The sequence below is a fragment of the Vibrio algicola genome (assembly GCF_009601765.2).
Classification (GTDB): Bacteria; Pseudomonadota; Gammaproteobacteria; order Enterobacterales; family Vibrionaceae; genus Vibrio; species Vibrio algicola.
Genome location: NZ_CP045699.1, coordinates 634,385 through 865,070, shown reverse-complemented (window position 1 = coordinate 865,070; position 230,686 = coordinate 634,385). Strand labels below are relative to the sequence as shown.

Below are 230,686 nucleotides of genomic sequence, written 5' to 3'. Positions count from 1 at the left end.
TAATATGGGTTAATTTTTTGGCTAAAAATCGTAACGCATCATCACCCACGTTATGACCATAAGTATCATTGATCTGTTTAAATCCATTTATATCCAAATAATATAAAGTGCCAGAGCTAATATCCCTGAATTCTAAATCTTGTAATACCCGTTTATTGTATAAACCGGTCAAATCATCCGTTATAGAAAGCGACGAAAACTTTAAGGTTGCTTTATGCTGCTTGACTAACAATGTATAAACCGCAAACATAATTAAGGACATTGCAATAAACCAAGGCAGTACATATTCAGTAATATAGTTGGTCGTCATATAGGCGGTAATCGTTAAATGATGATATTGAATTTGTTTTTTAAACACCGCAGGAAAAAAACGATTCTCACCCACAGAAAATCGTTCATCTTGATAAGTAATATCCATTGCCATATATTTGCTTAACCATGGCCCTAACGACTCGCCCATCAGTTGTTTTAAGTTTATACTCATGCCCAAATCTGCAATCAGCTTACCATTTTTCATAATAGGGGTAATGATTGAAATTTGTTTCTCCCCTAAAGGGAAAGAATTATTAAGCGTTAAAATGAAGGTTTCATTAGGATCTTGATTTTTTAGTTGAGAGCGATATCTCTCTGGCGTGAATATGGGGGCACTAACATTCATTAAATAACGTAATTTAGAGTAAATGGCGGTACTATTCTCGCCATAATATAGAAAAAAACCCGCTGGAGATTGATAATCAGTTTCGGCCCATGCGCGATCTAATGCATGTAACAAAACGGGTAGATTAAAATCTAAGTTTCTAGTTTGACCTTGTACGATTAAGGTTCCCGCAAACTCTGCATATTGGTTAGGATTAATATTGAAGCCAGTAATATCATTCTTAGCGTTGTAAGAAAAAGGTGGATTAAGTTTTTCGCTCGGTGACAATGGTAGTTGATCAATAAGCAACTCAAGCTTTTTAGCCATCGCATTATTGGCATTATAGAAAACGGCCAAATCACCCTGCATATCAGAAACGACCCCTTCAGCATAATTTCTTAGCGTGATACCAGTATAAGTAATCCAACATAATAACGAAGTAAGGATCAAATATAAAAAGGGCTTATTTTTCACTGACTGTTTTATCATAGACAATTTATCTCAAACGGTATTCATTGTCCTTTATTGAGTATGCTGCCGCAAATTTCCACTCCAAAGGTTGTCTTATAATATACACTAAATTCCAATAGAAGTGTAGAGATCCGATCTGTTAAGCACTGTTTACTAACCCTTATTTTATTAAGGGTTAATAGAAAGTTCGAGCTCACTCAATAATGATGACTAATAGTCATCCAGACTAATTCTTGGCGCTCTGGCCGCATTTAAAACCGTAATAAATGCTAATGCACCTGCCACCAAAAATCCGGTTTGGAAAGCCGAAATAATCACATCTTTCGGGCCAGTCAATAAATCGACAATGGTACTGTCACTGGTAAAACCGGGGATCAACGAATAGGTTAAAGTGCCAAATAACGCCGTTCCCATTGACGCGCCTAGTGAGCGAAATAATGCCGCCATTGCGGTAATGCGCCCAAGGTTGGCTTTACCGCCAATTGTTTGGATCAGTAATTGAGTGGATGGCATCACAGTACCTAATCCTAAACCGCAGAAAAAGCCAAACAGGCCCGTCACAAATGAGGAGGGTTCTAGCACACCTAACATGACAAAGCCAAAGGTCGTAATACTCATGCCGATCACCGGCAGCCATTTCGGCACGCCGGTATGGGCAATCACTTTACCTGTGGTATATGAGCCAATAATATTGCCGCACGTTAATGGCAGTAATAATAGCCCCGCCATTGCAGCATTGGCTCCAAGGCCTAATTGTAAATAAATCGGTAGAAAGAAAATCAACGCAAACATGCAAGCGGCAAACAAAAAAGAAGAAGTAAGCGGCACATAAATTTCTTTTTTTGCCAATAAGGCTAATGGCAAGAATGACTCAGTGGTGCGAATTTGTTGCAAAATAAAGGCAATGGTTAGTACCGCAATCGCCACTAATAACTCAATACTGGTGATAGAGCTCCACGAAAACTCACGCCCACCAGCTGATAACCAGTAAATTAATAGCGTGGTAATGGTTGGGAATATCATTAACCCCCAGCCATCTATGCTGCGTGATTTAACCGGCAGTTCCGTTGTTTTAAGGCTCATTAAACGGTAAATAGCGAAAGCGGCAATCGGCAGGTTGGCCCAAAATAACCAATGCCAAGTAAAATAATGCACGACCAAACCGCCCGCGACCGGGCCGCACACACTGGCTAGAGTAAATAAAGAGGAAAAGTAACCTTGAAAACGAGCCCTTTGTCTTGGAGGAATAAGCTCTCCGATCAAGGCTTGAGACAAACTCATTAAACCACCACCACCAATCCCCTGGATCACCCGAGCAATAATCAAGACCGTCATGCTGCTCGCCAATGCCGCAATAACTGACCCGATGGAGAATACCACCAAAGCAGAAATCAACACATTCCGACGGCCGTAACGATCCCCAAGCCAACCATAAATAGGAACAGAAGCCGCATTGGCTAATAAATAACCAATCGCGATCCAAGCTGCGGTTTGTATACCACCTAGATCTTGCGCGATAGCCGGTGTTGCTGCCGCCAATAAGGTTTGGTCAATGGCGGCAAGAAACATAGGTAAAAAGACAATAGTAAAAATACCAATAAAATCTTTCTTCGAAACTTGTTCTTTGGTGAACGCGTTCGGATCGGGCATTTGGTCTGCTGGAGAGGTCATATTCACAACTATAAAATAAGAAACTAAAAAGGAGGTTTAGAAGCCTCCTTAGTTTAACGATCACCAGACAAATAAAGCAGGAAAGTTACAATAATTTACATTATTACTGTGATGTGTCATTTATTGCTGAGATCTCGCATGTGACGCGTACTGTTGCCAAAATTCGATTGCTTGCTGATAAGCCATGTCCTGATCCTTATGCTGAGCAAATAAAACCGCTGCCATATTCGAAATAACACAATTTGCCATTTGCACTTGCATTTCATGGTCCGCTTTAAACAATGCAGTTTGCGGTAAGGTAACAGAGGTTAACAATCGCTCGGGCCAATAAAAAGATTCAACTCCTTTTTCAGAGCTTAACCATACCGTTTGACTCACTTTCGGATTGTATTCTGATTCACCATTTTGCCCTTTAAAAGAGATAACTGATAAACTTTTTCTGTCGATTTCTTGATCTACTTCTGCGTGTAATTGTTGAAAACCTGGATGAAAACTGCCGCGTACCCCTAAACGTGCGCCACCTGGATTTAACGCTCGCACGACCGTATTAATTGGCGTTCTAAGTCCGTAACGGTTTTTCCAACCGATCATACTTTGGGCTATCGGAGCAAAATTTGATAATGGTAAATAGGCAATATTTTGCTCATCCAGTAATTGTTTGGCGTGTTGGGGATGGTCTGCCACAGGGATATCTAACAAGCCTAGGCAATCTTCAAGATGCGTCCGACCACTCGCCACGTCTTTATAGCCGTGCAACAATACTTTATAACCATGAGTCGATAATATTTTTGCTGCCAATCCATGCCAAGGCTGATCGCTACCATTATCACTGACCCGTTTACCGGCATAACAAGGCCAATCAATATCCGCGCCAAGATTCGGCACTCGCGATTGAAACGCTTTCACAAAGCCGGCAATTTCAGCATTGGTTTCATTTTGCACTCGGATCAGCATCATCAGCATCGCCATTTGATCATCACCGATCGCATCTTGTGCGCCCGATTCTTTACCACTCAAATAAGCATCCATCACCGCAAAGGCTTGCTCGACATTTAACGGCTTACGACCACGCTCACCACGCCCTACTGTGCGAATACACTCTAAAATAATGCTCATCATAAAATTCCATCTGTTTGATTTATCATTTCATCTTAAAAGGTCTATGCAAAATGTACACCTAACTTTTGAACCCTTCACGTCATCATAATAATCAAAACGCTCTTAATGGCTAAAAATGTAAATTAACCGCTTTTCTTACTTCGCCCTTTGGTTGTTGAGGCTTTAGATGGCGTGGATTTTTTAGCAAACGAGCGTTTACGTTTAAAGGCCGGTTTGTCCACTTTCGGCAGTGAACGTAATGACTCAGGCACCCCCGAGGTTTTGACCTGTTGCATTAAATTGGCAATTTGCTGCTCTAAAGCGTGCATAAAGGGGGCATAAGGTTGCTGTTTTTCGGCCATCGCTTGCAATTGGTGCTCCCAATGAGCGGTCATATCGGGATAAGTCGATTCCATCGGTAATGCATTGATTAACCCTCTTCCCGCTGGGCTACTTAAAATATTTTTGCCTTGTCTTAGCAATAATTGGCGCTTAAATAAAGTATCCAAAATGCCAGCTCGGGTAGCTTCCGTGCCGAGTCCATCGGTATCGCGCAAGATCTTCTTCAAATTTTTGTCGGCAACAAAGCGAGCAATTCCGGTCATGGCTTTTAAGATGGTGGCTTCAGTAAAATGTTGAGGTGGCTCGGTTTTTCGATCTTTTATCTCGCCTTCACGGCACACTAATTGTTGCCCTGTTTGCAGCGCTGGCACCGGATCGCTTTGATCTGAATCTTGTGATTTACTGGCGCTCATCAATACCTTCCAACCTTCCACTATCAACACTCGACCTTTGGCGATAAAGCAGCCTCCGGCAATATCAAACTCAAGTTTTGATTCAGCATAGACCGCCGATGGATAAAACTGCATCACATATTGACGTGCGATCATTTGATAAATTTTCTCTTCTTGCCCAGATAACGCTCTACTTGAAGATTGCTTAGGGGTGGGAATGATCGCATGGTGAGCATCAACTTTGCTGTCATTCCACGCTTTGGATTTTAAATTAAGATCCGCGCCTTGCACTGCAGAACTTAATCCATTGGCATTATGAGATATTGCCTGACACACGCTACTAGCTTGAGCAAAATGTTCTTTGGGTAAGTAACGGCTATCGGAGCGTGGATAAGTAATAAGCTTATGTTTTTCATATAAAGATTGGCAAATATTGAGGACATCTTGCGCGCTCATTTGAAAACGCCGCGCGGCATCAATTTGCAACGCCGACAATGAATACGGCAACGGCGGCGCTTGTTTGGTTTGTTTTTGTTCCGCATCCACCACTTTCGCTGGCTGGCCTTTAATGCGATTGGCCACATTCTCAACCAGCTTGCGTAACAACACTCGACCTTCTTCATCTTGCCAAGGCTTTATCGCCTCACTGGGTTTCCAACGGGCTCGAATATCAAATTGATGTTGTGCATCTTGATAAGGAATAAGTGCATGGAGGGTGAAATAATCTTTGGGTATGAAGTTTTCAATTTCTTCATCTCGCCGCACCACTAATCCCAGTACCGGCGTTTGAACACGCCCTACCGATAACACGCCTTGATAACCGGCTTTTTGCCCCAATAAAGTGTAAGCGCGCGACATATTCATGCCATACAACCAGTCTGCGCGTGAACGAGCTAAAGCCGACACCGATAATGGAATAAAATCTTGATTGGAACGCATTTGAGTTAATGCGCGTTTCACCGCTGGCAAGTTTAAATCGCTGATCAATAAACGTTGCGTGGCTTGTTTTTGCGCTTTGGTCGCTTTGAGGTAATCAATCACTTCATCCACCAGCAATTGGCCTTCACGGTCGGGATCGCCCGCGTTGATAAGCTTTGGCTTTTGTTTGAATAGTTGGCGGATCACCGACAATTGTTTACTGGCAGCAGATCGTGGACGTAATTTCCATTGCTCGGGAATGATCGGTAGATCGGCGATGTTCCACTTTTTATAGCGATCATCGTAAGCGTCTGGCTCAACTTGTTCTAAAAGGTGTCCAATACACCAAGTGACAATATCACCATTGCCACAACGAATATAACCTTGCTCATTTTTTTGAGGTTTCGGCAGTCCGGCGGCAATCGCTCGACCTAAACTGGGTTTTTCGGCAATAAATAAGCGCACAAGTAAAACTCGAAAAGAAATAATAGTGTTAGATTATCGAATATCTCGCTTATAAATCAAGATAAAACTGTTTATTTATACAGGTTTAAGTTTCAGACACAGAAGATTATAGGTACTCAACAAAATCGGCCAATGCACGCTCAGGTACTTTCATTGCGCTGCAACCGGATGTGCCTAAATATAAAAATCCCACAATTTTATCGTCGCCTTGTAACTCAAAAGCTTGCTTAACGTTATCATCAAACATCCACTCACCTGAGCGCCAAAAAGCTTGGAATCCTTGCACCACTGCGGCCATTTGCATTGCTTGCGCCGCGCAGCCTGCCGATAAGTATTGCTCAAAAGCGGGGACTTTTGGATGCTCGGTTACTTTGGCGATAATGGTTATGACCATTGGGGCGCGAAATGGGGCTTTTTTCACTTTCTCAATCACGGCTTGCTCACTATTTTTAGCCACCGCGGCGGCAACTAAAATATCGGACAGTTTGCGTAAGCCTTCCCCTTGAGCGATCACAAAGCGCCACGGGGTTAAACAACCATGATCAGGCGCTCTTAATCCGGCTTTAACGATATTTTCTAGCACTTTCCCTTCAGGGGCTGGCTCAATTAAATTGGCGATAGAACGTCGGTTGAGTAATAAGTCTAGTGCTTGCATAACCTGTATCCCTACTTTACGGCTGTGGCTTAAGTATATGACAATACAAAAGAGGAATGAGAATCATAATCAAATATTACCCATTTGGCTATGACCCACATTCCAATTTTATCGACTCGTTTGCAGCGGCTTAAACCACTACGCGATCTTTAAAGCTTCATCGCTACTTCTGTTCCCTGCCTGATCGCTCTCACCGCATCCAGTTCGCCAGCCACATCAGCGCCGCCAATAATATGCAGCTTATCGCCAAGTTGTTGCCACTGCTCTTCAAACGGTCGAACCGATTCTTGGCCGGCACAAATAATAATATTATCGGCTTGGATTAATTCTTCTTTATTATCACGCTTTATATGTAGGCCATCTGCGCTAATTTTTTGATAGCTCACACCACCACATAAATTCACGCCACGTTTTTGCAAAGTGGCACGATGGATCCAGCCGGTGGTTTTACCCGGACCTTTTCCAACCGAGCCCGCTCGACGTTGAAATAACCACACTTGTTTGTCTGCCACGCTTTCGCCGATCGGTTGCAAGCCGCCTTCACCCGACATCGTTTGATCGATCCCCCAGTCTTCCAGCCAATCGGCCAGCGTATGAGTTTCAGGTTCGGTGATCATACTGGCGACATCAACCCCAATGCCACCCGCGCCAATAATCGCCACATTTTGTCCTAATGGGGATTTATCGCGGATCAATGTTTGGTAATCAACCACCTTCTCTGGCGTATCGATACCCTCTAACTGTAATTTTCTTGGCGTAACACCCGATGCCATCACCACCTGATCGTAATCTTTAATAACATCAAAGGTGGCTTCAGTATCAAGCATCAAATTCACCCCAGTTTGCTCAATTCGATTGGCAAAATAACGAATGGTTTCTCTAAATTCTTCTTTACCCGGGATCTGCATCGCCAACCTAAATTGACCGCCAATACGATCACTTTTTTCAATTAAATCCACTTGATGACCACGCTGCGCCGCAATGGTTGCACAGGCTAATCCCGCCGGCCCTGCGCCAATAACCGCCACTCGTTTTTTAGTGACGGCGTTGCTTATCACCATTTCGGTTTCATTACACGCTTGGGGATTGACCAAACATGAAGCTTGTTTGCCTTTAAACACATTATCTAAACAGGCTTGATTGCAGCCAATACAGGTATTAATTAGTTTGGATTGTTGGCTGGCGGCTTTATTAACAAAGTCGGCATCGGCTAATAAAGGACGCGCCATTGACACCATATCGGCATGGCCTTGTGATAAAATATCTTCCGCCACTTCTGGGGTATTGATGCGGTTACAAGTGATCACCGGAATGGAAAGATGAGGTTTTACTTTTTCAGTCACCCAACTAAATGCACCACGCGGCACTTGGGTCGCGATGGTTGGAATACGCGCTTCATGCCAGCCAATGCCAGTATTAATTAAGCTCACGCCGGTTTGTTCTAACCCTTTTGCCAATTCGATCACTTCATCAAATGTGCTGCCTTGTTCCACTAAATCGAGCATGGATAAGCGGAAAATAATAATAAATTCTTGACCCACTTTTTTGCGGATAGCTTTGACGATTTCTAATGGTAAGCGAATGCGATTTTGATAACTGCCGCCCCACTTATCATTGCGAGTATTGGTCCGCTGGCAAATAAATTGATTTATCAAATACCCTTCCGAACCCATAACTTCCACACCGTCATAACCGGCAGATTGTGCTAAATGTGCGCTATTGGCAAAATCTTTAATCGTGCCTTTAATTTGGCGCTCACACATTTTAAATGGAGTGAATTTAGCGATCGGCGCTCGAGTGGCGCTGGCACTTTGTGAAAGAGGGTGCATGGCATAGCGACCAGCATGCAAAATTTGCAGCGCGATTTTACCACCATGTTTATGTACCGCATCGGTGACTACTTTGTGCTTTTGAGCATGAGAAGCGGTACTAAATTGCGAGCTAAATGGATGCAAACGACCGCGAAAGTTTGGTGCAAAACCCCCTGTGACAATTAAACCCACCCCACCTTTTGCTCGCGCTTCATAAAACGCGGCCAATTTGGTTAGCTCGCCACGTTGTTCTTCTAAGCCGGTATGCATCGATCCCATAAGTACTCGATTACGAAGTTGAGTAAATCCAAGATCCAGTGGCGCTAGCAAATGTGGGTACATATTCTCACCTGTCATTCTTTTTTATTTTTATTTGGTCTGACCAGTCTATCTATGGCAACACAAAAAACAAACAAGTATTTACATTTTTGCAACCTAGCGCAAGTTACCTTTAAAAATAACCTCCCAATCGCTTTATTAATCAGGTTATAAAGAAAAATCGACTGCGCATATTGATGAAAATTATAGTAAGCTTTTGTAGATAGGCATTTTTAAGACAAGAGACTCATTCCTATGCCCTAAAAGCGGTAATGCTAGGTAAGAAAGGAATTCTTTTCATCACTTTGAAGTTTAACTGGATAGAAACATGAAAAAACTGTTTTGCTATATTGGCGCTATTTTTAAAGGCATTTGGAAGTTTATTTCTTTTTTGCGTACCGCCCTACTCAACCTTCTTTTTATCGCGGTGATCGTTGGGTTGTATTTTGCTTTTACCTCTCAGCAAGACGATACCGCTACCGCAAAGCAAGATAACCATAAAAAAGAAGCGTTGGTGTTAAACCTTTCTGGCCCTATTGTAGAACAGCGCAGTTCTATTAACTCATTCGATTCAATCTCCGGCAGTCTATTAGATAAAGACGCACCGAAAGAAACCGTGTTATTTGATCTGGTGAATACCATTCGCTATGCGGCCAAAGATGACGCCATTCTAGGCTTAGTGTTAAACCTTAAACAAATGCCAGAAACCAACTTAACCAAACTCAGATACATTGCCAAAGCGATTGAAGAGTTTAAGAAAAGTGGCAAACCGGTTTATGCCTATGGCGATTTTTATAATCAAAGCCAATATTACCTTGCCAGTTATGCCAATAAAATCATGCTCTCTCCTGACGGCGCCGTGCTACTAAAAGGCTACAGCGCTTACTCGCTTTACTACAAAGACTTACTCGATAAACTGGATATCACTACGCATATTTTCCGCGTTGGTACTTATAAATCTGCGGTAGAACCTTTTATGCGTAATGATATGTCTCCGGCCGCTAAAGAATCGGCAACGGCATGGCTAACCCAACTGTGGGGCGCGTATGTTGATGATGTGGCGCATAACCGTAAAATTGACGGCAAAACTCTCAACCCAAATATGGACAGTTTTCTGGCACAATTAAAAGCAGCCAAGGGCGATTTTGCTCAACTGTCTTTAAAACTGGGTTTAGTGGATAAACTCACCACACGCCAACAAGCCAGTAATTATTTACGCGACACATTTGGCAGTAATGACGATCATGGTTATAACAGCATTAGTTATTATAAATACCTAGCTAAAGTGAAAAAACCTATCAGTACCAGCCAAAATAAAATTGCGGTTATCGTTGCCAGTGGCGCTATTTTAGATGGTGATCAACCACAAGGCAGTGTTGGTGGCGATTCCACCGCGGCTCTATTGGCGCAAGCCCGTTTAGATAAAAATGTGAAAGCAGTAATTTTACGCGTCGATAGCCCAGGTGGCAGTGCTTTTGCTTCTGAACTGATCCGCAATGAAGTCGATGCTCTGAAAAATGCCGGTAAACCTGTGGTGGTTTCCATGTCCAGCCTTGCGGCCTCTGGCGGTTATTGGATTTCGATGAGCGCCGATAAAATCATTGCTCAACCTACCACCTTAACCGGTTCAATTGGTATTTTTGGCGTGATCACCACCTTTGAAAAAGGCTTAAATAAAATTGGCGTCCATACCGACGGCATTGGCACCAGTCCTTTCTCTGGCGCAGGCTTGACTAACGGATTATCGGACGGCGCTTCACAAGCGATGCAAATGGGGATCGAGCATGGGTATCATCGCTTTATTTCATTAGTGGGTCAAAACCGTGATATGAAAACGCAAGCTGTAGATAAGATTGCTCAAGGTCGAGTCTGGACCGGACAAGATGCATTAAAACGCGGACTAGTCGATCAAATGGGTGACTTTGATGACGCCATTAAAGCGGCGGCGGAGTTAGCGAAAGTGAAAGACTACCAACTCGATTGGGTTGAAAAACCATTAAGCCAAACTCAGCAGATCATCCAAGATATTTTAAAATCGACCGACGTTTCGATCAGCAGCAAAGTTGAAGCTATGATCCCAACGGCGTTACTACCTGCAGCGAAACAGATCAGCGCCAGCAGCGATTTATTGAATAACTTAAACGATCCGCAAGGCTTTTATACTTTCTGTTTAAACTGCCAAGCTCAATAGTAAAAGGTTAAGTCGGTCGGTTATCAAATATAAAAAAGCAATCAACATAAAAGGACGCCAATTTAGGCGTCCTTTTTATTGAATCAATTTGAACAATTAAGCACTTAACGCGAAAGGTCGTCTACCGCCCCTTTCATATCACGAATTTGAATCGCCGCTTGTACATCACGTTGTTGAACTAGTGATAGAAACAGTAAATCGGCAATCGTGTGTTGAGCAGTACGAGAAGAAATTGAAGAACTTCGCATATCCCCTTCTTCCGCTAACGTGGTTAACACACAATCAGCCATATCACGTAATAGACTGTGCGCCAACGAAGTGATTGCCACCACATAAGCCCCTCTTTTCTTAGCGGTTTCTGCCGCAAATAAAATATCTTTACGTTGGCCGGAATATGAAAAGGCTAAAAACACATCTTTTGGCTGCAGGGTATTGGCAATGGTGATTTGCACATGACTATCAAATTCATTCAGCGTTGGAATGCCAATTTTCATCAACTTGTAGCTAAGATCTTTAGCAACCAGAGCCGAGCCACCAATACCCGCAATTTGCACTTTTCCTGCTATATCAAGCCACTGCACCACTTGTTTAAATTCATCGGTATTAATATTATTGGTGGTTTGTAAGATCGCAGCAGATTTTTCTTCGGCTATTTTTTGCGCCACCTCTTGCAAGCTATCTTTGACTGAAATGAGGTTATGCAGCGTAGTATTACCTTGAACAATCGCATGCTCGCGGCCAATTTCTTCACTCATTTTCACTTTAAACTCAGTAAAGCCCCGACAGCCTAACTTTTGGGTGAATTTTACGATACTCGATTGACTCACTTCGCACTGATTGGCGAGTTTTTGAGACGATAACGATAGAACACTAAAGGGATCGGACAAAAGATGGTGGGCAATCTTTTGTTCATTGGTAGAAAATTGCGCTAAATTGTAACGTAGTTGTGTAAGCAGTGACATAATACAATCTCTAATCTATACCGCATTAACTATATGAGTTCTTTGTTATTTATTGAGGTCAAATGCCGAGTATCACTCATAATTTTTTATTAGAAAGAACCAAAGTGATGCAATTATATTCCAACAATTCCTGAATTGGAATAATTGATTCTGTGATCTGGCGCACTGCAAGGAATAGTTTATTCTATATTCTATTCCCCACTCACTACCCAGTCGCTAACTAACGAGAAAAATTATGAAGATCGACCTAACCCAACTTGTTACTGAAAGTCGTAACCCCGCCAGTGCTAATATTGATGCGCTCAATACAGTAGAGATGCTGGCGGTTATTAACAATGAAGATAAGCAGGTTGCTTTAGCGGTTGAAAAAACATTGCCTCAAATTGCACAATCAGTTGATCTGATCGCGACAGCGTTTCGCCAAGGTGGTCGTCTTATTTATATTGGCGCTGGAACCTCTGGTCGCTTAGGCATTTTAGATGCGAGCGAATGCCCTCCTACTTATGGTTCCGATCCTTCTCAAGTGATTGGTTTAATTGCTGGTGGTAAAACCGCAATTTTAAAAGCGGTCGAAAATGCCGAAGATAACCGTGAGTTAGGCGCGCAAGATCTTAAAGAAATTAATTTCAATTCAACCGACGTATTAGTTGGGATCGCAGCTAGCGGACGCACTCCGTATGTTCTGGGTGCCATGGACTATGCCCGTAGCCAATCTGGCGCGGTAATTTCGCTCAGCTGTAACCCTGTTAGCGCGATGACCCAAGCCTCTGACATTGCAATCACCCCAATTGTAGGGGCTGAAATCGTAACCGGTTCTTCTCGCATGAAGGCCGGTACAGCGCAAAAATTAGTGCTTAATATGCTTACCACTGGCGCAATGATCAAAACCGGTAAAGTGTATGGCAACTTGATGGTCGATGTTGAAGCCACTAATGCCAAACTGGTTGAGCGTCAAAAAAACATCGTGATTGCGGCGACAGAATGTGACCGTGCCACAGCAGAAGCTGCCTTGGCACAATGTAATGGTCATTGTAAAACCGCAATTGTGATGATTTTAACTCAATCGGATGCACAACAAGCGACAGATTTGTTGGATCAATCGAATGGGTTTACGCGTCACGCGGTTCAGGTCAAAGCATAAATCAAACGCACAACAATAATAAATGCAGACACTTAACGATCGAACTGGGCGTATTTCAATAAAATGAAATTCTTATAATAAAAATCAAAAGCGTTTCTGTTCGATATCGCAGCAAAATTTAGAGGGTGACACATGGCTAAAATTACACAACCAATGATTGATTCGATTATTGAATTGGTCGGGGGGAAGGCAAACATTGCTCTGGCGGGTAATTGTATGACTCGCTTACGCTTAACATTAAATAATAATGATTTGGTTCAAGCCGACCAACTAAAGCGCATTACCGGCGTTATGGGAGTGGTTGAAAGTGATGAGCAATTACAAATCATTTTAGGCCCAGGTAAAGCGCAAACCGCAGCGGAAATGATGAACCAATGTTTATCTCAAATTAGCGATAATCCAGATCAAGCTAGTCTGCAATCACAAGGCGACAATTCAGATTTAAAAGACATTGCTTCCGATCAAAAAAAGCAGATGAAAGCCAAACAAACCAGTAGCATTCAACAGTTTTTAAGTAAATTTGCCACCATTTTCACCCCTTTGATCCCAGGTTTTATTGCCGCGGGTATGTTACTGGGTGTCGCCACCGTTTTGGAACAAATTTATATTACCGAACAAGCTCACCCTAACCTTATTTTGGTTGATCTGGTTAATTATTTTAAAGTCTTTGGTAAAGGTCTATTTAGCTTCTTAAGCATTTTAATCGGTTATAACGCCCAAAAAGCCTTTGGAGGTTCCGGTGTTAATGGCGCAATTATAGCCTCACTGTTTGTATTAGGCTATAACCCAGATGCTACCTCTGGTATTTACTCGGGCATGAGCGACTTCTTTGGTCATACGATTGATCCACGCGGTAATATTATTGGGGTACTAATTGCCGCGATTGTTGGCGCAAAAGTGGAGCGTTTTATTCGTAAGTACATGCCAGATGATCTCGATATGATCTTGACTTCTAGCCTAACTCTCCTGTTTATGGGGGCGGTGACCTTTGTTGTGATCATGCCGCTAGGGGGTTACTTATTCCAAGGCATGTCATGGTTATTTCTACACCTAAATGGTAACCCGATTGGTTCTGCTATTTTGGCTGGTGTATTTTTAATCTCGGTGATGTTTGGTATTCACCAAGGTTTTGTGCCCGTTTATTTTGCTTTAATGGAAACCCAAGGGTTTAACTCACTATTCCCAATCCTTGCCATGGCCGGCGGTGGTCAAGTTGGCGCGGCGGCAGCGTTGTATGTCAAAGCTCACAAAGATTCACTACTGCGAGTGCAAATTAAAGGCTCAATAATCCCTGGCATCTTAGGCATTGGCGAACCATTAATTTATGGTGTGACCTTGCCTCGTGTTAAACCATTTGTGACAGCATGTATTGGTGGCGCAGCCGGTGGTTTCTTTATCGGCTTAGTCTCTTACCTAGGTTTACCAGTAGGTTTAAACACCGTCTTTGGTCCATCCGGTATTGTGTCACTGCCTCTGATGACCTCAAACAGTGGGATCTTCCCTGCCATGATGGTTTATGGCGCAGGCTTATTAATCAGTTACGGTGTCGGTTTTGTAGTGACCTACTTCTTCGGCACTAAAAATGTGGATTTAAGCTAAATCGTTAATATAAATGACAACGGAACCTATAAAAACAGATCGGATAATCCGACATAACTCTTAATTAGCGAGAAGATAATAATAAAGGATTAGTTGTTTCTTGTTGCTATTAAAGATTCCCCCCTAATTTGCTTGTATAGCCGCCCCCTACAACTTCATAGTTTTAGGGGGTTTCTTTTTTAAACTGTACCTTGATGTTATATACTGACCGCCTGTTCCTATCCATCCTATATCGCTTAGTTTTTTGCGATAACACGAGTTTTGACTATGACAAGAAAACATATTTATGTTGCCTACACTGGCGGCACTATTGGCATGAAACGCTCTCCACACGGCTACATTCCTGCCGATGGTTTTATGACTGCGCAACTGCAAGCAATGCCAGAGTTCCATCGTGAAGAAATGCCATTATTTACCGTACATGAATATGCGCCCTTAATGGATTCATCGGATATGACGCCCAATGATTGGCAACATATCGCTGATGATATTCAAGCCAATTACGACCAATATGATGGCTTTGTGATTTTACATGGCACTGATACCATGGCGTATACCGCGGCTGCGTTATCATTTATGTTTGAAAATTTAGGCAAGCCGGTGATTGTGACTGGTTCACAAATCCCATTGTCGGAACTGCGATCAGACGGTCAAGCCAATCTTTTAAATGCGCTGCACATTGCCGCCAACTACCCTATCAATGAGGTGACGTTATTTTTTAATAACCAATTGATGCGTGGTAATCGCAGTACCAAGTCTCGCGCCGATGGGTTTAGCGCTTTTAGTTCGCCTAATTTACCGGTGCTACTTGAGGCGGGGATCAGTATTCAAGTCAGTAACCCTGAATTAATCGACAAAAAACCGCAGGGCGAATTTAAAGTGCATACCATTACGCCACAACCGATCGGCGTGATCACTATGTACCCTGGCATTTCACATGAAGTGATCCGCAACACCCTACTCCAACCTGTCAATGCAATGATCTTGCTGACTTTCGGTGTTGGCAATGCGCCACAAAATAAAGACATGCTCGCCCATTTAAAAGACGCGTCAGAGCGAGGCGTGATTGTGGTTAACCTAACTCAATGTTTGGCTGGCAAAGTGAATATGGATGGTTATGCGACCGGAGTTTCGTTAGCAGAAGCGGGCGTGATCAGTGGTTATGATATGACCCATGAAGCGGCGTTAGCTAAATTGCACTACCTGTTGAGCAAAAATTTAACCTATGATGAAATTAAAACCCAGATGAAACAAGTTTTGCGCGGCGAAATGAGCTTATAACCAGCGCGAATTAATGACATTTCTCAGCCATAAAAAGAAGATAAAGCCGAGTATCACTCTAACGCTTTATCTTCTTTTATTGGATCGCATTGTTGACAACTCACTCAGCCGCTACGCGAATAATATCGTCTTGCCCTTCGGCAAATTGCTTTTTCAATTCTGATTTCGATTTAAACGCCACTTCACCACCCGCACCGACACTCATGTGTTGCGGATCATGGTTGTTTTTAGATTGATAGAGCATCACCGCTTGCATGCAAGAATCACGTTGTTGTTGAGAAATCGGTGACCCATCTAACCAGCGACCGGTTTCAATGGCATAATTTAATCGCTCATACACTTCCGGCGTCATAGCCGCTAATAATTGCTCGACATCCATACTCAATCCTCTTGATTAAAACGTAAAGACACTGAATTCACACAGTAACGCTGACCGGTCGTGTCTTGCGGACCATCTTGAAATACATGCCCTAAATGACTGTCACAATGGGCACAACGCACTTCAATTCGATGCATACCATGGCTGCTGTCTTTTAAGTATTTCACCGCGTCTTTATTAATCGCGGCATCAAAACTTGGCCAACCACAACCTGAATCAAATTTATCCTCAGAGCGAAACAAATCGGCCTGACAACAAGTACACTGATAAATGCCCGTATCTTTATTATGCAATAGAGTGCCGGAATATGGCGCTTCAGTCCCGCCTTCTCGGCACACCCGAAATTGCTCATCATTCAATTCTTGTTGCCACTGCTGGGTTGTCTTTTTCATACTTATCCTTACAAACTCATTTCTCGCTTATTTTTCACCAAGCGATTGTTATCCATAAAACATCAATAAACCGAGTCTACCATTGAATCATTTAAACAAATACTTGCGTTATCACAACAATGTGGCACATACTTTTCACCATACCTTAGATGGTGACTTGAATCACATTAGGGTATAATCAGCACCAGCAACAAAAATAGCTACAGGCTTATCATAAAGCCTTGAACTTTAGTAAGAATTAATGGATGTAATTTGGTCACTTAATGTTAAAAGCGAAAGAAAGTAACTCTTTTTTTTGACTTTAAACAAGTAAAGACCGATTATTCCTTGCAGGAAAGAACTGGATTCTGTATTTTTACAACCAGTTATCTTTAATCTTAAATTAAGTTGTGGAGCAACTACTAATGACTATCAAAGTTGGTATTAACGGTTTTGGCCGTATTGGACGTTTCGTTTTCCGTGCATCTGTTGAGCGTGACAACATCGAAGTTGTAGGCATCAATGACCTTATCGATGTTGAGTACATGGCATACATGCTTAAGTATGACTCAACTCACGGTCGTTTCAACGGCACTGTTGAAGTTAAAGACGGTAACCTAGTAGTAAACGGCAAAACTGTTCGTGTAACTGCTGAGCGTAACCCTGAAGATCTTAAGTGGGATGCTATCAACGTTGACGTTGTAGCTGAAGCAACTGGTCTTTTCCTAACTGACGAAACTGCTCGTAAACACATCACAGCTGGTGCTAAGAAAGTTGTACTAACTGGTCCATCTAAAGACGCAACTCCAATGTTCGTTATGGGTGTTAACCACGCAACTTACGCTGGTCAAGATATCGTTTCTAACGCATCTTGTACTACTAACTGCCTAGCGCCAATCGCTAAAGTTCTTAACGACGAGTTCGGTATCGAATCTGGTCTTATGACAACAGTTCACGCAACTACAGCAACTCAAAAAACTGTAGATGGTCCTTCTGCGAAAGACTGGCGCGGTGGCCGTGGTGCTTCTCAAAACATCATCCCATCTTCAACTGGTGCAGCTAAAGCAGTAGGCGTTGTACTTCCTGAAGTAAACGGCAAACTAACTGGTATGGCTTTCCGCGTACCAACTGCTAACGTTTCTGTTGTTGACTTAACTGTTAACCTTAAAAACGGTGCATCTTACGAAGCTATCTGTGCAGCTATGAAAGCAGCATCTGAAGGTTCTCTTAAAGGTGTTCTTGGTTACACTGAAGATGCAGTTGTTTCTCAAGATTTCATCGGCGAAACTCAAACTTCAGTATTTGATGCTAAAGCTGGTATCGCACTTAACGACAAATTCGTTAAAGTTGTATCTTGGTACGACAACGAAATCGGTTACTCAAACAAAGTTCTTGACCTAATCACTCACATCTCTAAGTAATTAGAAAGCAGTGTTTAGCTCTTAACTGAGTAACAACTCTTGTTAAGTAACGATTGAGGCGGCCATTGTGTCGCCTTTTTTTATACCTAAAAATCATGAATGCTCGATATTCGTTCTCTTTGTATAAAGAAACCTATTGAGATATAACGAGGAACCTTTGCATGAATCTTAACGGTCTCCCAATCATCAGCGTATTATCTGATTGTGTCACTATCGTACAAAAAGACGGAATCAAAATCGTCCGAGTTAAACATGACAAAGCCGAAGCGGGTATTTCTCTTTTCGGTGGTCATGTGGTGTCATTTAAACCTATCGATCAACAAGATGTTATTTGGATGAGCGAGCGGGCTATTTTTGATGGCAATACTGCTTTGCGTGGCGGTATTCCAGTCTGTTGGCCTTGGTTCGGTCGCATTGCGGCTCCAGCGCATGGGTTTGCTCGTTCAAGTGAATGGCAGCTGATTGAGCATAGAGAAAATGAACAAGGCGTTATAGTGAGTCTTGGTTTGCGTCCAAATGACACTACACTTGATATTTGGCCTCATCAATTTGATGCGGTGCTTAATATGGAAGTGTCTGAATGCTTAAAAGTGTCTCTTACCGTCACCAATACCGATAGCAATGCATGGACTTTCTCTGGCGCGCTGCACAGCTATTTCAATATTGCCGATATTAATGACACCGCTATTACTGGCATGGGTGATAATTACTTAGACAACTTACAAAGTGGCAAAGCTTGTCTTGGTGGCAATGCATTAAACTTTAAAGCCGGCGTAGATCGCGTCTACACTCAGCCTCAAGAGTGTATCGACATCACCGACCCTAAACATCAGCGTACTATTACGGTTAAAAACCAAGGTGATAATGCGGCGGTTATTTGGAATCCGTGGGAACTGGCAATCAATATGGGCGATATGGATGATGATGGCTACCAAACAATGGTGTGTGTCGAGTCAACATTACATGCGCCAAGCCTAGAACAAGGTAAAACGTTGCAACCCGGTGAAAGCCATACTCTAAGCACGGAAATTGGCATCAAAGCCTAAAGAACACTGAGTCCGAGTTACGGCAGAATGAGTGCTGAACAAGCGCTAAATCACAGCTGCAAAACCAAAACACGGCCTGCGGGTGCTGGCTTTTTCAGCTCCTGCAGCCAAACATCTTCATCACTCGCGGCTATGATAAATATTGCTTTATAAAGCGACAAGATCGACTAAAATACCCTTCATCCAAACTCTCACTCAAAACGACGATACCAATTACCATGTCTTACCAATGCCCACTTTGCCATCATACTCTTATTGCTCGTATTGGCGGATTTCAATGTGAAAATAATCACCAGTTCGATAGTGCCAAAGAAGGTTATGTTAATTTGATGCCGGTGCAACATAAACGCTCTAAGCAGCCGGGTGATAATGTCGATATGATGCAAGCTCGTCGTCGATTTTTAGCCTCAGATCAGTATCATCCCATGCGTAAATCGGTCACAAACCTGTGCTTAAAACACACCAAGAACAGCCAACATCAAGTGTTAGATATTGGCTGTGGCGAGGGCTATTACACTGCTTATTTGTCCGAAAAACTGGCGTCACAATCCATCAATGCGGTCACTTATGGGCTGGATATTTCCAAAGTCGCCATTCGTTATGCGGCCAAGCGTTATACCACTCAACACATGCAATATTGTGTTGCCTCAAGTCATCGCTTGCCATTTGCTAACCACAGTCTTGATGCCGTGGTGCGTATTTATGCCCCTTGCCAAGCCCAGGAACTAGAACGAGTATTAACCGAACAAGGAGTGATGATCACCGTTACGCCAGCCGCGCGCCACTTATATCAACTGCGTGAACAGGTTTATAGTCAAGTGCATTTGCATGATGAAACGGTAGAAGAGATGGCCGGTTTTGAATTGATTGAACAATCAAAATTGAGCTATGAGATGCAACTTAGTGGCGAACAAGCCGATGACTTATTGCAGATGACGCCTTTCGCATGGAAAGCCAGCGCAGAGCTACGCCAGCAATTAAAAACCGCCACACAATTTGATTGCGAGGCGGATTTTATGCTGCGAGTTTATAAAAAACTGACACGCTAAAAATCAGACTTAGACACGCGATACCTGTTAGAGGCTGCGGCAGCGATCAGCTAAGATAGGATTGCTATTATGTTGATATTTTTCGACAATTTTAGCTTTACCACATTCAAATTGAGTCACAGGATATTGCTTATCCCAAGCGGTAAACAGTTGGCGTTGCTGGCGACTAATATTAAAACTTGAGTAAGTCTCATCAAAATACAAATAGGTTCGCGCAATTAAACCACGGGCAAATACTGGTGGCTGCGCTTTACGATTATCGACATGGAAATCGCACGAGCCGAAATCACTTTGAGTGCCAGAAAGCATTTGGAAATTATAGTTAGAACGATAAGCATTGACTGACCCAACCGCCGCATACAAGTTATAACCATCCGCTTGCATTAAGCGAAAAGCCTCACTCGCTTTGGTGGCGCACTTACGTCCTTTATACGCTTTACCTTTGCTCGAAACACATTTTTCATCACCCTCACGCCACTGTTTGAAACTGCTGCCAAAGTTTTCAGCGGGAACAATGTGTTCAAACTCAATACGTTGTGATCGTTTGGTATACAAACTGTGATCAAAGCCGGTTGGCAATTGGGTTTGCTTTTTGGCATTAAACGGAATATTGCAATACACCGTATGACGTGCGGGATCTTGGTTATACACTTCGCTCATTAGCAAGCGCTTGGCTTTGGAAAAAGAATCGATACTAATATTGGGAGTAGCATAGCTCAAAGTGGGAAGCGTTAAGGCTATCACCCCGAACAAACGACTGACTACGGGCAATAATCCCATGATACATCTAAACCTCGTTACGTCTTATTGACTGCTATTGTAAAGACTTTCCCATACTTTAGTAATACCTATAAATACAAATATATCAATTGATAATAATTATCATTCGTTTTGATTATTTTAAATATCCGGTATGCTTCGACATTGATTCGCTCAGTCTATCCGCAGCAAGGAAGCATCATGATAATAACCACAAAACCCTTCAACATTTTATTCGGGCTAGTCAGCTTCATTCTGCTTGTCGGGTGTTCAACGTCTTCTCCTGTGCCATTGAGTAACCCAGCTCCCCTTGCTTCCGCTGCCAAAGTTAACACCTTCTATGACTTTCAGTTGTACTCCAAAACAGGACAAGCGCTGAGTGTTGAGAAAATGGCTCTGCAAGCGCAAACCGCCGATGTGATCTTGGTGGGAGAATGGCATACCCACGCAGGGATCCATCTTTTTCAAACCCAGCTACTGCAAGCACTTATTCAACAACCTCGCGCTGTTGCTCTTTCGATGGAGCAATTTAGCCGAGATAAACAAGCGGTCGTTAATGAGTATTTAGAGGGTGAAATAGGCGAACAAACGCTGATACAAAAAGGGAAAGCTTGGCCCAATTATGAAAGTGATTATCGGCCTTTAGTCGAACTGGCCAAAACCAATCATATTGATGTTATCGCGGCTAATGCGCCAAAAACTATGGTGCAATGTATCGCTAAACAAGGATTAAGCTATTTAGATAAGCAACCCGAGCAATCACTCGCTTGGGTAGCAAAAGTGATCAATATCGAAGACAGCCCATACAAACAAAAGTTTATGGATTCTATGCACCACGGCAGCGCACAGCAAAATGAAACTCAATATGCAGCGCAAGCAACTTGGGATGCCACCATTGCGGAATCTATGGTCAATTATTTGTCGCAACATCCAAGTAAACACATCATACATATTGCCGGCATGTTTCATACCGAAGATGGGCTGGGAACGGCGGCGGCCATGTTACGCTTAAACCCAGATTTGAACATTTTGATTATTACGCCAACTGAATCTATTCTTAAAGACTCGCCCGACTTTCAACTGCACGTCCTTGCCCCGCCAACTCGATTTATTAAAAAAGAGAACCGGCTAGCCGCTTACAAAACACTAGGCAAACGTAGCCAAGAACTTGATTGCGATGGTGTGAATTAACTCTATAAAAAATGCCGCTCTCTTATCATAAGTTGAGCGGCATAATGCTGATTATTACAATTTAAAATCAATTGCTTGCGATTTGGATGATTCAACTTGTGCAAGAATTAATTTTTGTTTTTATGAATCATGAGAGAGACCAGCAATACCAATGGGTTCATGGCTTTCTCAACAAAAACCTCTTTATCTAACCAAAACCTGAGAAAATCACCCCGAAATTCTCAACTTTTCCCTCAAGTCGATCAAAGCAATTCTCGAAATTCCATCGCTAACCAGTGCTCTGCGATAAAAGCGAGCAACCCTCCTTTGCATCATACAGCCAGAACTCCGCTTAAGAAACTTTTGGACAAAAATGACTTGGAGTTTATGCTCCATGCTACAAAGTTCAGATAAGTTAAGTTTGGGTAAACTCAAGTTCACTACAGCCTTTCCTCTGACTGCTTAGCTAATCTCTCTGAACTTAAAAACAGTTAGAGCCCGCTACCAATATTAAAGTACAGTGCACTTTCTTGATCGCTGAACGCAATATCGACACCTAAACGAAGGCCATAACGCCGAGCAATATGGTAGCGAAATCCGACCCCATAAGCGTCTACTTGGTTCAGGGCATCTTCGGAATTGCGCTGCTGCGCGACACCATGTCCGTAAAATGCAGAGACTTTCCAGCGATTATCAATATCATAACTAAGCTGAGTCTGTACGGTGAGTATCTCATCACCTTGGTAGCGATACGACGAAACACCTCGCAGCGCTACGTAAGGTTTTGCAGTTGGCGTTATCAACCGATCATCACTAGAGAAATGTTGATAGTTCCCAGCAAACGCCAGATTCCAAGCATCACCCAGCGGAAAATAGACCTGTCCGTTAAGCGAAAGATTTTGATAGTTGTAATCGCTACCAATCGCCTCATCATAAGCCATATACTCAGCACTGAGCTGATACCCTTGAGTCGGGTAGAACAAGTTGTCACGCGTATCGTAATCAACCACCAGCCCCAGCCCCGATGTCACCGACGTGTTGCCTAACTGTTCAAGGTCAAAATGCTGGCTTAGCTTATCAATGGCTTGGCCCAGTTTTCCGTAAAAATTTAGATCAACACTAGAAACTGCGAGCACTTGTTTGGCGCCTAACATCAGTGGCGTGTCTTTCACTCGAAACTGAAGTTTTTGCATCAAGCCTGCCACTTGGGTCGTAGTACCAAACCTAAGGGTATCGATTGCAGGCAATGGGCCGACGCCATCAAACTGAATTGGTTGATAAATATCGAGTTTAGCTTCGCCAACGCCCAGTCCACCTGTGTATCGGATCGAATCTTTTAACCAAGAATGTCGATGCCCGGCAAACGCAAACCAAGAGCCATTCTCCGTGCCCGCCGCCCCGACCAGAGTCATGGCAGCGGGCACTAACTGAGCGCCCCCATCCACCGCTGCTAGCGCTGCCTGTTTGCGCTTCTCCTTAGCCTGCTCATCTTCGTGTAAAAATAGCCCAGCGACACCTCCACCAACTCCAACCGCCGGCTCAGTGATTAAGATGGGTACTGGCAAGAAGCCGTAAGCGTTCTCAGCAATATGATGCCCAAGATCAAACTGCCCATCATGGCTGTCAAAAAACGAGGCACTGCTATATGAAGCGAATAAGGTAGTGGCACAAGCCAAGATCAGCGGGTGTATTTTGTTCATCATAGTCTTCTCAAAATGAGCAGAGGCTCAGTGGCGGTGGCGCTAGGCCTTGAATGAGTTGACTATAACTAAACGAATGAAAGGTTCTGAATCGCTTACGTAGGATCTGAGCCTACGTAAGCTCTCTAAGGCTAACGAGATTTGTATGTCTGCACATGTTCGCTAATCGCTTTGATGATTGCCCCTCTCACCGCTTTGATATTTTTGGCGTGTGGGCACCACAGGGAGATGGGGAGTTTCATGCCTTCTAACATCATATCAAACTTGAGTGGTGATACCCCCTCTAGCGCAAATTGAGACTCAGACAAGGCTTTCGGCAACCAGGCCCAGCCCAGCCCTTCTTTGATCATTTTAATCACCAAAGCCAGCTGATCGACTTGCTCGTTGTTGGCTGAATAGACAAACTTTTCGGCCAAGCCCTCATCCACCAGTGATTTGAGCATGAACTGTCTTTCTGTTTGCAGTTCACCCACGACTGCGGCTTTGTCCATTTGCGCCAATCGGCCGCCAGCTTGCACGTAAGGCAAGAACTCAACATGGCCTAAAAAGGTCGAATCAAAACTATGGATTGCGGTACTTTCGTGAATATTCGCCAAACCAAAGTGAATGCTGCCATCAACGATGCCTTGCTTAATTTCATCGCGGCCGCGCACCAAAAATTCTACACGCATGGTCGGGAAATCTTGGGCTAATTGTTGGCGGATCAAAAACAGAGCTTGATGTGGTACAAAGCTTGGATAGGCAATCACCACCCGTTCCAACTCGCCGTAGGAAAGACTGAGAGCGATTTTATCAAACACGCGCGCTTGCTCGATCGCTTGCTTGGCATAATGATAAAGAAGATGACCATCTTCGGTAGGTTCGACAGAGCGGCCAATACGTTCAAACAAAGTAACGGCAAGCTGGTCTTCAAGGTTAGTGATAACCTGACCTATGGTCGTACGATGCTTATTGAGTTTTACCGCGGCCTTGCTAAAAGAAAGGTGTTCATAAACGGTGACAAATGCCAATAGCTGTTCAAGACTAAAGTTCATAGTAATGGCTGGCTGGTTGGGGATGAATATCCTCAAGATAGCACTTTTATTGTGATGATAACCAGCGCAATCAATCACCTATCAACACTATTATTTGACTCGCCTATCAGAAAACGTGTTTCAGCACCGCGAAGTCATGGGTCGGTTCAACAAACTCATATTGTGCGCTAATGGTTTGTAGCACATCACTGCCACTATCGAGTGTTGTCTCTAGTACACCATACAAGGCGTTATTGGTATGACGCAGCGCCACAACCGGTGACATACGATTGACCAAACAAGCCGAATAAACCGCGGTGAGCAAATCGTCCACTCCAACCGGCTCCTTAGCGAATTCAAGCCAAGGCCTTTGTACTGAGTAGAGGTTTTTCGGCGTGGCTAACATCATCGAAATACTTCCATCCGCCACACACGGTACCTTGCTCACGAGCACGATTTTGGGCCCCTTTGCCAATGCCTGCTGACAAGCATGAGCAGCATCTTGTTCATCTTTAATGACTGTGCCAGTAAATTGTTGCAGTGTTTCTGGTTGACAGATCAACACATCCGCTAGTGGCATCAGTTGCTCCACAATATAGCGATGTGCCTCTGGATCGGTAGGATGCGCCTCACTTTCACCATTAAGCGACGGATGACAAACATACAAGGCGCCAACACTGTGAGACTTCACCAACTGAACCGCTTGATAAACCGCTTGATTGTGCGCCAATGAACTTTGATACCCAGAAATAATCGCATTGCAGTGGTTAAGTCGCTCATTTCGATCTAAAGCTTGCACTAGTTCAGAAACGATTTCCGCTGGACAACTGAAGCTCACCGGGTGCTCGGAGACATCTGAACACTGCAAGCTGTTAATTGCCCATGTTTCAACCCCCATACGCTGAACCGGGAAAATCGTAGAGCTATTGCCTGCGTGACCACAAACCAAATGGGGCTGGATGGAAATAACGCTTTTCATAATGTGAGTCACCTAATTAAGTTTCATTGTCGTCAGAGACAATGGTGAGCTTGTGCGAGTATGCGGCTAAGGGCGAAAATTAATACTGTTGATGGCTTAGAACCGTAACAAGTGAGCGACGCTCCCGTTACGGCGATGCTAAGCGCTATTGATAGGCCACGATGTCAGAGGCATCGATAACATAACCAATTTCGATATCCTGATTACCGTCCGATAGTGCAACGGATGCAGACACCCCTCCTGCCTTGATATCCCCTTCGACCCAAACAGGCGTGTAAAGGCTTTGCATCTGATAGCCTTCAGGGAAGTCAACCAAGATAGTTTGATTCGCCGGTGGCGGTGGTGTATGAACACAAGCGCCCGCCGTTGGCACCAAAATAAATTGCGTCCCGACTAAGCCTTCCATCTCTAGTGGTACCAAAAAGCCACCTAGTTTCATGTCATTCACTTGCAAGTCAGGAATAATGGCATTGGCATAACGCTTACCACTCACCATTTCATCAAGTGCCTCTCTCACGTTCAACCCGCGTTTCTCTGCGAGTTCAATACGCTTGATGTAGCCATCGTGTTCCATTGGGCTAAGTTTGCGGCTTTGTTGAGCCACTTCATAGACATAAATCTCTGTAACCAATGCTTTGTCACTCGGAGATAAACTCTGCTGCTGTGTGTTTTGCGGGCGAAGAGAGTCCCATGACAAAGTGTCTGCTGCATTAGCCAAAGGCGCGATCAATGCGAACATTAGCAGTATGTTTTTCATTCGTTTGTTCCCCAAAGTAGATAGAGCATGTTGGTCATGCCAGATGGAAGCGATGACCGCAGCGCGTTGCGCCACGGTCCGTACGGCTTTGATTAAAGGTTTTCTAGGTTATCCATCAGTTTGTAGAAGAATCCGATTGAGCGACCATATTCATCAACCAGAATACGTTCGTTCACACCATGGAAACCTTCAAACTCTTTGACATTTTCTAGTTGCAAAGCGGTAATGGTGTACACATCCGGTGCAAAGTCACGCGCTTGGAAGTGCTTAGAGTCTGAGCCACCGATTACAAAGAATGGCGATACAATCAGATCATTACCCCAGGTTTGGCGAATGGTTTTCTCTAGCATTTTGTATCCTTCACCGTTTGGATCGGCCACATTGGTTGCTGGCGTTGATGCTGAGATATCTCGTACTGTGATGCGCTCATCGCCAATAGCTTTTTTCACGTGTTCAATAATCACTTCAGGTGTATCACCAGGCATAGGACGGAAGTTCACTACCGCTGTCGCCGCTGGTGGCAATACATTATCTTTGATACCGGCGTTAAACATGGTCACTGCGGTTGTGGTGTGCAACATGGCGCGCGTTACTTGGTTTTGCGACATTACATCAATGAATTTCTGCTCTAGATCGCTGATCGAATCGTTCTCACCATAAGCGACGGCTTTGTACATTGGTTGCTGGTCTTCAGGTAACTCTGGCCCCATAAAGCGGTACTGGTAGCGAACCGCATCATGAATCTTGTATGGAAACTGCGCCGCTTCCACTTTTTCTACCGCTTTGGCTAGCGCAACAATATTCGACTCACCAGCAGGCTGCGAAGAGTGGCCGCCAATACCATTGATTGCGATCTCCAAGCTCACGTAGCCTTTCTGAGCAATACCAATTAGGGCCGTATTGTCACGAATGCCCGGGAACACGCCTGGGATTAGTGGCGCTGATTCATCAATCACAAAGGCAATTTTGTCATAACGCTGCTCAATAATATCCGCTGCGTGTTTTGCCCCTTCCGGTCCGCCAACTTCTTCATCATGACCAAACACAAACAAAATGGTGCGCTCTGGTTGGAAGCCTTCTTTAATCTTCATTTCAGTGGCTTCTAAGATGGCGTGAATTTGGTTTTTGTCATCCAGAGAACCACGTCCCCAAATGTAGCCATCTTTTATCTCACCAGAAAACGGCTCGACTTCCCATTGATCGCGAGATTCCTCTGCAATTGGCACCACATCTTGGTGAGCCATAAATACCGCAGGTGGCAGTGATGGATCTTTGCCTTCCCAGGTGTAAATCAAGCTAAACGGGCGCGGGTCGCCAACTAGCTCACGCTTCAGTGTTTTATGTACTAGAGGGTAAGATTCAACTAAGAAGTCGTGATAGTTGTTAAACGCCTCTTCATCAAAATCACTGCGGTCTTGATTTGAAATGGTTGGAAACTGAACCGCTTGAGATAGGCGTTGTGCCGCGCCTTCCAGGTCCACTTTCACTTCAACTTGCTCAACGCCTTGCATTTGCATTGAGCTAAAGTCTTGGTCTTCCACTGCCCAAGCAGACACACTTGCTGTAAGCGCAAGCGCAGAGGCGATACCTTTAAAAAGTTTGGTTTGCTTAGTCATTACTAATTTCCTTTATTCGCGAGAAATAATTTAAATCAGTGTCGTGTTGATGGGCTTAGTATTGACGATATTTTTCTGGCGAACCAATCTCATATGATGGACCAAACCCTACATATTTAAATCATCGCTGTTATTGAAGATAAAAGAGAAACGACATTCGCCTGATGCGAATGTCGACAACCTAGTGGGGTGAATGGGCGTGGAGTTCGCGTTATAACAGGCGGATAAAAACGGCACTGACTCGGTGTCGTGCCGAGAGGTTATTACTTAACGGGTAGTGCGAGGGATTCAAACGGAACGGGTTTACTGTACAAGTAGCCTTGGTGGATATATACCCCTCGAGAGACGAGATAATCCGCCTGATTTTGCTCTTCGACCCCCTCAGTAATTATGTTCAAATCAAGACCTTTTGCCATAGAGATAATCGCATCCAGCACTGGTGCTGTTGCGCTTTGCGACCCGATACTATCGACAAAACACTTATCTATTTTTAGGTAATCAATTGGCGTAGTTTCCAGCATGGCAAGGGATGTTTGCCCTGTTCCGAAATCGTCGATCAGCACCTCTAAACCAGACTGACGCAAAGACGCAATGGCGGATTTAGCACTGCTATCAAGCAATTGGCGTTCGGTGATCTCTAATCCCAAGTGAATACCTCGCTCTCTCAGTAGCGCGGCTTGTTCAATCAGTAACCTCTGCTTGTCAGAAGAGACAAAATAACCAGGAGGAAAGTTAATCCCTAAATGAAAAGGTTGAGAAAAAGAATAAGAGGAGAAATCACTGATGGCCCTCTCGACCACAATATCAGTCAGTTGGTCAATGAGATCAAACTCTTCTAGAACGGGAATAAACACATCTGGGTAAATCAAACCGCGCTCAGGGTGCATCCAACGCACTAACGCTTCAACACCTGACAGTTCTCCCGTATTGCAATCCATTTGCGGCTGGTAATGCAAGATAAACTCTTTGCGACGAATGGCTTGTTTCACTTCATTATGAAAACCTTGATTGCGAATAAAGTGTCGACGAATAAAGAAAAAACCAATGTACACGGCCAAAGTACCCGGGATCGCGGCCAAAGAGTAAAACCAGGTTTTCTCTATGATCAATTCGTTGCTCGCGATAACTTGGATTTGATGCTGAGGAATGTCCGTTTGCGCGACATAAGCAAACCAACCAGAGGCACGTGGCGTATTGTAAGGTGCTGAATCTTCACCAATAAAAAGCGCCGATGAACTGACTCTGTAGTCAGTTCGATAACCTAAACTCGCTCGCAAGTAATCTAAATCGATGAGGGATACGGCGTAGTATTCTTGCCCGTTAAGATTTCTCCTATTGATTACCGCAACGGATAAATCCTTTTTCGACATGGGCATTGCGGCAAGTTGAAATATCTGGGATTCATTGCCGAGCGTTTCAATATCGACAATCTCACGGGTTCCTACTTCTCCAAATGATGAGCAAACAATTTGGTTATTAGAGACTATTTGCATCTCTAATATTTCTCTCTCATAACGCAGCACTTGTTGCAAGAAACCGCACTGTTGTGGCGCAACCAAAGCCGATTTGTTCTCCATCGAGACATTCAACACGATCCGGCTATAACTTTCTGCATAGCTATCGCCCAAAGATCGTAGCGTATCTCTAACGCTCAATGATGTGAGTATCGCGACAGTGCAAACTATTAACACAATGGGTGCAAAGTAAACCAACCGAAGATAATTTTTAGACTGCCTGATTTTCAGTGCCATTTTAGGTCCAATCATTGTTAAATTGTTTAAAAAGAGAATGACATATCTATTAGGGAGCGCCACTATTCGCGCTCACTTTCTAGAACTTACTCTCCTCGACAAAAGCCCCGACTTGAGTCGAGGCTAGTGCGATTTCTTTAAAATAACTCGTTACAGTTATATTACTTGTCTGCGAAGTATTTTGCGATTTCTCGGGCATAGGTTTCTTCTTGGTTCTTACCTGTGCTTGTGGAGAAAAACGTAACAACGAGATCTTTGTCCGGTGAAATGTAAATACCCTGACCGCCAACGCCGCCTTTATATAAATCTCCATCTTCAAAGATGGTATCAAACATGTAACCGTTCTTAAGGTTGCTGTCGTTGTAGAATGAATTGGCCATCACTTTACCAACGTAACCACCTTCGAATGCTTCTTGTTTGCCAGAAGCTTGGATTCGTTGCACGACTTTTTCAGACACCGCACCCTCTCCCAGTTTCGACCCTGATGGCGTTAATAGCATACCAAACTTAGCCATATCTTCGATGGTTGAGTTCATGGAGAAGAACATTAGTGGGTAACCGCCGATCGGTGAAACAACCGTGTATGCATCATTGTTTGCACCCATTTTCTGCCATAAGTCTCGGCTGATTATTTCGTTCATTGGCAGACCGCGAACATTCTCAATGATTCGAGCAAGCACAAACGTATTGATCGAGTTGTATTCGAATGTTTTACCCGCTTCTTGGCGGCGCGTCATTTCACTCAATACATCAAGCGGCTTTTGTGTTGAGTCACCGTCAAATACTCCGATAGAAACTAGCCATTTAAAAAACGGCTGCTCTGGGTTGGTACGTGAATCTGGACTGGGTTCGTCGTGCTCGGTTGCGTTCAAACCTGTCGCCATGTTTGCAACGTCGATAACCTTCACTGTGTCCCAAGCTGAACCTTTAAGCTCTGGAATGTATTTTGAAACTGGATCTTGTTCGTTAACTTTGCCTTCTTCGACTAACTTCGCAAGTTCGATACCTGTGGTAATTTTCGAGTTTGAAAACCAGTTGTGTTTATCTGTTTTTCGCATGGTGTTGTAGCGCTCGAAAACAATCTCACCATTTTTAACCACCAGGAAAGCATCAACTGGATAATTATCTAAATGTTGGTTAAGGGTAAGTTCTTTGCCTTGAACGGTGGCTTTGATATTGCCAATATTGTCATCGATAGAGTAAGAAAATTGATAAACTGCGCCATCACGTTCAATCTGAGCCGTGTTAAAGAAGCGGCTAATGTTTTGCCATGCGAAATGAGATTCAGCAATCGGGAACTGAAGCTTCACTCGATTTCCTTTTTCAAGGAAAAAGTCGTGAGTTTCGGCAACCGCTTTGTTGGTTGTTGTCTCATTAACAATGACGTTGGCCATTGCTGCGCCTGAAGTAATTGCTGCTGCGATTGATAAAGCGATGAGTTTTTTCATTTTGGTATCTCTCAATGATGAAGTCTAAAAAGTGTGACCTAAAGTGAACCTTAAAGATAAGTTCGTCTATTTCGTGTTGATGGGCCTAGTATTGACGTTTTTTTTGCGGCGAACCAATCGCATATGAAGGACCAAACCCTACATATTCGAATCATCAGTGAATAGGATGCGAGTGTTGAATCGCACTAAGTGCAGTTACTCTCTCGGCAAAGACGCTATACAGAGATCATTTATGCACGCTATCCCTCACGAAATCGCTTGGGGTGAAGTCTATTTCACGCCACTGCTATTAGTTGCGGCCCTTGCGTATGGGCTTACCCTACTAACCACCAAAATGTCAGTCAAAACTGGGCTCTATCGATACATTTCTCACCCGACTCTGGCAGAGATATGTCTGTTTGTGATTTTTACTGGCGCGTTCAGCCAAGTTATTTCGATTGTTTAATAAGGGGAAGAAAATGGTTAAGCGCTATTTGGTGACTCTGCTCCTAGTTCTGGGGGCTGGAGCCGTGGTCGCCAACTTTTATTCGTGAGCGATGAAAAGCGCGGCTATCTCTTTGTTCAAGGCTACACCGTCTGTACCATCATCTGCTGTATGGGAGGCTTCGACAGCTTAAATACCTTTGACTACATCATCCTAAGGTTACAAGAAACCTTACTGGGAATTGGTGTATTTACCTTCATATATCGCCTAATTTGGCCAGTGAGTACTGAGACGGTATTTGCACATCGCTATTGGCAGCTACATGCCGAGTTACTGCGAGCGCTCAATCACTATCACAATGGCAGGCTAACTAGCGAGAACATTGAGCATATTCAGCGCAATGTCAGTCAGCTTCATCACTTGCTTGAGCTGCCGAATCATGGCAGCTACGACTTGAAGTATTATCAGCACCAGTGCTTAGAAAGAGTGAGAGAAGTCGATGTGATTGTGCATCTTCTTGACAGCCTCAGCCATAAGCCCAGTGACTTGGCCAATTACCTCGCAGACATTGAACACAACCTCGAATCGACTTGGAAAATGCCGCCGACTGAGCCTCTGCTACCTGCAGCCTTACTTTATATGGCCCAGCGTTATTCAAGTCATAAACCTTCGTTAAGACAACGCAGCCTAAAGCAGCATCTTAAAGACGATTGGAGAAAAGTGCTGCAAGGGACCAGTACCTTTCTGGCCTGCATATTGGCGTGGGTCTATCTGCCCATTCCTGGCGGCTTTGTATTCCCAATGATTGCCGGCATCTTTGCCACCAATCTTCCCCCGCTACCCACCAGTGCGATTAGAGATGCGTGCTTTGGCGCCATTGGTTTAGGGGGATTCTACCTACTACAGTACTCGTTGATCATGCCATCCTTCACTAAATTGTGGCAGTTGCTCGCGTTTTACTTCATTAACATTGTGGCTATTTGGAAGGTGTTCGATACTGTGCGATTGGGGATTTTTCGCGTGCTCGGCGTCAACTTGCTGTTGGTACTCTCCTCCAGCGCGTTAAACCTCACGCCTTACTATACTATCGAAATGCCGCTGATGATGCTGGTCTATGTATTGATTATTCTGGCGATAGCCAAACTTGTTTCCGATCTACTTACACCCTGTAAAACGAAGGTCGCGTTCGATAAATAATCACTTCCCGCCTGAACGTCCTTAATGCCACAGCCTTGATTCTCGTCAAGGCTGTTTCTATTTATACCGTACTCTGATTTATTCGCCTCTCGAGGAAACGTCGCTGATTAATCATCATAACTACGCTATTACGCTCACTTTATAGGATTTAATCGATCATATGCGATTAACTCGCTTTCTAATTCCCTCATAAAATCTCCACATACCCAATCAAAACAACTTGTGGAATCTACACTATGAACCATTTTAAAAAAGCACTCTTAATCACTCTTATCGGCACTACGCTAGTTTCAGGCGCTCACGCTGCAGACAATGCAAACAGCGAAGCACTTGACGCATCAGATATGACTCGCGCCTACTCAACTTTTTATGTCGGTGCAAGCAATAATGGCGACGTTAAAGCCTCTGGGTCTATCTCTTACCAATACGAAAATGGTATGGAGTCGATGTTCTCGCTAGAAGGAACAATGAACAAAGAAGGCGAGTACAGTGATAGTCGCTTCCAGTACTTCCATGTATTCAATACTGGTAACTCGGTCTCGCCACGTGTCGCTGTGTCGCTTGATGTTGTCGATAATGACACGGCAACCACGGCCGCACTCGGTGCCATTTCAATTTTCCGCACCCCAATTGACTCACTAACGTTTTTTGCCCGTGTTGACGCTCTAACCGGGACTTACTCTGACCAGTCAATGAGTGCGTTTAACGTCACTGACGATAGCCTAGTTGGCGGAATGGGCGCGGCATACGCGGTATGGAAAACTGGCCAAGATGGCACGTTCTTAGCGTTATACCCAGAAGTGACTTACTTGAGCGGTGACATTGACTCAACCACAGTGAAAACCACCTTAATGGCGGCTACACCACTGAGCGCAGATAAAACCCGTTGGGGCCAAGTTAAGTTCGAAAACACCTCGGGCAGCATGGAGTCGAGTAGCAAACACGTCGACATCAATGAAAACCGCGTATGGTTTAACTACAAAGTATACCTATAACACTCTCATCTCACCTGTCCTACTGTCCTTAAATCGCCTGCGTGAAAACGCAGGCTTTTTTTGTTTTTGGCCCAATCAGCAATGTGCAAGGCTCCGACCCTATTTCGGTAGGATCTGGTCCTCCAAACCCGATTATTGGCGCGCGATGTTCAGCGATAAAATTATTGCCAAGCCCACTTAATACAGTCTGGGCCATGAACACAAACACAGAACATGGCCGTTCTGTGAATAGCAAACCATTGAATTTTCATAGGGGTGAAAATCGATGGATTTGGAACTAAAACACTATGCGTAAACTAGCACACACAACGATTCTACTTACTGCACTTATCAGCTCCGTTGTCAGCTTTGGCGGGCTTAGTGCAGAACAACCGCAAACATCGGCTGGCATACAAACCTACTCAGAAATTATGGCTCATGGTCAAGAGGTATTTAATCGCTATGGCATCAGCGACGATTTACCTCGCTTGGGTTTGAGCTCGCTCACAGCCGGGGAACACTTAGTTGAACATGTGGAGCGCACCATCACTATCGGCGACCAAGTGCGTAAATCTCGAGTATTCCTAGTCAAAGATACCGACGAAAAGGGCAACATTGATCTGCGCATCAAATACAACCCTAGTGAACTGGATGAGCAAGATGATGCGATCAGTGAAATTGAACGTAACACTCGCACAGAATACCGTTTACGTGATTACGCCCAAAGCTATGACCCAAATAGCGTCACTGCGACAGATTTGGCTAATGGCACTAGTATTGTGAGCTTTAATTACTCTAAATATGGCTTGCCGCAAGACATCGCATACTTTCGCTTTATGCGTGTTGAGTTCTTAGTGAAGGACGGCGTACCTCAACGGATGACCATTACCAATGCGAAGCCATTTGAATATGAGGGTGTTCGTGTTGAGCAATATCGCCAGACCATCACTTTTTCAACACTCGAAAGCGGTAAGTTGATCCTAAGCAAGAAAGCGATCGACATCACTGGGACTCAGAAAAATAAACCCGTTCATGTTACTTCGATTACAGAGCCTGTCGCACTCTACAGTGAAGAGCACGGCGTGGATATTATTCACCAGACACTGCTTAGCGAAGTATCCGACCCGCGTATTCGTGAAGTGAGTGTTAAGCTGGATCGCATCTTTCCATTAATGGGCGACATAGTCCGAAGAAAAGGCATTGATTTACCACGGCCGTATGGGGTGTCGGTCGCCTATCGAAATCAAAACATGAACATCCCCTTTAACGACTTTGTCCTCGATGGTGTCAGGCTCAACGAGCTGTTTGATCCTGAAGACTCAATTGGTACGGTCAAAGCCGAGAGCCTAAGCATTCGTGGTGATATCAACATTCTTCCTTTTTGGAATGTGTTTGGCTACATCGGCAAAATCAACGTCGATGCAAAAGTCGATGCCGAATACACTGGAGCGGCGGGAGAGTTCATCCGAGATAAGCTCAACCAGCTACCAACGCTACCCGGACGACCGGGACTAGGGGATAAATTTTGTGATAGTGAAAGCTACGGTCTCTTATGTGACACCGGAAGGGTTGGGATCCCACTGCACCTTGAATACGACTTGCGAGGTGTCGGTACCACACTGTCGGTAGGGTATCGCGAGTTTTTTGCCTCGGTCACCGGTACTGTTTCACAAACACGCCTTAAGGGGACCACTGAGTGGGGCGACCCTATTGCGACCATACAACCTATGGTTGGCTATCAGCTGGTGGATTATCGAGCACAACTCTTTGTTGGGGCGGAATACCAAGGCCTTGAGCCGCGCATGGACGGACACGTTAAAACTGGCGATATCGAGTTTGACTACGACATAGGAGTGGATTTAAACAAATGGGCGTATGTGGTCGGGTTTAACAAGCAATTTGGTCGAAACTACAACCTGACCTTTATGTACAACAAAGGCGAAACACGAGACGCGATGACATTAAATTTTGGCTATCGCTTCTAACCTTACGCTTTGTGCGCCTGGCTTAGCCCCTACTGAGCTGGGTGCATTTTCTTTCAAGTAAGGAATATACTCTGTCGACTTACGATAGAAATTGGAGTTTTTAATCTACAATCAGTTACAACATTGCATAGGGCCATTAGAAAATTTATTACTACTAAATAATAGGTTACAGGAAACCTGTTCGCAAACGCATAATGGGGCAAAGGTAAGTTATCACGCAAGTTGCGTGACCCAGCCTGCGTGATGGATTTGTAACGCTAAATGGGGCATTTTTGATTTTGACTGATTTGTGCAACAGGCTGTTGCACAATTGGGAAACGGCTTTTGTCACTAACAAGCGAGTCTGATTTTAGCCACCAACAGGTTGTTGACCAAATTTTTCATCGGGAAGGTCTTGCTCATCATCGAACATCACAATGCATCTACGATGCCCCTTTAGAGCAGATAATGCAACTTGAAAACAACTTTCACACATATCAAGGTGGTGGGTAATACCGTCCATTTTTGACCCAAATCCCCAGTTAGCAGTCAGTTCACCAACCTCTTCTAACTTTACGCCATTTGAATCGACGACCATCACGCTAGTACCACAGATATCACAACATCGATCAACAACGACCTCTATCGTTTTTTGTCCATAAACTTTCATTGTGAACTCCTGTCGCTGATAAGACTAATCAATACTTGGATGTTGTAGTGGTACGGTGATTTTGGCCACCTAATTAGAGGTGATATCATCACCTCATATATCAATAGGTGCCAATTATGACAAAACGAACAAGACCAACATTTAGCCCTGAATTTCGACTTGAATCTGCATTGTTAGTAACCGAACAAGGTTACACCGTTCAAGAAGCCGCTAGCGCCATGGGCGTTGGCAAATCGACAATGGATAAATGGGTACGCCAATTACGTCAAGAGCACAATGGGATAAAGCCTAAAGCAACGCCAATAACACCTGAGCAACTTAAAATTCGCGAATTAGAGAAAAAAGTTGCTCGTCTGGAAGAACATAATGAAATTTTAAAAAAGGCTACAGCTCTGGTGATGTCCGACTCACTGAACAATTTTCGATAATCGAAAAACTCAAGCAGAGCTATAGCGTTACTACATTATGCAAAGTGTTCAGTGTAAATCGAAGCAGTTATAAGTACTGGAAAGCACGCTCAAAAATGCCGAATGTTGAATTGATTAAGCTTAAAAGCTTAATCAAAGAAGTTCATATTGCGAGTAATGGTTCAGCAGGAGCGAGAAGCATAGCGGATATGCTAATAGCTAAAAATGTACCTATGAGTCGTTATCGTGCTTCTAAGTTAATGAAATCACTTGGCTTAGTTAGTTGCCAAATGTCCAAGCATAAATACAAACGAGCGCCACAAGAGCATATTGAAATACCTAATCATCTTGATCGACAATTTGCAGTAACTGAACCAAATCGAGTTTGGGTAGGAGATGTGACTTACATTTGGGCTGGAAATCGTTGGATGTATTTAGCTGTTGTCATTGATTTATTCGCACGTAAACCAATTGGCTGGGCAATGTCGTTATCACCAGATAGCAAATTAACAGGAAAAGCACTAACAATGGCTTTTGAGTCTCGTGGGAAACCGAAAGGCGTTATGTTCCACAGCGATAGTAATAATGTGTTGGCTAGATTTCATCATACACTAACTAAGAAAGTTGGTTCATGCTTGAAAGATGGTACCAATAATGTTCTGAGCTTTCTGACCCACACAGCGATCGACCTTATGTGTCCTTCCTTGGATCTGTCGATTGCTTAGTTTCATTATTTGGTGAGGGTTGCCTCGCCAATATTTGTGACTCAAGAAGGGCCTGACGCCTGTCCCATTACTGTCTTGTCCAAGTATTTGGTTTTGTGACTCTTGTCCATGATCATATAGTGAAGGAGTCAATAATGAATACCAGTACAATCTCATCTTATGTCATTGGTGGAGTGGATACTCATAAAGATATCCACGTTGCTGCCATCGTCAATGATTCTAATCAAGTATTATCAAGTGAATACTTCCCAGCAACCCGCCATGGATATAAGGAAATGCTAAAGTGGATGTCTTCATTTGGTAAAATATCACGTGTGGGTATTGAGTGTTCAGGGACGTATGGTTTGGGCTTGCTTCGTTATATGCAAAGCAGTGGCATTGAAGTATTGGAAGTAACAGCACCAGATAAGGTTGATCGAAGAAAACGAGGCAAGGATGACACAATAGACGCAGAAAATGCTGCTCATGCCGCGTATAGTAAATTACGCACGGTGACGCCAAAGACGCGAGATGGGATGGTTGAGTCGCTAAGAATACTTAAAGGTTGCCGTAAAACAGCAATGGCAGCTCGAACTGTTGCCCTTCAGATGATTAGAACGAGCATTGTATCTTCCCCCGACGAAATAAGAGATACATTAAGACATATGACTCGTATGACTTTGATTCGCACACTAGCATCAAGCAGACCTGATTTAACAGCTTACAAAAATATTTCTAGCGCATATAGGATCGTATTTAAATCCTTAGCTCGTAGATATCTTGAACTTCATGACGAGATTGCGGATTTAGATAAAATGATTTCTTCTATCGTTGACATGCTTGCTCCTGAATTAATCGAACAAAAAGCCGTTGGATACGAATCCGCCGCACAATTATTGATAACGTTGGGTGATAACCCTGAACGTTTAAACTCTGAATCTAGTTTTGCTGCGTTATGTGGAGTTAGCCCTATACCTGCATCCTCAGGAAAAACCAATAGACACAGGCTTAATCGAGGTGGTGATAGAGCTGCAAATAGTGCACTCCATATTATTGCGATTGGTAGACTTAGAACTGAGCAGCGTTCAAAGGATTACATCAAAAAACGAACGGCTGATGGATTATCAAAAATGGAAGCTATACGCTGCTTAAAAAGATACATAGCACGTGAAATTTATTACCTTTTGAAAAATAGAAACGCCTTAATCAACAGTATACAAATAACGACTTGACTCTTAGAAGGGCATCCAAGGAAGCCATTATACGAGTCGCTATTATCGTCAATTACTATGGCGTTACCAACTAAAACAAAGTTTGTCACGTCGTGGTAATTGCTGGGATAACGCTCCGATGGAGCGTTTCTTTCGAAGCTTTAAAACAGAATGGATGCCCATTACGGGCTATCGTAGCTTTTCGGAAGCTAGGTTAGACATCATTAAATATATAACAGGTTATTACAGCCGACTCAGACCGCATCAATATAATGGAGGGTTAACACCTAATAGATCGGAACAATTATATTGGGAAAACTCTAAAACTGTGGCCAATTTTCATTGACCACTACAACCAGCATACACAGCATTCTCAACTTTGAAAGTTAATTATGAGATTTTAGTCTATCAGGTAAGTTTTGAATGTGCTCCTCCCAATCGACCACATCAATTTCATACACCACTTTATTACGCACACTTTCACCAGCAGCATGCATGGCAGACTTTGAACCGGTGATCAACGGGTGCCATTCAGGCAGTGGTTTGTTTTCTGCTAATAGGCGATATGAACAGGTTTCTGGCAACCAGTTAAATTCATCAATTTTATCGCGAGTTAATTTTAGACACTCTTCACCCGATTCAAAACGATTAGGGTAATCTTTGCAACTGCAGGTTTTACTGTTAAGCCAACTGCACGCAACATTGGTGTAATACACTTCATCACTGTCTTCATCCATTAACTTATGCAAGCAGCATTTACCACAGCCATCACATAATGACTCCCACTCTTGCTCTGTCATCTGTTGTAGTGTTTTGCTTTGCCAAAATGGGATTGTCATGCTGTGTGCCTGTAAGCTAAAGAGAATAATTTAGACGCTAATATTTAATCATCTTGAGGCTGCGTTTTATACGCTTATTTCGGCTAAATATCAAGTTAGGCTAGGCGAATAGAGCGCCTTTTGCTACTATCTGCGCCGGTTTTATTTGCGAGTAAGAAGATTTATGGATTGTCGTTTAGGTTGTGGTGCGTGCTGTATTGCACCCAGTATTTCATCCGCTATTCCTGGTATGCCCAATGGCAAACCGGCAGGAGTACGCTGCATTCAATTAAACGATGACAATTTATGTAAGCTCTTTGGCAAGCCTGAACGGCCTGCGGTGTGTCATCGTTTTAAAGCCGATCGCGATATTTGCGGCACAGACTCACAACAAGCCATTCAAATTATAACTGAATTAGAGCAGCTGACTTGATAGCGTGAATATGGCTTTTATAGCTTTTATAGCTTTTATAACTTTATAACTTTATAACTTTAATCGCCCTAACAATGAGTGCGATAACGTGGTGCCATCCACCAATTCTAATTCGCCCCCCATTGGTACGCCGTGAGCTATTCGACTGGCTCCTACGCTATGCGCTTTGCACAGTTGAGCGATATAATGCGCCGTCGCTTCACCTTCTACTGTTGGGTTAGTGGCTAAAATCACTTCTTCCACATCCCCTTGAGCCAGACGATAATCCAACAAATCTAATCCGATATCGCTAGGCCCGATGCCATCGAGTGGCGACAAATGCCCCATCAACACAAAGTAGCGGCCCGAAAATTGTCCAGTTGCTTCAATGGCGGCGATATCGGCTGGGGTTTCGACCACACACATTTGACCATTGGCTTGGCGTTTAGGATTGGTGCAAATATGACAAGTATCTTGTTCGGTAAAGGTTCGGCATTGATCACAATGACCAATCTCCGTCATCGCTTGCGACAAGGCTTCGGCTAATTGCAAGCCGCCTTTACGATTACGCTGCAACAAATGGAAAGCCATGCGTTGGGCAGATTTAGGACCGACTCCAGGTAAACAACGAAGTGCTTCCATTAACTGTTCCAACATACTACTTGTGCGCATTGCTGACTCTCTCATTGAATTTATTGCTAGCAAAAATCAAAAAAAGCAAAGCTCGGCTGGCTTTGCTCTTTATATCAAATGGATAATATATCCAAGTATAAATGGCCTTAGAAAGGCATTTTCATACCTGGTGGTAATTGCATACCGCCAGTCACGCCTGCCATTTTTTCTTTTTGAGTTTCTTCAACTCGACGTGCTGCATCATTGAAAGCTGCAGCAACCAAATCTTCTAACATTTCTTTGTCATCTTCCATTAGGCTTGGGTCGATGTCGACACGACGAACACTGTGGCTGCCGGTGATGGTGATTTTAACTAAACCTGCACCCGATTCACCAGTGATTTCCATCGCTGCGATTTCTTCTTGAAGCTTTTGCATGCGCTCTTGCATTTGCTGAGCTTGCTTCATCATGTTGCCCATTCCGCCTTTACCAAACATAGTGTTCTCTCATTCATTAATTACGGTTTATATATTAATAATTGGGTCAACTGATCTCTCTTTCAACCCTAATCTAATAACTTTATGCTAGTGATCATTTCTACCATCAGTCAGTTATATCGGCCTAACACTGCTGGTGTCTAATTTTGCTGCAAAACGTTTTTGTAGAAACTGCACATTCGGATCATCTTGCAAGCTAACAAATGCCTGCTGCAATTTTTCTTGGTAAAGATTCTCGCGCAGCTCTAATGGTGTCGTACCTTCACTGCCAATCACTATTTTTAATTCACAAGACTGCTGGAAATGTTGCGATAACGCCGCGGTTAATTCTTGCTGGGCTCGCTCATTAATTAAATGGGTTTGCTGCTCACGCAAGTGCAAAGTGATCAGGTTATCTTGTTTACTGAATGTTGAATTTAACGCCAGTTGTTCGACCAGTTTTGCGGTCGAGAAATTTTGGATGGCTGCCGTCCACTCATCTTTTTCAATCGCTTCATTTAATAGCTTTTTTACCATCTCTGGCGTTTTTTCATGCTCAAGCGCTTGCTTAATTTGAGTCGGTGTTAACTCGCTAGTGGCCGCGCTATCCACCACTTTAGGTTGAGTGGACTTCCATTGATACGGTTCATTACTATCACTTTGCTCAGGTCCTGTGACGCCAGGCGTTCCATTCGGCGACCCCTGCACGGCTTGAACCGCTGCTGCCGTATGTTTACTGGCAATGCGTTCAAGTACCGAAGATGATGCAGTATTAGCAGGTGTCGCTTTAGTCTTTTTTACCCCAGTTTCTCCAGATTCACTCGCAGCGGGTTTATCACGCTGACTGCGCAATTGATGTCGCAAGCCCGTTAATGAAGCTGGTTTATTTTCCACCGGTTCTGTCGGCTTAACCGCTTGAGGTGGTTGAGTCGACTTAGGTGGCGTGACTGGCGCTGAAACAGGCGGTTGTTGCACGTTTTGAGGTGGCACATTCGCTACTTGGCGATCGGCTGCTTGCTGTTGAGGCATCTGAGACTGATTCTGCACCGGCTGAGATGGCATCTGCTGCTGATGTGGTGGGTATTGATTTTGCGCTGGCGAGGATGGTGCCTTAGCCGTTGTCGTCGACATTGGTGCTGGTCGAGAAATTGCTGCTGGTCGAGAAATTGCTGCTGGTCGAGACGCTGGCGCGCTTTCTACTACCGGCACACTCATAGTTTGAGTTTGTGGTAGTGCAATTGGGTTGGCGTTTATTGCCTGAGCAGGTCGAAATGCCAACATTCGCAACACTAGCATTTCTGCAGCCATTTTTTCTGATGGTGCTAGAGGTAAATCACCACGCCCTTTCAATGTCATCTGATAATACAGTTGTACATCTTGTGGGTTTAACGATTGGCTCAGTAAAATAATACGCTCAGCGTCTGGCTGCTCTTTATTCAAGGTTGCAGGCAAAGCTTGATACATGGCAACACGATGAAGTTGAGTACTGAGCTCTTTCAGTAACCCGTCCCAAGCGATCCCGTTAGCGGCCAGTTGTTCTAAACAATCCATTGCCACTTGCGGTTGCTTGCTGCTGATTGCTTCCAGTAAATACACCGCTTGTTCGGTATCGAGCGTGCCGAGCATATTGACCACAGTTTGAGTGCCAATATGGCCATTACCTAAAGCAATCGCTTGATCCGATAAACTTAACGCATCACGCATACTGCCATCGGCTGCATGGGAGATAAGCCCTAATGCACGCGGCTCTGAAGTGATGCTTTCTTCCCCTAACACATGATCAAGTTGCTGATGAATTTGATCTGAACTGATAGGTTTTAGATGGAACTGTAGGCAGCGCGATAAAATCGTGACGGGTAATTTTTGAGGATCTGTCGTCGCCAGCAAGAACTTCACATATTCAGGTGGCTCTTCTAGCGTTTTGAGTAATGCATTAAAACTGTGGCGCGACAACATGTGTACTTCATCAATTAAGTATACTTTGAAGCGACCACGCGCCGGTTTATATTGCACGTTATCCAGCAGTTCACGCGTATCTTCCACTTTGGTACGTGACGCTGCATCAATTTCTAGTAAATCGACATGACGACCTTGATCGATCTCAGCACAACTGTCGCATACGCCGCAAGGATTGTCGGTAATACCGGTTTCACAATTGAGTCCTTTGGCAAATAAACGTCCAATAGAGGTTTTACCCACCCCTCGAGTACCGCTAAATAAATAAGCGTGATGCAGACGATTTTGCTTCAAGGCGTTTTCTAGTGCGGTCACGACATGATCTTGCCCCACTACTTGATTAAATTTAGCTGGACGCCATTTACGTGCTAATGCGAGATAACTCATTAATAATTCCGATTGTTAACCATTGCTTATTCCATAGGTATTAAAAACCCCATAGAAAGATGAAGGCAGATATAGCTTAGTGTCCAGCAAATTCACAAATACTGTACACCGTTAAACCGAGTGATTTTAATTTCGCTTCGCCACCGATTTCAGGCAGGTTAATCACAAACGCCGCATGCTCGACTTCACCGCCTAATTGACGAATAAGCTTTACTGTCGCTTCAATGGTGCCGCCAGTAGCAAGAAGATCATCAACCACTAATACTTTATCTCCGGCTTGAATCGCATCGGTATGAATCTCTAAAGTATCGGTGCCATATTCTAACTGGTATGACTGAGAGACGGTTTCACGCGGTAATTTCCCCGGTTTACGAACAGGAATAAAACCTAGACCTAATTCTAAAGCCAATGGCGCACCAAATAGAAAACCACGAGCTTCAGTACCAACTACTTTAGTGAACCCCATAGATTGATATTTTTCAACTAACAACTGAATAGTGGCTTGATAAGCTTTCGGCTCTTCCATCAAACTGGTGACATCGCGGAATAAAATCCCAGCTTTTGGGTAGTCTGGGATAGTTTTAATGCTGTTTTTAATCAATGCTAAAGTGTCAGTCGTCATAATAAAATTCTTAATCGTTGAAAGCGAGATGGCTGATTTTACCATTTCACCCACTGACAGTAATCATTTAATTAAGGATTTTCTTCGGCTTCAATATTAACGGTTTGAGGGTCGTAAACAGGCATACGTGAAAAACAAAAAAACAGCACACAAAACCCTGCGACTAAACCTGCTTTCATCCACCAATGCGGCATCATAATGAAAGAAAACAAAAAGCTAAAAGATAGTAAAACATAGCCGCGCTTTTTGACTTGTGGGGCCACAGCGCCGTGTTGCTGCCAATTGTTTATGATTGGCCCAAGATGAGGATGGTTGTGGATCCAAGCGTGAAATTTATCATTGCTTCGCATAAAACAAGCGCTGGCTAATAATAAAAATGGCGTTGTCGGTAGTAAAGGTAAGAAGATACCTAATACACCTAAAAATAGCGCTAGACCGCCAACAACATTAAGGAGTATTTTACGAATTATGATCAGTATCCTTGTGTTATATACTCAAGTTACTTGGGTATAAGACGAGTGCTCACACAAAAACAAGCGTAAATAAACAAGCTATTGGCAGAGCGGTTCACCTTCCGTTTTGCTTAGTTATAACAAAAAACCGGAAGGTGAACAGTCTAACTTAACTTATGTTGCTAAGTCATTACTCAATGACATTAAAGGTTAAGCAATTGTATCCAAGCCAATGTTGCTGGGAGAGTGGGTAAAAGTAACGCGGCGAAAATGCCTAGTAAATAAAAGGCATTAAATGGTTCTTGATGATCGGTATCTGACACAGTAAATCCTCCTTGATTAAAGCATCAGTATAAAAGAAGTGCTTGAATGTAAATACCGAGAGAAATTATGGTTATTATAAATCTGTGGTCGACCTCATGTAATCGAAGTGTTAGTCACAGGTTAAATTTTTAATGGTTAACTTAAAGCTTCTAAAACCTAAATCACTCAAGACTAGATCACCACCACGTCGCATGGGCAAATCACTGGTAACAAAATTTTTGACGCAGCCTTTGCCTAATTCAATCCCAGTTTCAATGGCTTGATTTTTTCCGGTGGCATCGTCAGCCACATACCAATGACTCTCTAACCCTGCGGGCAAGATAGACAAACTACCATCCACCATATCGGCAATACCAAATAATGCCTTAATCGGTTCAGCGCAATCGGTACAACTGATGCCTTTTTCTAACAGCTCTGCTAAATCTTTTAAATCTGAATGGCTTTGTTTACGGGTGCGAATAAAGTCATTGAATAATGCTCGGATCAACAAGGATGTAGCAACGCCATTATCTTCACCAGAAGCAGCATCAACCAAATAGAAGGCAAAGCGCCCTTCCATCAACCATGAATAATCAAACACCAAAGGCATAGCTTCGGCAGGTTGTAGAATATGGTAACTGCAACGCCAGCGCCCTTGCTGAGTATCGCGTGGTGGTTGTAATGCCTGTAGCAAATCTCTTGCGGTAACATCATGTTCTTTCAAGTGATTCAAATGCCAATACAGTTCTTTTTCTTCTGGCATATCGCCCGATTCATTAATATTGAACCATTGGCTTGAAAAATCTCTTGAAAATGAAGGGTTGGTTTTCGACTCTTCGAGACTGGTGTGGATAGCAGAGGCAAAGTTTTGCAGCTGAGAAATTGGTTTAGTGAGAAAATCTTTGATCCCAAAACGTAATACTTTCGCCACATCTCGCATGTCTTCGGTCGCCGAGACCACAATCATTGGCAGCATAGGAAATTGCCAACTGACTTCTTCAACTAACTCAATCCCACTCATGATCGGCATATCAAGATCACACACAATAAGATCGGGCACATGATCTCGCAGTAATTGTAACGCCTCTAAACCATTGCTTGCTTCAACAACCTGATAGTTTTTGGTCGATAAAAACGTCGCCATCATAGTTCTAAAAATAGGGTCATCATCGACTAGCATAATAGATTGCATATCGCGATTAACTGCCGAATCAACTTGTGGTATTGTCATGCTACTTTTATGCATACTTGAAAAACCTCCCGATGATTGACTGGTGATATCCATATCGCCCCCCTCAATTATTAATACCAGTGCAACTGACTAAGACTATGTTGCTGGTTGAAAGCTGGCGCTTCATAAAATCTAAGCCACCTAAAATGCCGTTATTGATAGATTTGACCACAGTATAGCCATTTTTTTTCATCTACTTTATTTTACTGAGAATTAGCTAACAAAATTAGAGTAATAATCTCGTTTTGCGTTAAAATCCGTTCGCCATTCGCTATATTGACCTTATATAAAGTAGTAATATTTTTGTCGTTGTTCAAATTGAACTTGAATACAGGGCAATGTTTTTACTTTGGTTGTGATAAATTTGATATTAAACAACTCAAAAATGCAATCTTCAGTTACACTAATACCAATGAGGTATTCCTAAAGTGTCCAATACTATGAAACTTGATGATTTAAATTTATTCCGCTTAGTGGTTGAGAACGGTAGTTATACTGCAACCTCACGCAAAACTGCTATTCCTGTTGCTACGATCACGCGTCGTATTCAAGCATTAGAAGAGGGGTTAAATTTACGCCTACTTAATCGTAATGCTCGTAAATTGTCTTTAACAGAAGCCGGTCAACGCTTTTATGATGAATGTTCACCGTTACTGAAGAACCTCGCCCAAACCACAGAAAGTATTTCTGATGAATGTCGAGGGGCATCGGGTAAATTGCGCATTTCTGCCCCAATGAACACCGCTAAACGCATGATCATGCCGATGCTGAATGAGTTTATGGCTCAGTATCCCGATATTCGTATTGAATTGTCGATGACAAATCATGCCGATCAACTTGATCCAACCGAATGGGATGTGATTTTCCGTGTTGGCCCACAACGTGATTCAAGCTTGATTGCTCGTAAAATTAATCAAGTGAAAGATGTTTTGGTCGCTAGCCCTAAATACTTGGCAGATTGTGGCGAATTAAACCATGCTGACGATTTGCGCCATCATGCTTTGCTGAAAGGGTTACCTTTGGTCAAATGGCAGCTAAACAATAGCCGTGGTGAGTCCGTAACCATCAATGAAAAGGGCCGTTTAGAGGCCAGTGAATTAAATGTGGTTCGCAAGGCGTGTTCATTTGGTCTTGGGATCAGCTTAATGCCAGATGTAATGATCGAAGCGTATTTACATGAAGGTCGTTTGGTTCGCGTACTCGACGATTGGAGTGCTAACGCTCGTGATATCTATATGCTTTATAACCATAAAAATCATCAGCCTGAAAAAGTACGTTTGCTGATCGATTTTATCGCGCGTCACGAAGCGCTATAAAGCGGTCTATTTAATCTATTTTCAAATAAAGAGCTTACGCCAGCTATGGCATAGGCTCTTTTTTTATCTCAGTTAATAAATCTGGGTGCTGTTTTTGTTGGTACAGTGGTAATCGTTGACGCAACGCAATAAACGTATTCATCGCCCCTTTGCGCGCCAAATCATTGACTAACCAATCAGGTAAAGCGCCACCCGGATCGGCAAACGCGGTATAAATGATATGGGTCTTACCCGAAGCCAACTTTTGCAGCTGCCATTTTGCTTTGACATCGGTAATACGAATATAACCCTCTTGCGGTGGCAGGAAAGCGGTGGCATCTTCAATCACCAATATAAAGTGCTCACGGTCTAATTGACTGAAATAAGAATACGTCACCATGTCTCTATCTTGCGCAGGCCACGGCGCGCTAAATTGAGTATAAACAATATTTTCTTTGCTATTAATCTGCTCTAACACTTGGGTGCGATAGACATTATCCAACCATTGCGGCGCATTATCGACATCTTGTAGTAAATACAAAAAACCACTCAAACTGGTGTTCACTTGCATAATAGCGCGAATTTCCACTAAGCCATTTGGGTGTTCAAATTGGCTGATGCGGATCCCATCTTGCTCTTTATACAGTTGCCATGATTGCTGTTTTGATTGGAGAGTGTTTTGTTGCTCGGCATGCGCTGGCAATAGATTAATCAGCATCAAACAGCAGATCCCAATAAAGACGCGCATCCACCTTTGTCGTTGAAATTGAAAAATGATGATCTCCATCCCCTTGCCTAATATTTATCCATACCAGTTCCATCTACTGTTATAAATATAGCGTCTGTTTCACACTCTGTAAGCGTAAAAAAACCAGCATCGTCAAATGCTGGTTTTTAGTTATTCAATACGTTTTGGTCGTATTAGATCATGCACCTTCGTTGTGCATTTCTAAATTGGCTAAATCGGATTGTTCTTGATCCAGTTTGGCGTCGTCGTTACGCATTGCATCAATCACATCAAGATAAGCTTGATCGATATCACCAGTAACGTATTGCCCACTGAATACCGAGGTCTCAAAGGTGCTGATCGACGGATTACCGGTGCCTACTGCCGCGATAAGGTCATCAATGCTTTGGAACATTAAGGCATCTGCGCCAATCATCTTGCTGATTTCTTCTGGTTCACGCCCATGGGCAATCAACTCGTTGGCACTTGGCATATCAATACCGTACACATTCGGGAAGCGAACTTCTGGCGCTGCTGAGACCATGTAGACTTTATTAGCACCAGAGTCGCGTGCCATTTCAATGATCTGCTCAGAGGTAGTACCACGAACAATCGAATCATCGACTAATAGCACATTTTTTCCTTTAAACTCAGAGCGAATGGCATTGAGTTTACGACGCACAGATTTCTTACGTTGTTGCTGACCCGGCATGATAAAGGTACGACCAACATAACGGTTTTTCACAAAGCCTTGGCGGTATGGTTTATCAATCAGTTGAGCAATTTCAAGTGCGATATCACACGAGGTTTCAGGGATTGGGATCACTACATCAATATCAAGATCATCCCACTCACGTTTGATTTTTTCGCCAAGCTTTCTGCCCATTTCAAGGCGAGCACTGTACACCGAAATTTTATCAATAAATGAATCTGGGCGAGCAAAATAAACGAACTCAAAGATACATGGATTCAGCTTTGGATTCTCGGCGCATTGTTCAGTAAAAAGCTCACCATCAAAAGTGGCATAAATGGCCTCACCTGGCGCGACATCACGCACAAAATCAAAGCCAACCGCATCAAGTGCCACTGATTCTGATGCCACCATGTATTCGGCACGTTCTCCGACCATACGCTTGCCTAAGCATAAAGGACGAATACCATTTGGGTCACGGAATGCCACCATGCCGTGGCCAATGATCATGGCAGAAACCGCGTAAGCACCCTTCACGGTTTGATGCACTTTCTTAATTGCATTAAAAACATCGGTTGGCGTCAGCGGGTAGCTTTCCGCGAGATCAATTTCTTGCGCTAAGATGTTTAATAATACTTCAGAGTCGGAAGTGGTGTTAACGTGGCGGCGACCTTGCTCAAATAACCACTGACGAATATCGTTCGCATTGGTTAAGTTGCCATTGTGCGCCAGAGTAATGCCGTAAGGCGAGTTAACATAAAAAGGCTGAGCTTCAGAGGCACTTGAACTGCCTGCGGTTGGGTAGCGAACATGGCCGACACCAACTGTGCCTTGCAAGCGTTGCATATGCTTCACTTCGAATACATCTTTCACCAATCCATTGGCTTTTCGCAGACGGAAACGATTGCTATCTATGGTAATAATACCCGCGGCATCTTGGCCACGATGTTGTAACACCGTTAATGCATCATAAATCGATTGATTAACAGGCGTTATACCTACGATTCCAACAATACCACACATGTTTTAACCCTCGGTTGGCAAAGCACTGACGCGCTCTGTAAATTACAGAGACGGCGCGCCAGACAAAAAGCTTGATGTTTGTTTTATATGGTCGAAAAACGGCGCGATTATCCGGCTAAATTGCGGGATAAGCTGCGAATCTTTCCACCAATCTGAACTTGGAAATGCTGTAAAGGCATCCATAAAGAACAACACAACGGCAATGATTAGAACGCCACGTAATGCACCAAATACCACCCCGATCACTCGGTCAGTACCTGACAAACCCGTTTTGTTGACTAGTTGAGCAATCACATAATTGACAATGGCCCCAACCACTAATGTGGCGACAAATAAAGCGGCGAGTGCTGCTCCATTGCGAACCATTTCATTATCAATATTGGTAAAATAAGCGGCTAATTTAAGATAATAATGGCTGGCAATATAAAATGCACCACACCAAATTACCAAAGACAGTGCTTCTTTAACAAAACCACGAACTAGACTGATCAATGCCGAAAAGCCGATCACCCCTAAAATGACAAAATCTATCCAAATCATAAAATCTACATCTTAAGTTGGCGCGCATTTTAACAGAAAAATGCGCCGCGCAAACGTTTTCTTTATGGATTAAGTGGCTTAAATGTCTGTAATTGGCCTTTTAATCCGGTAATTTTTTGTAACTCAGCTACTTGTTTCTCTAATTTATCTTTCGAAATATCAGGCCCAACGATCACACGATACAATCCACTGTCTGGTTTTAAGTGGGCTTGGTAGCCTCTTTTCTTCAAATCCGCGACCAATTTTTTAGCATTATCTTGGTTTCTTACCGCCACTAATTGAATAATCCAAGCACTATCACTGTAATGGTTCACTTCGCGTACCGGTTTTGATTCGACCGCGACTTGATCAGACTTTGCGACCGCTTCTTTGATGGCGGGTTTTGCTTTCACGGCTTTTTTCTTCGTCACTTTAGCGGGTTGACTAGTAACAGTAACCGCGCTGACTGGCTCTTCAGGTAGCGCAACATCGAGATCAACAGGATCTTTAATATCTTCAACATTTTCTTGTGCTTGAGAAGCATTATCGGTCGGTTTGATTGGTATCGCGGCAAACTCTTCTTTGTAATGTTCTTTTTGACCATCAAAAATGTCGGGTAAAACGATCACACCAATCGCCACTAAAATCACAGTGCCAATTAAGCGGCTTTGAAACTTACTCGCCATGTAGACTCCTTTTATTATCACTTTGCCAATGGCTTAGCACTTCCCCTACAGTATGGAAAGAACCGACCACAAGCAATACATCTTCCGCCTTGAGTTGATCTTGAGCATAGTTAAACGCTTCAATTGGTGTGGCATATTGGATCACGCCCTCTGGCAATGAAAGACATAATTGTTGTGCGCTTGCGGCTCTAGGCCCTTGTAGTGATGCAGGGTACCAATAATCGACCACCGGCATTAACTGTTGCAAGGTCGCATTAATATCTTTGTCATGTAACATACCGACTACCGCATGAATTTTTCGTTCAGGATTTGCATCGGTTAAATAATTGAGCTGCAATTGCTGTACTAAATATTGAGCAGAATGGGGATTATGCGCTACATCTAATAAAATTGTAGGCTGAGAGCTTAATATTTGCATTCTCCCTGCCAGTTGCGCTTTTTCCAAGCCCTTCACAATATTAACATCTGTAATGTCCAGCCCTGAAGTACTCAACGCCATTAATGCGGTTGCAGCATTGGCAAGCGGCAAGCTTGGGACCGGTAAATCAGACAAATCGAATGCGCCACAATTCCAATGCCAACGAGCGCTATTGTTACTGTCTCGTTGATAATTAAACTGATAGCCTACTTGATGCAATTGAGCCCCAATATCATCGGCATGTGCGGCAACCGTGGCAGGTGCTTGTGGTTGTCCACAAATAGCGGGTTTGCCACTGCGGAAAATACCCGCTTTTTCATAACCGATCACATTAATATCATCGCCAAGCCAATCAACATGATCAATCGCTAAACTGGTAATGATTGATACATCATGATCAACTACGTTGGTGGCATCTAAACGTCCGCCTAAACCAACTTCAAGTAACACCACATCGACTTGTTGCTGTTGGAATATTCGCAATGCTGCTAGCGTGCCAAATTCAAATAAGCTAAGGCTGGTTTGTAGGCGGGCTTGTTCGATAAAATCAAAAGCTTGAGTATGCTGCTCATCACTGGCATTTTGGCCATTAATGCGCACCCGCTCATTGTATTCGATTAAATGCGGAGAACTGTAAACGCCAACGTTATAACCAGCATCAAGCAAAATCGCTTCCATTAGCGCACAGGTAGAGCCTTTGCCATTGGTTCCTGCAACAGTGATCACCGTTGACGCAGGTTTGGTTAAATTAGCAGATACAGCCACTTTAGACACTCGTTCAAGGCCGAGGTCGATAGCACTAGTGTGTATGTTTTCTAAATAGCAAAGCCACATCGACAGAGGTGATGTGGCTTTGGGGGGAAGGTGTTTACTCATCGATGGTCAAACTCACATAAGAAGTCATCATTCAATGACTGCCAAATCATAAGAGTCGCTTTGGCAGTCCGATCAAACCGCATTACTTTTTATCAGCAACCGGTACTTCATATTCAGGAGCAGAATCAACAGAAACCACGAGTGGTGATTGATAGTTAGTCAATTTTGCGACTAAACCACCAATACGTTGACGCATTTCACGACGGTCAACAATCATATCGATTGCGCCATGCTCAAGTAAGAATTCGCTGGTTTGGAAACCTTCTGGCAAGTTCTCACGTACGGTTTGCTCAATCACGCGACGACCAGCAAAACCAATAATGGCTTTAGGTTCGCCAACATTAATATCGCCTAACATAGCAAAACTGGCTGTCACACCACCAAAGGTTGGGTCAGTCATGACCGAAATAAACGGTAAGCCCTTTTGTGATAAACGTTCAAGCGCGGCACTGGTTTTCGCCATTTGCATTAGAGACATCAGTGCCTCTTGCATACGGGCACCACCACTGGCAGCAAAACACACAAAACCACAGTTATTGGCAATCGCTTCATCAATCGCGCGGACAAAACGTGCGCCAACCACAGAGCCCATTGAACCGCCCATAAATGCGAACTCAGAGGCACAAGCGACAATAGGCATACCCAGTAGTTCACCTTTCATCGCAATCATGGCATCCGTTTCGCCACTTGATTTTTGCGCAGCCGAAATGCGGTCTTTGTATCGCTTAGAATCTTTAAACTTTAATTTATCTTTTGGTTCAAATTCTTGACCAAGTTCAACTTGAGTACCAGCATCAAGAAATGTCTCCAAACGACGACGACCAGACATTCTCATGTGATGGTCACATTTTGGACATACTTCTAGGTTACGCTCTAATTCAGCTTGGTATAACACTTGCTCACATGAAGTACATTTGGTCCAAATTCCTTCAGGAATAGACGCTTTACGTGAACTAACAAGATTTGTCGTAGTAAATATTTTTTCAAGCCAACTCATTAGAAGACCTTTTAGCTAGATCCCTCGCTGTATTGCGAAAGATGGGAATATGAGAAAAATGCGAGGAGATTAAAACACATAATACTCGCAGTGTAGATAAAAAACTGGTTGTACCTATTTTTACTAGGTCACAATCTAACCATTTAAAATCAATATTGTTCTAGTGTAATAACAATGTAATCAAAATCCAACCAAACATTATAGATATGCGGTTAAAAATCAATCTAATGGTAAAAAAATCGGCCCCATAGGCATAACAGGCAACTCAAATTGCGCTGGATAATCCACATCGACTAAATATAAGCCCCCGGGTTTAGCGGTCACTCCGGCTAAAGCTCGGTCTTTTTGTACTAACAGCCATTCAATCCATTGCGGTTCTTTTTCATCACAAGCCACTTTCAGCAAACTGCCAACAATATTACGCACCATATGGTGCAAAAAGGCATTAGCTTTAATGTCTACTACAATAAAGTCGCCAATACGGGTTATGTCTAGATGCTTAATCTCACGGCACGGTGTGGCGGCTTGGCAATGACTGGCACGAAAAGAAGTGAAATCATGCTCGCCTAATAAGTAATTGGCTGCTTGTTGCATTTTTTCAACATCAATCGTTTGATGATAATGGCTGACACCTGATGCCATGATCGCAGGGCGAAATTGACTATTGCAGATGATATAGCGGTAACGACGCGCGGTGGCACTAAAGCGAGCGTGAAACTCTTCAGGTACTTCTTTTGCCCAACGGATGGTAACAAAGCTCGGTAAGTGAGTATTTCCCCCCATAGTCCATGCCACCAGCTTACGCACTGAAGTTGTATCAAAATGTACTACTTGCCCAGTACCATGTACGCCAGTATCGGTACGACCGGCACATTGCACCGCGACTGGGTGATTAGCAATAACGGTTAGGGCTTTTTCAAGATACTCTTGCACACTAGGGACATCATTTTGTCTTTGCCAACCACATACTTGGCTACCATCATATTCAATACCTAAGGCAATTCGCATCTTTATTCGACTCTTTTAAACTTAAAACTGGGCGCAAAGTATATAGGGAATTGCCCCAAAGAAAAAGGTGGCACCATCGCCACCTTGATTTTAATTGATAACCTTTAGCATAACGATTAAGACTTAATTCTCGCCAACAGTTTTTCGGCTTCTGCTTTTAGGGCAAGTTCATCACTTTTCATTACCGCGTTTAATAATTTTTTCGCCGTCGGGTAATCGTCTATTTCGATAAAAGCTTTGGCTAAATCAAGCTTGCCATTTATTTCATAATTATCATCGACATTGCACATTTTGACATCGCCTAATACATCAGGAAACTCGCCTAAACCCACATCGAGATCGACCTCTTCATCGCTATCATCAACAAAATTCGGCGCTTCTTTTTTCTGCTCTTGCTGTAACGGAAAATCCGGTTTGGTTTCCAGTCCTGGTTCTGGCATATATTGAGCGAAATTTGATGATGACAAGGTGTCATTGTTAGGTGGAATTGTCTCTAACTTACCCTCATCATTTTTAGCGATGTCTTTTTCAAATGTCACTTGTTCAAAACTTTCTTCTTCAGCAACGGTTTCACTGTTTTCTGACGAGTCAAATTTGTTCGCTGTTGGCGGATTAACTTCTGCGGCGGCATCAAATTCCTGCGGCTCACGTTCAGCATCCTCTAACGCCTGTTGCTCTTGATACACTGGCAATTCTGAATCGACAAAAGTCAGCGGCTCTTGTGGCTCTGGCTCTGGCTCTGGCTCTGGCTCTGGCTCTGGCTCTATAGGAAGTATGTCTGCTGTTATCGATTCCGAGTCAAATATTGGGGCCTTTTGCGCTTGAGGTTCAATGGTTTGTGTCCCTTCAGTATTCGCCTTATTTCCTGTAATTACGCGAAATAACAGTAGGATCAATACAAGCGGCACAATCACTAAAAGCCATAACATTGGATATTGATTTAACAACGACATCAAGGTTGGCAATAAGCCTTGTGGACTCACAGGAGTTGGTTGAACTTGCTCCCGAGTACGTTCTTCATCGCTCAGCTGTGTCTGTAATTTATCTAATTGAGTTTGAATATTTCCCAGCTCTGTATTTAAACGTTGAGCTAATAAATCCACTTGAGAGGTGCTAGGCAGATTTACATCGTTATCGCTTTCTTCTCCAACATTCGCGCCTTCAATTTGTACTTTCGTCGCGGTGAGTTGCTGGTTATCACTATCGCCAACGGAAGTAATATGGACCTTAGGTAAATCATCTTCGGCGTTAAATGGCGGTGGCGGAGCAATATTCTCATCGACCTGAGATGGGATCGGGCGTTTGGCATCCTGCGCCATTATTTGCCTTGCATCTTGGGTTGATTCCGATTGGACTTGCGCTAAGCTTGGCATTAACAACGTGCTGCCAGAGATCAACCCATGAATATTGTGATCTTCAAATGCTTTCGGGTTCAGGTGGTAAATCGCCAGCAGAGATTGATAGAGACTGACTTTTTCGCTTAATTGATAATGTTTAGCGATCGACCATAAGGTTTCATTTTCAGCGGTTGGCCCATAAGTTTGCATCTGATCGGTTGATATTTGTTCAGCTTGGATCGCCGCAGAGGCTGATGAAATTTGAGTGGTCGATAATACAGGCGTGGCGAGTTCAACCGAATCATCGGCACAAGCAGTCGGTATTTGAAGAAAAAAAAGCAAAGCCAAAGGGGTGACAATATGCTTCATGGTTCGGCGCATAAAAAACTCAGTTCATTAATCGATTTAAACAATACTTCTTCAATATATAGGAATAATCCGGCTATTGGGTAGTGATCATGACAAAAAACACGATGAAACAAAGGTTTTGTAGCAATACGGTTAAATTTCAAGCTTATTTTAGAACTGCATCCAATAAAAAACCCTGAGCTTGAAGCCGTTACACTCAAGTTCAGGGTCTGATTTTACCAAATAAATTCTATTTACAAGTAATCGTGGATCAAGACTTCTGCGATTTGTACCGCATTGGTGGCAGCACCTTTACGCACGTTATCGGCCACGACCCACATGTTAATTCCGCTATGATGGCTAATGTCGTTACGAACACGTCCAATCATCACTTCATCTTTACCGCCACCATCACGCACTTGAGTTGGGTAATCAAGGCCACGGAATAGCGAAATACTGGTGTTTTGCTCGAAGAGCTCCATTACTTGCTCGGCATCAATCGGGGTTTGGGTTTCCACATGCAATGACTCTGCATGGCCGTAAAATACGGGTACATAAACACAGGTTGGGTTAATTTGAATCGAAGCGTCATGGAAAATTTTCTGCGTTTCCCACACGATTCTCATTTCCTCTGCGCTATAACCATTTTCCGTGATCATATCCACTTGCGGAATACAGTTAAACGCGATCTGTTGAGCAAATTTATCATTTTCTGCAGGTAAGCCGTTTAATAATTTTGCTGTCTGACCTGCTAGTTCATCAATGCCTTGTTTACCCGCTTCCGATACAGATTGGTAAGTCGAGACGTTAATGCGCTCAATACCTACCGCATCTTGGATCGGCTTTAGTGCTACCGCCATTTGAATGCTGGCACTGTTTGGGCTCGCAATAATGTTACGGTTACGAAATTCAGCAATCGCTTCTGGGTTCACATCTGGTACCACAAGAGGTACATCGTAGTCGTAGCGATACTTCGGTGAGCTATCGATCACGATCACTCCTTCGTCACTGGCAATAGGTGCCCATTTCTCAGCTTGTTCTGCATCGTTAGCAAAAAAGGCAATTTGTACTTGTGACCAATCAAAATCTTCTACACTGTTCACATGGGCTGTTTTACCATCATAACGGTAGCTTTTACCTTCACTCTCTTCTGTTGCGAGTAAAAACAGTTCCGCAATTGGAAAATCACGTTCTTTTAATACTTCAAGAATAGCTTCACCAACTGCGCCAGTAGCACCGAAAATAGCAATGTTAAATTTTTGACTCATGTAAAACCTCAATGTTAAAACCTAAAGATGCAAATGGCGTAAGATCTATCGCCGCTGTCGATGCTGTCACAGTTGTCGATGTCGGAACGGCTTTATCAATACAAACCAAGCGAATCGCACTGTATTCTCGGCGATCCCAGTATTGTTTGCGCAAGCGATCAAAGGCCTGTGCTTGTGCTTTTCCATCTAATCGTGACATTTCTCGGCGAAAAACCGCATCATCGTGGCGCACATCATAAATCAACTGAGTCAAATTGTGCAGTAATGCTTGTGTTTTCTCGCGATCTTCACTCCAACCTGTTGATAACTGAACTTGTGGGATTGGCGCAACGGGTAATAATTCACTAGCATTGGCGCGATTTGGCAAGTTAAGAAACTCACAATAGGCATTAAAGATCATAGTGGTGCCACGCGCTTTACCTTCTAATCCGTAGCCTGCAATATGCGGCGTCGCAAAGGCCAATAACGGCAATAATTCCAAATCCACTTGCGGCTCAAATTCAAATACATCCAATACTGCAATAAAGCCATCTTGTTGCTGTAAACGTGCTTTTAACGCTTGATTGTCGACCACGGGTCCACGCGCTGCGTTGATCAAGATTTGATCTGCACGCAATGCATTAAGGCGCTTAGCATCGATTAAATGGTGAGTGGGGTGATCGCCATCTTTAGTGATCGGGGTATGCAGACAGACCACATCAGCTTGCTCTAATAAGTTGTCTAATTCAACAAACTCTCGGCTGTCAGCTTGCTGTTGCTCGGCGTGTGATTGCTTATTTTGTTGCTGCTTAAATTGTTGCTGCTTAGGCGGATCGTTTAGTAACACCTTAAAGCCCAGCCCAGTCATACATTGAGCTAAATAAGAACCTACCTGCCCTGCGCCAACAATGCCTATGGTTTTATCAAACACACAAAAACCATGTTGCTGCGCCAAGACCATCAATACGCTAAACACATATTCTGTTACACCAACTTTATTGCAACCGGGTGCAGAGGTGAAATAAATCCCTTTTTGGGCCAGCAGTGCTTTATCGACATGATCTTGCCCTGCGGTCGCAGTACCGACAAATTTCAGTTTATTGGCTTTACTCAATAATTGGGCATTGACCTTGGTAACCGAACGGATCATTAGCGCATCAACATCCACCAAATCATCGGCTGTCATCGTTCGCCCCGGCAGCATCTTCACTTCACTAAGTTGACTAAATAACGCTTCGGCATACGGCATGTTTTCATCGATGACTATTTTCATTACAGACTCTCACACTGGATGATTGTACAATTTGATTAAGTTCTCATCCAAAATTATTAATTCCAAAAAGCCGTTTAAACCCTCCATGGACACTTGGAAAAGAACCTCCCTGTTCTTTTGACACTTTTCTACGTCAACAATATGGATGGAACGATACTGGACTGAATTAATATTCGACCAATCAAAGTAATTAGATGACTTATAATACAAAAAATCCCCAGCCTAAGCCGAGGATTTATCAATACACTAAGCCGTTTATTGGCTAAGGATATTACGCTTGGTATTTCTTGATAACAAGTGTGGCGTTTGTGCCACCAAAACCAAAGCTGTTAGACATAACCGTGTTGAGTTCTTGCTCGCGAGGTTCTGTCACAATATCTAAACCCTCTGCGGCAGGATCAAGCGTTTCGACGTTGATACTTGGGGCAATAAAGCTATGTTGTAGCATCAGCGTTGAGTAAATCGCTTCATGTACACCCGCCGCGCCAAGTGCGTGACCTGTCATGGCTTTGGTGGCTGAAATCGCAGGGCATTTGCCGCCGCTGTCTTTACCAAATACTTCTTGGATCGCGCCAAGCTCTTTTACATCACCAACCGGAGTAGAAGTACCGTGGGTGTTAACGTAATCGATAGAATCGACATTTTCCATTGCCATCTTCATGCAACGAACCGCGCCTTCACCAGAAGGAGCGACCATATCATAGCCGTCTGATGTTGCGCCGTAACCTACGATTTCGCCGTAAATTTTTGCGCCACGAGCAAGAGCATGTTCCAGTTCTTCAACCACAACCATACCGCCGCCACCAGAGATAACAAAACCATCACGGTTTGCATCATAAGTACGAGAAGCTTTTTCAGGCTGATCATTAAACTTAGTTGATAATGCACCCATCGCATCAAACATCATGGCAGAAGACCAGTGAAGCTCTTCACCACCACCAGCAAATACCACATCTTGTTTGCCAAGTTGGATAAGCTCTAATGCGTGACCGATACAGTGTGCTGAAGTCGCACAAGCTGAACTCATGGTGTAGTTAACGCCACGAATTTTAAATGGCGTGGCAAGACAAGCTGAAACCGTTGACGCCATAGTACGAGGAACCATGTAAGGACCCACGCGCTTTACGCCTTTCTCACGGATAGTATCCACTGAGATCACTTGGTTTTGTGAAGAAATACCACCAGAGCCAGCAACAAGACCGGTACGATCATTTGATACTTGGTCTTCAGGTAACTGAGAATCTTCCACTGCTTGTTGCATTGCAAGGAATGCATAAGAAGCAGTATCGCCCATAAAGCGCATTTGTTTACGGTCGATAAAATCGCTTGGTGTGATTTTTAGCTCACCCCAAACATGAGAACGAAGACCGGCTTCTTTAAATTGCTCTGAAGCACTAATGCCAGATTTACCTGTTTTTAAAGACGCTAATACTTCTTCTACGTTATTACCAATACTAGATACAATGCCTAGACCAGTGATGACGGCTCGTTTCATGTGACATTCCTATAATTCAAAAATCGTGTAAATGATAACTGACTTACTCTTACTAAGTGGTCAGCTTTCCTAATTTTTCCCTTTTGTATTGCTATTTCATCATTAAAATTGGCAATACAGGCGCTTCTCGATCAATAAAGGTCGCGTAATGGGTATATAATAGCCCTAAATCGACCCAAAATGACAGGTATTATGAGTTCTATACAAAATGCGAAACTCGATTGGAATGAATCTGGCACGCCGATCTCTCATCAATTTGATGATATTTACTTCTCTAACGCCAATGGACTGGAAGAAAGTCGCTACGTTTTCATTAAACAAAACCATTTGCCAGAACGTTGGCAACACTTCCCCCAACCTCGCTTTACCATCGCAGAAACGGGCTTTGGTACTGGGTTAAATTTTTTGGCCGTGTGGCAGCAATTTGAATCGTTTAGATCTCAACATCCGCAAGCTTGTCTCAAACAGTTACACTTTATCAGCTTCGAAAAATTCCCTGTCAGTCTCGATGATTTAAAAAAAGCCCATGCTGCGTGGCCAGAACTGGCTGATTATGCCCAGCAATTACAAGCCATTTACCCTGTTGCGATCCCTGAATGTCAGCGATTAGTGTTAGCCGATGGCATGATCACGCTCGATCTCTGGTTTGGTGATATTCACGATAATCTCCCGCAAATTGCCCACAACCAAGATGGCGTGGTCGATGCATGGTTCTTAGACGGTTTCGCACCAAGTAAAAATAAAGACATGTGGAATGACGCATTATTTACGGGTATGGCCGCCATCACTAAACAACAAGGCACTTGCGCCACTTTTACCGCCGCTGGTTTTGTGCGTCGCGGCTTAATCGATGCCGGTTTTGAGATGAAAAAAGTCAAAGGCTTTGGCACCAAGCGCGAAATGATTGCAGGTTGCCTCAAGCCTCAAACCCCTGAACAAAGACGCGCTAATGCCAATATACCGCCTTGGTTTGCCCGCCATCCGGCTTCGATATTTTCATCCGATAACGATAACTCAGCAGCGGACCATGACTCAGAAGGCAATCATCGTCTTGCATCAAGCAGCATTGCGATTATTGGCGGCGGCGTTGCCAGTGCCACACTCGCCCAAGCATTGCATCGTCGTGGGTTAGCTGTCACTTTGTATTGCGAGGATGATGTTGCCGCACTCGGCGCTTCTGGCAATCGACAAGGCGCGTTATACCCTTTGGTTGCCGAACCGGACGCGCCTTTAAATCGATTTTTTGCTCCCGCTTTTTTATACGCCCGTCAATTTGTGTTGCAAGCGGCGCAAAATATTGAATTCGATCATGATTTTTGCGGTGTCACTCAATTGGCGTGGAGCGAGAAAGCCAAAGGCAAACTCGATAAAATGCTCACCAATGGGTATCCCGCCAGTTTTATTCAAGCATTAGATACCAAACAAACTGCGCAAACCATCGGTTTAGATATCGAGATGGAAAGCGTGTTTTATCCGCTCGGCGGGTGGTTATGTCCACAACAGTTAACCCAAAACACCATTCAAGCATTGCAACAAAGTGACCGTTTTCAAGCCCATTTTAATACTCGAATTGAGTCATTAGAGTGGTGTGAGCAAACGCAATGTTGGCAACTGAAAACCGCCACGCAAACATTCAAACACCAAACCGTGGTGGTAGCGAATGGCCATCAATTTCATCGCTTTAAACAACTAAAGGCTATTGCGGCTACGCCGGTAAAAGGCCAGGTTAGCCATACCCCAACCACGCCAAACTTACAAAAATTGAACACTGTACTTTGTTATGATGGTTACATGACGCCACAAAACCCCAACAATGCGCACCATTGTATTGGCGCAAGTTATGATCGTAATAACATCGACCATAACTTTGATCCTCAAGCGCAACTCAGCAATGCCGAACGTTTAGTCAATTGCGTGCCCAATCAAACTTGGCCACTTGAAGTGAACATTAGTGATAACCAAGCGCGTCAAGGTATTCGCAGCGTTACTCGCGATCACCTACCGTTTATTGGTAACGTGTGTCAATTTGAACCTGTCGCAGAAAGTTATCGTCAAATCGATCCACAAATTTTGCGCACGAAACCAGAATTAATGCCTGAGATCCCACAGTATCCAAATCTATTTTGTATGGTGGGACTAGGCGCTCGCGGTTTATGCTCTGCGCCACTATTGGCAGAAACCTTAGCCTCACAAATCGTGGGCGATCCGCTGCCTTTGCCAAATGAGATATTAGAAAAACTGCACCCCGCCAGAATGTGGGTACGAAGAATGTTGAAAGGCCGACCTATCGAAAGCTAACAACCGCGGCGAAAATAACAAAGGTGTTGATCTCACGATCAACACCTTTTTTTTAAATCACCCTTCGGCGTTATATTTTACGCAGTTAATGCCACCGCTGCCGCCATCAATTGGGCTTGCGTGGCCTCATCTTTTGGCTTACCGCTTTCGATATCAAACACATCAAAAAAGCTTGGGATCGATACCGATGCTTTAACCTCTGCATGGAAAAAAGGCGCAGAACCTGTCGCTTGAGCTAAGACACTTTTTGCGCCGCTAGGGCCCGGACTGGTAGCTAAATACACCACTGGCTTATGCGCAAACATTTGCTGATTAATGCGAGATGCCCAATCAAACAAGTTTTTATAAGCAGCAGTATAAGTCCCGTTATGCTCTGCCAGTGAAATAACAAAGGCGTCAGCACTTTCTAATTTCGCAAAATAGGCCTTCGCACCATCAGGACGACCGATTTCTTTTTCAGTATCAGTACTAAACATCGGCACAGGAAAATCGTTCAGATCCAACACTTCAACCTCTGCACCTGGCACTAAGTTGGCGGTATAAGCGGCTAATGCTTTATTAATTGAGTTGAAGCTTGAACTTGCACCAAAAACGATAATTTTCATACGGACTCCCTGTCTAAAAAAGTAATCATCCCATCAAAGTTATTATATAACCAGATAGTAATGACCGAAGGTGTAACGTTAAACCGCTTGGTTCAAACGCTGCCACAGTGTTGCGACTATTAGTTGATCGGCTGGGGTGAGTTCGTTGCGCGCCGCATCCAAACTGGCTTGAGTTCGCTGTTTGAACACTGCAATGTCTTGAATACCTTCAAGTTCACAATCGGCCGCCGCCAGCGAGATATGGCCACGCAAATAGCCACCAGCAAATAATTCATCGTCTGATGCGGTTTCTACTGTGTTATCAATCGCTTCTAATAATTGTTCTTCTAATTCAATGATCATCCGTTACTCATTACTTAACAATAAATTGGGTTGGGTGTAATTCTGGGATTTGATAAACATCACGCAGCGCATCCGACAGCATTTTGACTCGCAAAGGCAAGCCTTGTTGTAAAATGCTTAACACTTCTGCTTGCACTGTTGCCATAAACGTTAAACGATCTGGTTCAAAATCGCCATGTAAATTGTCACAACTGACCGTAAAGGGAAAACCGGCGCTCACCGATAAAATCCACTCATAAGCTTGCGGGCGAACTTCGACCTTTTCAAATTCAGCTTGGACTTGCTCGGTACGCCCATCCGGTTCATACCAATAACCAAAATCTTCTAATAAGCGACGCTTTGGTCCGGCGACACACCAATGGGCGATTTCATGCATCGCCGAGGCGTAAAAACCTCGCGCAAAGAGAATACGATGATGAGCAATTTTCTCATCGGCAGGTAAGTAAATAGGCTCATCCCCACCAAGTTCTAACTGAGTATTATATGACCCAGAAAAAGTTTGGTTAAAGATGCGAATGATATCGGGATATTGATGACGTGATTCTGGCATGGCGTGATTCTTTTAATACAACATAAAGGCACATTGTCCTTACTTTTTTATCTTAGGTAAAGTTTAATCTATCGGGATAATTTTTAATGATACTTCGCTGTCAAAGCACCAACAAAAAATGGCTTACCCACTTTTAAATAAAAGCAGATAAGCCATTCATTTTGTTTATTTTAAACCTAAGCTTTTTTCTTCAATCCGCAGGGATTAAATCTTTGGTGTTTGTGTTTGTACGCCGTGATTTTGGCCACGATGACGCAACAAATGATCCATCAAGACAATCGCCAGCATCGCTTCTGCAATAGGCACCGCGCGAATCCCGACACAAGGATCATGACGACCTTTGGTGATAAGCGAGGTTGATTCACCTTGGCGGGTGATGGTTTCGCCTGGTACGGTAATGCTTGAGGTTGGTTTTAGTGCAATGCTTGCCACGATATCTTGACCGGAAGAAATGCCACCTAAAATGCCACCTGCGTGATTGGATTTAAACCCTTGCGGCGTCATTTCATCGCGGTGCTGACTGCCCTTTTGATTGGCCACCGCAAAACCATCGCCAATCTCAACCCCTTTGACTGCGTTAATGCCCATCAATGCATGAGCAATATCAGCATCTAAACGATCGAAAATCGGCTCACCTAATCCAACAGGCACATTGGTGGCGACCACCGAAAGCTTTGCGCCAATGGAATCACCCTGTTTTTTTAAATCGCGGATTAACTCATCAAATGCCGCTACTTTATCGGCGTCTGGGCAGAAGAATGGGTTGTTTTCAATTTCATCCCAATCGACTTTATCGACGCTAACATCGCCCATTTGTGACAAATAGCCTCGAATTTCAATACCAAATTGTTGTTTAAGGTACTTCTTCGCGATACCACCTGCGGCCACGCGCATGGCGGTTTCACGCGCAGAAGAACGACCACCACCGCGATAATCACGCACTCCATACTTTTGATGGTAAGTGTAATCGGCGTGACCTGGGCGGAATTTATCCATAATCTCTGAATAATCTTTTGATCGCTGATCGGTGTTTTTGATCATCAAACCAATCGAAGTACCGGTAGTTTGACCTTCAAATACACCGCCTAAAATTTCCACCTCGTCAGGTTCGCGGCGCGCAGTGGTGTAGCGTGATGTGCCAGGACGGCGACGATCCAAATCTTTTTGTAAATCGGCTTCGCTAATGTCTAACCCCGGAGGGCAGCCATCGACAATACAACCTAATGCTTTACCGTGGCTTTCACCAAAGGTTGTGACGCGAAAATGTTGACCAATACTGTTCCCTGCCATGAATCCCTCTTTGACTTCATTCAATATGCTTCTATACCCACAAATTGCCGTAATTACTCACAACGTTAGGCATACACAGTGTTGATGACACTGATAACAATTTTATTACTCATGCTTAGATAGTGTCGTCATGTGACAAACTTGTAAACCCTATAATTTAAAATAATCGTGTCTTTTCAAAAGAAACCGACAATAAAAATGCCAATACTCGAGGAATATTGGCATTACATATACCCAAAGCAATTGAAGTTGCAGTGAGACGGCAAGTAAACGAAGCCCCATGAGCTTAGCTTGCCTAAGTGATTGGGGTGAGTTAGCGCAGCCAACAAAGCTGCAGCTTCAAGTAAGACGGGTATAGATTCTCTATAATGAAATCACACGTTATTGCTTATAAATCGAAAACTCTTGCGCATGTTCCACTAACTGTTGGCGTGTTAACAAGAATACGCCATGACCACCATTTTCAAACTCAAGCCAAGTAAATGGAATGTGCGGATATTGCTCCATCACATGCACCATTGAGTTGCCCACTTCGCAGATCAAAATACCATCATCGGTTAAATAATCCGGTGCATCCGCCAAAATACGGCGCATGAGTTTTAAGCCATCAGTGCCAGCCGCTAAGCCTAGCTCAGGTTCATGGCGAAATTCTTGTGGCAAACTATCCATATCCGCTTGATCGACATACGGCGGATTACTGACAATAAGGTTGTAATGATCTTTTGGCAGATCATTAAATAAATCCGAACGCAATGGGTACACTTGCTGCTCAAGACCGTGATCGGTAATGTTTCGCTCTGCCACATCTAAAGCGTCTACCGAGATATCAACCGCGTCAACTTCCGCATCTGGGAAAGCATGAGCACAGGCAATCGCAATACAACCGCTGCCAGTACATAAATCCATAATGCGGGTTGGCTCTTCGGTTAACCAAGGTTGGAATTGGTTTTCAATCAACTCACCAATCGGAGAACGTGGCACTAATACACGCTCATCGACATAAAACTCTAAGCCACAGAACCACGCTTTGTTGGTTAAATAAGCGGTTGGTGTGCGCTCGTTAATTCGTAAGATCACACGCTCAACAATGCGTAAACGCTCACTATGAATGAGACGTGAGTTCAAGACATGCGGCGGCACATCAATCGGAAGATACAAAGTTGGTAAAATGAGTTGTACTGCTTCATCCCAAGAATTGTCGGTACCATGACCATAAAATAGCCCCGCCGCGTTAAAACGGCTGACCGTCCAACGGATCATATCTTGTAAGGTATGCAGTTCAGATACCGCTTCATCAATGAAAATTTTATCCACTTGTGCCTCCGATCAGGGCGTCAATCGATTATTTATGCGCAGGCTAAATGACGATGCTCGCCAATCGACCATGCTTAAGGTTACAATACGCCCCCTTATTACTAAGGATTATCCATGAGCGAAAAAGACACCAATAACAATGACGAATTTGCGCTATTTCAACAGGAAGTAAAGGGCGTAAGAAAGTTGTCACAGGATACCATAATCCATCAACCGAAAAAGGCTTTGCAGCAAAAAGAAATTCGCCGCACTTTTCGAGAAGCCAAGGATAATGAGTTCTATTTTTCGGATGAATTTGTGCCTCTGCTCAGTGTCGATGGTCCAACTCGTTACGCGCGTGATGATGTGTCTAAATACGAAGTGAAACGCTTACGTCGCGGTGTGTATGTACCCGATGTCTTTTTAGATTTGCATGGTATGACTCAAAATGAAGCCAAACGCGAATTAGGCGCCATGCTCGCTTATTGCGTTAAAGAAAGTATTTGTTGCGCCAGTGTCATGCACGGCATTGGAAAGCACATTTTAAAGCAGAAAGTACCATTGTGGCTTGCTCAACATCCAGATGTCATGGCGTATCACCAAGCCCCATTAGAGTTTGGTGGCAACGGCGCATTGTTGGTGTTGGTCTCTATTCCAGAAAGGTAGTGCATGACGTGAAGTTGCTGGCGGGTTAATCCTTTACTCAGCAACTTCAATGCCGTTTAAGTGGTGCGAATAAATCAGCTCGACTCTCCGGCTATAACTGCCAAAGCACCTCGCCTTTACGCGCATCGACATCAAAATCAATACACACCATGCCCGAGGTTGGGAACATCGGCGGATGTATTCCTGTGACAAAATCAGCGGTTAAATACCCCACCAATGGCAAATGAGACACTAAAATCACATTTTCTAAGCTTTGAGTTTCTGCCAGTGCGCATACATATTCCACCACCGTTTCCGAATCGCCATACGGTGTTATTTCATCACAGGCTTCAACGGTATCGGCGCTCAACACTTCTGAGATCACCTGCCAAGTTTGTTGCGCGCGTAAATAAGGACTCACCAATGCTAAATCAAATTGTGACGATCCTTTTTGCTGACAGTTTTTAGCCACTTGCAAAGATTGAGTCTGTCCTTGCTTGCTTAATGGTCGCTCAGCATCGCTCGGTGCAAATGCTTCTGCATCACCGTGGCGCATAATAAAAATCCGCATACATCACCTTACTAACAGTATCTTGCGATTAGGTATAGTACGCAGTATAGCAATATCAAGCGTCACTTTGTCGAGTCAAATAACATTGTTATCAGATATAGGTCTCAGCATGCTGTTTTTATCAACAAATTTGGCAAAAATTGGCACTAACTATCAATACCAATAAAAACTATTTGCAGCCTTTGCTTGCCGCGTCATAATTGAGATATAGCTGTGTTTTACTTTGTTCTCATTGGTGATCGTCTAATATTAACAAGCGCCTTTATGTCATTATGCTGATGCCATTTACTTATGTCATTAAGCTTATGTCATTAAGCAATTTGGCCTTGGCTTGGGTAATATTGCCTTCTCGTGACCAATGTGCCAAATCTCAGCTTTTTCACCATAGGCATTTCATCTCCACCATTTTCAGCCAATCCTCAACGCAGGGAGCGTTCAATGCACATTAGTCCAAACGATACCAAACAATACCGTTATCTCACTCTGGAAAATGGGCTGCGTGTGCTGATCATTCATGATCAAGATGCTCAAAAATCGGCCGCCGCATTAGCGGTCAATGTGGGTCACTTTGACGATCCCAGCCACCGTGAAGGCTTAGCGCATTATCTTGAACACATGTTGTTTTTAGGCACCGAGAAATTCCCAAGCGTTGGTGAGTTCCAATCCTTTATTAGTCAGCATGGCGGTAAAAACAATGCTTGGACTGGCACTGAGCATACCTGCTTCTTTTTTGATATCGCCTGCGATCAATACCCTGAAGCGCTTGATCGTTTTAGCCAATTTTTTATTGCCCCACTCTTTAATCCCGAAGCGCTCGATAAAGAACGCCAAGCAGTAGAGTCTGAATTTCGTCTCAAGCTTAAAGATGATATGCGCCGTTTGTATCAAGTGCATAAAGAAGTGGTCAACCCAGCGCATCCATTCGCTAAATTTTCAGTCGGTAATGTTGAAACCCTCAGTGATGTGCTCGATGACAACGGCCAACAGACTCATTCGATCCGCGATGAAATCATTGAATTTTATCAGCAATGCTATTCAGCTGATTTAATGACTGCCACTTTAATTGGTCCACATGATCTCGACCAATTAGAGCGCGCAGCAATACGCTATTTTTCTGCTATACCTAATCAGAACTTGGCAGGAAAGTCCGTGGATATTCCACTGTTACGAGAGCAAGACCACGCTAAATTTGTCACTATTGAACCGGAAAAAGACACCCGTAAGTTAATGCTCACCTTTAACTTTCCTGCTATGAATCATTTCTATCAGACCAAACCTTTGTCTTATATCGCTCATTTACTGGGAGATGAAGGTGAAGGCAGCCTGTTGCAATATTTAAAAGAGGAACAATTAATTACCTCGTTGACGGCCGGCGGTGGGATCAGTGGCAGTAACTTCCGCGAATTTTCAATCAGTTGTACTTTAACTAAGCTGGGTTTAACTCACGTTGAAAAAATCATCACCACCATTTTTCAATATATCGAATTGATCCGTCAGTCTGGGGTCGAAGAGTGGCGTTATAAAGAAAAACAAGCCGTATTGGAATCGGCTTTTCGCTTCCAAGAACCTTCACGCCCAATAGATACCGCCAGTCATCTGGTGATGAATATGCAAAATTATCAGCCAGATGATGTGATTTATGGCGACTATCAAATGGCGCAATTTGAAGAGGAACATCTGCGCCAATTAATGGCTAAGTTTACCCCGCAAAATATGCGGATCATGCTTATTGCTAAAGGATTGGAGTATTCTAAACATACTAAATGGTATCACTCGCCTTATTCGGTGCGCGATTTAACTGTGCAAGAGATCGCACAATGGCGCGATTTAAGCTTACAAGTTAAAATTCCCACGGCCGACTTACACCTACCAGAAGCCAATCCTTATATTTGTTATAACCTCGACCCTTCCCCATTGGAAAGCGACAGCAAAGTCCCAGAGCTTATTGAAGATCAACAAGGGTTTCGATTATGGCACTTACAAGAGCCTGAATTTAGAGTTCCTAAAGGCTTAGCATTTATTGCCATTGATAGCCCACATGCGGTCTCAACCCCTGACAGCATAGTCAAAACCCGTTTGTGCGTAGAAATGTTTTTAGACTCGTTGGTAAAAGAAACCTACCAAGCTGAAATCGCCGGGATGGGATATAACCTATACGCTCATCAAGGCGGCGTAACCTTAATGCTGTCGGGCTTTAGTGAAAAACAAGCTCAACTACTCGATGTGATCATCTATCGTTTTGCGTCACGCGAATTTAGCCAAGCTCGTTTTGATTCAATCAAACGCCAAATGTTGATCAATTGGCGAAATTGTCAAAAAAATCGTCCTATTTCGCAACTGTTCAATGCCATGACCGGAATTCTACAACCCAATAATCCCCCTTATCCGGTATTAATTGAAGCATTGGAATCAATAGAGGTGGATCAATTGCCAGAGTTTGTCGGCTCAATGTTATCGGAATTGCATATTGAAATGTTTGTCTATGGCGATTGGACGCGATCGGCAGCAGTCAATCTTGCCACCAGCCTTAAACAAGCGCTGCAAGTGCAAGATCAAAAATACCAAGAATCCTTACGCCCATTAGTCATGTTAGGTGAAAGCGGCACTTTCCAGCGAGAGTTGCAATGTAACCAAGCCGATTCAGCTTTAGTCTTGTATTACCAATCGCCCGAAGTGACCCCACAAAATGTGGCGCTCTACACTCTGGCGAACCATTTAATGTCGGCGGCGTTTTTCCATGAAATCCGCACTAAGCAACAACTGGGTTATATGGTGGGCACCGGCAATATGCCGCTCAATCGCCACCCTGGTTTAGCGCTGTATGTGCAATCTCCCAACGCCGCGCCAAGCGAATTATTGGCCTCGGTGGATGAGTTTTTAAATGCCTTTTACATGCTGTTATTAGAGTTAAACGAACAACAATGGCAAAGCAGTAAACAAGGACTGCTCAACCAAATTTTAGCTCCAGATAGCAATTTACGTTCACGCGGACAACGCTTATGGGTTGCAATAGGCAATAAAGATTTAAGCTTTAATAATCGCGAAATTGTCTCACAAGCCATCGTCAATTTAGACCGCAGCGAGATGATCCGTTTTGTAGTTAACACCCTAAAACCAAGAACCGCCAATCGCTTGATCATGCACTCAAAAGGCTTAGAGCATCAAGACGCCGAAGATCTCGCGGTCGGATTTGAAATTGGCTCAATTGAAGAGTTTCAACTGAGGCCCAAAGATGTGGATTTAGGTTAAGGGCAACAAAAAGCCCTGCTCTTATATTTTTTTAACTCGGAAGAGGCTATAAGTTTGTAGGGCTTAATGCGGGGTATTTTGGGGCTGTATTTACGCCATTTGAAAATTATATGGTGAAACATGCAGTGAGCTTTGCTGCTGTCTTGTTTTCCATAAATCATGAGCATTTTGTAATCGAAGCCAATGATCGGCTGATGGTTTTCCAAAAGCCAACTCAAGTCGTACAGCCATTTCGGGTGTCACTGAACCTTTTGCGTTTAAAACTTTAGATAGTGTTTTACGACTTACATCAAGGTGTTTTGCAACATCTGTGATCGTTAACTCTAAAGAGTCGATCACTAACTCCTTTAAAATTTCGCCCGGATGTGCGGGATTAAACATAGCCATTAGTGGTAATCCTCATAATTTACTATTTCAACATCACGCCCAGTAAACCTATATGTTATACGCCAATTTCCGTTTACTCGAACAGACCAAATATCTTTTCGGTCTCCTTTAAGTTGATGCATAAACAACCCTGGGAGATCCATATCATCAGGAACTTCGGCTTGATCTAAGTTAGCAAGAATAAGACGTAGTTTCTTTTCGTGCTTTTTCTGTATTCCCGCAGTGCCACCTGAAATATAGAACTTTCGAAGGCCTTTATGAATGAAGTTTTTAATCATAGGATAATTGTAACCCCAAGGGTTGCAAATTGACAGATGAATTTTGATCACGGATCAACACTCAAATAAGTAGCGGACAAGCATACAGTGACAACCTTTTGAGAGTAATCCATGGGATGATCGCGATTAAGATACGTGTTTAATCACTATTTGATTACGTCCGCTTTGTTTAGCGACATATAAACCTTCATCCGCAAAAGCGATGGCTTCGTTTAAGTTATGTTTGTCGGAATCAGCTTCAAAAACCCCACCACTGATTGTGAACCGACATTTTAATGACGATATTTTAGATATCCGAATTCGAATGTCTTCTGCAATCGCTTTTGCTTCAATTTCATTAAGGTCATTTAATAACAGGATAAATTCCTCGCCGCCATGACGAGAAACAAACACATTTGGTGATTCAAATTGCTTGAGAACATGTGTAACTTCTCGGATCACCTCATCCCCTTCGGCATGGCCATAGGTGTCATTAACGTTTTTAAATTTATCGATATCAAATAATACAATTGAATAGATGTTGGACGATGTTTGCTCAACCACTTGTGCCAATTCCATAAAGCATCGGCGATTATCTAACCCTGTTAGGTAGTCTTTTTTCTCAGCAATAATTTGTTTGCGGTGTCGGATTGTTAAAACAAAAATCAACGACGCAATAATAAGAAAAACACAGATTACAGCAGTGATCAGGCTACCATATAAATGAGTTGTTGATTGGTTCAGTTCTGAGTCTGAAATCCCAGTCGCTACCGTCCAATTCAAAAAGTCATAATGCTTATAGGCAATAGGTTCAACAACTGTTTTACCATTGACCTCAACCGGTTGAATAAATGTGCCTTCAGGCTCAGCTTTTACTTGTTTAAGGAACGCGTTCATATTCGAATTGAATAATTCCTGACTAGAGATATGCTGTTTCCCCTCAGGTTGTAAAATTATTTTCCCATTTTTATCAATAATATATATAAAACCAGTATCGCCAGGTTGATAATCGGCTAATTTTTTCTTCAATAAATTGGCGTCAACTAAATGTAGCATTTCCTCTTTATCAACGCTGCTCTTAATCACGGAATGAACGATCTTATCAATGTCATTATCGACACGTTTAAACTGAATGGCGGTGAGTCTAAGACTTCACCGCCATTTGTTTGGTACCGTATTAAATTATATGACTTTTAGTAGCCTCTACTCGATCATTAAGCGCTCAACAAAGTGAACGCTTCAATTTAACAATACTACGGGTTAACAAGACTACGGATAAAACTTATCCCCTGTCCCTGCTCGGGTTAACAAACCATCCGATGGGGCAAAGCGTGAGCCATATTTTCCGGCGTATTCATTCATGATTTCGACTAATTTAGCTGCGCCAATTTGATCGATGTATTTAAATGGGCCGCCCAAGAATGGAGGAAAACCAATGCCGAAAATCGCGCCAATATCACCATCGCGAGGGCTGGCGATAATACCGTCATCTAATGCTCGTACCGCTTCATTTAACATGAGGAGTAGGCAGCGCATTGAGACTACTTCTTCGCTTAAAATCGACTCTGGTTTTAATTTGAGTAGGCGATAAACCGACTTATCGACTTCTTTCTTTTTGCCTTTATAGCTGTAGAAACCTTTGCCGCTTTTACGCCCTTTACGATTATCTTTCAGCAAAATATCAAAGACATCGGGGGCTTTAAATCGATCGCCTAACTCTTCCACTAAAATCGGTGTGATTTTTGCGCCGATATCGACACCCACTTCATCAAGCAGTGCGATTGGGCCAACGGGGAAACCAAAATTAAGCAGCGCATTATCTATGTGTTCAATCGGTTCGCCCGACAACAACACTCTTGCCGCTTCGTTCATGTATGGCGCAAGGATACGGTTCACATAAAAGCCGGCTTTGTCTTTCACCACGATCGGCGTTTTACCTTGTTTACGGGCAAATTTCACTGTGGTAGCAATGACTTCATCCGAGGTGCCTTCATGAGGAATAACCTCAACTAATGGCATTTTATCAACTGGGCTAAAGTAATGCAGGCCAATCACATTTTCAGGATGCGCAGCGCCTTGGGCAATTTTAGCGATTGGTAAAGACGAAGTATTACTGGCAAAAATCACGCCTTGTTTAGCATGAGTTTCTATGTCTTTTACCATCGATTGCTTTAAGTTGAGATCTTCAAATACCGCTTCAATCACCATGTCTTTATGAGCAAAACCGGTAAAATCAGTGCCACCAGAAATCGACTGCATTTGCTTTTGTAACTGCGCTTTAGTTAATGCGCGGCGCTCAACCAATTTCCCCAATAGTTTGTAGCTGTAATTCATGGCATGTAACACGCCATCATTCGATACATCTTTAATCCGTACTGGCACTTTGGCTTTGGTGGCCGACACATAGCCAATCCCCGCCCCCATTAACCCGCCGCCTAATACTGCTACGTCGGTGATGGTTTTGGGAGTGGCATCACTGCCAAAATCTTTTTTCATTTCTGTGGTGGCAAAGAAAATCGAGCGCAACGCTTGTGACTCGGTTGTCATCACTAACTTGCCAAACTCTTGCGCTTCTTTAGCAAACCCTTTTTCAAGTCCATGCTCTAAACCATATTCAATGACTTCTAAAATCGCTTTGGCTGCAGGGTAATTGCCACGGGTTTTGTGATTGGTTTTTTTCGCCGCTTGTTCAAAAATCACCTTACGACCCATTTTAGTCTTGGCGATCATTTTTTCTTTCATATCGACTTTAGCTTTACGCTTAGGTTTACTAATAAATTGCTTAGCTGCTTCCAATAAAATCGATTGTGGCACACAAGCATCGGTCAAACCGAGTTTAAGGGCTTTTTTGGCTCGCAATTGTTTGCCAGTTAAGATCAAATCCAAACTGTTTAATAAACCAATTAAACGCGGCAAACGCTGCGTACCGCCCGAGCCAGGTAATAAGCCTAATTGAACTTCGGGCAAACCTAATTTAGTTGCGCCATCATCACTGCACACACGGTAATCACACCCTAGTGCCAACTCTAAGCCGCCACCTAAACATGGCCCATGGATCGCCGCAACCACAGTAAATGGCAAAGCAGACAAACGAGAAAACATTTGCTGACCCTGGGTTGCAAGTTGTTCTGCTTCCGCCGAGGACTGGCACGCTTCAAGCATGCGAACATCCGCACCAGCAATAAAGTTATCAGGCTTTAATGAGTGGACAATTAAGCCTTTTAGTTCAGATTTTTTAGCTTCCAATTGCTCAAAGATGGCTTGCATTTGATCGGCAAATTCAGCCTGCAGAGTATTCATTTTTTCGTTTGGTACATCGACTGCCAACCAAGCAAGATTGTCGTTATCAATCGTGAGAGTGAACGCGGTTTTATTGGATGTTTGCGCCTTGCTATTTTCCGTGGTCATTATTTCTCTCCTTGATTGTTCGCACTTTCGTCTTGTTTTTTAGGCTTAATGGTCGCTTCGCATTTATCGACTTCAAGGATCACTGCCGCGCCTAATCCACCCGCGGCGCAAGCGGTAGTTAATGCCAACCCGCCACCACGGCGTTTAAGCTCTCGTAAGGTTTGAGTCATTAAACGCGCGCCAGTTGCGGCAAACGGATGACCATAAGCAAGCGAGCCACCAAGTACGTTAAATTTATCCATATCAATCACGCCAATCGCTTTGTCTCGACCCAGCTTTTGTTTGGCAAATTCTTCCGAGGCAAACATCTTCACGTTGGCTAAAGTTTGAGCGGCAAACGCTTCGTGCATTTCAATTAAATCGAGATCGCTAAGCTCGATCCCCGCTCTATCCAGTGCGACTGGGGTGGCATAAGACGGCCCCATCAACATATCTTCATGCACATCAATGGCCGAAAATGCGTAAGAGCGTATGTAACCTAATACCTCCAAACCCAACTCTTTGGCTTTGCTTTCACTCATCATAAGTACAGCTGCCGCGCCATCGGTTAATGGGGTACTGGTGGCTGCCGTTACGCTGCCAAACTGACGATCAAACGCTGGACGTAGCTTTTCATATTGCTCGACGCTGGAATTTTCACGGATATTATTATCTTTATCAATCCACTGCTTAAATGGTTCTGGATAGGCGGTCATCACTTCATTTTGGATCAAGCCATCCCCCCAAGCTTGTGTGGCCAAAGAATGAGAACGGTGGGCTAAAGCATCTTGTTCAGCTCTTGGGATTTGGTGGGTTTTCGCCATTTGTTCGGCGGTTTGTCCCATTGAAATACCGGTTGAATATTCGGCAACCGCAGGAGGCACGGGCATCAGATCTTTAAATGATAATTTGCGCAAAATAGACAGCTTTTGTGGCAACGTTTTGGCTTTGCTGAGTTCAAGTAGACTTTGCGCCAACGATTTCGTCACCCCAATTGGTAAGACTGAAGATGAATCCGCCCCCCCTGCGATACCAATATCAATCGTGCCCGACATAATGCTTTCTGCCACATTGACCGCAGATTGGAAACTGGTAGCACAAGCTCGCGTCACACTGTAGGCATCGGTCGACACATCCATGCCTGTTCCTAATACAATTTCACGCGCAATATTGGGCGCGGCAGGCATTTGTACCACTTGCCCAAACACCACTTGATCGACCAATTTGGGATCAATATTGGTGCGAGCCAACAATTCGCTCACCACCATTTTGCCCAGATCCACCGCCGGTACTTGTTTGAATGCCGTACCTTGTCGAGCAAATGGTGTTCTTAAGCCTGAAACAATCGCGATACGATCGCCACTACGAGTTTTCATTTCCTGCTGAGCCATATTTGATCCTTTCGCTATGAATATACCCTTGGCACCTGAACATTAACGCCCTTACCTTGGCTATAATATGGAGTTGTTAGTTAACTTTCCGAACGGTTAATGCATAAAATCTTAAATCATGCACAAAACCTTAAGGAGGTCTGACCTGTTATTGATTCTATGCTATCGGATCCGAAAACGTATCTCTAATTTTCAACAAAATGTTAACGCAAACTTGTGATCCTATCGACGCTTCGGTAATGTCGATAATTCAAATACAAACAAATAACACCTTTTTAACAGTTCTATCGTTAAAAATTCTTTTTTGATCTAAAAACCATAGATTTATCATGTCATTTACTCATTTCAATATCAAAACAATAATGGTGAATTTACCAACAACGACAGCAAAAATGTTAAATTTTACTTATAGGGAATGTGGTTGAGGAATTTATTGTGATAATCCGTCAGATATTTAGAAATAAAAAAGCGCCTGACACGGTCAATAAAGATATGGATAAACAAAAACGCTATGAAAGCTTAGTCAGGGCTTATCACCGAGATCTTTATCGCTATGCCTATTGGCTATGCAAAGACAAACATATTGCCGAAGATTTAGTGCAAGATACCTGCCTGCGCGCATGGAAAGCACTCGACAGCTTGCAAGATGAAAAAGCTGCTAAAGCTTGGCTGATCACAATATTACGTCGTGAGAATGCTCGCCGCTTTGAACGCAAGCAATTTGATTTGGTCGATATCGACGAACCGGGCAACAGTGGTTCCAGTAACGATGATCCTCATCACCAACAGCAATGGTTGCAAAAGCAGATCATGAATTTAGAAGTGGATTATCGCGAGCCATTATTTTTGCAAGTTATTGCCGGTTTTAGTGGTGAAGAAATCGCACAAATCCTCGATCTCAATAAAAACACCGTGATGACGCGACTGTTTCGCGCCCGTAATCAACTCAAAGAAAGCTTAGAGATTACTGAGCCGTCCAAGGAGGCAAATAATGGATGATTTAGAATTTCGACGTCGGTTATTGTCCGACCCTCACGATCGCAGCGACGAAATACTACAAAAAATTCTTGATGATCAACAAAATCGTCAATATGTCGAAGGCTTATTGAATCTCGATAGCAAAATTGAGCAAGCCTTTCATGTTGATGTACCTGACGATCTAGCGGATAAAATCATTTTTGCCCATTCGCCGGCCAAAAAACAAGTCAATATGAGTAGCCGCATGTTTGCCCTTGCTGCTTCATTGATTTTTGCCATCGGCCTCGGGGTCGGTCAAATTAATTGGGGCAATGTGTTGGTCTCTCCAGCCCACGCCAGCCTTGAGAATATGGCGATGCATCATATTGAACATGGTGAGCAATTTATTAGTGGTATTAATGAAGGCAATAGTGAACAAGAGGTCAATGCTAAGTTAAGCGTCTATTCCTATCGATTGTCTAGTGATTTCCCTTACCATATTTATTATTTAAATCATTGTGGCTTTAGTGCAACCCAACATGCCTTACACATGGTTTTTGCAGGTCAACATGGGAGAGTAACTGCGTTTGTGACGAAAATTCATTCTGATAAAAAAATCGACTTTACTCAACAAGGAATGAAAGGACAAATCATCCCATTAGAAAAAGGAAGCTTGGTTCTTATCGGCAGTAAACAAGAGAATATCGACGCACTTTCTCAAACTATCACTCCATTATTGACGTTCACGCAATAAATCAAACTTTTTTTACTGCGCAAAATATGTGAAGCACATGTAAAATACCGCCCTATTTTATTTGTGCTTGGTACTTTTCTCTAAATCCTCCTACATTTATAAAAAATATCTCATAAACAACAAGATAACGCCATCACTCCGCAGTAAGCATATTCAAAATCTAAAATAGATGCATAACTCTAATCCATCAACCCAATAACTGACACATAATTTCAATCTTCTCAATTTGGAATTTCAACGTCAGGTTTGTGTCAATCACTCGCTTTTCACCACCACGTTATCAATGGTCGGATATGTTCAATTCTGCATCTCCCCCATAATGCGCCTCCTTTAGCACCCCCCCACTTTTTTTATAGGTATCTGTTTAATGAAAAAGCTGAGTGTATTCACCACCTCAACTCTAACCGCAGCCATGTTATTAGCATCGCTCCCAACCCAAGCCGCTGGCTTCCAATTGGATGCTCAATCGGCGACAGGTTTAGGTCGAGCTTATGCAGGTGACGGTATCATTGCAGATAACGCTTCGGTCATGGCTATCAACCCAGCTGCAATGTCGATGTTTGATAAAACCTCATTCTCAATGGGTGCAACATCTGTTACATCGCAAATAGCTGTTAGTGACGCAACTTATTCTAGTTTTTTATCATGGAAAAAGGATGTTTCGGCAAACTACGATAATGCTGGTGGTACAGATGTAGTACCAAACATGTATCTGATTGTTCCTGTAAATGATAAATGGGCTCTAGGAGCCGGATTATATTCAAACTTTGGCACTACAACAAAATTTGACAGCTCTTATGTTGCTAAAGAATATGGTGGGAAAACAAAAGTATTGAGTGGTGAATTAGCTCTTGCTGCATCTTACCGTTTAAACGACCAATGGAGCTTTGGAGCAGGGATTGACTTAATTTATGGTGTGGGTACATTCAATCGTAGTATAGATATAAAAATGAATGATGGCCCATTTATAAGACCAGATTATCATACACATACAATTAATATGGCTGACATTAAGGCTGATGGCTTTGGAGTTGGTTGGAATACAGGGATTGCATACGAACTTGATGAAAATAATCGTTGGGGCTTTTCATACCACCATAGCCCTAAGATTACAGCAAAAGGCGATTTTGATGGCGTGATAGGTAAAGCGTCATCAGAAATTTATTTACCGCTTCCTGATTTTGCAAATTTTTCAGGCTATAACCGTTTTGCTGGTACACCATTTGCCATTAGTTATTCGATTCAATGGACTGGTTGGAATGTATTTGACAAGTTAGACACTAATACTAACACTATTCAAAATTTTGAGTGGAATAATACTTGGCATTATTCACTTGGTGGCACCTATTATATGAACGATCAATGGACATTGCGTGCTGGTTATATGTATGACCAAGGCGCCCAAGGAAAGGAAGTTCGTACAATTGCTGTTCCTGACTCTAATCGACAATGGTTCTCCGCAGGGGTTTCTTATGCTCCAACTAAAGACTCAAGTATTGACTTTGGTTTCACATACTTATTAGGTCAAGATATGCATGTTCACCAAAATAGTATCGTAACCTCAATAGATGCGACAACTCGTGCTAACGCTATTATTGCTGGCGTACAGTACAGCAAATCGTTCTAATTGGTTTACCATAAACAGCTTAACCAACGCTAACTAAAAACAAAGCCTTAGATCATAAGATCTAAGGCTTTGTTGTTTTCTATTGATACTCATTGCAGCAATGTAATGACCAATTAAAACTGACATTAATAATCGTGGCCTAAATACTCTTCTAGTAAATCGTCGGCCACCACCGGCTCCGGCTGTTTTTCAATTTCGGCTTTAAAGTCTTGATGCTGCAAATAAATACTCTGGCTGAGTGCGTATGGATCGGGTGAGTTGCGCAATGTGCCCTCTTGCGGGATCAATTCATAACGCGACTCTAAGCCCTGAATCACCCACTTGCCGGCACTCTGCCAGAACGTGAGCCAATATAAAGGCACATACAAGCTATCGGCCTGATCAGCAAGATCACGAACCGTTAATGGCCCATAAGCGGGCATCATAAAGTACGGTCCATTTCCCACACCATAATAACCAAGTACATCACCAAACTCACGAGTGGAAGGATTGATCCCAGCCTCACTGGCAATATCAAGAAAGCCAAGCAAACCAATGGTGCTGTTAATCCAAAAGCGATTAAACCCATCCAGCGCTTCGCTGCCATTACCCATAAACAGGTTATTCACCATACTGGCTGGCTCTTCTAAGTTATCTAAAAAATTGGACAAGCCTGCAGTGAGCGGAGTTGGTAGCCATTCCATATAAGCAATTGAGGTTGGGCGCACAACATAAGGATCGAGGTACTCATAGTTAAGCTCCCACATGCTGCGGTTAAAACCTTCAAATGGATCGCTGACTTTAGTATTTGTGCTACTGGCTGGAGAAGATTCAGAATTCTCAGGCGTGCTACTGCAACCCATCACTAATGATAAGCTGAGTAGAGAAAATAAAGGGAAAGACGCTTGTATCCTGATCAAATAATCACATCCTGTGAACGTTTGGTTATAGCTGTTTCATTCTAATTATATATCCGTCTTACTTGAAGCTTCAGCTTTGTTGGCTGCGCTAACTCACCCCAATCACTTAGGCAAGCTAAGCTCATGTACTTGCCGCCTCACTGCAACTTCAATTACTTTGGGTATAGGCTTAGCAAGCGCTCAATATTGAACGTAGAGAGAAGTGTAAAAATTATTACTGCTTAAGCCTAATCTGCAATATTACCAAATAAAAAAGGCAAGTCATTAAAATAACTTGCCTTTCTCTAACTAAATCCAAATATTCAAAAATAATTCATGATTTAATTGTATGTGCTATTCCTCCTACGTCAACTCTGTATGAGGTTGCATACCGGCTTATTAATATTGCTTATCAAGTGATAACACTACGTCATCGCCTAAGTGCACCGGTAGGCTTTCGCCATGCCAATCATGATCACGGGTCGAGACATCACCATCGGTATCAATGCGAGCACGCACCATAATATCCGATAAACTGGATAATTTACGTTGCTTCATCATGCTGTTGCTATCATCAAGCACCACAGTGACGGGGAACTTAGACAACGGATAACGAGCGGCGGCAATTGGCATTGGTGAGCCATCTGCGCTATGAATCGACACAATCAATACGCCAGTTTTTGGCATGGTCGCTTCAGGTGATAATGAAATAGTCACACTAACAGGCGTACCTTCATGCTGCACTTGTTGTGCTGCGTTTTGCTGCTGTGCGGTTGCGCCCATTTCACGTTGAGCGGTTTGGATACTGCGCTCTAGCATCGCATAACGAGAATCATCTTTGCCAATTTTCGCTTGCAGTTCACGCCAGTATTGGATCGCTTGAGCAAACTGTCCATTCTCATAAGCATTAAAAGCCATCAGTGAATAAACGCGCGGATCGACATCCGGTTGTTTTAGCAATTGATTTAAGATCCGGCCCGATTTTTCTACATCCGCTTGCTCAGATGAGAACATCAATGCTTGCGCTAGGCTCAGTTGAATATCTGAATTATTAGGCAGCAATTTATCCGCTTTGGTTAACGCGCCAACCGCTGTTTCAACATCTCGGTTCGATAACGCAATACGACCTAATAACACCCAGCCAGTGCCATCATCAGGGCGAGTTTGCAGACGAGTACGCATTGCTAAAGTTAAATCGTTCATTTGTTGATCGGTTAACTCTGCGCCTTTCGGATCCATTAATTTTTGAGTCAACTCAGGCAAACTGTGTTGCACTTTTTCCCAATGTGATACTTGGTCATGCGCACCAAACAGCATATACATGCCATAGGTTAACACCACCATAAACAACACCATTGGGATCGCCATCCACTTTACTTTTTGATGACCCGCCGCCGCATTTTTATCTGCGTTTGGGATATCATCCAGTAGTGACTGTTTAAGGTCGGTGACCAATTCGTCTTTGTCTTCAATAATACCGGCAGAATCTTCCGACTCTAACTCATTTAAACGATCTTTAAAAAAGGCTTTATTGAGATCATCTCGCTGAGCCGCTTCATCGACATTACTGGGCTTTAACAATGGGTAAATAATAAATAATGCCGACACCGCCAGCAGTACCACAGTACAAATCCAAAAAACTATCATACGTCTTTACCCTTTTTATCATCCTTGCTGGCATTATTTGCATCGTTATTCACCACATCTTCTTCAGACAGAAGTTGCTGTAAACGTTGCTCATGCTGATCATCCCATTGCTCAGGATTTTCCTTATTTAGTGCGGCTCGACGACGAGTGCGTAAGAAAATAAAAGCAAATCCGAACAATACAATACTCAATGGTGCAACCCACAAAATAGCGGTTGTCGCATTTAGCGGCGGATTATAAGTCACAAAGTTGCCGTAACGCGCCACCATGTAATCGATAATTTCTTGCTTTGATTTACCTTGCTTGGTCATCAAGTAGGTTTTTTCACGCAAGTCTTTAGCAAGCTCTGCATTAGAATCTGAGATCGAGTTATTCTGACACTTAGGGCAACGTAAGGTATGGCTTAACTCTTGAAATTGAGCCTCTTGCGCTGGAGTATCAAAATCAAACACTTCAATCGCCGCAAAGGTTGGAAAGCTTAATGCCACCAACAACAGCACCATAAATGAGGAGAGTTTTTTCATTAGTTCTGCCCCATCATTGGTGTCGGTTTAAATTGCGTGGTTTGACCGGCTAACTTGTTATAAAGCGGCAACAAGGTATCGTTCCAGTTTTCAGCGTTCACATCACCGACATGGCGGTATTGAATTTTGCCATTGGCATCAATTAAGAACGTTTCTGGAGCGCCATATACGCCAAGATCAAGGCCAAACATACCATTACCGTCAAACAACACGATTTGATATGGGTCACCCAAATCTTTTAGCCATTTCTCTGCTTTAGCACGATCATCTTTGTAGTTAAGACCAATGATGTTGACTCCTTCACCCGATAAAGTATTTAAAAACTTATGTTCGGCATAGCAAGTCGGACACCAGGTTGCCCATACATTTAAGATCAAAGGCTTACCTTTAAACAATGTTTGATCATAGGTTTTAGTTGGCTGATACAAATCTTCTAATTGAAAATCAGGTACTGATTTACCCACTAATACCGATTCTAGCTTAGTGGGATCATCACCTTTAGCGTTGCGGGTTAATTGAGTAGCAAACACCACCACCAACACAACAAATAACGCCAAGGGAGCAAATAATATTTTACGATTCATGCTTACGCCTCCTGACCTGATTTATTGGCATTTAATTTTGATTTCTTGTTAAAGCGATAACGTTTATCGCTAATGGCGAGAATGCCACCAATCGCCATAAAGATTGCGCCTAACCAAATCCAACGAATAAAAGGTTTATAGTAAATTCGTACAGCCCAAGCATTGTCGGTACCGTCTAATTTTTCACCCATCGCGATGTAGAGATCACGAGTAAGGCCCGCATCAATCGCCGCTTCGGTCATCATCGAACCTGCCGTGTGGTAATAACGTTTTTCAGCATGCAGCGTATTCACAAACTTACCATCATCGGTAATGGTGAAATCGGCGATGAAACCTTCATAGTTAGGACCATCATGATCTCGTAAACCATCAAAGTGGAATTGATAGCCTTGAATATCAAAGGTTTGTCCTGGTTCTAAACGTACATCACGCTCAATGCTGTAGTTTTGCACCATCGCAATACCAATAATGGTTACGGCAAGACCAATATGGCCTAACATCATTGCCCAATGGCTACGTTGAAGTTTGGTTATGCCCACCATAAACGAATGACGGTGAGTGGCACGTTGATATAACTCAAAGCAATGCATGCTCACAATCCAAATCGCTAAGAACCAACCTAGCGTCGCCAGTGGTTTAAATTGCTCAGCTGACATTAAGCCAATCACGACCGCTAACACCACTGAAATAACCGCCGATAGCAAGATTGGCATCTTGACGCTAGATAAATTATCGCGCTTCCAACGAATTAATGGACCAATACCTAAAATGATGCTGAATGGCACAATTAACCAAGTAAATAATGAATTGAAGAATGGCGCACCAATTGAAACGGAACCCATACCAATTTGTTTATGCACTAATGGCAATAACGTCCCGATCATCACCACAACTAACGCGGCAATCAACAGAATATTATTCGATAACAGCGCATTTTCACGCGAGAACAATGAGTAGTTACCACGGACACGAACTTTTGAGCCTTTAATCGCAAACAGCAATAATGAACCGCCAATAACGATGGCAAGGAAAGCCAAAATAAACATGCCGCGCGCCGGATCAGATGCAAATGAATGCACTGAAACCAAAATACCGGAACGAACTAAGAAGGTGCCGAGCAAGCTTAATGAAAACGCAGAAATCGCCAGTAATACCGTCCATGCTTTAAAGGTGCCACGTTTCTCAGTGACCGCTAATGAGTGCATTAATGCAGTACCAGCAAGCCAAGGCATAAAGGATGCGTTTTCAACTGGATCCCAGAACCACCAACCACCCCAGCCAAGTTCGTAATAAGCCCACCAAGAACCTAGCGCGATACCCACGGTTAGAAATACCCAAGCGGCGGTTGTCCAAGGACGAGACCAACGCGCCCACGCTGTATCTAAACTCCCCGTCATTAATGAGGCAATTGCAAATGAAAACGCAACCGAGAAGCCGACATAACCCATGTACAGCATCGGTGGGTGAATAATCAAACCAGGATCTTGCAACAACGGATTAAGATCGCGACCATCAACCGGGAAGTAAGGTAAAATACTTAAAAATGGATTGGAAGTCAGAATGATAAACAATAGGAAACCGACCGAGATCATCCCCATGACCGCCAGTACGCGTGAAATAGATTCAAGCGGCATACCACGGCTAAAGGAGGCAACGGCCACCGTCCAAATTGCTTGGATCAGAACCCAAAGCAATAATGAACCTTCATGTGCGCCCCAAACCGCGGTTAAACGGTAATACCAAGGAAGTTGGCTGTTTGAGTTACTGGCCACATATTGCAAGGTAAAGTCATTGCTATAAAACGCCCATAATAGCGTACCAAACGAGAACAATAACGTCAGGAACATGCCCCAAGATAGCGGCCTCGCCATCCCCATTAAGGTTCTATTATTGGTACTTGCGCCATACAGCGGAAAGATACTTAATAAAATTGAAAAGCCCAACGCTAAGATTAAGGCAAAGTGTCCAAGTTCAGCAATCATTGCCCGCTTCCTTGTTCCGATGTTGATGGAGACGCTTCCGATTTAGGATCAGGCGTTTCAGTGTTGTATCCGGGTTGATGCTTTTTCTTCATCGCTTGTTCAATTTCCGAAGGCATGTAATTTTCATCATGTTTTGCCAGCACTTCAAAAGCATCAATCGTCGTGGCATCTTTTAATGTGCCTTGTGCCACGATGCCTTGTCCTTCACGGAACAGATCAGGCAAGATACCGGTGTAATTAACCGTCACTTTTGGGCCAATATCTTCTAACTCAAAACTGACGTTAAGGGTATCTGGATCGCGCTTAACCGACCCCACTACCACCATGCCACCAATGCGCAGTTTTTCACCTACATGCGGTTTAGTGCCGTCATCCTTACCATTGACGATTTCAGTCGGGGTATAGAATAAATTCATATTTTGATTAAGGGCGTACATGATTAGGCCAACAGTACCAGCCACACCAATCAAGATGGCGAGGATAATCGCGAGTCTTTTTTTACGTCTTGGGGTCATAGTGTATTTTCCATTTTTTTAGCCGCTTGAATACGCGCTTCACGATCCATTTTTTGCTGAATCTCTTTAAATAATGCTTTATTTTGCGAAATACTGCTCCAGCACAAAATCCCTAAACTTGCGAAAGTAATACCAAATGCGCTCCAAACATAAGCGGCATAATTACCCATGGCAATAAAATCTGAAAAAGAATCAAAATACATTACTTCACCTCATGCTTGGCTGTATTTGAATGGGATGAAAAACGTGCTTTCACGAGTTCAAGTACCCAAGGTCGATGACTTTCTCGATGTAAAATTTCGGTACGAAAACGCACCAGAGTCAGTGCAATAGAAAAACTGGCAAAACCAAAGATATTTAGTAGCAAAGGCCATAACATATCTGGCGACATTGAAGGTTTGCCCATTTTAGTGATCGTCGCGCCTTGATGCAGTGTATTCCACCATTCAACCGAATAATGAATAATTGGAATATTAATCACCCCAACAATGGCCAAAATACCCGCTGCTTTGGCAGCTGTTTTGTGATCATCAAACGCATGATAAAGCGCGATAACCCCAAGGTATAAGAATAGTAAAATCAGTTCTGATGTTAGGCGAGCATCCCATACCCACCAAGCGCCCCACATAGGTTTACCCCATACAGCACCCGTCACTAATGCAATAAAAGTGAACACAGCGCCAATCGGAGCCATAGCCGCGGCGGCCATATTCGACAGTTTTAATTGCCATACCAAACCGACAAAAGCAGCAATCGCCATTGATACATAAATACCCATCGACCACATTGCTGCGGGCACATGAATATAGATAATTCTAAAGCTGTCACCTTGTTGATAATCGGCTGGAGCAAAGGCCAAGCCCCATACTGTTCCTGCCACAATTAACAGGACGGCGAAAACCGTAAACCAAGGCAATAATGCGCCACAAAGCTGATAGGTTTTTTCAGGCTTTGCATAAGGATGTAGCCATTTCCACATGATGCTTCTCGCTGTATAAAGTGAATTCTAATTAACACTGATCCGTAATGATGCACTAATGGCAAAAGGCGTTAAGGTTATCGAACCGAGTAACATTGCCCCTAAAATTGCCAATTGCCCAGAGTAAGGAAAGCCGCTACCGGCTGCATCAATTGCCGACGTGGCAAAGATCAAAATAGGAATATACAAAGGCAGCACCAACAAACTCAGCAGCACCCCACCTTTTTGCAATCCAACCGTTAAGCCTACGCCTATTGCGCCAATAAAACTTAAAGTTGGTGTACCAATTAATAATGTCACCACCACCGCTAACCAAGTATTAAAATCGAGTGACAGCAATACCGCCAGCAATGGACTAATTAAAATAAGTGGCAGACCGGTCAATAACCAATGAGAAATGACTTTGGCCATCACCACTAAAGGCAGCGGGATCGGCAGCAGCATCATTTGCTCGAGTGCTCCATCATGAAAGTCATCTCGGAATAAGCGCTCTAACGATAACAGAGCAGAAAGCAATGCGGCTACCCAAACAATCCCAGCTGCAATACGCGCTAACAAATTAGGCTCAGGACCAATACTTAAAGGGAAGAGTGTGATAACAATAATGAAGAACCAGAGCGGATTAAACACATCGGCTTGTCTGCGATATGCAATCAATAGTTCACGGCGGATGATATGACCCATGTTAGCCAGCATTACTCACCTAACTTTATTTTTTTAAGTGAATCAATACCAGTGAACATATCTTGGTGAGTGGTGAACAAGATCATGCCACCTCGCTCAGTATGTTCTAAAAACAGTGCTTCTATCACTTTAATCCCTTGTTTATCAATGGCCGTGAGCGGCTCATCTAAAATCCATAATGGGTGTTTGCTTAACCATAACCTCGCTAACGCCACCCGACGTTGTTGCCCAGCAGAAAGCTTACCAGACGGAATATCTTCTTTACCTGCCAGCCCGACTTTTGCTAGGGCAAGCCAGATATCTTGTTCTGTAACGCCTTCTGAGCCATTCATTTTTTGATAAAATAAAAGATTTTCAAACGCAGTCAGTTCTTTTTTTACCCCTGTTTGATGACCAAGGAAAAGTAAATCTTGATGAAACGCGTCGCGATCTTTATGCGTACTTTTCTGTTGCCAGAGAATTTGTCCGCCATCGCAATCGGCCAACCCCGTCACTATGCGTAATAATGTAGTTTTGCCTGAACCATTACGACCTTCAATTTGCACAAGATCATTTGGCTTAACCGTAAAGCTAACGTCTTGGAACAGTTCCTTGTCACCACGAATAGCGGTTAAACCACACACTTCAAGCATTTGACATCATCTACAGTTAAAGAAAGAGCGTTATATTACCACATAAGCCAAGACTCGAAAGCCCCATAGTACAAAGCTTGCAGGTAATGTTTGGATTATCACAAAAATACAATTAAAACATCATGATTGTGATTAAAAAGAAGACGATTTAATTCAATTTAACTAAAAACCCGCCTTTCTCTTTGGTTATATTAACTAAATGCCAATCAAGCCACATAACCACAAAGAGGTATAGTTTGTGCTATTCGATAGTTTCATGATTTCAGTCAAATTCGTGGTGTAAATACTTGGCGTTAGTTCTCATTTTTATCTGCTGATACTTTAAACATACTGGCGTTGCGTACCGCCTGTAAATCCTCCGGCAAGGTTAACGCATCCTCACTGCGTTTAAGTGACATTTCGGCGTGGGTCTTTGCGGCATTCTTCATTGGTTCATCCCCTAATAGATGCAGCGCCGATAAGGCTTTTTGCAAGTGAATGACCACTTCTAAGCACCCTGCTCCATCGCGCGCAATCGAGGTAAACGCATCATTAAACATATCGCTAATATTGACTTCAGGAACTTGCACTCGGTCGTAACAAGGTTGCTGTTGATCTTTTTGCTGAACCGGCTCAGACCAAATAGCAAACACTCGCACCAAACTGCCAATCACTTTAATAGCCGAACCTGGGTCGTTCACCGCAGGCGACAGCGCTTTACTGGCAATTTCCGATAACACAATCAAACCGAATTTTGGGTCATCATCGAATATTCTATCAACGCCAATTTGAAACGCTGCAATCACCCCTTTGTAATCAAACTCTTCATCTTTATCCTCCACTAGCACTCGAGCTAACACGGTTCCCGGTGCGACAAAATCCCCCGGCATTGATACCAAGACAATATCCAGATCATTTTTTTCTGCCCAGTGATGCAAGCGGCTAATATCCACATGTTGAATATAACCAACCTCTGTTGCCACTACTGTTTCACCTTGCCGGGTATCAACACATGGCGCACCTGATAAATTAGGGCAATTTCGCTGACGAACAAGCGATTCCATCACTACTTTTTCGACTCGGTCGACGGTATTTCCGACTCGACCCAACCTTGCTAATCGGTCTACCCAGCGAATAAACGTCAACACCACCAAGGCAAATACAAATATGGTTAAAACAAATAATACTAACAGACCGGGCGCATCGAAAAACTCATTTTTCACCGCCGTTAATGCCACAATGCTAAAAATAAATGAGCCAATAAAACGCGACAATGCATTCTTAGACACATCATCCGACACCACCAAAGTAAATACTCTTGGGGTCGCCGAAGTACTGGCTGACGCATAAGCCGACAGCATAGAACCGACTGAAAAAGTTGCGATCACTAACATGCTCGAAGACATAATTTCCAATAATGCCACTAACGAATCAAGGCTAAGTGGCAGCACAAAAAAAACAATATCGAGATGATCCGCAATCTTTGCCACAAACACCGCTAACACAGAACAGATACACATCCACAGCGGTTTAACCCAAAGCTTATCTTTGAAGCGATTTATCACAAACCTAAGATGATCACGAGATAAACGAGATGCCATCAACATACTCCGTCAAAAAATAAAATAGATTAATAATTAAAGGTTTAAGTTAACTAGAACGCAACAAATGAATAACGGTTATTCGATCTGAGTACTCTTTACGCTGCTTTTTTGCCCAGATAACAAGATCCCCTCACTAAGAAGGCGAATAATCACGGATTGAGACTTGGCATCAGCGGCGAAAATCCGTATTATTCTTGCCACAAAAGATAGCGTCCCCTTAGTTCAGCTGGATAGAACAAGGACCTCCTAAGTCTTAGACACAGGTTCGAATCCTGTAGGGGACACCATTCTTCATCTTCTAAATGTCAAAAGGCCAAGTGATCACTCACTTGGCCTTTTGGTTTTTACTTGCTAATGGTGATAATAACCCCACCATTATTTGAATGTCATAGCGACTAAATCGTTAAGCCTTTCTTGGTGTACAACACTGAATCTACTCGTCGATAGGCTTGATCAAAACTCTCACTATTTTCAAGCATGGTATAAGCGGCACTGATCGATACTTCAATACCAATATCTTTGGTTGAGGTTTCGAGCACATGCCGCTCTAGTCGTTCGGTCATCTGTTGAGCGAGTGTGGCCGATGAGTCAGGCATCACTAATAAGAATTCATCGCCGCCCATACGAATTGAAAAGTCATTTTCGCCAGAACACAACAACATGCTTTTAGCGATATGTAAAATGGCTTGATCGCCCACTAAATGGCCATAATTATCATTAATTTGCTTAAACTTATTGGCATCAATCGAAATTAACGCAATTTGTTTTTCTTTTATGCGGGAATGACTGATCACTTCCATCATCTGATTATCCAATACACGGCGATTAAATAATCCGGTCATAGGGTCAATGCTGATCTCTTTGCGCAAATGATCTTTTTCTTTGCGTTGTCGATGCATTGAGTCGGCATAAAAGACTTGCTCATGAATTGCCTGAAATTGTGTAAAAAGACTTGTCGTATTTTATGTAAAAAAGCAACACAACAATCTGAAAAATGGTTGCGAATTTTAGCATTTTTCCGTAAAAAACCCAAAATTAACAAGATAAATACACACTTTATTTATCGTATTTGCAATATAAAAACTCGATCGCCAAAAATATTTTCTAAAAACTAAAAAGAGCCTAACATTTTCATGACAAGCTCTTTAAGATCAGACTGTTTTTCCTAAAATCTCTCTACGCTATGATTTTATTCTGCCATTTGGTTTTCATTTTCTTCACCAATAAATCCACCGGTTTGGTGCGCCCACAATTGTGCATAAACCCCACCTTGTGCGATCAATTCTTGATGCGAACCTTGCTCTAAGATTTGGCCTTGATCAAGCACAATTAAGCGGTCCATTGCGGCAATGGTGGATAAACGGTGTGCTATTGCAATCACGGTTTTCCCTTCCATTAATTCATACAAACTTTCTTGAATTGCCGCTTCGACTTCAGAATCCAGCGCCGAGGTTGCTTCATCCATAATAAGGATTGGCGCATCTTTTAATAACACTCGAGAAATCGCAATCCGTTGGCGCTGTCCGCCTGAAAGTTTCACGCCTCGCTCCCCCACTTGCGCGTCGTATCCCACATTACCAAAGGTATCGGTTAGGGTGTCGATAAACTCATGCGCATGGGCTTGCTTGGTCGCGGCAAGAAGTTCTTCTTCGCTGGCATCTGGGCGACCATACATAATGTTATCGCGAATGCTGCGATGCAGTAATGAGGTATCTTGAGTGATCATGCCTATATTGCCGCGCAAAGAATCTTGTTTTACTTTAGCAATATCTTGTCCATCAATACGGATGGTGCCACTTTCTAAATCGTAAAAGCGCAATAACAAGTTAACTAAGGTCGATTTACCCGCGCCCGAGCGCCCAACTAAACCGACCTTTTCACCCGGTTTAATATTGAAATGTAAGTCATTAATAATCGATTTATTTTCTTCACCATAATGGAAATTAACATGGTCAAATTCAATCCCGCCTTGTTTAACTTCAAGTGTCGGCGCGCTATCCACATCTTCGGTGGTAACCGGTTTAGACAGGGTATTCATGCCATCGACCACTGTACCGATATTTTCAAACATTGAGCTAATTTCCCACATGATCCACTTCGACATGCCTTGAATACGCAACGCCAAACTGACCGCAATCGCAATCGCGCCAACTGTGATCATGCTGTTCATCCATAAACCGTTTTTAAGAACGACTGCATTCCTTTTTCTGCATATTCGGTTTCACGGTTAGTATGAGAGAACAATTTTACTGTCGCGATATTGGTGTAACTGTCAACAATACGACCAGTCATTAATGAACGAGCATCGGCTTGTGCGGTGGCAATACGCTTCATCTTAGGCACAAAGTAAACTTGAGTTAATACATAGGCGACTAACCACACTAATACCGGGATCATCAGCCAAAGATCCGCTTTACCAATCAGCACAATCATCGATGCAAAATACACTGACACATACACCACCATATCGGCAAACTTCATTACTGTTTCGCGGATAGCGAGCGAAGTTTGCATCACTTTAGTCGCAATGCGACCGGCAAAGTCATCTTGATAAAAAGTAATGCTTTGATTGAGTAAATAACGGTGTGCCAGCCAACGAATCGACATAGGAAAATTGCCGAGTAAAGTTTGGTGCATGATCATTGAATGGAAGAAAGACAGCACTGGCACCACGATAAGGATCACCACGCCCATGCCCATAATGCGCGTCCCCTCTGCTGCCCATAGTGTTTCTGGCGTGTGAGTAGAAAGCATATCAACCAAAGCGCCCATAAACCCCATCAAAGACACTTCAACTACAGCGATACATGCACTGAGCACCGACATAATAATAATCGGCCATAAAAAATCACGGCTGTAATGCTTACAAAATGCAAATAAGGTATTGGGGGGTGTTTCTATTTTATCTTTGGGAAAGGCTGAGGTCAGTCCTTCAAAAAACTTGAACATAAAAAGGGTTCCATTGAAAAGGTACGGTCAGAAAAACACATCATTGAACTGCTTACCATGATAAAGCCAAACGTCATATTTTCCCACTGGTTTGATTTTGATCATGGCACTTATGCTTTTATTGATAATTTCACCAATTAACACTAGATAAACACATCATAACCGATTACCATTGCGAACGATAATGATTCGCATAAAGAATCTCACTTGCATTGAATGGATATCAACCATGTTGTTTAGTTTGTCCCCTTTATCCAAAGCGCTCTCCTTGCGCTTTAACCCCGTTATTGGACTGTCTTTGGCTCTTTTTGCTGTGCCCACTTTTGCTCAAGACGATCCTACCACGGCTGTGAATGACAGCGCTGATTCGGTTGAAACGATTACTGTTTCCGCCTCGGCGCTAAAAGTTGCCACCCCGCTAGCTCAAACCCCGCGTAGCGTTTCAGTGATCAACCAAGATCAATTATCGATACAGCAACCGACCAAATTAGATGAAGCTCTGCGCTACCAACCGGGTGTGATGACACAACCTTACGGCTCCGATAACAATACCGATTGGTTTAAGATCCGTGGTTTTGATGCCGCCACCTACCTTGATGGTAATCGATTATTTAATACCGGTTATTATGGTTGGAATTTAGAACCATTTGGTTTAGAGCAAATTGAAGTACTTAAAGGCCCAGCCTCATTATTGTATGGTGAAGCGCCTCCAGGTGGTGTGGTTAATGCAGTCAGTAAACGCCCTGGTTATGTTGAGGGAGGTGAGTTTGAAGTCAAAGGGGGCAGTCGAAATCTACAACAAATTGGTATCGATACCACCAGTTTTGTGGACGATGACGGCGATGTGCGTTTTCGTTTAGTGGCAATGATGAGCAGTCAAGATGGCGTGTTAGACGGCACTTACAATGATCGTACCTATATTGCCCCAAGCCTTGCCATCGATATTAGCCCCGATACCAGCCTGACTTTTTTAGCCTCATGGCAGCAAGATGATGGTGTTCCTACCTCAGGGTTTTTACCCGCTTACGGCACCTTATTCGACACACCGCAAGGGAAAATCGACCCAAGTACTAACTTAGGCGAGCCCGATTACGATAAGAATAAAAGCAATCAATATTCAATTGGCTATGAATTCGAGCACCATTTTAACGACACTTGGCAGTTCAAACAAAATACCCGTTACGCCTATACCGACTTATTGCTACGCAGTACTTATGCTTTTGGCAGTGAAACCAGCGCCGATTTAAACCGTGGCATTGTTTACCGTGACGGTTCCACCCAAATGCTTAGCATGGATAACCAATTTATTGCCAATTGGGATATGGGTAACACTGCCAACACCAGCTTACTCGGGGTGGATGTTCAGCAGTTTAAAAACGACAGCATGCAAGCCGATGATTGGGGTAATGCTAATGGTGGTACCACCTCTGGTATTAATGCGTTTAACCCAGTACATGGCAATATTATCGCCATTGACGATCGCGCCACGCCGGTTAACATCAAAAAAGAACAAATGGGTATTTACGCCCAGCAACAAGTCACCTTCAACGATAAGTTCATCGCTAAATTTGGTGGTCGTTACGATATCGTGCGTCTGCAAAATGACACTGCCGCCACCAGCACCCACGAAGATATCCACAATGACAATTTATCATTAAGCGGTGGCTTGATGTATCTCAGTGATATTGGTTTATCACCTTATGTGAGTTATTCAGAATCGTTTGAAGTGATTGCCTCGCTCGATGCCAGTACCGGCAAAGCTTATAAACCACTTGAAGGTCAACAAACCGAAGCCGGCTTTAAATATCAACCTGATTTCATCAATGGTTATGTCAATGTCGCTTGGTTTAACGTCAATCAAAAAAATGGTTTAGTGTACGACCCAACCACCGCTCAACAAACTCAAACCCAAGAACTCACTTCACAAGGGATTGAAATTGAGACCGTCGCTCAAGTCACCCAAGCCTTGTTAGCACGCGCCAATTACACCTATACCGACGCTCAATCGGATGACGGCTTAGGCAATAAGCAACGTACCGCTTTGATCCCACAAAATATGGCATCGGCATGGCTTGAATATGATTTCAGCCACCTTGGTTTCGATAGCTTAAATGGATTAGTACTAGGCGCAGGTTCTCGTTATATGGGCTCGTCGGTGGGACACACGTCAGATGGTGCGGGGATCTTGCATGTGCCGAGCGTGACATTGTTCGATGCTATGGCTCGATACGACATCACAAAAAAATGGCGCGCTCAAATTAACGTCAACAACTTAACCAATAAAGAGTATGTCTCCAGTTGTGATTATTACTGTTACTACGGTGAAGAAATGTCTGCTACAGCGACCCTCAATTACCGTTGGTGATCGTATCATCAACACAAGAAACACTAACAGCCCCTAAACACTGAGGTTCGGGATCTTTATTTTAGAAAAAGAAGAATCGCCATTATGTTGCAACTAAACCAAGTCCGTGTTCATCGTGATAACCGCGATATTTTATCCATTGATGAACTCACTATTCCAACCGATGGCTTTACTGTGGTACTCGGCCATAACGGCAGTGGTAAATCGACCTTAGTTAATTTGCTCTCCGGTCAAACTCAGCCTGATTGTGGCAGTGTGCGACTTAACCAAACTGAAATCGGTCAACTTTCACAAAAACAACTGGCGCGCGAAATTGCCTTTTTGCCGCAAAAACTGCCCGATGTAGCCGGTTTAACAGTACAAGAATTAGTCAAGCTTGGACGCTTTGCTTGGCGTGGGGTTTTTGGTCGCTGGCAAGATAACGACCAACACATTATCCAACAAGCAATGGACAAAACTGGCGTGGCGCACTATGCCGATAATCTGGCGGATAAACTGTCGGGTGGCGAAAGACAACGCGCTTGGGTGGCGATGTTATTAGCGCAACAATCCCCGCTCTTAATTTTAGATGAGCCGACGTCTGCTCTCGATATTCATCATCAATATCATTTAATGGATCTGCTACAAACGCTCAATCAACAAACCGGTTGTGGCATTGTCGTTATTTTGCATGATTTGAATCTGGCACTGCGTTACGCCACTCATATCGTCGCGCTCAAGCAAGGCAAGATTGAATTTAATGGTGAGATATCATTGTTACTCGATGAAAAAAGATTGAGCGCACTCTATCAAACCGATATTCAACTACTGGATCACCCCAAGCAAACCGAGCAAAAAATTGCGGTGGTCATGTAAGACTAATTCCATTGAGTAATTGAGTAATTGAGTAATTGAATAATTGAATACGCCGAGAATACGCTGCCCCGTCCTTGGTCGCTTTTCTCGGTACTCAATTTTGCTCGATCATTACATTTATGCAATTGGTATAAGCCAAAGCCAATTTCGTCATCCCGCACATGAGCATAAGCAAAGAAGATGCGGGATCTCGCTTTCACTGTCATGGATTACTTTCAGTGAAGCTATTGTTAATTTTTATAAGTTACAAGGTATTAATAAGCTATGAACACCATTATTCGTCGTATTGGATTGCTCTTGACGGTGCTATTCACTTTCTCCACCCAAGCTGCCATTAGCGTCACCGATAGCCTTGGAGAGCATCAATTACCTGCCACGCCAAAACGTATTGTGGCGTTAAATTGGGATCTGGCGGAACAGTTGCTCGAGTTAGACGTCACGCCTGTCGGGATTGCTAATATTAAGGATTACACCACTTGGGTCGTCAAACCGGCTATTCCAGCTTCTGTGCAAGATATTGGTACTCGCGCCGAGCCGAATATGGAAAAACTGGCCGCATTAAAGCCAGATGTTATTTTAGTCGCCGAGCCGCAAAAAGATCTGATCCCACGTCTGAAAACCATCGCGCCAGTACTTTACTATCAAACCTACAACGCACAACAAGACAGCGCTAAAGCGGCGATAGCTAACTTTAAACATATTGCCCAGATGGTCGATAAAAACGATCTGGCCGAGCAAAAATTACAAACCATGCAACAGCGCTTTTTAGAGTTAAAACAACAACTCAACAAAGCCTTTAATGGCAAGATGCCCAGTGTGGCAGCAATTCGTTTTGCCAATCAAACTTCGATTTATCTATACACCAAAAACTCCACCACCGACTATGTACTCAAGCAGTTAGGCTTAACCACTGCCCTACCACAACCGGCCAAAGAATGGGGCATAGTGCAAAAACGTCTTACTGATTTACAACATGTTAAAGACGGGTACGTGATTTATTTTGGTCCATTTAGCGCCACTCAAAACGCTCAACTCAATAAATCTATGTTATGGCAAGCCATGCCCTTTGTACGCAACGGACAGGTTAATCAGGCGGATGCGGTCTGGAATTATGGCGGCGCAATGTCGATGCAATATATTGCGGAGTCCATCTGCAAAAGTTTGCTAGAAATCCAAGCTCAAACATAATTTTTATATAGAGCCACTAATCATTTACAAATAATCAATAACCAAAATCATTAAGAATCTATTTTTATGCGCCCACTCCGCCCTGTCACCGTCATCGCTGTTGTTATTGCTTTTATTGCGATTGCTTTTACCAACCTACAAATCGGTCACTCATTACCTCTGAGCCAACAGTGGCAATTAATTATAGGTTCCAAAGCATCTGAGTTAGCCGATTTCGATTTTGCTCATATGCAGTTTGTTTATGCGCAACTTCCACGCTTAGTAATGGCGATCATCGTGGGAGCAATGTTGGGTTTAGTCGGCAGTTTAATGCAGCAATTGACCCAAAACTCACTCACCTCACCCTTAACATTAGGCACATCTTCTGGCGCTTGGTTGGCATTAATCATCATTAATGTATTCTTTCCATCACTCGCCGCGGACTTTACCGCGCTGGCTGCGATGGTGGGTGCAATGTTTGCTATAGGACTTGTGATCACCATAGCTGGCCCTAAAAACATTACCGGTTTACCGCTTATTTTATCCGGTATGGTGGTCAATATTTTATTTGGCGCGATTGCCACCGCGATTATTTTACTCAACGATCAATACGCACAAAATGTGTTTATTTGGGGGGCGGGAAATTTAGCTCAAAATGGCTGGGATAAGGTCTTTTGGTTGTTGCCTCGCATTTCAGTCGCAGCATTATTATTGATTTTTGCGCCACCAATTTTAACCTTAATGCGCTTAGGGCACCAAGGCGCTGAGGCTCGTGGCTTAAATGTGATCCCATTTTTCATACTACTGATTGTGTTGGGTTTATGGGTTGTATCGGCCTCGATCACAGCTGTTGGCGTGATCAGTTTTATTGGATTATTGGCCCCTAATATTGCTCGTGCTCTGGGGGCAAGAACTGCCAAGGCGGAATTATATACCAGTATGTTGGTCGGCAGCATGGCGCTCATGTTGACTGATATTTTAGCCTTATCACTTAGCCAATTAACCCTTGAGATGATCCCAAGTGGCACGACGGCTGCTGCGATTGGCGCACCTGCATTAGTATGGTTTAGCCGCCGCGCGTTAAAAGCTCAAGATCAAATCTCCATCAAGTTACCACCAAGCAAAGCGCAGTTATCGGCTTGGGTGATCCCGTTATTTATCGCTTTGACTGTAATAATGCTAATCATTTCCGCAACCGTCAGCATCAGTGACCACGGTTTGTCTTTTGCCATTCCAGATGCTTTTAGTTGGGATCTTCGCTGGCCTCGCTTTGTAACGGCTCTTGCGGCAGGCGTTGCGCTTGCCGCCGCCGGAACAGTATTACAACGTCTTATTTATAACCCATTGGCAAGCCCTGATATCTTAGGCATTTCGGCAGGGGCCACCTTTGCGTTAGTGGCTGGCACGGTATTTTTTGGCAGCCATATTTTTGCCTCTGGCTCCATGATTGTCTCTGGATCCATTCTTGCCTTTGGCGGCAGCATGGCGGTCTTGGCGGTGCTGTTATTACTTGGGCGTAAAAACCAATTTGCCCCATCGAGTATGGTGTTGATCGGCATTGCGATCACCGCCTTAATTGAGTCTTTGGTACAATTTTCTTTAGCCAAAGGAACACAAGACAGTTACACCATTATTAGTTGGTTGGCAGGTTCGACCTATCGAGTCACCAGTACTGGCGCGACCACCCTTGCGCTGAATGTGGCGATAATTTTTATTGGATTGGTATGTGTATCGCGCTGGCTAACCTTAATTTCCGCAGGGCGACAATTTGCCGCCGCGCGAGGTTTAAATGTGCAAGCCACCAGCGTGATTTTATTGTGCAGTGTTGCTTTGTTGTGCGCCTTAGTGACCACCACCATGGGGCCGGTAGCCTTTGTTGGATTACTCGCGCCGCACATGGCGGTAATGCTCGGCGCAAAACAAGCGCGGGCACAATTGTTGGTGGCAGGATTGGCAGGAGGCCTATTAATGCTCGTGTCTGATTGGATCGGCCAAACCATTTTATTCCCAATGCAAATCGCCGCAGGAACCGTAGTATCGATTGTGGGCGGCAGTTATTTCTTACTATTGCTTATTCGCGGGCAGAAGAGCTAATTACGACCAAACAATTTGCAACAAAGCAATTTGAAATAAAGCAATTTACCACAAAGCAATCACTTCAAATACGATTGGGAAAGCGTTGGTTATTTACCCCATACCAACAAAAAATTATTGGCTGGCATTGGGTGCATGTGGATTAACTCCATGCCGCTCGCCCATTGTTTTAACTGTTCAATATCACGAATACCACCCAAGCCTCGGCTCTTTAAATTTGCATCAAATTCTCGATTGCTGTCAGTGGTAAACTCACCGTTAACCGTCATCGGTCCATACTGACAAAACACCCCACCAGCCGGTAAATTGGCCGCCACCAATTCCATCATTTGTTGCGCTTCTTGTGGTTGCATAATATGAGTGGTATTAGCGGTAAATACGGCGTCTACCGCCACATTTGGAAATGGGTCTTGACCTAGGGTAAATGCTACTGGTGAGACAACATTGTCCAATTCCGACTCACCCAGCCACGCGTCAATATTGGCATGATTTTCAGTCATATCACTGGTATGCCAAATAAGATGAGGTAATTGTTTAGCAAAAAAGACCGCATGCTGCCCCGTACCAGAACCTATCTCTAGTACATGTTTTACGTCTTTAAAATGCTGAAAAAGATGCTCTAAAATGGGCTGCTGATTTTTTTCACAATATGGAGAGGTTCGTTTCGTCATAAGTTATTTCTCACAGTGCCTAAACGACAAGAGTATCATTGACACCTATGACAATGAAGGCGAATAAAATGCAGAAAATAAATGAAATCCAAGCGGAATGGCATCAATTTCGCTGCAAATAATACGTTTTATTATATTTTTATACACGATATCTAACTAAAAACCACTTGTGCCCAACGCGCTAAACCCGCGGTCACCGAGCCAAAATAATTACCACTGACAATTGGAATATTCGGCAATTGTGCTTCGAGTGCCTGACGTAAGAAAGGTGAACGAGCACTGCCGCCCGTCATAAAGATCACATCCGGCTGTTTAGTCGCTTGCTTCATCACTTCGGTCACCAACTCCATCATTTTTAACGTTGGCGTTTGCACCGCCGCAACCATTTCATCGTGGTGAATATCAACCTCCAGTATTTCTTTGGCAACCGGAATAATCAGAGAATGCGTGTCACTCTCCGATAACCCTATTTTGGCTTCTTCGGCTTTACGCACGATTTGATAACCTAAAGTATGTTGATAGGTGGCTAATAAACGTGCCAGTTTTTCTGGGTTCTGCGCTTCTTTTTGAAGTAACTTTAGCGCTTTAAAGTTACTGGCTTGGTAGAAGTCTTTTTGCGCCACCACATTGTTAATCGCGATAGGATTCCAAAATTGAGTGATCGGCATTTCAATATCACTGTTTTTGGCCGAGCTGAGTGACCGTGAGCCATTTATTTTAGAGCCCCCTATTTTAGAACCTAGGCCAAACAAAGGCATAAGCTGTTTAAATGCGAGATAAATATCAAGATCATTACCGCCGACACGTTGCCCACTGTGGCCTAATAAACTGCTGCTGCGATCAGACATGGTAGAAAAACTTGGCCCCATTTCAATTAATGAACAATCGGTGGTACCGCCGCCAATATCGACCACTAAAACGGTTTTATTTTCGCTGAGTGTGCTTTCATATTCCAACCCTGCCGCCACGGGTTCAAATTGAAATTCAATCTGTTTAAAACCCGCACGAGTCGCAGCATGGCGTAAAATACCTTCCGCTTGACGGTTCGCCTCTTCCCCACCACGACCATGAAAGTTGATCGGACGGCCTATCACCGCTTGTTCAATGTCTTGTTGAGTGGTGTGTTCGGCCTTGGTTTTAATGTTTTTCATCATGGCGCAAACCAGATCTTCAAAAAAACTCAATTGCATCGGTTGCAACCCATTTGCGCCTAAAAACGATTTAGGTGATTTGACGTAATAAACTTCTTGCGGATCGTCTAGGTAGGTATCTAACGCTTGCTGACCAAACTGCATATCACCGAGTTGCAGTTGAATGTCTTCTTCGCGGTTTAGATTGATCGCGCGGCGTAGGGCTTGTTCACCTTGCGCATCTTTAGGTTGTACTTGCATAAAGCGATACAGATATTCACTGACCGACTCACGCGTCGGCGCGCATAATGTGGACGGAATATAATGATTATTTGCTTCTAAAGGCAGTAGCGTTGGGGTATCACTCTCCATCATTGCAACGGAGCAGTTCGCCGTACCGTAATCAAAACCAATAAACATCAAAAGCCTCACTCGCCAAATATCAAAAAGGCTGGCGATAGTACCCTATTTTAGTTTTGTTGTTTTGCTTTTCTTGGGCAGTTTTCACATAAATGTCGGCCTTCACAGGGATAGACCATGCAACATATCACGCGGATATAATGTCATTTTTTAATTGGTCAGATCATAGTTCAAACGCTCTATTACCGCGCTTCACCACGTTTTGTCCAAATCTTTTGCATACAACTCAATCGCAACTTGGTATTTTTTGATGGCATCGCTATTGGTTGTTGAAATTAAGAGATCGAGTAACAATGATGTCGCCTCTTTGTGCTGCCCTGTGTTATACAAACACATAGCATAAAAAGGTTTCACTTCGATTGAATCTGGATACTCATCCAAAGTTTGCTCAAAGTAACTCAGAGCTTCGTCATACACACCAAGACTTCGATAAGTACTCGCCAAACCAAATAACGCATCAAAACGTTCTGTAGAAGAAAGAGCTCCGGACAAGGATGCTAAATAATGATCTATTGCCTCCTGCTCTTTACCTTCATTATCATAAGACCAAGCTATTTGTAAGTGAGCTTTAGCTGCATAATTATCATTCGTCAGTAAATTTTCCAGTAAAAATCGAGATGATTGATAATGACCTTGTTTACGTAACTCAATCGCTTTTTTGATTACGGTTTCCATAGATACCTCTAAAATTTAGAACGCTTTATTAAGCGGCAATAAAATAGCCAATCGTACATCAACCCCGCAAAGACCAAAAAATCATACACTTACAACGTGACATGTAAGATGTAAACTGTATCGCTATCCACTTTAAAAAACTCGTTTGAAATCCCAGAACTACTGCAGTTTATTTTCCAAATAGACAATCCATGTTTGCGCCGAGGCTGAAGGCTGCTTTTCATTCAAACGTTTCGCTTGTGCCAATGCGTCATTATATTTATCTAAGCGATACAATAGTTGAATTTTTGCCAATGCGAACTCATTAAATTTAGCATAAGGCTTGGCTTGGTCGATGACTTTATTGGCTTGTGCGTAGTGCTTTTGTTGGATAAGCAATTGAGTCAGTGGCCAATAATATTGAGCATCACGATGTGCCAAGCTTTGCCAAGCGCTGATCGCTTGCGGCCACTCGCGCGCTATTTGCCAATATTGTGCTTGCCGCTTTTGGTTGGCGATAGTTTTGCTGTCTGGAAATTGAGCAAACATGTCATCTAAAATCCGTGCTGCGCGCTCTGGGATTTTATTTTGCGCGTATAACTGCGCCAAAGTTTTATAATCATTGATGTTAAAAGTGAGTGCTTGCTTACTTATTAGCGACTGCTTGCTGATAATCGATTGCTGTTTCGCTAGAGCGTAAGTTTCTAATGCCGCTTGAGTTCGCTTTTGTTGCAATTGCACCGAGATCTGTTGTTGCCACCAGCCTTTGTTATTGGGCTCAAGTCGGATCAAATCCGCTAAGGTCATCTCTGCGTTTTTCCATTGCTTTAGGCGTAACTCCGCCACTACTTGCATACGCAATGCTTGCAGTGTTTGTTTGGCATCTGGCGCGCGGTAGTAAGCAATATATCGCCTGACTTGTTGCCAGTTTTGCTGTTGGTAATAACTGGCGGCAATACGAAAATAAAGTTGATTAACCTCTTTTGCATGCATTTTTCGTTCATTACCTTTGGCGTCATATTTTACCGCTAAGGTTTTTTGATAGGCTAAAACGGCTGCCGCAAAATTTTGTTGAGAATATAAAATATCGCCAAGCATACGTTGCGTTTGCCATTGCGCTTTAGGTTCTAATGCGTGCAAATTGGTTGATGTGGTTAAGGCTCTAATCGATTGTTTTGGTTGCTCGGCTTGCCAGTAATAAATGCCTAATACTCGATTGACGAATGCTTTATCGTAATCATTGTTAGGGATAAAACCGTTTAACACTTCAATCGCTTTTAATAAGTGTTCTTCTTGCGCTAACTGACTGGCTTGCACCAATTTTTTGCCTGTATAAGGTGTGACGCTTTTATTGGTCGCTTGACTGACGGCTGCGCTAGAAAAACTCATTAACAAACACCAGAGCGCCAAAGACACACCACGCTTAAAGAGGGTGTTTGAGGTCACAAGAGAGCAAAATGTTGTGGTAAGCATCTTCATTGGCTGATCTTAAACTCAATTTTAACTTGTTGATTAGATTGCTTCACCGCAGAGCCACCTTCGATTTTGGGTTGATATTTCCAATGTCTTAATGCTTGAACCGCCGAACGAACAAATGCTTTACTCGGTTTCGCTTCAATCACTTGAATATCTTCTGGTTTGCCACGCCCATCAATGGTAAATGACATCACTACATAGCCTTCTACCCGACGTTGCAGCATCCGAGCCGGATAAGTCGGTTGGGCGCGATATAACGGCATCGCTTGTTGTTGCTGCCCTATCTCGCCTGTCACCGCCGCCACACTCGGACCATTTGCCATTGTGCTATCTATGGTTGGCATATTGACGGAAACGCCAAAATCCGACAGCGCCAAGCTGGTATCTAGCGAGGCTTGTTGAGCATTAACCTGACGACTGACCATAGCAGGGTTAGACGGTGTCGATAACGCTTGCGGCTGCGCTAGTAGTTGAGGCTGATCGGGCACTTTGGGCGGCTCAGGCAGTTGACGTTGACGACGCTGAGAGCTTGAGTCCTTATCTTGCATCACCATATCAAACATCACTGCTGGCTGATCATCGCCAACATTCGATTTAACACTTCCCACCATCCATGACATAAAACAAAACAAGGCGATAGCGGTGATGAAAGCTAACGGCAACGCAATACACATCCGCTTAAAAGCATGGTGTTGATCGTGCTGTGGATTAAACATATTCATCGCGATTTGATTCACCTTACTGCTTGGTTTGGGTCGCAATGGCGATTTTATTAATGCCAGCCCCTTTGGCCGCGTCCATCACTTCAACCACAGTGCCGTTATAAGCATGTTTATCCGCTTGGATCACAAGGCTGGCTTGTGGATCATCCATCATCAGTTTTTCTAATGTGGCTTGGACCCGTTCGACATCCACTCGGCGCTTATCAATGTAAACATCATTGGCAGCCGTCACCGCCACAAAAATACCACTGTTGCTTTGGCTGGTAGAATGCGAGGCGGCTGGGCGATTCACTTCCATGCCAGATTCATGCACAAACGAGCTGGTCACGATGAAGAAAATCAACATGATGAATACGATATCGAGCATCGAGGTAAGATCGACTTGTGCTTCTTCTTTTGCTTTTGTGGGACGAACTAATCTCATTCGCCGCTCCTTAATTGTTGTTCTAAGTGTAAAGCTTTCCGCGTGGCCACTTTCACTAATCGAGAATGGGCAAACATGCCAGCCAACGCAGCTACCATACCGGCCATAGTAGGAAGGGTTGCCATTGAAATACCGGAAGCCATCAATTTGGGATCACTACTGCCTGACACCGACATTAAATCGAACACGGTGATCATTCCGGTCACGGTTCCTAGTAACCCGAGCATTGGGCATAAACTCACCAAGACTTTGATCAAGTCTAAATGTTGAGTCAGCATCATATTGGCTTGCTGCAACATGCCTTCTTTTTGCGCTAAAGCAAACCAAGAGTCATGTTCCAAGCGACATTTCCAACGAGCAACCCAAGCGGCTTTGGCGTGTTGATAGGAAAAACTCAAAAATAGAATTCTTTCAATGATCAATAGCCAGCAAACAAACACCACAGCTGCAAGCCACCACAACACTTGTCCGCCGCGCGCCATAAAATCCCACAAAGGCGAAGAAAATAAATCTGGCAACATACTCGCAAGCCAAGTCATTACCCACCAACCGGCACGGGGTTATTTTCATTACGCGTATCCGATTCTTTCTCTGCTCGCTCAGCCACCAAACTCACACCTTGTTTTTCTAGGGTGTTACGAATGCTTTCCGCACGATTAGATAAAATGTTATGCGCCAGTAATAATGGCATTGCCGCCACCAAACCTAATACCGTGGTGATCAACGCCATCGAAATCCCCCCCGCCATCACTTTAGGATCACTATTGCCAAACTCAGTGATCACTTGGAAGGTTTCGATCATGCCGGTAACGGTACCAAGTAGACCTAACATCGGTGCTAATGCCGCAAACAATTTCAGCATAGATAAACCGCGTTCGAGCCCTTGTTGTTCATCTAACACAGTTTCAAGTAAGCGTAATTCTAATGATTCTACCGACTGTTTTTTCTCTTTTTGATACACATTTAAAATGCGACCTAATGGGTTATCGGTTGGGGTTTGGGGGTGTTTTAATTGTTTCGAAATCTGTTGCTGGGTTTGCATCAGTTTCACGCCGCGGATCAGGGCAATAATCAAACCAATCGCCAGCAAAGCTAAGATGATTTTTCCCACCACTCCAGCTTGCTCAATGCGTTGCATTAAAGTCGGTTGATTGGCAAATTGCGCCAATAATACCCCGCGAGTCGGATCGAGTAATACCGCTTTATTACCTTCTTTTAAATTTGCAGTTAAGCTTTCTAAATTAGGCGCATCAGAAGGCAGCGCGAGATAATTAGACGCTTGCTGACGAGTGAAATCCCAATTCAAATACCCTTTTGAGGACACTAAACCGATATCTCCTAGACGAATAGCGGGCATGGTTGAGGTTTTGCCATCTCCTTCCACATACGAAATCGACACCGAACTTAACTCACTGCTAGTACGTATTTTATAGCTCATTGCCTGCCACAAATCAGTCAGTAAAGGCAAAGATGGCAGAGCATCGGTGCTGATCACTTTATCTAATTGAGCCTCAAAGCGTTGACCTTGTGCGCCTAGTAATGAGTCTTGATAGTTGCTTTGCACTTCTTTGGCCGCCAGACGCACGACGCCAAATAATTCGCCTAAACTGCCCGTAGCCAGTTGTAATGTTTTGCTTTTTTCTGCCAAGATTTTTTCATTGGTGGCAAATGTCTCACTCAGCTGGGCGTTTTGTTTTTCTATTTGCGCCAGTTGTTTTGCCAGTTGATCGCGTTGAGATTGTAACTTCGCACGTTGCTCGGCACTAAGTACCACTCGTTGATGATTATGCTTATTTTCAACGATTTGTTCTGCTTTTGCCTTAGCACTTAACGATGATAAGTCATTGGCGTTCGCATTATTGGCATTAACCGTATTGGCATTCACACCGACAGAAAAGATCATACTCGCCGTCAAGATCAATGAGGCGATAACGGCATTTTTTTTAATTGATTGACACATAAGAGACATCATTATTTGGCCTCCAGTGTTTGAGATTGGTCTTGCTCTTGAGCTTTAGTTTGAGATTCAAGTTTTGAAAGCGACAAAGGCAAATTCAATAAGCTTGGCGCTTGTTGTTTACTGGCCAGTGCATAGGCTTTATTGATCTCAACTCGCTGGCTGCTGTCCACCGCTTGCCACTGCTTTGATGCTTGTACCCATAACCAAATATGCTCGGTATCTTTACTGCGCGCGAGTAAGCTCACTCGGCCTAAATACAACAGATCGACTTGGCGAGTATCATTATTGGCAAGGGTAATTTCGCCTTCATACGATCCCAATTTAGTGCCGTAATCAATTTCAATTTGATAAGCCTCTAAAATACGACGATATTTTTCAGCTTCAGAAATGTCGGCGCGCCCCATCAATAATTCAAGATCGGCTAGACGTTGTTCACGGCTTGCCATTCGCACCGGTGTGCCTTGGTGAATAAGCGATTTATAACCATCGAGCATGTAATACATCAATGGCACCACACCTTGGCGAGTTTTGGCTATCTCTTCAATTTGAGCTTGGGTGGCGATTTTTTCTTGCTCTTGTGACGCGACCAGTTTGGTTAAATGTTGTTGATAGATGGTGAGATTATCCACTTGCGCTTGCAGTTGCTCGACCTGCGCTTGCAATTGAAAGCTTTGATCGGAATTTTTATCTATCTTGATCTGAGCCGTTTTGGCTACTTGATTGGTGTGCGCTTGGGTACTGCGGGCGGCATCAAGGCTATCGGCTTGCACCGTTAATGATGTCGCCAATGCCGCCAAGGCAAGAGAAGAAGTAACAGGAGAATAACGAAAAAACAGCATGATTAAATCCGTCTAGAGTAAATTTAGCGATACCTTTTTAGGTATAAAGCAAGTTAGCATTTTCTTAACGCAAAGTATTCTAACTTAACCAAACCCAAAAGTTAATGATAATAATTACCATTAGCAATTAAATTTTATCGTCTATTGCTATAAATCATTTTAATCTTCTATACTAAACAGACAAGGAAGTTGATTCTTCTCATAAGGACCCCTTTCACTACAAGTGAGGTCAGCATGAAAACTTCAATTCTGCTTGTTATTACTTTAGCTTTTTCTACTTTCTCTTTTGCCGAATCAATGCAAGGCAAAACAGCGCCTAGCATAAATACTTCGTGCACTACACCGAACCATATCGATGCTCCAGTAGATGATAATAATAAGAAACGATAAATGTCTAAGATACAAAAAAGCCGCTGAACATTCAGCGGCTTTGTTTTGTCATATTCTTACGTCATTTATTGCGCGTTAGCTTCACGCTCTGCAATAAACGCTAGCGCCATATTGATACGAGTCACAACACGCGCTTTACCAATCAATTGCATGGTGGCATCAACCGATGGAGATTGACCTCCGCCAGTCACGGCAACGCGCAATGGCATGCCGATTTTACCCATGCCGATTTCAAGATCGCTGCATACTGCTTCAATCACGCCGTGTAGGCTTTCAGTGCTCCAATCGGTTAACGCTTCAATTTTGCTCAGCGCGAGTTCTAATGGACCACGAGCGACTCCGCGTAAGTGCTTCTTAGCGGCGCCAGCTTCAAATTCTGCGAAATCTTGATAGAAGTAACGAGATTGCTGCGCCAATTCAATAAGAGTATTACAACGCTCGCCCACTAAGGTGATCACATCCGTAATGGCAGGACCGTTATCAAGGCTGATTTGTTGTTCATCTAAATGCCATTGAAGGTACTTAGCGACATATTCTGGCTCAGAGGTTTTGATGTAGTGGTTGTTTAGCCAAAGCAGTTTATCGGTATTAAAGGCCGACGCTGATTTGCTGACGTTATCTAGGCTAAACAATTCAATCATCTCAGCTTGAGAGAAGATTTCTTGATCGCCATGAGACCAACCTAAACGCACTAGGTAGTTATTCAGTGCATTCGGTAAGTAGCCTTCGTCACGGTATTGCATCACGCTAACCGCGCCGTGGCGTTTTGAAAGCTTCGCGCCATCGTCACCTAAAATCATCGCACAATGGGCAAAAGTCGGAACCGGTGCGCCAAGGGCATTATAGATATTGATTTGGCGAGGAGTATTGTTGATATGATCTTCACCACGAACCACATGGGTGATCGCCATATCCCAGTCATCCACCACCACACAGAAGTTGTAGGTTGGCGCGCCATCGGTACGACGAATGATTAAGTCATCTAATTGGCTGTTGGCAATTTCAATGCGACCACGGATTTGATCTTCAAAAACCACACTGCCTTCGGTTGGATTGCGAAAACGGATCACGCATGGATCACCTTCTGTTGCGGCTTGGTTTGCTGCCACAATTTTAGGGTGTTTGGCATCATAACGTGCCATTTCTTTATTCGCTTCTTGCTCGGCACGGATCTCATCCAGCAATTGTTTTGACGCGTAACATTTATAGGCTTTGCCTTCGCTTAGCAGTTTATCAACCATTTCATTATAACGGTCGAAACGTTTGGTTTGGTAGTAAGGACCTTCATCCCAATCTAGCCCCATCCATTGCATGCCTTCTAAGATCGCATCCACAGCCGCTTGAGTAGAACGTTCGATATCAGTATCTTCAATACGCAAAACAAATTCACCACCTTGGCTTTTGGCGTATAACCAAGAATAAAGCGCGGTACGAGCACCACCGACATGAAGATAGCCAGTTGGACTAGGAGCAAAACGTGTTTTAACCGTCATTTAAGTTACCTTTTTGAAACGTGCACAGATAAGATTTGCCAAACTCGCGAATAGACTCAAATAATAAGGCTATATAAGGCGAAGGCAGTAAGTTGCGCGTATTCTACCATTCAATTTCAAACACTCAAATAGCAATCATGAATTCGGCTAACAAGTAGCCCCCACAGGGATATTCAAATAAAGCAGCAGCGTCAATTAAGCCGAGTATAGAAAAAGGGAGATGATCCTTGCGGACTATCTCCCTTTTTGTTTTACATACTCTATGTCTAGAGTATTCGCTATGTCCGTTTTTTAGTCTTGAAATTCTGTTTTTTATTCAAAAATGAACGTCAATATCGACATGATTGCGGCCCTAACCATTGCCGAAAAACGGCACTCATGGAATCATTACTGACTCCATAAGTGTTGCTCTATTGCCTTTTTACATTATTATTTAATGCCAAAAGGAACGGTTAATGTCACCTTCAAGTCATTTTCATCGTTGAAGCCATTTGAGTACACAACCCAATCTGCTGTATTAGAGTCATTGACGTAATGGGTGTAGTAGATACCGAAAGTCGCACCTTCTAACGCACCACTTTGGATTGCATAGTTTGCAAACGCACTACCCGAGTATTCCACTAGGTCATCCGATCCTTCGTATTCAGCACCAAATGCATAAACACCGTTTAGACCAACGGTTAGACCAGGCGCACCTAGGTCCGAAAGATCACGTTTCAACTCACCGAAGAAGCCAAGTTCGCCATCATGGTTGAAATCCGAACGGTTGTTCCACCAGATATCGTATGCACCGTTAGAACCACCGTAAGCTTCTGTCATACGGTAAGCAAGGTTACCTACGTTATGACGAGTATCTTCAGAATCAGCAGAGGTGTAAGTACTTTCTAAGCGTAAGTTGTATTGGCCAAAAGATTTAGCACTTAAGAAAGCCAATTGGAACGCCGTTTTGTCGTATTGGTTATCATCATCCACTACGTAAACTTGTGGCGATACATACCAACCACCATCGGTCGTCCACTTGAATTTCACGTGAGCATTTTTACGATCGCCTTCCGTCATACCAGCGTATGCAACATCTAACAACATTGCATCGTTGATAGAGTAACGCATACCCAACGAATAGATGTTACCTGCATTTTTTGCAGTATGTCCGGTACCAGTACGGAAGTTGTATTGTTTTTTGTACCAAGGTGCACGGTATTTATCGACAAACGCGAAACCTAATTTAACTGGACCAAAAGTTGCACCCGCTTCACCACCTTCATAAGTACCGGCAGCGTAAGACCAGTTAACCCCTAAGGTTGATGGAACACTAGGTTGGAAGTAACCACCACGAGCAGTAATATGCTCGCCAAACTTAAATTTTGCCGCCGCTGTTTGGAATGCACCACCATTATCGGTACAAGATGAATCCCATGTGCCAGTACAACCTGTACGAGTACCAGGATCCGTATCGTATGGATTGTTAACATTCCAGAAGTTCATTTCGTGGTCAGGTGAACCGTTGTTCCACATATCAAAAGTGGTATAAACATTTAAATCGATACCTGCAACATCACCAATATAGCCAGATTTAAAGTCAAGTGCAGCATAAATGGTACCATGATCTAAATTGGTGTTTTTTGCTGTATCTTTACCGTTACGTCCATCTGTCGTATTGGTACCAGCACGAGTACGGTCACGCATCCAGAAATTAATTGCACCATTAATAGCAGCATCTTCGAAGAAGCCGCCTTCATACGGCTTCTCAACAACCCCTTCACCCGCAATTGATGTATCACCTGATGCCACATCATCCGCAGCCATAGCACCAGTTGAGTATGCAGCCATACCTAGTAGCATTGACGAGACCGCCGCTCCTAATACTGTTCTTTTAAAAACGCTTTTCATATATAACCCCTAATTTAACTTTAATTTTATAATTAATTCCCAGTCGTCCTGACTGTTGTTTGTTGCGTTTCTTACTTAACGTAATTCATCATGTCACCTTTTTTTTAATCGAGAATTAAATCAATAATAAAACTTGATCACCTTCAAATCCGGCAAAGAATAAAAATACATAACCAATTAAAAACAATAAGTTAAGTAAAATATAAAAAAACATAAAGGCCAATCCGATGTGATAAATGTCGCTTACATTTGCTTTTAGAGTGTTTTTTGGTGACGTAGATCACTCAACATTCACAACTATAAACATCCATTTAGACCAAAAAGCCGTCAAAGTTTGAACCAAGCCGCAAATACACCACCGTCAAAAACGTCAATACTCTATTTTTCAGTTGCTTACACTAACCCAATAGATTTCGTTTAATTCCCTCGCCCTCGTGCCATTTACGGAAACTCATACCTTCAAGTTCAAAAACCTGACTAATAAACCACCAAAACACCCACTTAATTAAACTTACCAAATAAGTTTTCTAAGCACGATAAAACGACGGTATATAAAAATAATTAAAATATTGAAATATTCAAATCAACTTGACCATGACGTTGTGGGAAGGTTTATAGTGTCACTAGTTTTCAACTGAAGAGTGTTTGTCATGTTTCAATATCAATTACACCTCACTGGTTTAAATTGCATGGGTTGTGCACGCAAAGCAGAGGCAGCTTTCAATGCGTTGCCCAATACGCAAGTGCAAAGTATTACTCCTACCCAAGCGGTAATCCTCAGCGATGAGACTTGGTTTAGTTTGAATCAAGCCTTAGCCCCTTTTGGTTATGTGACAGCGCAACAACTTCACTTTTCATTATCCGGTTTACATTGCGGTCGCTGTGTAGCCAAAGTAAAAGCCGCGTTTGAGCAGTGGCAAACTGTTGATGAGCTGCAAGTTGAAAAAACGCACCTCTTTATTTGTGGACAATTTGAAGTTGAAGCGGTGATCTCACAGATTGAGGCTCTTGGATTTGAGGCTCAAATAGCGAAATCGAACCAAGACGACATCCCTGCTGAAGCAATGTCTACTGAAGCAATAAAAGCAGAGCGCAGTAAAGTAGCGGTCGATGAGAAAAAAAGCGAAGAAGCCAATTTACACTTTATTATTAACGGCATGACCTGTGCCAGTTGTGTGTCATCGGTAGAAAAGTCGATTACCCAAATCGAGGGCGTAACCAAAGTACAAGTTAACTTAGCCGAGCAAACCGCGTGGGTTACCGCCCCGACAATTTCAGCAGATAAGGCAACTATTATCTCGGATGCGATTAAAAACGCCGGTTATCAAGCTGAGTTAGTGATTGATGAAGCGAGTATGCGTGAGCAGCAACAAGCCAAATTTCAACAGAGCTTAAAAATCAACCAAAATAATGCCATTGCCGGTCTTATTATTGGTACACCATTAATGGCTTGGGGAGTATTGGGCGGCAATATGATGATCCGAAATAGCGCCGACCAACTGACTTGGGGCGTGATTGGGCTAGTTTGCTTAGCTTTACTCGCCACCGCAGGGCGACCATTTTTTAGCAATGCGTGGCAAGCGCTGCAACATAAACGCGCCACTATGGATACTTTAGTGGCATTAGGCACTGGCGCGGCATGGTTTTATTCTATGTTAGTGGTTGCCACTCCGAGCTGGTTCCCCGTTGAAGCAAGGCATGTGTACTTTGAAGCCAGCGCGATGATCATTGGCTTAATTTCTCTTGGCCATTATATTGAAGCCAAAGCCAAAGCCCGCACCACTCAATCGCTGCAAGCTTTAATCGACTTACAACCCAAAACCGCCACCGTGATCATTGATGGCATTGATACTCCTCTCGCCATCGAAAAAATCACCGCTGGTATGCAGATCCGCGTGAAACCTGGTGAGCAAATCCCCGTTGATGGCAAAGTGGTACAAGGCGAGTCCTATATTAATGAGGCGATGCTTACCGGCGAACCACTGGCGGCCTACAAGCAAATCGATGATGCCGTATTTACTGGTACCATTAACCAAGATGGCAGTTTAGTGATCCGCGCGACTATGGTTGGTTCACACACCACACTTGCTCGCATTATTAAAATGGTGCGCCAAGCTCAAAGCAGTAAGCCGCAACTGGCAAAATTGGCCGATAAAATTTCAGCGGTATTTGTGCCGGTTGTCGTATGCATTGCTATTTTTGCGGCGCTGGTTTGGTATGCGGTTGGCCCTGCGCCACAAGCAAGCTATATGTTGGTGGTGGTCACAACCGTACTGATTATCGCCTGTCCATGCGCATTAGGTTTGGCGACGCCGCTATCGGTGACGGTGGGTATTGGGAAAGCCGCCGAACTTGGCATCTTAATTAAAGACGCCGAAGTTTTGCAAACCGCTAGCCAAATCAATACCGTGGTGTTTGATAAAACCGGCACCCTCACCCAAGGCAAACCTAGCGTTCAGCAAGTTGAGCGGTTTGGATCGCACGATCAAACCGCTATTTTAACCGCGGTGTATCATGTTGAAGCACAATCGGAACACCCTCTAGCTCAAGCGGTTTGTGCTTATATTAAGCAACAGCAAAACATTGATATTGACAATAATCTTGCGGTGACTGGCTTTAGCGCCAAACGAGGTTTAGGGGTTCAAGCGAGCATTTCAGATAACGGTCAGAGCCAAACGGTATATATCGGTAGTCCACGCTATTTACGTCAAAATAATATTGATATCGACGTTAGTAAAACCCAATTAACTCACTTTGAACAACGCGCATTTACCCCGATCGCCGTCGCAATTGATGACCAACTAGTGGCATTGATAGGCGTTTCAGATCCAATCCGTGATGACGCCAAACCTGCGGTAGATGCACTGCAAAAGCAAGGTATCAAAGTGGTATTACTTTCAGGGGATAATCAAAAAGTCGCGCAAGCTATTGGTGATCAATTAGGCATTAAACATGTGATTGCCGAAGTGCTACCACAACAAAAAGCGGAAAAAATCATCGAGCTGCAAAACGAACGCGTTAAGGGAAAACAAGCCAAAGTCGCTATGGTGGGTGATGGGGTTAACGATGCGCCAGCTCTTGCTCAAGCCGATGCCGGAATTGCGATGGGAAGTGGCTCAGATGTGGCGATTGAAAGTGCGCAAATGACCTTATTGCATTCCTCGCCTTTGGCATTAGTCGATGCAATTGAGTTATCCCAAGCCACCGTCGGCAATATTAAACAAAACTTATTTGGTGCATTTGTTTATAATTCTCTGGGTATTCCCGTAGCGGCTGGGGTGTTATATCCTATGTTTGGCTTTATGCTTAGCCCTGTTTTTGCTGGCGCGGCAATGGCATTATCCTCTATTACCGTAGTGAGTAACGCCAACCGTTTACGCTTATTTAAACCAAGCCAAACGCAATATAACTCTAAATCTCAATGAGAATAATCAAATGAATAAATGGTTCAAATTGCCTTGTTACTTGCTCGGTTGCTTACTTGGCAGCCAAGTGGTCAGCACACAAGTTCAAGCTGAACCCTTAATTTGGCAAGCCACCAAAGGCCAGCAAACCTTAATGATGATAGGCACGGTACATATTGGGCAAGCCAGTATGTATCCCCTCCCCAATCAAATTAACCAATTTTTAATGCATAGTGATGGTTTGATTGTTGAAACCGACATCAATCAACCTATGCCGCAGCTTGATTTATCCCACGCAATCGCAAGCAAAAATTATCTATCTTCAACCCAACAGCGCCGCTTAATCACCATTACTAAGCAACTTAATCTCGATCCCGATACGCTCTTAAATCAACCACCGTGGATCGCGGCGATTTCACTTGAAAATGAAAGTTACAAAACCCTCAAACTGCAGCCAGAATTAGGGGTGGATAACATTTTAATGCAGCAGGCACACCAGCAAGGCATCCCTTTGCTGAGCTTTGAGACCTTAGCGCAGCAATTTCATTTACTCAACAATCTGCCTAACGATGGCAAAGACTTACTCACAGATACATTGGAAAACTGGGATAAAGGACAAGAGTTTTATGCTTGTATGCTAGACAGTTGGCAAGCAGGAGATTCTGCCAAACTCAATCAAATGTTAACCGCCACCGAATGGGATGATAAAACCACTCATGCTTTGCTTAATGATCGTAATCAACGCTGGGTAAAACAGCTCATCGACCCTGCTTTTATTTCACCACAAGGCAAGTATGTTATTGCAGTCGGTACCATGCATTTTATCGGCCAGCATAGTGTAGTGGCGCTACTCAAACAACAAGGTTATCAGGTGCAGCAAGTCTCTCACTCCACCAGCACGGATTGTTCATTTGAATAAATTAAATGATGGAGCAGAATTGAGCATAGAGAAAAGTGTCAAAGATCATGTCTTACCTTTTCTCAAGCGACCAAGGACGGGATAGCATCTTCTCGGCGTATTTAAATTGATCAAATAGTGACTTTAATTGGCTTTATAGCAATTAAAGTCATTAGATGATCAGATCGTTACTGCGATTGGTGCTATTTCACGATTAAATGATTACGGTTATCGCGGCTCTTTTTGATTAACTCATCGCCCATTTCAACTTGCGTTGATTTGGCTAAGCGATCATAAAGCAATACATTCACTGTTGCAGCAAGGTTCATACAACCCACCGTTGGCACATACACCACCGCATCGGCTTTAGACACCACACTTTGATCAATGCTGCCATCTTCTGGGCCAAACACATAGATCGCTTTATCTGGGTGCACAAATTGCGGTAAAGAGGTTGCCCCTTCTGCCAGCTCTACACAGACAATTTTAGTCTCCGCATCAAGCCCTTCGAGCATATCCGCCACACCATCCAGCGGAATATGACGCGCAACACTTTTAGTATCGGTATGAAACTTCACTGCTTTTTCATATCGCACACCGGTATAGCGAACCGCGTCGACACGATAACACCCTGAGGCTCGCATAACTGAACCAACATTTGAAGGGCTTTTCGGGTTGGTTAACCCTATGGTGACGTGAGTATTTGAAATAGACATAAATAGATCATTTTAGAAAAAGTAGCGAGATAATAGCAAAAAATATATATTTGGTCTTGCTCCCTTAACGATGACAATCATTCTGTTTAGATCTCACCAAATAGTGATACTCGGTGAAGAGCCGGCTCTTAAACAACTGTGAACCCCCGCCCCTCTGGTCCGCTTCTTGTTTTCAAAACCGGATGCGCTACCAAGCTGCGCTGTTCACCGAGATTCAGATGCATAAACTATCTATAATTTAAACGCAAAAAACCGCATCATTACTGATGCGGTTTCTTTAAAGTGGTCGGTGAAGAGCCAAGATTCTAATATCAGACGAACCCCCGACTTGTCAGGCTTAAACGCAAAAAGGCTCCGCATTTCTGCAGAGCCTTTTCTTAATGTGGTCGGTGAAGAGGGATTCGAACCCCCGACCCTCTGGTCCCAAACCAGATGCGCTACCAAGCTGCGCTATTCACCGAAATTGTTGCTATTTGTTAGGTTGCCAAACCGAGGGTCACCCTCTGGTCCGCTAATCCTAAAACCCGAGATGCACTACCAAGCTGCGCTATTCACCGAGATTCAATCAACATGTTGTCGCTGACTGAGAGCCGTATATTACGGATTTTATAAGCAATGGCAAGGGGATCAGGGCAATTATTTTGATAAATTTCAAAATAATGTTTAATTGATTACTTACTAAACAACCATCGTTCACAAATCAAATAGAATGGTTATAATTTCCCAATTCGTTCCATTTAAAAGGCACTCTTATGATTGATGACAACGATGATGACTTGTTTAAACAGATGATGGGCGATGTCAAACCGATCGAACAAGACACCACTCTTCGTGTTAAAGATCGCTCACTAACTGATGCACATTTAGCGCGTCGTGTGGCTGCGGTTTCTCTTGCCGATGAAAATGACGAATATTTGTCTTTAGATAACGCCCCAATGCTGCAACCGGATGCGATCTTGGAATATAAAAAAGATGGCATTCAAGATGGCGTCTTTCGTAAACTTCGCTTAGGTAAATACCCCATTACCGCTAAGCTCGATTTGCACCGCCGTACTCTCACACAGGCGCGTGACGATGTAGTGTCATTTTTACGCCAAGCGCAACGTCTTGATACACGTAGTGTGCTGATTGTTCATGGTAAAGGAGCGCAATCTAATCCTCCGGCTTTAATCAAAAGTTATCTTGCGGCATGGCTCGAACAAATCGCCGATGTGATGTGTTTCCATAGCGCCCAACCTTTTCATGGAGGGTCTGGTGCGGTGTATGTACTACTGAAAAAAAGCGCAGAAATGAAGCTAGACAATAAAGAGCGCCATCAAAAGCGTATGAGTTAAACGAAATGAATCAAATTAACAGTGGGTTCCCAAATGAAATCAGCTTGCTTAAGCTGCTGTATACTGGGGAATTGAACGCATCTAAGAAGTGAACAATGCCAAGTCAAAACGGGAATATGACATTGCCTCAAGTCGCGATTCATATTTAAGGCCGCTTGGATGATGCCTTAGATATTTAGTCAAAATTAACTGACACAAAATTCTGAACGCCCTCAACACTCACACTGCATTATCAATAGTTTTAATAAAACCTCCCATGAAGAGAGGTTTTTTCATTACGGGTTATTTACTTACTTGGCATTGGGAGAATTTCAAACATACCATCAAACTTATCGAGTGTGCCAACCAATTGCCTTAGCTGCGATTCATCGCCTTTCACACTCGCTTGACCAGATTTGAATAATGCCTCTAATGTTGTTTCACCAAGAACGACTTTTGTGAAATCTGCTTTGTTGATAATTAGCTCAAAGTCAACTTTTGGTAACGTATCGACTTCAATGTTAGCCATATTCGCATTAGACACTTCACCATAGTAACGCTCTCCAAGATCTGGATGGTAAACACCAAAGTTGAAATCAAGACTCGCAGATTCAGCTTTTGGTGCATTCAAACTAACAGCAATAAAATCTAAGAACATACCCGTTGGAGTATTCGCAATGACGTCAGGTGAAGCAAGCTTGATTGACTCTTCAATCTCACCAGTACGTAGCTCAACGGCACTTTGTAGGTAGCTGTTACGCCACGCCATCGTTTCAGACTGGTAACCTTGCTGTTCGAAACTATCTGCTAGTGCGAAACGGTAGTCAGTATTGTTCGGATCACATTGTACTAGATCGTTAAACAATTGAGACGATTCTTGGTATTCACCAGCATTAAAGTGAGTCATACCCGCTTTATACAGTACGTCTGCACCTGCTGCATTCACATATACGCACGACTTATCTTTCGTTTGCAATGGGTTAGTATTGACAGGGTTCATATCATGGTAGCCAAGGTACAGGTTTACAACGGCACGAGCATTGTGACTGTATGAACCGTGATAACCGTTCGTGTGCCAAGTATCAATTTGAGATTGTGGAACGATCTCTTCAATTTGGCGGCCAACATCATGAATGGTCACCCCATGATTGGCTAGACGCATAGACTGGTTATGAATAAAACCATAGTTGTCACGCTGCAGCGTTATGTATTCAGAAATTTCGTTTACGTCAGTATCCATATTATTCCATACTGGAGCGGAGTGCGCTGCGTGAATATTATCCACTAAACCACTATCTACAAAGCGCATTTTGAGCTCAGTTAAGTATTTAGTCCAAATTAGAGAATCGCGTACTTTTGCCCCACGGAAGGTATAGATGTTGTGCATACCGTCATAAGTCAGCTCAGCTGTATTCAGAGAACGGTATTCTGGTACATACAGTATGATTTCTGCAGGCGCTTCCGCACCAGGCATATTAATTGCGTGGAATTCTAGTCCATCGATATTAATGACTTTTTCACGTTCTTGAATCTCGATTGTTGGCGCTACGAGTGTGACTTCACCACGTGATGTACCTAAGCCAAGAGCGTTATCAACAATACCTTTCGTGTTATTGCCCAGTGTCGTCCCGTACTGGTAATTTGCACGACGGCCCATTGCGGTACCTGCTATAACATTTTCATCAGCCAGTTCTTTAATGAAGTCTTTTGGTGCGTAGATCTCAGCACCTTTTGCAAAATCACCTGATTCATACACGCCACGAGAACCACCAAAATGGTCAGCGTGCATGTGTGAGTAGATCATACCCGTAATTTTATGCTCACCATTGATCGTCGGTAGATGTTCTTTCGCAAATTTCCACGACGCTGCTGCCGCTTCACGGGATAAAAGAGGATCGTGAATCACATAACCATTATCAGTGCGGTAAATAGTCATATTTGATAAATCAGCACCTCGAATTTGATATACACCATCCGTCACTTTGTATAGACCGCCGGCAGCATAATTTAACATTCCTTGACGCCAAATTGATGGGTTTACAGATGGTGGTAAATCGTCTACAGATCTATCCGCCATGTATTCAAAACGGTTTTTAAGCTCACCTGCTTCGTGAGTACCAAACTCAGCAATAAGACCACGGCGAGTACGTTCAAATGCAGATATGTCTTTCCAAGGAAGCATTTTTGCCACTGTGATATTTGCCTTTTCGGTGAACTTAGATGCTGGTTTTCCTTCATAAGTATCAATAGATGCATAGTCATTAGCTGCGGCGCTAAATGAAACCATAACAGAGAGTGAAAGAACTGAAAGAGTAAAACGAGTTTTCATAGGGAACCTCTTTGGTAATTCGTATTGGTATGGTGCTAATTTAGCGTATTGACACATAGCAATACATGCATGAAACTGTATTAAATACATCATGAAATGTTATGTTTGAGGAAAGGATGGATTCGAATATAGATTTAAACTTGTTAAAAGTGTTTGTAGTGGTTTATCGCCACAAATCGATTACCTTAGCCGCAGAAGAGATGGGGTTAACTCAGCCAGGAGTAAGCGGCTTACTTAAGCGTTTACAACAGCAGGTGGGGAGCCAACTATTTATTCGATCTGGCCGAGGGATTACCCCAACTCAGCATGCCAAAGAGTTAATTCGCCATGTTGAACCAGCATTGGCTCAAATCAATAACGCACTCGAAGGGTTGGAAGGGTTTTCGATCCAGTACCCACGTAAGTTTGTTATATACGCATCGGAACCCGTGATGTTAATGCTGCTACCTAAGTTAGAAGCAGACTGTAACTTGGGCAATATCACTATTGAGTTGCAACCCACCCACTCCAATCAAGAAGCACTAATCCAAGCTCTTAATCAACATCAAGCCGATCTTGCTATCGAACTATCTAACTATTCAGCACGCTCATTTTTTATTGAAGAACTTTTTGAAGATAAGATCCGACTGATAGCACGAAAAGGTCACCCAAGAATAGAAGATACTATTACACGCAAGCAGTTTTATGCCGAGAAACACATTACTTTGAAGTTACGCCGTGAAGATAGCCACATGGCAGATTATTTTACCGAAGAAAGTATCAGCGAACGAAAAGTAGCCGCAGAATGCACATCTCTTGTGTCATTAATGTCAATGGTCGCAACGAGTGATTGCATTGCGATGGTGACCGAAAGTATCGCAACAGCGTTTGCCGATAAACTGAATATACAAATGTTAGATTGCCCATTTACATCTAAACCGGTTAAGTATCGTTTATTAACCCATAACCGAGAGCGGCGAAGCGCGGCAAATATGTGGTTGCGAGAAAAAATAAAGTCCTATTTTTAAGTAATGATCATCTCCACACGATGCATCTTAACCGTATTAACCTGTCTCTTTTTAAACCAATCAGCTATACTCTCCCTCCTTATTTTCTCAAGGGGGGATTTCTTAAATATCCCCCCTTGAGATTTCCGTTGTGAAACGTCAAAAGAGAGATCAATATGACTGCCACCCCTTCTGCTATTCGTTTAAATAAATACATCAGTGATTCAGGTTTTTGCTCGCGCCGTGAAGCCGATAAACTTATCGATCAAGGTCGCGTCACTATTAATGGCATTGTGCCTGAAATGGGGACTAAAGTGCTGCCAAGCGATGAGGTAATGGTTGATCACAAACCGGTGCGCAGCAAAGAAAAACCTATTTATATTGCACTCAATAAGCCAACAGGTATTACTTGTACCACTGAGCGTCATATTGAAGGTAATATTATTGATTTCATTGGCCACCATAAACGTATCTTCCCAATTGGCCGTTTAGATAAGCCGTCTGATGGTTTGATTTTTATGACCAATGATGGCGATATCGTCAATAAAATTCTACGCGCAGGCAATTCACACGAAAAAGAATACGTGGTGCGTGTTGATAAACCTATCACCGCTGAATTTATTGAGCACATGGCGTCTGGGGTTGAGATTTTAGATACCATAACCTTGCCATGTAAAGTAACCAAAGAAACCGACTTTTCATTCCGTATCGTGCTAACTCAAGGCTTAAACCGCCAAATTCGTCGTATGTGTGAAGCACTTGGTTATGATGTATATAAATTGCGTCGCGTGCGTATTATGAACATCTCAATTGATGGCCTACCGAATGGCAAATGGCGTTATTTAACCGATGCTGAAATGGCAGAGATCCATGCCATGATTGAAGGCTCGGTCGGCACCGAAGAAGCCTCAATGGTCGATGCGGATGGACACACCATCACTAAAGCCACCGATGCCAAACTGCACGATGCCCGCATACAAGCAAGAGCGGAAAAAGAGCGTGAGTTTGCAAGGCAGCGTCAAGAACTCAGCGAACAACAACCGCAATTTAAAACCTATAGCGGTAAAGGTGAGTTTGAGCGTAAAGCTCGTCCGAATAAAGACGCGGATCGCTCTGGTGGTAACCGCAGCCGCAACCAAGATAAACCAAGCAGCGCAAGCCAAACAAAACCGGCCACAAAGGGCTCGCGCTTTGGTAACTCAAACAGCAGCACCATCAAAAAGTGGTCTCCAAAAAGCAAAGCGTAAACCTCTTTAATTGTCTATTTTCGAGGCTCTGATTTTGAGCCTCGTTTATCAGCCACAAAGATCGACCAATTTACCTCTCGTCAAATTAGCCAAATCCTGTGGCGCTAATTCAATTTCTAATCCTCGTTTTCCTGCTGAGACACAAATAGTGTCAAATCCTTGTGCACTGCTATGGATAAAAGTGGGCAAGGCTTTTTTCTGCCCCAGTGGACTAATGCCGCCTACCACATAACCTGTGACTGTTTGTGCAATGTCTGGATTGGCCATTTCAGCTTTTTTACCGCCCGCGGCTTTGGCGGCTAATTTCAAATTCAATTTATTTTCCACCGGAATGATCGCCACCGCTAAGTTTTTCGCCTCACCATTTAAACAAAACAATAAGGTTTTAAATACTTGCGCCGGATCTTGACCTAATGCCTCTGCCGCTTCCAATCCATAGCTTGCCGCACTTGGTTCATGTTTATATTGATGTACGCTGTGGGCGATTTTTTTCTTTTTGGCCAGATTGATAGCAGGCGTCATGGTAGTCCCTTGAAATTGAATATAAAAAAAGCAGCAGCCACTGACGTGGATACTGCTTATTAATTTACCAAAATATGGTGACAAAAATCACGATCTTATTGGGTTATTTATATTGGATTTCACCCTTTGGCTGATAATCTGACACTTTGATCGGATTGTGCTTCTCTAGGTAATCTTTTAAAACTTCCGCATCCACAAAACCTGTATTCACAAAGCCTTTTTTATCGGAGATCTTAGGATATCCATCGCCACCCGCGGCGTTAAAACTTGGCACGGTAAAGCGATACATTTTATTTGGATCTAATGCTTTACCGCCAATTTTAACATCATGGACTTTGCCATCTGCCACGGTCATTGCCACACCCGCAAATTGCACATAAGCGCCAGAGTCAATTGGCATCAGCCCGACCACATTAAGATAATCCAACACATCGCTGCCTTTCATATCAATATAAGTGACGATATTACCGAACGGCTGCACTTTCAGCACATCTTTGTAAGTGATGTCACCCGCGGCAATAGAGTCGCGTACCCCGCCAGAGTTCATCACCGCAAAATCTGCGTTCATGCGTTCCATGTGTGACAAAGCAATTAATCGACCTAAATTGGTTTGCTTATAACGCACCACATTTCGGTCACCTTCAAGCTTGCCATCAGTATGAGACACTTTCACCATCAGCTTTTCTTGGCCCTTTTCTTGATAAGGTTTCAAGAACTTATGCAGTTCGGCATCTTGAGCTATTTCATCTTGGATCAGCACTTTTTGCTTCTTGCCATCTATCACGACCTTTTTCTTTAAATTTACTGGGATCAGATCGTAACTTACCATGCTTAACTGACCGTTTTTAAATTCAAAATCGGCGCGACCAACATACTTACCCCACTCGTGAGCTTGTACGATCCAAGTGCCATTTTGCTGATCAGGAATACATTTCTCACCCGGCTTATAGTCCACTTGGCGATGATTGTCTGACTCCATACACACAGGCTCTTGCGAGTGTCCGCCGACAATCATATCAAGCTCGCCCTTTGGCAAATAACGCGCCAGAGTCACATCGCCCGGCGCATTAACACCGCTATGACCGTTATCGTAGTGTCCCATGTGCGTCACAGCAAAAATCAGATCCGGTTTTTCATTGGCTTCCAGTTGCTCAATCACTTTTTTCGCTTCGGCTTTCGGGTCTTTAAATTCAACATCACCAATGTATTCAGGGTTGCCTATTTTAGCGGTGTCTTCGGTGGTTAAACCAATAACGGCAATTTTGATCCCTTGCTCATCGAAGATTTCATACGGTTTGAATAAACGCTCACCGGTTTTTTTATTGTAAATATTGGCCGATAGCATCGGGAAGTTAATCCAATCACGCTGCTTCATCAGTACCGAAAGCGGGTTGTCGAACTCATGGTTGCCGACCGCCATAGCATCATAACCAATCTTGTCCATGCCTTTGAAATCAGGTTCAGCATCTTGTAGATCCGACTCTGGTACGCCGGTATTAATATCACCGCCAGAGAAAAGTAATACACTGCCACCTTCGGCTTCAACATCATGACGAATACTATCAATCAGAGTTTTACGCGCCGACATACCATATTCACCATCATCATTTTGCCAGAATCGGCCGTGGTTATCGTTGGTGTGAAGGACGGTAAGTTTATAGGTTTTATCGGCTAACCATTCATGTTGGCTAGACGTTGAATTTTGAGTAGAACATGCGGCAAGTGAGGCGATGGCAAGTGCAATCGTCGATGCCTTAAATACAAACTGTTTCATCAATGAATACCTGTTTATAAAAGGGAAATAGAAAAGGTAGACCGAATAAGTTTATTAGAACTCACATCAGCCGTGCAATCAGTGTAACTCAACTCATTCTCAATGGGATATTACTCGTAACGTTCTGATGTCGCGATCACACGCAAACGATAACGGGAAAGAAAAAAGACAAAAAAATCCAGAGATCGAGGATCTCTGGATTGGTGTTGTAAAGCTTTCGAGATATTGCCTATAGCCCAAGTCGTTGACGTGGTAGCTTCAAAGACTTTGACTATTTATTATTTGATATCAATATGCACAAAACCTTTGATCACATCATCAAGCTGCTTCATTTGCTTAAGGAAAGGTTCAAGCTTATCTAATGGTAATGCCGATGGACCGTCACAACGCGCTTGATCTGGGTTTGGATGCGCTTCTAAAAATAGACCCGCAATACCCGTCGCTAAACCGGCTTTAGCCAATTCTACCGTTTGTTCACGACGACCACCCGATGCCGCGCCAGATGGATCGCGCATTTGCAGTGAGTGCGTCACATCAAAGATGATTGGACTGCCGTTTGATGCTTTTTTCATTACGCCAAATCCCAGCATATCAACCACTAAGTTATCGTAACCCATGCAAGAACCGCGTTCGCAAAGAATGATATTTTCGTTGCCACATTCGGCAAACTTATCCACGATATTACCCACTTGATCTGGGCTCATAAATTGGGGTTTTTTCACATTGATCACCGCGCCAGTTTTGGCCATCGCAGCCACTAGATCGGTTTGGCGAGCAAGAAAAGCGGGCAATTGGATCACATCAACCACATCGGCAACCGGCTGAGCTTGCGCTTCGGTGTGCACGTCGGTGATGATTTTGACGCCGAAAGTATCTTTTAGTTCTTGAAAAATTTTCAGTCCTTCATCCATACCAGGGCCACGGTAAGAATGTACTGAAGAACGATTCGCTTTATCGAAAGAGGCTTTAAATACGTAAGGAATGCCCAATTTCTCGGTCACTTTGACGTAATACTCACACATCTGCATCGCAAGATCGCGCGATTCCAACACATTCATACCAGCAAAAAGAGTAAATGGTTTGTCGTTCGCGACAGGGATATCACCCACTTGTACAATTTTTTGTTGTTGCATCGTTTTTACTCCGTCAATCAATAAACTGTCTAGCCACCTGTTTAATGGGGGGGATCTCGACATTAATGTAAGGTAATTTGCCCGCGATTGAGCAAGGAAACTTGAACTTTTAGCACTTCCGCAGAAGGGTCTTCTGGGCAGTTATCAATAAAATATTGGAAATCTTCTGCCGCCATGTGCAAACAATCGAGTTGTTGATAAATAAAACCACGGTCACGAATTTCAAATGGGTCATCAGGGGAGAAACTTAAGGCGATATTCGAGCACTCTAAGGCGGTGGCAAAATCATTCTCATGCATTAATGAGCCTTTAGTCACCGCCAGCCAACGACCTAACACCGCAGGGTTATCAGTCGTAGCCAGATCTTGTGGTTTTATTCTTGCTAATGGGCCATCGTAACCAATCAGCCAAGCACGCAATACTTGCTTAGTAAGATACTCACCGTTAAACGGATTAATGTATAAACTGGTTTCCCCATTCCAATTAACCTTGACGATAAATTGACTTGGAAACATGACCCCTTCAATCGGAAAACCGAGCTTTTCACCAAAATATAGCAGCAAGGCTCCGAGGCTAACCGGAATGCCTTTGCGGCGTTTCAGTACCGATTCGATAAAGGTATTTTGCGAATCAAAGAAGGTTTCGTGATCACCTTTAAATTGCCACTGATGATAAAAATACTCGATAAATGCAGCAAACTGTTGTTTTTGCTGTTGAATACTAGTATCAGATGAATCACCGACATTGATTAATGCCAGCTCAAGCTCGGCCAGCATCTCGTCCAAGTGCGATTTCACCCACTGGATATCCGAGGTTGGCTTGATCAACGAATTTAATTCGATCGCCCCTTCAAGCAAGCTGACTTCATCCAGATCTTGCTCAAAAAGTGGCATTTCATCTATTTCAGCTTCAACTAATTGTTCAGACATTATTGATTACCACGTTGGAACTTTAGTGATCGCGAGATGGGCAGCCCAGTACAACCAACCTAATGCGCCAAAAAAAGCGATACTACGAATAAATTTGGTTTTCCCCAGTTTCAACGCCACAAAACCTAATGCGATATACACAAAGACGCAGGTGATTTTTTCAGTTAACCACGGTGCGCTGGCGGTAAAAGGCATAAAACCGGTAATAAAAATCAAGCTAATACCACTGGCAAGCAATACCGTATCGACGATATGCGGGGTGATTTTTAGCCATTTTTTATGCAATAACGATGAATCCATCATCATCAAGATATAACGCAAGGTCAGTAAAAAGACACTGATCACAATCGATAATAGGTGAATATGTTTCATTGACGCATATATCATGGTATTCCATTCTCCATTTGTGGCTTACTTAATGCTAGTCCAGCAACCTAAAGTGACTCGGTCATTGTTGCCATAATCCTTTTCAGTACTCACTTGCTGATAACCAAATTCGGTTAAAATAGTTCGCACTTCGCCGCCTTGCTCAAAGCCATGTTCCATTAACAGCCAACCATTTGGCAGCAAATATTGACGCGCATGGTCGGCAATAAAACGCAGATCCGCCAGACCTTTATCTTCAGCCACTAAAGCCGTTAATGGTTCAAAGCGTACATCACCTAAGGCTAAGTGCGGATCTTGTTTATCAATATAAGGCGGATTGCTCACAATACAACTAAATTGAGCATCAGCGCCTAAAGGTTCATACCAACTGCCTTGCAAAAATTGCGCATTGGTTAAATTTAACTTTTGTGCATTGCGCGTCGCCAGTTGTTGTGCTTCAGGCTGTAAGTCTATCCCTGTCACACTCAAGCAAGGCAACTCAGATGCCAAAGCCAATGCTAGCGCGCCAGTACCTGTGCCTAAATCCAGAATATCACCGCTGATACCTTGCTTGGACAGTAACGCAACTTTATCTAGCGCTAACTCCACCAAACGTTCGGTATCGGCGCGCGGGATCAGCGTGGTTGGCGATACGTCTAATGGCAGCGACCAAAACTCACGTTCACCGACCAAATAAGCAATCGGTTTGCCTTCCAATCGTTGCTGTAACAAGGCATCAAACTGCTCACTTTGTTCAGCGCTCAACTCTCGCTCTGGCCATGTGAGTAAATAGCTGCGCGGCTTATCTAACACATGGCACAACAATACCGTCGCATCTAATGACGGTGACTCACTGCCACCATTGATTAATGCTTGGGTGGCATGTTTTAATTGCCCTTCGATCGAGTTCATTAATTTTGTTCAGCAAGTGCCGCCAGTTGATCGGCTTGATACTCTTGAATAACCGGATCAACTAAGCTTTGTAGATCGCCTTCCATCACTTCCGCTAAACGGTATAAGGTTAAGTTGATGCGGTGATCCGATACACGACCTTGCGGATAGTTATACGTACGAATACGGTCACTACGATCGCCCGAGCCTAGCAAGTTACGACGAGTGTCTGACACTTCTGCTGCGCGTTTGGCTTCTTCTGCTTTAATAATACGTGCCGCAAGAACCGCCATCGCTTTGGCTTTGTTTTTATGCTGTGAACGTTCGTCCTGACATTCCACCACCGTACCCGTTGGTAAGTGAGTAATACGAATAGCAGAATCGGTGGTGTTAACGTGCTGACCACCCGCGCCGGATGAACGGAAGGTATCAATTTTCAGATCAGACGATTTAATTTCTGGAATTTCGGCTTCTGGAATTTCAGCCATGACCGCAAGCGTACAAGCTGAAGTATGCACACGCCCTTGAGATTCAGTAGCTGGAACACGTTGTACGCGGTGACCACCCGATTCAAATTTCAATACGCCATAAGCGCCATCACCGCTTACTTTTGCGATCATTTCTTTAAAGCCGCCTTGCTCTGAAATATTGCTGCTCATTACCTCAATCCGCCAGCCTTTTTTCTCGGCAAAACGGCTGTACATACGGAATAAATCACCAGCAAAAATACCCGCTTCATCACCACCCGCACCGGCGCGAATTTCTAAGAAGCAGTTACGATCATCGTTTGGATCTTTTGGAATAAGCAGAATTTGTAAGTCATCGGCTAGACGTTCAATGCTCGCTTTGGCTTCTTTAATTTCTTCTTGCGCCATCTCACGCATTTCCGCGTCATCTTCTTGCGCCATTTCTTCAGCTGCGACTAAATCTTCTTGTGCTTGTTGGTATGCTTGGAAGCACAAAGTCACTTCTTCTAATTGAGAGTACTCTTTTGATAACGCGCGGAATTTATTTTGATCACCGATCACATCTGGATCACCTAATAAATGCTGCACTTCTTCATAACGCTCAACCAGCGTTTCTAACTTGGTTAAAATTGACGATTTCATAATTTTATCTTAAATGTCATGTTGCTATTGATGGGGGCTGTTAATTACATCGCTTGCATAAGAGCATAGCTAAAGTTCATCTAAACCTAAACTTTGACGAATAACAGTTAACTTTTCTGGCTCGCCCTGCTCGGCAACCACTTGCATGGCTCGAGTTGGCTGATGGATTAATCGGTTGGTGAGTTTGTTGCTTAATTCGCGTAATACTTTTTCAGGATTGCCACCGGCGGCTAAGGTATTTAAGCTTTTTTCCAGTAGATCATCTTTGATTTCGTTGGCGTGTTGGCGGTAGTCTCTAATGCTATCAACAGCTTGCAGTGAACGCAGCCACATCATATACGCGGCGCTTTCTTCGCTCACAATCGCTTCTGCTTGAATGGCTTCAACTTTGCGTTGTTCCATGTTTTTGTTGATGATCCCTTGCAGGTCATCGACGCTATATAAATAGGCATCATTAAGATCGCCGACTTGCGCTTCAATATCACGTGGAACCGCAATATCGACTAATAACATAGGTTGGTGCTTACGTTGTTTTAAAGCGCTTTCTACCATGCCTTTACCAATGATCGGCAATGGACTAGCGGTTGAACTGATCACGATATCGGCGCGAGATAAATGCTCAGGGATCTCGGAGAGTGTGATCACTTCACCATCAAATTGGTCAGCTAGTAGTTTAGCGCGTTCAATGGTTCGGTTGGCCACTATAATATTTTTGCAATGGGTCGATGATAAATGTTTGGCGACTAATTCAATCGTTTCACCCGCGCCAACCAACAATACGGTAATATTTTTCATCGATTCGAAAATTTGTTTCGCGAGCATACAAGCGGCGTAAGCGACCGAAACTGCACTGCCACCAATTGCCGTTTCAGTACGCACTTTTTTAGCCACTGAGAAAGCTTTATGGAACAGTTTCTCTGTCATGCCATTGACGGCTTTATGTTCAACCGAGGCCGCGTAGGCTTGTTTGACTTGACCCAAAATTTGCGGCTCGCCTAAAACTAACGAATCAAGCCCACAGGCAACGCGCATTAGATGCTGCACTGCGGTTTGTTCTTCATAACTATAAATACAAGACATTAAAGCGTCTGGATCCACTTTATGGAACTCCAGCAACCAATCGATAATGTAGCCTTGGCTGACCCCTTTGCGTAGATCACAATAAATTTCAGTACGGTTACAAGTCGAGACGATCACTCCACTTTTTATGGCATGACTTTCCGCCATCTGAGCAAGGGCTTCAGACAGTTTATCTGGTGAAAATGCAATTTTTTCTCGCAACTCAACCGACGCTGTATTGTGATTGATACCAATAGCAAGCAAAGACATGTAGTGGGAATACTCTAAAATAATAGTTATTGAGGCGGCAATTTTACTTGATGGGCAGTATTAATGAAAGGGCTAGAGCCTGTATTCCTCCATTTCAGCTAACATTCGTCTATTTCAAGCTACATTTGTGCTGAAGCGCTCACAAATAAAGTGCTACAATTGCCAAGAAACTCACTCATCAGTAAGGATTTTCTTTGCCTATCCTCCCAATTTTTCGTCGTATTACGGTCTTACTCCTTAGCGCAATCACGTTAATACTGGTCGGTTGTAGTTCAACACCGCCTTCTAACACCAGCGTTGACTGGCAACAACAACAGCAAGATCTCACTCAATTAAATACCTTTAAAGTCACCGGCAAAATTGGTTACCAAGATCCAGAGCATCGTCAGTCTCTTAATTTTGTATTAACTCATGCTTCTCATTACGATCAATTAAAATTGCTGAGCTTTTTTGGTCAAACAGTAATGACACTGCAAATGTTACCTAGTGGCGCGATGCTAACCACCTCAGACGGCAAAGTCACCACCGCAGCGCAAGCCAATCAATTAATCAAGCAATTAACTGGTTTAACCATTCCGGTTTCTGAACTACCCGATTGGATCAAAGGCCTGCCAACTGGCGCTGATAACATTACGTTTAACGACATGAATAATGTGGCCAGTTTAGAAAAAGAAATTGATACAAAGCAGTGGCAACTCGATTACTTAAGTTATGCGCCGCAAGCTACGTCGGTTAAGCCCGACCTTATGCTGCCAAGTCATTTGTTTTTACAACAAGATAAAACTCAAATTAAAATCGTGATCAGTAAGTGGATTTTTTAATGCCGGCGAACAACATTCAAACTCTAAAAGCAAAATCCATCGCTTGGCCTTCTCCTGCCAAGCTTAATTTATTTTTGTATATTACTGGTCGCCGCGATAATGGTTACCATGAACTGCAAACCTTATTTCAGTTTATTGACTTTGGCGACACGTTATTTTTTGATGTCAATAATACCGGTGAGATAACCATCACCCCTGCGATTGAGGGGGTATCACTGGAGCAGAATCTGATTTGGAAAGCAGCCAATGCGTTGAAAGTCTATGCGCAGCAAAATGGTTCATGCGGATCTCAATCCAATATAGAACAACACAAGCTGGGCGTAGATATTCAACTTGATAAAATACTGCCAATGGGCGGCGGTTTAGGGGGCGGTTCCTCTAATGCGGCCACGACGCTAGTTGCTTTAAATACCCTTTGGAATTTAAATATTGATATTGATACCTTAGCGGAAATTGGTTTAGCTTTAGGCGCGGATGTGCCTGTTTTTGTGCGAGGCCAAGCCGCCTTTGCGGAAGGTGTGGGTGAAAAACTCGAGCCCGCTCATCCTGCCGAAAAATGGTATTTAGTCTTAAAGCCTGATGTGAACATCGCCACTGCGGATATTTTCACTCACCCAGATCTGACTAGAAACACGCCTAAACAGGCTTTAAGCACGCTTTTACAGCAAGGTTACGAAAACGATTGCGAAAAAATCGTTACTTTGCTGTATCCAGAGGTTGCTAAGCAACTTTCATGGCTGTTACAATATGCGCCGTCGAGACTAACTGGTACCGGTTCTTGTCTTTTTGCTGAGTTTGATACTCAACAGCAAGCCGAACAAGTGCTTGAATACCTAGCGTCGACCGAATTTTCAAATAGTGTCTTTGGCTTTATCGCCAAGGGAATGAATACTTCTTCCCTTTATAAGACTTTGGCTGACTATAAACAAGCCAACCACAACTCAATTTAAAACTGGACTCAACCCGAGGTTTCCACCGTGCCTGATATGAAGCTATTTGCTGGTAACGCCACACCTGAACTAGCCCAACGTATTGCAGATCGTCTATACATTTCCCTTGGTGATGCAGATGTTGATCGTTTTTCTGACGGCGAAGTCGCTGTTAAAATTAATGAAAACGTCCGTGGTAGTGATGTGTTTATCATCCAATCTACCTGCGCCCCAACCAATGACAACCTCATGGAATTGGTTGTTATGATAGATGCAATGCGCCGCGCTTCTGCTGGCCGTATTACTGCCGTCATCCCTTACTTTGGTTACGCACGCCAAGATCGTCGAGTTCGCTCGTCTCGTGTGCCGATCACTGCTAAAGTTGTTGCTGATTTCTTGTCTAACGTGGGTGTTGACCGCGTTTTGACTATCGATTTACACGCTGAACAAATCCAAGGTTTCTTTGATGTTCCAGTGGATAATATCTTTGGTACTCCGGTATTAATGGAAGATATGAAATCTCGCGGCTTAGAAGATCCTGTGGTTGTTTCTCCAGATCTTGGTGGTGTTGTTCGTGCTCGTGCAACCGCTAAAATGTTAGATGACACGGATATCGCAATTGTTGATAAACGTCGTCCACGTGCTAACGTTTCTGAAGTGATGAACTTGATTGGTGATGTTAAAGGCCGTGATTGTGTGATCGTCGATGACATGATCGATACCGGTGGCACACTGTGTAAAGCAGCTGAAGCCCTAAAAGAACGTGGTGCAAAGCGTGTATTTGCTTATGCGACTCACCCAGTATTCTCAGGTAACGCAGCGAAAAACATTGCTAACTCTGTGATTGATCAAGTTATTGTGACTGACTCAATCCGATTATCTGATGAGATAAAAGCGACAGGTAAAGTCACTCAACTGACTTTATCTAGCATGTTGGCTGAAGCGATTCGTCGTATTAGCAACGAAGAGTCTATCTCGGCGATGTTTAATTAAGAGACTTCCTCTTACTTAAAGCTCAAAATTTTAAAACCACTTCATATCATGTGAAGTGGTTTTTTATTATTTGTCACTCTGCCCACCCTTTTAAAAAATATGCTATCATGCCGCGCTTTTAAAATTTGCAAAGAGAGCTAAATCTTGACTCAATCGATCAAATTACTGGTTGGCCTCGCCAATCCTGGGCCTGAATATGTCCGCACTCGTCATAATGCGGGTGCTTGGGTAGTGGAAGAATTAGCACGAGTGCACAATGTTAGTTTAAAGGATGAAAGTAAATTCTTTGGCCTAACTGGGCGCATTATGGTGCACGGTCAAGATTTACGGCTGCTTATCCCGACCACATTTATGAATCTATCGGGAAAATCGGTCGCCGCATTAGCCAAGTTTTATCAAATCAAACCTGAAGAAATCATGGTCGCACACGACGAATTGGATCTTCCCCCTGGCGTGGCTAAATTTAAAAAAGGCGGCGGTCATGGCGGCCATAATGGTTTAAAAGACATCATTGCCAAGCAAGGCAATAATAAAGAATTTTACCGCTTACGCATTGGTATTGGCCATCCAGGTCATAAAGATCGCGTTGCAGGTTATGTATTGGGCAAAGCGCCAACCAAAGAACAAGAATTACTTGATGCTGCAGTTGATGAATCGGTTCGCAGCTTAGACATACTACTAAAAGATGATCTCGCCAAAGCGCAGAATCGTTTACATACGTTTAAAGCTGAATAGATCATTTGGATCATTAAGCAAAACAATTAAATTACAACAACATCGGCAATTACGCTGAATGAAAGAAGGTTTATAACATGGGTTTTAAATGTGGGATCGTCGGTTTACCGAACGTAGGTAAATCAACTCTATTTAACGCACTGACTAAAGCAGGTATTGAAGCGGCTAACTTCCCTTTCTGTACTATCGAACCTAACACTGGTGTTGTGCCGGTTCCGGATCCTCGTCTTAATGCATTAGCAGAAATTGTTAACCCAAAACGCATTTTGCCAACCACAATGGAATTTGTTGATATTGCAGGTTTGGTTGCTGGCGCATCAAAAGGTGAAGGTCTAGGTAATAAATTTCTAGCCAACATCCGCGAAACTGACGCTATCGGTCACGTTGTTCGTTGTTTTGAGAACGAAAACATCGTTCACGTTGCTGGCCGTATCGATCCGATTGAAGATATCGAAATCATCAATCTTGAGCTTGCTCTGGCCGATCTTGATAGTTGTGAACGTGCTATTCAACGTCAAGCAAAAAAAGCCAAAGGCGGCGATAAAGACGCTAAATACGAAATCACCGTATTAGAAAAATTACTGCCAGTATTCGTTGAAGGCGGCATGGCTCGCGGTGTTGCATTAAGCAAAGAAGAATTAGCAGCAGTTGGCTACTTAAACTTCTTAACCTTGAAGCCAACCATGTATATCGCCAATGTGAGCGAAGATGGATTTGAAGATAACCCATTTTTAGATAAAGTTCGTGAATACGCCGAAGGCGAAAATGCGGTAGTGGTGCCAGTTTGCGCCGCAATTGAATCTGAAATGTCGGAACTTGAAGAAGAAGACCGTGACGAATTCTTAGCTGATCTCGGTATTGAAGAGCCAGGTCTTAACCGTGTTATTCGTTCTGGCTACGAATTATTAGAGCTTCAAACCTATTTTACCGCGGGTGTACAAGAAGTTCGCGCTTGGACAATTCCTGTTGGTGCTACTGCTCCACAATCTGCGGGTAAGATCCACACCGACTTTGAAAAAGGCTTTATTCGAGCTGAAGTGATTGCTTTTCAAGACTTCATCCAATTTAAAGGTGAAAGCGGAGCAAAAGAAGCGGGTAAATGGCGTTTAGAAGGCAAAGATTACATTGTTAAAGATGGTGATGTGGTTCATTTCCGCTTTAATGTTTAAGTTTTTTTAGCTAACAATCTAATAATTTTTTAAAGTCAGTGGTCCCGCCACTGACTTTTTCTTTTTTATTCACTCTGAAAATCGTCAAATCAGATCTGACCAAGAGATATTTAAAACCAGCAGACCCGCAATATAATGGGTGTTTTTGCTTACAAATAACGCTTTTTGTTTAAAAAAAATGCGAACGATTCATTTTAGAAGATTTATTCAAAAAAACTATTGACGCTTGCAGCCCTAATCCGCATAATGCGCTCCGTTCTCGTTACACAGTTAAACGTGTTGAGGCAGAGGTGAAAATCTCAATTTGGCTACGTAGCTCAGTTGGTTAGAGCACATCACTCATAATGATGGGGTCACAGGTTCGAATCCCGTTGTAGCCACCAAATTTTACAAGTTTTGATTTTTTCGAAATTTGACGCTCGATAAAGTAGATTGCCTCCAATCAATTTACTAAGTTTACATCGAGTAACTAGTTGTTGAGTTTATACTTTAACTTCTAGTCACGGTTTTGCGGTCGTGGCGGAATTGGTAGACGCACCAGATTTAGGTTCTGGCGCCGAGAGGTGTGAGAGTTCAAGTCTCTCCGACCGCACCATTGATTCAAAACGTTTCTCCTTGTGAGTTTCGTCTGTTGGGCTATCGCCAAGCGGTAAGGCACTGGCTTTTGATGCCAGCATTCCCTGGTTCGAATCCAGGTAGCCCAGCCATTATTCAAAATGGTAGGTTAGTTAGATAAAGCCATTGGCTTTTGATGACATACCCAAATAGTTCCCTGAATTCGTTTCAGGTAGCCTAGCCATTATTGAAACAAACTTCACTTTGCGAGGTTTGTCGCTCAAAAAGTATTTTTTACTATTTGAGACTAGAAGTTCAGAGGATGGTTAGTTATACTCTCTGGCTCGAAAAGTTACTAAGTAACTTTACAATACAAAATTTGGCTACGTAGCTCAGTTGGTTAGAGCACATCACTCATAATGATGGGGTCACAGGTTCGAATCCCGTCGTAGCCACCATATAAAATACATGTTTTGATTTTTCGAAATGTGTCACTCGATAAGTAGATTGTCTCCAATCAATTTACTTGGTTTATATCGAGTACTGGATGTTAAGTTTAAATACTTTAACTTCTAGTCACGGGTTTTGCGGTCGTGGCGGAATTGGTAGACGCACCAGATTTAGGTTCTGGCGCCGAGAGGTGTGAGAGTTCAAGTCTCTCCGACCGCACCATTGATCCAAAACGTTTCTCCTTGTGAGTTTCGTCTGTTGGGCTATCGCCAAGCGGTAAGGCACTGGCTTTTGATGCCAGCATTCCCTGGTTCGAATCCAGGTAGCCCAGCCATTTACAGCGTTAACAAGATTGCCAATATCTTATTAACTATAAAACTCTTCTTGTAAAAGAAGCGCTGCGGTCGTGGCGGAATTGGTAGACGCACCAGATTTAGGTTCTGGCGCCGAGAGGTGTGAGAGTTCAAGTCTCTCCGACCGCACCATTGATTCAAAACGTTTCTCCTTGTGAGTTTCGTCTGTTGGGCTATCGCCAAGCGGTAAGGCACTGGCTTTTGATGCCAGCATTCCCTGGTTCGAATCCAGGTAGCCCAGCCATTATTCAAAATGGTAGGTTAGTTAGATAAGCCATTGGCTTTTGATGACATACCCAAAGAGTGCCCTGGTTTCATTTCAGGTAGGCCAGCCATTTACAACGTTAACAAGATTGCCAATATCTTATTAACTATAAAATTCTTCTTGTAAAAGAAGCGCTGCGGTCGTGGCGGAATTGGTAGACGCACCAGATTTAGGTTCTGGCGCCGAGAGGTGTGAGAGTTCAAGTCTCTCCGACCGCACCATTGATTCAAAACGTTTCTCCTTGTGAGTTTCGTCTGTTGGGCTATCGCCAAGCGGTAAGGCACTGGCTTTTGATGCCAGCATTCCCTGGTTCGAATCCAGGTAGCCCAGCCATTATTCAAAATGGTAGGTTAGTTAGATAAGCCATTGGCTTTTGATGACATACCCAAAGAGTTCCCTGGTTTCATTTCAGGTAGGCCAGCCATTTACAACGTTAACAAGATTGCCAATATCTTATTAACTATAAAATTCTTCTTGTAAAAGAAGCGCTGCGGTCGTGGCGAAATTGGTAGACGCACCAGATTTAGGTTCTGGCGCCGAGAGGTGTGAGAGTTCAAGTCTCTCCGACCGCACCATTATTCAATCGAACCCACTTTTTAGTGGGTTTTGTTGTTTCTGGCTTATGCTTATTTTATCTCCTTCTTATTTATCCTCCTTCTGTACTGCTTTGCTAAGGTTTTATTTATGAGATAAACATCTCGAAAATACTTCCCATCACGCATTCCAATTTATGTGAATTTTACGCACCATAAAGCCAATTGATATAAACCCCTCTAATGGATAAACCTATGCTTGTGGAACCGTTAACCCCACCTCAAACCTTATCGCTAATTTTAGGGTGCTATACTCCCACGAGTCCTTATGGCTTGCATCGACTTGACCTCAATAGCGTCACCGGCGAATTACAAGCCAACCTATTAGAGATACCAATCAAAGATCCGTCTTATTTTGATGTTTATCAGTCCCAAATTTATGCCATTTCAGAAGTCAGTGCAGATCATCATCCACAAATTCACCAATACTCACTATGCAAAGTTCAATGTAATAAAACAGGCCAATTTGATATTAGTGGTGATTCACCTTGCTTTATCGCAATGAATGCCCAACACAAACTGGCGACTACCGCACAATATGGCAGCGGTCATGTGGATGTATTCCAACTCGATGATTCATTAGATTTAAAACAACACCTCCAATCCATAGATAGCACCTCGAAAGCATCAGCGCAGCAAGTGTCGCATGCACATCAAGCCATAATCCTAAATCACACTAAAACGCTAGTAAGCGTCGATTTAGGCTTAGATAGGTTGAGTTTTTATCCGTATGACCAACATCATGAGTGTTTTTCAATTCAAAACCGTCAAGAGTTAGACTTAGCGTCAGGCTCGGGGCCAAGACATGTTGAATTTACTCAAGATGAACAATTTGGCTTACTCTTATGTGAAGTGTCGGAGCAATTGATTGTCATTCACGATCAACAGCAACAATGGCAGATAATCAATGCTCAAGCTGCTTTTCCAAATACGGACAATGGACAGGCTGGCGGCGCGATTAAACTGTCACCCGATGAGCGATTTTTTTATCTTTCGGGACGGCGTCAAAATATCATCAGTTGTTTTGCATTTGATAACCAAACTGGAACAGTAAACCATCAATATTCGGTTGATTGTGGTGGTGATTTTCCACGAGATTTTGCCATTTCAGAAAATGGTGAATGGTTAGTCGTGGCCAATCAAAATGATCATAGCGTGGTGAGTTTTAAACGAAATGTATTCGATGGCAGAATTCAACATACCGGACATAGTCTTTTCATTGATATGCCGGTATGTGTCAAATTCTTCGAGGGTTGATATTTAATAACTAAGCCTATAAACCAAGCGCATATTTAAGCACTTGTTTCTTAACTTCGCCGGAATGTTGCGCGGCTTTCAATACCGTATTACGCACCAATTTTAATGGACCGATATCGTTACTAAAGGTTTTATAGAAAAAATCCATTCCCGTTTGCATCAGTAAATTATCGCTGCGGCGGCGTTGTTGATAGTCAATAAACGCTTGTTCAGACTCAAGACCTTTATCAGCAATGGTTTCAAGTAAGGCCCATACATCTTTAAAACCAAGGTTGACCCCCTGACCTGCCAATGGATTAATAGTATGGGCAGAGTCCCCGACTAACACACATCGTTTAGCAAAGTATTTTTGTGCGTGACGACGAGTCAGAGGAAACGATCCCGCTTGCAATACTTTAATATCACCGAGCTCGGCAGGAAAATGAGTGAGCACTTCCTCACGTAATTTTTCAACCGGCATGTTCTGTAATTGTTTGATTCGCTGTGGCGTGTCATACCACACTAATGAGCCTTGTTCACGCCCATCCGCCAGTGGTGCTAAGGGCAAAAATGAACGTGGACCGGTCGGAGTAAACCATTGCCATGTGGTATCACGTAGAGCATTATTGGCTTGAGGTGGCATTTCGACATTAATCAGCATGCAACGCTGACGGTAATCCCAAGCGGTAATACCAATATTAGTTTGTTGACGCACTTTCGAGTTAGCACCATCGGCTCCCACCACCCACAAAGCTTCTAGAGTCTGACCCGAAGCTAAGACTACTTTGTTGTATGCGTCATTAAATTCGAGGTGATCAAGGCTATCTGGGCAAAATAATTCGAGATTAGGGTATTGCTCAAACTGATGCCACAAACCTAATTGCAACAAGCGGTTTTCAACCATATAACCCAGTTTATCTAAACCAATCTCATCGGCATGAAAGCGAGTGCGACATTCAGGGTGTTCCCAAGTTTCTAGCCCCAAATACGGTAACACTCGTTTAGTCGCAATATTGTCCCATGCGCCAAGTTGCTGCAAAAGATCAACCGATGCTTTTGAGATAGCAGAAACGCGCAGATCCGTCGGTTGCGAAGCTTCAAAAGCCAACGGCTCAACCCCCTCAACCAAAGCGACTCGTTTTTTCTGCTTAGCTAGGCCAAGTGCAACCGCGGCACCGACCATACCACCACCAATTACCACCACATCAAACTTAGACATATTTATTCTCATAATCGTTAATGATCACATTCTACCCTTTTCCCACTTTCTTGCAGCCATGATGTTCAAATTATTCAACTTTCCCACCGCAATTATCCATAGCATTTTTAGGTCTATTATGCAGAGATTGCTTTGTTACTTCTCCCCCCTAGTCAGGTGAGGTTTAAAGCAGTACAATACGCCGCTGGCTAGATCCCTGTGGCACAAACTGCTTAAGTCTAACCAATAATGATGAGCAAAAGCTCAACCCAAAACCGATTTAATACGAGCGAATGTGATAATGAGTAAGAAACTGCTAATTAAAACTTGGGGCTGTCAGATGAATGAATATGATTCATCTAAAATGGCCGATTTACTAGGTGCCGCAAACGGATACGAACTGACCGAAGATCCAGCGGAAGCAGATGTATTACTTTTAAATACATGTTCGATCCGTGAAAAAGCACAAGAAAAAGTGTTCCACCAACTTGGTCGTTGGAAAACATTAAAAGACAAAAAAGAAGGCGTGGTGATTGGTGTCGGTGGTTGTGTCGCCACTCAAGAAGGCGATCACATTCGTCGTCGTGCCCCTTTTGTTGATGTTATATTTGGTCCACAAACCTTGCACCGTTTACCTGAGATGATCAGACAGTCTCAAGCAAAATCCGGTCCAGTAATGGATATATCTTTCCCTGAGATAGAAAAGTTCGATAATCTTCCAGAGCCAAAAGCCGAAGGCCCAACCGCTTATGTTTCGATTATGGAAGGCTGCTCAAAATACTGTACTTATTGTGTCGTGCCTTACACTCGCGGTGAAGAAGTTAGCCGCCCGATGGACGATGTTTTATTTGAAGTGGCTCAACTTGCCGATCAAGGTGTACGCGAAATCCATTTATTAGGTCAGAACGTCAATGCTTACCGTGGACCAACCTTTGATGGTGATATCTGCTCGTTTGCCGATTTGCTGCGTTTAGTCGCCTCAATTGATGGCGTTGATCGCATTCGTTTTACCACCAGCCATCCATTAGAATTTACTGATGACATCGTTGAAGTGTACAAAGATACCCCGGAAGTGGTGAGCTTCTTACACTTGCCAGTTCAAAGTGGTTCAGACCGTATTTTAACGATGATGAAGCGCCCTCATACTGCGATTGAATATAAATCTATCATTCGTAAAGTGCGTAAAGCGCGTCCAGATATTCAAATCAGTTCTGATTTCATTGTTGGCTTCCCTGGTGAAACCAAACAAGATTTCGCCGATACCATGAAGCTTATCAAAGAGATTGATTTTGATATGAGCTTTAGTTTTGTATTCTCGCCTCGTCCTGGCACGCCTGCGGCCGATTTCCCTTGCGATATTCCCGAGCAAGAGAAGAAAGACCGATTGTATGAACTGCAACAACAAATTAACGCACAAGCTATGCGATACTCGCGCTTAATGCTTGGAACGACTCAGCGTATTTTAGTGGAAGGTCCATCGAGAAAAGACTTGATGCAACTGACTGGACGTACTGAAAATAGCCGTTCAGTGAACTTTGAAGGCTCGCCAGATCTGATTGGTCAGTTTGTTGATATCGAAATCACTGAAGTATTGCCAAACTCATTACGCGGTAAATTGGTGCGAACTGAAGCAGAAATGGGCTTACGTTCTGCGGTATCACCAACCGATATGATGAAAAAAACACGCAAAGAAGATGATTTAGGGGTTGTGACTTTCGTTCCTTAACTCCATATCCTTCTATAATGATATAAAAAAGCGGTCAACTTTTTATACCCAAACTAATTGAAGTTGCAGTGAGGCGGTAAGGATACTCATCCCAATGAGCTTAGCTTTTGTAAACAGAGAGCTTGTCTAAGAGATTGGGGTGAGTGATTGTAACCACCTATTGTTTATAAACAACAAAACTGCGACTTCAAGTAGGACGGGGATATTGAACCGCAAAACTATGAGAGGGACCTAGTGAGTAATAAAATCGTCACACTTGAAATCAACTTAACACCTTCCGACAACCACAGACTTGCCAGTTTATGTGGCCCTTTTGATGACAATATCAAACATCTTGAACGCCGTTTAGGTGTCGAAATTAACCATCGCGGTCATTTTTTCACCATTGTTGGCAAGCCTCATACTGCCGCCGCGGGTTTAGATATTCTTAAAGACTTGTATGTTGATACTTCTCCTATTCGTGGTGTAATTGCCGACATTGAACCTGAAAACATTCATCTTGCGGTGAAAGAGTCTGGTATTTTAGAGCAGCAACAAGAACAAGTGATTGAATACGGTAAAGAAGTCTTTATAAAAACCAAAAAAGGCATCATTAAACCTCGCACCCCAAACCAAGGTCAATATTTAGTTAATATTGTGACTCACGACATTACTTTTGGTATTGGTCCTGCGGGTACGGGTAAAACTTACTTGGCGGTTGCGGCGGCGGTAGATGCGCTTGAGCGTCAAGAAATCAGCCGTATTCTATTGACTCGCCCTGCGGTTGAAGCGGGTGAAAAACTCGGTTTCTTACCTGGTGATTTAAGCCAAAAAGTCGACCCTTATTTACGTCCACTCTACGATGCATTATTTGAAATGCTCGGCTTTGAGCGGGTTGAAAAACTGATTGAACGTAACGTGATTGAAGTGGCGCCACTGGCTTATATGCGTGGTCGTACTCTAAATGATGCCTTTATCATTTTAGATGAAAGCCAGAACACCACCGTTGAGCAGATGAAAATGTTCTTAACGCGTATTGGCTTTAATTCTCGCGCCGTGATAACCGGTGATGTGACTCAGATCGATTTACCTCGTGGTGCTCGCTCAGGGCTTCGTCATGCGGTTGAAGTGTTATCGGATGTCAGTGATATAAGCTTTAACTTCTTTATTGCCGATGATGTAGTGCGCCATCCTGTGGTTGCTCGCATTGTTAACGCCTACGAGAAGTGGGAAACCAAAGATCAAAAAGAACGCGATATTATCGACAAACGTCGTCGTAAAGAGCGTGAGCAACGTGAAGCACAAGCCGCAGCGATCTTTAATCATGCTGACAAGACTGCTGGTGTCGATAGTACACCAGCACAGCCAAAGGATTAATCCATGAGCATTGAACTCGATCTTCAAATTGCCGTCGAAAATGACGAATTATTACCACCAGAAGCTCAATTTCAAGAGTGGTTAGACGCGGTGATCCCTTTATTTCAACCGCAAGCGGAATTAACCATTCGGATTGTTGAAGCGGAAGAAAGCCAACAACTCAATCGTGATTACCGTGGCAAAGATAAGCCAACTAATGTGCTATCTTTTCCGTTTGAAGCGCCACCTGGTATTGAGATAGATTTACTGGGTGATTTAATCATTTGCCAACAAGTGGTTGAAGCTGAAGCGAAAGAGCAAAATAAACCTCTGGTAGCACATTGGGCACACATGGTTATACATGGCTCGCTTCATCTGTTAGGTTATGATCATATTGATGATCACGAAGCGGAAGAAATGGAAACCATCGAAACTGAGATCATGCAAAAATTGGGTTTTGACGACCCTTACATCTCAGAAAAAGAATAATTAATAAATAAGCGCGCTATCCGCTGTTGATAGTCATCATGCCAACCACAATACTTCAAGATTCACAATTATTGTGTTTGGTATAACTAAAGAGTAAACATGAACAATGATAACTCACCTTCTCATGCAGAAGGTAAGAACGACAAATCTGAAGGTCCCAGTAGAAAGTCCTTCTTCGACCGTTTAGCTCAAATGTTTCAAGGTGATCCTAAAGATCGCCAAGAGCTAGTGGAAGTGTTTCGAGATTCAGAAGAAAACGATTTAATCGACCCTGATACTCGTGACATGCTCGAAGGAGTGATGGAAATTTCAGAAATGCGTGTACGGGATATTATGATCCCTCGCTCTCAAATGGTCACTATCAGTCGTGATTATGATTTAGATACCCTTGCAACCTTAATTATCGACGCGACTCACTCTCGTTATCCTGTGATTAACGAAGACAAAGATCATGTTGAAGGAATGCTGCTGGCAAAAGATTTATTACGTTATTTGGTGTCAGACAGTACGCCATTTACACTCAATGAAGTATTACGCCCTGCCGTGGTGGTACCTGAAAGTAAGCGTGTCGATCGCTTATTGAAAGAGTTTCGTGAAGAACGCTATCACATGGCGATTGTGGTCGATGAATTTGGCGGCGTGTCCGGTCTTATCACCATCGAAGATATTTTAGAAGAAATTGTTGGCGAAATTGAAGATGAATTTGACGATGAAGAAAGCGCCGATATTCGCCAGTTAAGTAAACATACTTTTTCGGTTAAAGCCTTAACCGACATCGATGATTTCAACGATGCCTTTAACACTACTTACAGTGATGACGAAGTCGATACCATCGGTGGTTTAGTCATGATCAACTTTGGTCACTTGCCAGAACGTGGCGAGTCGGTAGATATAGATGGTTATACTTTTAAAGTGACCGCTTGTGATAATCGCCGCGTCAATCAACTGCAAGTCACCATCCCAAATAACTCAGAGACAAATATTGAACCTGAGACAACCAATAATTAAGAAGCATTAACCGCGAATGATATCAACTTTGATTCAGCGCTTATGGCGGCCTCTTTTGGCCGCTTTTATTGGCGCCACCACCACACTTGCTTTTGCACCTTTTAGTTACTGGCCGATCGCGCTGGTTAGCCCATTCCTGTTACTTTTGCTACTCGATTCACAAACTGCAAAAGCCGGCGCTTGGATTGCCTTTGCTTGGGGTCTAGGTCAATTTGGTACTGGGATCCATTGGGTTCATGTCAGTATCGATACCTTTGGCGGCATGCCTAAAGCGGCGAGCGTCTTCTTAATGACCCTTCTGGTCGCCTATCTTGCCATTTACCCAGCTCTTTTTGGTGGCTTTTTAAACCGTTTTTTCCCGACTAATAATCGTCGTCGTTTATTGATCGCCGCGCCGATATTCTGGTTATTTAATGATTGGTTGCGTGGTTGGGTGTTTACCGGATTCCCTTGGTTATGGTTGGGTTACAGCCAAATCGACAGCCCACTCAATGGCTTTGCCCCTGTTTCAGGCGTAGAGTCGATTACGCTAATGCTATGGATCATTGCCGGCAGCCTCGTGTACGTGTTGCGCAGTCGAAAATGGCAATATCTCGCCGTTCCTGTCGCCATTGTAGGTTTAAGTTATGCTTTAAACCAAGTGCAATGGGTTAAGCTGAATCCGGCCAGTAAAACCTCATTTGCGTTAATCCAAGGTAATATCGATCAAAAATCAAAATGGTTGCCAAGCCACCGCTGGCCAACCTTAATGAAATACACCGATATGAGTCGTGAGAACTGGCAATCTGATATTGTTATTTGGCCGGAAGCTGCGATCCCGGCATTAGAATCAGACTTACCTGCCTTCCTGCAAAACCTTGATACCGCTGCGCGTACTAACAATACCGCGTTGATCACGGGTGTGTTATCGCAAGATGATATGGGTCGCTTTTACAATAATGTCTTAACCCTTGGTAAAGATGGTCAAGGCCCTTACGATTACGATACTGCTAAGCGTTACAGCAAACACCATTTACTGCCCTTTGGCGAGTTTGTGCCATTTGGTGATTTATTGCGTCCGATCGCACCATTTTTTAATCTACCAATGTCATCATTCCAACGTGGTGCTTTTATTCAGCCTAACTTGGTGGCGAACGGCCGTCATTTATTGGCCGCTTTGTGTTATGAAATCATTTTCAGCGAGCAAGTCAGACAAAATGTCACCAATGATACTGACTTTATTCTGACCTTATCAAATGATGCTTGGTTTGGACATTCTATCGGCCCTATCCAACATATGGAAATTGCCCGCATGCGAGCCTTAGAGTTGGGTAAACCACTCATTCGTGCAACCAATAACGGCATTACCGCGGTAACGGACTACAGAGGCCGTATCACTAAACAAGTACCACAGTTTAAAACCGAAGTGTTAAACGCTGAAGTCACATCTACAACAGGTAATACCCCTTACCGATCTATTGGTTCTTGGTTATTGTACCTGTGGAGTGTTATTGGTTTAGGTGGCGCTTGGTTGCTGCGTAATCGCTATAAGCAACGCTAGGGGTTTAGGTTTAGGTTTAGGTTTAGGTTACTCTTATCGTATTTACCCGAAAACAACTCTGTAAGCAAATAGCAATAAAAAAGGCGGCCTATCACCAATGATGATAGGCTGCCTTTTTGTTACCCGTGATTTTCATACCACGCTATAGATTCGCATGCTTAGGTCTCTTGCTATCACATCGCTTGCTTGATCTTACCCCAGTGACAGTAGTCATTCTTATAAGCCAAGCTGCCCCATAAGGCGTTAGCATTGGCAATATCAATCATAGCTTGCGGTAAATCCATCGCATCTAAATGATGGGTTTGAGGATTATATTGATAAGAACTGACTGGCTTATTGGCCTCAAACACTACCGCTTGATTATCGTTATTCATCCAAGCAAAAGTATCATGGTATTGCATCATGGCACGCAGCTTCGAGGTTTCGATATCTTGGGTTAAATCATGGCCAATCATTGGACCAAAGTTATCAATACCGATCATAGATAATAACGTTGGTGGTAAATCAATCTGACTGGCAATACGGTCATCTTTTTTCGCTTCAACACCACCGCCGAAAATAATCGCTGGAATGTTAAAGTAATCGACCGGCACCGCTTGATCACCGCAAACGCGTGAATCATGATCCGCCACCACCACAAAGATAGTGTCGTCCCAGTAATCTGATGCTTTGGCTTGCTTAATAAACTCACCAAAAGCGAAATCAGAATATTTCACGGTATTTTCGCGCGTCGCTGCAGGCGTGTTATGCAGCTCAATCTTACCTTCTGGATATTCATAAGGAGAGTGGTTGGTGGTAGTAAACACAAAACTAAAGAACGGCTTATCGCTTTTGTTTAACTCGGTAAATTGCTGATGTGCTTTATCATATAAATCTTCATCACATGCGCCCCACGAACCAATAAACTGCGGCTTAATAAAAGTAGGCAGATCTTGAATATCAGTAAAGCCATTGCCCAAACAATAACCCTTCATATTATCAAAATGGCTTTCTCCACCATAAATGAATTGAGTATGGTAGCCCTTATCAAATAGTGTTTGCGCAATGGTGTAGAAATTTTTCTGCCCTTTCGACAATTTTACAATTGCATTGGCCGGTGTTGGTGAAAAACCACTGGTTACCGCTTCAATACCACGAATAGAGCGAGTTCCGGTTGCATATAGACGGGTGAAATACCAACTCTCTTTGAGTATTTCATCTAAATTCGGCGTTAATGGTAAACCGCCCAATCCACCCACAAAACGTGAACCTAAACTTTCTTGCAATAAAATCACCAAGTTTTTTGGCTTACCTTGATAACTGGCAGGACGGCGAACTAGGGTTGGTAATTCAGGATGAATATATTGAGCTTGATCTATATGGGTCGATTGTTGAATAAGATCAATAACTTTGTCTTGCGACATTTTTGGATAGTAAGAAGACGCATCTTCGTCAGTACGCATTAGCTTAATTGCATACAGAACTGAATAAGTTGAATTTAGCGCAAAATCATTCATTAAGTGATCATGAGAAAAAGCAATCATAGATGGGTTGATGCCACGATGACCAAAGCTTGAACGAGCCCCAAGCACACATAAAGCTACCGCTACTAAACCTAGCGGTAAACGCCAATACCAAGCAGGACTGGCAATATCAGACACTAACAGGCCAGTAAACCACCAGCCTAAATATAAGGTTAACATCGACACCACAAGGCCAATAAACAGCTCTAATTTATAGCCCGTCCACAGCATACTGAACACTTCTTTCGGGTAAATCAGATATTCAACAAAGAAACGATTGGGGCGAACGTCATACTCATCGATAAAACTTGGGGTTGCGATCTCCATATAGACTAACAACCATAAACCAGCCACAAACCAAATACGTAATGCGGTTAGCCAAACACCACTAATCGCATCAAAGCCAGTAAATAAACAAGTTAATAAACTTGGTAGAATCAGTAGATAACAAAGCGTCACCACATCCATACGCAAGCCAGAAATCAAAATTGCTTTTAAGCCATTGGCTTTTTTAACTCGCTCACGCTTCCAGACGCACAAACAAATACGCGACATAGATAGAAGAATAAGGCCAATAACAAACATGGCAACAACAGGGAATAACACACCGAAGAACGACTTAAAAATTTCCAATATCTGATTCTCTAAATTTTCAAAATGGCGTGCAAAATATCATTTCTATAGGAATCATGTCTACGAAATTTAGATGTTTATCGCAGACATTATCAATAAATAAAAAAATAGGAGCACATCGGCTCCTATTTATGGTTTATGTAGAGTATTTCACTTTACGCTAGATCGACCGTTACAACCGCTTTAACACATTAGCGAGTAAATCAATTCTTGGTTTGATCGAGTCAATTAATAGAAATTCTTTATCCGAATGAAACCCCGATCCCATTGGACCAAAACCATCTAAGGTTGGTGTACCGACATTGGCAGTAAAGTTACCATCAGAGCCGCCACCCGCATCTTCCCAACCATATTGAATATCAAGCTTATCCGCTTCTTCACTAACAATTGTCATCATCACTTGCGTGGCATCCGTTGGTTGCATCGACGGTTTAAAGGTTAAGCGGTTAACTTCCACACTTGCCCCCTTTTCAAATGGCGTTTTGGCCATCGCGCGCAGGGTATCATCAATAATTTGTGCTTCTTCATTGCTCCAAAAACGTAAATCAACCGTCGCCTTGGCAAAATCTGGTACTACGTTAACCACTAAACCGCCTTCAATCACACCCACATTCATAGTGGTACCAGTTTCAAGGTTAACTAAGTTTTTAATCGCCAGCGCCCAATGACTTAATTCATAAATAGCCGATACGCCCTCTTCTAAAGCCGAACCTGCATGCGAGGCTACACCATTAAAGATCAGTTCGTATTTGGCATTACCTTTACGTGAGCGGATCAAGTTACCGCTGGTACGTGCCGCTTCACATACTAAAACACGGCGACTTTTACGCGCCATTTCTTCAATCCAAGTGCGAGAATACAGTGACCCAATTTCTTCATCACAATTTAGTGCCACCACAATCGCCAAGCGATCACGTTCTTCATCGCTCAACTGCTGCAATGCATACCAAGCACTTAAAATGCCCGATTTCATATCCGATGTGCCAGGGCCATAGATTTTTTGCTCATCCAAACTCATCGGACGTTTTGCTACCGTGCCTTCAGGGAATACCGTATCCATGTGGCCACTTAACATCACATCATAAAATTCTGCATTTGGTTTATTGGTTATTTCTAAGCAAGGTCCCGCTTCGTCACTGACATGATGGCGAGTGACGCTAAAACCAATTTGTTCAAACATTGGCGTAAGAATATCGGCTATTTTCGCCACACCTTGCACAGTACGAGTACCACAATCCACATTGACTAAAGTTTCAAGTTGCTGGATATAACGTTGTAAATCAAAAGACTGAGTCATTATCTCACCTCAAAAGAATTAAAAAAAAGCCCACAACTCTCAGCTAGAAAGTCATGGGCATTATCAAAGGTGTATCGGGGTTACGCCATCATTGGCACTAAGAACACCGTACCGATGATCACGGTTGCTAGACCGCAGAATACAGGAACCGAGGTGCGCTTAACCACATCAAACGGACTGATTTTACCCATACCCGATGTCGCCACGATCACCCCAGAAACTGGTGAAATAGTACGACCAAGGTTAGACGCTTGTAGCATTGGGATGATCAAGAACGCAGGGTTAATGCCCATTTTCGCCGCCAGTGATGGCGCAAGTTCAACAAATGCGTAGAAAGAGGCATTACCAGAACCGGTTGCAACCGACGCTGCGACCGTAATGGCGGTTAATAACAACATTAACGCGACCGCACCTGCGCCTGCATTGTTGGCAAGGGCAAGTAGGTTATCAATCGCCCCCATAGACATTAAGCCTTGAGCGAACAAACCAGCACCAACCAATAGCATGACGACGCTTTTAAATGCTTCAGCCATACCTTGATAACACACTTCAAGATCTTCGAGTGCTTTCTTACCATTACAGCGGTTAGAAACATAATGCACCACCGCGCCAATGAAAATTGACAACACCACGATGGTATAAATATCTAATGTTAAACCTTTAATGGTTTGGCCGTTGAATAGGAAAACCCCAAAAATAGGTAAGAATGGCAAAATAGAATAATAAGCTGGAGCGCTGGTATCCATATCTGAAATATCAACTTTCTCCATTGGAGTGTTGTCTTTTTTATCGAGATATTTATTCCAGAAGTACGCCGCAATCGCCATTACAATAATGGCAGAGATAGAAACAGGTAATACAGTTTCAACCGCAAACACATGCAGAGGAATACCTGATTTTTGCGCGGCAATAACCACATCACCAGACGTTGGTGACAAGATGATAGCAGCAGGAGACGCACATACTGCCACAGCGGCTGGACGAGAAATACCCATCGCGGTCATCATTGGGAACAATGTCGCCATCAATAGCACGCCAAGACCAGTAGCAGAGCTTACCGCTAGAGACATCAAGCAAGCGACAATATAAGCCGCAACTAATAAGATATAAGGTGATTTAATAAAAGACAGTGGTTTTGAAAATTGTTTCACCACAATATTATTGGCACCGATATGCGTCATATAAGTCGCAAAGCCACATAACAGCATAATTTGTAGACCTAAACCGCCGCTGTAACTTTGTAATGTCGATTTCAAAAACATCAATGAATCGGTGAAGAAGTTCCCCGTTGATTCCATTCCTTGAGGAAGAACCGAATGGCCAAGAGGTTGTGCGATAAGAAGTAAGAAGGTACCCGCAGCTAATAGCACGCCAGTAGGTTTGTAGCCTTTTACAATGAAATAACCCACTACAACGGTCACAGCAAGACCGATTAATAGTTCTAACATAGTTGTTTGCCTTTTAAATTATGCGATGTGTTTTGATTAACAATCATCATTTTTAATATTTGTTGGCACACAACCTATCAAATGCCGTAATGAGAAAACTTAATCTTTATCAATTTTTTCTTTGTAACACGAAAATTTATCGATACAAGTGCTTTTTATCAAAAAACACTCATACCAAAACACAAAAAACCGAACACGCCTGTAACAATAAACCTTACAACCACAAACAAAGTAGCAACCTTACTCGTTCAGCATAAATAGTTAAATATTATATTTATGATGAATAGAAACGAGTAATAGTAATGTGAATTAAGGCTTCAATGGCATACGGGTAAAAGCATGATTACCACATTGCATACAAGGGATGATTTCATGAGGATGGGTGTATTCTTGGCGATGACCGCATTTTTCACACACCAACGCGCCTAAACCAATAATATCGCCCACTTCATATAAGCCTTTATGTTCGATATCTTTAAATACTTCTCGCCATTCAACTTGGGTTCTATCGGTAATTTCAAGTAAACCTTCCCAAATAGATTCAGCAACCACCGTCATAAACGGATCATCTTCGTCCTCTTGGCTTTTTTGGTAGCTGTCTGAAAATTCTTTTAAATCTGATTTTAAATATTGTTGGATCAATGCCATTTCATCTTTGGTCATATCTTTGACTGCATCGAGCATTTCTTTCGGTGTTTCTAATGCTTTTTCAAGCTCTTCGGGTGTTTTCTTCACTCTTTCTAATAATTGTTCTAAAACTTGTTTGTATTCCTGTTGGCGTTTTGGCATAGCGGACTCCTGTCTATTATGATTTGGCTATTGTTGAGTGTCACTGCTTTAAGGTATTCTATGCTGATCAAGTATGGCCTGATCTAACGGATCTCACAAATTTACGAAATCGGATACCCAGATGCAAAAACCAGTAGCGAAATTAAATGAGCAATACAATCCACAAGACATTGAGCAAAAAGTTCAACAGTACTGGAATGACAATAAAATCTTCGAAGTGACTGAAGATGCTGATAAAGAGAAATTCTACTGCCTGTCGATGTTCCCTTATCCTAGTGGACGACTGCATATGGGTCACGTTCGTAACTACACCATTGGTGATGTGATCTCTCGTTTTCAACGCTTGCAAGGTAAAAACGTGATGCAACCAATTGGTTGGGATGCGTTTGGCCTTCCTGCTGAAAACGCGGCGGTAAAAAACAAAACTGCGCCAGCGCCTTGGACTTACGAAAATATTGAATACATGAAAAACCAACTAAAACTATTAGGTTTTGGTTATGACTGGACGCGTGAATTTGCTACTTGTACTCCTGAGTACTACCGCTGGGAACAAGAGTTCTTCACTAAATTGTATCAAAAAGGCTTAGTGTACAAAAAAACCTCTTCGGTTAACTGGTGTCCAAACGACATGACCGTACTGGCCAACGAGCAAGTAGAAGATGGTTGCTGCTGGCGTTGTGACACCCCAGTTGAGCAAAAAGAAATCCCACAATGGTTTATTAAAATCACTGAATACGCTCAAGAGTTATTAGATGATTTAGACAACCTTGATGGCTGGCCTGATATGGTAAAAACCATGCAGCGCAACTGGATTGGTCGCTCTGAAGGGGTTGAATTATCATTTAAAGTCGACGGTCAATCGGATCTCGAAGTCTACACCACTCGTCCAGATACATTAATGGGTGTGACCTATGTGGGCATTGCAGCCGGTCACCCTCTGGCGACTAAAGCGGCGAAAAACAACCCTGAATTGGCTGCGTTTTGTGACGAATGTAAAAACACCAAAGTAGCCGAAGCAGAGCTTGCTACCATGGAAAAGAAAGGCATGGACACTGGCCTTAAAGCAATTCACCCATTAAATGGACGTGAAGTGCCAATTTTTGTCGCCAACTTTGTGTTAATGGATTACGGCACGGGCGCAGTTATGGCGGTTCCTTCGCACGATCAACGTGACTTTGAATTTGCCACTAAATACGGCTTAGATATTGAAGCAGTTATTTTAGATGCTGAAGGTAACCAACCAGACGTTTCTGAAGCGGCGTACACTGAAAAAGGCGCGTTATTTAACTCTGGTGAATTTGACGGTCTTGAGTTCCAAGCCGCATTTGATGCCATTGCTGCCAAACTAGAATCTGAAAACAAAGGCAAGAAAACCGTCAATTTCCGCCTGCGTGATTGGGGTGTATCTCGTCAACGTTACTGGGGCGCACCAATTCCAATGGTCACCACCGATGATGGCGTTGTGCACCCTGTTCCAGCTGACCAACTGCCAGTTATCTTGCCTGAAGATGTAGTGATGGATGGCGTAACTAGCCCAATCAAAGCGGATAAATCGTGGGCTGAAACCACCTTTAATGGTGAACATGCCTTACGCGAAACCGATACTTTCGATACCTTTATGGAATCGTCTTGGTATTACGCTCGCTACTGTAGCCCACAAGCTGACGATATTTTAGATCCTGAAAAAGCCAACTACTGGCTGCCTGTTGATCAATATGTTGGCGGTATTGAACACGCCTGTATGCACCTATTGTACTCGCGCTTTTTCCATAAATTGTTGCGTGATGCCGGTTATGTCACTTCAAGCGAACCATTCAAACAATTGCTTTGCCAAGGTATGGTACTCGCAGATGCTTTCTACCACACCAATGAGAAAGGCACCAAAGAATGGGTTGCACCAACTGACGTAACGGTTGAACGTGATGGTAAAGGTCGCATTGAAAAAGCGGTTGATGATCAAGGCCGAAATGTTGAACACTCAGGCATGATCAAAATGTCTAAGTCAAAAAACAACGGCATCGACCCACAAGAAATGGTCAATAAATACGGCGCCGATACTGTGCGTTTATTTATGATGTTTGCTTCGCCCGCTGACATGACACTCGAGTGGCAAGAATCTGGTGTAGAAGGCGCAAACCGCTTCTTGAAACGCGTTTGGAAACTAGTGGGTGAACATACAGCCCAAGGCGATAGCTTTGCACTTGATCCGGCCTCTTTAACTGGTAACCAAAAAGCGCTGCGTCGTGATGTGCATAAAACCATTGCTAAAGTGACTGATGATATCGATCGTCGTCAAACCTTTAACACCGCGATTGCCGCCATCATGGAATTAATGAACAAACTGGGTAAAGCGCCTCAAGCCAATGAGCAAGATCGCGCCATCCTAGATGAAGCATTAAAAGCAGTGGTTCGCATGCTGTACCCAATCACTCCACATATCTGTTTTGAAATGTGGGCAGCATTAGGTGGCGAAAAAGTCGATACCTGTGACTGGCCAACTTTTGATGAAAAAGCTTTAGTTGAAGATGAAAAGCTTATCATTGTACAAGTGAACGGTAAGCTGCGAGCTAAACTGACCGTGGCTGCCGATGCAACTAAAGAAGAAGTCGAAGCGCTTGGTCTGGCTAACGAGCATGTGATTAAATTCACCGATGGTTTAACCATTCGTAAAGTGATTTATGTACCGGGTAAACTTCTCAACCTAGTCGCAAACTAATTTAAAAATTAAAGCGTAAGTAACCAATACACGGTTATTTACGCTTATCTTATACATTTTTGTCACTTTTGCTTTAACATTGATGAAAGTGCATAAGATAAGCTTTTCAAATTCATACCCCAAAATTGAAACTGTCGTTTCAAGGAAATCGGGGATATAACACTGCCACAGAGGGATAACTTGGTGACACGTTTGTTTTCTAAATTCCATTTTCGTCTTTTGATCATTGCCGCATGTGCAATGATGAGTACTGCGTGTAGCTTCCATTTACGTGGGGATTATCTTCTGCCTGATGATGTCAAAACCATTTCTGTCACCAGTTTTGATGACTACGGCATGATCACCCGTGAAGTAAAAAAACAATTATTGATGAATGGGGTTAAGATCGTGCCACCGGCGAAAAACGTTTCTAACCTACACGTATTAAGTGACAGCGATAGTGATCGCACGTTATCTCTTTATCAAAATGCGCGTGCCGCCGAATATGAACTGAGCTACAACACCAGTTATATCGTCACGGTTCCAGGTTATAACCCGAAAGCTTACAGCGTACATGTCACGCGTAGTTACCTTGATAACCCAATGGCAGCGTTGGCTAAATCTGTCGAAAAAGATCTGATTTTAGATGAAATGCGCGTACAAGCTGCCGAACAAATGTTGCGTCAAATGGCAACACTCCAAACTCAGCTAATCCCTGTTGGAGCTGAAGATGCAACACAGCCAAAAGACTTCCCAACCAATATTGATGATACTCAGCCGACGACTCAAGATTTAGACAACGGGGTGCAACAAACCAGCACAACCGAAGCTATAGCCAATAGCGAAGCTCGATAATCACCATGCGTATTTTTGCCGATAAATTAGAGCAACAATTATCTCGTCAGTTGCATAACGTTTACCTCGTTATGGGCAACGAACCACTATTACTACAAGAAAGCCGAGATTTAATTAATCAAGCAGCCAAGCAAAAAGGTTTCTTAGAAAGACATCGCTTTTGTCTGGATAAGCAACTTAATTGGGAGCAGATATACGACTGCTGCCAAGCGTTAAGTTTATTTTCAAACCAACAGATCATCGAATTAGAGATACCTGAAACCGGAGTGAGTACCGCTTCAGCCAAAGAGTTAGCTAATTTAGCAACGCAATTAAATCCCGATATTTTATTGATCATTATTGCCAATAAACTGACTCGCGCTCAAGAAAATACTAAATGGTTTAAAGCCATGCATGCTCAAGGCGCGTTGGTGTCATGCAACAGCCCTGAATTACGCTATCTGCCACAATTTGTTCAGCAACGCTGCCGCAAACTGAAATTATCTCCCGATGCAGAAGCGATTCAAATGCTATCTCAATGGCATGAAGGCAATTTATTGGCATTAGCACAAAGCCTTGAAAAACTGGCACTGATCTACCCGGACGGAAAACTCACATTATTGCGGGTTGAAGCGGCGCTCAGTCGTCATAATCATTTCACCCCATTCCAATGGACCGATGCCTTATTGACAGGTCAAGCCAAGCGAGCACAACGGATTTTGCGTCAATTGGAAGCGGAAGGACAAGAAGCGATTATTTTATTGCGTACTGTACAAAGAGAGCTGTTCTTATTACATGAAATGCAACAAGCCTTAGCAGCACGACAATCAATTGGTCATATTTTTGATCAACATCGGATCTGGCAAAATAAGCGCCCTTTTTACACCGCTGCACTACAACGACTTAATTCATCGCAATTACGACAACTTATTCAGCAACTCACTACATTAGAATTGACGGTCAAAACAACCTTTAGCCAAGACAGCTGGCTCCAATTAGCCCTGTTTTCTTTAGCATTTTGTTTGCCTGAAAATAACGTGAGCATGCCAAACTTATAGTCTATTTAGGTGCCATACCAAGCATAAACAACGCCTTTCGCTATAATTATCCATGTTATTCTTAACGACTTTTTATTACTATTGCACCGCAGCGCAACTTAATTTGCGTGACTATTATTAAATAAATGAGGTTTCACTTTGCAAATCAATGAACTAAAAGCTTTTTTAGCCGACAAAGCCGACGACATGAAAGCCGAAGATATGATCACTTTGGATGTCACGGACAAATCAAGCGTGACGGATTTTATGATTATCTGTACTGGCACCTCTAAACGTCACGTCGCTTCTATCGCTGAAAATGTTGCAAGTGAAGCCAAAGAAGCCGGTGTAGCAGTATTAGGTATGGACGGCGAAGAAGAAGGTGAATGGGTTGTCGTCGATCTTGGTGATGTGATGGTGCATGTGATGCAACCACAGTATCGTGAATTATATCAATTAGAGAAGCTGTGGAGTTAAAACTACACCTTTAATTCAACATAAATGAGTATGCTTTCTCTTGACTAAACCGAGCATGCTCATTGATACCCCGTCATACCTGATTATACAAAACACTACGGAATCATCGCCATGAAGATCCAACTCATTGCCGTCGGAACCAAAATGCCTAAATGGGTTGAAACTGGTTTTCATGAATACCAACGACGCTTTCCGAGTGATATGCCATTCGATCTTATCGAAATATCGGCCGGAAAACGTGGTAAAAATGCTGATATCGCGCGTATTTTACAAAAAGAAGGCGAAGCGATGTTGGCAGCAGTACCTAAAGGCAACCGCATTGTTACATTGGATATTCCAGGAAAACGTTGGGACACACCAGAGCTGGCTGCGCAATTAGATGCCTGGAAACTTGATGGCCGTGATGTTTCTATTTTAATCGGAGGCCCTGAAGGGTTAGCGCCAGCATGTAAAGCAGCAGCCGATCAAAGTTGGTCATTATCGCCACTGACGCTACCACATCCACTAGTTCGCGTGATCATGGCCGAAAGCTTATACCGCGCTTGGAGCGTAACCGCCAATCATCCTTACCACCGAGAATAATCTAGAATGAGACGTAGACGTAGCCAAATACGTGATTATACCGCTGAAGCTCAACTCTTTACTCGCCGTGCAATCGTGGCGTTTATTGGTATCTTAGCTTTGGTTGGGATCTTGCTCGCCAATTTGTATTACATCCAAGTAGAGCAATATCAAGACTACAAAACTCGCTCAAATGATAACCGTATCAAGATCGTTCCGATCGCGCCAAATCGTGGTCTTATCTATGATCGTAACGGAAAATTACTGGCCTCTAACCGCCCTGTTTTCAGCTTGGAAATCACCCCTGAAAAAGTAAAAGATTTGGATAAAACCATCGCCGAACTGCGTAAAATTATTCCTATTACTGACGAACAAATTGAAGCATTCCAAAAAGAGCGCCGTCAAACCAGACGTTTTAAATCGGTTCCTATTCTGACCCAACTCAGCGATGAAGATGTGGCCAAAATTTCGGTGCAGCAATACAAATTTCCAGGGGTTGAAGTGACCGCAGCATTGAAGCGCTACTACCCTTATGGCTCCACTCTAACTCATGTTTTAGGTTATGTTTCTCGCATCAACGATAGAGATATTCGCCGCTTAACCGAAGAAGACAAAATCTCCAATTACCAAGATACTCATGATATCGGTAAATTAGGCATTGAGCGTTATTACGAAGATGTTTTACATGGGACATCCGGCTATCAAGAAGTTGAAGTCAACAGTCGTGGACGCATCATCCGCACCTTAAAATACGTACCGCCCATTCCGGGCAAAGATATTGTGCTCAATTTGAATATCGACTTACAACAATATGCCTTCCATTTAATGGACCACCGCCGTGGTGCGATCATTATTCTGGATCCCAAAGATAATGGTGTGTTGGCCATGGTCTCAAGTCCTAGTTACGATCCTAATGCGTTTGTGCATGGGATCAGTAGTAAGGCATATAGCAAATTACTAAACGATCCTAACCGTCCATTGGTAAACCGTGCCACGTTAGGCATTTACCCACCCGCATCAACGGTAAAACCTTTAATTACAGTGGCGGCGTTAACCGAAGGGGTGATCACTCCACAAACCACTCGTAATGATCCGGGTATTTGGTATATTCCTCATGCACGCAACCACAAAGGTTACCGTGACTGGAGCCGCTGGGGACATGGGGTAGTGAATGTCAGAAAGGCACTAGAAGAATCGGTCGATACCTTTTTCTATCAAGTGGCGTTTGACCTTGGCATTGATCGTCTTTCAACTTGGATGAATAAATTTGGTTATGGTGAACTCACCGGTATCGATCTGCATGAAGAAAGCAGCGCTAACATGCCAACCCGCGACTGGAAACTTGCTCGTCATAGGGTCCAGTGGTATCAAGGCGACACTATTCCGGTAGGTATAGGGCAAGGTTATTGGACCGCCACTCCAATGCAAATAGCTAAAGCATTATCGGTGTTAGTCTCACATGGTAAAGTGCGCGCGCCGCATTTGCTGCGTGCCACCATAGATAAAACCCAACCAAACCCAAAACCTGTTTTAAGCCCGATCAAGACATTCCCATCGATTACAGGGGTAAAAGAGTCTACTTGGAATATAGCGGAAGAAGGCATGCACCTTGTCGCAACCGGCAGTCGTGGTACCGCCCGACGCGCATTTTATGGCACTCCATATCAGCCAGCAGTAAAATCGGGTACAGCTCAAGTATATGGACTTAAAGAAGGTGAGAAATATAAAGCCAGTGAAGTAGCAGAACACCTTCGTGACCATGCATTATTAATGGGATTTGCACCACTTAAAAAGCCACAAGTCATCGTTTCCATGGTATTTGAAAATGCGGGCGGCGGCTCCAAAGTCGGCGGCCCGGTAGCACGAAAAATCTTCGATCACATTATCTTAGGTAAAGACCAAGACGAATCCGCTAAGGATAAAAAATAATATGGGTATGAACTTATCAAACGGCAAAAATCGCTCTTTTTTTGAACGACTGCATATCGACCTACCTTTATTACTCGGGATCCTACTTTTAATGGGGATTGGGCTGGTGATCATGTACAGCGCCAGCGGTCAAAATCCCGAGATGATGGATCGCCAAGCAATGCGTATGCTGCTATCTCTTGGTGTGATGTTATTTTTAGCGCAAATCACCCCAAGAACCTTTGAATCATTAGCGCCTATTTTATATGTCATGGGCGTTGTCTTATTACTGGGAGTACTTTTCTTTGGAGAAAGCTCTAAAGGCGCACAGCGTTGGTTGGACTTAGGCGTCGTACGTTTTCAGCCTTCTGAATTACTCAAACTCGCGGTACCTTTAATGGTGGCTCGTTTCATTGGTAAACAAGCCCTACCGCCGACGTTTAGAACCTTAGTCATATCTCTGGTTCTGGTTTTTGTCCCGACCATTTTAATCGCCAAGCAACCGGATCTTGGTACTTCAATATTGATTGCCGCATCGGGTATTTTTGTTATTTTCTTAGCCGGCATTAGTTGGAAGATCATTTCAGCAGCGGCAATAACCGTTGGCGCTTTTATTCCAATTTTATGGTTCTTCTTAATGCACGAGTACCAAAAAGTGCGAGTGAGAACCTTATTTAATCCAGAGTCCGATCCTCTTGGCGCCGGTTATCATATTATTCAAAGTAAAATCGCCATTGGTTCGGGTGGCCTAACCGGTAAAGGTTGGCTGCATGGCACACAATCACAACTTGAGTTTGTACCCGAGCGTCATACCGACTTCATTTTCTCAGTGATCTCAGAAGAATGGGGCATCATAGGCGTCAGTATTTTACTGGCGGTGTATTTATTTATTATTGCGCGCGGCTTATATCTTGCCACTCAAGCACAAACCGCTTTTGGTCGCATGATGGGTGGCAGTATTGTTTTAAGCTTCTTTGTATATGTATTTGTCAATATGGGCATGGTCAGTGGTATTTTACCCGTGGTCGGTGTACCTTTGCCATTAATCAGTTACGGTGGTACTTCCATGGTGACACTATTGGCAGGTTTCGGTATCTTAATGTCGATTCATACTCATCGTAAAATGCTTTCAAAGGCGAACTAAATTAATGACACTGACGATATATCTTAAACGTTTGACTAGCTATGCACTAATTAGCGTGCTGTTGATTTTAGCGGGCTGTTCTTCATCAAACGATCGCTATAAGCTAAGTGATGATGTAGCACCACAAAAGCCCCTTTCTGTCTCTCATGTGGAAGACGCGCATCCTCGCTATGAACCTTTTAGTCGTAGTGGCAACCGTGATTACACTTTGCGTGGAAAAGATTATAAGATCGTTAAAGAGACTAAGGGCTTCACCCAAACCGGTTATGCGTCTTGGTATGGCAAAAAATTTCATGGCCATTTAACCTCTAACGGCGAAGTGTATGACATGTATTCGATGTCGGCTGCGCATAAGACCTTGCCAATCCCAAGCTATGTCAGAGTCACCAATACTGACAATGGCAAAACCGTGATTGTGCGAGTCAACGACCGTGGTCCTTTCCATGAAGGTCGCATTATTGATTTAAGTTATGCTGCTGCCTACAAACTTGGTGTGTATCAAGCGGGCACCGCGCCGGTAAAAGTGGAATACATCACTACGCCAAAAACCAAAGTCGATCAAGCCTATTCTAAAGATGAATACCTGATCCAAGTGGCTGCCATCTCTAATAAAAATAAAGCGGAAACTTTAGCCAAACAACTTGGTCAAACCTACTCAGCACCTTATAGCGTTGTTACTCAAAACAAAATAAATCGCATTATGCTTGGGCCGTGGAAAGATCAAGACGCTGCCAATGCGGCGCTACTCAAACTACAAAGTTCAGGCTATCAAACTGCATTTATGAAACACCAAACACGAAAATAAGCAATTGAGTTTTATTTTCATTTTAGAAAAACACAATCCATATCTGATTTACGCAAATGAATCTGCTAAGATACGGACAGTTTACGTCCACCTATACTAATAGATGCCTATATCTCATGAAAAATACTGCTAAATATCTAAAGACTATACTCATCCCATCATTGGCATTATCAGCATCGCTTATCTCGGCGAGTGCTTTAGCTTCTGATCCTATTGTTGTACCGAATGCTCCTAATATTGCCGCGGCTAGTTATATTTTAATGGACTACCATTCAGGTAAAATTTTAGCTGAAAAAAATATGGATGAACGTCGTCACCCAGCCAGTTTAACTAAAATGTTAACTAGCTACGTGATCGGTCAAGAAATTAAATCCGGTAGCATTTCTCGTGATGACGATGTTGTCATTAGTAATGCAGCTTGGGCGAAAAACTTCCCTGATTCATCAAAGATGTTCATTGAAGTAGGTAAAACCATCAGCGTTGATTTGTTAAACCAAGGCATCATCGTTGATTCAGGTAATGATGCTTGTGTTGCAATGGCTGAACATATTGCTGGTTCGCAAGATGCATTTGTTGATTTAATGAATCAATGGGCACAAAAGATTGGCATGAAAAATTCACATTTTATGAACGTTCATGGTCTTGATAACGATGAGCACTACTCAACTGCCCACGATTTAGCTATTTTAGGTGCAGCACTTATTCGCGATGTGCCAGAAGAATACAAAATCTACTCGCAAAAATCATTTACCTACAACGGCATCACCCAATATAACCGTAATGGTCTACTTTGGGATAAAAGCATGCACGTGGATGGCATTAAAACCGGTCACACCAGTGGTGCAGGTTATAACTTAGTCACTTCAGCAACTGAAGGCGATATGCGCCTAGTATCGGTTGTAATGGGCACTAAAACAGAAAATGCGCGTAAAGCAGAAAGTAAAAAACTACTTCAATTCGGCTTCCGATTCTTTGAAAGCGTTTCACCACATAAAGCTGGCGAAGAGTTCGTTAAAGAGAAAATCTGGATGGGCGATAAGAGCGAAGTCTCTTTAGGTGTGAGCGAAGATACCCATGTCACCGTGCCTCGTGGTCAAGCGAAAAACTTAGCCGCTAGCTTTGTTCTTGATAAAGAATTAAAAGCACCACTTAAGAAAGGCCAAGTGGTGGGTAAATTGTTCTACCAATTAAATGGTAAGGATGTCGCTCAATACCCACTAGTTGCACAAGAAGACGTAAAAGAAGGCGGTATTTTCAGCCGTTTAGTTGATTACGTAGTGTTATTATTTAAAAGCTGGTTCTAAACATTCCACTTAGAATAAATGATTCGCTTTATTAAAAAAGTCACTTCGGTGGCTTTTTTCGATCACCCCCTTGATAATCGATCACATCGTTATTACATATAAGCTCATAAAGTTGTGATCTCACACTAATAGCATTATTATTTCGCCATACAAGCTCAATGTTTTATTTGGAGTCCCCCATGCAAGAACAAGCAACCCTAAAAGATTTACTTGAATTCCCGTGCAAATTTACCTTTAAAGTCATGGGCTATGCCAAGCCAGAGCTACCAGATCTGATCCTTGCAGTGATCCAAAAACATGCACCGGGTGATTACAGTCCAAGTGTGAAACCTAGCGCAAAAGGCACTTACAATGCGGTATCGGTTAGTATTACTGCCACATCGATTGAGCAAGTAGAGATACTGTATAAAGAATTAGGCGAGATCGACATCGTGCGTATGGTGCTTTAAGTCTAAGCCTGAGCTTATGGGTCGCTAGACTCACTTTCTACACTATAAAATAACCCCTTATCGTTGACCTCTAGTGACGCCAACTAAAGGGGGTTATAATACGCCAAAACTTATACCCGTCGTACTTGAGTATAGATAATCAGTATCACCCTCTCTTTTTACATGGAAGCCGACTAAACAGTCGGACGGATTAAGGATAAACGAGGTATGCAGCATCAAGCCGATCCAACCATCAATCACAGTCCGGTTACTGGCCCACTTGAACAACAATTGATCGTTCGCCAACTAGGTAGGCAAGACTACGCGCCTGTCTGGCAAGATATGCACCAATTTACAGATCAACGTGATAGCTTAACCCCTGATGAAATCTGGTTGGTTGAGCACAACCCTGTATTTACTCAAGGCCAAGCAGGTAAACAAGAACATTTACTCAATACTGGCGATATCCCAGTGGTGCAAAGTGACCGTGGCGGTCAAGTGACGTACCACGGCCCAGGTCAAATCGTGGCTTATTTCTTGATCAATTTACGCCGCAAAAAAATTGGTGTGCGTGAATTGGTCACGCATATCGAAAATATTGTGGTTGAAACTTTAGCCAATTTTGATATTGATTCTACTGCCCATCCTGACGCACCAGGCGTTTATGTTGGCGATAGAAAAATATGTTCTCTGGGTTTACGTATTCGCAAGGGGTGCTCTTTTCATGGACTAGCCCTTAACGTTAATATGGATCTTACCCCTTTCCTTCGCATCAACCCTTGTGGCTACGCGGGCATGGAAATGGTACAAGTGAAAGATGTTAACGGCCCAGATAGCGTACCTGAAGTACAATCTATTTTAATCAAAAAAATTACCGAGTTACTTGGTTACGACCAGGTTGAATACACCCACAAAAGCATAAGCTTTGATAAGTAGGTAGCATGAGCAAACCAATTCAAATGGAACAAGGCGTTAAATATCGTGACGCGGATAAAATGGCACTCATTCCCACCAAAACCGTTGTGGTAGAAAAAGCCGAGGTTTTGCGTAAACCTGAATGGATGAAAATCAAACTGCCATCCGACAGTACCCGCATTAAAGAAATCAAAGCGGCGATGCGTAAAAATGATCTTCATTCTGTGTGTGAAGAGGCCTCATGCCCTAACCTTGCCGAATGCTTTAATCACGGCACCGCAACTTTTATGATTTTAGGCGCGATTTGTACTCGCCGTTGCCCGTTCTGTGATGTTGCTCATGGTCGCCCTAATGCACCAGAAAGCAACGAACCGCAAAAACTGGCTCAGACCATCAAAGATATGAAGCTAAAATATGTGGTGATCACCTCGGTTGACCGTGATGATTTACGCGATGGCGGAGCCAAACACTTTGCTGAATGTAATAAAGCCATTCGTGAACAAAACCCACACATTAAGATCGAAACGTTAGTTCCCGATTTCCGTGGTCGTATGGATGTGGCTCTGGATCTTATGCACGATAATCCGCCAGATGTATTTAACCACAACCTTGAGACTGCGCCGCGCCTATATCGCCGTGCTCGTCCAGGCGCCAATTACAAATGGTCACTGCGGTTGCTGCAAAAATTCAAACAGCAGCACCCTGATATTCCGACTAAATCTGGCATCATGATGGGACTTGGAGAAACTAAAGAAGAGATCGTCGAAGTCTTAAAAGATTTACGTGCACATGGCGTGACGATGCTAACCTTGGGTCAATATCTGGCGCCTAGCCGTCATCATCTTCCGGTTGAACGTTATGTTCCGCCATCTGAATTTGATGAATTAAAAGATATAGCACTTGATCTTGGCTTTACTCACGCCGCTTGTGGCCCATTTGTTCGCTCTAGTTACCATGCAGACATGCAAGCACAAGGCATTGAAATAAAATAGATTTATCGTTAATTGAACACTAAAAAGGCGAAAGGTATTATCTATCTTTCGCCTTTTTTCAATTTTTTTCATTTAATTTTGAACTTATCTAAAAAAGCCGAGTCCTATTATATGTAGCAAGCAAGATTCTGGTTTTGGTTACAGGCCGTCAAGTTAACCAAAACTTATCCTACTTCTGCTTTTTCATATTAATTCCTAAAATTGTTTTATGCCCAAATCGTTTTGATTTGGGCTTTTTTTTGTCCATTTGATTTTAAGTTTAATTACGGATCAAGTAATCCGCTTTTCCTACCCACTTATAGCTGGTTAGCTCTTCTAGGCCCATAGGACCGCGTGCATGCAACTTCTGGGTCGATACTGCAACTTCGGCTCCTAGACCAAACTGAGCACCATCAGTGAAGCGTGTAGAGGCATTAACATACACAGCCGCCGAACCTGCTGAATTAATAAATAACTCAGCATTACGTAACGACTCGGTCATGATGGCATCGGAGTGACTGGCGTTATGTACTTGCATATGCTCAATCGCTTCAGCAATATTTTTCACTACTTTAATGCCTAGCGTGTAGCTTAACCATTCGGTATCAAAATCGCCGTCTACTGCATCACGTTTGTTATCGGCTTGCTTTAAAAAAGCTTTGGCGCTATCGGCAACCACAAAAGTCACTTGTTGATTGATTTTATCCGTCAGCTGCGATAAAAATTCCGCCGCGACGCTTGCATGCACCAACAAAGTATCCAATGAATTACACGCTGATGGACGCTGCGCTTTTGAATTTTCAACCACAGCCACTGATTTGGCTAAATCGGCACTATCGTCGATATAGATATGACTGATACCAAAGCCGCCAATGATCACAGGAATGGTGCTGTTTTCTTTGCACATTTTATGCAAACCCGCGCCACCACGAGGAATGATCATATCGACATAATCATCTAACTTTAATAATTGTGAGACTAATTCACGATCCGGTTTTTCAATATATTGCACTGATGCGGCAGGTAATCCGGCTTTTTCTAACGCCACTTGGATCACTTTCACCAGTTCCACGTTCGAGAAAAAGGTTTCTTTACCACCACGCAAAATACTGGCATTACCGGTTTTAAGACACAGTGCGGCAATATCAATGGTCACATTAGGGCGAGCTTCATAGATCACCCCAACCACCCCAAGAGGGACGCGACGACGCGCTAATGACATGCCGTTTTCGAGCATTTTACTGTCAATTTCACTGCCAACCGGATCGTTCAAACCAATCACATTACGTACATCTGCCGCGATATCCGCTAAACGTTGTGGGTTGAGTAATAAGCGGTCAAGTAGCGCATCGGTCAAACCGGCAGCGCGACCTAGTTCAATATCTTTCGCATTCGCCGCTAAGATGGCGGTGGCATTACTTTCAAGTTCATCGGCAATAATAGCCAGAGCATTATTTTTTTGCGCGGTAGGCGCGGTTGCTAATTGAAATGAAGCTTTTTTGGCCGCTTGGCCCATCTTGATTAAGTCCACAATTTTTCCCTAATTTGATTGTATTCTCGCCAGCAACAGCCTGACGTTTTATTCCTGGATCACCACCAGATCATCCCGATGAATAATGGTGGAACCATACTCATATCCTAGGATTGCTTCAATATCTTTACTATGCTTACCAATCACTTGCTCTAATTCGCAATTGGAATAACTCACAATACCTTTGGCCAGTAATTGTCCGACTTGATCACGCAGACGAACCACATCACCCCGCGAGAAATTTCCTTGTACTCCGGTAATGCCTTTGGCCAATAAACTGCTACCACGCTCAATCACCGCTTTGGCCGCGCCAGCATCAATCACCAAATCACCAACCGAAGCAGGGCCGGCTAAAATCCAACGTTTCCGGTTTTCTAGCGATTCTTGCAGTGGTAGAAAGCGTGTGCCTTGCGGGCTGTCGCTCAATGCATCTAAAATCACATTCGGGCTACTGCCTGCGGCAATCACCACCTCAATACCAGAACGACGAGCAATGTCTGCCGCTTGCAGTTTAGTTGCCATACCGCCCGTGCCTAACGTAGTGCCACTGCCACCGGCAATTTGACGTAATGTTTCATCAATGGTTTTAACCTCACGGATCAGCTCCGCATTAAGGTCTTTACGCGGATCGGCAGTAAAAAGCCCCGATTGATCGGTTAATAATAATAATTTGTCTGCGCCACATAAAATCCCCACTAACGCCGATAAGTTATCGTTATCGCCAACTTTAATTTCTGAAATCGATACCGCATCATTTTCATTCACGATCGGGATGATCCCTTGCTCCGTTAATGCATTGACGGTATCTCGCGCATTAAGAAAACGCCCACGATCTTTTAAATCGGCGCGGGTTAGTAGCATTTGACCAATTTTAATATCGTAGAGCTCAAACAAGGATTCCCACACTTGAATCAAACGACTTTGACCAACCGCGGCTAGCAATTGCTTACTCGCCATGGTATTCGGTAAGGCGGGGTAATCAAGATGTTCACGCCCTGCGGCGATCGCGCCAGAAGATACCACCACCACTTTGTGGCCTTGTTGTTTGAGGATCGCGCATTGGCGAACCAGATCAACCATACGCGCTTTATTGATTTTCAGCGATCCGCCAGTCAGTACACTAGTACCAAGCTTAACCACTATCGTATGAGATTTATGCTGTGTTTGAGCAGACATGGATTTCCTGTCAAAGGTTAACGTTAAGGTGAAAACACCTATATTAGATATACCCTTTGTTTTATCAATACAAACCGAATTTCACAAGCAGAAAAGGCGCAACAATGCGCCTTTATTGAGAATATTTCGAGCTAAGAGCTAAAAAACAACCTATCACACTCGATTATGCTTTTTATTAAGACTCAGTTGCGACGGAATCTTGATGTGAACTAATGGTAAAACCGTATTGAGTCACCAATACAGCTTCAATTTTTTTATGAAAGGCGTCCAGTGTGCGCTCGACTTCTGGTTGCGCATTGTTTGGAACCGAAAGATCAAGCCATTGTCCTTTTTCGTCATATTTGCCATAAGAGTAATTGGCCACAAAATTTTGCTCAACGCGCTCGAGCTTTAACCACCACCCCCAAAACTCTCGTAATTCTGGTGATTTGGTTTCATCAACACAAACTGATAAACAATCAAATAAATACAAGCCAGGCTGGCAATCTGATTCCCTCAAGTAAGGCCCCACAGCCCTTAAAGCACTCAATAGACGAAAATGTGTTGGACCCGCAGCAATATCGGTCATAGTGTTTCTCCCTTTTCTTATTATTATTTGATGCAATCATTTGCTGCATCAATCATTTACATCCATGTTAACGGTTTACTTATACTTGTCACTACTTAAGCGCATCTTTTAACCAATCAACTGCAATTTTGAGCGCTTGCTCATACCCTTGGTGAATTGACTTGCTACTCAATTGCATCGCTTTACCACCTTGGCTGAAACGAGCAACACTTTGATTATCTTCTTTACTGCCGACCGGATCCCCCTCTAAACCCAAGGCTAAAATAGGCACTGGCGTACTACGACTGGATAGGATCCCTTGCGATTTCAAAGACCAAGCGCTCATCTGCTTGGCTAAACTTGGAATATCTATCGCTTTTTTACCTAGACGCGATGCTAGGGTATCAATATGCATTTTGGGCATTTGGGCAAATTTATCTGGTGTAGATAGTAAACCATGAATAGGCGCCCCGAGTGAGACGCAAGCGTGCACCTTCTCTTGCTCTAAAAATGCCATTCTGGTCAGTATATTGCCACCAAAACGTAAGCCTAATAAGCCAACTTTAAAATGATCGACCCAAGGAATATTGCGTAACTCATGCAATACCGCGCGATGCAGCCGACAAGAATCTTCGGTTAACTTCCAGTTGGTGTTACTGCCAATACCTGGCATATCTATGGTTAACATCGCGATTTCATGCTCAGCAAGATAATCACGGAAAATACGCCACATATCGGTTTGTAAACTATCAATACCGGCACAAACAATCACAACGGGTAATGGTCGTTCGGTATGAGGAAGGTGTAAGTTCGCTTCAATTTTTTTATTTTCAAAAGGGATCGACAGTTTTTTAGTTATATATTGACTGTGTTCCATCGCTTCTGAGTAGGCTTTATTCACCAAAATTTGTGCTTGTAGCGATAAGGTATCGGTATTCAAATGAGGGTAGCTGGCGATACTGAAACATAAACTGGCGAGATACCATTGATTGGAAGCCCCTTCCCCTTTTAATCCATTGGCTTTTATTTGGTGTGACATACCTTGCTGTGTCCACTCATAAGACCAATTTCCTGGGCGGTAACCGGCAATGGTATCCAACCAAGGCGAATCTTGGTGATGATTAGCCGAGCTTGCGATTCGAGCGAGCACTGATTCTGTTTCAATCGGATCCAATCCTTGCCAACTCCATTGCACCCGACGCAAGGTTCGATACCAAGCGCTTTGCGTTCGCTCTTGAGTTGCCTCTAATAAGGTTTGGCTCTCAGACAAGTATTGAACCAAACTGGAAGTTTCACTCGCATGATGATGCTTTTTAAACAACGATTCTGATATGTTTTTACTTTTCTCTTCCACGGTAAACGTCCTTTCGCTAGTAAAGCTTATACCTCAGCGCCTAAGTGCAATGGTGACACTCCATTGATGAGCATGATTTTACCTGAAAACCTGCCATTACATTAACTTAATCGGTTAGCAGATGTTGCCATTGTGGGTGGCGTTGAATATAAACCTCAACAAAAGGGCATACTGGCAAGATTTTATGACCTGTCGCGTCAATATCAGCCAATACTGTTTCCATTAAAATCTTACCGCAACCTTGACCACGCAACTCATCTGGCACAAAGGTATGGGTGATAACCAGAGTATTTTGATTGCGATGATAATCGAGATGCGCCCAATGATCGCTCACCACTTCAACTTGATAGCGACCCACTTTAGGATCATGAGTAAAGTTAGCCATATTCCTATCTCCGTGATTTCTACTTCTATTCACAACATGCTTCATCATAACAATAAAAAAGCCTCATTAACGAGTTAGTATCGTTAATGAGGCTTTTCAAGTAATTAAATACTTCGTTCCCTAAGACTTAAACTGCCGCTTTAAGTAACCAGAGCGTAATACCCAAAATAATTAAAGGGTATCGATTATTTTTGCTTACGATTAACCGGCTCTTCAAACTGCAGAGTCATATCCCACGGTTGTTCAATCCATGTATCTTGCGCAATATCGACAATGTAATCATCAACCAATTCTTGACCTGCAGGTTTAGCACACACACAGATAAGCTTGGCTTTCGGGTACAATTTACGAATATGACGAGCAGTATCGCCGCTATCGACTAAATCATCGACGATCAAGAAACCTTCACCATCACCTTCAATGGTTTTAAGTACTTTCATTTCTCGTTGGTGATCATGGTCATAGCTTGAGATACAAATAGTATCGACATATCGGATGCCTAATTCACGCGCCAAAATTGCCGCAGGAACTAAACCACCACGGCTCACGCCAACAATACCTTTCCACTGTTCAGCTGGCATTTGTTTAGCTGCCAATTGACGACAATACATCTGCATATTGTCCCAAGTTACGATAAATTTAGTACTCATAATAAAAACCTGTTTTTTCAATTATAGTTATGTTTCTGATCCGTAAATAAATTACGCACCAGTGAGAGCAATTTTCAACAAGAAAATAGCTGCTAGGATCCAAACACCAATATGCACTTCACGCGCTTTACCGCTCAGCAATTTAATCGCAGCGTAAGTGACAAATCCCATCGCAATACCTTCGGCGATAGAGAAAGTTAACGGCATAAGGAGACAAACTACCGCAACCGGAGCTGCTTCACTTAAATCATCCCATTTAATATTAACAAGGCCAGACATCATCAAGATTGAAACGTAAAATAATGCACCAGTGGTCGCATAAGCAGGGATCATTCCAGCTAATGGCGAAAAGAATAATGCAAATAAGAATAAAACACCAACGGTTACCGCGGTTAGACCTGTACGGCCACCGACTGCAACGCCAGCGGTACTCTCAACAAATGATGTGGTATTGGATGTACCTAACAATGCGCCAATTGCGGTGGCGGTTGAGTCTGATAATAATGCTTTATTAAGACGTGGGATTTTACCATCTTTACCGATAAAGCCTGCTTTATTTGCTACACCGACTAAAGTGCCGGCAGTATCAAATAAATCGACAAATAAGAAAGCAAACACCACAGAAATCATACCGACATCTGTCATCGCCGAGAAATCTAATTGTAAGAAAGTCGGTTCAATACTTGGCGGCATAGAAACCACGCCATGATATTCAACATTGCCGACCAAAATACCTAAAGCCGTGGTGGCTAAAATGGCAATCATAACCGCAGCGCGATAACCACGTTGTACTAAAACAATCGTCAGAATAAAACCAACTGCGCCAAGAATGGCAGGGATCGAGGTCAGATCACCAACACCGACTAATGTGGCTTGGTTACCCACCACAATACCGGCATTTTTTAGTGCGATGAGCGCTAAGAACAAACCAATACCCGCTGAAATACCTAGGCGAAGTGAAACTGGAATAGCATTAATGATCAACTCACGGATCTTAAATAAGCTTAATAGGATAAATAAAACACCAGAGCAGAATACCGCCGCTAATGCCATTTGCCATGTATGCCCCATGCCAAGTACAACAGTGTAAGTAAAGAAGGCATTCAAACCCATGCCTGGCGCTTGAGCGATTGGGTAGTTAGCGTAAAGCCCCATAATGAAACAACCAATCGCGGCCGCTAAACACGTTGCCACAAACACCGAACCATGATCCATGCCAGTGCTTGATAAAATAGCCGGATTGACGAAAATGATATAAGCCATAGTCAAAAATGTGGTCATTCCCGCCAAAATTTCGGTTTTAATCGTGGTACCGTGTTCCGACAGCTTAAAGTACTTCTCTAACATGTTTATATTCCTAAAGGTTGGCGTTTTATCACAATTAATCGTTTGCGCAACCGATTGATAAAAAATGTGGTGTATTTTTCCAAAAAAACCGCCACAAAGCAATCGGAATTTAAGACCGTTGAGTATTTTATTAACAGGCAAAAAAAAACCACCTATCAAAGGTGGTTGGTAGAATCTAAAAAAGCCATCATGGCTAGAGAAATTCTAAAATATAAGGGGTATTTAAACACAATAATCAAATCAAAATCGTAGGATGAAAAGCCGTAAAAGCAAGAAACGACCACTCAAGTATCGACTACGCTCAATTTGAATAAGCTATTCGCTATTGACACTAAAAATCGCCAATATCAAGGAGTGAAGAGATTATACATAATGGTAATTAAATTACAATGAAAAGTTACTAAATAATCAATTTGGTTAGAAATGAGATTTAGATCACCAGTTTTCGTAGTATAAAAACATTTTTACTGGCTTTATTTCATGTTCGGGTAAATCTTGCCGTAATATTAACCAAGGTAAAATTCGCATCGTTTAGCATGTGCCAGGCTATTAATAAGGCGCATGAGTACGTTGGCGCTCTTCCTTATCGCCATCTATAATTGAGCGTACTTCTGACAACGCACCAAAGGTTAAACCCGATGTTGAACAATGCAATATCTTAGCTCGTTGTGACATCATAAAAAGCTTGTTTAGTCACGATTATCAGCCTATTTCCACTGTACATCCTTGCATCCAAGGTGCATTATTCTAACGTTCTTTTATTTTTCCACTGCTATTTACGCATTAGGAGTCATTTGTGTCTAAAACTCATTCTGAAATCAGCCAACTATCCCCTCAGCCTGTTTGGCAATTCTTTGATAAAATCTGTTCTTTTCCGCACCCATCTAAGCACGAAGAAGCACTCGCGCAATACATCGTATCTTGGGCACAAGAACAAAATTTAGAAGTTCGCCGTGATGAAACCGGCAACGTTATTATCAAAAAACCAGCCACTGCTGGAATGGAAACCAAGAAGACTGTTGCTCTACAAGCACACATTGATATGGTCCCACAAAAAAATGAAGGCACTGATCACGATTTCGCAGTCGATGCTATTCAACCATACATTGATGGTGACTGGGTAACCGCAAAAGGCACCACGCTTGGCGCAGATAACGGTATGGGCATGGCATCTTGCCTAGCAGTTTTAGCCTCAAACGAAATTAAGCATGGTCCATTAGAAGTTTTACTGACTATCGATGAAGAAGCGGGCATGACTGGCGCGTTTGGGTTAAAAGCAGGTTGGCTTGAAGCCGATATCCTACTAAATACCGATTCAGAGCAAGAAGGCGAAATTTACATGGGCTGCGCCGGTGGCGTAAATGCTTCATTAGTATTTGATATTGAACGTAGTACTCTGGCTGACGGCGTAGTACAACAAAAACTTGCGGTTAAAGGACTTAAAGGCGGTCACTCTGGTTGTGATATTCACACTGGTCGTGGCAATGCCAATAAAATCTTAGGCCGCTTCCTTGCTGAATCGGCGCAAGATCTTGCTCTACAAGTGATTGAATTCCAAGGTGGTAGCCTGCGTAACGCCATCCCGCGTGAAGCGTCAGCCATTGTAGCGCTACCAGCAAATAAACAAGCCGAATTGGTTGCCGCATTTGAGCAATATACTCAAACGGTTAAGCAAGAGCTAGGACAAGTAGAAACCGCACTTGAAACACAATTAACCGCAGAAACAAGCCAATTCTCACCACTTAGTCAAGCAGACCAAGCGCGCTTTATTGCGAGCTTAAATGCTTGTCCAAATGGCGTGATCCGTATGGATGACAAAATTGAAGGTGTGGTTGAAACCTCTTTGAATGTGGGTGTTATCACCACTGAAGCTGGCAAAATCACCATCTTATGTTTGATTCGTTCATTGATTGACTCAGGTCGCGAGATGGTCGAAGGGACATTAGCTTCTCTGGCTCAATTAGCCGATGCGAATTTAAAACTGGACGGTGCTTACCCAGGCTGGAAACCCGATGCAGATTCTGAAATCATGCACGTATTCCGCGATGTCTATGAAGGTATTTATGGCCGTAAACCAAACATCATGGTGATCCATGCGGGTCTTGAATGTGGTTTATTCAAAAAACCTTACCCAGAAATGGACATGATTTCTTTTGGTCCTACGATTAAATTCCCACATTCTCCAGACGAGAAAGTAGAGATCGCCACTGTGGCACTATACTGGGAACAAATGATTGCTATTTTAGAAAACATCCCAGAAAAAGCATAATACAGCTCGATAGCTTTTAATCAGCTTCACAAGCAAATGCCTCGGTAATATATTATCGAGGCATTTTTATGCTAAGTGACTCAAAAATCACCTTTGATACCAAATGAAACATCCCTAGAAAGCTTCTCCCAATTACCTATTTCGAAAAGACGCTTAAACCGTCTAGGGCACTTGGTAATACCAATTCCATAAATGTAATGATCGTTCAAAATTGAGTACAAAACCATCTATTTATAACAAGCATAATTGTTTGTTCATTTCATCTGGAACTAACATCACATTCAATCCCAATAAGCGGATCTGTCGTCCATTAGCTCGGGTCAAAATAGCTTCTAACAAGCCTTTAAAATCGTCTAAATTCAATACTTGATGGTTATGTTCTATGGTAGTTTGTTGAAAGTCCGCAAATTTCATTTTGATGCCTTGCTTCAAGATCTTTTTCTCTGGACTGGCTTTAACTAACCTACGCTCTAACTCTGGATAAAGGTTTTGTTCTATCAACTGCCAGCATTGGGCATAAGACTGAATATTGACGCTAAAAGTTCGCTCAACCCCGACCGATTTTCTTGGCCTATCCACCACCACTTCACGCTCATCTATGCCATGACTTCTCTGCCACAGTGACGCGCCCATACGACCAAACTGACGTAATAGATTGGCATAGTTAGATTGCTTGATATCCAAACAGGTATATAAATTAGCTTGATGTAATTTAGCAATACTGACCCTCCCCACTCCTGGGATTTTCTCGAGCGGCAGCGTATCAATAGTGGCTTGAACATTATTTGGTGGGATCACGGCCACACCATTGGGTTTATTGAGATCGGAGGCAATTTTGGCTAAAAATTTGAGCGGTGCGACCCCGGCAGAAGCGGTTAAGTTCAGTTCTCGTTCAATATCTTGTCGAATAGCCTCTGCAATCAACGTTGCCGAACCATGATGCATGGTGCAATCAGTCACATCTAAATAGGCTTCATCCAATGAAAGCGGTTCAATTAACGCGGTGTAACGAGCAAAAATAGCCCGAATTTGCGTTGAAACCGCTTTATAGACCGACATCCGTCCAGGCACTAACACCAGTTGTGGACACAGTTTATAAGCTTGCGCGGTAGGCATCGCCGAATGTACACCATATTCACGCGCCTTATAGTTACAGGTACTGATAATGCCTCTTTGTTTTTCATTGCCACCAACCGCTAATGCGACATCCTTATATTGAGGAAAGTCTCGCATTTCAACTGCCGCATAATAGCAGTCCATATCGACATGAATAATTTTTCGGTTTGCCATATTAAATACTGTATATAAAGACAGTCTCAATCATAGCGTTATGCTAGGTCAAATAACAACTAAATTTTTTTAATGACCGATCAATATAGTCATTAGTTTAAGGATAAGAATTAACCACAAAAAATGCCCTGATGTTAGGATCAGGGCATTGCTATCGAGTCATAAGCTATAACGCATATTACTGAATTCGGTTATTTTCCCATTCAGCTAACTTTTGCGCACGGATCGCCGCTTTTGCTTCCCGTTTTTTGCGCGCGTCACAAGGCTCGGGGCAGTTACAGACTTTATCCACCCCAACCGAACCTAGACCACCACAGCTGCCTTTAACCACTTTCTTTTGAAAAATATAGCCAACAGACATTGCAGTTATTACTAATAAAAACACCAAAAAAGTGATCAAATATATCGCCATGATAAAACCCTCGCTTATTTCTGCTTATCTTTAAGATAAGGCTTAAATGCTTCTGATGCGTACTCTTTAAAACCATCTTTCGTTTTAACAATATACAACACTGGAATATTTTCTTTATTAGCAATGCGGATACCATCCACTTCACCCAACACCATTAACCCGGTAGACAAACCATCTGCCGTCATACAGGATGGATTTAGTACCGTCACTGAAACCACTTTATTATTAATCGGTTTTCCAGTTTTAGGGTTGATGATGTGAGAGTAACGCACACCGTCTTGTTCAAAGTAGTTTCGATAGTCGCCTGAAGTTGCAATTGCCATATTACCTGGTTCGATAATATTTTCGACGGCACGTTCATTAATAACAGGCTTTTCTACCGCAATGCGCCAAGCCACGCCTTGCTGGTTCTTACCTTTAGCTCGGATCTCGCCGCCGACCTCAACCATATAATCGTTAATACCAATCGACTCTAAGTAACTCGCGACTTCATCCGTACCACGGCCTTTGGCAATACTAGAAAGATCGACATACAGGTCTGGAATATCTTTGATTAAGGCATCACCGGTTTCTTGTAAATGCTGAATCCCCGTAATGGCGCGGCGCTGTTCAAGCTTCTCATCACTTGGCGTATGATCCGGTCGGTCTTCAGGGCCAAAGCCCCATAAATTCACAATCGGCCCCACTGTGACATCCATTGCGCCCTCAGTCACTTTATTGATCCGCAATGCTTCGCGAATCACAGTCGCGGTATCTTCTGATACGGTGAAAGGTTGATTGCTACGGTGCTGATTAAATTGGCTAAGCTCTGAGTTTGGACGATAAGTCGACATCTCATCGTTTACTTTTTCAAGAACCTTATCAATACCTTTTTGCAGATCTTTAGCTGAAGGTTGACCATCACTTACTAAGTACTTCACATTATAACTGGTTCCCATAGTAGGGCCAGATAAGTGCACTTGTTGTGCGGGCTTTGAACACCCCATTAATAACATGGTAGAAACCACGACTAACAACGAGTATTTCACTCGCTTTGCAAGATGAATAGTTCTCAGTTTCACCTGCTGACTCCTTAACTTAACTTAACGTAAAAAACAAGAATGAGGAATAGACCATAGAATATCGTTAGCGATAGCAATGATATATTTCTCATTATTTTTAACTTCAAAAAATAATGGCTGACTTTAGAAAGTCAGCCATTACTATCAATCACTTAGCTATAATTAGCCACCAAAATCATCCAATAGAATGTTTTCGTCTTCTACGCCAAGATCTTTTAACATGCCGATCACTGCCGCATTCATCATTGGAGGACCACACATGTAGTACTCACAATCCTCTGGTGCTTCATGATCTTTCAAGTAGTTTTCATAAAGAACGTTATGAATGAAACCAGTGTAACCATCCCAGTTATCTTCAGCCATTGGGTCAGATAATGCACAATGCCAAACAAAGTTTTCGTTATCTGCTGCTAGCTTATCAAAATCTTCGATGTAGAACATTTCGCGCTTAGAACGTGCGCCATACCAGTAAGACATCTTACGAGTAGATTGCAAACGTAATAACTGATCAAAGATATGAGAACGCATTGGCGCCATACCTGCACCACCACCGATGAAGACCATTTCCGCGTCAGTTTCTTTGGCGAAGAACTCACCAAACGGACCAGAAATAGTACATTTATCACCCGCTTTAAGTGACCAAATATACGAAGACATAATACCAGGGGCAACGTCTGGGTTATTTGGTGGCGGAGTAGCGATACGTACGTTTAGCTTAATCAAGCCACGCTCTTCTGGGTATGAAGCCATTGAGTATGCGCGAATTGAAGGCTCCTTCACCACAGACTCATAGCGGAACAAGTTAAACTTATCCCAATCACCACGGTATTCCTCAGGAATATCAAAATCAGCGTATTTAATATGATGTGGTTCAGCTTCAATCTGAATATAACCACCAGCGCGGAACGGTACTTCTTCACCATCAGGGATCTTAAGTACCAATTCTTTAATGAAAGTCGCTTCGTTGTCATTAGAAAGAACTTCACATTCCCACTTTTTAACACCAAAGATTTCTTCCGGTAATTCGATTTCCATGTCCGTTTTCACTGCCACTTGACAAGCTAAACGTTCACCTTCACGAGCTTCACCTTTGCTGATGTGATCCAATTCTGTTGGTAGAATATCGCCACCACCAGATTTAATTTTCACTTTACACTGACCACATGAACCACCACCACCACAAGCTGACGATACAAAAATACCTTTGCTCGACATTGCGCTGAGTAGCTTATCACCAGGAGAAGTAACGATACTTTTCGCTGGGTCACCGTTAATGGAAATCGTAATGTCACCTGTTGGTACCAGTTTAGATTTAGCAAATAAAATCACTAACACTAAAACCAATACAATCAGAGTAAACAATCCGACACCAAGAAGAATAATGTCCATTGACTATTTTCCTTATTTATTGGGTGCTTACCCTACAGTTGAATACCAGAGAAAGACATAAAGCCTAACGCCATTAAACCAGCCGTGATAAAGGTAATACCTAAACCACGAAGTCCTGGTGGTACATCTGAATATTTCATTTTTTCACGAATACCAGCTAATGCTACAATCGCAAGCATCCAACCAACACCAGAACCAAAGCCGTATACGATAGATTCGGTAAAGTTGTAGTCACGTTGCACCATGAAAGATACGCCACCAAAAATGGCACAGTTCACAGTGATAAGTGGTAAGAAGATACCCAATGCGTTGTACAAAGGTGGGAAAAAGCGATCTAACACCATTTCCAAAATTTGTACTAATGCCGCAATAACGCCAATAAAAGTAATGAAGTTAAGGAAACTTAGATCGACACCTTTAATCAAGGCACCATCTTTAAGTACATAGGTATACACTAGGTTGTTTAGCGGTACAGACAGAGTCAATACCACGACAACAGCAACACCAAGACCAATAGAAGTCTTAACTTTTTTCGATACCGCTAAGAAAGTACACATGCCTAAGAAGAAAGACAGTGCCATGTTCTCAATGAAAATCGAACGAACTAGCAAACTAAGATAATGTTCCACGATGATTACTCCTTCGCTTCAATTTGTTCAGGTTTAATGGTTCGGATAATCCAAATCAAGAAACCAATCAAGAAGAATGCTGAAGGTGCAAGTAGCATCATGCCATTTGGTTGATACCAGCCACCATCTTTAATTAATGGCAATACTTCCATACCAAATAATCTTCCTGAGCCAAGCAATTCACGGAAAAAAGCGACCACAAGAAGGACAAAACCGTAGCCTAGTCCATTTGCAATACCATCAATAAAAGATGGAATTGGTGGTGACTTCATAGCAAATGCTTCCGCACGCCCCATTACGATACAGTTGGTAATAATAAGACCAACGAAAACAGATAGCTGTTTTGAAATATCGTAGAAGTAAGCCCGTAATACCTGATCGACCACGATTACCAATGACGCAATAATTGCCATTTGAACAATAATACGCACGCTGCTTGGTATGTGGTTACGCATCAAAGATACGAAAAAGTTAGAAAATGCGGTTACTAACATTACCGCAATTGTCATAACAAATGCGGTTTCTAACTTAGTGGTTACTGCTAGCGCGGAACAAACACCCAACACTTGAAGTGCAATAGGGTTATTGTCTAAAACCGGAGCAATAACGACTTTTTTAAATTCTTTAATACTCGCCATTAGTTAAGCTCTCCTGCTCGTACTTTTGCAAGGAAAGGACCGTAGCCCATATCACCTAGCCAGAAGTCGAATTGATGCTGAACGCCATTACTGGTTAATGTAGCACCAGAAAGCGCATCGACACCGTGTTCAGAACCTTGAGGTGCGCCGCCTTTAACAATCTTGATTGCAGGTTGATTGTTTTCATCAAACAATTTTTTACCTACAAACTGAGCACGCCATTTAGGGTTTTCAACTTCAGCACCAAGTCCTGGAGTCTCACCTTGTTCGTAATAAGTAATACCTTTAACCGTATTACCATCGGTTTCAACCGCAACGAAGGCATACATCATTGACCACAGACCCGTACCGTTCATTGGCAAGATAATTTCAGTCACTTTGTCACCATCTTTTACCAAGTAAACCAAACCTTGGTTAGGACGACGAATGATTTTTGCTTTATCTTGCTCAGGCGTCAACTTAATTGACTGCTTCACATCTTTGGTTGCTACACGGCTATTAAAGTCTGCGGCATCGCCTTCAATAAAGTCACCGGTTTTGAAGTCAATCAAGCGAGGCTCGATATTTTTCTTATAGACTGACTGTATTTCAGCTGCGCTTTTAGCATCAAAACCAGCAACTGCAACGATATTGCTTTGCACGTCAAGCTTGGCATTAGCCACTTGCTTCGGTTTTAATACTACCGCTGCTGTCGATACGACAATTGAACACACTAAGCTCAATGCGATAACCGTGATCAGCGTTCTTTTGGTGCTATCATTATTATTTGCCATAGCGAGCTAATCTCCTTTTGACGTTTTTCTCAACGACAAAGTAATCGAACAATGGTGCGAATAGGTTAGCGAACAAAATCGCTAGCATCATACCTTCAGGGTACGCTGGGTTAACCACTCGAATTAATACACACATTGCGCCAATCAGCATTCCGTACCACCACTTACCTTTATTAGTAAATGAAGCCGAAACAGGATCGGTTGCCATGAAAATCATACCAAAAGCAAAACCACCTAATACTAGGTGCCAATACCAAGGCATAGCAAACATTGGATTAGTTGCTGAACCGATGACATTAAAGATGGTAGCCACGGCCGCCATACCAATTAAGACACCAGCAATGATACGCCAAGATGCAATACGCATATAAACGATCATTAAGCCGCCAAGAATTAGCGCCAATGTAGATACTTCACCTATGGCTCCTGGAAGATTACCAATAAAGGCGTCCATCCAAGTAATTGAATGACCTGTAACGGTATTCACTAATGCGCCATGTCCGCCTTGAGCCCACTGACTTAATGCAGTTGCGCCAGAGAAACCATCTGCAGCCGTCCAAACCACATCACCTGAAATTTGAGCAGGATATGCAAAAAATAGGAAGGCGCGACCCGCTAATGCAGGGTTTAGGAAGTTACGACCTGTACCACCAAAGATCTCTTTTGCGACAACCACACCAAAGGTAATACCTAAAGCTGCTTGCCAAAGAGGAAGGGTTGGCGGAACAATTAACGCAAATAAAATAGAGGTAACAAAGAAACCTTCATTCACTTCGTGCTTACGCACCATACAGAATAAAACTTCCCAGAAACCGCCGACCAAAAATACCGTCGCATAGATAGGTAAGAAATAAGTCGCTCCAAGCAGCATCATGCTGCCCCAACCGGCTCCCGCACCTATCGTTCCACCGAGCATTTCGGTAAACCAGTAATGCCAATCACCTGATATGATAGAAGCAAGCTGATCACCCGCATACATATGGTTTAAAGCATCAATCGCTTGATGACCAGTATTGTACATTCCCCAGAACATAGCAGGGAATACAGCCAGCCATACCATGATCATAAGACGTTTTAAATCAACACTATCACGAACATGAGAACTGCGCTTTGTAACCGTACCAGGGGTATAAGCTAAGGTTGCGGCTGCTTCATATAAAGCAAACCAACGCTCATGCTTACCACCAGGTTCAAAATGCGGTTCTAAATCTTCAATAAATTTCTTAAGGCCCATGAATTACCCTTCCTTCTCGATCGTATCTAGGCAATCGCGAAGTAATTCGCCATATTCATATTTGCCTGGACATACAAAGGTACACAATGCCAAATCTTCTTCAGCAAGCTCCAACACACCTAAGCGTTGAGCACCGTCTGAATCTCCTGCACATAGATCACGAAGCAACACTGTTGGTTCGATGTCTAATGGCATAACACGTTCATAGCTACCAATTGGTACCATGGCACGGTCACTACCATTGGTCGTTGTAGTCATATTGAATACACGGCCAGGGAAAAGATGGCTTAAAAATGAGCGCGTTACTGAGAATTTATTCTTACCAGGCATAGCCCAACCTAAGAACTCTTTCTCACGACCTTCATGCAATACAGAAACTTGCATGTGATAACGGCCTAAGTAAGCGTGTGGACCCGAAGCTTGAGTACCTGATAGAACTGAACCAGAAATAACACGCACTTCACCAGGTAATACTTCACCTTCAGTGACGTTCTCAAGGTTCGCACCTATTTGAGTACGAACAAGACGTGGATTCTTAGTTGCAGGACCCGCTAAAGAAATCACGCGATCGGTGTTAATTTCACCGGTTAGGAATAATTTACCGAATGCAATCACATCCTGATAATTTAAGTTCCAAGCGATATTTTCTAAGCTAACAGGGTACAAGAAATGCATGTGTGTACCGACTAGACCGGCTGGATGCACACCCGCAAACTCATGCTCTTCAACATTCGATTGAGAAGACGTTGGTAGCGTTTGATTGCCTTTACAGACATAAACTTTACCAGCAGTTAAAGCGGATAGAAGATCTAAACCGGCTTTAAAAGCTTCTGGTTGTTCATTAATCACTACCGACGCGTCAGCCGCTAATGGATTGGTATCCATGGCAGTAACGAAAATCGCCTGAGTAGTCGATTCGATTGCTGGAACCTTGCTGAACGGACGAGTTCGCAATGCAGTCCACATGCCTGATTCAACCAATTGAGAAACGATGACCTTGCGGTCTAGTTTCACCAGTTGATCGGCTGTGTAGCTGTCGAAAGTCACTTGGTCATTACCTGCAACTTCAATCACAACCGATTGAAGAACACGTTTTGCACCACGATTCACTTCGATAACTTTACCGCTTGCAGGTGAAGTGTATTGCACGCCAGGATTCTTCTTATCGACAAAAAGAACTTGACCCTTTTTCACTTCATCACCCACGCGAGCATGCATTGTTGGACGCATACCCACGTACTCTTCGCCAAGCAAGGCGACTGTTTTGATGGTAGGACCATCACTAATCACCTGAGCAGGAACTCCAGCAATAGGAAGATCCAGACCCTTTTTTATTGTAATCATACGCACTTGCACTACTTTATTTAAGGAAATAAGATTCTTTATTGCGCAATTTAAGACACGACAATTTATTGTGTCCGGTTTCAGTTATCAGTAACCAAAATCGCAACATCCATATAAAAAAGCCGAATTCATTCAATTTCGGCTTTTAGAGCGGTTTTTAACATTAACAAACCTATAGTTGACATATTCTAACACTTTTTTGGAATCCCTTGCCATGATGATTCACAGGATTCCTACATTTATTTGACCCTCGACCGACATCAAACCAACGTTAAAACGCATTTTTTTGAGGCACCGCACAAATATAACAAACGCTTTATCACCGCTTAGAAATAAATACCGAACCAATTAGACACGCTAGCTTCTGTCAGCCTTTTCGTTACATAGTTATGTACGTAAATTAAACATTTGGTTGGTTTTTTACACGCTTTATTTGACAGTAACTCGATAGTCATTTCAAAAAATCTGCTGAGATCTAATTGTTCGCGATATACCTCTTTATTTCCCGCCACCAGCGCACTTTGGTGACTCAGGAATGCCACTTAAGGATTTCCATTCACTATCGGTATAAGCATTGATCGATAGTGCATGAATATGATTCGCTAACTCATCAGCCAACGCACTGTTTATGGCACGGTGACGCATTAATAAACGCTTACCTTCAAATTGCTCACTCACCACTACCACCTTGAAATGACTTTCAGAGCCAGCGGGAACATTGTGCATATAGCTTTCGTTGATCACCTGTAAATGGATTGGATTAAATGTCAGGTGCAATTTTTTTTCAACTTGGTCTTGGATCATAATTTACCCTTATAAGATATTAAGTTATGTGGACGGGTTTACTTTGATGCTACATGGTTGTTTTTTCTTCGCTCACGTCATTTTTTCGTCATTATTGCATGACCGAGTTAACCTGTAGCGACTTTTAACGTGCTATCATACGATTTGTGCCCAAATATCGCAGCCATGCGATTCAATATTATAGATTGAAGATGAATACATTATTAGCTTTACATGATCGCGAACTGTCACTTTTCCGTTTTCCCAAGCGTGCCAATGAAACGCTACAAGCATGGGATGCCGGTGATGAATACTTAATTAACCACATTACAGAAAAAGCCCTTCCAGACGGTCAAAATATTTTAATCTTAAATGATAATTTTGGCGCACTCTCTTGCTGGTTTTCCGAACACCATACCGTCACCATGATGAGCGATTCTTTTATCTCTCATCGCGGCGCACTTAAAAACCTACAACGAAATCAATGCAACCGAGTCAAATTTCTTAACTGCCTTGATGACATCCCAGCCAAGATCGATTTAGTCTTAATGCAATTGCCTAAAAGTAATCGCCTACTGACTTGGCAATTGTCTAAATTACGCGCATCGTTATCGGCTGATTGCCCGGTAATTGGTGTCAATAAAGCCAAAGAAATTCATACTTCGACGCTCGATTTATTTGAAAAGCATCTTGGCACCACTACCACCTCTCTTGCCAAGAAAAAGCACCGCTTAGTGTTTTCTCATGCTAACTGTTCAACCATTCACCCTGTCGCGGCCGAATGCGAATGGCCAGTCGATGGTGAAGATATTGTGCTGTCTAATTATGCCAATGTGTATTCAGGTGAAAACTTAGATCTTGGCGCTCGTTTTATGCTCGATTACTTGCCACAAGTTGACGACTTACGCCATATTATCGACTTAGGGTGTGGTAATGGCATTTTGGCCATCAAAGCCGGTCAACTCAACCCACAAGCTCGCATTACTTGTATTGATGAAAGCTATATGGCGGTGGAATCAGCTAAAAAGAATCTTGAGCGCAACTTAGGCTCAGAGCGCAACATCCAAGTACTGGCCAATAACTGCCTTGATGGTATGAAACAAAACAGCAGTTTCTTGGTTATTTGTAATCCTCCTTTCCACCAGCAAAATGCCATTACCGATCACATCGCTTGGCAAATGTTCTGTGATGCGAAAGATACATTGAACCATGATGGTAAATTGTTGGTCGTAGGAAATCGTCACCTTGATTATCACATTAAACTCGAGCGTTTATTTGGTGAACAGCAAGTGGCGATTGTGGCTGAAAACTCAAAATTTATGATCATTGAAGCTATCAAGAACAATGATCTGAAAAAGAATGATCTGCAAAAAGGACGTTAATAATGAACTTCATAAAACCTAAAAAATTCAAAACACTGCTCGCAATAAGCGCCACTGTGATGCTTTCTGCTTGTGCCAGTATTTCTCAAAATGATTTGGTCAACTTAGTTCCCTCTTCAACCTTGAGCGCCAATCAAATTGTCAGCGGTAAAACCTTCGCTTTAACCAGTCAAGATATCCGCACTGCACAATACATAGCAGAAATAAAAATGGATGGACAAGAACAAGTTCAACCTTTGCATGCTAAACAAAATGTCCGTGAGGCTTATGCTAATGCGATTTATCAGCAATTCTATTCGCAAGGTTTTGCCAAAACCAAAAATAGCAATAACACCTTAAATGTCAAAGTGGTTGACTCTGTGGTTAAAGTTGCTCAACAACCGGTCAAGTATGCCATTGACGGTAAAGTGACCATTCAAATCACCGCTGAAACCCCAAATGGCAAGTTTGTTAAAAGCTACCAAGGCAGCGGGACTAAAACCGGCTCTTTTACTGCCGACACCAAAGACATTGAAGAAGTGCTCAATCGCGTTTCAAGTAATGTATTAGCCAATATTGCTAAAGATTCTGAACTCACTAATTATATGAAAGGTAACTTTTAATGAAGAAGCTTCTAATTTCTCTTGCCATGCTATTTAGCGTATCAAGTGTTGCGGCCCCACTGGTCAATGTTGAAACGACAATAGGTAATTTCACTATCGATTTAAATCAGAAAATGGCACCAATTTCAGTGAAAAACTTTTTGCGTTATGTCAATGATGGCAGTTATGTGGGCACCCAATTTCACCGTGTGATCCCAGGCTTTATGGCGCAAGGTGGCGGTTTTGATAAAGATCTTAACCAAAAATCCTCTTACAAACCTATTCGCAACGAAGCAACCAATGGCTTAGAAAACAATACCGCTACTGTTGCAATGGCGCGTACTAGTAATCCTAACTCTGCCACACGTCAGTTCTTCGTTAACCTGACCGATAACGATTTTCTAAACTACGCGCGTAGCAACCCAGGTTATGCCGTGTTTGGTAAGGTAACCAAGGGCTTTGATGTAGTACAAAAAATGGCGCAAAAACCAACTACTACTCAAGGTGGTATGCAAGATGTACCGGTTACGCCAATTTTGATCACCAAAATGACCTTAGTTAAGTAATCCAGCGACCGTAAATACGCGACATCTAAAGCCATCATAGATCCCTGTGATGGCTTACTCATATATCCCCTAATAAATTCAGCGGTACCGAGGAATATTGAATGGCTTCAATGACGTGGAAAGAAACCTTTAAATCCTATTTAGACAAACGATTGTTGTGGGTTTTTATGTTGGGCTGTTCAAGCGGTTTTCCATGGGTACTGATTGGCTCAAGCATGTCTGGTTGGTTAACCGATGCAGGGCTTACCCGCAGCGCGATTGGCTATTTTGGCTCAGTATTTGCGGTGTATGCGATAAACTTTTTATGGGCGCCGTTAGTGGATCGGGTCAAATTACCTTTTCTGCACCCTTTATTGGGCCAGCGTCGTAGTTGGATTTTTTTCTGCCAAGCGATTATTTTAGTTTGCACCTTCTATATTGCAGGGCTAAATCCTACTCATAATCTTATTTTAATGTCGGCAATTGCACTGGCGATTTCAACAGCCTCCGCCACTCAAGATATCGCGATTGATGCCTTTCGTATTGATAGCTTCCCTAAAAGCAACAACAGTAAATTACCGCAAGCTTCAGCTATGTCAGTAATTGGTTGGTGGACCGGTTACTCACTGCCCGGCTATTTTGCTTTTGCCAATGCCGACGCGTTAGGTTGGAACAATATTTACTATGGTATGACTGGCGTGATTGGCTTGCTGATGGTCTTTACCTTATTGGCTCGCGAGCCTGTCACTAACCGAGACGAATTGCAGCATCAAGCAGAACAACGTCATAATAAAGTGATTAAATCCAAAATTACCGCTTGGTTATCGGTGACCTTAATTGAACCTTTCCTTGATTTCTTCCGTCGCAATGGTGTACAAGTTGCGATCACCTTATTGTTGTTTGTTTTCCTATTCAAAATCGGTGAAGCCTTTTTAGGCCGGATGTCGATTGTTTTCTATAAAGAAGTCGGCTTTAGTAACGAACAAATTGGAGACTACTCTAAGCTAATTGGTTGGGGCGCAACCATGCTATTCACTTTTGTCGGCAGCATGTTTAACGTCCGCTTTGGTATCGTTAAAGGCTTAATGATTGGCGGTGTGGCCATGGCAAGCAGTAACTTGATGTTTGCTTGGTTAGCCTCAGTCGGGCCCAATGAGCATTTATTCCTTGCCACGATATTGGTCGATAATTTCACCACTGCGTTTTCTACCGTGGCATTCGTCTCCTTCTTAACGGTATTAACTGGTCAAGCCTTCTCGGCCACTCAATACGCGTTACTGGCCTCTTTAGGCAACTTTGGTCGAACCACCCTCGCCTCCTTTAGTGGTGAGCTGGTCGATCACTTAAATAACTGGCCATTATTCTTTGTCATTACCGCCTTGATGGTGATCCCAAGTCTTATTATGTTGTATTCACTGCGACACTATTTTAATGACTTGCTGGAAAAGGCCAAATATAAACCATAACGGCTTTTATATTACTGAGATAAATACTAAGCAAAGCTGAACTTTCGTGACTAAACTTCTAAACACCCAAGGCAATCGCTTGCCTTGGGTGTTTTTTATTCAATTGATAATTTATTGTTCAACTTTTTATTTAAAGTTCCAGCAAGATCTTGTTAGTGTGATCGCTGTCACAAAGTAATCGCCAATTTGCAGCCTATTTCACTTACAAATGAGATTGAAACCTATATTATCAGCCCCATTAAGGAACACCGCATCACGGATGGATGCACACAGCCATTTAATGACGAGAGAGTCCACTTATGCGCAAAACACTTTTAGCTCTTAGCCTAGTTGCTGCTGCAGCACCTGCTTTAGCCGCTGACTACTCAGACAATATTCACAAGAATGATTACAAGTTCCTAAACTTTAATTTGATGTACGCTTTGAATGAAAAGCCACAACCATCAGATGCAGGAAATACTGGTCACGATTATTTAGAAATGGAATACGGCGGTCGCTCTGGGATCTTCGATCTTTACGGCTATGTGGATGTATTTAACCTGGCAAGTGGCCATGGCAGCGATAACGATAAAGATGGACAAGAAAAAATCTTTATGAAGTTCGCTCCACGAGTATCACTTGATGCATTAACCGGTAAAGATTTATCTTTTGGCCCAGTTCAAGAGCTTTACTTTGCCACTCTTATGGAATGGGGCGGCGGTGGTTCTACATATACTGATTCAAATGGTGTTGACGAATTAGGTGGTAAACCTGGTGTTAACACTCAAAAAGTCGGTCTAGGTTCTGATGTTAATGTACCTTGGTTTGGCAAGATGGGCTTAAACTTATACGCTACTTATGATTCAAATCTAAAAGATTGGAATGGCTACCAGATATCAACTAACTGGTTCAAACCGTTCTACACCTTTAGTAATGATAGTTTTATTTCTTACCAAGGCTACATCGATTACCAATTTGGTATGAAAGACGAATATGCAACATCAAGCAATGGCGGCGCGATGTTTAACGGTATTTACTGGCACAGCCAACATTATGCTATTGGTTACGGTCTAAAACTATACCACAACATCTATGGCATTAAAGATACGTCATCATTTGAATCATCAGGTGTTGCTCACTACTTCGACGTCACTTACAAGTTCTAATCGATTCGAATACATAGCTTGATATTAAGCAAAATTTAAACAGCGCAGACTTTGAAGTCTGCGCTTTTTTTGTGCTATTTTTAACTCACCCCATACTTTAATATCATCAACAATGGGTATGTGTATGGATATAAACTACCCACAAATCAAATATGAAAAGGAAACAAGGTGAAAATAGGCATTGTGGGATTAGGCGCAATAGGATCATTGTGGGCGGTCAAGCTGCAGCAAAGCGGTCATAATGTTTATGCTTATACTCGTCATGCCAACCAAAGCCACATTAAGGTGCAACTGGATAATCGCCCTACTTGTCGTTTTGATGCTAACAATCTTGAACAACTCGCTCAATGTGAATGCGTGCTCGTGACGGTAAAATCGACCCAAGTCATGGATGCCATCACGCCTTTGTTTCCGTATTTATCCTCAAATACTACCATCATCTTTATGCACAACGGCATGGGCGCTATCGATGTATTCCAAGATCAATTAAACCGGTTTCCAACCTATCTTGCGACCACCACCCAAGCGGCATTTAAACCACAAGCCAATCAGGTTGAACATACCGGCTTAGGAGAAACATTCATTGGTGCCTATGAGGCAAGCTCTGTACACAGAAATTCAATCGAAAATAGCATCATCAACCCCAGAATCCTTACCGCGCTCAACCACGCTCTTGCGCCCGTCACTTGGCACCATGATATTCAAACCGCATTGTGGCATAAACTGGCGATTAACTGCGCCATCAATCCATTAACCGCCATTCATCAATGCAAAAATGGTGAACTGGCCAATAACCGCTTTGACGCAACCTTATCCAAGTTGATCGCAGAAATTAATCAAGTGATGCAAGCACAAGCGGTTCCGATTTCAAAGCAAGCATTACATAAGGCTATCTATCAAGTGATCAATGCGACTCAGCATAATTACTCTTCCATGCAACAAGATGTCGCCCATCAACGCCCAACCGAAATCGAATTTATCACCGGCTACCTCATTCGTAGCGCAGCGCAGCATAATATTGACGTGCCCACTAACCTTGCGTTGTATCATCAGCTCATCAATGCACGCTGAAACATATGCAGTAAAAAATGCGCATTGAAAAAAACTAGAGACTGGTCAGATTTAATTTATACTAAGCGCCCGTTTCATTCTTTATTTTGGCAGTTGTTGCATGACTTTTGATGTCCACACTATCCGCTCTCAATTTCCGGCTCTGACTTCACCTGATGGCAGCGTTTATTTAGATAGCGCCGCTACCACTCAAAAACCTTTGTGTGTCATCAATGCCATCAGTGACTATTATCACAAGCAAAATGCTAATGTTCACCGAGGCAGTCATAGCTTAACCGCCAATGCCACCGCGCAATTTGAAGAGGCTCGCCGCCAAGTACAACGCTTTATTCAGGCAAAACAGCATAAAGAAGTCATTTGGACGCGCGGCGCAACCGAAGCGATTAACCTTATTGCTCAAACTTACGCTCGCAACACCCTACAAGCGGGCGATGAAATTTTAGTCGGTGAAATGGAGCACCACGCTAATATCGTACCTTGGCAAATTGTGGCCCAGCAAACTGGCGCCAAAGTGATTAAAGTGCCAATGACGCCAGACTGCCAATGGGATATGAATGCCTTTCATGCCTTATTAAGCAGCCGAACCAAAATCGTTGCCGCGGCGCACATGACCAATGTCACCGGAACTCGCCAACCAATTGAAGCGATCATCCAAGCGGCGCATCACTATAATGCGGTGACGGTGATCGATGGCGCGCAGGGTGTGGTGCATGAAAGCGTCGATGTGCAAAATCTTGATTGTGATTTCTATGTATTCTCAGGGCATAAATTGTACGCCCCGACAGGCATTGGCGTGTTGTATGGTAAATTGGCTTTATTAGAAGCGATGCCACCTTGGCACGGCGGCGGTAAAATGGTGCAACAAGTCAGTTTTGATAACACCACTTTTGCTGAGCTGCCAGCGAAGTTTGAGGCGGGGACCCCCAATGTCGCAGGCGCAATTGCACTGGCTACTGCGATTAAATGGTTAGCGGAGATTGATCAAACGCAACACCATAACCACCAGCATCATTTGCATCAACAGCTCATTCAAGGTTTAACCGCATTAGATGAAGTGGTGCTTATCGGCTTACAACCAAATAGTTCGGTGGTGAGTTTTCAGTTGGTGATTGAAGGCGAAGTGATCCATCATCAAGATATTGCGACCTTGCTGGATCAACAAAACATTGCGGTGCGTTCAGGTCACCATTGTGCTCACCCATTGATGGATGCGCTAGGGATTAATGGAACCGTTCGCGTGTCTTTTGGTATCTATACCAATAGTGATGATATCAAGGCACTATTACACGCCTTAACAAAATGTATCGAATTGCTTTAGGGATATCCTTGTGAGTATCCAATCCATATTGCCCATTACGAAAAGACGTTTGAACCATCCATGGGCACTTGGAAAAATACATCCATGTATTTTGACACTTTTCTCCATGAACAATACAGATACAGAACGGTAACAGTCGATTTTAGCTAGAAACTTATCAGGGTAGATTACCTAATCAGTTGCTTACGCTTAGATCTTAGAGATTAGAGATTAAGCATCCGCTAAGGTAATCGCTTTAGGGAACAAAATCGTATCTTCAACATGGATATGATTAACCAAGTCTTGGCAGAATTCTTCTAGCAATTGGTAGCATTTACGCCAGGTATTACAAGCCCCTTCTGGCGCATTAAAATGATTGGTCACTTTTTGCATTGCCACGGCAAGATTATCCGCTTCGGTATGTTCGTGCATCATCATGCGGATAGGGTTGCTCACATGACCAAAGCAGCTTTGCACCGATTGACCGGTTACCAATCCTTGAATCGCAGGAAATAAGATCTGTTCTTCTTTATATAAATGCGGGGTTAAATCATCCACCAGCGCGTGAATTAACGGCACCAATGCACGAATAATGTCAGAGTCTGCGCCATGTACATTCAATAATGTATCACCAAGGCAAATTAATTCAGGTCCAGTGGCTCGAATATAGTCATGATGCCCCGCCACAATCACATCAGTTAACTGGTCTAATGGCAATTCACTTAGCTGTTGTAGCTGGTCTTGGGTTAAATTATGTTCACCACTTTGCATCGACATATTCATTCACCTTACTAATTCAATAGAAAAGACAGCTTATGCCTTTCATTGTGTTCAATACATTCCCATAAAGTAGTATTTTAAATGCAACTTAAGATTATGCACTCTTAATGTTATCGACAATGGCGCGCAGTCCATCGCCACGAGTTTCACTTAAATGCTCAATGAGGCCTAACTGTTCAAAATATCTTTGGGTATCAAAGTCATCAATTTGTTGCTGGGTTTTATGATTAAAAGCCGCTAATACCAAGCTAATCAAACCACGAACAATGCGAGCATCCGAATCGGCAAAGAAATGCCAAACCTCACCATCAAACTCAGAGAGTAACCACACTTGGCTTTCGCAACCAGAAACCAGATCATTATCTTGCTTTAATTGTGGCGGTATTTTAGGCAATAATTTCCCCCACATGATCACTTGGCGATAACGATCTTCCCAACTGGTAAAAGATTGCATGGTTTTAATCACGTGTTGCTCGGTGATCTCAATTCCAAATGGATGGGATGGGAAATTCATACTGTTCCTTTACGATTATTTAAGGCGATTTTGGTTATTGCAAGATGCTTTACTAGAGGCATTTTTGTTAAAACCCACACTGGCAGGTGCTAAACGACGCTTGAGTTCCCAGTGAGGTTTAAGAGGTTTTAATGGGCAAGTGCGCTTTCTCGCTACGATAAAATACATCCCACCAAAAGTAGAAGCACAGCGACCTAAACTATGCTCCAACCATATCGAGAACGGCTTTTCTCCTTTTTTAGACGGAAATAAACCACTGCAATCAGAATAAATAACTTCGTAGTTCAAAACCCCTAACCAATCCTTGATGCGATAAGGGCTAAACATACGCCCACTCCAAGGTAAGTTATTCTTGCGCCACGGATACCATCTTGCCAATCCTGTTAAGCTGATTGAATTAAAACCGGTCAGGATAATATAGCCGTCATCGATAATTATTCTATCAACCTCTCGCAACAGTCGGTGAGGATCGCTACAATAGTCGAGCTGATGGCAAACCAATGCGGTATCAATGCTCTTTTCAATAAAAGGTAAGTCGAAAGCGTCGGCAATAATCGTATGGCGTGGGTTAGTAATATCAAGATGGACTTGATGCTTGATATTACAGTGGCTTGTTTCAAGCTCACAGCTTAAACCACCCAGCTTTAACATATGGTAGCCAAACAATTTAGGGCACCATTCATCAAGACGAGATTGGATCGAATCAAAAGCCCATTGCGCATTTTTCAATTGCTGCCAAGAATGCGGTTGGGCAAACGTTTTTTGAATTCGTGCTGGCTTCATAGACTTTATCTCTTAGCGGCAAGATTGGAGTATCACAATGTTAACAGAAACAAATATAGCAAGACTATCGATAACTGGCTTAACGATAGAAACCATAACAGCATTTAATGATAACTACATTTGGTCGATTCAAAATCATGATCAACGTTGTGTATTAGTCGATCCCGGTGAAGCTGCGCCCGCTCTGTCTCATCTACAGCAACATAACTTAGAGCTCGACACTATTATTCTGACCCATCATCATGCCGATCATGTTGGTGGTGTTGCCGAGTTGCTACGTCATTATCCAAAAACCAAAGTGATTGGTCCGGCCAATGATCCGGTTATGATGCTGACTCAATCAGTGCACGGTGGCGATCGTATCGATATTTTTGGCGAAACTTTCCTTGTCATTGATGTACCCGGCCATACTGCTGGGCATATTGCCTATGTGGGTGATGGAAAATTATTTTGTGGTGATGTGTTATTTTCGGCTGGCTGCGGCCGCGTATTTGAAGGCACTTACCAACAAATGTACGACTCATTACAAAAGTTAGCTTCTCTACCACAAGAGACCCAAGTTTACTGCGCTCACGAATATACTTCGGCCAATCTCTCTTTTGCATTAGCGGTAGAGCCAGAAAACGATTTATTACATCAATATCGTGATGAAGTGAACCGCTTACGAGCGCAAGATAAACCTACCATCCCAACCACACTGCGCCAAGAAAAGTGGATCAACCCTTTTCTGCGCTGCCAAGAGCCTAATGTCATGAAAGCGGTATCAGCCAGAACCGATGATCTGTCCGCGCTTTCTGTTTTCACCGCTTTGCGCGATTGGAAAAACGACTTCTAATAACTTGCACCTTTTTTGTTAAATTTGTAAGCAATATGTAACCCTAGTGATAAAAAACATCAAACGGTCGTAGTGTAAATATTAACCATGTCGCTATATACAACCCGTTACGATTTTAAAAGCCATTAAAATCAAAGTTTATGCTAATTTGACCGTTTTCTAACTTGCCAGTAAATCACTAATCCACGTATTATTTGCAACCATTTTCGAAAAGGCGACATGAATGAAACCGTTTATCTGGATATTGGTCCTGCTTTTAGCCGGCTGCCAAACTGCCCCTTCAACTAACGATAATGCCAAAATATCGGACAACGAAGCAAAAACAGTCAAAGCAGAACCGACAAAAGTAAAACCAGTGGAACCACCTAAACCGCTCACGGCGCAGCAACAAACCGATTTATGGAAGCGTATTTCGATGCAGTTTACTCTGCCGATCCCAAATGATGATCCAACCGTCAACTACTATCGCACTTGGTATTTAACGCATCCCGATCATCTGAAAACTGTCTCGAAACGTGCCGAACCTTTTCTTTACATGATCACCACTCGTATTGAAGATCGTGGTTTACCTTTAGAGCTCACCTTATTGCCCGTAGTCGAAAGTGCATTTGACCCGTTTGCTTACTCTTTTGGCAGTGCTGCAGGCTTATGGCAGTTTGTACCTGTTACCGCAGACCGATTTGGTTTAGAGCGCAACTACTGGTATGACGGACGCCGCGATGTCGATGCCGCAACCGATGCTGCGCTTGATTACATGACTTACCTAGGCAATCGCTTTGATGGTGATTGGGAAAATGCGATAGCGGCTTATAACAGTGGTGGTGGCCGTGTTTCTAGCGCCATTCGTAAAAATAAGAAAGCGGGCAAACCGACCGATTTCTTCTCATTGGATCTACCGAAAGAAACTCGTAGCTATGTACCAAAACTATTAGCCTTGGCCGATATTTTAGCCCACGAGAAAGAGTATGGGATTGAAGTTCCACCGATAGCCAATAAACCCGTATTGGCAAAGGTCAACCCGAACGAGCAAGTGGATCTTGCGATTGCTGCTCAATACGCCGGTATTTCAGTTAAAGAACTTCAAAGCTATAACCCTGGGTTTAATCAATGGGCCACCGCGCCTAATGGACCTTACAACTTCTTGATCCCAATTGAGAAAGTTGAACAATTTAATCAAAAATCGGTCGAAAATCGCGGGAAAGGCGTAAAATTAATTCGTTATAAAGTGAAATCTGGCGATACCTTAAGTGTGATAGCCAAAAAAAATCAAACCACCACTAAAGTGATCCAACAAGCCAATAGTTTAGATAACGCCAACATCCGTATTGGTCAATATTTGTTAGTGCCACGCTCAACTAAAAATAATAAAGCTTATGCTTTAAGCGCAAATAACCGCTTAGCTAAAACCCAATCGGTCGCACGCGGTAAATATAAGACCAATTACACTGTTGCCAGTGGGGATAGCTTTTGGTCAATTGCCAAGCAACATAAAGTGACCGTAGATGCCTTAGCTCGTTGGAATGGCATGGCGCCAAAAGATTCACTACGCAGTGGCCAGAAGTTAGTAATTTGGAAGAACAATAGCAGCGGTGCCATTATGCGTACCGTCTACTATAGTGTTCGTGATGGTGACACCCTTGGTGATATAGCTGAAAAATTCAAAGTAAAATCAGCCGATATTATTGATTGGAATGGCATTGATAAACAAAAGTACTTAAAGCCGGGACAAAAACTCAAGCTCCATGTTGATGTGAAAAAAGTAGGCAGCGTCTAAGCTCATTGACTAAAGTACGAACAAAAAAACGTCTCACCATTTATTTTGGTAAGACGTTTTTTGCTTTTTACCCTATCATTTTTAGCGAGAAGCTTTTGTCCTAATGTTGGTTTTGTAGCGTAAATTTCACCAACATTGGATTATGATCTGAAGCAGTCGTTTTAGGTGACATGGCGCTGTTTAATTCTAAGTCACGATAAAAAACATGATCAAACACTAAACCATTAATAAAGCGACGTCGGTTATCAACCGAAAAATGGACTTCATGCATCCCCAGTTGAGCCATTTTAGCTCGCACTTCTTTGGTGCGAGTCTCACTCCAAGTATTAAAATCACCCGCAATGATTAACGGACCAATATGACTTTTTACCGCTTGAGATAAGTGGTTTATTTGTAATTGGAACTCTTTGGTGCCAAAGGTGAAATTAATCGAATGCAGGTTAATCACCCCCAATTGCTGTCCATTCGATAAAGCATATTGTGCGAATAGCGCAGACTTTGGTAATAAAATCCATGGTTCTAGCGCAGTATAAGCACACGCTTTAATCGGCAGAGCGTCGGATAAATTAAGCACTCCCGCACTCACCCCAAACGCTTTAAAAGCATTAACATAACTGGCGCCCCATGCTTGCTCGCCAATCCATTGATTCAATTCTGGGGTTAAACTGGCTTCTTGCAATAACATCAAGTTGCTTTGAGAGCTGTACTCTTGCAGTGCTTGCTGCCAACCTTGATCACCTTGTTTGTGAATATTCCACACCAGCACATTCAATTCCCCTTGTTTATCTATCGGAGAAGATTGGTTTTCGCTGCTGCTCGTTTGCTCAGCTTGATAGCAGTTCCAGTCGATATGTTGCTGATTATCATCAATCGATATCAATTGCGGTTTATCCGGTACTGAAAATACCCATTGAAAACCAACAAAACCCAGCAAAGTCACCGCCGCCGTCGCACCTAACGGCTTGCTCAATCGCTTAAATTTCATAGCTCGTAACCTAGTGAATCAAAAACAAAAAAGGAAGCATAATGCTCCCCTTTTACCATCTTGATTGCAATGATTTAAAACAAATAGCTTATTATTTATACCGCTTCATCGTCTTCTTCACCGGTACGAATACGGATCACGCGTGATACATCAGAGACAAAAATTTTCCCATCACCAATTTTACCGGTTTGCGCGGTTTTAATAATGCAATCGATGCAATCTTCTACCACATCATCTGACACCACGATTTCTAATTTTACTTTTGGCAAGAAATCGACCATGTACTCTGCGCCGCGATAAAGCTCTGTGTGACCCTTTTGACGACCAAAGCCTTTAACTTCTGATACTGTCATACCGGTAATGCCCACTTCAGCTAACGCTTCACGCACGTCATCTAGTTTAAATGGCTTAATGATTGCTTCAATTTTTTTCATTACTTTGTCCCTAAATGCTTGAAATATTAGCTTAGTATACGCATCTCGCTCAAGACTGAAAAGAGCGTAACATCTGAGTTTTAGATTAATTAAATATCATTTTCCATCTTGAACCATCTTAACTGGTGCGAGCAACCACTGTAAGGTTTGCACACAAATAAGCCCAGCGCCGACACCAGCTCTCCCTTATCCATTAACAAAGGAATTTGATCACGTTGCCAAGTTGGGATTTTATACTCTTGCAGCAGTTTCTTTAACTTGCGGCTGTGTTGACGCGATTCAGGGTGAGCGGTGATGCCATTAAATGAAAACTGCACTTGTAAGTGCTGAATATCTTCAGGTAAACGCAGAGTGATAATATTCTCATCCTCCGCCATCAATCCACCCGTTTGATTACCAGAGATAAGTTGCAGATGACCTAATCCGTTGGGAAGTTCAAGTTCTTCAGCTACATTCCATTCCAATACTTGACTGCTAATATCCGGTTTTACCACGAACACATACAATCTATTTTCAAACCGACCTAGCTGAGTTAAACCATAACGAAACTTAGGCGCAGCGTCGGTTTTAGCCAGTGCCACATCTTGCCATATTTGCTGTAATTGCTTGGCACTTGGCATTAAATGGTGCTGCTGCCCTATCCACATGCGCAGTAGGGCGTCTCTCGCAGGCTTAGTTTGCTGTTTAAGACTTTCGATTGATATGGAATCATCCGGCAGCATCATGCTCTTCAGGCGCTCAGAAAGAAGCGATTGCAGTAAGTCTTCTTGTTCGGCGCACAGTCCGGCGCTACGAGCAATGGTACTTTCAATATGTGGCCAACGTGCTTTTAATATTGGCGTGATTTGGTGGCGGATAAAGTTGCGATCAAAGCGGGTATCTTGATTGCTTTCATCTTCTATCCAGTTAAGTTTATGCTGCTGGGCATAATCTTGAATACAGCTTTGAGGTAAAGTTAAAAATGGGCGAAGCAACCGTCCTTTACCAAACTCGGCTTGCGCGGGCATAGCGGATAACCCTTTGGGACCACTGCCTCGTTTAAGCGCTAATAAAAAGGTTTCGACTTGATCGCTGCCATGTTGGCCGGTTAATAACACCCCATTTGAATCAATATGCTTAGACAATGCTTGATAACGAGCCTCACGCGCCGCTTGTTCAATGCTTACTTGCGCGCCTAACGCTAAGGTCACTTTCTCAACCTGAAAATCAATATCGGCTTGCTGGCAATATTGCTCACATTGCCGTTGCCAATGATCAGCGTTATCACTGAGACCATGATGGACATACACCGCGCGATATTGATGCTTTGGGTACTGCGCTTTAAATTTCCCGAGCAAGTGCAGCATTACCCGTGAATCGACCCCACCACTTAGGCCCAACACAAAATGAGTCGAAGGCTGGGCGTGGGATAACGTAGGATCATTAAGTTGTTGGCAGAACGCGGGATATAACATCAATAACTCGTTAGATAAGCTAATTCAATAGAGCATTTGATAATAATCAATAGATATAAAAAAAGCGAGCCTCAGCCCGCTTCAATTCATATAGTTATATATAACCAATCCTAAACACTCAAAGTAGTTGGCGTTTAGCAGTAACCGTAGCTCATAAGACGTTGGTATCGACGCTCAAGCAAGTTGTCATGATCCATTTGATCGAGCTCTTCAAGTTGCTTTAAGAGCACCGCTTTCACGTTCTCTGCCACTTCAATTTTATCACGATGCGCGCCGCCTAATGGCTCTTCAATCACTTGATCAATTAGGCCAAGCTCTTTCAAACGAGGTGCAACTAAGCCCATCGCTTCCGCCGCTTGTGGCGCTTTATCTGAATCACGCCATAAAATAGAGGCACAACCTTCTGGTGATATCACAGAATAGGTTGAGTATTGCAGCATGTTAACGTAATCGCCAACACCAATCGCCAATGCACCGCCAGAACCACCTTCGCCAACCACATTACAAATCACTGGCACTTTAAGGCCAGACATGACTTTAAGGTTACGAGCAATGGCTTCTGATTGACCGCGCTCTTCTGCGCCAACGCCAGGGTAGGCGCCCGCAGTATCAATAAAGGTGATGACTGGAATATTAAAACGTTCCGCCATTTCCATTAAACGTAACGCTTTACGGTAACCCTCAGGGCGAGGCATACCAAAATTACGGCGGATTTTTTCTTTGGTTTCACGACCTTTTTGATGACCAATAATCATCACTGAACGACCATCTAAGCGCGCTAGCCCACCCACAATAGCTTTATCGTCGGCGTAGGCGCGATCCCCTGCTAATTCATCAAATTCAGTGAATGCGTGTTCGATGTAATCTAAAGTGTAAGGACGTCTTGGGTGACGGGCAAGTTGTGCCACTTGCCATGCGCCAAGATCGCCAAAGATTTTTTTCTTCAGCTCTAAACTTTTGGTTTCTAGTTGGCTGATCTCTTTACCTAAATCAACAGAAGAGTTACCACCATGTAATGAAACTTCACGCAACGCTTCAATTTTGGCTTCTAATTCTGCGATAGGTTTTTCAAATTCAAGAAAATCTAGGCTCATCAATGGATCCTTTAATATCATTTAGTTGCTTTTTACTCGCCTTCAAAGTACGAATAAAAGACACAGTCAGTGCATATTTTCGCTAATGCGTTAATAATGCCCTGTTTTTTAGTTAAATTCGAGTTCTACTTGCTTAGAACCGAGAAGAAGTTTCAATTGGTCGAGTAATTCATCTTCTGGTGTCACTCGCCATTCAACGCCTAACACCAACTTTGCTCGGGCATTTTGGCGTTGATAATAAATATTGACCGGCACAGTTCCAGCTCGGTAAGGTTCTAAAATTCGGGTGAACCGCTCAAAGAATACGCCATCAATTTGCGTTTCATTTAATGAAATCGATAAGCCGCGTGCGTATTTTTCGCGCGCATCCGCCAAGCTCATGACTTCTCGCGCCGACATTTTAAGCCCACCATTGAAATCATCAAAGCTGACCTGTCCCGAAACTATCACTATTTTATCGGTTTCGAGTAATTCGGCATACCTGTCGAGTGCATCTGAGAATAGCATGACTTCCACTCGACCGGATCGATCATCCAATGTCATTAAGCCAATTCGGGTGCCACGCTTGGTGGTCATAACGCGTGATGCGATCACTAACCCTGCCACGGTTAACGATTGATCACGACGAGTTGGCTGTAAATCATTCAGGCGACATTGAGTATATTTGTTCAGCTCTTTTAGGTAAGCATTAATCGGGTGACCGGTTAGATACAGCCCTAAGGTATTTTTCTCACCTTCAAGCCATACTTTTTCTGGCCACTCAGGCACTTGGGCGTACGCTTGTTCGATTTCTTCTGGCGCTTCAGTTAATACCCCAAACATATCCGATTGGCCAAATGATTCGGCTTGGTGAAATTGCCCTGCCGCTTTGACCGCTTCTTCCATTGACGCCATCAATGCTGCGCGGTGCGGTCCTAACCGATCTAATGCGCCCGCTTGAATTAACTTCTCAATCACGCGTTTATTGCATTTTTTTAAATCGACCCGTGCACAGAAATCGAATAAATCTTTAAAATGACCACCTTTTTCACGGCAAGCGATAATATTTTCAATCGGCGCTTCACCCACCCCTTTAATCGCACCAATGCCGTAGACAATTGCGCCTTCTTCATTGACATTAAAACGATAGAGGCCGGAGTTAACATCTGGCGGCAGCAAGGTGATTTTCATGCGGATACATTCATCCACCAAACCAATCACTTTTTCGGTGTTGTCCATATCGGCGGTCATTACTGCAGCCATAAACTCAGCCGGATAATGCGTTTTTAACCACAGGGTTTGATAAGACACCAAAGCATAAGCTGCAGAGTGTGACTTGTTAAAGCCATAACCGGCAAATTTCTCTACCAAGTCAAAGATTTTCATTGATAGTTCGCCATCAACGCCAATGCTTTCGGCGCCGGCTTTAAATACCGAACGTTGCTTCGCCATTTCCTCTGGCTTTTTCTTACCCATCGCACGACGTAACATATCGGCGCCACCTAGGGTATAACCCGCTAAGATCTGGGCGATCTGCATCACTTGTTCTTGATACAAGATAATGCCGTAAGTGGGCTCTAAAGTTTCTTTTAGTGACTCATGCTGCCAAGTTGCATCAGGGTATGATACTTCTTCGCGGCCATGTTTACGGTCGATAAAGTTATCTACCATGCCCGATTGCAACGGCCCCGGTCGAAATAGCGCCACCAAAGCGATAATGTCTTCAAAGCTATCCGGTTGTAGACGCTTGATCAAATCTTTCATACCACGCGATTCAAGCTGGAATACCGCGGTGGTTTCTGAATTTTGCAGCACTTTAAAACAAGCTGGATCTTGCAGATCGATCGATTCAATCCGTACCGCTTCTTTTCCTTCTTTTTTCAAGCGGGGATTGATTAATCCTAATGCCCAATCAATGATGGTTAGCGTTCTTAGCCCTAAGAAGTCAAACTTAACTAAGCCAGCGGTTTCGACGTCATTTTTATCAAATTGGGTAACTGGGAAGTGGCCTTCTGAGTCACAATAAATTGGTGCAAAATCGGTGATGGTGGTGGGTGAAATAACCACTCCACCTGCATGTTTACCGGCATTTCGGGTACAACCTTCCAAAATACGGCACATGTCGATCAGTTCTTTGACATCTTCATCGGCAGCATAAATTTCAGCTAATTGCGGCTCAGCGTCAAAGGCTTTTGCCAGTGTCATGCCAGGATCCGGTGGCACCATTTTTGAGATACGATCAACAAAACCATACGGATGACCGAGCACGCGGCCCACATCGCGGATCACCGCTTTGGCCGCCATCGTACCGAAGGTGATAATTTGGGATACCGCATCACGACCATACATTTCAGCTACGTGATCGATAACCTGATCGCGTTTATCCATACAAAAGTCGATATCGAAATCGGGCATAGAAACACGTTCTGGATTCAAAAAACGTTCGAACAGTAAGTCATATTCCAATGGATCCAAATCGGTGATCATCAAGGCATAGGCCACTAATGAACCGGCACCAGACCCACGCCCAGGTCCAACTGGAATATCGTTATCTTTTGCCCACTGGATAAATTCCATAACGATCAAGAAATAACCGGGGAATCCCATTTGGTTCACTACGTCGAGTTCAATCTGTAAACGCTCATCATAAGCTGGGCGTTTTTCTAATCTGACTTTTTCATCTGGAAATAAAAATGCTAAGCGAAGCTCTAAACCTTCTTGCGATTTTTTGACCAAGAAGTCTTCAATTGACATCCCTTCGGTGGGGAAATTCGGTAAGAAGTATTCACCTAAACGAACGGTAACATTACAACGTTTAGCAATTTCAACCGAGTTTTGCAGCGCTTCAGGAATGTCGGCAAACAACTGGCACATTTCATCTTCGGTGCGCAGGTATTGTTGCGGGCTGTAATTTTTAGGGCGACGAGGATCGACTAAGGTATAGCCATCATGTATTGCCACCCGAATTTCATGGGCGTCAAATTGATCAGCCGAGAGAAACACCACTTCATTGGTTGCGACCACTGGCAAATTGTATTGTTCAGCCAGATCTAAGGCAAAATGCAGATAACTTTCTTCATCGGCGCGACCGGTACGGCTGAGTTCTAAATAGAAATGATCGGCGAAATGAGTTTGATAAAATTCGATACAACCATCGACTAAGGGCTTGTTGCCTTTCAGTAAAGCGCGCCCAATTTCACCAACTCGACCGCCTGAAAGAATGATCAATCCTTCTTTATGATTCACCAACCATTCTCTATCAATAACCGGTTGATGCTGTACATGCCCGCGCTGATAGGCTTCTGAAATCAACAAGGTCAGGTTGTTATAACCAACATTATCTTTAGCGAGAATCGTGAGTGAGGTCAGTTCATCACCAAAATCGGCGGATTGAAGGGTAAAGTCCGCTCCGATAATGGGTTTGATGCCATGATTATGCGCATTACCGTAAAACTTCACTAAACCACACAAGTTAGTAAAATCAGTGAGCGCCATCGCTGGCATACCATATTCAGCGACTTTTTTTACCAATGGCGGCACTTTAGACAGGCCATCGACCATCGAATAGTCACTGTGAATACGCAGGTGTACAAATTTAGGATCAGACATAAATTTTAATTTTTGCTCAGGTTGTGTGCTTGAGTGGTTCAATTTTTAATAGATGAAAGTTTACGGCTTAACGCAAGCCATCACAATGAAAAAAGTATTAATCCGTTAGTCCTAAAACCTTCTTTACCGGCTTATAGCTTTTACGGTACTGCTCAAGTAAAGCTTGATCATGACTAATACCAAATTGTTCAATCGCGGCTAAGTGTGCTTTAGTCGGATAACCATTGTGCTTGGCAAAACCAAATTGTGGATATTGCACATCCAGTTGTTTCATTTCTTGATCGCGTGTCACTTTAGCAATGATCGAGGCGGCGCTAATCTCGGCCACGCGTAAATCCCCTTTGACTACCGCTTGACTGGCCATGGTTAAGTTCGGCACACGGTTGCCATCAATCAAGACAAAATCAGGTTGAATATCTAACCCTTCTACCGCGCGCTGCATCGCCACCATCGTCGCTTGTAAAATATTTAGTTTATCGATTTCCCATGCTTCACAACGGCCAATTGACCACGCCAACGCTTTTTGTTTTATTTCGGGGAATAGCGCCAGACGTTTTTTTTCTGATAATTTTTTCGAATCGGTTAACCCTTCAATCGGATTATTTGGATCTAAGATCACGGCAGCGGTGACCACGGCGCCAACCAAGGGTCCGCGACCAACTTCATCGACACCGGCAATATTGAGGAAACCTTGTGGATATTCGAACTCTGGGTATTCTACTTTCATAAAACATCACTTTTTATATTTTGATCTGAAGGGACAATATTGATATCGACAAGGGTTGGATCAATCAAGGTTAAAACCGCGAGCGCGGCTTGTTTATCGGCATCTTTACGGATCCACTGATGCATCTGGTTGAATTTAGCTTGCATCACTTCGCCTTCTGCGCTCATTAAGCGTTCAATTTCTGCGCTTAAATTATCAACGGTACAGTCTTCTTGTAGTAGCTCTTTGACCAATGGTTGATCGGCTAAAATATTTGGCAATGAGACATAAGGTGTTTTTAACATTCGACGGGCAATGGCTGCCGATAATGCATTAACACGATAACCCACCACCATAGGGCGATTAACTAACATGCACTCTAATGCCACCGTGCCAGAGGCGAGCATCACCACATCGGAAGCTTCTAACACTGTTCTAGCGGTGCCATCAATTAATTTAAAATCCAGCTCTGGCGCAAGTTCCTTCCAAGCCGCTTCAAATTGGTCACGACGTTTTTGATTGACCAGCGCCACCACAAACCCAAGATCAGGATGGTTTTGAGCTAATCGTTGACAAGTTTGAATGAAAGGTTCACACAGCTTTTTCAACTCAGCATTACGACTGCCAGGTAATACCGCCAACCAAGTTTTATTGGCATCTAAATTCAGCTTTTGACGCGCGGCTAATTTATCGGTTTGCAGTGGAATAGCATCGGCTAAAGTATGGCCAATAAATTCACAAGGCACGTTGAATTTGTCATAAAAGGCTTTTTCAAACGGCAAAAATGCTAACACCAAATTGGTGGCCGCCGCGATGGCATGAATGCGATTTTGACGCCAAGCCCAGACCGAAGGACTGACATAATGCACAGTTTTAATTCCCGATTTTTTAAGTGCTAATTCCACTCGCAGATTAAAATCAGGCGCATCAATACCAATAAAAACATCGGGCGGATTATCAATAAAATAGTTGGTAATGGTCTTTTTCACTTTAAGTAAACGTGGTAAGCGACCAAGCACTTCAACCAAGCCCATCACTGACAATTCTTCCATATCAAACAAAGAATCACAGCCTTGTTCGATCATTTGTGGACCGCCAATACCGACAAACTCAGCATCTGGGTGAAGGGCTTTAATCGCTTTGATTAGCCCGGCCCCTAAAGTGTCACCTGATAATTCACCCGCAACCACACCAATTCGTAATGGACGATCCATACATTTTATCCTTTTAAACAAAAAAAGGCCTAAACAGGTTAGGCCTTTTTATATCAATAATATTGAGACTATTGGCTAAAATCGTAAACTAACGAATAATGCCACGAGAAGAATTATTGATAAAATCAATCAGCACTTGCACAGAAGCATACTCTTTTGCATCTTGCGCCATTTCTGCTTTTGCTTCTTCTAGGGTGTTTTTATTACGGTAAAGAGATTTATAAGCTCGGCGAATGGCATGAATTTCTGCTTTTTCAAAACCACGACGTTTTAACCCTTCGTAGTTAACTCCAAACGGAGTGGCATGATTACCTTGCGCGATAACAAACGGAGGGACATCTTGTGCCACACCAGAAGCGCCGCCAACCATACAATGCTGACCAATATGACAGAACTGATGCACCGCCGAAATACCGCCAATAATGGCAAAATCTTCGACCGTGACATGACCGGCTAAAGTCACGTTATTAGCTAAGATACAACGATTACCAATCACACAGTCGTGAGCGACATGGACGTTAACCATAAACAAGTTATCGCTGCCAACTTTGGTAATATGCTTATCTTGGGTAGTACCACGGTGCATGGTCACGCTTTCACGGATCACATTGCGATCACCAATTTCTAAGCGAGTTGGTTCACCTTTATACTTTAGATCCTGACAAGCTTCACCAATAGAGGAAAACTGGAAAATTTTGTTCTCTTTACCAATGGTTGTTGGACCTTTAATCACAACATGCGAGTAAATTTCGGTTCCTTCCCCAATTTCAACATCGGCACCAATATAGGTAAACGGACCGATTTTGACATTAGCCCCAATTTTCACGCCTTCTTCAATCACAACTGAAGGATGAATTTGAGCCGTTTCATGGATCGCTGTTGCTGTTTTCATAATAGCGGTCACCTTTTAAAATTCACGACGCGCGCATTTAAGCTCAGCCGAGCACACAACTTCACCGTCAACTTTGGCCACACCATTAAACAGCGCGATCCCGCGACGATCTTTAATAAATTCGACTTCAATAATCAGTTGATCTCCCGGCATTACCGGCTTACGGAACTTCGCTTTATCGATACTAGCAAAGTAATAAAGCTCGTTTTCTTTTGGCGCACCAAAGGTTTTAAAGGCCAATAAACCGGTCGCTTGTGCCATTGCTTCTAAAATCAGCACACCAGGGAAGATCGGTAGTTGAGGGAAATGGCCTGTAAACTGAGGTTCATTAACAGAAACATTTTTCAAACCAATCAGATATTTACCTTCTTCATAATCGGTCACACGATCGATTAGCAAAAATGGGTAACGATGAGGCAGTAGTTCTCTAATTTCTGTAATATTTAATGTTTTCTTTTCAGTAGTCACAATCAACTTCCTATAAATGTTTTTAATATATCATTGATAATAGACGAAAAAGATCTGCTACTAGCAGATCTTTTGTCATCTTAAGAGCCATCTAAAATAACAATCGTTGCTCTTAACTATAAAACTTAGTCTGCCAGTTTTTTCTCAACCGCTCTTAGACGTTTGTACATATCATCAATTTTCAAAGTGCGAGCCGCGGTTCTATGCCACTCTTTATTAGTTTGTAATGGGATCCCTGATGAGTAGACCCCTTTTTCAGTAATGCTGCGCATCACCATTCCCATACCAGTAATAGTCACGCCATCGGTAATTTCAATATGACCATTAATCACAGATGCACCGCCGATGATGCAATATTTACCAATTTTAACACTACCCGCAACCGTACTGCTACCAGCCATTGCTGTGCCATAGCCAATATGGACGTTATGGGCGATTTGAAGATGATTATCTAAAATAACGTTATCTTCAATCACGGTATCATCTAATGCGCCACGATCAATAGTGCTGCAAGAACCGATCTCAACACGGTTACCAATTACCACACCACCTGTTTGAGGAATTTTAATCCACTCACCACGCGCATTAGCATAACCAAAACCATCAGCGCCAATGGTGGTATTCGCTTGAATTAAGCAAGATTCACCAATCGTCACACCGTGGTAAACGGTTACATTAGCCCATATGGTGGTATTCGCAGCAATTTTAGTATCTTTACCAATAAAGCAACCGGCGCCAATCACCACATTATCACCAAGCTCAACACCCGTTTCGATAACCGAGTAATGACCAATACATACCCCTTCACCAAGGATCGCATCGGATGCAATCACAGCGGTTGATTCGATACAATCGGCTGGTTTAGGGGTGCTATCCAATGCTTGAGCGATTAAGGCATAAGCAATGTATGGATCATCTACTACGAGTGCATTGGTGCTACAGACTTCCAGCTCAGAAGCTTTGATCAGTATCGCACTTGCCTGACACTCGGATAAATGTTTACGGTATTTTGCATTGGTCAAAAAAGTAATTTGACCAACACCTGCTTTATCCATCGCAGCAACAGAAGATATGATGCAATCACCGTCTCCGTGTAGTTCTGCGTCCGTAATTGTGGCTAATTCAGCAAGTGTTAGTTTTGGCATAGGTTGAATCTTTCTAGTGATTAATGGTAATTATTTTAATTCTTTGATAACAGCGTCAGTCATATCAGCTGCCGGCGTTGCATAAACAAGCGCTTGACCATTTAGCACAACATCATAACCTTGCTTTTTCGCAACTTTATCAATAGCTGATTTAATCTTCACATTGATTTTCTGCATTTCTTGTTGCTTCATTTTATTCATATCAGCTTGGAAAGATTTACCTTTCACTTCTAGCTTGGCTTGCATTGATTGAATATCGATACGCAGATTATCAACATCACTTGATGACATTAACTGTGCATCACGTTTGAGTTTTTCTGCTTTTGCTTGAATTTGACCTTTCAATTTATCTAACTCTGCACGTTTGTCTTTACTCGATTTCTCCAGCTTTTGTTCTACAGCTTGTACTTGAGGCACCGTTTGGAATACTTTTGCTGTGTCAACATAGCCAATTTTTTGATCTGCTTGAGCCGCTGTCGCAGTTAGAGATGCGGTCAATACCACTAAGCTAAGGCTAGCAACTTTAATTAATTTTTTCACAATCATTTCCTTACAAAGAGAATCTAAAATTAGAATGTTTGTCCAATAGTAAAGGTAAAGAATTCATCATCATCACCTTCATAAATTTTAAGTGGTGTCGCAATTGAGAACACAAGTGGTCCCATTGGTGACATCCATTGCATTGCCACACCGGCAGAATAACGGAAATTCCACGGGTCTGAGTAATCGTAGTAATACTTCTTACCCGCCATATTATTACCCGGTTCTAAGTAGTTAAACTGAGTATCCCACACACTGGCAGCATCAACAAAGATACTAGTGCGCAATGAATTTTCCAACTCTTCTGATACAAACGGTGTTGGTACGATCAACTCAACACTGGCAACCATAGTGGCATTACCACCGACTGAATTATCGGTTGCAACATAGTTAGGGTTGTTACCACCAGTTGAACCACCTTCATCATACACAGCTTTCGGACCGGCTGAGTTTGATCCAAAACCACGCAGAGTAGAGAAACCACCTGAATAATAGTTTTCATAGAATGGGAACACGTTATCATTACCATTCTCTGAACCATAGCCATTACCGTAACCTAAACGTCCACGTAATAATACGGTGAAATCTTGCTTTTTAGTCAACGGAATGTACTGTTTAGCATCATACTGAACTTTATAATATGGCACATCCGAGCCTGGTGTTGTGATCTTGAAGAAGGCTCTTTGGTGGTTACCCGCCGTTGGGAAATACCCCTTGTTTAAGTTATTTCGTGTCCATGAAATGTTGATATCATAGTCATTAACATTTAGCTCACCTGATTCTTGATCATAATTTCCCGCCGCTTCTTGAGTGGTAAGGAATCCTTCGTTCTGTACATAAGGGTCAAGATTCGAGATTTTGTTATGGGTATAGCCGACCCCTAATTCAATAAAGTTCAGCTCATCCATAGGGAAACCCCAAGTCAAGCTAGTACCGTAACTTTCATTGGTATAATCGACAATACCCGCTTCAGATGCTTCGAATTCATTATAGAATATTTTACCGCCAAAACTTACGCCATCCAATGTCCAGAACGGGTCGCGATAGTCCAAGCTAATGTTTTTCTGGTAATCATTGGTCATGGCATTAATACCAATCTTATTACCGGTACCTAGGAAGTTATCTTGTTGTAGGCCAACCTGAAAACTCACCCCGGATTCAGTACCGTAACCAATACCAAAGTTCATACTACCTGAGTTAGCTTCTTTTACTTTGTACACTACATCGACTTGGTCATCGGTACCTGGTACACGCTGAGTTTGTACATCTACCTTTTCAAAGAAACCTAAACGATTCAAACGCGCTTTACCAGTATCCACCGATTTAGAATTTAACCACGAACTTTCCATTTGACGCATTTCACGACGCAATACTTCATCTTTAGTAATGGTATTACCGGTAAAACGAATATCACGCACATACATGCGGCTACCCGGATCGATTTGCACTGTTAGGGAAACTTCTTTAGTTTTATCATTAAATTCAGGAATCGTTTGTACTTTTGGATAAGCATAGCCAGATTCACCTAAGGTTTTTTTAATCCCATCTTCAAGATTGGTCACTAAAGAGCCGTTATAAGTATCCCCATCTTCAAATGGGATCATGGCTTTAAAGTCATCTTTTTTGCCAATTAAATCACCACGAAACTTCACACCTTTAATGATATAAGGTTCACCCTCAGTCACATTGAGCGTGATATACACGCCTTTTTTATCCGGTGAGATCGAAACTTGGGTAGACGTCACACGGAACTTTAAATAACCGCGATCAAAATAATAGGTTTTGAGGTTTTCAATATCACCTGCTAGCACTTGTTTTTGATACTTTCCATCGGCGAGAAAGTTCCACCATGGCACATCGGCATTAAGATCAAAACGCGATTCTAGCTGATCATCGGTAAACACTTTATTACCGATAAAGTTAATTTGTTGGATTTTGGCCGAAACCCCCTCAGTAAAGACAAACTTAAGATCGGAACGGTTACGAGGCAGCGGGGTGACGACCGCTTTCACTGTGGCGTTGTATTTACCCACACTGTAATAAAAGTCTTCTAACCCTTTTTCTATGGTACTTAATTTAGTGCGGTCCAGAGCTTCACCGACACGGATACCAGAAGCATCAAGGTTTTGTTGTAGCTGCTCATCTTTGATCGCTTTATTGCCAGAGAAAGAAATATCAGCAATGGTTGGGCGCTCTTTTACTTTCAATAACAAAACGGTGCCATCACGATACACCTTCACATCTTCAAAGTTACCTGAAGAATATAAGGCATTAATAATTGCAGAAGCATCCTGCTCATCGACACTATCACCGACACGGACAGGCATCTTTAATAGCACGGCACCGAGTGCAACGCGCTGTAAGCCTTCAATTTTAATATCCGACACCTTAAATGCGTCGGCGTGAGCTACTGAACTAACTATCAGTAAAGCTAAAATCCAAATGCGCTTGATCGCTATAAACTTGTTCATAAATCCTTTAGACATCTATGCCTTATTAAAACCACTACTGGCACTACAGGCGAGCAAAATCATTAAAAATGGCTATTAACATTAAAGCGAAAATAGCTGTACTACCAATACGATAACCAATCTCTTGTACCTTCTCGGGAACAGGTCGGCGAATAATGGCTTCAATTGCAAAAAATAACAAGTGCCCACCGTCTAAAACGGGGAGCGGCATTAAGTTAATAATACCTAAATTAACACTGATTAGCGCTAAAAACCCTAAAAAGTACACTAAGCCATAATCGGCAGTTGCTCCAGCGCCCTTCGCTATTGTGATAGGACCACTTAAGTTATTAATTCCGACATCGCCAGTAAACAGTTTCTTGACCATTGTAATGGTTAAATCAATGATTTGTCCTGTTTTATTGATAGCTTTGGGGATTGACGCAAAAATGCCGTATTTTTGCTCAAACCGGTACTCTTCTGGCCAAGACTCCATTGATGGTGCTATACCAGCAAAACCAATTTTAGTCCCATCAGTTAATGTTTTTGATCGTGGAATCAATGCCACTGTTTGTTGCTGACCATTACGCTCAATCTGTAAATTAAGCATTTTTTCTGGGCTGAATTTTACTGCATCAACAAAAGCTTGCCATTGGGTGACAGGTTTATTATTAATCGCTAATAATCTATCACCAACTTTAAATCCGGCTTGTTCAGCTGCGCTGTCTTTACTGACATTAGAAATCACCATGGTTAAGGCTGGTCGATATGGCTGAAAACCTAGCGTTTGCATTACTGAATCCGTTTCAGGATCAAAAGACCAATCTTGGGTATCCAAGGTGATACTGGTTTCAATACCAACATCTTGTGGCGAAGTAACCTTCAGCACAATCTGCTTATCTCCGATATGAGAGATCAATGCCATATGAGCAGACTCCCAATCAGAGGTTTCGATACCAGAAATGGATTTTAGTTCCATCCCAGATGTGATCCCAGCTTTTGATGCTATAGAACTGGGAGCGACATCACCTATTACCGGTTTAAGTGCCGGTACACCGATCATAAAGACTAACCAGTAAGCAAGGATGGCAAACAAAAAATTAAAGGCGGGTCCGGCGGCCACAATCGCACTACGACGCCAGAGGCTTTTATGATCAAAAGCGAGATGTTTTTGCTCATCAGGCACATCATCGACACGCGAATCGAGCATTTTTACAAAGCCCCCCAACGGGATCATCGCGATAGTGTATTCCACCCCATCTTTGGCTTTACGACTCCAGATTGATTTACCAAAACCAATCGAGAATTTTTCAACTTTTACACCACAACGGCGCGCCACCCAAAAGTGACCAAATTCGTGCACGGCAACTAAAATGCCAAGCGCGACGATAAACGACGCTAAATTCCATATTATGCTAGTCATTATGAACGCTCTATTGATAATTCTCTTGCGTATTGGCGAGCTATTTTATCTAGCTCTAATAAGCTTTCCAAGCTCTGAGTATCAAGAGTGGATAAGCCACACACTTTCGACATTACTGCCTCATTAATGAGTGCAATATCGGTAAATTTAAGTTGTCGATTTAAAAATGCCTCAACCGATACTTCGTTGGCTGCATTAATAGCAGTGGTGGCATGCTGGCCGGTATAGCAAGCATCTATCGCGAGCTGTAAGCAGGGGTATCTCGCCATATCGGGGGCTAAAAAAGTCAATTCATTAAGTTGGGTAAAATTAATCGGTTTTACGCCGGATGGAATACGATTTGGATATGACATCGACAGTGCTATTGGCGTTCTCATATCGGGCTCCCCCATTTGAGCAATCACCGAACCATCATTGTATTGCACCATAGAATGAATAACAGATTGTGGGTGGATCAAGACTTTGAGTTGCTCTTGTTTGGCATTAAATAACCATTTAGCTTCAATAAACTCTAAGCCTTTGTTCATCATAGTGGCAGAGTCGACTGAAATTTTAGGGCCCATCGACCAATTAGGATGCGCAATTGCCATTTCTGGGGTCACATCACTTAACGAGGCGATGTCACTATAACGGAATGGTCCACCAGATCCGGTCAGTAAAATCGAATGCACACCATTCGCATCAAGGTCACAATAACCTAAATCGGTTTGCACGCTTTGAGACAAACATTGAAATATTGCATTATGTTCGCTATCAACCGGTAGGATCTGCGCGCCATAGTGTTTTGCTGCGTCAATAAAAAACTGCCCCGACATCACGAGTGCTTCTTTATTGGCAAGGAGAATTCGTTTACCTGCTTTTACTGCGGCCATGGTTGGCAATAATCCTGGCGACCCTACAATCGCCGCCATCACCATATCAACTGCGTCGGCAGAGGACACTTCACATAAGCCCTCTAAACCCGCGACAACTCTGGTGGTGACATTGGAATCGTTAAGTTTTTTTTCAAGCAATAAAGCGGCGCTAACATCGGCCATTGCGGCATATTCAGGTTGCCACTTAACACAAAGCTGATACATTTTATCCACATTGGATGCTGCCGCTAAGGCATACACACTAAATTGTTCAGGATTGTGCTCAATAACGGAAAGCGTACTTTCACCTATCGAACCAGTTGCACCTAAAATCGTTATCTTTTGCATAAAATCAAACCACTAAAAAGAGAGAAACGACGCAGTACAAGCTACTGGCAGAAGAAATACAACAGCGCAAAGACTGGGAAGGCCGCCATTAGACTATCGATTCTATCAAGAATACCACCATGCCCAGGGATAATATTACTGCTGTCTTTAATATTTGAAACACGCTTAAACATGCTCTCAACGAGGTCACCCAACACCGAGATCACTACGGTAACAAAGGTGATCAACAACATCGTGGTCAGGCTAGCAAAATGAATATTAAATAATTTAGCCACAAACCAACCAATGACCATCGCCAACACCACGCCACCTAGCAAACCTTCAATGGTTTTATTGGGGCTGACTTTGGGTGCCATTTTGTGCTTTCCAATAGCTTTACCGGTAAAATACGCCCCCGTATCAGCTGCCCAAACCAGTAAACAAACATACATCACAAGTTTAGCACCATGCAGCGGATCGAAAGCGTAATCTACGGCTCGTAGCATAAACACGCTCCATAAAAACGGCAGTAGGGATAAAATGCCAAAAATATGTCGTAATGGGATGTTTTTTTGCCATACACAGGTACTTCTAGGATAGGTTAAGGCTAACAAACTTGCCACTAACCACCACATACTGCCGGTTGATAAAATTGCGTAATGAACGTCTGAAGCTTGCCCCAAACTGACACTATCAAATGGAATAAAGAAAAAACTTGCGGCTACAGCAACCAACGCTGGGAGAAGGCTCATTATACGAGATTTTGGTTCGACAAATTGGGTCCACTCCCAAAAACCAAGCATGGCAATCGCGGTTAACGCGAGAATAAAAAATGGAATAGGCAGCAGGAAAATACCCAATACAACCAACGGGGCTAAAATCAAGGCGGTAATAATTCTTTGTTTCAAACTGTTATCCTTACGCGGTTTGGCTCATAAATAATTGCAATTGTTCACTGGTACAACCAAAACGTCTTTCACGGTTAATAAACCAAGTAATGGCATCTAATAATGGCTGCTCACCAAAATCTGGCCAAAATAAATCGGTAAAATACAATTCTGCATAGGCCATTTGCCATAATAAGAAATTGCTAATGCGGCATTCACCACTGGTGCGGATCATCAAATCGACATCCGGCAAATCAGATAAACACAAGTACTGAGAAATTGTTTCTTCGGTGATGTCTGCTGGCGCAAGTTCACCGCTATCAACCGTCATGGCTAATTGTTTAACTGCTTGGGTTATATCCCATTTGCCGCCATAGTTAGCGGCTACGTTAACGACCGTACCCGTATTATTTTGGGTCAAGGCTTCAGCTTTCGCTATTTTTATTTGCAATGGTGAACTAAACCGAGTTTTGTCGCCAATGATCTGCAATTTTAAATTATTTTTATGCAGCTTTTTTACTTCCCGGGTCAATACCATCATGAACAAGTCCATTAATAAACTGACTTCTTCTTGAGGTCTTCTCCAGTTTTCACTGCTAAATGCAAATAATGTCACCGCTTGAATGCCCAAACGAGATGCGGTACTGATCGTTTCTCGCACAGCTTTTACCGCAACACGGTGCCCATAAAGTCTAGGTTTACCTTGTTGCTTTGCCCAACGTCCATTACCGTCCATAATGATGGCAATATGTTGCGGTAAAAGTTCTGCTGAAACTTGGGGATCGGCCATATCAATATCTTTTAGAATAAATCCGACTATTAAAAGGAATGTCCAAATAGCGGAGTGGCAAAATTAAAAAACGCTATGCTGGGCAAGGTAGAACAAGCCTGCATAGCGCTTTATACTTAAAAAAATTAAACTTCCATTAACTCTTTTTCTTTAACCGCTAGCAGCTCATCAATGTTTTTAATTGCGACATCAGTGATTTTTTGAATATCTTCTTGTGCTTTACGATCTTCATCTTCTGAAATCTCTTTATCTTTCAGTAATGATTTAAAGTCACCATTAGCATCACGACGGATGTTACGCACAGCGACACGACCGCCTTCCGCTTCCGCACGTACGATCTTAACCAGATCTTTACGACGTTCTTCGGTTAATGCTGGAAGTGGAACACGAATAACGGTACCGGCTGACATTGGATTTAAACCCAGATCAGACTTCATGATTGCTTTTTCTACCGCTGGGGTTAGCTCTTTATCAAAAACCGTAATAGCCAGAGTACGTGCATCTTCGGCTATGATATTGGCAAGTTGATTAAGCGGTGTTGGTGCGCCGTAATATTCAACCGAGATATTTTGTAGAATACTTGGGTGCGCGCGACCGGTACGAATTTTTGATAGGTTACCTTTAAGTGCATCGACACTTTTTAGCATGCGCTCTTGAGCGTCTTTTTGAATTTCGTTAATCACAATATCACCTTGTGTTTTATCTGTTAAAGCGAATGAATCCATCCACTCTGTTTAGTATCAGTTCCATCGATTAATTGCCAGGTCAAACTTATTCAGCTTGATCAGTATCGCTAATTAATGTGCCTTCTTGCTCACCCATTACCACGCGACGTAGTGCCCCAGGCTTGTTCATGTTAAATACGCGGATTGGCATTTTATGGTCACGAGCTAAAGTAAAGGCAGCTAAGTCCATTACTTTTAATTCTTTATCTAATACGCTGTTGTAGGTTAGCTTATCACACAAAACTGCATCTGGGTTAGCCACAGGATCGGCTGTATAAACACCATCCACTTTGGTGGCTTTTAATACTACATCTGCTTCAATTTCAATCCCGCGTAAACACGCTGCAGAATCGGTAGTAAAGAAAGGATTGCCTGTACCGGCAGAGAAAATAACCACACGACCTTGACGTAATTGGCTAATCGCATCGGCCCAGTTGTAATCATCACATACACCTTTAAGTGGAATGGCAGACATAACACGCGCATTAACGTAAGCACGGTGAAGTGCATCACGCATGGCTAAACCATTCATCACGGTTGCCAACATACCCATATGATCGCCCACAACACGGTTCATGCCAGCTTCTGCAAGACCAGCGCCACGGAATAAGTTTCCGCCGCCAATCACGACACCGACTTGAACACCAAGTTCGACTAACTCTTTCACTTCTTGAGCCATGCGGTCTAAAACCGTTGGATCAATACCAAAACCTTCAGCACCTTGTAAGGCTTCACCACTGAGTTTTAACAAAATACGTTGATATGCAGGCTTAGGATTCGTTGTCATGGAGTGTACCCTCAAATAATGTGATTTGATTAACTGTTATGGATAAACATCATCCTATTCTCATCGCTTGTAACACTTTTCACTTAAGCATTAATAAACAGTGTCGAGATTAGTAATTTCGTTATTTATTCATAACAATTAAAAACTTATTACAAAAAGACCGCAGCATGGCTACGGTCCTTTAGGTTCGCTATACAAAACAGGGATTAACCTTTTTGTACCGCTGCAACTTCATCAGCAAAGCTCATTTCAGCTTTTTTCTCGATACCTTCACCAACTTCTAAACGTACGAAGCTAGTTACTGTAGCGCCTTTCTCTTTCAAGAATTCACCAACAGTTTTCTTAGGTTCCATGATGAATGCTTGACCAGTAAGAGAAACCTCACCAGTAAATTTCTTCATGCGGCCAACGACCATTTTTTCAGCGATTTCTTGTGGTTTGCCTTCGTTCATTGCGATTTCAACTTGAACCGCTTTCTCTTTAGCTACCACGTCTGCTGGAACATCTTCAGGGTTTACGTATTCAGGCTTAGAAGCTGCAACGTGCATTGCAACGTGCTTGATAGTTTCTTCGTCTGCATCACCCGCAACAACTACGCCAATACGCTCGCCGTGACGGTATGAACCTACTTTAGCGCCTTCAATGTAAACAACGCGACGAACGCCGATGTTTTCACCGATTTTAGCGACTAGAGCAATACGTGTTTCTTCAAACTTAGCTTGAAGTGCTTCAACGTCAAGACGTTCAGCGATTGCTGCGTCAAGAACAGAGTTAGCAAAACCTAGGAAGTTAGCATCTTTTGCTACGAAGTCAGTCTGACAGTTCACTTCTAGAAGTGCTGCGAAACCTTCGCCTTCTTTAATTAGGATAGTACCTTCAGCAGCAACGTTACCCGCTTTTTTAGCCGCTTTTGCAGCACCGCTTTTACGCATGTTTTCGATTGCTAATTCAATATCAGCATTCGCTTCAACAAGCGCTTTTTTACAATCCATCATGCCTGCGCCAGTACGCTCACGCAATTCTTTAACTAGAGCAGCTGTTACTGTTGCCATTGTATAATCCTCGGTTGTTTCCAAAAATGGTAAAAAACAGGGGCCTGCTAATTTCAAATGAATAAGCATGGCCCCTATTACTAACTATAACTTAATCTCAACTAGCCAATAAGACCGTCAACACTAAGTGACAAGGAGCAGTGATATTAAGCTTCTTCTACGAAACTGTCTTTATCAGAAACTGCAACTACGTCTTTGTTACGACCTTCAGTTACTGTTTCAGCAGCAGCGTTTAGGTAAAGCTGTACCGCACGGATTGCATCGTCATTACCAGGAATGATGAAGTCAATGCCATCTGGATCAGAGTTAGTATCTACTACTGCAAATACTGGGATACCTAGGTTGTTTGCTTCTTTAACTGCAATGTGCTCGTGGTCAGCATCGATTACGAACAATGCGTCAGGTAAGCCACCCATGTTTTTAATACCACCAAGAGATTTTTCTAGTTTCTCCATTGTGCGCGTACGCATTAGAGCTTCTTTCTTAGTGATTTTTTCAAACGTACCGTCTTGAGATTGAGCTTCAAACTCTTTAAGACGTTTGATAGATTGACGAACTGTTTTAAAGTTAGTCAACATGCCGCCTAACCAGCGGTTGTTTACGTAGTACTGGTTGCTAGCGATTGCGGCTTCTTTTACTGCTTCAGAAGCGGCACGCTTAGTACCTACGAAAAGTACTTTACCTTTACGCTCACCGATTTTGCTTAGCTCAGCTAATGCATCGTTGAACATAGGAACTGTTTTTTCTAAGTTGATGATATGAACTTTGTTACGAGCGCCAAAGATGAAAGGCTTCATTTTTGGGTTCCAGTAACGAGTTTGGTGACCGAAGTGAACACCAGCTTTAAGCATATCGCGCATTGATACAGTTGCCATTATATAATCCTCTTTAATGGGGTTAGGCCTCCACATCCCCCATGAGTCCGACTCTAAGCCAATGATTGGCTCGAGCACCCCGGATCACGTGTCGGAATGTGTGTGATTTAAGAAATAGTATGTGAAACTCACAATGCTCCGCCAAATACAGGAGTGAACATATGCCAATTTCGGTGCGCTTTATATCATAAAACACGGCTATAAATCCACAAAAACCGCTTATCTCGGGTGCATTTTTTATTTTTTTGTTTTTTTATCGCAATTATGTCGATGATAACGGATTTCAATTGCGATTAGCGCTCCCACTGAATACACTATTGCAATAGTTATTTACCCTGACATTAAAGTGATAACTTCAATTTTAAAGGGTATCGCGTGGTAATAGAAATATAAGGCCCCTGTCACATGACGATTAGAATTAAAACTGCCGAAGAAATTGCAAAAATGCGTATCGCCTGCAAATTAGCGGCCGATACCCTTGAGATGATCGCACCTTACGTCAAAGAAGGCGTGACCACTGAAGAGCTGAATAAAATCTGCCACGATTATGGTCTTGAACATGGTGCGTATTCTGCGCCATTAGATTATCACGGCTATCCAAAATCGATTTGCACCTCAATCAACCATATCGTTTGTCATGGCATTCCAGCTTCTCAAGATGAAGTGGGCAGCAACGGTCAAATCAAACCCGCAGTGCTGAAAAATGGCGACATCTTAAATATCGACATTACCGTGATTGTACCCAATGATCCTAATGCTGATCTGAGTGTGCGACCTGAAGGTTACTATGGTGACACCTCAAGAATGTTTTTAATTGGTGAGGTAACACCGGCCAATAAACGTTTATGCATGGTGACCCAAGAAGCGCTTTATGTCGGTATGCGTAAAGTCAAACCTGGTGTGCAACTGGGTGAAATTGGTACTGCGATTGAAAAATACATTAAAGATAATAACAAGAAAAACCCACGTAATAAGTTCTCTATCGTAAAAGATTTTTGTGGCCATGGCATTGGCGATGAATTCCACGAAGAACCGCAAGTGGTGCATTATAAAAATACCGATCGCCGTATCTTAAAAGAAGGTATGATCTTCACCATCGAACCTATGATCAATGCCGGTAAGTTTGGTGTCACGGTTGATGCAATGGATGACTGGACCGTTTATACGGGCGATGGTAAAAATTCAGCCCAATTTGAGCACACGATTGTGGTGACCAAAACCGGTTGTGAAGTGATGACCTTACGTTCGGATGAAACCATTCCTCGTATTATGCATAACGCTTGATATTAAAAGCCTAAAGCACAAAAATTTTCGCCCTTGCTGATTTATCAACAAGGGCTTTTTATTACTATCAAACCAAGATTTCTCTGCCGTGGAGCATTGGTTTTCTATGCTTGAAACGGTATTATCGAAATAAGCTCATATTTGTTGCAAGGAATGCGCATGCCTTACCAATCCCCTGTCAGTTTACAAGATGACCAAATCTGTCCGGCCGAATTAAAATCTCAACTTGAACAGTTTTCTCTCCATCAAAAAGAAGCTTTTCTGGCTCACCAGCCGGTTGAAGAATTAGTGCTGGCACGCTCTGATTATATGGATTCAGTTTTATCTCGTTTATGGACCTATTTTAATTTTGAACAAGAATCCTCTCTGAGTTTGATTGCAGTGGGCGGTTATGGTCGCGCAGAGTTACACCCGTTATCAGATATTGATATCTTAATTCTTTCCCAAAACACTATATCTGATGACATCTGCGCTAAAGTGAGTCAGTTCATCACTTTGCTGTGGGATTTACGTTTAGAAGTGGGTCATAGTGTTCGCACCATCAACGAGTGTATTCAAGTTGGGCAAGATGACCTTACCGTTGCCACCAACTTACAAGAAGCGCGCTTTTTATCTGGCAGTGAAGCAACCTATGATGATTTAATGGAACAAATCAGCGCCCCGACCTTTTGGCCGAGTGAGGTTTTCTATCCAGCAAAACTCCAAGAGCAACGTGAGCGTCATTCTCGCTATCACGACACCACGTATAATTTAGAACCAGATATCAAGTCTAGCCCTGGCGGTTTGCGGGATATTCATACCTTAAGTTGGGTCGCTCGTCGGCACTTTGGCGCCACCTCGTTACGAGAAATGAGCTATGCCGGCTTTTTAACCGATGCGGAATACCGCGAACTAGTCGAATGTCAGAACTTCTTATGGCGAGTTCGGTTTGCGCTGCATATTGAACTTAATCGCTACGACAACCGCCTCACCTTTGGTCATCAAGCCAGTGTTGCTGAAAACCTCGGCTTTATTGCCGAAGGTAATCGCGGCATTGAAATGATGATGAAAGAGTTCTACCGCACTTTGCGTCGTGTCGCCGAACTCAACACCATGCTATTAAAATTGTTTGATCAAGCGATCACCAATAAAGGCAAAAAGCTAGAGATTGAAGTGCTATCGGCAGATTTTCAACGTCGGGGCACCTTAATTGAAGCGCGCAAACCGGCGTTATTCCAAGCTCGTCCAGAAACCATTTTGGATATGTTTTTTCATATTGCCAATGACTCATCGATTGAAGGGGTTAGCCCTCCGACATTACGCCAATTGCGCACCGCGCGCCGTCGTTTAAATCGCTTTTTGCACACCATTCCTGCCGCACGCGAAAAATTCATGGATCTAGTCAGTCACCCTAATTCGTTGCACCGCGCGTTTGGTTTAATGCATCGTTTAGGGGTATTAGCTGCTTATCTGCCGCAATGGAGCCAGATCGTCGGCCAAATGCAATTTGACCTATTCCATGTTTACACCGTCGATGAACACAGCATGCGAGTGTTAAAACAACTGCATTCGTTTAGTGATTCAGACAACCATGCTATCCACCCGATTTGTTGTGATGTTTACCCTCGTATTCAAAAGAAAAACCTGCTTATTATCGCCGCTATCTTCCATGATATTGGTAAAGGTCGCGGTGGCGATCACTCCGAGATTGGCGCAGTCGAAGCCTATGATTTTTGTATCGAACATGGCCTATCCAAACCGGAAGCAAAAATGGTGTCTTGGTTGGTACAAAACCACCTTTTGATGTCGGTGACCGCTCAGCGCCGTGATATTTATGATCCCGATGTGATCACCGAATTTGCTAAAAAAGTGCGTGACGAAGAATACCTAGAGAACTTGGTGTGCCTCACGGTAGCCGATATTTGTGCCACCAACCCTGAACTGTGGAACAGTTGGAAGCGTACTTTGTTAGCCGAATTATTTTATTCTACCCAACGAGCCCTGCGTCGCGGTTTAGAAAACCCGGTCGATGTGCGTGACCGTATTCGCCACAATCAACACATGGCGGCGGCAATGTTACGCAAAGAAAACTTCACGCCAAGAGAAATCGAAGTGTTATGGCAGCGCTTTAAAGCCGACTATTTTCTGCGCCATACCGCCAAACAAATCGCTTGGCATGGTGAGCATTTACTCAAGCACGACCATAAACAGCCGTTAGTCTTGATCAGCAAAAATGCTTCACGAGGCGGCACCGAAGTGTTTATTTACGCGAAAGATAAAGCCAGTTTATTTGCCACTATGGCCGCAGAGCTTGATCGTCGAAACCTGAGTATTCATGATGCACAAATCATGACCAGCAAAGATGGGTATGCGCTCGATACTTTTATGGTACTGGATCATAACGGCGAACCGATTGACGATGACCGACACCAAATTTTACAACAACAATTGTGTACTATCTTACAAACAGCAAAGCCAAAAATCGCTAATTTAAGACGAACGCCACGTCAACTATTGCATTTTAACGTTAAGACTCGCATCGACTTTATTCCGACTAAAACAGGCAAGCGCAGTTTGATGGAATTAGTCGCATTAGATACGCCAGGATTATTGGCAAGAGTCGGCTCAGCGTTTGCCGAATTAGACATACATTTGCATGGCGCTAAGATCACCACCATTGGCGAGCGCGCAGAAGATTTATTTATCTTAACCTCGCCAGCCGGAGGCCGCTTAGAAGAAGAGGAAGAGCAAGCTATTCGAGCACTATTGATGACAAAAATCGCGCAACTGTCACCACATTAAATAAAAATAAGCGCTAAAATAATGGTTATTCGATCATGTAAAATCAGAAGAATCGAGGTGAATATTTATGTATCCAAACCTGCAAAAGCTTGGCATTACCGAGCCTAAACTAATCGCCCGTTACAGCTTGCGTCAAGAAGCTCAAGTTGATGTACTTAAAGTCTATTTTCACAAACAAAAAGGCGAATTGTTTGCTAAAAGCGTTAAGTTTAAGTATCCACGCCAACGCAAAAGCATTCGCTTAGAAAACAGCCAAGGTCGTTATAAAGAGACCACCGAAGTCAGCCCTAACCTGACTCAAATAATGACTGAATTAAATAAAATCACCAAACCAAAAGCGATGGACAGCGCTGATATCAAACATAAAATCCTGACCGATTTGCGCCATTTAGAAAAAGTGGTATCAGGAAAAATTGCCGAAATTGAAGCGGATTTAGAAAAACTGAAGTAGCGGCAGTTAAGTCATTTCAAGCAGCGATAACTTAGCGGCGTAACGGGTGTTAATACCAATTCCATTTAATATTTGATCAATTTGAATACGCCGAAAAGACGCTGATCCGTCCTTGGTCGCTTGAAAAAAGGCCATCGATGGTCTTTGCCACTTTTCTCTGTACTCAATTTTGAACCATCATTAAATTTATGGCATTGGTATAAATTGCTCGTCACGCCCACAGCTATACCCGTCTTACTTGAAGCTGCAGCTTTGTTGGCTGCGCTAACTCACCCCAATCACTTAGGCAAGCTAAGCTATTAAGCTATTAAATCATCCATATTCCATTCGAATTCGGCAAATAAAGCTTGCCACACTTCGTCAAACTTAGCTTCAATCACGATCGCCTGCTCGGTGATCGGGTGAATAAAACTTAATCGTGTCGCATGCAGCATTAAGCGATGAGCATTAAGATTATCTCGAAACAGTCGATTTTGTTTACCATCACCGTGCGAAGTATCACCAATAATGGGATGACGTAAATGCGCCATATGTCGGCGTAATTGGTGCTTGCGCCCTGTCAGTGGTTTCATTTCAACCAAACCAAAGCGACTGGTTGGAAAACGTCCGGTTGAATACGGTACTTCCACTTTCGCCAGAGGTTGATAATCAGTCACTGCCGACTGTGCTTCTTGTTCCTGCTTGGCAAATTTATCGGCCACTTTATCCAATTCTTTTTTAAGTGGGTAATCGAGCCGCGCTCCCTCTTCAACCCAGCCGCGTACAATCGCATGGTAGGTTTTCTCAAATTTATGCTCGGCAAACATTGGCGCGGCCTGTGATGCCATCTCACTGGAAAGTGCAAATAACAACACCCCAGAGGTGGGGCGATCAAGTCGATGCAAAGGAAACACATGCTGACCTATTTGATCGCGCAAGGTTTGCATCACAAAACGCGTTTCATGGCGATCAAGCCACGAACGATGCACCAACATTCCCGCCGGTTTATTTACTGCGATCAAGAACTCATCACGATAAATGATCTCTAATTCAACCATCTCTTCATCGGTTGGCAGTGGCTCATCAATCGAACCATCGCGCTTTGCTTCATCATGTGAATCTGATTGTGTTTTCATTATTGGACTCATTTTACCGCGTCATCTATTCGTTTAATGGCGAGTAATAAATCGTTTAAAGACGTATCTCGAACCGAAGCTTGTTCAAAATAAGGACTGATTTCAAAACCACCCGGCATCTCACAATCGGACGCCATTAATGAACGCATTTTGGGCATAAAAACCCACTGCAGCCATTGGGTTGGCGATAAAGTATCGACCGAAAAAGGCTGGTTACTGGCTAACGCTTCCGCTGATGGCGCTTGCGCTTCCCAAAAGGTGAGTTCAATCATTTTGTCTTCTAATTGCTCAAGTGCATCTATTAATTTAGTGTAATCAATCATTTTCGCGGCTGTCCCCTTGATATTGAAGTACTAGGATACCATTTAATTAATAAGTTTTATTATATTACCTTCATCTATCATTGGGTTTCATCATGAATGCGATACACAATTTAAGCCAGTTATTAGAAAAAAGTCAGTGCCAATACCAAATTTTTGACTTAGGTCGCCGCATTCAATCCATCAATCAAAAAACTTTTTTACAAGTCGAAATGGGACAAAAACCCTACCCATTTCCATTGCAACGTCATGCGCATATTGCGGTCGCTTACTGGACCGAGCAAAATCAACCTTGGATCTGGTTTTTAAAATTCCCACTTGATGAACGCGGCCTGTTAAACCAAAGTGATGTTGGTAATTTCTTAAAGTACGTCACCGAAGCAATGGGCGCGCAACTGGGTCAAAGCTTGACTGAAGAACAACAACAGCACCTTGCCGACAACCCTTACACTTTTACTCCTAAAGATGACAAAATGGCGGCATTTCATAGCTTGATCCGCGCCCATTTAAACTTAGCCACCAGCCAATATTATGAGCATGCGCAGCATTACTTTAGTGGCGATTTAGGTTGGGCTAACTGGCAGACCGTTGGATTACAAGGTATCACCGATATGTGCGCTCGCCTGTCGGACAATCAAAATACCGTTGCCATTCGTAAAGCCCTGCCACAGCTGGCCAAAGACACTCAATGCCACCCAGCCTTGTATGTCTTACTTGGCGCGCTTGAGCATGTCACTTTAGATGAAAAATTAAGTCAACGTATTGCTGAACTGGCGCTTGAGCAAAGCCAACACGCTCAACCCGATTTATTTTTATTATCGGCTTATGTGCGAGCACTGTCTGGCGGTGACGAAACTCAATTACAAGCAGTGATTGAAGCAATTTTAGCTAAGCCAGAATTAAGCCACGCCGAAGTGTTGATCGCGATTGCAGGCCGCTGTTGGTCACAATTGACCACAGAAGCGCGAGCAGGCAAGTTTTTATTGCGCTTGGCCCAAACTGACAACCAAAATTTATTTAACCAATTATTTGCCGATTTAGTGATGCTGCCAGAATTGCGCATGACATTTTTGCCTTTATTGCATAATACTCCAAGCCCTGAGCTCGCCAATGCATTAATCACTTTGCAACAGCAGACCAAATCAGGCCAATAAATCAAATCGACGCTATAACGTACATTTAAGTATTGACGTAAATCGAAACTATAACGTACATCTAAGCTATGAGATACATCTAAGCTATACGTTAAATTGAAGCCACAAATCAAATTGAAGCTATAAGCCCAAGGAAAGTTGGATGATAACGGATTTATTAATGATTCTATTGGTGATGTTTATTGCCTTATTGTTTTGGCAACAACGTCGTCAATCGGAATTGGCTCACCAAGCCATTTTGCGCCACTGCGAACAACTGGATTTACAGGTTCTTTCTACTTCGTTACTGCGCTATAAAATAAAGCTACCCGATGGCCGCTGGCGTTTTCATTCGCAATACCAGTTTGAATTTTCTTCTCGCGGTGATGATTGCTACCAAGGCACAATGATCATGATAGGCTTTAAAGCCACCCACTTTCGCTTGCCACCGTATAGAATGGTCGACAACTATGATTATTAACCGTCTCGGTATGATTAAAAAACCGCAGGCCATTAAAAACAACATTGTAGGCCAAATACTCAAAAAGGTTTCAAAATGAATACCCAAAACATTACTGAAGAACTGCATCAAGTGTTATCAGCATTACGCGCCGAAGGCAAAGAACCGAGCGTGGCATTAGTCAAAGCTCGCATGTCGGTTGCGGTGCCTATGCCTGCGATTATTAGCACTATTAAATCGTGGAAAGCCTCCAACCGAGTCCCTAAAGTTGAAATTGCAGCTCAACAGCCTGTTAATGACAGCGATGCTAAGATCCTGCAACTTGAACAGCAAATTCTAGACCTACTGCAACGAGTGACCAGCTTAGAGCAGCAACTTAAAGCAAACAAAGAAGAGAAATAATATGAAGATTTGGGTTGATGCCGACGCATGTCCGAAAACCATTCGCGAAACCATTTGTCGCGCCGCCGAAAGAACCGGCATCACCACCACTTTTGTCGCCAATCACCAAGTTCCAGTGCCAAAGCGCGTCAACATTCACTCTATTCAAGTAGAAAGTGGTTTTGATGTTGCCGATAACGAAATTGTGCGTTTAGTTGAAAGCGGCGATCTGGTGATCACCTCAGATATCCCACTGGCGGATGAAGTGATCACCAAAGGCGGTCAAGCATTAAGCTCGCGCGGTGAGCTTTATACCAAAGACACCATAAAAGCGCGTCTTAATATTCGTGATTTTATGGACACCATGCGCTCTAGCGGACTGCAAAGCGGTGGCCCAGCACCTCTATCCCAAACCGATAAACGCGAGTTTGCGAATCATTTGGATAAGATTTTAGCCAGAGCCAAATAACAAAAAACGAGTCATTATTAATCACTCGTTTTTCTCTTTAAGGTAGCAAGATGATTGAGCCGGACAAACTTAGCTTTTCAGCTGATCCCACGAGATATTTGACACGATCCGGCAATCATCACATTTGAAATAAAAAATATCATGCAGAGGTTTTTCCAGTTTCCAGTCACCATCACAACGTGGACAGCGGCGTTGCTTTTCCGCTTCTAGGCTTTCGCCGCCAATACGATATAAATAGTAATAGGTCGGGATTTTCGTTAAGTATTCTAGGCGTCCGCGCAAATCCCAACCACGACGAAACAAATAACTGCTCACATCGGAGATTTCTTTTAGCGTCGCATGTTCGGCTTGGGTCGCGCCAGCCATTTGAATTTCATCACACGCTTGCCATTCAGTTTGCCACTTAATAATCGCTTTATGATCGCCATTTAACGTGGGTGGATTATGGTATAACGGGATTGGCCTAAAGGTATCACCGCAGCGTAATGGCGAACAAGAATGCACAAAAGTAGTGTACAAAATCTGCCAACTCGACTGCCCCGTCTCTTGATGCGATACCGTCTGCTCTGAGTTTAAATCTTGCCCTAACACTCTTACTTTAGGCGCTAAGACTTTCGCTTCGGTTAAACGCTGCAAGCACACTTTGACATACGCCGAGTGATACTGCGGATGCATACTATCGGATTCTGGACAAATTAAGCGAACCCGAAATTCCCCCTCACCAATGATGATTGGAAATTCACGACCTAAAATCTGGCCATTAAAACGTAACGCATCTAATAAACCATTGATCGATTTTTCAACCGCATCCATAGTGGTGTTATCAAAACATTCAAATTGCAACTCTACAACGTACACTCGACTTCCTTCTTACACTTCGACTTGGCATTGGGTTAAAAACTGTTCGATATTGGGGCTTAATACATCGCGGTTGGCGGTGCCCAAACGTTCTAAAATCACTTCGCCAGTCATATTACAGATCGACACCACATCTAACTCGGCATCAGTGGTGCCAATAAACACGGTGGGTTTTAATTTTAGACGGCGCTGAGTCACTAAATGCCCCAAGATATTTTCTTGCAGAGTCACAAAGTCCTCATCACTCCACACTTGCAATAAAGTGAATGGTTTATTGTTCCACGAAAGGGTTAAATCGGCGCTGTATTGTGAGCCATAGAACGCTTTGATATCAGAATGAATAATCAGCTCAATACCACGTTCTAAATTGCCAAAATCTGCTACTTGGTCACGCTCTTGTGGTAGCCACTCAACCTCTTTGCTGCCGAGGCTAGTTTGTAAACACGGTGAAGGTAAGCCTTGCATTTCATTGGCAATTGGGCGGCTTTGGTACGCTTGTTCCCATTGAGTCACAAAATCGGAAGTGAGCGCCGCTAAAGTGTGAGCAATATTATGGTTCATTCAAGGCTCCAAATTCAAAATTATATGGCTATTGTATAGATACCAAATGGAATTGGTATTACTATTCGGGTAATTGTAACAAACCAAGATTCTACTATGACTAACCCTGAAAAATCTAAATCTTTATCTGCCCAAACCAGCTCCACCAAATATGCCAATGCTAAAGAATTACAAGGCTTAACATTAGGTCAACACACTCAATATCGTCACGATTATGACGCCAGTTTATTGCAAGGTGTGCCGCGCAGTTTAAATCGTCAAGATCTGGGATTACATCAAGTCGAAAATCTGCCCTTTATTGGTTGTGATATCTGGACGTTATATGAGATATCATGGCTCAATAATAAAGGTTTGCCGCAAGTTGCCATTGGTGATGTATCACTGCCGCTCACCAGCCCTAATTTAATTGAATCAAAATCGTTTAAGCTGTATTTAAATAGCATCAACCAAACTCGTTTTGAGAATTGGCAGCAAGTCGAAGAGACTTTAAAAGCAGATTTATCAGCCTGTGCTGGAGAACCCGTTGAGGTGTGCTTGCATCATGTTGATCACTACAATCAACAACCGATCGTCAGCATGCAAGGGTTATGCATTGATAATCAAGATATCGAAATCACCGATTACCAATTTAATGAGCAATATCTACAAGATGCCACTTGCGACCAACAAGTCAGTGAAACCCTACACAGCCATTTATTAAAATCCAATTGTTTGATCACCAACCAACCCGATTGGGGCAGTGTTGAAATTCAATACACAGGCAATAAAATTTCACAACAAGCACTATTACGTTATTTGGTTTCTTTTCGTGAACATAATGAATTTCATGAACAATGCGTGGAACGTATCTTTTGTGATATCCAGAAATACTGCCAACCGACAGAATTAACCGTTTATGCCCGCTATACTCGTCGAGGTGGATTAGACATCAATCCTTATCGCTCGAGTAAATGTGCACACCCGACGAATATGCAACGTATGGCACGTCAGTAATTTTAATTTCAAGAGAATATACACTGCAATGAATAGATTGGCTCAAAGCCTTATGGTGCTCAGTTTTTTATTGAGTAGCTTACTTTTTAGCACCCTAGCACAAGCTAAAGTATACCTATCGCCAGTTGCGCAAGAAGCGGAAAGACTCTTAAGCGTTAATCCACAAAAATCGCTTGAAGTCACCAAGCAGTTTTTGGCGACCCGAAAACTGGTGGCCACTAACAGTCAAGATTACACCTTATCGAAAGATGGCAGCGAAAATAGCATCCGCACGCCCGCCACCAGCATTGAAGCTCTGCAAATTATGGCTTTGGCTTATCAACACAGCAACCAGCCACAGCAAGCACTGCTCACCATCAGAAACGCCGAAAGCATTGCACAACATTATCAATTACCTCAACCTCTACTCGATTCGCAACTGATCCAAAGCCAATTATTGTGGCAACAAAATCATAATATTAGTTCGATCAACCAGAAAATCACCCAGATAAAAAATCAGTTACAGCAAGAAGCACAAGCTACTAACTGGAAGCAAGAGTTCCATTATAATCTTTATATGTTTGAAGCTAAAATCTATGCATATCAAGGTGACACAATCAAAGCAGAAGCAGCATTTAAACAAGCTGAAAACTACGTCATTGCGTTAAAATCGACCTTACTTACCATCGATTACCACCTCACTTTAGGTCAATATTACCTTGAGCAAAGCGAGTACGACGACTCGCTTACCCAACTTCTTATTACCTATTGGATGGCGGTAAAAGAAGGCGATAGTATCGAATTAGCCAAAGCAAACTTATTACTCGCCAAACTGTTTTATACTCGCCAGGTATTTGACAAAGCGATAGAGCACACCACAGAAGCCGCCGATTTTTATGATAATTACCCCTATTCCGAGGCATTATCTGACACATTGAAACTAATGGCTGACACTTATTTTCAGCAAGGTAAATATAACCTTGCTTTAGTCAATTATCTCAATGTATTAGACAATGAAACAGCCTTAAAAAAACCTGAAAAAATCATTGATTTGAAAATTAACATTGCCAATACCTATCTGAAATTATTTGATTTTTCCCATGCTGAAATTTACCTCACCCAAACCATCGCCATGGTAAAAAGTAGCGGTTACTCGGGGCGAGATGCCGAAATTTATTTATTACAGGCCGCATTAGCGCTCTCCAATAATGATGCGAGCGCAGCATTAAACAGTAGTCAACATGCGTTAACCATTGCGAATAAAATAAGAAACAATCGCCTCAAAATGGATGCTTATAACATTCGCTCCTCTGCCTATCAACAACAAGGGAATTACCAGCAAGCTTTTAAAACACAGAAGCACTACCAAGCTTTATGGAAAAACCAGCAGGAACAATTTAATGCGATTAATGACGAAGTATTTCGTCAACAAAAGGATATTATTGAACAATCTCTCCATTATGCAGGTTTAGAAGATAACCTTGCGCGCAGTCAGCAGCAATATAGTGAATATCAAAAATCCACCTTTATATTGTTATTTGTTTGCTTTTTAATGCTAGCTCTTATCATTTATCGCGGCTCTGTGAATACGAAAATACGGGCAGATCTAGAGGAGCAAACTCTTGAACTCTATACCCACACTCGTTCACGATTACAAAATTTAAAGCTACTCAATGTTAAGCTCCCCAAATCATTACAACGCAGTAGTGCGGTATTTGAACAGTGGAGATTGGGCGAATTAATTAACGAACCTTTGATCGACCGACTGTATTTCGTGATGTTTGATGTCACTTTCTTACGCAATGTTTATCTAAAACGCGGTTATCAAGCAGGGCTAGAAATAGAACAAGCATTTG

Annotated in this window: 205 protein-coding genes, 13 tRNA genes and 3 pseudogenes (2 of these 221 cut by a window edge); 86 read left to right on the top strand and 135 right to left on the bottom strand. The window is 43.0% G+C overall.

Annotated elements, in window-relative coordinates; all coding sequences use genetic code 11:
- The 6 genes from GFB47_RS03940 to GFB47_RS03915 all read right to left on the bottom strand — a co-directional run.
- Nucleotides 1-1,126, bottom strand: the 5' portion of a protein-coding gene (locus tag GFB47_RS03940; RefSeq protein ID WP_153446710.1) for a GGDEF domain-containing protein. 257 nt of this gene lie to the left of the window's left edge; only the first 1,126 of its 1,383 coding nucleotides appear in the window; it begins with the start codon at nt 1,124-1,126; its stop codon lies beyond the left edge, outside the window.
- Nucleotides 1,127-1,318: 192 nt separating this feature from the next.
- Nucleotides 1,319-2,758, bottom strand: coding sequence for an MDR family MFS transporter (locus tag GFB47_RS03935; protein ID WP_225874304.1), 1,440 nt, complete (start codon nt 2,756-2,758; stop codon nt 1,319-1,321).
- A 141-nt stretch (nt 2,759-2,899) separates the two neighbouring features.
- The gene (locus GFB47_RS03930) at nt 2,900-3,895 is read right to left on the bottom strand and encodes a glycosyl transferase family protein (RefSeq protein ID WP_153448138.1); all 996 of its coding nucleotides are present in this window, start codon (nt 3,893-3,895) and stop codon (nt 2,900-2,902) included.
- A gap of 125 nt (nt 3,896-4,020) precedes the next feature.
- Nucleotides 4,021-5,994, bottom strand: coding sequence for a DNA topoisomerase III (locus GFB47_RS03925; protein ID WP_225874290.1), 1,974 nt, complete (start codon nt 5,992-5,994; stop codon nt 4,021-4,023).
- Between the two features lie 106 nt (nt 5,995-6,100).
- Nucleotides 6,101-6,649, bottom strand: a complete 549-nt coding sequence (locus GFB47_RS03920; RefSeq protein ID WP_153446707.1) for an NAD(P)H nitroreductase — start codon at nt 6,647-6,649, stop codon at nt 6,101-6,103.
- Nucleotides 6,650-6,798: 149 nt separating this feature from the next.
- Nucleotides 6,799-8,802 (bottom strand): NADPH-dependent 2,4-dienoyl-CoA reductase, encoded by a 2,004-nt coding sequence (locus GFB47_RS03915; protein ID WP_153446705.1) that lies wholly within the window; start codon nt 8,800-8,802, stop codon nt 6,799-6,801.
- Between the two features lie 304 nt (nt 8,803-9,106).
- Here GFB47_RS03915 and sppA point away from each other — a divergent pair, with 304 nt between their 5' ends.
- Nucleotides 9,107-10,969: a signal peptide peptidase SppA gene (sppA, locus tag GFB47_RS03910; protein WP_153446703.1), complete on the top strand. Its 1,863-nt coding sequence runs from the start codon at nt 9,107-9,109 to the stop codon at nt 10,967-10,969.
- Between the two features lie 104 nt (nt 10,970-11,073).
- Here sppA and GFB47_RS03905 read toward each other — a convergent pair whose 3' ends face one another.
- The gene (locus GFB47_RS03905) at nt 11,074-11,931 is read right to left on the bottom strand and encodes a MurR/RpiR family transcriptional regulator (protein WP_153446702.1); all 858 of its coding nucleotides are present in this window, start codon (nt 11,929-11,931) and stop codon (nt 11,074-11,076) included.
- Between the two features lie 235 nt (nt 11,932-12,166).
- Between GFB47_RS03905 and murQ the strand changes: the two genes are divergently transcribed.
- From murQ to ansA, 3 genes are all read left to right on the top strand, one after another.
- Entirely contained in the window at nt 12,167-13,072 is a 906-nt protein-coding gene (gene murQ / locus GFB47_RS03900; RefSeq protein ID WP_153446700.1) for an N-acetylmuramic acid 6-phosphate etherase, read from the top strand.
- 132 nt (nt 13,073-13,204) lie between these two features.
- Nucleotides 13,205-14,671, top strand: a complete 1,467-nt coding sequence (murP, locus tag GFB47_RS03895) for a PTS N-acetylmuramic acid transporter subunit IIBC (protein WP_153446698.1) — start codon at nt 13,205-13,207, stop codon at nt 14,669-14,671.
- 267 nt (nt 14,672-14,938) lie between these two features.
- Nucleotides 14,939-15,952: an asparaginase gene (ansA, locus tag GFB47_RS03890; protein ID WP_153446697.1), complete on the top strand. Its 1,014-nt coding sequence runs from the start codon at nt 14,939-14,941 to the stop codon at nt 15,950-15,952.
- 100 nt (nt 15,953-16,052) lie between these two features.
- Here the strand turns inward: ansA and GFB47_RS03885 are convergent, their stop codons facing one another.
- Both GFB47_RS03885 and msrB read right to left on the bottom strand, forming a co-directional pair.
- Complete coding sequence (locus GFB47_RS03885) at nt 16,053-16,331, bottom strand: YeaC family protein (protein ID WP_153446695.1); 279 nt, start codon at nt 16,329-16,331, stop codon at nt 16,053-16,055.
- A 2-nt stretch (nt 16,332-16,333) separates the two neighbouring features.
- A complete protein-coding gene (msrB, locus tag GFB47_RS03880) occupies nt 16,334-16,723 on the bottom strand; it encodes a peptide-methionine (R)-S-oxide reductase MsrB (protein ID WP_153446694.1) in 390 nt (129 codons plus the stop codon).
- 404 nt (nt 16,724-17,127) lie between these two features.
- On the opposite strand from msrB, the gene gap reads away from it, so the two are divergent.
- The 3 genes from gap (at nt 17,128) to rlmA (ending at nt 20,218) form a co-directional block, all read left to right on the top strand.
- Nucleotides 17,128-18,123 carry a type I glyceraldehyde-3-phosphate dehydrogenase gene (gap, locus tag GFB47_RS03875; protein WP_153446692.1) on the top strand — a complete coding sequence of 332 codons (996 nt, stop codon included), beginning with the start codon at nt 17,128-17,130 and terminating at the stop codon, nt 18,121-18,123.
- Between the two features lie 161 nt (nt 18,124-18,284).
- The gene (locus GFB47_RS03870; RefSeq protein WP_153446691.1) at nt 18,285-19,169 is read left to right on the top strand and encodes a D-hexose-6-phosphate mutarotase; all 885 of its coding nucleotides are present in this window, start codon (nt 18,285-18,287) and stop codon (nt 19,167-19,169) included.
- Nucleotides 19,170-19,387: 218 nt separating this feature from the next.
- Entirely contained in the window at nt 19,388-20,218 is an 831-nt protein-coding gene (gene rlmA / locus GFB47_RS03865) for a 23S rRNA (guanine(745)-N(1))-methyltransferase (RefSeq protein WP_153446689.1), read from the top strand.
- A 27-nt stretch (nt 20,219-20,245) separates the two neighbouring features.
- On the opposite strand, the gene GFB47_RS03860 is transcribed toward rlmA, so the two are convergent.
- Nucleotides 20,246-20,998, bottom strand: a complete 753-nt coding sequence (locus tag GFB47_RS03860; protein WP_178306441.1) for an endonuclease — start codon at nt 20,996-20,998, stop codon at nt 20,246-20,248.
- 180 nt (nt 20,999-21,178) lie between these two features.
- Between GFB47_RS03860 and GFB47_RS03855 the strand changes: the two genes are divergently transcribed.
- Nucleotides 21,179-22,168 carry a ChaN family lipoprotein gene (locus GFB47_RS03855; RefSeq protein ID WP_153446688.1) on the top strand — a complete coding sequence of 330 codons (990 nt, stop codon included), beginning with the start codon at nt 21,179-21,181 and terminating at the stop codon, nt 22,166-22,168.
- Nucleotides 22,169-22,638: 470 nt separating this feature from the next.
- On the opposite strand, the gene GFB47_RS03850 is transcribed toward GFB47_RS03855, so the two are convergent.
- The 7 genes from GFB47_RS03850 to GFB47_RS03820 form a co-directional block, all read right to left on the bottom strand.
- The gene (locus GFB47_RS03850) at nt 22,639-23,847 is read right to left on the bottom strand and encodes a BamA/TamA family outer membrane protein (protein ID WP_153448136.1); all 1,209 of its coding nucleotides are present in this window, start codon (nt 23,845-23,847) and stop codon (nt 22,639-22,641) included.
- Nucleotides 23,848-23,978: 131 nt separating this feature from the next.
- Entirely contained in the window at nt 23,979-24,881 is a 903-nt protein-coding gene (locus tag GFB47_RS03845) for a LysR family transcriptional regulator (RefSeq protein ID WP_153446686.1), read from the bottom strand.
- A gap of 106 nt (nt 24,882-24,987) precedes the next feature.
- A complete protein-coding gene (pdxY, locus tag GFB47_RS03840) occupies nt 24,988-25,839 on the bottom strand; it encodes a pyridoxal kinase (RefSeq protein ID WP_153446685.1) in 852 nt (283 codons plus the stop codon).
- Nucleotides 25,840-25,984: 145 nt separating this feature from the next.
- On the bottom strand, nt 25,985-26,596 hold the full coding sequence (locus GFB47_RS03835) for a DUF3299 domain-containing protein (RefSeq protein ID WP_153446683.1): 612 nt from the start codon (nt 26,594-26,596) through the stop codon (nt 25,985-25,987).
- 92 nt (nt 26,597-26,688) lie between these two features.
- Entirely contained in the window at nt 26,689-28,212 is a 1,524-nt protein-coding gene (locus tag GFB47_RS03830) for a M20 family peptidase (protein WP_153446682.1), read from the bottom strand.
- Nucleotides 28,213-28,475: 263 nt separating this feature from the next.
- On the bottom strand, nt 28,476-29,789 hold the full coding sequence (locus tag GFB47_RS03825) for an EAL domain-containing protein (RefSeq protein ID WP_178306440.1): 1,314 nt from the start codon (nt 29,787-29,789) through the stop codon (nt 28,476-28,478).
- 335 nt (nt 29,790-30,124) lie between these two features.
- A complete protein-coding gene (locus GFB47_RS03820) occupies nt 30,125-31,411 on the bottom strand; it encodes a serine hydrolase domain-containing protein (protein WP_153446679.1) in 1,287 nt (428 codons plus the stop codon).
- A 232-nt stretch (nt 31,412-31,643) separates the two neighbouring features.
- On the opposite strand from GFB47_RS03820, the gene GFB47_RS03815 reads away from it, so the two are divergent.
- The 4 genes from GFB47_RS03815 to GFB47_RS03800 all read left to right on the top strand — a co-directional run bounded on the left by GFB47_RS03815 (nt 31,644) and on the right by GFB47_RS03800 (nt 35,991).
- Nucleotides 31,644-31,856, top strand: a complete 213-nt coding sequence (locus tag GFB47_RS03815) for a DUF1656 domain-containing protein (RefSeq protein ID WP_153446677.1) — start codon at nt 31,644-31,646, stop codon at nt 31,854-31,856.
- Nucleotides 31,857-31,940: 84 nt separating this feature from the next.
- Nucleotides 31,941-33,032, top strand: coding sequence for an FUSC family protein (locus GFB47_RS03810; RefSeq protein ID WP_153446676.1), 1,092 nt, complete (start codon nt 31,941-31,943; stop codon nt 33,030-33,032).
- Between the two features lie 236 nt (nt 33,033-33,268).
- Nucleotides 33,269-34,027 carry a hypothetical protein gene (locus GFB47_RS03805; protein ID WP_153446674.1) on the top strand — a complete coding sequence of 253 codons (759 nt, stop codon included), beginning with the start codon at nt 33,269-33,271 and terminating at the stop codon, nt 34,025-34,027.
- Between the two features lie 287 nt (nt 34,028-34,314).
- Nucleotides 34,315-35,991: a hypothetical protein gene (locus GFB47_RS03800; RefSeq protein WP_153446672.1), complete on the top strand. Its 1,677-nt coding sequence runs from the start codon at nt 34,315-34,317 to the stop codon at nt 35,989-35,991.
- A 349-nt stretch (nt 35,992-36,340) separates the two neighbouring features.
- On the opposite strand, the gene GFB47_RS03795 is transcribed toward GFB47_RS03800, so the two are convergent.
- Nucleotides 36,341-36,640: a hypothetical protein gene (locus GFB47_RS03795; RefSeq protein WP_153446670.1), complete on the bottom strand. Its 300-nt coding sequence runs from the start codon at nt 36,638-36,640 to the stop codon at nt 36,341-36,343.
- 116 nt (nt 36,641-36,756) lie between these two features.
- On the opposite strand from GFB47_RS03795, the pseudogene GFB47_RS03790 reads away from it, so the two are divergent.
- From GFB47_RS03790 to GFB47_RS03780, 3 genes and pseudogenes are all read left to right on the top strand, one after another.
- Nucleotides 36,757-37,634, top strand: a pseudogene (locus GFB47_RS03790) (IS3 family transposase); the annotation flags it as partial.
- A gap of 272 nt (nt 37,635-37,906) precedes the next feature.
- Nucleotides 37,907-38,983: an IS110 family RNA-guided transposase gene (locus GFB47_RS03785; RefSeq protein WP_153446669.1), complete on the top strand. Its 1,077-nt coding sequence runs from the start codon at nt 37,907-37,909 to the stop codon at nt 38,981-38,983.
- A 16-nt stretch (nt 38,984-38,999) separates the two neighbouring features.
- Nucleotides 39,000-39,308: pseudogene (locus GFB47_RS03780) on the top strand (integrase core domain-containing protein); the annotation flags it as partial.
- A gap of 40 nt (nt 39,309-39,348) precedes the next feature.
- On the opposite strand, the gene GFB47_RS03775 reads toward GFB47_RS03780, so the two are convergent.
- Nucleotides 39,349-39,801, bottom strand: a complete 453-nt coding sequence (locus GFB47_RS03775) for a YcgN family cysteine cluster protein (protein ID WP_153446667.1) — start codon at nt 39,799-39,801, stop codon at nt 39,349-39,351.
- A 163-nt stretch (nt 39,802-39,964) separates the two neighbouring features.
- Here GFB47_RS03775 and GFB47_RS03770 point away from each other — a divergent pair, with 163 nt between their 5' ends.
- Nucleotides 39,965-40,213 carry a YkgJ family cysteine cluster protein gene (locus GFB47_RS03770; RefSeq protein ID WP_153446665.1) on the top strand — a complete coding sequence of 83 codons (249 nt, stop codon included), beginning with the start codon at nt 39,965-39,967 and terminating at the stop codon, nt 40,211-40,213.
- Between the two features lie 51 nt (nt 40,214-40,264).
- Here the strand turns inward: GFB47_RS03770 and recR are convergent, their stop codons facing one another.
- From recR to GFB47_RS03740, 6 genes are all read right to left on the bottom strand, one after another.
- Nucleotides 40,265-40,864: a recombination mediator RecR gene (gene recR / locus GFB47_RS03765; RefSeq protein WP_153446664.1), complete on the bottom strand. Its 600-nt coding sequence runs from the start codon at nt 40,862-40,864 to the stop codon at nt 40,265-40,267.
- Between the two features lie 107 nt (nt 40,865-40,971).
- Nucleotides 40,972-41,301: a YbaB/EbfC family nucleoid-associated protein gene (locus tag GFB47_RS03760; RefSeq protein ID WP_153446663.1), complete on the bottom strand. Its 330-nt coding sequence runs from the start codon at nt 41,299-41,301 to the stop codon at nt 40,972-40,974.
- Between the two features lie 114 nt (nt 41,302-41,415).
- Nucleotides 41,416-43,623, bottom strand: coding sequence for a DNA polymerase III subunit gamma/tau (gene dnaX, locus GFB47_RS03755; protein ID WP_153446661.1), 2,208 nt, complete (start codon nt 43,621-43,623; stop codon nt 41,416-41,418).
- A 76-nt stretch (nt 43,624-43,699) separates the two neighbouring features.
- A complete protein-coding gene (gene apt, locus GFB47_RS03750) occupies nt 43,700-44,245 on the bottom strand; it encodes an adenine phosphoribosyltransferase (RefSeq protein ID WP_153446659.1) in 546 nt (181 codons plus the stop codon).
- A gap of 71 nt (nt 44,246-44,316) precedes the next feature.
- Complete coding sequence (locus GFB47_RS03745; RefSeq protein WP_407701696.1) at nt 44,317-44,724, bottom strand: YbaN family protein; 408 nt, start codon at nt 44,722-44,724, stop codon at nt 44,317-44,319.
- Between the two features lie 406 nt (nt 44,725-45,130).
- Nucleotides 45,131-46,246 (bottom strand): response regulator, encoded by a 1,116-nt coding sequence (locus GFB47_RS03740; protein ID WP_153448135.1) that lies wholly within the window; start codon nt 46,244-46,246, stop codon nt 45,131-45,133.
- 425 nt (nt 46,247-46,671) lie between these two features.
- Between GFB47_RS03740 and GFB47_RS03735 the strand changes: the two genes are divergently transcribed.
- On the top strand, nt 46,672-47,547 hold the full coding sequence (locus tag GFB47_RS03735; protein WP_153446655.1) for a LysR family transcriptional regulator: 876 nt from the start codon (nt 46,672-46,674) through the stop codon (nt 47,545-47,547).
- A 43-nt stretch (nt 47,548-47,590) separates the two neighbouring features.
- On the opposite strand, the gene GFB47_RS03730 is transcribed toward GFB47_RS03735, so the two are convergent.
- The 11 genes from GFB47_RS03730 to fabB all read right to left on the bottom strand — a co-directional run bounded on the left by GFB47_RS03730 (nt 47,591) and on the right by fabB (nt 60,171).
- Nucleotides 47,591-48,313, bottom strand: coding sequence for an START domain-containing protein (locus tag GFB47_RS03730; RefSeq protein WP_225874289.1), 723 nt, complete (start codon nt 48,311-48,313; stop codon nt 47,591-47,593).
- Between the two features lie 139 nt (nt 48,314-48,452).
- Nucleotides 48,453-49,967 (bottom strand): amidophosphoribosyltransferase, encoded by a 1,515-nt coding sequence (purF, locus tag GFB47_RS03725; RefSeq protein WP_153446653.1) that lies wholly within the window; start codon nt 49,965-49,967, stop codon nt 48,453-48,455.
- A gap of 42 nt (nt 49,968-50,009) precedes the next feature.
- The gene (locus GFB47_RS03720) at nt 50,010-50,507 is read right to left on the bottom strand and encodes a CvpA family protein (RefSeq protein WP_153446651.1); all 498 of its coding nucleotides are present in this window, start codon (nt 50,505-50,507) and stop codon (nt 50,010-50,012) included.
- Between the two features lie 62 nt (nt 50,508-50,569).
- Nucleotides 50,570-51,172 (bottom strand): SPOR domain-containing protein, encoded by a 603-nt coding sequence (locus GFB47_RS03715; RefSeq protein WP_153446649.1) that lies wholly within the window; start codon nt 51,170-51,172, stop codon nt 50,570-50,572.
- Nucleotides 51,162-52,466: a bifunctional tetrahydrofolate synthase/dihydrofolate synthase gene (gene folC, locus GFB47_RS03710; RefSeq protein WP_153446648.1), complete on the bottom strand. Its 1,305-nt coding sequence runs from the start codon at nt 52,464-52,466 to the stop codon at nt 51,162-51,164. Before folC ends, GFB47_RS03715 begins: the two co-directional genes overlap by 11 nt.
- An 82-nt stretch (nt 52,467-52,548) precedes the next feature.
- Nucleotides 52,549-53,463, bottom strand: a complete 915-nt coding sequence (accD, locus tag GFB47_RS03705) for an acetyl-CoA carboxylase, carboxyltransferase subunit beta (protein WP_153446646.1) — start codon at nt 53,461-53,463, stop codon at nt 52,549-52,551.
- Between the two features lie 219 nt (nt 53,464-53,682).
- The gene (truA, locus tag GFB47_RS03700; protein WP_153446644.1) at nt 53,683-54,471 is read right to left on the bottom strand and encodes a tRNA pseudouridine(38-40) synthase TruA; all 789 of its coding nucleotides are present in this window, start codon (nt 54,469-54,471) and stop codon (nt 53,683-53,685) included.
- 116 nt (nt 54,472-54,587) lie between these two features.
- The gene (locus GFB47_RS03695; RefSeq protein WP_153446643.1) at nt 54,588-56,189 is read right to left on the bottom strand and encodes a FimV/HubP family polar landmark protein; all 1,602 of its coding nucleotides are present in this window, start codon (nt 56,187-56,189) and stop codon (nt 54,588-54,590) included.
- 221 nt (nt 56,190-56,410) lie between these two features.
- Nucleotides 56,411-57,424, bottom strand: a complete 1,014-nt coding sequence (locus GFB47_RS03690) for an aspartate-semialdehyde dehydrogenase (protein WP_153446641.1) — start codon at nt 57,422-57,424, stop codon at nt 56,411-56,413.
- The gene (locus tag GFB47_RS03685; protein ID WP_153446639.1) at nt 57,408-58,676 is read right to left on the bottom strand and encodes a 4-phosphoerythronate dehydrogenase; all 1,269 of its coding nucleotides are present in this window, start codon (nt 58,674-58,676) and stop codon (nt 57,408-57,410) included. Before GFB47_RS03685 ends, GFB47_RS03690 begins: the two co-directional genes overlap by 17 nt.
- A gap of 271 nt (nt 58,677-58,947) precedes the next feature.
- Nucleotides 58,948-60,171 (bottom strand): beta-ketoacyl-ACP synthase I, encoded by a 1,224-nt coding sequence (gene fabB, locus GFB47_RS03680; protein ID WP_153446638.1) that lies wholly within the window; start codon nt 60,169-60,171, stop codon nt 58,948-58,950.
- A 192-nt stretch (nt 60,172-60,363) separates the two neighbouring features.
- Here fabB and mnmC point away from each other — a divergent pair, with 192 nt between their 5' ends.
- The gene (gene mnmC, locus GFB47_RS03675) at nt 60,364-62,469 is read left to right on the top strand and encodes a bifunctional tRNA (5-methylaminomethyl-2-thiouridine)(34)-methyltransferase MnmD/FAD-dependent 5-carboxymethylaminomethyl-2-thiouridine(34) oxidoreductase MnmC (RefSeq protein ID WP_153446636.1); all 2,106 of its coding nucleotides are present in this window, start codon (nt 60,364-60,366) and stop codon (nt 62,467-62,469) included.
- A 77-nt stretch (nt 62,470-62,546) separates the two neighbouring features.
- Here mnmC and GFB47_RS03670 read toward each other — a convergent pair whose 3' ends face one another.
- The 5 genes from GFB47_RS03670 to prmB form a co-directional block, all read right to left on the bottom strand.
- Entirely contained in the window at nt 62,547-63,074 is a 528-nt protein-coding gene (locus tag GFB47_RS03670; RefSeq protein WP_153446635.1) for an NADPH-dependent FMN reductase, read from the bottom strand.
- Nucleotides 63,075-63,152: 78 nt separating this feature from the next.
- Nucleotides 63,153-63,416, bottom strand: coding sequence for a YfcL family protein (locus tag GFB47_RS03665; RefSeq protein ID WP_153446633.1), 264 nt, complete (start codon nt 63,414-63,416; stop codon nt 63,153-63,155).
- Nucleotides 63,417-63,426: 10 nt separating this feature from the next.
- On the bottom strand, nt 63,427-63,966 hold the full coding sequence (locus tag GFB47_RS03660; RefSeq protein WP_153446632.1) for an elongation factor P hydroxylase: 540 nt from the start codon (nt 63,964-63,966) through the stop codon (nt 63,427-63,429).
- A gap of 204 nt (nt 63,967-64,170) precedes the next feature.
- On the bottom strand, nt 64,171-65,256 hold the full coding sequence (gene aroC, locus GFB47_RS03655; RefSeq protein ID WP_153446630.1) for a chorismate synthase: 1,086 nt from the start codon (nt 65,254-65,256) through the stop codon (nt 64,171-64,173).
- Nucleotides 65,257-65,637: 381 nt separating this feature from the next.
- A complete protein-coding gene (gene prmB, locus GFB47_RS03650) occupies nt 65,638-66,570 on the bottom strand; it encodes a 50S ribosomal protein L3 N(5)-glutamine methyltransferase (RefSeq protein WP_153446628.1) in 933 nt (310 codons plus the stop codon).
- A gap of 114 nt (nt 66,571-66,684) precedes the next feature.
- On the opposite strand from prmB, the gene smrB reads away from it, so the two are divergent.
- Nucleotides 66,685-67,215, top strand: coding sequence for an endonuclease SmrB (gene smrB / locus GFB47_RS03645; RefSeq protein WP_153446627.1), 531 nt, complete (start codon nt 66,685-66,687; stop codon nt 67,213-67,215).
- A gap of 91 nt (nt 67,216-67,306) precedes the next feature.
- On the opposite strand, the gene sixA is transcribed toward smrB, so the two are convergent.
- Nucleotides 67,307-67,765, bottom strand: a complete 459-nt coding sequence (gene sixA / locus GFB47_RS03640) for a phosphohistidine phosphatase SixA (protein ID WP_153446625.1) — start codon at nt 67,763-67,765, stop codon at nt 67,307-67,309.
- Nucleotides 67,766-68,203: 438 nt separating this feature from the next.
- On the opposite strand from sixA, the gene GFB47_RS03635 reads away from it, so the two are divergent.
- On the top strand, nt 68,204-71,014 hold the full coding sequence (locus tag GFB47_RS03635) for an insulinase family protein (protein ID WP_153446623.1): 2,811 nt from the start codon (nt 68,204-68,206) through the stop codon (nt 71,012-71,014).
- Nucleotides 71,015-71,104: 90 nt separating this feature from the next.
- On the opposite strand, the gene GFB47_RS03630 is transcribed toward GFB47_RS03635, so the two are convergent.
- The 5 genes from GFB47_RS03630 to fadI form a co-directional block, all read right to left on the bottom strand.
- Nucleotides 71,105-71,401, bottom strand: a complete 297-nt coding sequence (locus tag GFB47_RS03630; RefSeq protein ID WP_153446622.1) for a HigA family addiction module antitoxin — start codon at nt 71,399-71,401, stop codon at nt 71,105-71,107.
- A complete protein-coding gene (locus GFB47_RS03625; RefSeq protein WP_153446620.1) occupies nt 71,401-71,679 on the bottom strand; it encodes a type II toxin-antitoxin system RelE/ParE family toxin in 279 nt (92 codons plus the stop codon). Before GFB47_RS03625 ends, GFB47_RS03630 begins: the two co-directional genes overlap by 1 nt.
- A 126-nt stretch (nt 71,680-71,805) precedes the next feature.
- On the bottom strand, nt 71,806-72,744 hold the full coding sequence (locus GFB47_RS03620) for a diguanylate cyclase domain-containing protein (protein ID WP_153446618.1): 939 nt from the start codon (nt 72,742-72,744) through the stop codon (nt 71,806-71,808).
- 183 nt (nt 72,745-72,927) lie between these two features.
- The gene (gene fadJ, locus GFB47_RS03615; protein ID WP_153446617.1) at nt 72,928-75,066 is read right to left on the bottom strand and encodes a fatty acid oxidation complex subunit alpha FadJ; all 2,139 of its coding nucleotides are present in this window, start codon (nt 75,064-75,066) and stop codon (nt 72,928-72,930) included.
- Nucleotides 75,066-76,436, bottom strand: coding sequence for an acetyl-CoA C-acyltransferase FadI (gene fadI / locus GFB47_RS03610; RefSeq protein WP_153446615.1), 1,371 nt, complete (start codon nt 76,434-76,436; stop codon nt 75,066-75,068). The genes fadJ and fadI overlap by 1 nt, the downstream gene beginning before the upstream one ends.
- Before the next feature lie 450 nt (nt 76,437-76,886).
- Here fadI and GFB47_RS03605 point away from each other — a divergent pair, with 450 nt between their 5' ends.
- The 3 genes from GFB47_RS03605 to GFB47_RS03595 all read left to right on the top strand — a co-directional run bounded on the left by GFB47_RS03605 (nt 76,887) and on the right by GFB47_RS03595 (nt 79,774).
- Nucleotides 76,887-77,435, top strand: coding sequence for a sigma-70 family RNA polymerase sigma factor (locus tag GFB47_RS03605; RefSeq protein WP_153448133.1), 549 nt, complete (start codon nt 76,887-76,889; stop codon nt 77,433-77,435).
- Nucleotides 77,428-78,147 carry a DUF3379 family protein gene (locus GFB47_RS03600; RefSeq protein ID WP_153446613.1) on the top strand — a complete coding sequence of 240 codons (720 nt, stop codon included), beginning with the start codon at nt 77,428-77,430 and terminating at the stop codon, nt 78,145-78,147. Before GFB47_RS03605 ends, GFB47_RS03600 begins: the two co-directional genes overlap by 8 nt.
- 367 nt (nt 78,148-78,514) lie before the next feature.
- Nucleotides 78,515-79,774 carry an outer membrane protein transport protein gene (locus GFB47_RS03595; RefSeq protein WP_153446612.1) on the top strand — a complete coding sequence of 420 codons (1,260 nt, stop codon included), beginning with the start codon at nt 78,515-78,517 and terminating at the stop codon, nt 79,772-79,774.
- Nucleotides 79,775-79,899: 125 nt separating this feature from the next.
- Here the strand turns inward: GFB47_RS03595 and GFB47_RS03590 are convergent, their stop codons facing one another.
- The 11 genes from GFB47_RS03590 to GFB47_RS03540 all read right to left on the bottom strand — a co-directional run bounded on the left by GFB47_RS03590 (nt 79,900) and on the right by GFB47_RS03540 (nt 89,779).
- Nucleotides 79,900-80,616, bottom strand: coding sequence for an MlaA family lipoprotein (locus tag GFB47_RS03590; RefSeq protein WP_153448132.1), 717 nt, complete (start codon nt 80,614-80,616; stop codon nt 79,900-79,902).
- Nucleotides 80,617-81,051: 435 nt separating this feature from the next.
- Complete coding sequence (gene ccmI, locus GFB47_RS03585; protein ID WP_153446610.1) at nt 81,052-82,299, bottom strand: c-type cytochrome biogenesis protein CcmI; 1,248 nt, start codon at nt 82,297-82,299, stop codon at nt 81,052-81,054.
- Entirely contained in the window at nt 82,296-82,823 is a 528-nt protein-coding gene (locus GFB47_RS03580) for a cytochrome c-type biogenesis protein (protein WP_153446608.1), read from the bottom strand. The genes ccmI and GFB47_RS03580 overlap by 4 nt, the downstream gene beginning before the upstream one ends.
- Nucleotides 82,823-83,407, bottom strand: coding sequence for a DsbE family thiol:disulfide interchange protein (locus tag GFB47_RS03575; protein ID WP_153446607.1), 585 nt, complete (start codon nt 83,405-83,407; stop codon nt 82,823-82,825). Before GFB47_RS03575 ends, GFB47_RS03580 begins: the two co-directional genes overlap by 1 nt.
- Nucleotides 83,408-83,409: 2 nt before the next feature.
- On the bottom strand, nt 83,410-85,389 hold the full coding sequence (locus GFB47_RS03570; protein ID WP_153446605.1) for a heme lyase CcmF/NrfE family subunit: 1,980 nt from the start codon (nt 85,387-85,389) through the stop codon (nt 83,410-83,412).
- The gene (ccmE, locus tag GFB47_RS03565; RefSeq protein WP_153446603.1) at nt 85,386-85,904 is read right to left on the bottom strand and encodes a cytochrome c maturation protein CcmE; all 519 of its coding nucleotides are present in this window, start codon (nt 85,902-85,904) and stop codon (nt 85,386-85,388) included. Before ccmE ends, GFB47_RS03570 begins: the two co-directional genes overlap by 4 nt.
- The gene (gene ccmD, locus GFB47_RS03560; protein ID WP_153446601.1) at nt 85,901-86,107 is read right to left on the bottom strand and encodes a heme exporter protein CcmD; all 207 of its coding nucleotides are present in this window, start codon (nt 86,105-86,107) and stop codon (nt 85,901-85,903) included. Before ccmD ends, ccmE begins: the two co-directional genes overlap by 4 nt.
- A complete protein-coding gene (locus GFB47_RS03555; protein WP_153446600.1) occupies nt 86,107-86,883 on the bottom strand; it encodes a heme ABC transporter permease in 777 nt (258 codons plus the stop codon). Before GFB47_RS03555 ends, ccmD begins: the two co-directional genes overlap by 1 nt.
- A gap of 27 nt (nt 86,884-86,910) precedes the next feature.
- Nucleotides 86,911-87,579, bottom strand: a complete 669-nt coding sequence (gene ccmB / locus GFB47_RS03550; protein ID WP_153446598.1) for a heme exporter protein CcmB — start codon at nt 87,577-87,579, stop codon at nt 86,911-86,913.
- Nucleotides 87,579-88,199: a cytochrome c biogenesis heme-transporting ATPase CcmA gene (gene ccmA / locus GFB47_RS03545; protein ID WP_153446596.1), complete on the bottom strand. Its 621-nt coding sequence runs from the start codon at nt 88,197-88,199 to the stop codon at nt 87,579-87,581. Before ccmA ends, ccmB begins: the two co-directional genes overlap by 1 nt.
- 293 nt (nt 88,200-88,492) lie before the next feature.
- On the bottom strand, nt 88,493-89,779 hold the full coding sequence (locus GFB47_RS03540) for a DUF2254 domain-containing protein (protein ID WP_153446594.1): 1,287 nt from the start codon (nt 89,777-89,779) through the stop codon (nt 88,493-88,495).
- Nucleotides 89,780-89,993: 214 nt separating this feature from the next.
- Here GFB47_RS03540 and GFB47_RS03535 point away from each other — a divergent pair.
- Nucleotides 89,994-90,069: transfer RNA gene (locus tag GFB47_RS03535), tRNA-Arg, on the top strand.
- A gap of 108 nt (nt 90,070-90,177) precedes the next feature.
- Here GFB47_RS03535 and GFB47_RS03530 read toward each other — a convergent pair.
- Both GFB47_RS03530 and GFB47_RS03525 read right to left on the bottom strand, forming a co-directional pair.
- A complete protein-coding gene (locus GFB47_RS03530) occupies nt 90,178-90,681 on the bottom strand; it encodes a GGDEF domain-containing protein (RefSeq protein WP_153446592.1) in 504 nt (167 codons plus the stop codon).
- Between the two features lie 290 nt (nt 90,682-90,971).
- Nucleotides 90,972-92,731: pseudogene (locus GFB47_RS03525) on the bottom strand (ABC transporter ATP-binding protein).
- 229 nt (nt 92,732-92,960) lie between these two features.
- On the opposite strand from GFB47_RS03525, the gene GFB47_RS03520 reads away from it, so the two are divergent.
- Complete coding sequence (locus tag GFB47_RS03520; RefSeq protein WP_225874287.1) at nt 92,961-95,096, top strand: TonB-dependent siderophore receptor; 2,136 nt, start codon at nt 92,961-92,963, stop codon at nt 95,094-95,096.
- An 84-nt stretch (nt 95,097-95,180) separates the two neighbouring features.
- A complete protein-coding gene (locus GFB47_RS03515) occupies nt 95,181-95,951 on the top strand; it encodes an ABC transporter ATP-binding protein (RefSeq protein WP_153446591.1) in 771 nt (256 codons plus the stop codon).
- 2 nt (nt 95,952-95,953) lie between these two features.
- On the opposite strand, the gene GFB47_RS03510 is transcribed toward GFB47_RS03515, so the two are convergent.
- Nucleotides 95,954-96,151 (bottom strand): hypothetical protein, encoded by a 198-nt coding sequence (locus tag GFB47_RS03510; protein ID WP_153446589.1) that lies wholly within the window; start codon nt 96,149-96,151, stop codon nt 95,954-95,956.
- A gap of 64 nt (nt 96,152-96,215) precedes the next feature.
- On the opposite strand from GFB47_RS03510, the gene GFB47_RS03505 reads away from it, so the two are divergent.
- Nucleotides 96,216-97,139, top strand: coding sequence for an ABC transporter substrate-binding protein (locus GFB47_RS03505; RefSeq protein ID WP_153446588.1), 924 nt, complete (start codon nt 96,216-96,218; stop codon nt 97,137-97,139).
- 66 nt (nt 97,140-97,205) lie between these two features.
- Nucleotides 97,206-99,212 (top strand): Fe(3+)-hydroxamate ABC transporter permease FhuB, encoded by a 2,007-nt coding sequence (gene fhuB, locus GFB47_RS03500; protein WP_153446586.1) that lies wholly within the window; start codon nt 97,206-97,208, stop codon nt 99,210-99,212.
- Nucleotides 99,213-99,301: 89 nt separating this feature from the next.
- On the opposite strand, the gene GFB47_RS03495 is transcribed toward fhuB, so the two are convergent.
- The 12 genes from GFB47_RS03495 to GFB47_RS03440 all read right to left on the bottom strand — a co-directional run bounded on the left by GFB47_RS03495 (nt 99,302) and on the right by GFB47_RS03440 (nt 111,281).
- A complete protein-coding gene (locus GFB47_RS03495; protein WP_153446585.1) occupies nt 99,302-99,883 on the bottom strand; it encodes a DUF938 domain-containing protein in 582 nt (193 codons plus the stop codon).
- Nucleotides 99,884-100,035: 152 nt separating this feature from the next.
- A complete protein-coding gene (gene yegD, locus GFB47_RS03490; RefSeq protein ID WP_153446583.1) occupies nt 100,036-101,433 on the bottom strand; it encodes a molecular chaperone in 1,398 nt (465 codons plus the stop codon).
- A gap of 50 nt (nt 101,434-101,483) precedes the next feature.
- Entirely contained in the window at nt 101,484-101,564 is an 81-nt protein-coding gene (locus GFB47_RS16750; protein WP_407701695.1) for a (2Fe-2S)-binding protein, read from the bottom strand.
- Between the two features lie 61 nt (nt 101,565-101,625).
- Nucleotides 101,626-102,108 (bottom strand): tetratricopeptide repeat protein, encoded by a 483-nt coding sequence (locus GFB47_RS03480; RefSeq protein WP_153446581.1) that lies wholly within the window; start codon nt 102,106-102,108, stop codon nt 101,626-101,628.
- 159 nt (nt 102,109-102,267) lie between these two features.
- A complete protein-coding gene (locus tag GFB47_RS03475) occupies nt 102,268-103,476 on the bottom strand; it encodes a tetratricopeptide repeat protein (RefSeq protein ID WP_225874286.1) in 1,209 nt (402 codons plus the stop codon).
- 86 nt (nt 103,477-103,562) lie between these two features.
- Entirely contained in the window at nt 103,563-104,285 is a 723-nt protein-coding gene (locus GFB47_RS03470) for an energy transducer TonB (protein WP_153446578.1), read from the bottom strand.
- 16 nt (nt 104,286-104,301) lie between these two features.
- Nucleotides 104,302-104,709, bottom strand: coding sequence for an ExbD/TolR family protein (locus tag GFB47_RS03465; RefSeq protein ID WP_153446576.1), 408 nt, complete (start codon nt 104,707-104,709; stop codon nt 104,302-104,304).
- On the bottom strand, nt 104,706-105,248 hold the full coding sequence (locus GFB47_RS03460; RefSeq protein ID WP_153446574.1) for a MotA/TolQ/ExbB proton channel family protein: 543 nt from the start codon (nt 105,246-105,248) through the stop codon (nt 104,706-104,708). Before GFB47_RS03460 ends, GFB47_RS03465 begins: the two co-directional genes overlap by 4 nt.
- Nucleotides 105,248-106,669 (bottom strand): MotA/TolQ/ExbB proton channel family protein, encoded by a 1,422-nt coding sequence (locus GFB47_RS03455; protein WP_153446572.1) that lies wholly within the window; start codon nt 106,667-106,669, stop codon nt 105,248-105,250. Before GFB47_RS03455 ends, GFB47_RS03460 begins: the two co-directional genes overlap by 1 nt.
- 11 nt (nt 106,670-106,680) lie before the next feature.
- Nucleotides 106,681-107,508 (bottom strand): DUF3450 domain-containing protein, encoded by an 828-nt coding sequence (locus tag GFB47_RS03450; RefSeq protein ID WP_153446571.1) that lies wholly within the window; start codon nt 107,506-107,508, stop codon nt 106,681-106,683.
- Between the two features lie 455 nt (nt 107,509-107,963).
- Complete coding sequence (gltX, locus tag GFB47_RS03445) at nt 107,964-109,391, bottom strand: glutamate--tRNA ligase (protein ID WP_153446569.1); 1,428 nt, start codon at nt 109,389-109,391, stop codon at nt 107,964-107,966.
- Nucleotides 109,392-109,820: 429 nt separating this feature from the next.
- The gene (locus GFB47_RS03440) at nt 109,821-111,281 is read right to left on the bottom strand and encodes a multidrug transporter (RefSeq protein ID WP_153446567.1); all 1,461 of its coding nucleotides are present in this window, start codon (nt 111,279-111,281) and stop codon (nt 109,821-109,823) included.
- A 650-nt stretch (nt 111,282-111,931) separates the two neighbouring features.
- Here GFB47_RS03440 and GFB47_RS03435 point away from each other — a divergent pair.
- Together GFB47_RS03435 and GFB47_RS03430 are read left to right on the top strand one after the other, a co-directional pair.
- Nucleotides 111,932-114,706, top strand: a complete 2,775-nt coding sequence (locus GFB47_RS03435) for a heavy metal translocating P-type ATPase (protein ID WP_153446565.1) — start codon at nt 111,932-111,934, stop codon at nt 114,704-114,706.
- 10 nt (nt 114,707-114,716) lie between these two features.
- Nucleotides 114,717-115,604, top strand: coding sequence for a TraB/GumN family protein (locus tag GFB47_RS03430; protein ID WP_153446564.1), 888 nt, complete (start codon nt 114,717-114,719; stop codon nt 115,602-115,604).
- 182 nt (nt 115,605-115,786) lie between these two features.
- Here the strand turns inward: GFB47_RS03430 and GFB47_RS03425 are convergent, their stop codons facing one another.
- Together GFB47_RS03425 and GFB47_RS03420 are read right to left on the bottom strand one after the other, a co-directional pair.
- Entirely contained in the window at nt 115,787-116,293 is a 507-nt protein-coding gene (locus GFB47_RS03425; RefSeq protein ID WP_153448130.1) for an RNA methyltransferase, read from the bottom strand.
- A gap of 389 nt (nt 116,294-116,682) precedes the next feature.
- Nucleotides 116,683-116,759 (bottom strand) — tRNA-Pro (locus GFB47_RS03420).
- Between the two features lie 292 nt (nt 116,760-117,051).
- Between GFB47_RS03420 and smrA the strand changes: the two genes are divergently transcribed.
- Nucleotides 117,052-117,633, top strand: coding sequence for a DNA endonuclease SmrA (smrA, locus tag GFB47_RS03415; protein ID WP_153446562.1), 582 nt, complete (start codon nt 117,052-117,054; stop codon nt 117,631-117,633).
- Between the two features lie 286 nt (nt 117,634-117,919).
- On the opposite strand, the gene GFB47_RS03405 is transcribed toward smrA, so the two are convergent.
- Nucleotides 117,920-119,941, bottom strand: coding sequence for an alkyl/aryl-sulfatase (locus tag GFB47_RS03405; protein ID WP_153446560.1), 2,022 nt, complete (start codon nt 119,939-119,941; stop codon nt 117,920-117,922).
- A gap of 116 nt (nt 119,942-120,057) precedes the next feature.
- Here GFB47_RS03405 and GFB47_RS03400 point away from each other — a divergent pair, with 116 nt between their 5' ends.
- Complete coding sequence (locus GFB47_RS03400) at nt 120,058-120,948, top strand: LysR family transcriptional regulator (RefSeq protein ID WP_153446559.1); 891 nt, start codon at nt 120,058-120,060, stop codon at nt 120,946-120,948.
- A gap of 155 nt (nt 120,949-121,103) precedes the next feature.
- Complete coding sequence (gene rluF, locus GFB47_RS03395; protein WP_153446557.1) at nt 121,104-122,174, top strand: 23S rRNA pseudouridine(2604) synthase RluF; 1,071 nt, start codon at nt 121,104-121,106, stop codon at nt 122,172-122,174.
- Between the two features lie 48 nt (nt 122,175-122,222).
- Here the strand turns inward: rluF and ybaK are convergent, their stop codons facing one another.
- The 8 genes from ybaK to hemA form a co-directional block, all read right to left on the bottom strand.
- Nucleotides 122,223-122,696, bottom strand: a complete 474-nt coding sequence (ybaK, locus tag GFB47_RS03390) for a Cys-tRNA(Pro) deacylase (RefSeq protein WP_153446555.1) — start codon at nt 122,694-122,696, stop codon at nt 122,223-122,225.
- A 103-nt stretch (nt 122,697-122,799) separates the two neighbouring features.
- A complete protein-coding gene (gene ushA, locus GFB47_RS03385) occupies nt 122,800-124,470 on the bottom strand; it encodes a bifunctional UDP-sugar hydrolase/5'-nucleotidase UshA (RefSeq protein ID WP_153446553.1) in 1,671 nt (556 codons plus the stop codon).
- A 278-nt stretch (nt 124,471-124,748) separates the two neighbouring features.
- Complete coding sequence (kdsA, locus tag GFB47_RS03380) at nt 124,749-125,603, bottom strand: 3-deoxy-8-phosphooctulonate synthase (RefSeq protein WP_153446551.1); 855 nt, start codon at nt 125,601-125,603, stop codon at nt 124,749-124,751.
- 62 nt (nt 125,604-125,665) lie between these two features.
- A complete protein-coding gene (locus tag GFB47_RS03375) occupies nt 125,666-126,532 on the bottom strand; it encodes a SirB1 family protein (protein WP_225874285.1) in 867 nt (288 codons plus the stop codon).
- Nucleotides 126,533-126,538: 6 nt separating this feature from the next.
- Complete coding sequence (locus tag GFB47_RS03370) at nt 126,539-126,916, bottom strand: SirB2 family protein (protein WP_153448128.1); 378 nt, start codon at nt 126,914-126,916, stop codon at nt 126,539-126,541.
- Nucleotides 126,917-126,943: 27 nt separating this feature from the next.
- Nucleotides 126,944-127,810: a peptide chain release factor N(5)-glutamine methyltransferase gene (gene prmC, locus GFB47_RS03365; RefSeq protein WP_153446549.1), complete on the bottom strand. Its 867-nt coding sequence runs from the start codon at nt 127,808-127,810 to the stop codon at nt 126,944-126,946.
- On the bottom strand, nt 127,810-128,898 hold the full coding sequence (gene prfA / locus GFB47_RS03360; RefSeq protein ID WP_153446547.1) for a peptide chain release factor 1: 1,089 nt from the start codon (nt 128,896-128,898) through the stop codon (nt 127,810-127,812). The genes prmC and prfA overlap by 1 nt, the downstream gene beginning before the upstream one ends.
- 69 nt (nt 128,899-128,967) lie before the next feature.
- Nucleotides 128,968-130,227 (bottom strand): glutamyl-tRNA reductase, encoded by a 1,260-nt coding sequence (gene hemA / locus GFB47_RS03355; protein ID WP_153446546.1) that lies wholly within the window; start codon nt 130,225-130,227, stop codon nt 128,968-128,970.
- A gap of 194 nt (nt 130,228-130,421) precedes the next feature.
- Between hemA and lolB the strand changes: the two genes are divergently transcribed.
- The 17 genes from lolB to GFB47_RS03270 all read left to right on the top strand — a co-directional run bounded on the left by lolB (nt 130,422) and on the right by GFB47_RS03270 (nt 138,347).
- Nucleotides 130,422-131,048 (top strand): lipoprotein insertase outer membrane protein LolB, encoded by a 627-nt coding sequence (gene lolB, locus GFB47_RS03350; protein WP_153446544.1) that lies wholly within the window; start codon nt 130,422-130,424, stop codon nt 131,046-131,048.
- The gene (gene ispE / locus GFB47_RS03345; protein ID WP_153446542.1) at nt 131,048-131,998 is read left to right on the top strand and encodes a 4-(cytidine 5'-diphospho)-2-C-methyl-D-erythritol kinase; all 951 of its coding nucleotides are present in this window, start codon (nt 131,048-131,050) and stop codon (nt 131,996-131,998) included. Before lolB ends, ispE begins: the two co-directional genes overlap by 1 nt.
- 27 nt (nt 131,999-132,025) lie before the next feature.
- Entirely contained in the window at nt 132,026-132,970 is a 945-nt protein-coding gene (locus tag GFB47_RS03340; protein ID WP_153446540.1) for a ribose-phosphate pyrophosphokinase, read from the top strand.
- Nucleotides 132,971-133,114: 144 nt separating this feature from the next.
- Complete coding sequence (gene pth, locus GFB47_RS03335) at nt 133,115-133,705, top strand: aminoacyl-tRNA hydrolase (RefSeq protein ID WP_153446539.1); 591 nt, start codon at nt 133,115-133,117, stop codon at nt 133,703-133,705.
- 77 nt (nt 133,706-133,782) lie between these two features.
- The gene (gene ychF, locus GFB47_RS03330) at nt 133,783-134,874 is read left to right on the top strand and encodes a redox-regulated ATPase YchF (RefSeq protein WP_153446537.1); all 1,092 of its coding nucleotides are present in this window, start codon (nt 133,783-133,785) and stop codon (nt 134,872-134,874) included.
- 306 nt (nt 134,875-135,180) lie between these two features.
- A tRNA-Met gene (locus tag GFB47_RS03325) sits at nt 135,181-135,257 on the top strand.
- A gap of 127 nt (nt 135,258-135,384) precedes the next feature.
- Nucleotides 135,385-135,469 (top strand) — tRNA-Leu (locus tag GFB47_RS03320).
- A gap of 37 nt (nt 135,470-135,506) precedes the next feature.
- Nucleotides 135,507-135,581: transfer RNA gene (locus GFB47_RS03315), tRNA-Gln, on the top strand.
- 229 nt (nt 135,582-135,810) lie between these two features.
- Nucleotides 135,811-135,887: transfer RNA gene (locus GFB47_RS03310), tRNA-Met, on the top strand.
- Nucleotides 135,888-136,016: 129 nt separating this feature from the next.
- A tRNA-Leu gene (locus GFB47_RS03305) sits at nt 136,017-136,101 on the top strand.
- A gap of 37 nt (nt 136,102-136,138) precedes the next feature.
- A tRNA-Gln gene (locus GFB47_RS03300) sits at nt 136,139-136,213 on the top strand.
- A gap of 66 nt (nt 136,214-136,279) precedes the next feature.
- A tRNA-Leu gene (locus tag GFB47_RS03295) sits at nt 136,280-136,364 on the top strand.
- A gap of 37 nt (nt 136,365-136,401) precedes the next feature.
- A tRNA-Gln gene (locus GFB47_RS03290) sits at nt 136,402-136,476 on the top strand.
- 157 nt (nt 136,477-136,633) lie between these two features.
- A tRNA-Leu gene (locus GFB47_RS03285) sits at nt 136,634-136,718 on the top strand.
- Between the two features lie 37 nt (nt 136,719-136,755).
- Nucleotides 136,756-136,830 (top strand) — tRNA-Gln (locus tag GFB47_RS03280).
- A 157-nt stretch (nt 136,831-136,987) separates the two neighbouring features.
- Nucleotides 136,988-137,072 (top strand) — tRNA-Leu (locus tag GFB47_RS03275).
- Nucleotides 137,073-137,285: 213 nt separating this feature from the next.
- Nucleotides 137,286-138,347 carry a lactonase family protein gene (locus GFB47_RS03270; protein ID WP_178306439.1) on the top strand — a complete coding sequence of 354 codons (1,062 nt, stop codon included), beginning with the start codon at nt 137,286-137,288 and terminating at the stop codon, nt 138,345-138,347.
- 16 nt (nt 138,348-138,363) lie between these two features.
- On the opposite strand, the gene GFB47_RS03265 is transcribed toward GFB47_RS03270, so the two are convergent.
- Nucleotides 138,364-139,545 (bottom strand): 2-octaprenyl-3-methyl-6-methoxy-1,4-benzoquinol hydroxylase, encoded by a 1,182-nt coding sequence (locus tag GFB47_RS03265; protein WP_153446534.1) that lies wholly within the window; start codon nt 139,543-139,545, stop codon nt 138,364-138,366.
- A gap of 280 nt (nt 139,546-139,825) precedes the next feature.
- Between GFB47_RS03265 and miaB the strand changes: the two genes are divergently transcribed.
- From miaB to lnt, 5 genes are all read left to right on the top strand, one after another.
- A complete protein-coding gene (miaB, locus tag GFB47_RS03260; RefSeq protein ID WP_153446533.1) occupies nt 139,826-141,250 on the top strand; it encodes a tRNA (N6-isopentenyl adenosine(37)-C2)-methylthiotransferase MiaB in 1,425 nt (474 codons plus the stop codon).
- A gap of 234 nt (nt 141,251-141,484) precedes the next feature.
- The gene (locus tag GFB47_RS03255) at nt 141,485-142,606 is read left to right on the top strand and encodes a PhoH family protein (protein WP_153446531.1); all 1,122 of its coding nucleotides are present in this window, start codon (nt 141,485-141,487) and stop codon (nt 142,604-142,606) included.
- 3 nt (nt 142,607-142,609) lie between these two features.
- A complete protein-coding gene (gene ybeY / locus GFB47_RS03250) occupies nt 142,610-143,074 on the top strand; it encodes an rRNA maturation RNase YbeY (RefSeq protein WP_153446529.1) in 465 nt (154 codons plus the stop codon).
- 99 nt (nt 143,075-143,173) lie between these two features.
- Nucleotides 143,174-144,082, top strand: coding sequence for a CNNM family magnesium/cobalt transport protein CorC (gene corC / locus GFB47_RS03245; protein ID WP_153446528.1), 909 nt, complete (start codon nt 143,174-143,176; stop codon nt 144,080-144,082).
- Between the two features lie 16 nt (nt 144,083-144,098).
- On the top strand, nt 144,099-145,622 hold the full coding sequence (gene lnt, locus GFB47_RS03240) for an apolipoprotein N-acyltransferase (protein WP_153446526.1): 1,524 nt from the start codon (nt 144,099-144,101) through the stop codon (nt 145,620-145,622).
- 173 nt (nt 145,623-145,795) lie between these two features.
- Here the strand turns inward: lnt and GFB47_RS03235 are convergent, their stop codons facing one another.
- The 4 genes from GFB47_RS03235 to GFB47_RS03220 all read right to left on the bottom strand — a co-directional run bounded on the left by GFB47_RS03235 (nt 145,796) and on the right by GFB47_RS03220 (nt 151,291).
- On the bottom strand, nt 145,796-147,757 hold the full coding sequence (locus tag GFB47_RS03235) for an LTA synthase family protein (RefSeq protein ID WP_178306438.1): 1,962 nt from the start codon (nt 147,755-147,757) through the stop codon (nt 145,796-145,798).
- 172 nt (nt 147,758-147,929) lie between these two features.
- Nucleotides 147,930-149,054, bottom strand: a complete 1,125-nt coding sequence (locus GFB47_RS03230) for a M20 family metallopeptidase (protein ID WP_153446524.1) — start codon at nt 149,052-149,054, stop codon at nt 147,930-147,932.
- Nucleotides 149,055-149,134: 80 nt separating this feature from the next.
- Nucleotides 149,135-150,502, bottom strand: a complete 1,368-nt coding sequence (gene dcuC / locus GFB47_RS03225; protein ID WP_153446523.1) for an anaerobic C4-dicarboxylate transporter DcuC — start codon at nt 150,500-150,502, stop codon at nt 149,135-149,137.
- 309 nt (nt 150,503-150,811) lie between these two features.
- Nucleotides 150,812-151,291 (bottom strand): zinc ribbon-containing protein, encoded by a 480-nt coding sequence (locus GFB47_RS03220; protein WP_153446522.1) that lies wholly within the window; start codon nt 151,289-151,291, stop codon nt 150,812-150,814.
- 121 nt (nt 151,292-151,412) lie between these two features.
- Here GFB47_RS03220 and leuS point away from each other — a divergent pair, with 121 nt between their 5' ends.
- The 12 genes from leuS (at nt 151,413) to lipA (ending at nt 164,391) form a co-directional block, all read left to right on the top strand.
- Nucleotides 151,413-154,007, top strand: coding sequence for a leucine--tRNA ligase (gene leuS / locus GFB47_RS03215; RefSeq protein ID WP_153446520.1), 2,595 nt, complete (start codon nt 151,413-151,415; stop codon nt 154,005-154,007).
- A gap of 183 nt (nt 154,008-154,190) precedes the next feature.
- The gene (locus GFB47_RS03210; RefSeq protein WP_407701687.1) at nt 154,191-154,841 is read left to right on the top strand and encodes an LPS-assembly lipoprotein LptE; all 651 of its coding nucleotides are present in this window, start codon (nt 154,191-154,193) and stop codon (nt 154,839-154,841) included.
- A gap of 5 nt (nt 154,842-154,846) precedes the next feature.
- Nucleotides 154,847-155,878, top strand: coding sequence for a DNA polymerase III subunit delta (gene holA / locus GFB47_RS03205; RefSeq protein ID WP_153446518.1), 1,032 nt, complete (start codon nt 154,847-154,849; stop codon nt 155,876-155,878).
- Between the two features lie 138 nt (nt 155,879-156,016).
- The gene (rsfS, locus tag GFB47_RS03200) at nt 156,017-156,334 is read left to right on the top strand and encodes a ribosome silencing factor (RefSeq protein WP_153446517.1); all 318 of its coding nucleotides are present in this window, start codon (nt 156,017-156,019) and stop codon (nt 156,332-156,334) included.
- A gap of 111 nt (nt 156,335-156,445) precedes the next feature.
- On the top strand, nt 156,446-156,916 hold the full coding sequence (gene rlmH, locus GFB47_RS03195; RefSeq protein ID WP_153446515.1) for a 23S rRNA (pseudouridine(1915)-N(3))-methyltransferase RlmH: 471 nt from the start codon (nt 156,446-156,448) through the stop codon (nt 156,914-156,916).
- A gap of 6 nt (nt 156,917-156,922) precedes the next feature.
- Complete coding sequence (gene mrdA / locus GFB47_RS03190) at nt 156,923-158,824, top strand: penicillin-binding protein 2 (RefSeq protein WP_153446513.1); 1,902 nt, start codon at nt 156,923-156,925, stop codon at nt 158,822-158,824.
- Nucleotide 158,825: 1 nt separating this feature from the next.
- Nucleotides 158,826-159,947: a rod shape-determining protein RodA gene (gene rodA / locus GFB47_RS03185; protein WP_153446512.1), complete on the top strand. Its 1,122-nt coding sequence runs from the start codon at nt 158,826-158,828 to the stop codon at nt 159,945-159,947.
- A 4-nt stretch (nt 159,948-159,951) separates the two neighbouring features.
- Nucleotides 159,952-160,752: a septal ring lytic transglycosylase RlpA family protein gene (locus GFB47_RS03180; protein WP_153446511.1), complete on the top strand. Its 801-nt coding sequence runs from the start codon at nt 159,952-159,954 to the stop codon at nt 160,750-160,752.
- A gap of 116 nt (nt 160,753-160,868) precedes the next feature.
- A complete protein-coding gene (locus tag GFB47_RS03175) occupies nt 160,869-162,056 on the top strand; it encodes a serine hydrolase (protein ID WP_153446509.1) in 1,188 nt (395 codons plus the stop codon).
- Nucleotides 162,057-162,235: 179 nt separating this feature from the next.
- Nucleotides 162,236-162,505, top strand: a complete 270-nt coding sequence (ybeD, locus tag GFB47_RS03170; RefSeq protein ID WP_153446507.1) for a DUF493 family protein YbeD — start codon at nt 162,236-162,238, stop codon at nt 162,503-162,505.
- A gap of 207 nt (nt 162,506-162,712) precedes the next feature.
- Entirely contained in the window at nt 162,713-163,420 is a 708-nt protein-coding gene (gene lipB, locus GFB47_RS03165; RefSeq protein ID WP_153446506.1) for a lipoyl(octanoyl) transferase LipB, read from the top strand.
- A 5-nt stretch (nt 163,421-163,425) separates the two neighbouring features.
- A complete protein-coding gene (lipA, locus tag GFB47_RS03160; protein ID WP_153446504.1) occupies nt 163,426-164,391 on the top strand; it encodes a lipoyl synthase in 966 nt (321 codons plus the stop codon).
- Between the two features lie 259 nt (nt 164,392-164,650).
- Here lipA and GFB47_RS03155 read toward each other — a convergent pair whose 3' ends face one another.
- The 8 genes from GFB47_RS03155 to GFB47_RS16680 form a co-directional block, all read right to left on the bottom strand.
- A complete protein-coding gene (locus tag GFB47_RS03155) occupies nt 164,651-165,901 on the bottom strand; it encodes a glutamate-5-semialdehyde dehydrogenase (protein ID WP_153446502.1) in 1,251 nt (416 codons plus the stop codon).
- A gap of 48 nt (nt 165,902-165,949) precedes the next feature.
- Nucleotides 165,950-167,077, bottom strand: coding sequence for a glutamate 5-kinase (gene proB / locus GFB47_RS03150; protein ID WP_153446500.1), 1,128 nt, complete (start codon nt 167,075-167,077; stop codon nt 165,950-165,952).
- A 175-nt stretch (nt 167,078-167,252) separates the two neighbouring features.
- A complete protein-coding gene (crl, locus tag GFB47_RS03145) occupies nt 167,253-167,645 on the bottom strand; it encodes a sigma factor-binding protein Crl (protein WP_153446498.1) in 393 nt (130 codons plus the stop codon).
- A 91-nt stretch (nt 167,646-167,736) separates the two neighbouring features.
- Entirely contained in the window at nt 167,737-168,978 is a 1,242-nt protein-coding gene (frsA, locus tag GFB47_RS03140; protein WP_153446496.1) for an esterase FrsA, read from the bottom strand.
- 106 nt (nt 168,979-169,084) lie between these two features.
- Nucleotides 169,085-169,363, bottom strand: coding sequence for a GNAT family N-acetyltransferase (locus tag GFB47_RS03135; RefSeq protein ID WP_153446494.1), 279 nt, complete (start codon nt 169,361-169,363; stop codon nt 169,085-169,087).
- A gap of 185 nt (nt 169,364-169,548) precedes the next feature.
- Entirely contained in the window at nt 169,549-170,013 is a 465-nt protein-coding gene (gene gpt, locus GFB47_RS03130; protein ID WP_153446493.1) for a xanthine phosphoribosyltransferase, read from the bottom strand.
- Between the two features lie 51 nt (nt 170,014-170,064).
- A complete protein-coding gene (locus GFB47_RS03125; RefSeq protein WP_153446491.1) occupies nt 170,065-171,360 on the bottom strand; it encodes an NCS2 family permease in 1,296 nt (431 codons plus the stop codon).
- 549 nt (nt 171,361-171,909) lie between these two features.
- A complete protein-coding gene (locus GFB47_RS16680) occupies nt 171,910-172,038 on the bottom strand; it encodes a hypothetical protein (RefSeq protein ID WP_267904236.1) in 129 nt (42 codons plus the stop codon).
- A gap of 118 nt (nt 172,039-172,156) precedes the next feature.
- Between GFB47_RS16680 and GFB47_RS03120 the strand changes: the two genes are divergently transcribed.
- Nucleotides 172,157-173,629 carry an aminoacyl-histidine dipeptidase gene (locus GFB47_RS03120; RefSeq protein WP_153446489.1) on the top strand — a complete coding sequence of 491 codons (1,473 nt, stop codon included), beginning with the start codon at nt 172,157-172,159 and terminating at the stop codon, nt 173,627-173,629.
- A 231-nt stretch (nt 173,630-173,860) separates the two neighbouring features.
- Here GFB47_RS03120 and dinB read toward each other — a convergent pair whose 3' ends face one another.
- From dinB to bolA, 10 genes are all read right to left on the bottom strand, one after another.
- Entirely contained in the window at nt 173,861-174,919 is a 1,059-nt protein-coding gene (gene dinB, locus GFB47_RS03115) for a DNA polymerase IV (protein WP_153446488.1), read from the bottom strand.
- A gap of 178 nt (nt 174,920-175,097) precedes the next feature.
- Nucleotides 175,098-175,331, bottom strand: a complete 234-nt coding sequence (gene nqrM, locus GFB47_RS03110) for a (Na+)-NQR maturation NqrM (protein ID WP_153446486.1) — start codon at nt 175,329-175,331, stop codon at nt 175,098-175,100.
- 14 nt (nt 175,332-175,345) lie between these two features.
- Complete coding sequence (locus GFB47_RS03105) at nt 175,346-176,326, bottom strand: FAD:protein FMN transferase (RefSeq protein ID WP_407701694.1); 981 nt, start codon at nt 176,324-176,326, stop codon at nt 175,346-175,348.
- Between the two features lie 228 nt (nt 176,327-176,554).
- On the bottom strand, nt 176,555-177,781 hold the full coding sequence (nqrF, locus tag GFB47_RS03100) for an NADH:ubiquinone reductase (Na(+)-transporting) subunit F (RefSeq protein WP_153446484.1): 1,227 nt from the start codon (nt 177,779-177,781) through the stop codon (nt 176,555-176,557).
- Between the two features lie 32 nt (nt 177,782-177,813).
- Nucleotides 177,814-178,410: an NADH:ubiquinone reductase (Na(+)-transporting) subunit E gene (nqrE, locus tag GFB47_RS03095; protein WP_153446483.1), complete on the bottom strand. Its 597-nt coding sequence runs from the start codon at nt 178,408-178,410 to the stop codon at nt 177,814-177,816.
- A 5-nt stretch (nt 178,411-178,415) separates the two neighbouring features.
- The gene (locus tag GFB47_RS03090; RefSeq protein WP_153446481.1) at nt 178,416-179,048 is read right to left on the bottom strand and encodes an NADH:ubiquinone reductase (Na(+)-transporting) subunit D; all 633 of its coding nucleotides are present in this window, start codon (nt 179,046-179,048) and stop codon (nt 178,416-178,418) included.
- Nucleotides 179,048-179,821, bottom strand: coding sequence for a Na(+)-translocating NADH-quinone reductase subunit C (locus tag GFB47_RS03085; RefSeq protein WP_153446480.1), 774 nt, complete (start codon nt 179,819-179,821; stop codon nt 179,048-179,050). Before GFB47_RS03085 ends, GFB47_RS03090 begins: the two co-directional genes overlap by 1 nt.
- Nucleotides 179,811-181,055 (bottom strand): NADH:ubiquinone reductase (Na(+)-transporting) subunit B, encoded by a 1,245-nt coding sequence (locus GFB47_RS03080; RefSeq protein ID WP_153446478.1) that lies wholly within the window; start codon nt 181,053-181,055, stop codon nt 179,811-179,813. The genes GFB47_RS03085 and GFB47_RS03080 overlap by 11 nt, the downstream gene beginning before the upstream one ends.
- 3 nt (nt 181,056-181,058) lie before the next feature.
- A complete protein-coding gene (locus GFB47_RS03075) occupies nt 181,059-182,399 on the bottom strand; it encodes a Na(+)-translocating NADH-quinone reductase subunit A (RefSeq protein ID WP_153446476.1) in 1,341 nt (446 codons plus the stop codon).
- A gap of 498 nt (nt 182,400-182,897) precedes the next feature.
- Nucleotides 182,898-183,203, bottom strand: a complete 306-nt coding sequence (bolA, locus tag GFB47_RS03070) for a transcriptional regulator BolA (protein ID WP_153446474.1) — start codon at nt 183,201-183,203, stop codon at nt 182,898-182,900.
- 191 nt (nt 183,204-183,394) lie between these two features.
- On the opposite strand from bolA, the gene GFB47_RS03065 reads away from it, so the two are divergent.
- From GFB47_RS03065 to csdA, 7 genes are all read left to right on the top strand, one after another.
- A complete protein-coding gene (locus GFB47_RS03065) occupies nt 183,395-184,564 on the top strand; it encodes a methyltransferase (protein WP_153446473.1) in 1,170 nt (389 codons plus the stop codon).
- 2 nt (nt 184,565-184,566) lie between these two features.
- Nucleotides 184,567-185,166 (top strand): YajG family lipoprotein, encoded by a 600-nt coding sequence (locus GFB47_RS03060; RefSeq protein WP_153446471.1) that lies wholly within the window; start codon nt 184,567-184,569, stop codon nt 185,164-185,166.
- On the top strand, nt 185,166-185,711 hold the full coding sequence (locus GFB47_RS03055; protein ID WP_153446469.1) for a peptidylprolyl isomerase: 546 nt from the start codon (nt 185,166-185,168) through the stop codon (nt 185,709-185,711). Before GFB47_RS03060 ends, GFB47_RS03055 begins: the two co-directional genes overlap by 1 nt.
- Nucleotides 185,712-185,812: 101 nt before the next feature.
- Entirely contained in the window at nt 185,813-187,156 is a 1,344-nt protein-coding gene (locus tag GFB47_RS03050) for an AmpG family muropeptide MFS transporter (protein ID WP_153446467.1), read from the top strand.
- 299 nt (nt 187,157-187,455) lie between these two features.
- The gene (locus GFB47_RS03045; protein ID WP_153446465.1) at nt 187,456-188,301 is read left to right on the top strand and encodes a nucleoside-specific channel-forming Tsx family protein; all 846 of its coding nucleotides are present in this window, start codon (nt 187,456-187,458) and stop codon (nt 188,299-188,301) included.
- Nucleotides 188,302-188,469: 168 nt separating this feature from the next.
- Entirely contained in the window at nt 188,470-189,372 is a 903-nt protein-coding gene (locus tag GFB47_RS03040) for a ketopantoate reductase family protein (protein WP_153446463.1), read from the top strand.
- 100 nt (nt 189,373-189,472) lie between these two features.
- Nucleotides 189,473-190,690: a cysteine desulfurase CsdA gene (gene csdA / locus GFB47_RS03035; RefSeq protein WP_153446462.1), complete on the top strand. Its 1,218-nt coding sequence runs from the start codon at nt 189,473-189,475 to the stop codon at nt 190,688-190,690.
- A 210-nt stretch (nt 190,691-190,900) separates the two neighbouring features.
- Here csdA and GFB47_RS03030 read toward each other — a convergent pair whose 3' ends face one another.
- The 3 genes from GFB47_RS03030 to GFB47_RS03020 all read right to left on the bottom strand — a co-directional run bounded on the left by GFB47_RS03030 (nt 190,901) and on the right by GFB47_RS03020 (nt 192,746).
- Nucleotides 190,901-191,446, bottom strand: a complete 546-nt coding sequence (locus GFB47_RS03030) for a hemerythrin domain-containing protein (RefSeq protein WP_178306437.1) — start codon at nt 191,444-191,446, stop codon at nt 190,901-190,903.
- Between the two features lie 97 nt (nt 191,447-191,543).
- On the bottom strand, nt 191,544-191,963 hold the full coding sequence (gene csdE, locus GFB47_RS03025) for a cysteine desulfurase sulfur acceptor subunit CsdE (RefSeq protein ID WP_153446459.1): 420 nt from the start codon (nt 191,961-191,963) through the stop codon (nt 191,544-191,546).
- Between the two features lie 15 nt (nt 191,964-191,978).
- Nucleotides 191,979-192,746 (bottom strand): methyltransferase domain-containing protein, encoded by a 768-nt coding sequence (locus GFB47_RS03020; protein ID WP_153446457.1) that lies wholly within the window; start codon nt 192,744-192,746, stop codon nt 191,979-191,981.
- A 37-nt stretch (nt 192,747-192,783) separates the two neighbouring features.
- Here GFB47_RS03020 and gloB point away from each other — a divergent pair, with 37 nt between their 5' ends.
- Nucleotides 192,784-193,581, top strand: coding sequence for a hydroxyacylglutathione hydrolase (gloB, locus tag GFB47_RS03015; RefSeq protein WP_153446456.1), 798 nt, complete (start codon nt 192,784-192,786; stop codon nt 193,579-193,581).
- A 223-nt stretch (nt 193,582-193,804) separates the two neighbouring features.
- A complete protein-coding gene (locus GFB47_RS03010; RefSeq protein WP_153446454.1) occupies nt 193,805-195,355 on the top strand; it encodes a lytic transglycosylase in 1,551 nt (516 codons plus the stop codon).
- 100 nt (nt 195,356-195,455) lie between these two features.
- Here GFB47_RS03010 and GFB47_RS03005 read toward each other — a convergent pair whose 3' ends face one another.
- From GFB47_RS03005 to rpsB, 20 genes are all read right to left on the bottom strand, one after another.
- Complete coding sequence (locus GFB47_RS03005) at nt 195,456-196,340, bottom strand: endonuclease/exonuclease/phosphatase family protein (protein ID WP_153446453.1); 885 nt, start codon at nt 196,338-196,340, stop codon at nt 195,456-195,458.
- 95 nt (nt 196,341-196,435) lie between these two features.
- Nucleotides 196,436-196,774, bottom strand: a complete 339-nt coding sequence (glnB, locus tag GFB47_RS03000; protein ID WP_153446451.1) for a nitrogen regulatory protein P-II — start codon at nt 196,772-196,774, stop codon at nt 196,436-196,438.
- 89 nt (nt 196,775-196,863) lie between these two features.
- Nucleotides 196,864-198,228 carry a tRNA lysidine(34) synthetase TilS gene (gene tilS / locus GFB47_RS02995; protein ID WP_153446449.1) on the bottom strand — a complete coding sequence of 455 codons (1,365 nt, stop codon included), beginning with the start codon at nt 198,226-198,228 and terminating at the stop codon, nt 196,864-196,866.
- A 134-nt stretch (nt 198,229-198,362) separates the two neighbouring features.
- Nucleotides 198,363-199,322, bottom strand: coding sequence for an acetyl-CoA carboxylase carboxyl transferase subunit alpha (accA, locus tag GFB47_RS02990; protein WP_153446448.1), 960 nt, complete (start codon nt 199,320-199,322; stop codon nt 198,363-198,365).
- 108 nt (nt 199,323-199,430) lie between these two features.
- The gene (gene dnaE / locus GFB47_RS02985; RefSeq protein WP_153446446.1) at nt 199,431-202,910 is read right to left on the bottom strand and encodes a DNA polymerase III subunit alpha; all 3,480 of its coding nucleotides are present in this window, start codon (nt 202,908-202,910) and stop codon (nt 199,431-199,433) included.
- Nucleotides 202,911-203,007: 97 nt separating this feature from the next.
- Entirely contained in the window at nt 203,008-203,637 is a 630-nt protein-coding gene (gene rnhB / locus GFB47_RS02980) for a ribonuclease HII (protein ID WP_153446444.1), read from the bottom strand.
- Nucleotides 203,634-204,830 carry a lipid-A-disaccharide synthase gene (gene lpxB, locus GFB47_RS02975; protein ID WP_153446442.1) on the bottom strand — a complete coding sequence of 399 codons (1,197 nt, stop codon included), beginning with the start codon at nt 204,828-204,830 and terminating at the stop codon, nt 203,634-203,636. The genes rnhB and lpxB overlap by 4 nt, the downstream gene beginning before the upstream one ends.
- Nucleotides 204,831-204,918: 88 nt before the next feature.
- Complete coding sequence (gene lpxA / locus GFB47_RS02970) at nt 204,919-205,722, bottom strand: acyl-ACP--UDP-N-acetylglucosamine O-acyltransferase (protein WP_153446441.1); 804 nt, start codon at nt 205,720-205,722, stop codon at nt 204,919-204,921.
- Nucleotides 205,723-205,737: 15 nt separating this feature from the next.
- Nucleotides 205,738-206,190 carry a 3-hydroxyacyl-ACP dehydratase FabZ gene (fabZ, locus tag GFB47_RS02965; protein ID WP_153446439.1) on the bottom strand — a complete coding sequence of 151 codons (453 nt, stop codon included), beginning with the start codon at nt 206,188-206,190 and terminating at the stop codon, nt 205,738-205,740.
- 125 nt (nt 206,191-206,315) lie between these two features.
- Nucleotides 206,316-207,335, bottom strand: a complete 1,020-nt coding sequence (gene lpxD / locus GFB47_RS02960; protein WP_153446438.1) for a UDP-3-O-(3-hydroxymyristoyl)glucosamine N-acyltransferase — start codon at nt 207,333-207,335, stop codon at nt 206,316-206,318.
- 30 nt (nt 207,336-207,365) lie between these two features.
- Nucleotides 207,366-207,881, bottom strand: coding sequence for an OmpH family outer membrane protein (locus tag GFB47_RS02955; RefSeq protein ID WP_225874284.1), 516 nt, complete (start codon nt 207,879-207,881; stop codon nt 207,366-207,368).
- 23 nt (nt 207,882-207,904) lie between these two features.
- Nucleotides 207,905-210,334 (bottom strand): outer membrane protein assembly factor BamA, encoded by a 2,430-nt coding sequence (gene bamA / locus GFB47_RS02950; RefSeq protein WP_153448124.1) that lies wholly within the window; start codon nt 210,332-210,334, stop codon nt 207,905-207,907.
- Nucleotides 210,335-210,389: 55 nt separating this feature from the next.
- Nucleotides 210,390-211,748 (bottom strand): sigma E protease regulator RseP, encoded by a 1,359-nt coding sequence (gene rseP, locus GFB47_RS02945; protein WP_153446434.1) that lies wholly within the window; start codon nt 211,746-211,748, stop codon nt 210,390-210,392.
- The gene (gene ispC / locus GFB47_RS02940; RefSeq protein ID WP_153446433.1) at nt 211,748-212,950 is read right to left on the bottom strand and encodes a 1-deoxy-D-xylulose-5-phosphate reductoisomerase; all 1,203 of its coding nucleotides are present in this window, start codon (nt 212,948-212,950) and stop codon (nt 211,748-211,750) included. Before ispC ends, rseP begins: the two co-directional genes overlap by 1 nt.
- Before the next feature lie 41 nt (nt 212,951-212,991).
- Nucleotides 212,992-213,837 (bottom strand): phosphatidate cytidylyltransferase, encoded by an 846-nt coding sequence (locus tag GFB47_RS02935; RefSeq protein ID WP_153446431.1) that lies wholly within the window; start codon nt 213,835-213,837, stop codon nt 212,992-212,994.
- 10 nt (nt 213,838-213,847) lie between these two features.
- Complete coding sequence (locus GFB47_RS02930; RefSeq protein ID WP_153446430.1) at nt 213,848-214,606, bottom strand: isoprenyl transferase; 759 nt, start codon at nt 214,604-214,606, stop codon at nt 213,848-213,850.
- Nucleotides 214,607-214,731: 125 nt separating this feature from the next.
- On the bottom strand, nt 214,732-215,289 hold the full coding sequence (gene frr / locus GFB47_RS02925) for a ribosome recycling factor (RefSeq protein WP_153448123.1): 558 nt from the start codon (nt 215,287-215,289) through the stop codon (nt 214,732-214,734).
- A gap of 88 nt (nt 215,290-215,377) precedes the next feature.
- The gene (gene pyrH / locus GFB47_RS02920; RefSeq protein ID WP_153446428.1) at nt 215,378-216,118 is read right to left on the bottom strand and encodes a UMP kinase; all 741 of its coding nucleotides are present in this window, start codon (nt 216,116-216,118) and stop codon (nt 215,378-215,380) included.
- 206 nt (nt 216,119-216,324) lie between these two features.
- Nucleotides 216,325-217,170: a translation elongation factor Ts gene (gene tsf, locus GFB47_RS02915; RefSeq protein WP_153446426.1), complete on the bottom strand. Its 846-nt coding sequence runs from the start codon at nt 217,168-217,170 to the stop codon at nt 216,325-216,327.
- Nucleotides 217,171-217,316: 146 nt separating this feature from the next.
- The gene (gene rpsB / locus GFB47_RS02910; protein WP_153446424.1) at nt 217,317-218,045 is read right to left on the bottom strand and encodes a 30S ribosomal protein S2; all 729 of its coding nucleotides are present in this window, start codon (nt 218,043-218,045) and stop codon (nt 217,317-217,319) included.
- A gap of 405 nt (nt 218,046-218,450) precedes the next feature.
- Here rpsB and map point away from each other — a divergent pair, with 405 nt between their 5' ends.
- From map to GFB47_RS02895, 3 genes are all read left to right on the top strand, one after another.
- Nucleotides 218,451-219,329 carry a type I methionyl aminopeptidase gene (gene map / locus GFB47_RS02905; protein WP_153446423.1) on the top strand — a complete coding sequence of 293 codons (879 nt, stop codon included), beginning with the start codon at nt 218,451-218,453 and terminating at the stop codon, nt 219,327-219,329.
- A gap of 159 nt (nt 219,330-219,488) precedes the next feature.
- Complete coding sequence (glnD, locus tag GFB47_RS02900) at nt 219,489-222,110, top strand: bifunctional uridylyltransferase/uridylyl-removing protein GlnD (protein ID WP_153446421.1); 2,622 nt, start codon at nt 219,489-219,491, stop codon at nt 222,108-222,110.
- A gap of 67 nt (nt 222,111-222,177) precedes the next feature.
- Nucleotides 222,178-222,561, top strand: a complete 384-nt coding sequence (locus GFB47_RS02895; protein ID WP_153446419.1) for a DUF3461 family protein — start codon at nt 222,178-222,180, stop codon at nt 222,559-222,561.
- A gap of 6 nt (nt 222,562-222,567) precedes the next feature.
- On the opposite strand, the gene GFB47_RS16675 is transcribed toward GFB47_RS02895, so the two are convergent.
- The 3 genes from GFB47_RS16675 to GFB47_RS02885 form a co-directional block, all read right to left on the bottom strand.
- Complete coding sequence (locus GFB47_RS16675) at nt 222,568-222,696, bottom strand: hypothetical protein (RefSeq protein WP_267904234.1); 129 nt, start codon at nt 222,694-222,696, stop codon at nt 222,568-222,570.
- 164 nt (nt 222,697-222,860) lie between these two features.
- Nucleotides 222,861-223,598 carry a tRNA pseudouridine(65) synthase TruC gene (truC, locus tag GFB47_RS02890; RefSeq protein WP_153448122.1) on the bottom strand — a complete coding sequence of 246 codons (738 nt, stop codon included), beginning with the start codon at nt 223,596-223,598 and terminating at the stop codon, nt 222,861-222,863.
- An 86-nt stretch (nt 223,599-223,684) separates the two neighbouring features.
- Nucleotides 223,685-223,999, bottom strand: coding sequence for a YqcC family protein (locus tag GFB47_RS02885; RefSeq protein WP_153446417.1), 315 nt, complete (start codon nt 223,997-223,999; stop codon nt 223,685-223,687).
- Between the two features lie 92 nt (nt 224,000-224,091).
- Here GFB47_RS02885 and GFB47_RS02880 point away from each other — a divergent pair, with 92 nt between their 5' ends.
- From GFB47_RS02880 to GFB47_RS02865, 4 genes are all read left to right on the top strand, one after another.
- Nucleotides 224,092-225,150 (top strand): DUF3549 family protein, encoded by a 1,059-nt coding sequence (locus tag GFB47_RS02880; RefSeq protein WP_153446414.1) that lies wholly within the window; start codon nt 224,092-224,094, stop codon nt 225,148-225,150.
- 142 nt (nt 225,151-225,292) lie between these two features.
- Nucleotides 225,293-225,610, top strand: coding sequence for a DUF3301 domain-containing protein (locus GFB47_RS02875; RefSeq protein WP_153446413.1), 318 nt, complete (start codon nt 225,293-225,295; stop codon nt 225,608-225,610).
- A 75-nt stretch (nt 225,611-225,685) separates the two neighbouring features.
- On the top strand, nt 225,686-225,991 hold the full coding sequence (locus tag GFB47_RS02870; protein WP_153446411.1) for a hypothetical protein: 306 nt from the start codon (nt 225,686-225,688) through the stop codon (nt 225,989-225,991).
- 1 nt (nt 225,992) lies between these two features.
- A complete protein-coding gene (locus tag GFB47_RS02865) occupies nt 225,993-226,439 on the top strand; it encodes a YaiI/YqxD family protein (RefSeq protein ID WP_153446410.1) in 447 nt (148 codons plus the stop codon).
- Between the two features lie 69 nt (nt 226,440-226,508).
- On the opposite strand, the gene GFB47_RS02860 is transcribed toward GFB47_RS02865, so the two are convergent.
- Together GFB47_RS02860 and syd are read right to left on the bottom strand one after the other, a co-directional pair.
- A complete protein-coding gene (locus tag GFB47_RS02860) occupies nt 226,509-227,297 on the bottom strand; it encodes a Zn-ribbon-containing protein (RefSeq protein ID WP_153446408.1) in 789 nt (262 codons plus the stop codon).
- 12 nt (nt 227,298-227,309) lie between these two features.
- Entirely contained in the window at nt 227,310-227,858 is a 549-nt protein-coding gene (gene syd, locus GFB47_RS02855; protein WP_153446406.1) for a SecY-interacting protein, read from the bottom strand.
- 96 nt (nt 227,859-227,954) lie between these two features.
- On the opposite strand from syd, the gene queF reads away from it, so the two are divergent.
- Both queF and GFB47_RS02845 read left to right on the top strand, forming a co-directional pair.
- Nucleotides 227,955-228,851 carry an NADPH-dependent 7-cyano-7-deazaguanine reductase QueF gene (queF, locus tag GFB47_RS02850; protein ID WP_153446404.1) on the top strand — a complete coding sequence of 299 codons (897 nt, stop codon included), beginning with the start codon at nt 227,955-227,957 and terminating at the stop codon, nt 228,849-228,851.
- A 28-nt stretch (nt 228,852-228,879) separates the two neighbouring features.
- A protein-coding gene (locus GFB47_RS02845) for a tetratricopeptide repeat protein (RefSeq protein ID WP_153446402.1) crosses the window boundary here: on the top strand, nt 228,880-230,686 show its 5' portion. It continues 485 nt past the right edge of the window; the window shows 1,807 of its 2,292 coding nt (coding positions 1-1,807); its start codon is at nt 228,880-228,882; the stop codon falls past the right edge of the window.

Bases quoted from the DNA above. Each gene is read 5' to 3' on its own strand.
- GFB47_RS03935 (WP_225874304.1), bottom strand. From the start codon at position 2,758: ATGCCCGATCCGAACGCGTTCACCAAAGAACAAGTTTCGAAGAAAGAT.
- GFB47_RS03930 (WP_153448138.1), bottom strand. From the start codon at position 3,895: ATGAGCATTATTTTAGAGTGTATTCGCACAGTAGGGCGTGGTGAGCGT.
- GFB47_RS03920 (WP_153446707.1), bottom strand. From the start codon at position 6,649: ATGCAAGCACTAGACTTATTACTCAACCGACGTTCTATCGCCAATTTA.
- GFB47_RS03915 (WP_153446705.1), bottom strand. From the start codon at position 8,802: ATGTACCCACATTTGCTAGCGCCACTGGATCTTGGATTTACTCAACTT.
- sppA (WP_153446703.1), top strand. From the start codon at position 9,107: ATGAAAAAACTGTTTTGCTATATTGGCGCTATTTTTAAAGGCATTTGG.
- GFB47_RS03905 (WP_153446702.1), bottom strand. From the start codon at position 11,931: ATGTCACTGCTTACACAACTACGTTACAATTTAGCGCAATTTTCTACC.
- murQ (WP_153446700.1), top strand. From the start codon at position 12,167: ATGAAGATCGACCTAACCCAACTTGTTACTGAAAGTCGTAACCCCGCC.
- murP (WP_153446698.1), top strand. From the start codon at position 13,205: ATGGCTAAAATTACACAACCAATGATTGATTCGATTATTGAATTGGTC.
- ansA (WP_153446697.1), top strand. From the start codon at position 14,939: ATGACAAGAAAACATATTTATGTTGCCTACACTGGCGGCACTATTGGC.
- GFB47_RS03885 (WP_153446695.1), bottom strand. From the start codon at position 16,331: ATGGATGTCGAGCAATTATTAGCGGCTATGACGCCGGAAGTGTATGAG.
- msrB (WP_153446694.1), bottom strand. From the start codon at position 16,723: ATGAAAAAGACAACCCAGCAGTGGCAACAAGAATTGAATGATGAGCAA.
- gap (WP_153446692.1), top strand. From the start codon at position 17,128: ATGACTATCAAAGTTGGTATTAACGGTTTTGGCCGTATTGGACGTTTC.
- GFB47_RS03870 (WP_153446691.1), top strand. From the start codon at position 18,285: ATGAATCTTAACGGTCTCCCAATCATCAGCGTATTATCTGATTGTGTC.
- rlmA (WP_153446689.1), top strand. From the start codon at position 19,388: ATGTCTTACCAATGCCCACTTTGCCATCATACTCTTATTGCTCGTATT.
- GFB47_RS03860 (WP_178306441.1), bottom strand. From the start codon at position 20,998: ATGGGATTATTGCCCGTAGTCAGTCGTTTGTTCGGGGTGATAGCCTTA.
- GFB47_RS03855 (WP_153446688.1), top strand. From the start codon at position 21,179: ATGATAATAACCACAAAACCCTTCAACATTTTATTCGGGCTAGTCAGC.
- GFB47_RS03850 (WP_153448136.1), bottom strand. From the start codon at position 23,847: ATGAACAAAATACACCCGCTGATCTTGGCTTGTGCCACTACCTTATTC.
- GFB47_RS03845 (WP_153446686.1), bottom strand. From the start codon at position 24,881: ATGAACTTTAGTCTTGAACAGCTATTGGCATTTGTCACCGTTTATGAA.
- pdxY (WP_153446685.1), bottom strand. From the start codon at position 25,839: ATGAAAAGCGTTATTTCCATCCAGCCCCATTTGGTTTGTGGTCACGCA.
- GFB47_RS03835 (WP_153446683.1), bottom strand. From the start codon at position 26,596: ATGAAAAACATACTGCTAATGTTCGCATTGATCGCGCCTTTGGCTAAT.
- GFB47_RS03830 (WP_153446682.1), bottom strand. From the start codon at position 28,212: ATGACTAAGCAAACCAAACTTTTTAAAGGTATCGCCTCTGCGCTTGCG.
- GFB47_RS03825 (WP_178306440.1), bottom strand. From the start codon at position 29,789: ATGGAGAACAAATCGGCTTTGGTTGCGCCACAACAGTGCGGTTTCTTG.
- GFB47_RS03820 (WP_153446679.1), bottom strand. From the start codon at position 31,411: ATGAAAAAACTCATCGCTTTATCAATCGCAGCAGCAATTACTTCAGGC.
- GFB47_RS03815 (WP_153446677.1), top strand. From the start codon at position 31,644: ATGCACGCTATCCCTCACGAAATCGCTTGGGGTGAAGTCTATTTCACG.
- GFB47_RS03805 (WP_153446674.1), top strand. From the start codon at position 33,269: ATGAACCATTTTAAAAAAGCACTCTTAATCACTCTTATCGGCACTACG.
- GFB47_RS03800 (WP_153446672.1), top strand. From the start codon at position 34,315: ATGCGTAAACTAGCACACACAACGATTCTACTTACTGCACTTATCAGC.
- GFB47_RS03795 (WP_153446670.1), bottom strand. From the start codon at position 36,640: ATGAAAGTTTATGGACAAAAAACGATAGAGGTCGTTGTTGATCGATGT.
- GFB47_RS03785 (WP_153446669.1), top strand. From the start codon at position 37,907: ATGAATACCAGTACAATCTCATCTTATGTCATTGGTGGAGTGGATACT.
- GFB47_RS03775 (WP_153446667.1), bottom strand. From the start codon at position 39,801: ATGACAATCCCATTTTGGCAAAGCAAAACACTACAACAGATGACAGAG.
- GFB47_RS03770 (WP_153446665.1), top strand. From the start codon at position 39,965: ATGGATTGTCGTTTAGGTTGTGGTGCGTGCTGTATTGCACCCAGTATT.
- recR (WP_153446664.1), bottom strand. From the start codon at position 40,864: ATGCGCACAAGTAGTATGTTGGAACAGTTAATGGAAGCACTTCGTTGT.
- GFB47_RS03760 (WP_153446663.1), bottom strand. From the start codon at position 41,301: ATGTTTGGTAAAGGCGGAATGGGCAACATGATGAAGCAAGCTCAGCAA.
- dnaX (WP_153446661.1), bottom strand. From the start codon at position 43,623: ATGAGTTATCTCGCATTAGCACGTAAATGGCGTCCAGCTAAATTTAAT.
- apt (WP_153446659.1), bottom strand. From the start codon at position 44,245: ATGACGACTGACACTTTAGCATTGATTAAAAACAGCATTAAAACTATC.
- GFB47_RS03740 (WP_153448135.1), bottom strand. From the start codon at position 46,246: ATGCATAAAAGTAGCATGACAATACCACAAGTTGATTCGGCAGTTAAT.
- GFB47_RS03735 (WP_153446655.1), top strand. From the start codon at position 46,672: ATGAAACTTGATGATTTAAATTTATTCCGCTTAGTGGTTGAGAACGGT.
- GFB47_RS03730 (WP_225874289.1), bottom strand. From the start codon at position 48,313: ATGGAGATCATCATTTTTCAATTTCAACGACAAAGGTGGATGCGCGTC.
- purF (WP_153446653.1), bottom strand. From the start codon at position 49,967: ATGTGTGGTATTGTTGGAATCGTAGGTATAACGCCTGTTAATCAATCG.
- GFB47_RS03720 (WP_153446651.1), bottom strand. From the start codon at position 50,507: ATGATTTGGATAGATTTTGTCATTTTAGGGGTGATCGGCTTTTCGGCA.
- GFB47_RS03715 (WP_153446649.1), bottom strand. From the start codon at position 51,172: ATGGCGAGTAAGTTTCAAAGCCGCTTAATTGGCACTGTGATTTTAGTG.
- folC (WP_153446648.1), bottom strand. From the start codon at position 52,466: ATGAGTAAACACCTTCCCCCCAAAGCCACATCACCTCTGTCGATGTGG.
- accD (WP_153446646.1), bottom strand. From the start codon at position 53,463: ATGAGTTGGCTTGAAAAAATATTTACTACGACAAATCTTGTTAGTTCA.
- truA (WP_153446644.1), bottom strand. From the start codon at position 54,471: ATGCGAATTGCCTTAGGTATTGAATATGATGGTAGCCAAGTATGTGGT.
- GFB47_RS03695 (WP_153446643.1), bottom strand. From the start codon at position 56,189: ATGCGCCGAACCATGAAGCATATTGTCACCCCTTTGGCTTTGCTTTTT.
- GFB47_RS03690 (WP_153446641.1), bottom strand. From the start codon at position 57,424: ATGAGTCAAAAATTTAACATTGCTATTTTCGGTGCTACTGGCGCAGTT.
- GFB47_RS03685 (WP_153446639.1), bottom strand. From the start codon at position 58,676: ATGAAAATAGTCATCGATGAAAACATGCCGTATGCCGAAGCGTTATTT.
- fabB (WP_153446638.1), bottom strand. From the start codon at position 60,171: ATGAAACGAGCCGTCATCACTGGTCTAGGCATTGTATCTAGTATTGGT.
- mnmC (WP_153446636.1), top strand. From the start codon at position 60,364: ATGAGTTCTATACAAAATGCGAAACTCGATTGGAATGAATCTGGCACG.
- GFB47_RS03670 (WP_153446635.1), bottom strand. From the start codon at position 63,074: ATGAAAATTATCGTTTTTGGTGCAAGTTCAAGCTTCAACTCAATTAAT.
- GFB47_RS03665 (WP_153446633.1), bottom strand. From the start codon at position 63,416: ATGATCATTGAATTAGAAGAACAATTATTAGAAGCGATTGATAACACA.
- GFB47_RS03660 (WP_153446632.1), bottom strand. From the start codon at position 63,966: ATGCCAGAATCACGTCATCAATATCCCGATATCATTCGCATCTTTAAC.
- aroC (WP_153446630.1), bottom strand. From the start codon at position 65,256: ATGGCAGGGAACAGTATTGGTCAACATTTTCGCGTCACAACCTTTGGT.
- smrB (WP_153446627.1), top strand. From the start codon at position 66,685: ATGAGCGAAAAAGACACCAATAACAATGACGAATTTGCGCTATTTCAA.
- sixA (WP_153446625.1), bottom strand. From the start codon at position 67,765: ATGCGGATTTTTATTATGCGCCACGGTGATGCAGAAGCATTTGCACCG.
- GFB47_RS03635 (WP_153446623.1), top strand. From the start codon at position 68,204: ATGCACATTAGTCCAAACGATACCAAACAATACCGTTATCTCACTCTG.
- GFB47_RS03630 (WP_153446622.1), bottom strand. From the start codon at position 71,401: ATGGCTATGTTTAATCCCGCACATCCGGGCGAAATTTTAAAGGAGTTA.
- GFB47_RS03625 (WP_153446620.1), bottom strand. From the start codon at position 71,679: ATGATTAAAAACTTCATTCATAAAGGCCTTCGAAAGTTCTATATTTCA.
- fadJ (WP_153446617.1), bottom strand. From the start codon at position 75,066: ATGACCACGGAAAATAGCAAGGCGCAAACATCCAATAAAACCGCGTTC.
- fadI (WP_153446615.1), bottom strand. From the start codon at position 76,436: ATGGCTCAGCAGGAAATGAAAACTCGTAGTGGCGATCGTATCGCGATT.
- GFB47_RS03600 (WP_153446613.1), top strand. From the start codon at position 77,428: ATGGATGATTTAGAATTTCGACGTCGGTTATTGTCCGACCCTCACGAT.
- GFB47_RS03595 (WP_153446612.1), top strand. From the start codon at position 78,515: ATGAAAAAGCTGAGTGTATTCACCACCTCAACTCTAACCGCAGCCATG.
- GFB47_RS03590 (WP_153448132.1), bottom strand. From the start codon at position 80,616: ATGGGTTGCAGTAGCACGCCTGAGAATTCTGAATCTTCTCCAGCCAGT.
- ccmI (WP_153446610.1), bottom strand. From the start codon at position 82,299: ATGATAGTTTTTTGGATTTGTACTGTGGTACTGCTGGCGGTGTCGGCA.
- GFB47_RS03580 (WP_153446608.1), bottom strand. From the start codon at position 82,823: ATGAAAAAACTCTCCTCATTTATGGTGCTGTTGTTGGTGGCATTAAGC.
- GFB47_RS03575 (WP_153446607.1), bottom strand. From the start codon at position 83,407: ATGAATCGTAAAATATTATTTGCTCCCTTGGCGTTATTTGTTGTGTTG.
- GFB47_RS03570 (WP_153446605.1), bottom strand. From the start codon at position 85,389: ATGATTGCTGAACTTGGACACTTTGCCTTAATCTTAGCGTTGGGCTTT.
- ccmE (WP_153446603.1), bottom strand. From the start codon at position 85,904: ATGACCCCAAGACGTAAAAAAAGACTCGCGATTATCCTCGCCATCTTG.
- ccmD (WP_153446601.1), bottom strand. From the start codon at position 86,107: ATGTATTTTGATTCTTTTTCAGATTTTATTGCCATGGGTAATTATGCC.
- GFB47_RS03555 (WP_153446600.1), bottom strand. From the start codon at position 86,883: ATGTGGAAATGGCTACATCCTTATGCAAAGCCTGAAAAAACCTATCAG.
- ccmB (WP_153446598.1), bottom strand. From the start codon at position 87,579: ATGCTGGCTAACATGGGTCATATCATCCGCCGTGAACTATTGATTGCA.
- ccmA (WP_153446596.1), bottom strand. From the start codon at position 88,199: ATGCTTGAAGTGTGTGGTTTAACCGCTATTCGTGGTGACAAGGAACTG.
- GFB47_RS03540 (WP_153446594.1), bottom strand. From the start codon at position 89,779: ATGGCATCTCGTTTATCTCGTGATCATCTTAGGTTTGTGATAAATCGC.
- GFB47_RS03530 (WP_153446592.1), bottom strand. From the start codon at position 90,681: ATGCATCGACAACGCAAAGAAAAAGATCATTTGCGCAAAGAGATCAGC.
- GFB47_RS03520 (WP_225874287.1), top strand. From the start codon at position 92,961: ATGTTGTTTAGTTTGTCCCCTTTATCCAAAGCGCTCTCCTTGCGCTTT.
- GFB47_RS03515 (WP_153446591.1), top strand. From the start codon at position 95,181: ATGTTGCAACTAAACCAAGTCCGTGTTCATCGTGATAACCGCGATATT.
- GFB47_RS03505 (WP_153446588.1), top strand. From the start codon at position 96,216: ATGAACACCATTATTCGTCGTATTGGATTGCTCTTGACGGTGCTATTC.
- fhuB (WP_153446586.1), top strand. From the start codon at position 97,206: ATGCGCCCACTCCGCCCTGTCACCGTCATCGCTGTTGTTATTGCTTTT.
- GFB47_RS03495 (WP_153446585.1), bottom strand. From the start codon at position 99,883: ATGACGAAACGAACCTCTCCATATTGTGAAAAAAATCAGCAGCCCATT.
- yegD (WP_153446583.1), bottom strand. From the start codon at position 101,433: ATGTTTATTGGTTTTGATTACGGTACGGCGAACTGCTCCGTTGCAATG.
- GFB47_RS03480 (WP_153446581.1), bottom strand. From the start codon at position 102,108: ATGGAAACCGTAATCAAAAAAGCGATTGAGTTACGTAAACAAGGTCAT.
- GFB47_RS03475 (WP_225874286.1), bottom strand. From the start codon at position 103,476: ATGAGTTTTTCTAGCGCAGCCGTCAGTCAAGCGACCAATAAAAGCGTC.
- GFB47_RS03470 (WP_153446578.1), bottom strand. From the start codon at position 104,285: ATGAATATGTTTAATCCACAGCACGATCAACACCATGCTTTTAAGCGG.
- GFB47_RS03465 (WP_153446576.1), bottom strand. From the start codon at position 104,709: ATGAGATTAGTTCGTCCCACAAAAGCAAAAGAAGAAGCACAAGTCGAT.
- GFB47_RS03460 (WP_153446574.1), bottom strand. From the start codon at position 105,248: ATGACTTGGCTTGCGAGTATGTTGCCAGATTTATTTTCTTCGCCTTTG.
- GFB47_RS03455 (WP_153446572.1), bottom strand. From the start codon at position 106,669: ATGTGTCAATCAATTAAAAAAAATGCCGTTATCGCCTCATTGATCTTG.
- GFB47_RS03450 (WP_153446571.1), bottom strand. From the start codon at position 107,508: ATGCTGTTTTTTCGTTATTCTCCTGTTACTTCTTCTCTTGCCTTGGCG.
- gltX (WP_153446569.1), bottom strand. From the start codon at position 109,391: ATGACGGTTAAAACACGTTTTGCTCCTAGTCCAACTGGCTATCTTCAT.
- GFB47_RS03440 (WP_153446567.1), bottom strand. From the start codon at position 111,281: ATGAAAAGCGTTTTTAAAAGAACAGTATTAGGAGCGGCGGTCTCGTCA.
- GFB47_RS03435 (WP_153446565.1), top strand. From the start codon at position 111,932: ATGTTTCAATATCAATTACACCTCACTGGTTTAAATTGCATGGGTTGT.
- GFB47_RS03430 (WP_153446564.1), top strand. From the start codon at position 114,717: ATGAATAAATGGTTCAAATTGCCTTGTTACTTGCTCGGTTGCTTACTT.
- smrA (WP_153446562.1), top strand. From the start codon at position 117,052: ATGATTGATGACAACGATGATGACTTGTTTAAACAGATGATGGGCGAT.
- GFB47_RS03405 (WP_153446560.1), bottom strand. From the start codon at position 119,941: ATGAAAACTCGTTTTACTCTTTCAGTTCTTTCACTCTCTGTTATGGTT.
- GFB47_RS03400 (WP_153446559.1), top strand. From the start codon at position 120,058: ATGGATTCGAATATAGATTTAAACTTGTTAAAAGTGTTTGTAGTGGTT.
- rluF (WP_153446557.1), top strand. From the start codon at position 121,104: ATGACTGCCACCCCTTCTGCTATTCGTTTAAATAAATACATCAGTGAT.
- ybaK (WP_153446555.1), bottom strand. From the start codon at position 122,696: ATGACGCCTGCTATCAATCTGGCCAAAAAGAAAAAAATCGCCCACAGC.
- ushA (WP_153446553.1), bottom strand. From the start codon at position 124,470: ATGAAACAGTTTGTATTTAAGGCATCGACGATTGCACTTGCCATCGCC.
- kdsA (WP_153446551.1), bottom strand. From the start codon at position 125,603: ATGCAACAACAAAAAATTGTACAAGTGGGTGATATCCCTGTCGCGAAC.
- GFB47_RS03375 (WP_225874285.1), bottom strand. From the start codon at position 126,532: ATGTCTGAACAATTAGTTGAAGCTGAAATAGATGAAATGCCACTTTTT.
- prmC (WP_153446549.1), bottom strand. From the start codon at position 127,810: ATGAACTCGATCGAAGGGCAATTAAAACATGCCACCCAAGCATTAATC.
- prfA (WP_153446547.1), bottom strand. From the start codon at position 128,898: ATGAAATCGTCAATTTTAACCAAGTTAGAAACGCTGGTTGAGCGTTAT.
- hemA (WP_153446546.1), bottom strand. From the start codon at position 130,227: ATGTCTTTGCTTGCTATTGGTATCAATCACAATACAGCGTCGGTTGAG.
- ispE (WP_153446542.1), top strand. From the start codon at position 131,048: ATGCCGGCGAACAACATTCAAACTCTAAAAGCAAAATCCATCGCTTGG.
- ychF (WP_153446537.1), top strand. From the start codon at position 133,783: ATGGGTTTTAAATGTGGGATCGTCGGTTTACCGAACGTAGGTAAATCA.
- GFB47_RS03270 (WP_178306439.1), top strand. From the start codon at position 137,286: ATGCTTGTGGAACCGTTAACCCCACCTCAAACCTTATCGCTAATTTTA.
- GFB47_RS03265 (WP_153446534.1), bottom strand. From the start codon at position 139,545: ATGTCTAAGTTTGATGTGGTGGTAATTGGTGGTGGTATGGTCGGTGCC.
- miaB (WP_153446533.1), top strand. From the start codon at position 139,826: ATGAGTAAGAAACTGCTAATTAAAACTTGGGGCTGTCAGATGAATGAA.
- ybeY (WP_153446529.1), top strand. From the start codon at position 142,610: ATGAGCATTGAACTCGATCTTCAAATTGCCGTCGAAAATGACGAATTA.
- corC (WP_153446528.1), top strand. From the start codon at position 143,174: ATGAACAATGATAACTCACCTTCTCATGCAGAAGGTAAGAACGACAAA.
- lnt (WP_153446526.1), top strand. From the start codon at position 144,099: ATGATATCAACTTTGATTCAGCGCTTATGGCGGCCTCTTTTGGCCGCT.
- GFB47_RS03230 (WP_153446524.1), bottom strand. From the start codon at position 149,054: ATGACTCAGTCTTTTGATTTACAACGTTATATCCAGCAACTTGAAACT.
- dcuC (WP_153446523.1), bottom strand. From the start codon at position 150,502: ATGTTAGAACTATTAATCGGTCTTGCTGTGACCGTTGTAGTGGGTTAT.
- GFB47_RS03220 (WP_153446522.1), bottom strand. From the start codon at position 151,291: ATGCCAAAACGCCAACAGGAATACAAACAAGTTTTAGAACAATTATTA.
- leuS (WP_153446520.1), top strand. From the start codon at position 151,413: ATGCAAAAACCAGTAGCGAAATTAAATGAGCAATACAATCCACAAGAC.
- holA (WP_153446518.1), top strand. From the start codon at position 154,847: ATGCGTATTTTTGCCGATAAATTAGAGCAACAATTATCTCGTCAGTTG.
- rlmH (WP_153446515.1), top strand. From the start codon at position 156,446: ATGAAGATCCAACTCATTGCCGTCGGAACCAAAATGCCTAAATGGGTT.
- mrdA (WP_153446513.1), top strand. From the start codon at position 156,923: ATGAGACGTAGACGTAGCCAAATACGTGATTATACCGCTGAAGCTCAA.
- rodA (WP_153446512.1), top strand. From the start codon at position 158,826: ATGGGTATGAACTTATCAAACGGCAAAAATCGCTCTTTTTTTGAACGA.
- GFB47_RS03180 (WP_153446511.1), top strand. From the start codon at position 159,952: ATGACACTGACGATATATCTTAAACGTTTGACTAGCTATGCACTAATT.
- GFB47_RS03175 (WP_153446509.1), top strand. From the start codon at position 160,869: ATGAAAAATACTGCTAAATATCTAAAGACTATACTCATCCCATCATTG.
- ybeD (WP_153446507.1), top strand. From the start codon at position 162,236: ATGCAAGAACAAGCAACCCTAAAAGATTTACTTGAATTCCCGTGCAAA.
- lipB (WP_153446506.1), top strand. From the start codon at position 162,713: ATGCAGCATCAAGCCGATCCAACCATCAATCACAGTCCGGTTACTGGC.
- lipA (WP_153446504.1), top strand. From the start codon at position 163,426: ATGAGCAAACCAATTCAAATGGAACAAGGCGTTAAATATCGTGACGCG.
- proB (WP_153446500.1), bottom strand. From the start codon at position 167,077: ATGTCTGCTCAAACACAGCATAAATCTCATACGATAGTGGTTAAGCTT.
- crl (WP_153446498.1), bottom strand. From the start codon at position 167,645: ATGACCGATATTGCTGCGGGTCCAACACATTTTCGTCTATTGAGTGCT.
- GFB47_RS03135 (WP_153446494.1), bottom strand. From the start codon at position 169,363: ATGGCTAACTTTACTCATGATCCTAAAGTGGGTCGCTATCAAGTTGAA.
- gpt (WP_153446493.1), bottom strand. From the start codon at position 170,013: ATGAGTACTAAATTTATCGTAACTTGGGACAATATGCAGATGTATTGT.
- GFB47_RS03125 (WP_153446491.1), bottom strand. From the start codon at position 171,360: ATGTTAGAGAAGTACTTTAAGCTGTCGGAACACGGTACCACGATTAAA.
- GFB47_RS16680 (WP_267904236.1), bottom strand. From the start codon at position 172,038: ATGATGTCACAACGAGCTAAGATATTGCATTGTTCAACATCGGGTTTA.
- dinB (WP_153446488.1), bottom strand. From the start codon at position 174,919: ATGGCAAACCGAAAAATTATTCATGTCGATATGGACTGCTATTATGCG.
- nqrM (WP_153446486.1), bottom strand. From the start codon at position 175,331: ATGGCGATATATTTGATCACTTTTTTGGTGTTTTTATTAGTAATAACT.
- GFB47_RS03105 (WP_407701694.1), bottom strand. From the start codon at position 176,326: ATGTTATTAATGGGGTGTTCAAAGCCCGCACAACAAGTGCACTTATCT.
- nqrF (WP_153446484.1), bottom strand. From the start codon at position 177,781: ATGGACATTATTCTTCTTGGTGTCGGATTGTTTACTCTGATTGTATTG.
- GFB47_RS03090 (WP_153446481.1), bottom strand. From the start codon at position 179,048: ATGGCGAGTATTAAAGAATTTAAAAAAGTCGTTATTGCTCCGGTTTTA.
- GFB47_RS03085 (WP_153446480.1), bottom strand. From the start codon at position 179,821: ATGGCAAATAATAATGATAGCACCAAAAGAACGCTGATCACGGTTATC.
- GFB47_RS03080 (WP_153446478.1), bottom strand. From the start codon at position 181,055: ATGGGCCTTAAGAAATTTATTGAAGATTTAGAACCGCATTTTGAACCT.
- GFB47_RS03075 (WP_153446476.1), bottom strand. From the start codon at position 182,399: ATGATTACAATAAAAAAGGGTCTGGATCTTCCTATTGCTGGAGTTCCT.
- bolA (WP_153446474.1), bottom strand. From the start codon at position 183,203: ATGATCCAAGACCAAGTTGAAAAAAAATTGCACCTGACATTTAATCCA.
- GFB47_RS03065 (WP_153446473.1), top strand. From the start codon at position 183,395: ATGAATACATTATTAGCTTTACATGATCGCGAACTGTCACTTTTCCGT.
- GFB47_RS03060 (WP_153446471.1), top strand. From the start codon at position 184,567: ATGAACTTCATAAAACCTAAAAAATTCAAAACACTGCTCGCAATAAGC.
- GFB47_RS03055 (WP_153446469.1), top strand. From the start codon at position 185,166: ATGAAGAAGCTTCTAATTTCTCTTGCCATGCTATTTAGCGTATCAAGT.
- GFB47_RS03050 (WP_153446467.1), top strand. From the start codon at position 185,813: ATGGCTTCAATGACGTGGAAAGAAACCTTTAAATCCTATTTAGACAAA.
- GFB47_RS03045 (WP_153446465.1), top strand. From the start codon at position 187,456: ATGCGCAAAACACTTTTAGCTCTTAGCCTAGTTGCTGCTGCAGCACCT.
- csdA (WP_153446462.1), top strand. From the start codon at position 189,473: ATGACTTTTGATGTCCACACTATCCGCTCTCAATTTCCGGCTCTGACT.
- GFB47_RS03030 (WP_178306437.1), bottom strand. From the start codon at position 191,446: ATGTCGATGCAAAGTGGTGAACATAATTTAACCCAAGACCAGCTACAA.
- csdE (WP_153446459.1), bottom strand. From the start codon at position 191,963: ATGAATTTCCCATCCCATCCATTTGGAATTGAGATCACCGAGCAACAC.
- GFB47_RS03020 (WP_153446457.1), bottom strand. From the start codon at position 192,746: ATGAAGCCAGCACGAATTCAAAAAACGTTTGCCCAACCGCATTCTTGG.
- gloB (WP_153446456.1), top strand. From the start codon at position 192,784: ATGTTAACAGAAACAAATATAGCAAGACTATCGATAACTGGCTTAACG.
- GFB47_RS03010 (WP_153446454.1), top strand. From the start codon at position 193,805: ATGAAACCGTTTATCTGGATATTGGTCCTGCTTTTAGCCGGCTGCCAA.
- GFB47_RS03005 (WP_153446453.1), bottom strand. From the start codon at position 196,340: ATGAAATTTAAGCGATTGAGCAAGCCGTTAGGTGCGACGGCGGCGGTG.
- glnB (WP_153446451.1), bottom strand. From the start codon at position 196,774: ATGAAAAAAATTGAAGCAATCATTAAGCCATTTAAACTAGATGACGTG.
- tilS (WP_153446449.1), bottom strand. From the start codon at position 198,228: ATGTTATATCCCGCGTTCTGCCAACAACTTAATGATCCTACGTTATCC.
- accA (WP_153446448.1), bottom strand. From the start codon at position 199,322: ATGAGCCTAGATTTTCTTGAATTTGAAAAACCTATCGCAGAATTAGAA.
- dnaE (WP_153446446.1), bottom strand. From the start codon at position 202,910: ATGTCTGATCCTAAATTTGTACACCTGCGTATTCACAGTGACTATTCG.
- rnhB (WP_153446444.1), bottom strand. From the start codon at position 203,637: ATGAAAGTAGAATACCCAGAGTTCGAATATCCACAAGGTTTCCTCAAT.
- lpxB (WP_153446442.1), bottom strand. From the start codon at position 204,830: ATGGATCGTCCATTACGAATTGGTGTGGTTGCGGGTGAATTATCAGGT.
- lpxA (WP_153446441.1), bottom strand. From the start codon at position 205,722: ATGAAAACAGCAACAGCGATCCATGAAACGGCTCAAATTCATCCTTCA.
- lpxD (WP_153446438.1), bottom strand. From the start codon at position 207,335: ATGCCAAAACTAACACTTGCTGAATTAGCCACAATTACGGACGCAGAA.
- GFB47_RS02955 (WP_225874284.1), bottom strand. From the start codon at position 207,881: ATGATTGTGAAAAAATTAATTAAAGTTGCTAGCCTTAGCTTAGTGGTA.
- rseP (WP_153446434.1), bottom strand. From the start codon at position 211,748: ATGACTAGCATAATATGGAATTTAGCGTCGTTTATCGTCGCGCTTGGC.
- ispC (WP_153446433.1), bottom strand. From the start codon at position 212,950: ATGCAAAAGATAACGATTTTAGGTGCAACTGGTTCGATAGGTGAAAGT.
- GFB47_RS02930 (WP_153446430.1), bottom strand. From the start codon at position 214,606: ATGGCCGATCCCCAAGTTTCAGCAGAACTTTTACCGCAACATATTGCC.
- pyrH (WP_153446428.1), bottom strand. From the start codon at position 216,118: ATGACAACGAATCCTAAGCCTGCATATCAACGTATTTTGTTAAAACTC.
- tsf (WP_153446426.1), bottom strand. From the start codon at position 217,170: ATGGCAACAGTAACAGCTGCTCTAGTTAAAGAATTGCGTGAGCGTACT.
- rpsB (WP_153446424.1), bottom strand. From the start codon at position 218,045: ATGGCAACTGTATCAATGCGCGATATGCTTAAAGCTGGTGTTCACTTC.
- map (WP_153446423.1), top strand. From the start codon at position 218,451: ATGACGATTAGAATTAAAACTGCCGAAGAAATTGCAAAAATGCGTATC.
- glnD (WP_153446421.1), top strand. From the start codon at position 219,489: ATGCCTTACCAATCCCCTGTCAGTTTACAAGATGACCAAATCTGTCCG.
- GFB47_RS02895 (WP_153446419.1), top strand. From the start codon at position 222,178: ATGTATCCAAACCTGCAAAAGCTTGGCATTACCGAGCCTAAACTAATC.
- GFB47_RS16675 (WP_267904234.1), bottom strand. From the start codon at position 222,696: ATGGCCTTTTTTCAAGCGACCAAGGACGGATCAGCGTCTTTTCGGCGT.
- truC (WP_153448122.1), bottom strand. From the start codon at position 223,598: ATGGTTGAATTAGAGATCATTTATCGTGATGAGTTCTTGATCGCAGTA.
- GFB47_RS02885 (WP_153446417.1), bottom strand. From the start codon at position 223,999: ATGATTGATTACACTAAATTAATAGATGCACTTGAGCAATTAGAAGAC.
- GFB47_RS02880 (WP_153446414.1), top strand. From the start codon at position 224,092: ATGAATGCGATACACAATTTAAGCCAGTTATTAGAAAAAAGTCAGTGC.
- GFB47_RS02875 (WP_153446413.1), top strand. From the start codon at position 225,293: ATGATAACGGATTTATTAATGATTCTATTGGTGATGTTTATTGCCTTA.
- GFB47_RS02870 (WP_153446411.1), top strand. From the start codon at position 225,686: ATGAATACCCAAAACATTACTGAAGAACTGCATCAAGTGTTATCAGCA.
- GFB47_RS02865 (WP_153446410.1), top strand. From the start codon at position 225,993: ATGAAGATTTGGGTTGATGCCGACGCATGTCCGAAAACCATTCGCGAA.
- syd (WP_153446406.1), bottom strand. From the start codon at position 227,858: ATGAACCATAATATTGCTCACACTTTAGCGGCGCTCACTTCCGATTTT.
- queF (WP_153446404.1), top strand. From the start codon at position 227,955: ATGACTAACCCTGAAAAATCTAAATCTTTATCTGCCCAAACCAGCTCC.